General features: G+C 40.8%; 200 protein-coding genes, 3 tRNA genes and 1 riboswitch (2 of these 204 only partly in view). Of the genes, 96 read left to right on the plus strand and 107 right to left on the minus strand.

Annotated elements, in window-relative coordinates; all coding sequences use genetic code 11:
- On the minus strand, window positions 1–71 hold the 5' end (the start) of the coding sequence (gene topA / locus Q0058_RS02585; protein ID WP_298221175.1) for a type I DNA topoisomerase. 2,434 nt of this gene lie to the left of the window's left edge; only the first 71 of its 2,505 coding nucleotides appear in the window; it begins with the start codon at window positions 69–71; its stop codon lies beyond the left edge, outside the window.
- A 278-nt stretch (window positions 72–349) separates the two neighbouring features.
- Here topA and miaB point away from each other — a divergent pair, with 278 nt between their 5' ends.
- The 8 genes from miaB to Q0058_RS02625 all read left to right on the plus strand — a co-directional run bounded on the left by miaB (window position 350) and on the right by Q0058_RS02625 (window position 9,754).
- Entirely contained in the window at window positions 350–1,798 is a 1,449-nt protein-coding gene (miaB, locus tag Q0058_RS02590; RefSeq protein WP_298221176.1) for a tRNA (N6-isopentenyl adenosine(37)-C2)-methylthiotransferase MiaB, read from the plus strand.
- Between the two features lie 73 nt (window positions 1,799–1,871).
- The gene (locus Q0058_RS02595; RefSeq protein ID WP_298221177.1) at window positions 1,872–3,128 is read left to right on the plus strand and encodes a sigma 54-interacting transcriptional regulator; all 1,257 of its coding nucleotides are present in this window, start codon (window positions 1,872–1,874) and stop codon (window positions 3,126–3,128) included.
- A 46-nt stretch (window positions 3,129–3,174) separates the two neighbouring features.
- Window positions 3,175–3,678, plus strand: a complete 504-nt coding sequence (locus tag Q0058_RS02600) for an LptE family protein (RefSeq protein WP_298221178.1) — start codon at window positions 3,175–3,177, stop codon at window positions 3,676–3,678.
- A 66-nt stretch (window positions 3,679–3,744) separates the two neighbouring features.
- On the plus strand, window positions 3,745–4,776 hold the full coding sequence (locus Q0058_RS02605; protein ID WP_298221179.1) for a tetratricopeptide repeat protein: 1,032 nt from the start codon (window positions 3,745–3,747) through the stop codon (window positions 4,774–4,776).
- Complete coding sequence (gene secG, locus Q0058_RS02610; protein WP_298221180.1) at window positions 4,773–5,174, plus strand: preprotein translocase subunit SecG; 402 nt, start codon at window positions 4,773–4,775, stop codon at window positions 5,172–5,174. The genes Q0058_RS02605 and secG overlap by 4 nt, the downstream gene beginning before the upstream one ends.
- Before the next feature lie 141 nt (window positions 5,175–5,315).
- Window positions 5,316–5,591, plus strand: coding sequence for a co-chaperone GroES (locus tag Q0058_RS02615; RefSeq protein ID WP_298221181.1), 276 nt, complete (start codon window positions 5,316–5,318; stop codon window positions 5,589–5,591).
- Window positions 5,592–5,624: 33 nt separating this feature from the next.
- Window positions 5,625–7,256, plus strand: a complete 1,632-nt coding sequence (groL, locus tag Q0058_RS02620) for a chaperonin GroEL (RefSeq protein ID WP_298221182.1) — start codon at window positions 5,625–5,627, stop codon at window positions 7,254–7,256.
- Between the two features lie 89 nt (window positions 7,257–7,345).
- Window positions 7,346–9,754, plus strand: coding sequence for a hypothetical protein (locus Q0058_RS02625; protein WP_298221183.1), 2,409 nt, complete (start codon window positions 7,346–7,348; stop codon window positions 9,752–9,754).
- A 40-nt stretch (window positions 9,755–9,794) separates the two neighbouring features.
- Here Q0058_RS02625 and Q0058_RS02630 read toward each other — a convergent pair whose 3' ends face one another.
- From Q0058_RS02630 to Q0058_RS02650, 5 genes are all read right to left on the minus strand, one after another.
- The gene (locus Q0058_RS02630) at window positions 9,795–10,484 is read right to left on the minus strand and encodes a VTT domain-containing protein (protein ID WP_298221184.1); all 690 of its coding nucleotides are present in this window, start codon (window positions 10,482–10,484) and stop codon (window positions 9,795–9,797) included.
- Window positions 10,485–10,604: 120 nt separating this feature from the next.
- Entirely contained in the window at window positions 10,605–10,946 is a 342-nt protein-coding gene (locus Q0058_RS02635; RefSeq protein ID WP_298221185.1) for a heavy-metal-associated domain-containing protein, read from the minus strand.
- Between the two features lie 29 nt (window positions 10,947–10,975).
- Entirely contained in the window at window positions 10,976–13,000 is a 2,025-nt protein-coding gene (locus Q0058_RS02640) for a TonB-dependent receptor plug domain-containing protein (protein WP_298221186.1), read from the minus strand.
- A 58-nt stretch (window positions 13,001–13,058) separates the two neighbouring features.
- Window positions 13,059–13,463, minus strand: coding sequence for a hypothetical protein (locus Q0058_RS02645; RefSeq protein ID WP_298221187.1), 405 nt, complete (start codon window positions 13,461–13,463; stop codon window positions 13,059–13,061).
- 108 nt (window positions 13,464–13,571) lie between these two features.
- On the minus strand, window positions 13,572–15,260 hold the full coding sequence (locus Q0058_RS02650; RefSeq protein WP_298221188.1) for a hypothetical protein: 1,689 nt from the start codon (window positions 15,258–15,260) through the stop codon (window positions 13,572–13,574).
- 282 nt (window positions 15,261–15,542) lie between these two features.
- On the opposite strand from Q0058_RS02650, the gene Q0058_RS02655 reads away from it, so the two are divergent.
- From Q0058_RS02655 to Q0058_RS02665, 3 genes are all read left to right on the plus strand, one after another.
- Entirely contained in the window at window positions 15,543–16,322 is a 780-nt protein-coding gene (locus Q0058_RS02655) for a hypothetical protein (protein WP_298221189.1), read from the plus strand.
- A 631-nt stretch (window positions 16,323–16,953) separates the two neighbouring features.
- Entirely contained in the window at window positions 16,954–17,706 is a 753-nt protein-coding gene (locus Q0058_RS02660; protein ID WP_298221190.1) for an ATP-binding protein, read from the plus strand.
- 3 nt (window positions 17,707–17,709) lie between these two features.
- Window positions 17,710–18,369: a response regulator transcription factor gene (locus Q0058_RS02665; protein WP_298221191.1), complete on the plus strand. Its 660-nt coding sequence runs from the start codon at window positions 17,710–17,712 to the stop codon at window positions 18,367–18,369.
- Here the strand turns inward: Q0058_RS02665 and Q0058_RS02670 are convergent.
- Window positions 18,364–18,813 (minus strand): exosortase F system-associated protein, encoded by a 450-nt coding sequence (locus Q0058_RS02670; protein ID WP_298221192.1) that lies wholly within the window; start codon window positions 18,811–18,813, stop codon window positions 18,364–18,366. The genes Q0058_RS02665 and Q0058_RS02670 overlap by 6 nt on opposite strands.
- Window positions 18,794–19,348 (minus strand): exosortase family protein XrtF, encoded by a 555-nt coding sequence (gene xrtF, locus Q0058_RS02675; RefSeq protein WP_298221193.1) that lies wholly within the window; start codon window positions 19,346–19,348, stop codon window positions 18,794–18,796. Before xrtF ends, Q0058_RS02670 begins: the two co-directional genes overlap by 20 nt.
- A gap of 70 nt (window positions 19,349–19,418) precedes the next feature.
- Here xrtF and Q0058_RS02680 point away from each other — a divergent pair, with 70 nt between their 5' ends.
- From Q0058_RS02680 to rpe, 7 genes are all read left to right on the plus strand, one after another.
- Window positions 19,419–19,874 (plus strand): GAF domain-containing protein, encoded by a 456-nt coding sequence (locus Q0058_RS02680; protein WP_298221194.1) that lies wholly within the window; start codon window positions 19,419–19,421, stop codon window positions 19,872–19,874.
- 170 nt (window positions 19,875–20,044) lie between these two features.
- On the plus strand, window positions 20,045–24,361 hold the full coding sequence (locus Q0058_RS02685) for a T9SS type A sorting domain-containing protein (RefSeq protein ID WP_298221195.1): 4,317 nt from the start codon (window positions 20,045–20,047) through the stop codon (window positions 24,359–24,361).
- A 267-nt stretch (window positions 24,362–24,628) separates the two neighbouring features.
- Complete coding sequence (gene rpsO / locus Q0058_RS02690; protein ID WP_298221196.1) at window positions 24,629–24,898, plus strand: 30S ribosomal protein S15; 270 nt, start codon at window positions 24,629–24,631, stop codon at window positions 24,896–24,898.
- A 154-nt stretch (window positions 24,899–25,052) separates the two neighbouring features.
- Window positions 25,053–27,254 carry a polyribonucleotide nucleotidyltransferase gene (locus Q0058_RS02695; protein WP_298221197.1) on the plus strand — a complete coding sequence of 734 codons (2,202 nt, stop codon included), beginning with the start codon at window positions 25,053–25,055 and terminating at the stop codon, window positions 27,252–27,254.
- 171 nt (window positions 27,255–27,425) lie between these two features.
- Entirely contained in the window at window positions 27,426–28,127 is a 702-nt protein-coding gene (locus Q0058_RS02700) for a hypothetical protein (protein WP_298221198.1), read from the plus strand.
- 285 nt (window positions 28,128–28,412) lie between these two features.
- The gene (locus tag Q0058_RS02705; protein ID WP_026707723.1) at window positions 28,413–29,276 is read left to right on the plus strand and encodes a sigma-70 family RNA polymerase sigma factor; all 864 of its coding nucleotides are present in this window, start codon (window positions 28,413–28,415) and stop codon (window positions 29,274–29,276) included.
- A 518-nt stretch (window positions 29,277–29,794) separates the two neighbouring features.
- The gene (gene rpe, locus Q0058_RS02710) at window positions 29,795–30,457 is read left to right on the plus strand and encodes a ribulose-phosphate 3-epimerase (RefSeq protein WP_298221199.1); all 663 of its coding nucleotides are present in this window, start codon (window positions 29,795–29,797) and stop codon (window positions 30,455–30,457) included.
- Here rpe and Q0058_RS02715 read toward each other — a convergent pair.
- On the minus strand, window positions 30,454–32,661 hold the full coding sequence (locus Q0058_RS02715; RefSeq protein WP_298221200.1) for a T9SS type A sorting domain-containing protein: 2,208 nt from the start codon (window positions 32,659–32,661) through the stop codon (window positions 30,454–30,456). The two genes, rpe and Q0058_RS02715, sit on opposite strands and share 4 nt — an antisense overlap.
- A 92-nt stretch (window positions 32,662–32,753) precedes the next feature.
- Here Q0058_RS02715 and Q0058_RS02720 point away from each other — a divergent pair, with 92 nt between their 5' ends.
- On the plus strand, window positions 32,754–32,900 hold the full coding sequence (locus Q0058_RS02720; protein ID WP_366869629.1) for a hypothetical protein: 147 nt from the start codon (window positions 32,754–32,756) through the stop codon (window positions 32,898–32,900).
- Between the two features lie 23 nt (window positions 32,901–32,923).
- Here the strand turns inward: Q0058_RS02720 and Q0058_RS02725 are convergent, their stop codons facing one another.
- The 16 genes from Q0058_RS02725 to mraZ form a co-directional block, all read right to left on the minus strand.
- Window positions 32,924–33,934 carry a T9SS type A sorting domain-containing protein gene (locus Q0058_RS02725; RefSeq protein WP_298221201.1) on the minus strand — a complete coding sequence of 337 codons (1,011 nt, stop codon included), beginning with the start codon at window positions 33,932–33,934 and terminating at the stop codon, window positions 32,924–32,926.
- Between the two features lie 221 nt (window positions 33,935–34,155).
- Window positions 34,156–34,229 (minus strand) — tRNA-Arg (locus tag Q0058_RS02730).
- Between the two features lie 58 nt (window positions 34,230–34,287).
- Window positions 34,288–34,737, minus strand: a complete 450-nt coding sequence (locus tag Q0058_RS02735; protein WP_298221202.1) for a GatB/YqeY domain-containing protein — start codon at window positions 34,735–34,737, stop codon at window positions 34,288–34,290.
- A 225-nt stretch (window positions 34,738–34,962) separates the two neighbouring features.
- Window positions 34,963–36,921 carry a cell division protein FtsZ gene (gene ftsZ, locus Q0058_RS02740; RefSeq protein ID WP_298221203.1) on the minus strand — a complete coding sequence of 653 codons (1,959 nt, stop codon included), beginning with the start codon at window positions 36,919–36,921 and terminating at the stop codon, window positions 34,963–34,965.
- Between the two features lie 51 nt (window positions 36,922–36,972).
- Window positions 36,973–38,394 (minus strand): cell division protein FtsA, encoded by a 1,422-nt coding sequence (ftsA, locus tag Q0058_RS02745; protein WP_298221204.1) that lies wholly within the window; start codon window positions 38,392–38,394, stop codon window positions 36,973–36,975.
- Between the two features lie 6 nt (window positions 38,395–38,400).
- A complete protein-coding gene (locus tag Q0058_RS02750) occupies window positions 38,401–39,123 on the minus strand; it encodes a cell division protein FtsQ (RefSeq protein ID WP_298221205.1) in 723 nt (240 codons plus the stop codon).
- Window positions 39,120–40,460, minus strand: a complete 1,341-nt coding sequence (gene murC, locus Q0058_RS02755; RefSeq protein WP_298221206.1) for a UDP-N-acetylmuramate--L-alanine ligase — start codon at window positions 40,458–40,460, stop codon at window positions 39,120–39,122. Before murC ends, Q0058_RS02750 begins: the two co-directional genes overlap by 4 nt.
- 40 nt (window positions 40,461–40,500) lie before the next feature.
- Window positions 40,501–41,595 (minus strand): undecaprenyldiphospho-muramoylpentapeptide beta-N-acetylglucosaminyltransferase, encoded by a 1,095-nt coding sequence (gene murG / locus Q0058_RS02760; protein ID WP_298221207.1) that lies wholly within the window; start codon window positions 41,593–41,595, stop codon window positions 40,501–40,503.
- Window positions 41,596–41,610: 15 nt separating this feature from the next.
- Window positions 41,611–42,948 carry an FtsW/RodA/SpoVE family cell cycle protein gene (locus Q0058_RS02765; protein WP_298221208.1) on the minus strand — a complete coding sequence of 446 codons (1,338 nt, stop codon included), beginning with the start codon at window positions 42,946–42,948 and terminating at the stop codon, window positions 41,611–41,613.
- Between the two features lie 187 nt (window positions 42,949–43,135).
- Window positions 43,136–44,470: a UDP-N-acetylmuramoyl-L-alanine--D-glutamate ligase gene (gene murD / locus Q0058_RS02770; protein WP_298221209.1), complete on the minus strand. Its 1,335-nt coding sequence runs from the start codon at window positions 44,468–44,470 to the stop codon at window positions 43,136–43,138.
- Complete coding sequence (mraY, locus tag Q0058_RS02775; protein WP_298221210.1) at window positions 44,470–45,696, minus strand: phospho-N-acetylmuramoyl-pentapeptide-transferase; 1,227 nt, start codon at window positions 45,694–45,696, stop codon at window positions 44,470–44,472. Before mraY ends, murD begins: the two co-directional genes overlap by 1 nt.
- Window positions 45,697–45,702: 6 nt before the next feature.
- Complete coding sequence (locus Q0058_RS02780; RefSeq protein ID WP_298221211.1) at window positions 45,703–47,166, minus strand: UDP-N-acetylmuramoyl-L-alanyl-D-glutamate--2,6-diaminopimelate ligase; 1,464 nt, start codon at window positions 47,164–47,166, stop codon at window positions 45,703–45,705.
- Window positions 47,163–49,187, minus strand: a complete 2,025-nt coding sequence (locus Q0058_RS02785) for a penicillin-binding protein (protein ID WP_298221212.1) — start codon at window positions 49,185–49,187, stop codon at window positions 47,163–47,165. The genes Q0058_RS02780 and Q0058_RS02785 overlap by 4 nt, the downstream gene beginning before the upstream one ends.
- Window positions 49,178–49,531, minus strand: coding sequence for an FtsL-like putative cell division protein (locus Q0058_RS02790; protein WP_298221213.1), 354 nt, complete (start codon window positions 49,529–49,531; stop codon window positions 49,178–49,180). Before Q0058_RS02790 ends, Q0058_RS02785 begins: the two co-directional genes overlap by 10 nt.
- A 2-nt stretch (window positions 49,532–49,533) precedes the next feature.
- Window positions 49,534–50,442 (minus strand): 16S rRNA (cytosine(1402)-N(4))-methyltransferase RsmH, encoded by a 909-nt coding sequence (rsmH, locus tag Q0058_RS02795; RefSeq protein WP_298221214.1) that lies wholly within the window; start codon window positions 50,440–50,442, stop codon window positions 49,534–49,536.
- The gene (gene mraZ / locus Q0058_RS02800; RefSeq protein WP_298221215.1) at window positions 50,417–50,890 is read right to left on the minus strand and encodes a division/cell wall cluster transcriptional repressor MraZ; all 474 of its coding nucleotides are present in this window, start codon (window positions 50,888–50,890) and stop codon (window positions 50,417–50,419) included. The genes rsmH and mraZ overlap by 26 nt, the downstream gene beginning before the upstream one ends.
- Window positions 50,891–51,271: 381 nt before the next feature.
- Between mraZ and Q0058_RS02805 the strand changes: the two genes are divergently transcribed.
- Both Q0058_RS02805 and yihA read left to right on the plus strand, forming a co-directional pair.
- Window positions 51,272–52,036, plus strand: a complete 765-nt coding sequence (locus Q0058_RS02805; protein ID WP_298221216.1) for an alpha/beta hydrolase — start codon at window positions 51,272–51,274, stop codon at window positions 52,034–52,036.
- Between the two features lie 84 nt (window positions 52,037–52,120).
- Entirely contained in the window at window positions 52,121–52,741 is a 621-nt protein-coding gene (gene yihA / locus Q0058_RS02810) for a ribosome biogenesis GTP-binding protein YihA/YsxC (protein WP_298221217.1), read from the plus strand.
- A gap of 64 nt (window positions 52,742–52,805) precedes the next feature.
- Here the strand turns inward: yihA and gldC are convergent, their stop codons facing one another.
- Complete coding sequence (gene gldC, locus Q0058_RS02815; protein ID WP_298221218.1) at window positions 52,806–53,141, minus strand: gliding motility protein GldC; 336 nt, start codon at window positions 53,139–53,141, stop codon at window positions 52,806–52,808.
- Window positions 53,138–54,103, minus strand: coding sequence for a gliding motility lipoprotein GldB (gene gldB, locus Q0058_RS02820; RefSeq protein ID WP_298221532.1), 966 nt, complete (start codon window positions 54,101–54,103; stop codon window positions 53,138–53,140). The genes gldC and gldB overlap by 4 nt, the downstream gene beginning before the upstream one ends.
- A 145-nt stretch (window positions 54,104–54,248) precedes the next feature.
- Between gldB and nadE the strand changes: the two genes are divergently transcribed.
- Complete coding sequence (gene nadE, locus Q0058_RS02825; protein WP_298221219.1) at window positions 54,249–55,049, plus strand: NAD(+) synthase; 801 nt, start codon at window positions 54,249–54,251, stop codon at window positions 55,047–55,049.
- An 89-nt stretch (window positions 55,050–55,138) separates the two neighbouring features.
- Complete coding sequence (locus Q0058_RS02830; RefSeq protein WP_166333464.1) at window positions 55,139–55,768, plus strand: response regulator transcription factor; 630 nt, start codon at window positions 55,139–55,141, stop codon at window positions 55,766–55,768.
- Here the strand turns inward: Q0058_RS02830 and dnaG are convergent.
- Window positions 55,765–57,744, minus strand: a complete 1,980-nt coding sequence (gene dnaG, locus Q0058_RS02835) for a DNA primase (protein ID WP_298221220.1) — start codon at window positions 57,742–57,744, stop codon at window positions 55,765–55,767. The genes Q0058_RS02830 and dnaG overlap by 4 nt on opposite strands.
- Window positions 57,745–57,889: 145 nt before the next feature.
- On the opposite strand from dnaG, the gene Q0058_RS02840 reads away from it, so the two are divergent.
- Complete coding sequence (locus Q0058_RS02840; protein WP_298221221.1) at window positions 57,890–58,315, plus strand: response regulator; 426 nt, start codon at window positions 57,890–57,892, stop codon at window positions 58,313–58,315.
- A 142-nt stretch (window positions 58,316–58,457) separates the two neighbouring features.
- Here the strand turns inward: Q0058_RS02840 and Q0058_RS02845 are convergent, their stop codons facing one another.
- From Q0058_RS02845 to Q0058_RS02860, 4 genes are all read right to left on the minus strand, one after another.
- Window positions 58,458–59,492: a hypothetical protein gene (locus Q0058_RS02845; protein ID WP_298221222.1), complete on the minus strand. Its 1,035-nt coding sequence runs from the start codon at window positions 59,490–59,492 to the stop codon at window positions 58,458–58,460.
- Between the two features lie 55 nt (window positions 59,493–59,547).
- Entirely contained in the window at window positions 59,548–60,345 is a 798-nt protein-coding gene (locus Q0058_RS02850) for a hypothetical protein (protein WP_298221223.1), read from the minus strand.
- The gene (locus Q0058_RS02855) at window positions 60,332–60,892 is read right to left on the minus strand and encodes an RNA polymerase sigma factor (protein ID WP_298221224.1); all 561 of its coding nucleotides are present in this window, start codon (window positions 60,890–60,892) and stop codon (window positions 60,332–60,334) included. The genes Q0058_RS02850 and Q0058_RS02855 overlap by 14 nt, the downstream gene beginning before the upstream one ends.
- 150 nt (window positions 60,893–61,042) lie before the next feature.
- Window positions 61,043–62,020: a polyprenyl synthetase family protein gene (locus Q0058_RS02860; RefSeq protein WP_298221225.1), complete on the minus strand. Its 978-nt coding sequence runs from the start codon at window positions 62,018–62,020 to the stop codon at window positions 61,043–61,045.
- 126 nt (window positions 62,021–62,146) lie between these two features.
- On the opposite strand from Q0058_RS02860, the gene Q0058_RS02865 reads away from it, so the two are divergent.
- Entirely contained in the window at window positions 62,147–62,989 is an 843-nt protein-coding gene (locus Q0058_RS02865) for a hypothetical protein (RefSeq protein ID WP_298221226.1), read from the plus strand.
- Window positions 62,990–63,041: 52 nt separating this feature from the next.
- Here the strand turns inward: Q0058_RS02865 and rlmN are convergent, their stop codons facing one another.
- Entirely contained in the window at window positions 63,042–64,085 is a 1,044-nt protein-coding gene (rlmN, locus tag Q0058_RS02870; RefSeq protein ID WP_298221227.1) for a 23S rRNA (adenine(2503)-C(2))-methyltransferase RlmN, read from the minus strand.
- 70 nt (window positions 64,086–64,155) lie between these two features.
- Here rlmN and Q0058_RS02875 point away from each other — a divergent pair, with 70 nt between their 5' ends.
- Window positions 64,156–64,797, plus strand: a complete 642-nt coding sequence (locus Q0058_RS02875) for an O-methyltransferase (protein ID WP_298221228.1) — start codon at window positions 64,156–64,158, stop codon at window positions 64,795–64,797.
- 75 nt (window positions 64,798–64,872) lie between these two features.
- Here Q0058_RS02875 and Q0058_RS02880 read toward each other — a convergent pair whose 3' ends face one another.
- From Q0058_RS02880 to Q0058_RS02905, 6 genes are all read right to left on the minus strand, one after another.
- Window positions 64,873–65,439 (minus strand): phosphatase PAP2 family protein, encoded by a 567-nt coding sequence (locus Q0058_RS02880; protein WP_298221229.1) that lies wholly within the window; start codon window positions 65,437–65,439, stop codon window positions 64,873–64,875.
- Window positions 65,440–65,781: a twin-arginine translocase TatA/TatE family subunit gene (locus tag Q0058_RS02885; protein WP_298221230.1), complete on the minus strand. Its 342-nt coding sequence runs from the start codon at window positions 65,779–65,781 to the stop codon at window positions 65,440–65,442.
- 69 nt (window positions 65,782–65,850) lie between these two features.
- A complete protein-coding gene (locus tag Q0058_RS02890; RefSeq protein WP_298221231.1) occupies window positions 65,851–68,094 on the minus strand; it encodes a M1 family metallopeptidase in 2,244 nt (747 codons plus the stop codon).
- Window positions 68,095–68,167: 73 nt separating this feature from the next.
- Window positions 68,168–68,662, minus strand: a complete 495-nt coding sequence (locus Q0058_RS02895; protein WP_298221232.1) for a DUF6702 family protein — start codon at window positions 68,660–68,662, stop codon at window positions 68,168–68,170.
- Between the two features lie 13 nt (window positions 68,663–68,675).
- The gene (locus tag Q0058_RS02900; protein WP_298221233.1) at window positions 68,676–69,416 is read right to left on the minus strand and encodes a hypothetical protein; all 741 of its coding nucleotides are present in this window, start codon (window positions 69,414–69,416) and stop codon (window positions 68,676–68,678) included.
- A 15-nt stretch (window positions 69,417–69,431) separates the two neighbouring features.
- Window positions 69,432–70,184 carry a hypothetical protein gene (locus Q0058_RS02905; RefSeq protein ID WP_298221234.1) on the minus strand — a complete coding sequence of 251 codons (753 nt, stop codon included), beginning with the start codon at window positions 70,182–70,184 and terminating at the stop codon, window positions 69,432–69,434.
- A 227-nt stretch (window positions 70,185–70,411) separates the two neighbouring features.
- On the opposite strand from Q0058_RS02905, the gene pepE reads away from it, so the two are divergent.
- Entirely contained in the window at window positions 70,412–71,125 is a 714-nt protein-coding gene (gene pepE, locus Q0058_RS02910; RefSeq protein ID WP_298221235.1) for a dipeptidase PepE, read from the plus strand.
- A 71-nt stretch (window positions 71,126–71,196) separates the two neighbouring features.
- Here the strand turns inward: pepE and Q0058_RS02915 are convergent, their stop codons facing one another.
- From Q0058_RS02915 to Q0058_RS02925, 3 genes are all read right to left on the minus strand, one after another.
- The gene (locus tag Q0058_RS02915) at window positions 71,197–71,493 is read right to left on the minus strand and encodes an isoamylase early set domain-containing protein (RefSeq protein WP_298221236.1); all 297 of its coding nucleotides are present in this window, start codon (window positions 71,491–71,493) and stop codon (window positions 71,197–71,199) included.
- Window positions 71,494–71,757: 264 nt separating this feature from the next.
- On the minus strand, window positions 71,758–73,383 hold the full coding sequence (pckA, locus tag Q0058_RS02920; protein ID WP_298221237.1) for a phosphoenolpyruvate carboxykinase (ATP): 1,626 nt from the start codon (window positions 73,381–73,383) through the stop codon (window positions 71,758–71,760).
- A gap of 79 nt (window positions 73,384–73,462) precedes the next feature.
- Complete coding sequence (locus tag Q0058_RS02925; RefSeq protein WP_298221238.1) at window positions 73,463–73,849, minus strand: DUF423 domain-containing protein; 387 nt, start codon at window positions 73,847–73,849, stop codon at window positions 73,463–73,465.
- 243 nt (window positions 73,850–74,092) lie between these two features.
- On the opposite strand from Q0058_RS02925, the gene Q0058_RS02930 reads away from it, so the two are divergent.
- The 4 genes from Q0058_RS02930 (at window position 74,093) to Q0058_RS02945 (ending at window position 77,494) form a co-directional block, all read left to right on the plus strand.
- A complete protein-coding gene (locus Q0058_RS02930) occupies window positions 74,093–74,851 on the plus strand; it encodes a DUF3108 domain-containing protein (RefSeq protein ID WP_298221239.1) in 759 nt (252 codons plus the stop codon).
- 2 nt (window positions 74,852–74,853) lie between these two features.
- A complete protein-coding gene (locus Q0058_RS02935; RefSeq protein WP_298221240.1) occupies window positions 74,854–75,174 on the plus strand; it encodes a hypothetical protein in 321 nt (106 codons plus the stop codon).
- 99 nt (window positions 75,175–75,273) lie between these two features.
- A complete protein-coding gene (locus tag Q0058_RS02940) occupies window positions 75,274–76,644 on the plus strand; it encodes a saccharopine dehydrogenase C-terminal domain-containing protein (RefSeq protein WP_298221241.1) in 1,371 nt (456 codons plus the stop codon).
- Window positions 76,645–77,023: 379 nt separating this feature from the next.
- Window positions 77,024–77,494 (plus strand): Lrp/AsnC ligand binding domain-containing protein, encoded by a 471-nt coding sequence (locus Q0058_RS02945; RefSeq protein WP_298221242.1) that lies wholly within the window; start codon window positions 77,024–77,026, stop codon window positions 77,492–77,494.
- Window positions 77,495–77,600: 106 nt separating this feature from the next.
- Here the strand turns inward: Q0058_RS02945 and Q0058_RS02950 are convergent, their stop codons facing one another.
- Complete coding sequence (locus tag Q0058_RS02950; protein ID WP_298221243.1) at window positions 77,601–78,272, minus strand: zinc metallopeptidase; 672 nt, start codon at window positions 78,270–78,272, stop codon at window positions 77,601–77,603.
- Window positions 78,273–78,365: 93 nt separating this feature from the next.
- Window positions 78,366–81,419: a class I tRNA ligase family protein gene (locus Q0058_RS02955; RefSeq protein WP_298221244.1), complete on the minus strand. Its 3,054-nt coding sequence runs from the start codon at window positions 81,417–81,419 to the stop codon at window positions 78,366–78,368.
- Between the two features lie 345 nt (window positions 81,420–81,764).
- Between Q0058_RS02955 and Q0058_RS02960 the strand changes: the two genes are divergently transcribed.
- From Q0058_RS02960 to truB, 4 genes are read left to right on the plus strand one after another with little or no spacing between them, the layout of a single operon-like run.
- Entirely contained in the window at window positions 81,765–82,640 is an 876-nt protein-coding gene (locus Q0058_RS02960) for a permease-like cell division protein FtsX (RefSeq protein WP_298221245.1), read from the plus strand.
- Between the two features lie 29 nt (window positions 82,641–82,669).
- Window positions 82,670–82,918 (plus strand): DUF3098 domain-containing protein, encoded by a 249-nt coding sequence (locus tag Q0058_RS02965; RefSeq protein WP_298221246.1) that lies wholly within the window; start codon window positions 82,670–82,672, stop codon window positions 82,916–82,918.
- A gap of 39 nt (window positions 82,919–82,957) precedes the next feature.
- Window positions 82,958–83,743: an undecaprenyl-diphosphate phosphatase gene (locus Q0058_RS02970; RefSeq protein WP_298221247.1), complete on the plus strand. Its 786-nt coding sequence runs from the start codon at window positions 82,958–82,960 to the stop codon at window positions 83,741–83,743.
- Window positions 83,743–84,441, plus strand: a complete 699-nt coding sequence (truB, locus tag Q0058_RS02975) for a tRNA pseudouridine(55) synthase TruB (protein ID WP_298221248.1) — start codon at window positions 83,743–83,745, stop codon at window positions 84,439–84,441. The genes Q0058_RS02970 and truB overlap by 1 nt, the downstream gene beginning before the upstream one ends.
- On the opposite strand, the gene Q0058_RS02980 is transcribed toward truB, so the two are convergent.
- Window positions 84,401–85,024, minus strand: a complete 624-nt coding sequence (locus Q0058_RS02980; protein ID WP_298221249.1) for a thioredoxin family protein — start codon at window positions 85,022–85,024, stop codon at window positions 84,401–84,403. The genes truB and Q0058_RS02980 overlap by 41 nt on opposite strands.
- A gap of 167 nt (window positions 85,025–85,191) precedes the next feature.
- On the opposite strand from Q0058_RS02980, the gene pyrH reads away from it, so the two are divergent.
- The 3 genes from pyrH (at window position 85,192) to Q0058_RS02995 (ending at window position 89,151) form a co-directional block, all read left to right on the plus strand.
- Window positions 85,192–85,899, plus strand: a complete 708-nt coding sequence (gene pyrH / locus Q0058_RS02985) for a UMP kinase (RefSeq protein ID WP_298221250.1) — start codon at window positions 85,192–85,194, stop codon at window positions 85,897–85,899.
- Between the two features lie 92 nt (window positions 85,900–85,991).
- Window positions 85,992–86,555 (plus strand): ribosome recycling factor, encoded by a 564-nt coding sequence (gene frr / locus Q0058_RS02990; RefSeq protein WP_298221251.1) that lies wholly within the window; start codon window positions 85,992–85,994, stop codon window positions 86,553–86,555.
- Between the two features lie 100 nt (window positions 86,556–86,655).
- The gene (locus Q0058_RS02995) at window positions 86,656–89,151 is read left to right on the plus strand and encodes a DUF5686 family protein (protein WP_298221252.1); all 2,496 of its coding nucleotides are present in this window, start codon (window positions 86,656–86,658) and stop codon (window positions 89,149–89,151) included.
- A 4-nt stretch (window positions 89,152–89,155) separates the two neighbouring features.
- Here the strand turns inward: Q0058_RS02995 and Q0058_RS03000 are convergent, their stop codons facing one another.
- Together Q0058_RS03000 and Q0058_RS03005 are read right to left on the minus strand one after the other, a co-directional pair.
- The gene (locus tag Q0058_RS03000; protein WP_298221253.1) at window positions 89,156–89,485 is read right to left on the minus strand and encodes a multidrug efflux SMR transporter; all 330 of its coding nucleotides are present in this window, start codon (window positions 89,483–89,485) and stop codon (window positions 89,156–89,158) included.
- On the minus strand, window positions 89,485–91,758 hold the full coding sequence (locus Q0058_RS03005) for a cation:proton antiporter (RefSeq protein WP_298221254.1): 2,274 nt from the start codon (window positions 91,756–91,758) through the stop codon (window positions 89,485–89,487). The genes Q0058_RS03000 and Q0058_RS03005 overlap by 1 nt, the downstream gene beginning before the upstream one ends.
- Window positions 91,759–91,943: 185 nt before the next feature.
- On the opposite strand from Q0058_RS03005, the gene Q0058_RS03010 reads away from it, so the two are divergent.
- The 4 genes from Q0058_RS03010 to Q0058_RS03025 all read left to right on the plus strand — a co-directional run bounded on the left by Q0058_RS03010 (window position 91,944) and on the right by Q0058_RS03025 (window position 98,384).
- Window positions 91,944–94,304: an MMPL family transporter gene (locus tag Q0058_RS03010; protein ID WP_298221255.1), complete on the plus strand. Its 2,361-nt coding sequence runs from the start codon at window positions 91,944–91,946 to the stop codon at window positions 94,302–94,304.
- A gap of 142 nt (window positions 94,305–94,446) precedes the next feature.
- Complete coding sequence (asnS, locus tag Q0058_RS03015; RefSeq protein ID WP_298221256.1) at window positions 94,447–95,880, plus strand: asparagine--tRNA ligase; 1,434 nt, start codon at window positions 94,447–94,449, stop codon at window positions 95,878–95,880.
- Between the two features lie 413 nt (window positions 95,881–96,293).
- Window positions 96,294–97,760 (plus strand): RNA polymerase factor sigma-54, encoded by a 1,467-nt coding sequence (gene rpoN, locus Q0058_RS03020; protein ID WP_298221257.1) that lies wholly within the window; start codon window positions 96,294–96,296, stop codon window positions 97,758–97,760.
- Window positions 97,761–97,778: 18 nt separating this feature from the next.
- Window positions 97,779–98,384 carry a hypothetical protein gene (locus Q0058_RS03025; protein WP_298221258.1) on the plus strand — a complete coding sequence of 202 codons (606 nt, stop codon included), beginning with the start codon at window positions 97,779–97,781 and terminating at the stop codon, window positions 98,382–98,384.
- Here Q0058_RS03025 and Q0058_RS03030 read toward each other — a convergent pair.
- The gene (locus Q0058_RS03030; protein WP_298221259.1) at window positions 98,379–99,077 is read right to left on the minus strand and encodes a porin family protein; all 699 of its coding nucleotides are present in this window, start codon (window positions 99,075–99,077) and stop codon (window positions 98,379–98,381) included. The genes Q0058_RS03025 and Q0058_RS03030 overlap by 6 nt on opposite strands.
- A gap of 118 nt (window positions 99,078–99,195) precedes the next feature.
- Here Q0058_RS03030 and Q0058_RS03035 point away from each other — a divergent pair, with 118 nt between their 5' ends.
- The 4 genes from Q0058_RS03035 (at window position 99,196) to Q0058_RS03050 (ending at window position 101,581) form a co-directional block, all read left to right on the plus strand.
- Entirely contained in the window at window positions 99,196–99,519 is a 324-nt protein-coding gene (locus Q0058_RS03035) for a 2TM domain-containing protein (protein ID WP_298221260.1), read from the plus strand.
- Between the two features lie 13 nt (window positions 99,520–99,532).
- Window positions 99,533–100,015: a dihydrofolate reductase gene (locus Q0058_RS03040; RefSeq protein WP_298221261.1), complete on the plus strand. Its 483-nt coding sequence runs from the start codon at window positions 99,533–99,535 to the stop codon at window positions 100,013–100,015.
- Window positions 100,016–100,136: 121 nt separating this feature from the next.
- The gene (gene ubiE, locus Q0058_RS03045; protein WP_298221262.1) at window positions 100,137–100,868 is read left to right on the plus strand and encodes a bifunctional demethylmenaquinone methyltransferase/2-methoxy-6-polyprenyl-1,4-benzoquinol methylase UbiE; all 732 of its coding nucleotides are present in this window, start codon (window positions 100,137–100,139) and stop codon (window positions 100,866–100,868) included.
- Window positions 100,869–100,876: 8 nt separating this feature from the next.
- A complete protein-coding gene (locus tag Q0058_RS03050) occupies window positions 100,877–101,581 on the plus strand; it encodes a porin family protein (RefSeq protein ID WP_298221263.1) in 705 nt (234 codons plus the stop codon).
- On the opposite strand, the gene Q0058_RS03055 is transcribed toward Q0058_RS03050, so the two are convergent.
- Window positions 101,568–102,305, minus strand: coding sequence for an RNA methyltransferase (locus tag Q0058_RS03055; protein ID WP_298221264.1), 738 nt, complete (start codon window positions 102,303–102,305; stop codon window positions 101,568–101,570). The two genes, Q0058_RS03050 and Q0058_RS03055, sit on opposite strands and share 14 nt — an antisense overlap.
- 93 nt (window positions 102,306–102,398) lie before the next feature.
- Here Q0058_RS03055 and Q0058_RS03060 point away from each other — a divergent pair, with 93 nt between their 5' ends.
- The 3 genes from Q0058_RS03060 (at window position 102,399) to accD (ending at window position 106,937) form a co-directional block, all read left to right on the plus strand.
- On the plus strand, window positions 102,399–104,891 hold the full coding sequence (locus tag Q0058_RS03060; RefSeq protein ID WP_366869649.1) for a BamA/TamA family outer membrane protein: 2,493 nt from the start codon (window positions 102,399–102,401) through the stop codon (window positions 104,889–104,891).
- A 47-nt stretch (window positions 104,892–104,938) separates the two neighbouring features.
- Entirely contained in the window at window positions 104,939–106,006 is a 1,068-nt protein-coding gene (gene fbaA / locus Q0058_RS03065; protein WP_298221266.1) for a class II fructose-bisphosphate aldolase, read from the plus strand.
- Between the two features lie 76 nt (window positions 106,007–106,082).
- Window positions 106,083–106,937: an acetyl-CoA carboxylase, carboxyltransferase subunit beta gene (gene accD, locus Q0058_RS03070; protein WP_298221267.1), complete on the plus strand. Its 855-nt coding sequence runs from the start codon at window positions 106,083–106,085 to the stop codon at window positions 106,935–106,937.
- Window positions 106,938–107,034: 97 nt separating this feature from the next.
- Here the strand turns inward: accD and Q0058_RS03075 are convergent, their stop codons facing one another.
- Complete coding sequence (locus Q0058_RS03075) at window positions 107,035–108,291, minus strand: ABC transporter permease (RefSeq protein ID WP_298221268.1); 1,257 nt, start codon at window positions 108,289–108,291, stop codon at window positions 107,035–107,037.
- Window positions 108,292–108,451: 160 nt separating this feature from the next.
- Here Q0058_RS03075 and purH point away from each other — a divergent pair, with 160 nt between their 5' ends.
- The 6 genes from purH (at window position 108,452) to rodA (ending at window position 115,652) form a co-directional block, all read left to right on the plus strand.
- The gene (gene purH, locus Q0058_RS03080; protein WP_298221269.1) at window positions 108,452–109,978 is read left to right on the plus strand and encodes a bifunctional phosphoribosylaminoimidazolecarboxamide formyltransferase/IMP cyclohydrolase; all 1,527 of its coding nucleotides are present in this window, start codon (window positions 108,452–108,454) and stop codon (window positions 109,976–109,978) included.
- A 56-nt stretch (window positions 109,979–110,034) separates the two neighbouring features.
- On the plus strand, window positions 110,035–111,063 hold the full coding sequence (locus tag Q0058_RS03085; protein ID WP_298221270.1) for a rod shape-determining protein: 1,029 nt from the start codon (window positions 110,035–110,037) through the stop codon (window positions 111,061–111,063).
- A gap of 68 nt (window positions 111,064–111,131) precedes the next feature.
- On the plus strand, window positions 111,132–111,953 hold the full coding sequence (mreC, locus tag Q0058_RS03090; RefSeq protein ID WP_298221271.1) for a rod shape-determining protein MreC: 822 nt from the start codon (window positions 111,132–111,134) through the stop codon (window positions 111,951–111,953).
- Window positions 111,946–112,452 carry a rod shape-determining protein MreD gene (locus tag Q0058_RS03095; protein WP_298221272.1) on the plus strand — a complete coding sequence of 169 codons (507 nt, stop codon included), beginning with the start codon at window positions 111,946–111,948 and terminating at the stop codon, window positions 112,450–112,452. The genes mreC and Q0058_RS03095 overlap by 8 nt, the downstream gene beginning before the upstream one ends.
- A complete protein-coding gene (gene mrdA / locus Q0058_RS03100; protein WP_298221273.1) occupies window positions 112,449–114,389 on the plus strand; it encodes a penicillin-binding protein 2 in 1,941 nt (646 codons plus the stop codon). Before Q0058_RS03095 ends, mrdA begins: the two co-directional genes overlap by 4 nt.
- Before the next feature lie 6 nt (window positions 114,390–114,395).
- Window positions 114,396–115,652 (plus strand): rod shape-determining protein RodA, encoded by a 1,257-nt coding sequence (gene rodA / locus Q0058_RS03105; protein ID WP_298221274.1) that lies wholly within the window; start codon window positions 114,396–114,398, stop codon window positions 115,650–115,652.
- Between the two features lie 77 nt (window positions 115,653–115,729).
- Here rodA and Q0058_RS03110 read toward each other — a convergent pair whose 3' ends face one another.
- Window positions 115,730–117,952, minus strand: coding sequence for a carboxy terminal-processing peptidase (locus Q0058_RS03110; protein WP_298221275.1), 2,223 nt, complete (start codon window positions 117,950–117,952; stop codon window positions 115,730–115,732).
- Between the two features lie 265 nt (window positions 117,953–118,217).
- On the opposite strand from Q0058_RS03110, the gene surE reads away from it, so the two are divergent.
- From surE to Q0058_RS03135, 5 genes are read left to right on the plus strand one after another with little or no spacing between them, the layout of a single operon-like run.
- Window positions 118,218–118,997, plus strand: a complete 780-nt coding sequence (gene surE / locus Q0058_RS03115; protein ID WP_298221276.1) for a 5'/3'-nucleotidase SurE — start codon at window positions 118,218–118,220, stop codon at window positions 118,995–118,997.
- 40 nt (window positions 118,998–119,037) lie between these two features.
- Complete coding sequence (locus Q0058_RS03120) at window positions 119,038–119,310, plus strand: hypothetical protein (protein WP_298221277.1); 273 nt, start codon at window positions 119,038–119,040, stop codon at window positions 119,308–119,310.
- A gap of 12 nt (window positions 119,311–119,322) precedes the next feature.
- Complete coding sequence (gene lpxB / locus Q0058_RS03125) at window positions 119,323–120,435, plus strand: lipid-A-disaccharide synthase (RefSeq protein WP_298221278.1); 1,113 nt, start codon at window positions 119,323–119,325, stop codon at window positions 120,433–120,435.
- Window positions 120,436–120,470: 35 nt separating this feature from the next.
- Window positions 120,471–121,115 (plus strand): C40 family peptidase, encoded by a 645-nt coding sequence (locus tag Q0058_RS03130; RefSeq protein ID WP_298221279.1) that lies wholly within the window; start codon window positions 120,471–120,473, stop codon window positions 121,113–121,115.
- Between the two features lie 40 nt (window positions 121,116–121,155).
- Window positions 121,156–123,186, plus strand: a complete 2,031-nt coding sequence (locus tag Q0058_RS03135) for a ComEC/Rec2 family competence protein (protein WP_298221280.1) — start codon at window positions 121,156–121,158, stop codon at window positions 123,184–123,186.
- Here Q0058_RS03135 and Q0058_RS03140 read toward each other — a convergent pair whose 3' ends face one another.
- From Q0058_RS03140 to Q0058_RS03165, 6 genes are all read right to left on the minus strand, one after another.
- Window positions 123,187–123,648: a thioredoxin family protein gene (locus tag Q0058_RS03140; protein WP_298221281.1), complete on the minus strand. Its 462-nt coding sequence runs from the start codon at window positions 123,646–123,648 to the stop codon at window positions 123,187–123,189. It abuts the gene before it with no gap.
- A 55-nt stretch (window positions 123,649–123,703) separates the two neighbouring features.
- The gene (locus Q0058_RS03145) at window positions 123,704–125,203 is read right to left on the minus strand and encodes a peptide MFS transporter (RefSeq protein ID WP_298221282.1); all 1,500 of its coding nucleotides are present in this window, start codon (window positions 125,201–125,203) and stop codon (window positions 123,704–123,706) included.
- A gap of 10 nt (window positions 125,204–125,213) precedes the next feature.
- Window positions 125,214–126,872: a peptide MFS transporter gene (locus Q0058_RS03150; RefSeq protein WP_298221533.1), complete on the minus strand. Its 1,659-nt coding sequence runs from the start codon at window positions 126,870–126,872 to the stop codon at window positions 125,214–125,216.
- A gap of 76 nt (window positions 126,873–126,948) precedes the next feature.
- Window positions 126,949–128,472 carry a peptide MFS transporter gene (locus tag Q0058_RS03155; protein WP_298221283.1) on the minus strand — a complete coding sequence of 508 codons (1,524 nt, stop codon included), beginning with the start codon at window positions 128,470–128,472 and terminating at the stop codon, window positions 126,949–126,951.
- Between the two features lie 36 nt (window positions 128,473–128,508).
- A complete protein-coding gene (locus Q0058_RS03160; protein ID WP_298221284.1) occupies window positions 128,509–130,680 on the minus strand; it encodes a S9 family peptidase in 2,172 nt (723 codons plus the stop codon).
- A 131-nt stretch (window positions 130,681–130,811) separates the two neighbouring features.
- Window positions 130,812–131,891, minus strand: a complete 1,080-nt coding sequence (locus Q0058_RS03165; protein WP_298221285.1) for a PA0069 family radical SAM protein — start codon at window positions 131,889–131,891, stop codon at window positions 130,812–130,814.
- Between the two features lie 143 nt (window positions 131,892–132,034).
- Here Q0058_RS03165 and Q0058_RS03170 point away from each other — a divergent pair, with 143 nt between their 5' ends.
- Entirely contained in the window at window positions 132,035–133,351 is a 1,317-nt protein-coding gene (locus tag Q0058_RS03170; RefSeq protein ID WP_298221534.1) for a hydroxymethylglutaryl-CoA reductase, degradative, read from the plus strand.
- Between the two features lie 146 nt (window positions 133,352–133,497).
- Window positions 133,498–134,409, plus strand: coding sequence for a GYDIA family GHMP kinase (locus Q0058_RS03175; RefSeq protein ID WP_298221286.1), 912 nt, complete (start codon window positions 133,498–133,500; stop codon window positions 134,407–134,409).
- 54 nt (window positions 134,410–134,463) lie between these two features.
- On the opposite strand, the gene Q0058_RS03180 is transcribed toward Q0058_RS03175, so the two are convergent.
- The 6 genes from Q0058_RS03180 to Q0058_RS03205 all read right to left on the minus strand — a co-directional run bounded on the left by Q0058_RS03180 (window position 134,464) and on the right by Q0058_RS03205 (window position 140,715).
- Window positions 134,464–136,560, minus strand: coding sequence for a peptidylprolyl isomerase (locus tag Q0058_RS03180; RefSeq protein WP_298221287.1), 2,097 nt, complete (start codon window positions 136,558–136,560; stop codon window positions 134,464–134,466).
- 108 nt (window positions 136,561–136,668) lie between these two features.
- Complete coding sequence (locus Q0058_RS03185) at window positions 136,669–137,928, minus strand: hemolysin family protein (RefSeq protein ID WP_298221288.1); 1,260 nt, start codon at window positions 137,926–137,928, stop codon at window positions 136,669–136,671.
- A gap of 3 nt (window positions 137,929–137,931) precedes the next feature.
- On the minus strand, window positions 137,932–138,123 hold the full coding sequence (locus tag Q0058_RS03190; RefSeq protein ID WP_298221289.1) for a hypothetical protein: 192 nt from the start codon (window positions 138,121–138,123) through the stop codon (window positions 137,932–137,934).
- 12 nt (window positions 138,124–138,135) lie between these two features.
- Window positions 138,136–138,693: an LPS export ABC transporter periplasmic protein LptC gene (gene lptC, locus Q0058_RS03195; protein WP_298221290.1), complete on the minus strand. Its 558-nt coding sequence runs from the start codon at window positions 138,691–138,693 to the stop codon at window positions 138,136–138,138.
- Window positions 138,694–138,722: 29 nt separating this feature from the next.
- On the minus strand, window positions 138,723–139,988 hold the full coding sequence (locus Q0058_RS03200; RefSeq protein WP_298221291.1) for a hypothetical protein: 1,266 nt from the start codon (window positions 139,986–139,988) through the stop codon (window positions 138,723–138,725).
- Complete coding sequence (locus Q0058_RS03205; RefSeq protein WP_298221292.1) at window positions 139,981–140,715, minus strand: type III pantothenate kinase; 735 nt, start codon at window positions 140,713–140,715, stop codon at window positions 139,981–139,983. The genes Q0058_RS03200 and Q0058_RS03205 overlap by 8 nt, the downstream gene beginning before the upstream one ends.
- Window positions 140,716–140,815: 100 nt before the next feature.
- Here Q0058_RS03205 and Q0058_RS03210 point away from each other — a divergent pair.
- Window positions 140,816–140,888, plus strand: a tRNA-Phe gene (locus Q0058_RS03210).
- Window positions 140,889–141,218: 330 nt separating this feature from the next.
- On the plus strand, window positions 141,219–141,794 hold the full coding sequence (locus tag Q0058_RS03215) for a helix-turn-helix transcriptional regulator (protein WP_298221293.1): 576 nt from the start codon (window positions 141,219–141,221) through the stop codon (window positions 141,792–141,794).
- Between the two features lie 107 nt (window positions 141,795–141,901).
- On the opposite strand, the gene Q0058_RS03220 is transcribed toward Q0058_RS03215, so the two are convergent.
- The 5 genes from Q0058_RS03220 to Q0058_RS03240 all read right to left on the minus strand — a co-directional run bounded on the left by Q0058_RS03220 (window position 141,902) and on the right by Q0058_RS03240 (window position 148,880).
- Window positions 141,902–142,603, minus strand: coding sequence for a VanZ family protein (locus Q0058_RS03220; RefSeq protein WP_298221294.1), 702 nt, complete (start codon window positions 142,601–142,603; stop codon window positions 141,902–141,904).
- Between the two features lie 78 nt (window positions 142,604–142,681).
- Window positions 142,682–143,608 (minus strand): carbohydrate kinase family protein, encoded by a 927-nt coding sequence (locus tag Q0058_RS03225; RefSeq protein WP_298221295.1) that lies wholly within the window; start codon window positions 143,606–143,608, stop codon window positions 142,682–142,684.
- A gap of 1 nt (window position 143,609) precedes the next feature.
- Window positions 143,610–144,785 (minus strand): glycoside hydrolase 100 family protein, encoded by a 1,176-nt coding sequence (locus Q0058_RS03230; protein WP_298221296.1) that lies wholly within the window; start codon window positions 144,783–144,785, stop codon window positions 143,610–143,612.
- The gene (locus tag Q0058_RS03235) at window positions 144,785–146,122 is read right to left on the minus strand and encodes an MFS transporter (RefSeq protein ID WP_298221297.1); all 1,338 of its coding nucleotides are present in this window, start codon (window positions 146,120–146,122) and stop codon (window positions 144,785–144,787) included. The genes Q0058_RS03230 and Q0058_RS03235 overlap by 1 nt, the downstream gene beginning before the upstream one ends.
- 133 nt (window positions 146,123–146,255) lie before the next feature.
- Window positions 146,256–148,880, minus strand: coding sequence for a TonB-dependent receptor (locus Q0058_RS03240; protein WP_298221298.1), 2,625 nt, complete (start codon window positions 148,878–148,880; stop codon window positions 146,256–146,258).
- A 155-nt stretch (window positions 148,881–149,035) separates the two neighbouring features.
- Here Q0058_RS03240 and Q0058_RS03245 point away from each other — a divergent pair, with 155 nt between their 5' ends.
- The gene (locus Q0058_RS03245) at window positions 149,036–150,061 is read left to right on the plus strand and encodes a LacI family DNA-binding transcriptional regulator (protein ID WP_298221299.1); all 1,026 of its coding nucleotides are present in this window, start codon (window positions 149,036–149,038) and stop codon (window positions 150,059–150,061) included.
- Window positions 150,062–150,079: 18 nt separating this feature from the next.
- Here the strand turns inward: Q0058_RS03245 and queG are convergent, their stop codons facing one another.
- The 10 genes from queG to Q0058_RS03295 all read right to left on the minus strand — a co-directional run bounded on the left by queG (window position 150,080) and on the right by Q0058_RS03295 (window position 163,706).
- The gene (queG, locus tag Q0058_RS03250) at window positions 150,080–151,000 is read right to left on the minus strand and encodes a tRNA epoxyqueuosine(34) reductase QueG (protein ID WP_298221300.1); all 921 of its coding nucleotides are present in this window, start codon (window positions 150,998–151,000) and stop codon (window positions 150,080–150,082) included.
- A gap of 131 nt (window positions 151,001–151,131) precedes the next feature.
- Complete coding sequence (ruvB, locus tag Q0058_RS03255) at window positions 151,132–152,154, minus strand: Holliday junction branch migration DNA helicase RuvB (protein ID WP_298221301.1); 1,023 nt, start codon at window positions 152,152–152,154, stop codon at window positions 151,132–151,134.
- Between the two features lie 82 nt (window positions 152,155–152,236).
- Window positions 152,237–154,045, minus strand: a complete 1,809-nt coding sequence (locus tag Q0058_RS03260; protein WP_298221302.1) for a cbb3-type cytochrome c oxidase subunit I — start codon at window positions 154,043–154,045, stop codon at window positions 152,237–152,239.
- Between the two features lie 28 nt (window positions 154,046–154,073).
- Window positions 154,074–155,237: a cytochrome c oxidase subunit II gene (locus Q0058_RS03265; protein ID WP_298221303.1), complete on the minus strand. Its 1,164-nt coding sequence runs from the start codon at window positions 155,235–155,237 to the stop codon at window positions 154,074–154,076.
- Window positions 155,238–155,255: 18 nt separating this feature from the next.
- The gene (locus tag Q0058_RS03270) at window positions 155,256–156,737 is read right to left on the minus strand and encodes a quinol:cytochrome C oxidoreductase (protein WP_298221304.1); all 1,482 of its coding nucleotides are present in this window, start codon (window positions 156,735–156,737) and stop codon (window positions 155,256–155,258) included.
- A gap of 30 nt (window positions 156,738–156,767) precedes the next feature.
- Window positions 156,768–157,310 (minus strand): cytochrome c, encoded by a 543-nt coding sequence (locus tag Q0058_RS03275; protein ID WP_298221305.1) that lies wholly within the window; start codon window positions 157,308–157,310, stop codon window positions 156,768–156,770.
- A gap of 4 nt (window positions 157,311–157,314) precedes the next feature.
- Window positions 157,315–157,842 carry a DUF3341 domain-containing protein gene (locus Q0058_RS03280; protein WP_298221306.1) on the minus strand — a complete coding sequence of 176 codons (528 nt, stop codon included), beginning with the start codon at window positions 157,840–157,842 and terminating at the stop codon, window positions 157,315–157,317.
- The gene (nrfD, locus tag Q0058_RS03285; protein ID WP_298221307.1) at window positions 157,835–159,238 is read right to left on the minus strand and encodes an NrfD/PsrC family molybdoenzyme membrane anchor subunit; all 1,404 of its coding nucleotides are present in this window, start codon (window positions 159,236–159,238) and stop codon (window positions 157,835–157,837) included. The genes Q0058_RS03280 and nrfD overlap by 8 nt, the downstream gene beginning before the upstream one ends.
- A gap of 28 nt (window positions 159,239–159,266) precedes the next feature.
- The gene (locus Q0058_RS03290) at window positions 159,267–162,326 is read right to left on the minus strand and encodes a TAT-variant-translocated molybdopterin oxidoreductase (RefSeq protein WP_298221308.1); all 3,060 of its coding nucleotides are present in this window, start codon (window positions 162,324–162,326) and stop codon (window positions 159,267–159,269) included.
- 36 nt (window positions 162,327–162,362) lie between these two features.
- Window positions 162,363–163,706, minus strand: coding sequence for a c-type cytochrome (locus Q0058_RS03295; RefSeq protein WP_298221309.1), 1,344 nt, complete (start codon window positions 163,704–163,706; stop codon window positions 162,363–162,365).
- A gap of 216 nt (window positions 163,707–163,922) precedes the next feature.
- On the opposite strand from Q0058_RS03295, the gene Q0058_RS03300 reads away from it, so the two are divergent.
- Window positions 163,923–164,312 carry an SPOR domain-containing protein gene (locus tag Q0058_RS03300; protein WP_298221310.1) on the plus strand — a complete coding sequence of 130 codons (390 nt, stop codon included), beginning with the start codon at window positions 163,923–163,925 and terminating at the stop codon, window positions 164,310–164,312.
- Between the two features lie 80 nt (window positions 164,313–164,392).
- On the opposite strand, the gene infB is transcribed toward Q0058_RS03300, so the two are convergent.
- The 3 genes from infB to rimP all read right to left on the minus strand — a co-directional run bounded on the left by infB (window position 164,393) and on the right by rimP (window position 168,964).
- Window positions 164,393–167,122, minus strand: a complete 2,730-nt coding sequence (gene infB / locus Q0058_RS03305) for a translation initiation factor IF-2 (protein WP_298221311.1) — start codon at window positions 167,120–167,122, stop codon at window positions 164,393–164,395.
- 118 nt (window positions 167,123–167,240) lie between these two features.
- Window positions 167,241–168,485 carry a transcription termination factor NusA gene (gene nusA / locus Q0058_RS03310; protein ID WP_298221312.1) on the minus strand — a complete coding sequence of 415 codons (1,245 nt, stop codon included), beginning with the start codon at window positions 168,483–168,485 and terminating at the stop codon, window positions 167,241–167,243.
- Between the two features lie 14 nt (window positions 168,486–168,499).
- Window positions 168,500–168,964: a ribosome assembly cofactor RimP gene (gene rimP, locus Q0058_RS03315; RefSeq protein ID WP_298221313.1), complete on the minus strand. Its 465-nt coding sequence runs from the start codon at window positions 168,962–168,964 to the stop codon at window positions 168,500–168,502.
- 174 nt (window positions 168,965–169,138) lie between these two features.
- On the opposite strand from rimP, the gene Q0058_RS03320 reads away from it, so the two are divergent.
- Window positions 169,139–169,963, plus strand: a complete 825-nt coding sequence (locus Q0058_RS03320) for a universal stress protein (RefSeq protein ID WP_298221314.1) — start codon at window positions 169,139–169,141, stop codon at window positions 169,961–169,963.
- Window positions 169,964–170,017: 54 nt separating this feature from the next.
- Here Q0058_RS03320 and Q0058_RS03325 read toward each other — a convergent pair.
- Window positions 170,018–170,088: transfer RNA gene (locus Q0058_RS03325), tRNA-Gln, on the minus strand.
- Window positions 170,089–170,304: 216 nt separating this feature from the next.
- On the opposite strand from Q0058_RS03325, the gene Q0058_RS03330 reads away from it, so the two are divergent.
- Entirely contained in the window at window positions 170,305–173,532 is a 3,228-nt protein-coding gene (locus Q0058_RS03330) for a DUF2723 domain-containing protein (protein WP_298221315.1), read from the plus strand.
- Window positions 173,533–173,600: 68 nt separating this feature from the next.
- Window positions 173,601–174,245 carry a polysaccharide deacetylase family protein gene (locus tag Q0058_RS03335; protein WP_298221316.1) on the plus strand — a complete coding sequence of 215 codons (645 nt, stop codon included), beginning with the start codon at window positions 173,601–173,603 and terminating at the stop codon, window positions 174,243–174,245.
- Here the strand turns inward: Q0058_RS03335 and Q0058_RS03340 are convergent.
- Window positions 174,242–174,538, minus strand: a complete 297-nt coding sequence (locus Q0058_RS03340) for a thioredoxin family protein (protein ID WP_091143626.1) — start codon at window positions 174,536–174,538, stop codon at window positions 174,242–174,244. The genes Q0058_RS03335 and Q0058_RS03340 overlap by 4 nt on opposite strands.
- A 72-nt stretch (window positions 174,539–174,610) precedes the next feature.
- Window positions 174,611–175,846, minus strand: coding sequence for a metallophosphoesterase (locus tag Q0058_RS03345; protein WP_298221317.1), 1,236 nt, complete (start codon window positions 175,844–175,846; stop codon window positions 174,611–174,613).
- 201 nt (window positions 175,847–176,047) lie between these two features.
- Between Q0058_RS03345 and Q0058_RS03350 the strand changes: the two genes are divergently transcribed.
- The 3 genes from Q0058_RS03350 to Q0058_RS03360 all read left to right on the plus strand — a co-directional run bounded on the left by Q0058_RS03350 (window position 176,048) and on the right by Q0058_RS03360 (window position 180,888).
- A complete protein-coding gene (locus tag Q0058_RS03350) occupies window positions 176,048–177,907 on the plus strand; it encodes a LamG-like jellyroll fold domain-containing protein (RefSeq protein ID WP_298221318.1) in 1,860 nt (619 codons plus the stop codon).
- Window positions 177,908–178,006: 99 nt separating this feature from the next.
- Window positions 178,007–178,768 carry a LytTR family DNA-binding domain-containing protein gene (locus Q0058_RS03355; RefSeq protein ID WP_298221319.1) on the plus strand — a complete coding sequence of 254 codons (762 nt, stop codon included), beginning with the start codon at window positions 178,007–178,009 and terminating at the stop codon, window positions 178,766–178,768.
- Entirely contained in the window at window positions 178,768–180,888 is a 2,121-nt protein-coding gene (locus tag Q0058_RS03360; RefSeq protein WP_298221320.1) for a histidine kinase, read from the plus strand. The genes Q0058_RS03355 and Q0058_RS03360 overlap by 1 nt, the downstream gene beginning before the upstream one ends.
- A gap of 269 nt (window positions 180,889–181,157) precedes the next feature.
- Here Q0058_RS03360 and Q0058_RS03365 read toward each other — a convergent pair whose 3' ends face one another.
- The 5 genes from Q0058_RS03365 to Q0058_RS03385 form a co-directional block, all read right to left on the minus strand.
- Window positions 181,158–181,343, minus strand: a complete 186-nt coding sequence (locus Q0058_RS03365) for a hypothetical protein (protein ID WP_298221321.1) — start codon at window positions 181,341–181,343, stop codon at window positions 181,158–181,160.
- A 106-nt stretch (window positions 181,344–181,449) separates the two neighbouring features.
- Entirely contained in the window at window positions 181,450–182,778 is a 1,329-nt protein-coding gene (locus Q0058_RS03370; protein ID WP_298221322.1) for a HAMP domain-containing sensor histidine kinase, read from the minus strand.
- Between the two features lie 10 nt (window positions 182,779–182,788).
- Window positions 182,789–183,463, minus strand: coding sequence for a response regulator transcription factor (locus tag Q0058_RS03375; protein WP_298221323.1), 675 nt, complete (start codon window positions 183,461–183,463; stop codon window positions 182,789–182,791).
- A 79-nt stretch (window positions 183,464–183,542) separates the two neighbouring features.
- Window positions 183,543–184,004, minus strand: a complete 462-nt coding sequence (locus Q0058_RS03380; RefSeq protein WP_298221324.1) for a hypothetical protein — start codon at window positions 184,002–184,004, stop codon at window positions 183,543–183,545.
- Between the two features lie 98 nt (window positions 184,005–184,102).
- Window positions 184,103–184,294, minus strand: a complete 192-nt coding sequence (locus tag Q0058_RS03385; RefSeq protein ID WP_298221325.1) for a hypothetical protein — start codon at window positions 184,292–184,294, stop codon at window positions 184,103–184,105.
- Between the two features lie 170 nt (window positions 184,295–184,464).
- Between Q0058_RS03385 and polA the strand changes: the two genes are divergently transcribed.
- Entirely contained in the window at window positions 184,465–187,326 is a 2,862-nt protein-coding gene (gene polA / locus Q0058_RS03390) for a DNA polymerase I (RefSeq protein WP_298221326.1), read from the plus strand.
- Window positions 187,327–187,329: 3 nt separating this feature from the next.
- Here the strand turns inward: polA and Q0058_RS03395 are convergent, their stop codons facing one another.
- On the minus strand, window positions 187,330–189,963 hold the full coding sequence (locus tag Q0058_RS03395) for a DUF5916 domain-containing protein (protein ID WP_298221327.1): 2,634 nt from the start codon (window positions 189,961–189,963) through the stop codon (window positions 187,330–187,332).
- Window positions 189,964–190,216: 253 nt separating this feature from the next.
- On the opposite strand from Q0058_RS03395, the gene Q0058_RS03400 reads away from it, so the two are divergent.
- From Q0058_RS03400 to Q0058_RS03415, 4 genes are read left to right on the plus strand one after another with little or no spacing between them, the layout of a single operon-like run.
- Window positions 190,217–191,119, plus strand: coding sequence for a nucleotidyltransferase domain-containing protein (locus tag Q0058_RS03400; RefSeq protein ID WP_298221328.1), 903 nt, complete (start codon window positions 190,217–190,219; stop codon window positions 191,117–191,119).
- On the plus strand, window positions 191,112–192,572 hold the full coding sequence (locus Q0058_RS03405) for a radical SAM protein (protein WP_298221329.1): 1,461 nt from the start codon (window positions 191,112–191,114) through the stop codon (window positions 192,570–192,572). Before Q0058_RS03400 ends, Q0058_RS03405 begins: the two co-directional genes overlap by 8 nt.
- Window positions 192,562–193,344: a class I SAM-dependent methyltransferase gene (locus Q0058_RS03410; protein ID WP_298221330.1), complete on the plus strand. Its 783-nt coding sequence runs from the start codon at window positions 192,562–192,564 to the stop codon at window positions 193,342–193,344. Before Q0058_RS03405 ends, Q0058_RS03410 begins: the two co-directional genes overlap by 11 nt.
- Window positions 193,341–194,714, plus strand: coding sequence for a radical SAM protein (locus Q0058_RS03415; RefSeq protein WP_298221331.1), 1,374 nt, complete (start codon window positions 193,341–193,343; stop codon window positions 194,712–194,714). The genes Q0058_RS03410 and Q0058_RS03415 overlap by 4 nt, the downstream gene beginning before the upstream one ends.
- A 124-nt stretch (window positions 194,715–194,838) precedes the next feature.
- On the opposite strand, the gene Q0058_RS03420 is transcribed toward Q0058_RS03415, so the two are convergent.
- Together Q0058_RS03420 and Q0058_RS03425 are read right to left on the minus strand one after the other, a co-directional pair.
- The gene (locus tag Q0058_RS03420) at window positions 194,839–196,200 is read right to left on the minus strand and encodes a 3-coathanger stack domain-containing protein (protein ID WP_298221332.1); all 1,362 of its coding nucleotides are present in this window, start codon (window positions 196,198–196,200) and stop codon (window positions 194,839–194,841) included.
- A gap of 31 nt (window positions 196,201–196,231) precedes the next feature.
- A complete protein-coding gene (locus Q0058_RS03425; RefSeq protein ID WP_298221333.1) occupies window positions 196,232–196,933 on the minus strand; it encodes a hypothetical protein in 702 nt (233 codons plus the stop codon).
- A 110-nt stretch (window positions 196,934–197,043) separates the two neighbouring features.
- On the opposite strand from Q0058_RS03425, the gene Q0058_RS03430 reads away from it, so the two are divergent.
- Both Q0058_RS03430 and Q0058_RS03435 read left to right on the plus strand, forming a co-directional pair.
- Window positions 197,044–198,717: an ABC transporter ATP-binding protein gene (locus Q0058_RS03430; RefSeq protein ID WP_298221334.1), complete on the plus strand. Its 1,674-nt coding sequence runs from the start codon at window positions 197,044–197,046 to the stop codon at window positions 198,715–198,717.
- A gap of 1 nt (window position 198,718) precedes the next feature.
- Window positions 198,719–199,768, plus strand: a complete 1,050-nt coding sequence (locus Q0058_RS03435; protein WP_298221335.1) for a glycosyltransferase family 4 protein — start codon at window positions 198,719–198,721, stop codon at window positions 199,766–199,768.
- A gap of 1 nt (window position 199,769) precedes the next feature.
- On the opposite strand, the gene Q0058_RS03440 is transcribed toward Q0058_RS03435, so the two are convergent.
- The 3 genes from Q0058_RS03440 to Q0058_RS03450 are packed head-to-tail and all read right to left on the minus strand — an operon-like array spanning window position 199,770 to window position 202,587.
- A complete protein-coding gene (locus Q0058_RS03440; protein ID WP_298221336.1) occupies window positions 199,770–200,810 on the minus strand; it encodes a glycosyltransferase family 2 protein in 1,041 nt (346 codons plus the stop codon).
- Window positions 200,803–201,558 (minus strand): hypothetical protein, encoded by a 756-nt coding sequence (locus tag Q0058_RS03445; RefSeq protein ID WP_298221337.1) that lies wholly within the window; start codon window positions 201,556–201,558, stop codon window positions 200,803–200,805. Before Q0058_RS03445 ends, Q0058_RS03440 begins: the two co-directional genes overlap by 8 nt.
- Before the next feature lie 3 nt (window positions 201,559–201,561).
- Complete coding sequence (locus Q0058_RS03450; protein ID WP_298221338.1) at window positions 201,562–202,587, minus strand: LacI family DNA-binding transcriptional regulator; 1,026 nt, start codon at window positions 202,585–202,587, stop codon at window positions 201,562–201,564.
- A gap of 323 nt (window positions 202,588–202,910) precedes the next feature.
- On the opposite strand from Q0058_RS03450, the gene rplM reads away from it, so the two are divergent.
- From rplM to tsf, 4 genes are all read left to right on the plus strand, one after another.
- On the plus strand, window positions 202,911–203,366 hold the full coding sequence (gene rplM, locus Q0058_RS03455) for a 50S ribosomal protein L13 (RefSeq protein ID WP_298221339.1): 456 nt from the start codon (window positions 202,911–202,913) through the stop codon (window positions 203,364–203,366).
- Window positions 203,366–203,752, plus strand: a complete 387-nt coding sequence (gene rpsI / locus Q0058_RS03460; RefSeq protein WP_298221340.1) for a 30S ribosomal protein S9 — start codon at window positions 203,366–203,368, stop codon at window positions 203,750–203,752. The genes rplM and rpsI overlap by 1 nt, the downstream gene beginning before the upstream one ends.
- Before the next feature lie 168 nt (window positions 203,753–203,920).
- Complete coding sequence (rpsB, locus tag Q0058_RS03465; RefSeq protein ID WP_298221341.1) at window positions 203,921–204,763, plus strand: 30S ribosomal protein S2; 843 nt, start codon at window positions 203,921–203,923, stop codon at window positions 204,761–204,763.
- Between the two features lie 98 nt (window positions 204,764–204,861).
- On the plus strand, window positions 204,862–205,686 hold the full coding sequence (gene tsf, locus Q0058_RS03470) for a translation elongation factor Ts (protein WP_298221535.1): 825 nt from the start codon (window positions 204,862–204,864) through the stop codon (window positions 205,684–205,686).
- A 55-nt stretch (window positions 205,687–205,741) separates the two neighbouring features.
- On the opposite strand, the gene Q0058_RS03475 is transcribed toward tsf, so the two are convergent.
- Window positions 205,742–207,304 carry a hypothetical protein gene (locus Q0058_RS03475; protein ID WP_298221342.1) on the minus strand — a complete coding sequence of 521 codons (1,563 nt, stop codon included), beginning with the start codon at window positions 207,302–207,304 and terminating at the stop codon, window positions 205,742–205,744.
- 259 nt (window positions 207,305–207,563) lie between these two features.
- Between Q0058_RS03475 and Q0058_RS03480 the strand changes: the two genes are divergently transcribed.
- The 8 genes from Q0058_RS03480 to Q0058_RS03515 all read left to right on the plus strand — a co-directional run bounded on the left by Q0058_RS03480 (window position 207,564) and on the right by Q0058_RS03515 (window position 213,667).
- A complete protein-coding gene (locus Q0058_RS03480; protein WP_298221343.1) occupies window positions 207,564–208,142 on the plus strand; it encodes a porin family protein in 579 nt (192 codons plus the stop codon).
- Window positions 208,143–208,153: 11 nt separating this feature from the next.
- Complete coding sequence (locus tag Q0058_RS03485; RefSeq protein WP_298221344.1) at window positions 208,154–209,371, plus strand: hypothetical protein; 1,218 nt, start codon at window positions 208,154–208,156, stop codon at window positions 209,369–209,371.
- A gap of 19 nt (window positions 209,372–209,390) precedes the next feature.
- Window positions 209,391–209,909 carry a hypothetical protein gene (locus Q0058_RS03490; protein ID WP_298221345.1) on the plus strand — a complete coding sequence of 173 codons (519 nt, stop codon included), beginning with the start codon at window positions 209,391–209,393 and terminating at the stop codon, window positions 209,907–209,909.
- A 12-nt stretch (window positions 209,910–209,921) separates the two neighbouring features.
- Window positions 209,922–210,404, plus strand: coding sequence for a hypothetical protein (locus Q0058_RS03495; RefSeq protein WP_298221346.1), 483 nt, complete (start codon window positions 209,922–209,924; stop codon window positions 210,402–210,404).
- A gap of 14 nt (window positions 210,405–210,418) precedes the next feature.
- The gene (locus Q0058_RS03500) at window positions 210,419–211,372 is read left to right on the plus strand and encodes a DUF6175 family protein (RefSeq protein ID WP_298221536.1); all 954 of its coding nucleotides are present in this window, start codon (window positions 210,419–210,421) and stop codon (window positions 211,370–211,372) included.
- Between the two features lie 12 nt (window positions 211,373–211,384).
- Window positions 211,385–212,359: a hypothetical protein gene (locus Q0058_RS03505; RefSeq protein WP_298221347.1), complete on the plus strand. Its 975-nt coding sequence runs from the start codon at window positions 211,385–211,387 to the stop codon at window positions 212,357–212,359.
- 96 nt (window positions 212,360–212,455) lie between these two features.
- Window positions 212,456–213,103, plus strand: coding sequence for a queuosine precursor transporter (locus Q0058_RS03510; protein ID WP_298221348.1), 648 nt, complete (start codon window positions 212,456–212,458; stop codon window positions 213,101–213,103).
- Window positions 213,104–213,667 carry a DNA-3-methyladenine glycosylase I gene (locus Q0058_RS03515; RefSeq protein ID WP_298221349.1) on the plus strand — a complete coding sequence of 188 codons (564 nt, stop codon included), beginning with the start codon at window positions 213,104–213,106 and terminating at the stop codon, window positions 213,665–213,667.
- Here the strand turns inward: Q0058_RS03515 and aat are convergent.
- The 3 genes from aat to Q0058_RS03530 all read right to left on the minus strand — a co-directional run bounded on the left by aat (window position 213,660) and on the right by Q0058_RS03530 (window position 215,686).
- On the minus strand, window positions 213,660–214,304 hold the full coding sequence (gene aat, locus Q0058_RS03520) for a leucyl/phenylalanyl-tRNA--protein transferase (protein ID WP_298221350.1): 645 nt from the start codon (window positions 214,302–214,304) through the stop codon (window positions 213,660–213,662). The two genes, Q0058_RS03515 and aat, sit on opposite strands and share 8 nt — an antisense overlap.
- Window positions 214,305–214,401: 97 nt before the next feature.
- A complete protein-coding gene (locus Q0058_RS03525) occupies window positions 214,402–214,776 on the minus strand; it encodes a DUF3127 domain-containing protein (protein ID WP_298221351.1) in 375 nt (124 codons plus the stop codon).
- Between the two features lie 22 nt (window positions 214,777–214,798).
- Window positions 214,799–215,686, minus strand: coding sequence for a flavin reductase family protein (locus Q0058_RS03530; protein ID WP_298221352.1), 888 nt, complete (start codon window positions 215,684–215,686; stop codon window positions 214,799–214,801).
- Window positions 215,687–216,052: 366 nt separating this feature from the next.
- Between Q0058_RS03530 and Q0058_RS03535 the strand changes: the two genes are divergently transcribed.
- Both Q0058_RS03535 and Q0058_RS03540 read left to right on the plus strand, forming a co-directional pair.
- Window positions 216,053–218,959 (plus strand): starch-binding protein, encoded by a 2,907-nt coding sequence (locus Q0058_RS03535; protein WP_298221353.1) that lies wholly within the window; start codon window positions 216,053–216,055, stop codon window positions 218,957–218,959.
- A gap of 124 nt (window positions 218,960–219,083) precedes the next feature.
- Complete coding sequence (locus Q0058_RS03540) at window positions 219,084–220,229, plus strand: HAMP domain-containing sensor histidine kinase (RefSeq protein ID WP_298221354.1); 1,146 nt, start codon at window positions 219,084–219,086, stop codon at window positions 220,227–220,229.
- 39 nt (window positions 220,230–220,268) lie between these two features.
- Here the strand turns inward: Q0058_RS03540 and Q0058_RS03545 are convergent, their stop codons facing one another.
- Both Q0058_RS03545 and greA read right to left on the minus strand, forming a co-directional pair.
- Window positions 220,269–220,658 (minus strand): HIT family protein, encoded by a 390-nt coding sequence (locus Q0058_RS03545; RefSeq protein ID WP_298221355.1) that lies wholly within the window; start codon window positions 220,656–220,658, stop codon window positions 220,269–220,271.
- 5 nt (window positions 220,659–220,663) lie between these two features.
- Window positions 220,664–221,137, minus strand: a complete 474-nt coding sequence (greA, locus tag Q0058_RS03550) for a transcription elongation factor GreA (protein WP_298221356.1) — start codon at window positions 221,135–221,137, stop codon at window positions 220,664–220,666.
- A gap of 164 nt (window positions 221,138–221,301) precedes the next feature.
- On the opposite strand from greA, the gene Q0058_RS03555 reads away from it, so the two are divergent.
- Complete coding sequence (locus tag Q0058_RS03555) at window positions 221,302–221,727, plus strand: hypothetical protein (protein WP_298221357.1); 426 nt, start codon at window positions 221,302–221,304, stop codon at window positions 221,725–221,727.
- Here Q0058_RS03555 and Q0058_RS03560 read toward each other — a convergent pair.
- From Q0058_RS03560 to Q0058_RS03585, 6 genes are all read right to left on the minus strand, one after another.
- Window positions 221,724–223,853 (minus strand): TonB-dependent receptor, encoded by a 2,130-nt coding sequence (locus Q0058_RS03560; RefSeq protein WP_298221358.1) that lies wholly within the window; start codon window positions 223,851–223,853, stop codon window positions 221,724–221,726. The genes Q0058_RS03555 and Q0058_RS03560 overlap by 4 nt on opposite strands.
- Window positions 223,854–223,937: 84 nt before the next feature.
- A riboswitch (TPP riboswitch) is annotated at window positions 223,938–224,031 on the minus strand.
- A 49-nt stretch (window positions 224,032–224,080) separates the two neighbouring features.
- Window positions 224,081–224,497, minus strand: coding sequence for an alternative ribosome rescue aminoacyl-tRNA hydrolase ArfB (arfB, locus tag Q0058_RS03565; protein WP_298221359.1), 417 nt, complete (start codon window positions 224,495–224,497; stop codon window positions 224,081–224,083).
- Window positions 224,497–226,611: a DUF4301 family protein gene (locus tag Q0058_RS03570; RefSeq protein ID WP_298221360.1), complete on the minus strand. Its 2,115-nt coding sequence runs from the start codon at window positions 226,609–226,611 to the stop codon at window positions 224,497–224,499. The genes arfB and Q0058_RS03570 overlap by 1 nt, the downstream gene beginning before the upstream one ends.
- On the minus strand, window positions 226,566–227,195 hold the full coding sequence (gene pnuC / locus Q0058_RS03575; RefSeq protein ID WP_298221361.1) for a nicotinamide riboside transporter PnuC: 630 nt from the start codon (window positions 227,193–227,195) through the stop codon (window positions 226,566–226,568). Before pnuC ends, Q0058_RS03570 begins: the two co-directional genes overlap by 46 nt.
- Window positions 227,196–227,198: 3 nt before the next feature.
- Window positions 227,199–227,915: a geranylgeranylglyceryl/heptaprenylglyceryl phosphate synthase gene (locus tag Q0058_RS03580; RefSeq protein WP_298221362.1), complete on the minus strand. Its 717-nt coding sequence runs from the start codon at window positions 227,913–227,915 to the stop codon at window positions 227,199–227,201.
- Between the two features lie 39 nt (window positions 227,916–227,954).
- Complete coding sequence (locus Q0058_RS03585) at window positions 227,955–228,593, minus strand: 4'-phosphopantetheinyl transferase superfamily protein (RefSeq protein ID WP_298221363.1); 639 nt, start codon at window positions 228,591–228,593, stop codon at window positions 227,955–227,957.
- 228 nt (window positions 228,594–228,821) lie between these two features.
- On the opposite strand from Q0058_RS03585, the gene ahcY reads away from it, so the two are divergent.
- Window positions 228,822–230,138, plus strand: coding sequence for an adenosylhomocysteinase (ahcY, locus tag Q0058_RS03590; protein ID WP_298221364.1), 1,317 nt, complete (start codon window positions 228,822–228,824; stop codon window positions 230,136–230,138).
- Between the two features lie 151 nt (window positions 230,139–230,289).
- Window positions 230,290–230,686, plus strand: partial view of a T9SS type A sorting domain-containing protein gene (locus tag Q0058_RS03595; protein ID WP_298221365.1) — the 5' end (the start) only. 1,616 nt of this gene lie beyond the right edge of the window; 397 of the gene's 2,013 nt are visible here — the first part of the coding sequence; the start codon lies at window positions 230,290–230,292; the stop codon falls past the right edge of the window.

The raw sequence follows: 230,686 nt of genomic DNA on the forward strand, positions 1-230,686 counted from the left end.
TCACTTCCGAGAAATTTTTCGATGGTTTTTGCCTTTGCGGGCGACTCCACGATCACTAAATTCTTTGCCATAATGCTTTTCTTTTGTGTCGCAAAAGTATCTATTTTTTTTAAATATTGTTCTGTTCACCGAAATTTTGGGTTTTTCATCGATAAGTGGCTCTGGAATCGCTTGCCCATAGCCCCGATGGGAACGGCATCTTTTTGTGGCGGGGTTCGCCGCAAAAAATACAGTAGACAGCGGGAAAAAGCTCCTGAAAATTTTAATAAAATCTTGGCGCTGACAACTTGTCATCTTTTTTGGTTTTGTACTATATTTGCAAACTAAATCGCACGCTTTTAAACGGATTATGGAAAAGACCATTGAAGAAAACAAACAAGGGGAAAGCCTTGTGCTCGAACACAAACCTCAGAACACCAAAAAACTTTTTATAGAAAGTTACGGTTGCGCGATGAATTTTTCTGACAGCGAAATCGTGGCTTCGATTCTTTCCGAAAATGGCTTCAACACGACTCAAATTCTTGAAGAAGCTGATTTGGTTCTGGTCAACACTTGTTCGATCCGTGACAAAGCAGAACAAACCATCCGCAAACGTTTGGAAAAATACAACGCCGTCAAGCGCCAGGTGAATCCGAAAATGAAAGTCGGCGTTTTGGGTTGTATGGCCGAACGCCTCAAAGACAAATTCCTCGAAGAAGAAAAAATCGTAGATCTTGTCGTCGGTCCTGATGCCTACAAGGATTTACCCAATCTTTTGCAGGAAGTTGAAGAAGGCCGCGATGCGATCAACGTGATTCTGTCAAAAGAAGAAACTTATGGCGATATCGCTCCGGTGCGTTTGATGAGCAATGGTGTTTCGGCACTGGTTTCGATTACGCGCGGTTGCGACAATATGTGTACGTTTTGCGTGGTGCCTTTCACCCGCGGACGCGAACGCAGCCGGGAACCGCAAAGCATTATGAATGAAATTCAGGATTTGTGGGACAGCGGTTATAAGGAAATCACCCTTTTAGGGCAGAATGTCGATAGTTACTTATGGTATGGCGGCGGGCTCAAGAAAGATTTCGACAAGGCTTCCGACATGCAAAAAGCTACAGCCGTAGATTTTGATCAGTTGCTCGAAATGGTCGCCACTGGTTTTCCTAAGATGCGCATCCGTTTTTCGACTTCGAATCCGCAGGATATGCATTTGAGCGTACTACAGGTTATTGCGAAACACCATAATATTTGCAACCACATTCATTTGCCGGTGCAATCGGGAAGCAACCGCATTTTAAAGGAAATGAACCGTTTGCACACGCGCGAGGAATACATGACCTTGATCGACAACATCAAAAAAATTATTCCCGATTGTGGCATCACCCAAGACATGATTGCAGGTTTCCCAACCGAAACGGAAGAAGATCATCAAGATACTTTAAGTTTAATGGAGTATGTGAAATATGACTTCGGTTACATGTATGCCTATTCCGAAAGGCCCGGAACTTTAGCCGGAAGAAAAATGGAAGACGACGTCAGCGAACCAACCAAATTACGTCGCTTACAGGAAATTGTAGATTTGCAACGCAAGCACAGCGCAATCCGTACGGCTGAATTTGTGGGCAAAACAGTCGAAGTGCTCATCGAAAAGGAATCTAAAAAATCTGATCAGGATTGGGCGGGACGCAATTCGCAAAGCATTACTGTCGTTTTTCCTAAAGAACAATATAATATAGGTGAGTTTGTCAATGTACAAATCACAAGTTGCACCAGCGGAACCTTGATTGGGAAAGCCGTGGGTTATTCTGAAATGAATTAACAATGAATAATTGACAATTGATGAGTAGGGTTTCCATTATCAATTATCAATTATCAATTAATCAACTAATAATATGGAAAGCGTACAAGCCATAAAACAACGATTTGAAATCATCGGCAATGATCCGAAACTCAACCGTGCCATCGAAAAAGCGATCCAAGTCGCACCGACCGACATTACGGTTTTGGTTGCCGGGGAAAGCGGTGTCGGAAAAGAAAGTATTCCAAAAATTATCCATTCGTTATCGCACCGGAAACACGGAAAATATATTGCCGTCAACTGCGGGGCGATTCCTGAAGGCACGATTGACAGCGAACTTTTCGGCCATGAAAAAGGCTCGTTTACGGGCGCAACCAATACGCGTGAAGGTTATTTCGAAGTGGCTGATGGCGGAACGATTTTTCTCGATGAAGTCGGTGAATTGCCCTTAACCACGCAAGTACGTTTGCTTCGTGTGCTTGAAAACGGCGAATTCATCAAAGTAGGTTCGTCGCAAGTGCAAAAAACCAATGTACGTATCGTCGCGGCGACCAATGTCAATTTGTTTGATGCGATTGAAAAAGGAAAATTCCGTGAGGATTTGTATTATCGTTTGAGTACCGTCGATATTTATTTGCCGCCGTTGCGCGAACGTAAAGACGACATTCATTTGTTGTTCAGAAAGTTCGCATCCGATTTTGCGCACAAATATAAAATGCCGCCTTTAAGGCTCAACGAACAAGCTGTAGACGTTTTACAGAAATTCAGATGGAGCGGTAACATCCGCCAATTGCGTAACATGGCTGAACAGATTTCGGTTTTGGAAACCAACCGCGATATTTCGGGTACCACTTTGCAATCTTATTTACCTGCCGAAGGAAGTAATTTGCCTTTGGTCATCAAAGACAAAAAATCGGAGAGTGATTTCAGCACCGAAAGAGACATATTATATAAAGTGCTTTTTGACATGAAAAGCGATCTGAACGACCTCAAAAAACTCACGCTCGAACTCATGAAAAGCGGTTCTGGAAAAATGCAGGACATCAATCCGAACCTGATTCAGAAAATATACGGCGCGAATAACAATGAAAGTGAAATCGCCTTTGAAGAAACGCCAAGAACTTCCGTCATCCCATCGACCAACAATCCAACGGTTTTTGAAGAAAACGACGACCATTACCAATTTGCCGAAACCGTCGAAGAGGAAGAAGTCTTAAAATTAGAGCAAAAGGAAATCGAACTGATCAAAAAATCGCTAGAGAAAAACAAAGGCAAACGCAAAGCCGCCGCGGACGAATTGGGAATTTCGGAAAGAACTTTGTATCGAAAAATCAAACAGTTTGATTTGTAACTTCAATCACAACTAATTTGAATATCTTTGACTTTTTATTTTTAAAATGAGACACCTCAAATATCTTTTACTTTTCATCATCGCTTTCAGCATCAACGGTTGCTCGGTTTATAATTTCACAGGCACCGGAAAAATTGATGCCAAAACGTTTCAGGTGAACTATTTCCAAAACAACGCACCTTTGATTGAACCAGGAATTGAAAGGGTTTTTACTCAAAAATTGCAAAACCTGATTCAGAACCAAACCAATTTAAATCTTGTTAGCAACGGTGGCGATTTAATTTATGAAGGCGAAATCGTAGACTACAGAATCAGCCCCACTACCGCAACGGCTGACCAATTGGCGGCTGAAAGCAGGTTGACCATCACGGTGAATGTTCGTTTCTCCAATAAAAATAAAGAAGCCGATTCGTTTGAAAAAAAATTCAATTTCTTTTATAATTTCCCGGGCACGGAACAACTCGTAGGCTCAAGGCTTACGGCGGCTCTCGATGAAATTTTCGAAAGAATCACCCAGGACATATTTAATGAATCGCTTGCCAAATGGTAACCGAAAAATTTGTTTATTTGTGTCATCATTTTACCATTAAGACCTTACCTGGATTAAACGCATACCATGAACGTAACTGAATATACGCATCTGATCAACAAACCCGAGGCTGTCCATGAGAAGCAGACCGAGGCTTTGGAGAAAATCGTTCAGGAGTTTCCTTACTTTCAGAGTGCGCGCGCTTTATACCTTAAAGGACTTTACAACCAGAACAGTTTCAAATACAATTACGCGTTAAAAATTGCGGCGGCGCATACGACCGATCGCAGCATATTGTTTGATTTCATCACATCGGATAATTTCACCTCGGTTCAAAAAGAATTGTACGATCAGAAGACCGCTGAAATTCTGGACATTCAGGTCGAAGATGGCGAAGTACTTTCTAAAATTCCACAAGAAATACTTTCCGAAAACACGGAAGATGAGGCCGTTTCTGCTGAAGGTGTTAAATTAGAAATCAGAGAAAATACGGTTGAACAATCGCTCTTGAGTTCCATCAAAGAATCCGAACCGCCAACGGTAGAACTTGAAGTTCCGAAATTGACGATTGATGATTTTGTCGAAATTCCGAATGAAGTTGAAACGGAAACAACCATTGAAGAAACGATCGTTGAAGAAAATCTTGTTGAAGAAACACCAACGGTCGAAGATAAATTAGACTTGGGAAAACCTTTGGCCTTTTCGTTGACCGAGCGGCATTCATTCCAGGAATGGTTGCAGCTTTCGAAACTCAAACCTATTGAAAGAGAAACACCACAAGAGCAGCCTGTCATTTCGGAACCGGAACCTACTTCAGAAGTCAATTTCGAGAAGCAAAAAAAAAACGTCCTGATTGATAAATTCATCGAGGCCAATCCGAAAATCCCGCCTGTAAAAAAAGATTCTGAGATTCCCGCTATATTTTATGAGCCCAGCAATGCCGACAATTCATCACTGATGACCGAAACTTTGGCGCGGGTTTATCTCGAACAGAAAAAATATCAGAAAGCAATTCAGGCTTATGAAATATTAATTTTGAAATATCCGGAAAAAAGTAGTTTCTTTGCAGACCGAATTTTGGATATTAAACATTTACAACAAAATAATAAACAACAATGAGCACATTTTCAATTTTTTTAGTTTTAATCACAATAGTTTGTTTTCTATTGATTATCGTAATTATGGTACAAAACCCTAAAGGTGGCGGCTTGTCTTCTTCTTTGGGTGGATCACAAATGATTGGTGGTGTACAGAAAACAACAGATTTCCTTGACAAAAGTACTTGGACTTTGGCTACGATTTTAATCGTATTGATCATGTTGTCAAGTTTAAGTTTCACAGGTTCCTTGAGCGATAATGAATCTAAAATCATCGACCAAACAGAAACCGCTGCTCCTAAAACGGCTGCTCCGGCACCAGCTACGCCAGCTGCGACTACTGAAACAGCTCCAAAAACTGAAACAACCGCTCCGGCTACACCGGCAGAAACTCCGGCTACTGAGCCAGCGAAAAAATAATCTTATTTTCATAAGAACCAAATGCCAGCCTGACAATGCTGGCATTTTTTTTAAGCAAAATTGTCAGTTTTAACCTTACGGCACAATTTCTGACGACCGCGGAACCATCAAAATTATAACCACGAAAAAATATATTAGATTATGGCATTACAAATTAAACCGCTTTCAGACCGCGTTCTCATAGAACCAGTAGCTGCTGAAACCCAAACCGCCTCGGGAATTTTTATCCCTGACACGGCCAAAGAAAAACCACAAAAAGGGACCGTTGTTGCCGTTGGAAATGGCACAAAAGACCATGCGATGACTGTAAAAGTTGGCGACACGGTGCTTTACGGAAAATACGCAGGAACCGAATTAAAACTTGAAGGAAAAGATTATTTAATAATGCGCGAAGACGACATTCTTGCAATCATCTAATTCAAATAACCAGATTAAAACAAATAACTCAAAATGGCAAAAGACATAAAATTTGATATTGAAGCACGCGACGGATTAAAACGTGGCGTTGATGCATTAGCAAATGCAGTAAAAGTAACTTTAGGGCCAAAAGGCCGCAACGTAATCATCGGGAAATCTTTCGGAGGACCGAACGTCACCAAAGACGGTGTTACCGTAGCCAAAGAAATCGAACTGCAGGATCCGCTCGAAAATATGGGCGCTCAGATGGTTAAAGAAGTAGCTTCTAAAACCAATGATTTAGCCGGAGATGGAACCACAACAGCAACTGTTTTAGCACAAGCCATCGTCAAAGAAGGTTTGAAAAACGTAGCCGCGGGAGCCAACCCAATGGATTTGAAACGCGGTATCGACAAAGCGGTTGAAGCTATCGTAGCAGACCTTGCCAAACAAGCCAAAGTAGTCGGAAGCGATTCAGAAAAAATCAAACAGATTGCAGCAATCTCTGCAAACAATGACGAAGTAATCGGTGAATTAATCGCTAATGCTTTCGCCAAAGTTGGTAAAGAAGGCGTCATTACTGTCGAAGAAGCCAAAGGAACTGAAACTTATGTGGACGTTGTAGAGGGAATGCAATTCGACCGCGGTTATCTATCTCCATATTTCGTGACCAATCCTGAAAAAATGGAAGCGGAATTGGACAATCCATACATTTTATTATACGACAAAAAAGTGTCTTCCCTAAAAGAACTGCTTCCGGTTTTAGAACCAGTAGCACAATCTGGAAAACCTTTATTGATCATTGCTGAAGATGTCGATGGTGAAGCCTTATCGACTTTAGTAGTCAACAAATTGCGAGGCGCTTTAAAAATTGCTGCTGTGAAAGCGCCAGGTTTTGGCGACAGAAGAAAAGCAATGCTCGAAGATATCGCCATCTTAACTGGCGGAACTGTCATCTCTGAAGAAAGAGGTTATACACTGGAAAACACAACCATCGATATGTTGGGAACTGCCAAAAGAGTTACCATTGATAAAGACAATACGACTGTTGTTAGTGGTGCCGGTGAAGCCGATATGATCAAAAATCGTGTGAACCAGATCAAAGGGCAAATGGAAGCTACCACTTCTGATTACGACAAAGAAAAACTGCAAGAACGTTTAGCAAAATTAGCAGGCGGTGTCGCAGTACTTTATGTAGGAGCCGCTTCTGAAGTCGAAATGAAAGAGAAAAAAGACCGAGTGGATGATGCCTTACACGCAACCCGCGCAGCCGTTGAAGAAGGAATCGTAGCCGGTGGCGGTGTAGCTTTACTACGTGCCAAAAGCGTATTGAAAGACGTGAAAGCCGATAATGCTGATGAAGCTACAGGAATTCAGATTGTTTCGCGTGCCGTTGAATCTCCATTGAGAACGATTGTTGAAAACGCAGGCCTTGAAGGTTCTGTAGTAGTCGCGAAAGTTTCTGAAGGCAAAGGCGATTTCGGTTACAATGCCAAAACCGACGAATATGTAGACATGCTCAAAGCCGGAATCATCGATCCTAAAAAAGTGACGCGTGTCGCCCTAGAGAACGCTGCTTCGGTGGCTGGAATGATCTTAACTACCGAATGTGCTTTGGTTGATATCAAAGAAGAAAATGCCGGAGGCGGGATGCCAATGGGCGGCGGAATGCCGGGAATGATGTAAGATCATTTGACAAACAATGTATTAAAAACCGTCGGGATTATTTTCGACGGTTTTTTTATATATTCGTGTCCACAACAATCCATTTTAGTATGCCAAACAAATTCGTATGCTTCGTTGCGCTATGGCTAACGCTCGCCGCAAATGCACAATCGGGATTAACCCCCAATCAGGAGAAAATCTCCAATACTTTGACAGAATACTTCGCGATGGATCGTGAGAACATTCACCTTCATTTAAACAAAAACACCTTTCTTACCAATGAACAGATTTGGTTCAAAGGCTATATCATCGATAAAAAAAATAAAACGCCATTCACGAAAACTTCAAATGTATATACTGTTTTGTATGATGACGGCAATCAAAAAATCTCAAACCAGCTTTATTATGCCGAAAACGGTATGTTTGAAGGATTAATTAAATTAGATCCGAAACTTAAAACCGGAAAATACTTTCTGCAGGTTTTTACAAACTACATGAATAATTTTTATGAAGATGAATCTTCGGTATATGAAATTACCATCATCAATCCCGCGGATGCCAGCTACCAGAACAATCAGAAAATCGATTATGACAGTATTAAAATCGAGTTCTTCCCTGAAGGCGGAATTTTTCTCGAAGGAATTTCAAACAGTATAGGCATCAAAATTTCAGACTGCAGAGGCAATGGAATCGCTGTAGACAATGGCGAAATCACCGACGGGAGCGGAAATTTTGTAACCACCTTTTCAACCAATCAATTGGGTTACGGTAAATTTGAAATCAATGATACTGGAATGCAATCCTACAAAGCGGCAATCGAAATCATGAAAAAGAAAGTCGAAAAAGCATTGCCGCTTCCTTCATCGAAAGGCATTGCGTTAGCTTGTGTGAATTACATTACTCCAGAAAAAACAATAGTCAAGTTAAAGACCAATCAATCCACATTAAAAGAAATAAAGAATTTGAATTATTCCTTGGTAATACAGCAGGACCAGGCTGTTTCTTTTGTTGATTTTACCTTTGACGGTGAAAAAACAGAGCAAATGTTTTTTATTTCGAACAGTCAAATTTCAGCAGGCATCAATACCATTCATCTCATTGATTCCGAACAGCATGAAATTAGCGAACGGGTGATCTACAATCCTTTTACCCAATCAAACAATGTTGCTTTGAGTATAGGCCAGCAGAGTACTGAATCTATTCTTATCAATGGTTCTATACCGTTACATTCAGCAAACATCAGCATATCGGTTTTACCAGTCGGGACTATTGCCGAAAATGAAAGAAAATCAGTTAATGAAACGTTGCAATTGGATAATTATCTATTCAATACAGAAAAAAACAGAAGCTATTATTTTACCGAATTTTCGAGAAAGAAGCATTATGAACTCGATGCTTATTTACTCACGCAAAAATCGAAATACAACTGGAAGCAACTACTCGGAAATCCGCCTGAGAAAAAGTTTGATTTCGATATGGGGTTGACCATTAAGGGTACGATCAATACGGAAGTTACCAATCATGAAGATTATAGCATACACCTGAATTGTCTTTGGCTTGGACTGCGGGAGTTTACCCCTTTGAATGCTAAAAGGGAATTTACTTTTGAAAATGTAATCGTTTTAGATTCCACAAAGCTCTATTTTGAAGTTTTAGATAAAAAAGGAAAAAAATTGCAGACAAAAATTTACAGTCAGTTACTCGGCAACAATCAGCGATTTATGAAGCCATTCAGCCATCCTGAACATTGCATTGCTAAAACCAGAAAAGATGATGACGCGGAAAATATTCCTTTACCAAAATTCGAAAACGCAATCGAATTGGATAGCATAACGATCATGGCAAAGAAAAACAAGTTGTTGCATGAGGATAAAAGCGGAACCGGCAGAGGATTCAAAATATCCGATAAAGATGCCACAAGGTATAGGGACTTGCTTCATTTCATAGGGACTAATGGTTTTACGGTAAGTAATGTAGGCGGAAATGTATCTATAGATGGCTATGGACGAAATAGTGGCGGCGTATTTTCCGGCCGCAGAAATATTCGTAGCGGTTATGCCAATGCAACCAGATTTGGTGGACCTGTAGTTTTTATAGATGGAAACTACGTTCAGGATTATGATATTTTACGCGATTATAGTCTAACTACCGTCGATGAGATATACATCAATCGGAACAGCAGCGATCTATCTGTTTATGGTTCTCGTGGCATTATAAGAGTATATTCTAAGAAGAACATGACGGGCGGCGCTTTTAAAACAGCCTCTCAAGGCATGGTCTCAACGAATGGATTCCAAAACTTTATAAAATACAAAAACCCGAAATATGCCAGTGTCTATGACGCAGGTTTTCAGAATTTCGGCACCATCGATTGGAAGCCGAATGTTCAGACCGATGAAAATGGAAGTTTCCATTTTTCCATACCCAACTTATACCAAAAAGCTGTGAAAGTTATCATCGAAGGAATTTCCAATGACGGTCAATTAATTTCAGTAACAAAGATTCTCAAAATTGAATAAACAAAAAATCCGAAGCGACTAACTTCGGATTTTTTTATGTTTAGTGGTTATCAGATGGTTTTGCCGTTCTTTTCTTGAGTAGTTTCATCAAAACCGGAAAGGTTGAGACTAATATAATCCCGATGACAATCCATTCGATATGATGTTTTAAATCGATGCCGTATTTGAGGAACATTCCGTAAAGGTAATGTCCTGAAAAAATCAGTACGAATGACCATAAAAAGGAACTGAGAATATTAAAAAACATAAATTTCTTCTTATCCATCGAGACAATTCCTGCGACAATCGGAGCAAAAGTTCTGAAAATCGGTAAGAATCTTGCGAAGATGATGGCCTTGCCGCCGTATTTTTCAAAGAAATCTTTTGATTGCAACAAATATTTTTTCTTAAACCAAAACGTATCTTCCTTCTTAAACAAATAGTAACCACTTTTCGCGCCAAACCAATAACCCATCATATTACCAAAAACACCGGACGTTGCTACTAATATCGACAAGAGCGTCACATTGACAAAATCACTCGGAATGGCCAAAACATTCTGAACCAAATCGCGGCTGTAAATTCCCGCCAAAAAAAGCAAGCTGTCACCCGGAAGGAAAAACCCAGCAAATAGACCGGTTTCGGCAAAAACAATAAACAAGACAATATACAAACCGAGTTGAACGCCTGCGATTTCGAAAGTGATGTAGAATTCAGGATTTAATAATTGGGTCCACTCAAAATGGTTCATATAGGCTTTATTATTTAAGTTTGCTATGCCAGTTTTACCGGCATTGGTCTCGGCCGTGAAAGTAAGAATAATTTAACTTAACCGCAATTTATCGTTGCACTTTAAAGTATTCTTAACGGTTTAAGGTTTTCTTTCGTACAAACAACAGCTGTGCAATTTCTGATAAACATCATCGGTTGCTTTGACTTCATCAGTATCGTGACCAACTTTGGCAATCGCTTTTTTGACATCGAGAATCGAGGTTTTTTCCTCGTTGAGAATTAGGCTCAGTTGGTGCGTCTCGACATCCCAGCTTGCAGATTTTACGCCCGAAACGCTGTAAGCCGCTTTTTCAATACGCTTTTTGCACTGTTCGCAATTGCCATTGACTTCAATCGCATATTTGGCGTTTTTATTTTTTTGTTGCGCCTGTGCTGATAATCCTACGAAAACCAAACACATTATCATTACTATATTTTTCATTTCTTTTGAATTTAATTTATAAAACTTAGTTACTTTATCTTAAACCGCAATCCCGCATAATACATCTGTCCGAAAACCGGCGCGTACACAATCGAAGTGTCGAAGTTGGGGCCGAAAGGATTGTCACTTCCCAGAATCGCTTTATCCTGACGATAGTTTCCGATATTTTCTCCTCCGACATACATTTCAAAGGTAGATGAAAAAGTGCGTGTAACCTGCATATTCATCACCGCAAAAGCATTTGAAAACTCGGACATCTGATCCGCTGAAGGATTGGTTGCAGTATTGGGAAGCGCTTGTTTGCCGAGCCAGTTGAAGGTATAATCGAATTTCCATTGCTTGCCTTTGGCTGCGATATGCGTTTCAAATTCAAGATTGGCAAAAAAACGATGCTTCGCTTGCAAAGGTCTTTGATAACTTCCCGACAAATAATCGGTTTGGATGTCGTAATATTTGTAAGCGGTTCTTAAGTTCAAATGCTTAATCAATTCCACATTGAAATCGACCTGAAGGCTGTTCGCAAAAGACTTGCCTTTCAAATTATAAAACAGTAACTGTTGTGGTCCGGCATACAAATCGACCACCACCTGATTTTGAAAATCGGTGCGGTAAAAATCAATTCCGATGTCGGCACTTTTCCCGAACAACCTGAATTGCTGGCTGAAACTCATGCCGTAATTCCAGGCGATTTCGGGATCAAGTCCGTAGATTTTACCCGAACTATCCAACACCGAAAACACCCTCGAACTGGCAAAAAGATTCTGGTTCTCTGCAAAAATATTAGCGGCTCGTTTGCCTCTTCCGGCAGAAAATCGCAACACGCCTTTTTCCCACGGATGGTATTTTACAAAAAGTCTCGGTGTGGCGAATGCGCCCAAACGGTTATGGTAATCTAATCTTCCGCCTAAAACCACGCTGAAGTTATCGGCGTTATCATAAGTATATTCAAAAAAAGCACCTGCAGAATTATCGATGCGGCTGACATCAGAAAGCGATACAAATTCAGCATAAGAATCATAAGTAAAATTAATTCCTGTGGCGAATTTGTTCATGGTATTGCTGATAATCGAATTGAAAATCAGGTTCGAATAATAGCTCTGCTGTTTGATATCATACTGCCGCAAACCAAAGTATGAATGCTGGTTGTGGTTGCTGTAAGCGTTTTGGAAACCGATGCTTTGAAACGGCATATCTTTAAAGACATAACCGACTTTCGAAGTAAAATCAAAACGTTCGGTATTGATTTCCGAGCCCCAATATTGCGTCGAACCTTTGTGTTTGGTGCGGTCGTAATCGAGTTCGCCGGTTAGTTTTTTGTCGTTCATATACTTGAAATTGAAAAACGTAATCCAGCCGGTTTCCGCACAGGCATACTGCCAACGGTTGATGATGTTGATCTGTTGCCCTAACGGATTGTCCAGAAAACCATCTTTATTCATATCATTTTTGGCTACACGCGTATTGCCATGAACATACAAACTCGTCGCCCAGTCGTCGGAAACTTTTTTGTTGAAATGCGTGTTGAGTTCGAACCGCGAATCCGTCGAGCCATAAGCATTCACAAAAAACGGGATGTCTTTGAGTGGTTTGATAAGTTCAGTATTGATCTGACCTGAAATGCTTTCATAACCATTGACCACCGAACCCGCGCCTTTGGTCACCTGAATGCTTTCGACCCAGGTTCCGGGTGTAAACGACAATCCGTAAGCCTGTGATGCGCCTCTAACCGAAGGAATATTTTCCTCGGTGATCATCAGATACGGACTAGTTAAACCTAGCATTTTGATTTGTTTGGTTCCGGTGAGCGCATCGGCAAAATTGACATCGATCGATGGATTGGTTTCGAAACTTTCTGCCAGATTGCAGCACGCGGCTTTAAGCAATTCTTTGCCCGACATCACAGTGGTATTTGAAGTCAAATTGGATGACTTCTTAAGGCTTTTGCGGCTGGCTTCTACTTTGACGGTTTTCAAAGTATCCTGTTTTATGACTTCCTGAGCAGAAACTCGCAAAACAGAAAAGCACAACACCAAAAGCATGGTTGTTTTTTTCATAAGGAAAATTTAATGTTTGTAAATAACGAAATCACCGAAGTGATGCTTATTAAAAACATTAAACCTGGTCGTAGAAAACATATTGGGAATACAACTTAAACAACGGTGGCGCATGCGAATCGCAATAATAAGCCGCTACCGTATTTTTTTGTGAAAGAATGACATTTGTTGCAAAAACGAAAATCCAGGAATTCGGGAAAACCATGTCCTGCCATTCGAATGAGAATGATTTCACGATGGCCTGATCCGATTTCTTCTGAATCAGAACTACTTTGTCTTTGCAGCAATGCGATGGTTTCTCGACAACGCCGCAGCAATCTTCTTCGATATTGGACGGTGATGAAGTATTGAATGAAACCGAAGCAATCTGATCGTCACAATAATGCACATTCAAAGCAAACCCGACGTTGGAAACCAACACGAAGAAAGCGAGGAATAGGCAGAGTTGTTTTTTGAATTGCATGGAACAAAAGTATCGAAAATTTATGACGGTTGTCTTAAAATGATGTTATAAAAAACGCTTCCGGGTTTGAGGACGGAAGCGTTGGTGTTTTATAATAGCGAATGGCCTTTATTTTGAAAGATTATAGCTTACCCCAATAAAGAAAGAAGGTCTGTATACCTCATCGTACTTAATTTCCGTGTCACCTGCATTGGTAAAGTCATAATCTCCTTGTGTTTCATTAACTGCTAGATTCGCTGTATTAAGTCTTTTTACTTTGACAAATGAAACTCCAGAAGTTATGACGAGCCTATTTTTTTCCATCACGAAAGTACTGAGTCCAAAATAAAACCCGGCATTGGCATTATCATTAATGCTTAATCCGACTGACAGTCCCATATCAATATCGCCTTTGAAATTATAATAGGCGTGCAGCAATGCACCTAATGAATGTTTCAATATGTTTTTGCTTCCTCCGAATACTCCGGCCTTGCTGTCAGAATCAGTTTCAACAGCTTTTCTAAGCGTATAGTTATCATCCGAAATGAAATTTAAAAAATAACCGGCGCTACCATTAACTTTCCAATTTCCATAAGTTCTTACTTTGAAACTTCGGTATTTAAACAGGCATTTACCTTTGCTGTTGGTAAATTGCGGTTCGATATCCGCTTCATCATCATAAATGTTTTGGGAAATGATTGTGGTAGTATAACTGTCGTTTTTAATCTCGTCAAACAAATCAATACCTTCGTTGGCTTCGTTAATCATTTTTCTAGTATTTTCCTGAATCAGATAAGTTTCATTGATTGTTTTCGCTTTCTTCATTTCATCTTCGAAAAGATATTTGGTTTCAAAACTTCCTTTGACCTTATCAAATTTGAGTGAATTCTTTCCGTCTTTGAGTTCGCCCGAAAGTTTAAGCTCGCTGTTTTTATACAAAGTATTCAATTGCTGGTATATCGAGACAAGTTTAGTATACGATGCATCTATCGCTGCGAGTTCGTTGATGATCATTTCTTTCTTCTGCAAATGGTTGTCGCTCGACCCATAAACCGAAATGAATGTTGAGGAACATCGCGCAATGAAATTATTTTTATCGCAAATAAAAACGCTGTCTTTCTTAACAAGATTCAACAAGCTGTTTTTGAGCGTTGTATATTTGTCGATATTCGAAAAATGTGTTTGAAATTTTTTGAACTCACCAATAAACTCTTGGGTTTTAACCGTTACATTATATATCGAATCAAACTTTTTCTGCAATGCTTTGTTTTTACTTTTGAGTTCCTCGTTTTGTTTTTCAAGTTCCTCTTTTTTAGTTTTTAGCGTTTCTAATTCTTTTTTTAATTTCCGGACTTCTTCACTTTCCTCAGGTGTCAAAGGTGCGGATTTGTTTTCAAACCTATCGATTTGCGCATTGAGAGACCACATTTGGTTATCGATTTTAAAGCTTTTTTCTATATTGTAGCTCATGATGTTTGCATCGGCATTATTTTTTGAAGGCTCGGATTTTGCCGCGTCTTTTGCTTTCTCTTCAATTTTGATATCCGTAAACCCTTTGGTATTGAAATCGAAATTCACAGGCGTGTATGTGGAATAGGATTTTACAAAGAAATTATTGACGCCATCCACTTCTATGCATAGTGGTGATCCGTATCTCACGTCGGTTTTAGTGCTTTTCAATTCTTTACATGTCGCCTTAAGGCATGTCACTTCGATTTCTTTCGATTTAGATTTTCCGGTTTTTAGAGAGGGCTTTGTTTGTGCAAACAGTGAAACCACCAAGAGCACGAGCGCGGAGGTGAATACTATTTTTTTCATGATTTCTGTTTTAGAGTTAATAATGCTCCAAAACTACATTGACCCTTAAAATCCAGACTTCGGGAAACCCCTAAAAAAATTCAGTATTTCCCCTTAAAGAATTGGCAATGAAAAAGTTTGGTGGTTTGTTTAAAAATGTTAAATTTATTTTTTATGAAATCGTGCGGTGTTTTTCCCTAAAGCGATTAGGGGTTTGCCTAATAGAAAAGTTTGATGTTTTTGAAACTTTGCCACATTGTTTTTAGAGTAAAAACATTTTTAACCCATTTAAATACAAAACATATGAGACAACTATTCCTTTTGACAATCTTGTGTACAACATTATTAGGTGTTTTAACCAAAAGCACGGCCCAATGCGGCCCTTACAGATTATATATAAATCCGCTTTTAGTAAGAGAAAGCAGGAATCCACCTTATAGTATTGATCAATGGAAAACAGACAATCCCGGAATGTATGTTTGTCCTGGTGAAACTGAAAATGAGATAATCGTCGATTTAGCACGTTTTGAAGCCCCAAAAAATGTCCCTTCTTGGCGTGAAAATAATTCTTCGTTCATAGACTTCGAAAAATCACGCGATTATATCAGAAATGCACACTTTCTAAATCCCGCTGAAGACTATATGACCGAAATTGAATTGACCGAAGAGCGAATAAATGAAGGAGATTTTGTAGGCCTAACGTTTAAGGAACTAGTTGATCGTTTTAATATTGATTATGCCAATCCGAGCTATAAAAATTATTTGCGCGTTAAGAGAACAACCATATTTAAAAATATTAAAGTATCGTCCCGCGATGAGTTCGAAGAAGGTTCGTTTCTTTTTACTTCGCCTCTATTGTATAGTATCATGAAAGATATCGGAATAACTGAAAGCAATACTGATGAATTTGGGAAGTGTTTTTTTTCATTTACAATCATAGCAGTGCCAGATTTATATACAAAAAAGGATACTCAAGAAGCTATAAACTATACCTATAAAGCTATGATGAAATTTACTTATAAAGGAAAAAACTATTATTATGACTTTTCGGACGATCCTATCAGATCTTTACTAAAAAAATAAAACCAAATGATCCATTTGTTAAACCCAATTAAAATCCTTGTATTAGCAACTTTTTTAGTTGGGTTATTTTATTTAAAACCAGAAAGAACCAATCACCGCTATTTGATATTCATCCTGCTGACATGCTTTTTATCCGAATTCACTTCAGTAGCATTTATGTATAAAAAAATACAGATTCATAATTTGTTTACGGTCGGAGTTATCATTCATCACACCTTATGGTTGGTCATTATATTGAATAATTTTTCGAAGAACAAAAAAATATTGTTTTGTTATGGTTATGTTGTTTTTAGTATTTTGAATTTATTTCTTATCGAAGGTCATAAGGATTTTAATATTTTGACATTCATTTTAGGGGCTTTGCTGTATACGGTGTTATTTTTATATCTAAGCTTTTCGTACCTCAAAAAAGAGCATTTATCATTTTTCCTATCGAATGATTTTACGCTATTATTGGCCCCTGTACTGTTTTTCCTAGGCATGAGCTTTTTGTTTGGTTTCAAAAACAAGGAATTGAACACAACGATTGTTTTCAGTAATGTAAAACTCTATACTTTTATAAACCATTTTGTCAATATTGTATATTACTCTTTAATCAATGTTTACATAATCAAAGAACGAAAAATAAGACATGCTTAAAGACATCGCCTTCGGAATCATCATCAGCCTACTATTCATAAGCTTAGTAGTCTTATTCTGCGCGGTACTCATCAAACTCTACATCCAAAAAATCAAAGAGCACAACCGCAAAGAACTCGCTTTTCAGAAAACGCTCAACACCACGATACTCGAAAATCAGGAACAATTACTGACGTCGATTTCGCAAGACCTGCATGACGATGCCGGGCAGCAACTTACCGTCATCAATTTTCAGTTGGAAAACCTTAAGCTTGACCATCCGAATTGTGAAAAAAGCCTTTCCCCTATTTCTGCTTCGGTGGCCAATCTTTCTCAATCGCTTCGCCAAATCAGCCATTCGCTGAACAACAACTGGCTTATAGAAAATGGGCTGATCAATGCCATAAAAGCAGAAGTTGACCGCATCGAAAACCATAAAACCATCACGATTGCATTCAAGAGCCAGGATGACTCAAAACGCAAATTCGACGTGGAGGAACAAATCGTCATCTTCCGTATTTTTCAGGAAACCATCAACAATATGCTCAAACACGCCAAAGCAACTTCGATGACTATTGCAATTAAAACCTCGCCGAAATTCGAATTGAAAATGACCGACAACGGTGTCGGATTTGACCAAAAAATTGAAAGCCGTAGCACTTTGGGTATTGAAAACTGTACACAAAGGGCCAAAATTATTGATTACACTTTTACGATAGCATCACAATTAAATCAAGGAACAACCATCACGCTTTTAGAAAATTAAATTATGAATACCACCAACGTTTGCATCATCGACGACCATAAAATTGTCCGCCACGGATTGATTGAATTGCTGGAAAAACTTGGCAACATCAAAGTGATTCATGAATTTGAAAGTGGTGTAGATTTTCTCAACGCATTGCCGTTAGACAAAAAAGCCGACATCTATATTTTAGATTATTCGATGCCCGATTTGAATGGCATTGAGGTTTTGAAACGCCTTGAAGAAAAGGAAGAAGAATACCGCGTTTTGTTGCTGACCCAACATTTCGATGAGCACATCATCAATGAAGCATATAATTTTGGCGCGCGCGGATTTCTCAATAAAAACTGTACGGCGCACGATCTTAAATATGCGATCAACAATATTGTGACGATTGGCTACAACAATGTTTCCGAAATTTTAAAACGCGTCAGGAACTACGAGGAAACCAATAGTTCGCGGCAAAAGAAAACCATTGAACTATCGGCCAGAGAACACGAGTTTTTGACTTTAGTCTGCGATGAAAAAGAATTCACTTACGAACAAATGGCGGAAAAAATGGGTTTGTCGGTCAAATCTTTAGAGGGTTACCGCGCGGCTATTTTCGAACGCTATGGGATCAAATCGAAAGTTGGGCTGGTGCTTTTTTCATTTAAAAATAAAATCACTGAACCGTTTCTATGATTTCTTTGCCAGACGTTGGTAATAAAAGGCTGGCACAAACAACAACAGAAACAAAGGCTGTATCAGAAATCGCCTAATATAAAACAACACGAAATTATTGTGGCTGTCCGAATAAGTGATTAATAAGAAAAATGCCGCGATTAACAGCACAAAAAATAGCGCGTACAAAACAGTCGCAAATTTTGTTAACGACCAATCTTTGAATAAAACCTGAATGATTGCCAATGAAAAGAAAGCATTCAGAACGTACCGGAAAGCCATACTGAAAAGCAACGGAAGCGCTCGGTATTCCGGAAAAGCCAGGTTTAGATAATCATTTTTGAAATAAACGGAAAACGGATCGTAGAACAACTGATTCTCAAAAGCGCGCACGCAAGCCAGCAAGATTACCATCCCAATGACCAACAACAATTTTGCTTTGTTCTTAAACAGCTTTTCGCGCATAACCTGAAAATTTATTGACCCAAATAACCCACAATCCGAACACGACGCCATAAATGAATAACGGAAAAACTACGCCATGCAATAACGGTTCCTGCTCCGGATAATAAAACAACGCCAAAGAAAGCAGCGCAATCCGCAAGACATTCAATATATGAATTAGCAAACTTCCTACGATAATGAAACCAATAGTATGTTTCCATTTTCCTGAAAAGGCCACAACGAATGCAGCAAAAAGAATGATGACACTCAGCGCATTGCAGCCTTCGACGACGCGAGAAACATAGACGTCGTTCAAAATCAACTTTACGGAAGCCTGATGTTCGTGCAAAGCCAGCTTACAATCGTAATGCAAAACCTGTAAAACCGACTGCACTTGATGTGCGACCGTTTGCGTAAAACCATCAACTTCAAAAGCCAGTGTATTGTCAAATTGGCTTAAGTACCATTGATATATAACGGTCAATCCGACATAAACCCCAAAAAACTTCAACAGGAAAATAAAGAATGGACGGTATTGGCGGAAGTAATTTTTCAAAAAATAATTTTTAACAAATTTATAGAATTTAAAAGCGCTGCATTGGATACTTTTGCATAAAAATTACGCTATGACATTCTCAGAATTACAGCCAAAAGTAATCGAAATTTTAGAACAATCCGATTTTTCAAGAGATGAAAAACTATTGCAGGTATGTGAACTCCTTGAAGCAAACATTCCTTATTATACTTGGGTTGGATTCTATTTCGCGAACCATGAAACCAAAACTTTGCATCTCGGACCTTATGTTGGCGCGCCGACCGACCACACCGTGATTCCTTTCGGGAAAGGCATTTGCGGTCAGGTGGCCGAATCGAACCAGAACTTTGTCGTGCCCGATGTACAGGCGCAGGACAATTATATCGCGTGCAGTTTTACGGTCAAGTCAGAAATTGTAGTTCCGCTGTTTGTCAATGGCAAAAATATCGGGCAGATCGATATCGATTCGAATGTGCTTGATCCGTTCACGGAAGCCGACGAAAGGTTTTTGGAATTTGTGAATGCTGAGATTTCAAAGTTGTTTTAGCGGATTACATCACAACACTGCTTCCCTTAGATTGAAAAATCAGACCTCTAAAAAATCCAATTCTAATTCAAACCCGACAAATAATAAATCAAAACGCTAATCTGAGAGATTCGATCCTTTAAAACATAATTCCTCCTATACATTTATATCAAAATTAATATAGATGAATTATGAAAAAATCACTGCGTATCGTATTCTTTGTTTTGAGCCTTTTTTTAGTTTGTGGAAATTCCTATGCTCAAAATGATTTGTGTGAAAATGCCATACTTTTAACGCCAAGTATTGATATTTCATGGTATGGCAATAGCGTAACAGGAACTTTTACCGGAACATCCATCGGAACACCTGCTCCGTCTTGCGCGCCTAACGCTTCGCGTGATGTTTGGTATCAGTTTGTCGCCACGGCAACGCTCATGACCGTTTCTATGCAATCCTACAATCCGAATTACGGAATTCAGGTGTTTGAAAACAGTTGTTCCGGGGCGAGCATGGGTTGTGTGAATTTGCAAGCCAACCAATCCGATGACTTTGCTTCTAATAATTTTATCATAGGAAACACTTACTTTATAAGAGTCTTTAATTCTGGGCTTAGCACTCCATCTGACTATGATTTCGAAATCAGTGTTTTGCAACCGCCGCCTCCTGCGAATGATTTGTGTGAAACTGCCGATGTCGAAGAACCATGCAGCGGGGTCTGTGCGCCTTATTATGGCACTTTTCATGGAGCCACACTGAGCAATCCCTCTGTCAATTGTGCGCCCAATGCTTCACAAGACGTTTGGGTCAAGTTTAGAGCAGATCATGTCAGCAATTTAATCACGGCTTACGCCAACAATTATTCCGGTTTAGACATCGCTTTAGAAATATACGATGGCAGTTGCGATGGCACTCCAATAGTGTGTGTCAACAATGCACCGGGAGGTTATCCGGAGCAATATCGCGAGACTAATTTTGTTATAAATCACACCTATTATATTAGAGTGCTTAATGCCAGCAGTAGCATTTCCACGGGAACTTTTGCACTGACGGTTTGGTATGATTATTTTCCTCCGAACGACCTTGCATCGAATGCGGAGCTTATCACACCCAACCCATCGGCATGCAAAACGGGTAGTTTTTACCATGCTTCCTTAAGCAGTACTCCTGCTTCGTGCATTGCGAATCCGTATCTGGATGTATGGTATAAATTTGTTCCCACAACACCGGGAATGAGCATTTTTTTAGACACTGTGGCGGGCTTGAATCACGGCATGCAAATTTTCGAAGGAAGTCCTGCCGGAACTTCGATTGCTTGTGTCAATGCAAGTCCCATTAGCAGCGGAGAGATTTTCACTTATTCGAATTATACCGTAGGGCAAACTTATTTTATCAGGGTTTTAAATTTAGGCGGTGTTCAAAACGGTTCGTTCCAGATATGCATTACCAATAATTCGCCTCCGGCTAATGACTTGTGTGCTAATGCTGCTGTGCTACAACCAACTACTGACATTACTACAACCACTCAGGGCTTTTTCAATTTTTCTACAATCAGTACAGCAGTTCCAAGTTGCGGCACAAATGCATCGCAGGATGTTTGGTATCAATTTCAGGCTACCACTACGACTATGTCTGTGATTCTGAGCCAAGCCGGGTTCGTTGATATCGGAATGCAAATCTTCCAGGGAAGCTGTAACGGATTGGTTCTCGGATGCATCAATTCGGATTATGATCCTTTTCAATATTATAATTATGGGGAAATTACGCTCAATAATTTTGTCGTTGGGCAAACGTATTTTGTAAGGGTTTTTAATGCAAGCAATGCAACTGTTCCGTCAACATTTAATATTGTCGTCAAAGAATATATGCCACAGGCCAACGATTTGTGTGCCCAGGCCATCACTTTAACCCCGAGTATGAGTTATTGCGGTGAATACGTTGCAGGAACCATGAACGGCGCTACGGTCAGCACTTCCGCTCCGAGTTGTGCGAGCACGATTATGGGTGATGTTTGGTATCAGTTTGTAGCCACTTCCCCGCTGACAAATATCACTTTGTATTCTTGGGTTACCGATTTTAATTTAGGCTATGAAGTGTTCCAGAATTCATGTTCAGGCACCAGTATCTTTTGCAGCAATCCCACAGCAGACAGTCCGCTTCCTATGCTCACTGTTGGTCAAACTTACTATGTAAGGGTATTTAATTCAAATACTACTTTAACGACTTATTCTGATTTTAACATTTGTGTGGTAAGTTATCCGCCGCCGGCTAACGACTTATGCAGCAATGCGACCACGATTACCCCCGATACGTTCTGCAATCCCATTATGGGTTCTCTGACTGGTGCTACGTTGAATGGTCCGGCTTCGAGTTGCGCGCCACTGGCCAATCAGGATTTATGGTATAAATTCGTTGCCGTCACACCGGGAATGACCATAAATCTTTACCAAGCCGGTTGGGAATACGGACTCGATCAATCAATAGAAATCTATCAGGACTGTAACGGACAACCTGTTGCCTGCGCCAATGCCAGCGCCTCATCGGCCTATGAAGAAATCACCTATTCCAATTTTATTGTTGGGCAAACCTATTACATCAGAGTTTTGTGCAACAACAGTAATTTTATAGGGTACGGATTCCAACTCTGTGTTACGTATACCGCGCCGCCAAGTAATGATTTATGCTCCAATGCGATTCTTTTAACACCGGCCGCTACATGGACTGCTCAGTATGGCTCTTTATACAATTCGTCAACAAGTTCTTCAACACCAAGTTGCGCAACAGACACTACGCAGGATATCTGGTATTCTTTTGTGGCTACGAATACTTTGCTTAAAATCAATTTAGATGCCTACAGCGCAGGAGATTATGGTCTTCAGGTTTTTGAGGGAAGTTGCTCAGGAAATACGATAGGCTGCGTCGTCAACAATCCGCAAATCACGTTTGATGGATTTGCTTACAACCATTATGTTGTCGGTCAAACTTATTACATCAGGGTTTTCAATAACAGTAGCGCGACGAATAATTTCGGGTTCAATATCTCCATCATCGATTATCCTGCACCTGATAATGATGTGTGCTCCAATGCTACCCTTTTAATTCCGGGCAATGCCTGTTCAACAACGACAGGAACATTTACCGGTGCGACTTTAGATAATATTTCTGTCTGTAATGAAGCCGCAAGCCAAGATGTTTGGTATCAGTTTGTAGCGACCAATCCTACGATGTCAATCCTATTACCCGCAAACAGCGCGATTGATTTAGGCATGGAAATTAAAACCGGAAGTTGTTCCGGCACAAGTCTGGGGTGCATCAATGCTAATCCTGTCAATGCTATCGAAAGATTCACTCAGAATAATTTCATAGTTGGGGAAACTTATTTTGTCAGGATTTTCCATTTGAATGCCGCTACACCTATGGTTCCATTTGAAATTTTTGTCCAAGAGTCCGTTTCGCCAGTTAATGATGCTTCAAAAACCGCAACCGTATTAACGCCAAGTGCTTCGTGCAATTCCATCACCGGAACATTCAACGGATCAAGCCTGTGCAACTTACCTTCGTATTGCAATGAAGGTGCATTACAAGATGTCTGGTACGCATTTACCGCCACGACGCCGCTGACGCAAATCCTTACATCGCCCGAAAATGGTTTAGATCTCGGATTGGAGATTTTTAGCGCCAATAGCATGGGTTATTATCCAATAGTTTGCATTAATGCCCAAACAGCAGGATTGTCTGAGCAATCGATCATGACAGACTTTGCCGTGGGTGAAAAATATTGGATCCGGGTTTTGAATGTGAACAATAGCACATCAGCTTCGAATTTTGAGATTTGCGTTCAGGAATTTCAAATACCGACGAATGACTCCTGCGAAAACGCAACACTTTTAACAGCCAATACTATAGTCAACGAAACGAATGGCACGTTGAATTCCGCTACCCTTACAGGTTCGATTCCAAGCTGTACCAGCAACAACTATGCATCGGGCGACGTTTGGTATAAGTTCGTAGCCAACAACAGTACAATGACTGTATCGCTGCCTTGGATTGAAAATTTATATGCCGGGTTGGCCATTTATCAAGAGGGTTGCTCGAATATCGAGATCGGTTGCATTAGTGCTCAAAACATTCAGGCTCATGGCGCATTGACGTTACAGAATTATGTCGCAGGGGAAACTTATTTTATCCGGGTATTTGGAGAAAGCGGTTATCCTGTAACACCTTCGTTTAAAATTTTTGTAACGAGCCCAAATTTAGGCCTTGACGAATATGCATTTAGCAAGATCGCTTTGTATCCAAATCCGACCCATGCTATTTTGAATCTAAAACTGCCCGACAACCAAACTTTTGAAATCGTGAAATACAGCATCACCAATATGTTAGGGCAATCGGTATTCAGCACTGCGGCAAACTATCAAAACGTGGATGTTTCAGCATTCAGTAAAGGCGTTTATCAAGTGTTGTTAGAAACTGACAAAGGCCATTGGACGGGTAAGTTTATAAAAGAATAATCCGTTTCAGGAGCCGGGAACCTGCTATCCGCTACATCTTTCACGCCGAACACCGGCGCAAAAGGATATCGCTACAAATGCGCAGCATTCACCGAACTCCAATAAAAATAAAAGTTAGGTGAGGTAATCAGGGCTAGGCAATCGTTCAAACAGCACTTTCAAAATAAACAAATTCAAAAACTTGTTCAATTAAAAAATAAAGTTACCTTTGCGCACGAATTGAGAGTGTCTCCATTCATACATAATAATCATTTAAATAATATTAGCATGTACTTAACATCAGAAGTAAAAGCTGAACTCTTCGCTAAACACGGAGGAAGCGCGACAAACACTGGAAAATCAGAAAGCCAGATTGCTTTGTTCACATTTAGAATCAACCACTTGACCGAGCACTTGAAAAAGAATCGTCACGATTACAACACTGAGCGTTCGCTAGTGAAATTGGTAGGTAAAAGAAGATCTTTGTTGGATTACTTGAAGAAAACAGAAATCAACAGATACCGTGAGATCATTAAAGAATTGAATATTAGAAAATAATATTTCCAGAAAGAGGTGCTCACGCGCCTCTTTTTTTTTATAGATTTTTGCAGAAAAAGTTTGGTTTTTCATTGGGTACACAACAACAACTACAACAACACAACTGTTCTGTCGACAGGCAGAGAACCAATGTAAAATTAAAAAAGGAAAATTTATGATTCCACAATTATTTGTAGAAACAATCGATTTAGGTGATGGCAGAAGCATCACAATCGAGACAGGACGTTTAGCAAAACAAGCCGACGGTTCTGTAGTAGTAAGAATTGGAAAAACTGTTATTCTAGGAACAGTAGTATCCGCAAGAAAAGCAAGTCCAGGCATCGACTTTTTACCATTAACGGTAGATTATCGCGAAAAATTTGCAGCAGCAGGGCGTTTCCCAGGCGGTTTCTTCAAAAGAGAAGCACGTCCGAGCGACAATGAAGTATTGACCATGAGATTGGTTGACCGTGTTTTGCGTCCACTTTTCCCAAGTGACTATCATGCAGAAGTACAGGTGATGATCCAGTTGATGTCGCATGACGATGAAGTGATGCCGGATGCATTGGCAGGATTGGCAGCTTCGGCGGCACTTGCTTTGTCTGACATTCCTTTTGAAACTTTGATTTCTGAAGCAAGAGTCGGACGAATTGATGGTAAATTCATCATCAACCCAAGTCGTGCCCAATTAGAATTGTCTGATATTGACATGATGATTGGAGCTTCAACCGATTCTATCGCCATGGTAGAAGGTGAAATGAAAGAAATTTCAGAAGCAGAAATGGTAGAAGCCATCAAATTTGCTCACGAACATATTAAAGTCCAAATTGCAGCACAAGAAAGATTGGCAGCAGCTTTTGGAAAAAAAGAAGTACGTGAGTATGAGCAGGAAAAATCAGATGACGCCATTTACGCTAAAGTAAGAACTGCGGCTTATGATAAAATTTACGCGATTGCAAGCAAAGGTTCGGCTAAACACGAACGTTCGGCTTCATTCGATGCGGTTAAAGAAGAAGTAAAGGCTTTGTTTACCGAAGAAGAATTGACAGAAAACGGCGATCTGGTTTCTAAATATTTTAAAGATGTCAATAAAGAAGCCGTTCGTAACGTAACCCTAGATTTAGGAACACGTCTCGATGGAAGAAAAACTACTGAAATCCGCCCAATCTGGTGTGAAGTAGATTATTTGCCATCAGTTCACGGTTCTGCATTGTTTACAAGAGGTGAAACTCAGGCTTTGGCAACGGCCACTTTAGGAACATCCAGAGAAGCCAACCAAATTGATTCACCATCAGAACAAGGAGAAGAAAAATTCTATTTACACTATAATTTCCCACCATTTTCTACAGGAGAAGCGCGTCCGTTGAGAGGAACTTCTCGACGTGAAGTGGGTCACGGAAACTTGGCACAACGTGCGTTAAAAAATATGATTCCTGCTGAAAACCCATACACCATCAGAGTTGTTTCTGAAGTATTGGAATCTAACGGGTCGTCTTCGATGGCTACAGTTTGTGCCGGAACATTGGCTTTGATGGACGCAGGTGTTCAAATGATTCGTCCAGTTTCTGGAATCGCCATGGGATTGATTACGGACGGAGAACGTTTCGCTGTATTGTCTGATATCTTAGGTGATGAAGATCACTTAGGTGATATGGATTTCAAAGTAACCGGAACTTCAGAAGGAATCACCGCTTGTCAAATGGACATCAAAATTGACGGATTGAAATACGAAATCATGGAGCAGGCTTTGGCTCAAGCTCGTGAAGGACGTTTGCACATCCTTGGTAAACTTGTTGAAACTTTGGCTACGCCGAGAACAGACGTGAAAGATCATGCCCCGAAAATCATCATGAGAACCATTCCTGGCGCTTTCATTGGTGCCTTAATCGGACCTGGTGGAAAAGTAATCCAAGAATTACAAAAAGCTACAGGAACGACTATCGTGATTAATGAAGTTGACGAACAAGGTGTTGTTGAAATCCTTGGAACAGATCCTACTGGAATTGCAGCAGTATTGGCTAAAATCGACTCGATTATTTTCAAACCAACTGTTGGTGAATCCTACGAAGTGAAAGTAATTAAATTACTTGATTTCGGTGCCGTTGTAGAATATACAGAAGCCCCAGGAAACGAAGTATTGCTTCACGTATCTGAATTAGACTGGGCGCGAACTGAAAACGTAACCGACGTCGTGAACATGGGCGATGTTTTCCAAGTGAAATACCTTGGCATTGATCCTAAAACCAGAAAAGAAAAAGTGTCAAGAAAAGCGCTGATGCCAAGACCTCCAAGAGATGAAAATGCTCCGAGAGAAGACCGTGGTCCACGCCCTGAAAGACGCGACGATCGAGGTCCGAGACAAGACAGAAAAGAGTAATCTTTTAATCTGATATAAGAAAACCCACATTTCTACTTATGAAATGTGGGTTTTTGTTTTAATGACTTTTGACGATTATAATTTGCTTTCATCGATTTTAACTAAAACTGGCAGGAAAAAACTGCATAAATTTCTATCTTTATTATCTCACTAATATAACCTTATCAAACTATGAAAAAACTATTTACTTTATTATTAATCGGAATTTTTTGTATTGGTTGCTCTAGCGACAGTTCATCGGATGACGCGCCTAGCTTAGCAACCGTATCTTCAGCAAAACAAGAATATGACAGCAGTAATTTCGGAATCTACAAAGGCGTGTTTATTGGCTCTTCAGGCACCGTTTTCATCAACATTATGAATGACGGAAATATCAATGCAAGATTGGTCATTGACGGCGTTACCTATAATTTCACCACTACCGTACAAGTTGCCCTAAATCAGGCAATAGATGGATTGGTATTTACAAGCGACGACATGTCTTTCACAGTCGATGTATCGGCTGATGGAAGTGACATTTCTGTGGTCAGTTCAAATATTCCGGGACATCTTGGTGCTACTTTCAACATTGTAAAAGAATATTCTTCAGATTTGGTGAAATGCTATGAAGGTACTTATACAGGTACCGATCAAGGCACATTCAATATGGTCATCATAGATACTTATATTTACGGCTTGACGCGACCTAACGTAGCAGAAAGCGAAGCAGTTTTCCTGACAGGAAGTCTAAATCTTCAAACCAACGGAATTGAAGGATCTTATGAAGGGGGCAGTTTCGGCGGAACGCTTTCAGGAAATAACGTGAGCGGCGAATGGCAAAATACAAATCCGCAAGATGGCTCAGGAACCTGGACCGGAACCAGAACTTTATAATTTCTTTTAAAATAAAGACATACAAACCCAGTTTCTCATAGGAGCTGGGTTTTCAATTTATATTAAGCGCCCGCATTAGGGATGGAAGCATTGTCTGAGCTCTTTTTGCGCGGTCGTTTACTTCGTCAGTTCGCCAAGGCTCAGGTGGCGCAAAAAAGCGAGTGCGAACAGCCCGACCCGTAGGGAAATGCCCACATAAAAAATAAAATTTCAATGCTTTTGTAACTTTATCCCACCCAATGCCGTAGAAGCTTTGTACGCTATAAAAAAGAAGTATAAAAAAACATGAGACAACTTAAAATCACCAAGCAGGTAACCAACCGTGAAACGGCATCTTTAGACAAGTATTTACAGGAAATTGGAAAAGTTGATTTGATTACCGCTGACGAAGAAGTAGAATTAGCACAGAAAATCAAAGCCGGTGATCAAAGAGCCTTAGAGAAACTTACAAAAGCCAATTTACGTTTTGTGGTTTCCGTAGCGAAACAATATCAAAATCAAGGGTTGACACTTCCCGATTTAATTAATGAAGGAAACTTAGGTTTGATCAAAGCAGCACAACGTTTTGATGAAACGCGTGGTTTCAAATTCATTTCTTACGCGGTTTGGTGGATCCGCCAGTCGATTTTGCAAGCTTTGGCAGAACAATCCCGTATCGTTCGTTTGCCTTTGAACAAAATTGGTTCGATTAATAAAATCAATAAAATGTATGCTTTGTTGGAGCAATCTAACGAGCGCCCGCCATCTGCGGAGGAAATTGCCAAGGAATTGGACATGACCGTCAATGACGTAAAAGAAAGCATGAAAAACTCTGGCCGCCACTTATCAATGGATGCGCCGCTGGTAGAAGGAGAAGATTCGAATCTTTACGACGTATTGCGTTCCGGAGAATCGCCGAATCCTGATAGAGAACTGATTCATGAGTCATTGCGTACCGAAATTGAACGTTCTTTAGAAACCTTAACGCCAAGAGAAGCCGATGTCGTACGTTTGTACTTCGGATTGGGCGACCAACACCCGATGACCCTTGAAGAAATTGGTGAGACTTTTGATTTAACGCGTGAACGTGTTCGTCAGATTAAAGAAAAAGCAATCCGCAGGTTGAAACACACCTCAAGAAGTAAAATATTAAAAACCTATTTAGGGTAATTATAAAAGTAACAACAGTCTGATTAACTGTTCGTTTTTTGATTGATGATTGAAACTCCGGCTGATTACCGGAGTTTTGTTTTTTTCTCTCGAAACAAAACTCCGGTCAGTTCGCACAATGTGCTCGGGTGTCCAGAGTTTTGTTTTTTTCTCTCGAAACAAAACTCCCGTCAGTTCGCCAAAAGGCTCGGGTATCCGGAGTTTTGTTTTTTATATATTTGGGCGTGACCACAAGGGTCGGGCTTTTGCACTCGCTTTTTTGCGCTATCAATATAACGTAAATCAAACAGCGTAATACTAGCGCAAAAAGAGCTCAGACATTGCTGCAAGCCCTCACGCAATAATCCATAGATTGAACTTACAGTTTTGTATAATACTTTTAATCTACCTGAAGCCCACTGGGCTTGCTCCTCTTAATATCAAATCTCACGCAGCTCCATTTTCCATTAGCGACCTTTGCGAAAAACTTTGCGTCTTTGCGGTAAAAAAAACTATTTTTGCACAAACACAACTACACCATGAAGAACACCATCATCGCCCCTTCCATCCTAGCCGCCGATTTCGCCAACTTACAACGCGACATCGAAATGATCAACCATTCCCAAGCCGACTGGTTCCACATCGATATCATGGATGGCGTTTTCGTTCCGAATATCTCTTTCGGCATGCCTGTTTTAGAGGCCATCACCAAACACGCCAAAAAAACCATCGACGTGCATCTGATGATTGTCGATCCGGACCGTTATATCAAGACTTTTGCAGATTTGGGCGCCAATATACTCAGCGTACATTACGAAGCTTGCAATCACCTTCATAGAACCTTACAAGCGATAAAAGCGGAAGGCATGAAAGCCGGAGTAGTTTTAAACCCGCATACGAACGTAGATTTGCTCGAAGATACCATCAATGATATTGACTTGGTCTGTATCATGAGTGTCAATCCAGGTTTTGGCGGACAATCGTTCATCGAGAACAGCTACGCTAAAATAGAAAAACTCAAAGCAATGATTACCCGAAAAAACGCTTCCACAATGATTGAAGTCGACGGCGGTGTCACCAACAAAAACGCCGCACAACTCGTGGCTGCCGGCGCTGATGTATTGGTTGCTGGGAATTTTGTTTTTAAAGCCGATAATCCTGCCCAAACCATCGCTGATCTGAAAAGATTGACCTCGAATTAATATTCCTTAATGACTTTAATCACTTGGGATTTATTGTCAGATTCCAGTTTTATAAAATAGTTCCCTGTTTTAAGTTGACCAAGTGGCAACCTCAAATCAAGGCTATCAAAATTTTGTTGCAATACTTTTTGCCCCATAATGTTGAATACAGAAACATCCTGAATCAAATCTTTTGACTGGATATACAACACATCCTGAACAGGATTCGGGCTGAACTTTAAATCTTTAAAAGCAAAAGAATCATTCGCTAAAAACTGTATCGTAATTTCAAAAGCCGATGCGCTTTCATGTCCGTTAATCGTTTGTGTCGCATAATAAGTAACGCCTGCCACTAAAGGCGTATTCAATGGCAACGGGTTCGAAGTCGCATTCCTGTTGAACACGTCATACCATTGGATATTCTGTCCTGAAACAATCACATCTGCCAAAGTCTGGCCTAACGTAAATGTTTGATTAGAATCGCCAACCGGTGCCGGAACCGGAATTTCAAACACCTGAAATGCGGGAGATTGCGAAACACAGTTGGTGTCGTTATTGGTAACTCGAACGGAATAGTGATGCAATCCTCCATTAAGAAGATTGTTGACGGTATAAGATGGGCTATTGGCTCCAATAATATCATTTTGAGATTCTATCCATTGGTATGAATAATTACCAGTTTGAACTTCGGTATTGAGCTGTAAGGCCTGAAGGATTTGATTGTCTTCTACAATAATATAATTGATATTGTCTACCGTTGAAATCGTCGGATTGACCATAGGAAGAATCACCACTACAAAAGATTCCTCATTGGAGCTACATATACCCGGAAAATACACATAAATAACTTGTGTATTCGTGATAACATCTCCAGCATAGAGCATCGTTCCGCCACCATTCGGTGCAGTATAATAATTTCCTATCTGAAGTGCAGGCAATATATACTGTCCGCATGCCGTAACATTCGGCATCGGTGGTATCACAACATTGGCCACAACGTTAATAATAGCGCAACCTGTTATAGCAGTCGTACAATTCCCCGGTGAACTGGCGCTAACCAAACATATCATCGAATTAGCGTTTAATGGCGGAGTAGTGATTATTGCCGTTCCGGTAGCATTTAAGACAATGCTTTGAAGAGGGCCCGAATCAGTAGTATAACTTACTACCGAATTTGGCATACCCGCAAAAGTGACTGTAGCCGAAGTTCCCTGACAAATCGTTGTATTTCCGGTTATCGTGGCGTAAGGTGCCGGACTTACCACAAGTGCAACCGTTGTTGTTGTGGCACATTGGCCGGCATCAGGTGTAAACACATAAGTTCCTGTTGCGGTTACTGTAGATGGAGACCACGTTCCTGTAACTCCGTTGGTTGATACCGAAGGCAAAACAGGTACATTTCCCGAACATATCGTAGCAGAGGAAAAGGAGAATGTCGGCACTATCTGCAGCGTAACTGTAACGGCAAGGTTCTGCGAAAGGCCACACCCCCCAGAATTAGGTGTAAAAGTATAGGTAGTAGTGGCCGGGATTAGAGTACTGATTGCTGAAGGATTCCATGTTCCCGAGATTCCATTTGCAGAAACTGCAGGCAATGCAGGAGGCGTGTCGCCCTGGCAAATTGGAGCTATTGGTACAAAAGTCGGATACACAACAGGATTAATTACGACTGTAGCCATACTAGTCATCGCCATACAAGGCCCTCCCGAACCAACAGTATACACAAATTGGCTTGTCGTGGCTCCAATACCTGGTGTAAAAGTACCTGTAGCAGCGTCGAAAGTCCCTCCGGTTCCTGAAAACCTTGTCCATGTACCAACAGAATTCTGAACAGCTATTATACTTGGTAAATATATTGGCGCCACATTGTCCTCGCAAATTGAAATTGTTCCGTTAATGCCCGGATAAGGCTCTGCGACAATTATAAACGGTGTAGTGGTTACAAACGCAGGATTAACCATATCTGGCGGAATGCTATAAGAAACCTCATAGCTTCCCGGCAAACTTGTTTGGGGGTCAATCGTGCCTGTAACTGGATTTATCGACAAACCCGCAGAACTCGCACTAAAAGTTCCTCCAGTAGTTCCAGAGAAAACTACAGTAATTAATCCTGAAGCGCTACATACCGGAGAATTATAATAAATCGTAGCATCGGGTGGTGTTGCTGCATTCGCCAAAAGGAACACATTGATCAAAAGGAAACTGAGGAGTAATTTTATTTTCATAAGGTATTGGTTTTTAGTCGAAACCAAATGTAAATAAATTAGTTTGAAATCTAACTTTTCGTAAAAATAAGATTGAAAAACTAAAAGATTTAATGGCTAGAAAAAACGCTTCCACAATCATTGAAGTCGATGGCGGTGTCACCAACAAAAACGCCGCACAACTCTTGGCTGCCGGCGCTGATATTGGTGGCGGGAAATTATGTTTTCAAAGCCGTAAATCCTACCCAAACCATTGCTGATAAAAGGCTGGCCTCGAATTAACTTATTCCTTAATGACTTTAATCACTTGTGCTTTATTGTCTGATTCCAGTTTGACAAAATAGTTTCCTGCTTTGAGTTGACCTAGTGGCACCCTCACATCAAGGCTGTCAAAATGCTGCTGTAGTATTTTTTGGCCCATGATATTGAAGACTGTCACGTCTTTGATCATATCTTTTGATGCTACATCTAACATATCCGCTACCGGATTTGGGCTATATGTTAAATCGCTAAAATCAAATTGGCTGTTGGCCAGGACTGTGGCGCAACCCACCAAAGAAGCTGTACAATTCAGAATACCATTTGATGCTGCACTAACCAAACAAATCGTTGTAGGGCCTGAGTTCGGCGGCAGCGAAATCGAAGCAGTTCCTGCACTGTCAAGCGTGATGGTTTGGAATGACTCACCATTGTATATATAAGTGACAGTAGCATTTGGCGTGCCAATAAAAATTACGTTGTCGCCCGATGCTGAAATCATCGCTGTCGGAAGTGCCACTACCGCAACATATATTGTGGTCTGCTCAGCACATTGTCCCGGATTGGGTATGAAAACATAAGCGCTGCTAACCGTAAGGTCTATCACAGGAGGTAACCATGTGCCTGTAATTCCGTTGAACGAAGTTGCAGGCAGGGTCGGCCCGACCGAACCTGCACAAATGGTTGTGGTTGTAAAGCCAAATTGAGGCACCATGGTCGGCACAATAATCACATTTGTTGTAGTGACAAATGCCGGATCTACTCCTGATGAAGGAATCGTGTACGTAACCATATAATTTCCGGAATCACTTTGTGAAGGAAATATATTACCGTTAATGCTATCGATTGTCAATCCTCCGGGAAACGCGCTAAATGTTCCCCCTGGCGTTAATCCGTTTGTAATAACACTTTGCGTCGGCGAAGTTTGGCATACCGGAGAAACATAAAATATTGTTCCACCGGGCGGATTGGTTCCTGCGCTTGCCATGAAAGCGTTGGACAGCAACAAAAATAAAAGGAGTAATTGCTTTTTCATGAATACTGATTTAGTTGGTCTGGATTTGTAATTGATTTTCAAATGTAATGAAAAAGTAAAAAGACATCACAAAAGGTTATGTAAATCAACCATGATGTCTTTTGTGACCTCGGAGGGGTTGACTCCGTCTTACCCTCAAAGCTCCGCTTTGATAAAACTTAAAAAGAGAAAAAACACTCAAGCGAGCTTGGACGTTTTTTCTCTTTTTAAGTTTTCATTCGTGACCTCGGAGGGGTTCGAACCCCCAACCATCAGAGCCGAAATCTGATATTCTATCCAGTTGAACTACGAGGCCATTTTTAGATTGTGAGACTGTAAGATTTCAAGATCATAAGACAGCCTATTAATCCTATTTATACTAATAATTTCTTCACGATGGCAGAAATGGTTTTTCCTTCTGCTGTACCGCCCAACTGTGCCGTAGCCAATCCCATAACTTTTCCCATGGAAGCGATTCCGGATGCTCCGGTTTCTGCGATAATTTTAGCCACTACAGTTTCTACTTCTGCTTCGCTTAGTTGTGCGGGAAGAAATTTTTCGATTACTGCAACTTGTGCCAATTCTGGTTCTGCAAGGTCCGGACGGTTTTGTTCGGTATAGATTTTGGCACTTTCCTTACGGGTTTTTACGAGTCGCTGAAGCAATTTAATTTCTTCGTCTTCGGTGATTTCTTCTTTTGAACCACTTGCGGTTTGTGCTAAAAGCAATTCTGATTTGATGGATCGCAACGCTTCAAGCGCTACAGTATCTTTGGCTCTCATGGCATCTTTGATGTGTTCCATGATTTGTGCTGATAAACTCATAAGTGTGTGTGTTTAATATTCGTAATGGTGCCTCTGTTGCTTGCCCCGGATGGCAACGGTATCCTTTGCTGCCGGGGTTCGGCAGGAAAGATTTAGTGAACAGCCGGATGAAGGCCCGACAAAACTACAAAAATTTCAAGAGGTTTGCTTATCTTTTACAAACAAAATAACCCGAAAATTCGAGGGGATTTTCGGGTTATTTACTAGGATTTGGGTGATATCTGCTTAATCGACGTTGTCGTGAAGGAAGGAATTGTTCGAACGCAACTGAATGTCGTCGTTGCTGTCGGTTCCTAGTGACGTACGCGATGCGGAATTGTCATTTGGATTGGTCGAAATATCGATTCCCAATCTTTTGTAGGCCGGTTCTTTCTCGAACTCTTCCATACGCGACGGATTGTTGTGGAATTTATAATTGAACTCTTTCAACTTTCGTCTTCTTTCGTCTGCTCTTACTTTCAACGAATCTTCGATCGACATTTCCATTGGCGAAACATCTTCGAAAGCTGCCGAGAAATTAGAAACTTCATCGACTTTCTTCATCGTGATGTCAAGTTCCGGAGCGATAGGTTCCGCGGCAACATTTTCAACCGGTTTTGAGTTTAGAAGCTCATTTTCGAGTTCCATATATTCTTCAAGCGAATATTTAATGATGCCGTTTTCATTGAGTTCGGTCATCGGAACGACTTGTACCGCTTGGTTTACGATAATATCTTTGGTTTCGCTGGTGAGTTCGAAAAGAATTTTGTTTTCATCAACAACTGGCGCTTCTTCAGTTTTACTAATTGGCAAATCGAAACTGAACGTCACTTGCTCTTCTTTCACTTCGGTGTGATCGAACACTTTAATTTCTTTCACATCGGCAACCACCGGTTTTGAGATTTCAAAATCAAGTGGTTTTTCAGGTGAAACGATTTCGAAAGTCACATCCAAACTTTTGATGAATTCGGTCATCGCGATCAATTCATTGTTGTCGATCATGACTGGTTCCTGAACGGTTTCTTCCGCTAGAGGCGCTTCGTCTTCAATCAATTCAAAAACGATTTTTTCTTCTTCATGAACTGCGGCCGGCGTTTCAATTTCTTTATCCAATTGGAAAGAAGGAATCGCTTTGTTGGTCAGATCGTGCTCTAATTTATGCTCGCCATCTAAAGAATGGATGATTTTTTTAGGTTCTGTATTGACGATTTCGTTTTGTTGTTCTACGTTAAATCCGGTAGCGATAATTGTCACCGCAATAGAATCTCCAAGGGTTTCATCTTCACCAACTCCCATAATGATGTTGGCGTTGAAGCCCGCTTCAGTCTGGATGTGATCGTTGATTTCCCCGATTTCGTCAATCGTGATTTCGTTGGTTCCAGAAACGATAAGCAACAATACGTTTTTGGCTCCGGTGATTTTATTGTCATTCAAAAGCGGCGAATCTAAAGCAGCAATGATGGCTTCTTTAGCACGGTTGTCGCCGATGGCGGTAGCCGAACCCATAATGGCCGTTCCGCTGTTTGACAATACCGTTTTCGCATCTTTTAAATCGATGTTTTGCGTGTAGTGGTGTGTGATGACTTCAGCGATACCACGGGAAGCGGTCGCCAACACTTCATCAGCTTTAGAGAAACCGGCTTTAAAACCTAAATTGCCGTAAACTTCTCTTAATTTATTATTGTTGATGACAATCAAAGAATCGACTTGCTTGCGTAGTTTTTCTACACCAAGTAAAGCCTGATCCGAACGAACTTTCCCTTCAAACTGGAACGGAATCGTCACGATACCAACTGTTAGAATATCTCTTTCTTTCGCCAACTGAGCGATTACCGGAGCCGCACCTGTTCCTGTTCCACCACCCATACCTGCAGTGATAAACACCATTTTGGTATTGGTATCGAGCATCTTTTCGATGTCAGCGATGCTTTCGATTGCGGATTGCTGTCCGACTTCAGGATTAGCGCCAGCGCCAAGTCCTTCGGTAAGATGCACGCCCAATTGAATTTTGTTGGGAACGGAACTGTTCTGCAAAGCTTGAGAATCGGTGTTGCAGACGATAAAATCTACGCCTTTGATGCCTTGCTTGAACATGTGATTGATGGCATTGCTTCCGCCACCGCCTACTCCAATTACTTTGATGACGTTGGATTGATTTTTAGGTAAATCGAACGAAATGTTTCCAAAATCTGAGTTGCTTGTCATAATTTTTGGTTTTTGATATTCTTATTCTTTTATGCTTGTTTAGTCGGGGCCTTACTCTGCGTTGTCTAAAAATTCCTTAATCTTGTCGACATATTTGTCAAAAAACGAACGTCGGATTTTTGTTTCGGTCGATTCGGGTTTGAACACCACTTCTTCAACCACCGCTTGTACCTCTTCTTTCGGTGCTTCGGCTTTTTCAAAAACCACTTCGGCTTCCGGTTTCGGAATGTCGAAAGGTTCGAAAGTCCTTTCCTGTTTGAAAGTCACTTTTTCCGGAACCACAGTCGTTTCTTTTCTGACCGCGCTTTGCGTTTTGTTTTCGATGCTGTTCATCACCAAACCAACCGCTGTAGCGTATAACGGGCTGGAGATTTCTTCATCGGAGTTTCCGGCCAAATGCTCGTTAGGATAACCGATTCTTGTATCCATTCCGGTGATGTATTCAACGAGTTGTTTGATATGTTTCAAATTTGCGCCGCCTCCGGTTAAAACGATTCCTGCAATCAATTTCTTGCGCGGATCTTCGTGACCGTAAGCTTTGATTTCTGCAAAAACCTGTTCGATAATTTCAACAACGCGCGCGTGGATGATTTTCGAAAGGTTTTTCAAGGATATTTCCTTTGGTTCTCTTCCGCGCAATCCCGGGATGGAGACGATCTCGTTGTCTTTATTTTCACCAGGCCATGCAGACCCGAATTTAATTTTCAATAATTCCGCTTGCTTTTCAATGATCGAGCAACCTTCTTTGATATCGTCCGTAATCACGTTTCCTCCGAAAGGAATTACTGCCGTGTGGCGGATGATGCCGTCTTTAAAAATCGCTAAATCTGTTGTTCCTCCACCGATATCGATAAGGGCAACTCCGGCTTCTTTTTCCTCTTGGCTCAAAACGGCGTCGGCTGAAGCTAAAGGCTCCAACGTCAATCCTGACAATTCAATGCCTGAACTCTGGATGCAACGCCCAACATTTCTGATCGAAGAAGCTTGTCCGACAACCACGTGGAAACTGCTTTCCAAACGCCCGCCGTACATACCAATCGGTTCTTTGATATCGGATTGTCCGTCGATTTTAAATTCCTGTGGCAATACGTGAATGATTTCTTCACCCGGAAGCATCGCCAGTTTGTGTACTTGGTTGATCAGCAAATCGATGTCTTTTCCACCAATCACTTCTTCGGCATTCGCACGACTGATGTAATCGCTGTGCTGGATGCTGCGAATGTGTTGCCCGGCAATACCAACAACAACGTCTTTGATTTTATAGCCTGAATTGTTTTCCGCTTCCAGAATGGCTTGCTGAATAGAATGGATGGTCTGCGTGATATTGTTCACGACACCACGGGCCACGCCAAGACTTTTGGATTTCCCAACGCCTAAAATTTCCAGCTTTCCATACTCGTTCTTCTTGCCGATCATGGCGACGATTTTGGTGGTTCCAATGTCAAGACCTACTGCGATATTTTCTTTTTCCATAATCTATTATTTAGAGCACACGACCTGTTGCGTAAACGTCAGATTGATTTTTTTGTATTTGTATAGCGAACTGTCTACAACGGCTTTTTGATAAAACGCTTTATAGTTGTTGAATTTCCTTTCGATATTGATCGTTTTACCGAATTCAATCTCGTAATCGAAATTCCGGTTCAACATTTTTAAGCTGCCAGTCGGCGTGATTTGTATTCCGATGATGTTTTTTTTCAAAAAGTCATCGTCGTAAACAAACCGCAATAATTTGTTGAATTCGTCCTGATTTACTTTGTTAATTTCCCCCGAAATAATTGGAACTCTTGCGGTAAACTCTTCCGACAAAGGCATTGTACTTCCTTGATAGTCAATGTAAAATGACCCTTGTTCGTTGAACAGTCTCGCAATGGGCGTTTTTTGTTTGACCACGGCTTTTAAGACCCCATCAATACTCACGAAAACCTCAGATTTTTCAATCATTGGGTTCGCGTTGATAGACTTTTCCAATTGGTTCAAATCTAAATCAACTTTTTGGATGGCTGAAGCATCCGTTTTATTTTCTATTAACAATTTATTAACCGTTTCCTGCTTGATGAACGGGTTCGAATCATCGGTAAAAACGACCATTGATTTAGCCAATTTCCGGTGCTCGTTTCGCATCGAAGTGAACGAATACAGAAACGCCATCAAGGCAATCATCAGGACCAATCTTATGTTACTCCATTTGAAAAATTTCATGACAATGCTTTTTTAATCGGTTTGACCAATTCACCAATATCGCCCGCGCCTATGGTGACTATGACCGTGGCGTCGCTTTTTAAAATCTCCGGAATCAGATCCGTTTTGGAAACCAATTTCACGTTCGGATTCGTCATTTTTGACAACAGCCATTGTGAGGTTACGCCTTCCATCGGCAATTCTCTGGCCGGATAAATATCAAGTAAAATCACTTCGTCAAAAGCCGATAAACTCGCTGCAAATCCTTCAACAAAATCCCTTGTCCGGCTAAACAAATGCGGTTGAAAAATCGCGAGCACTTTTTGATTAGGATATAACTCTCGGACCGCCTGATGCACGGCATTGATTTCGGTCGGATGGTGCGCATAATCATCAATGAACACCAAATGGTCTTTCTGAATCTGAAATGAAAATCTTCGACGGATTCCCTTGAATGAAGCCAATGCTTTACGAATATCATCTGTGGATACATCATAAGTTTTCGCCATCGCCAAAGCCATGAGCGCATTCATCAAATTGTGCGTTCCCGGCAAGCTGAATCGAATGTCGGTCAATATTTCGGTAGGCGTCTGCACATCAAAAACGTATTGGCTGTTTTCAATCCGCACGTTAAATGCTTTGAATTGCGCATCATCATTCACCGCAACCGTAATTCCTTTCAAAGCCAATCCTTTCGCCACGAACAGTTTGGTTTTATCTTGCACTTTATCCGCAAATTCCAAAAACGAAGCTTCAATCGAGGCTTTATCGCCATAAATATCAAGATGGTCCGCATCGGTCGAAGTCACGCAAGCGATATCAGGATGCAGATGCAAAAACGAACGGTCGAATTCATCGGCTTCCACCACGGTTACTGTTTTTCCGTTGCCGATTAAATTGGAGTCATAATTCTCAACAATGCCGCCAACAAAAGCCGTCACATCGACACCACTTTGAAATAATATATGCCCGAGAATGCTTGAAGTCGTGGTTTTACCATGCGTTCCTGCAACGGCGAAACAAAATGTGTCCTTGGTTATGATGCCCAACACTTCCGATCTTTTTTTGATCTGGTAATTCCTTTCGATGAAATAATTCCATTCGGAATGCGTCACGGGAACCGCCGGCGTAATAATCACGAGCGTATTTTCTACGTAAAAATCTTCTGGAATCAGTCTGATGGCATCTTCAAAATGAATGGCGATCCCACTTTCCTGCAATTCCTTCGTGAGCTCGGTTTCGGTTTTGTCGTAACCTGACACCTTTTTGCCAATGGTTTTGAAATAACGCGCCAACGCACTCATTCCGATGCCTCCGATGCCGATAAAATAGACGTTATGGATTTGGTTCAGGTTCATTTTGAGTTGCTGAGCGACTGAGTAACTGAGTTTGCTCGTTTTATGTTTTGATTAATTTTATAATTTCTTCAACGATATCTTTTGTGGCGTTTGGTTTTGCAAGCGCTTTGATGTTCTTGGATAACGTCATTTGTTCGTTTTCATTTTGCAAAAGCTGCGTAAAAACCGTTTCGAATTTTTCGTCGAGTTCGGTTTCTTTCAACAGTAAGGCGCCATTTTTGTCAACAATCGCTTTGGCGTTTTTGGTTTGGTGGTCTTCAGCAACATTCGGCGATGGAATGAAAATCACAGGTTTCCCGACAATACATAATTCCGAAACTGATGAAGCTCCGGCGCGTGAAATCACGAAATCTGCGGCAGCGTAAACCATATCCATTTTGTCGATGAAGGCCAGCACCTGCACATTTTCTTTTTCATTGAAATGCTGGTATTCCTCGATATAAAATTTCCCACATTGCCAGATGACTTGAACGCCTTGTGACGCAAAAAATTCAATTTCTTTGGCGATGAGTTGGTTGATTCTTCTCGAACCCAAACTTCCGCCGAGCACTAATAATGTTTTCTTCGCCGCATTGAGTTTGAAATAGGCGATGCCATCAATCCTTTTCTCATCAATCGCAATTAAATCTTGCCGAACAGGATTTCCGGTCAGACGGATTTTATCTTTTGGGAAAAAGCGTTCTAAATTTTCGTACGCGACGCAAATGGATTTCGCTTTTTTAGCCAATAGTTTGTTCGTAATTCCCGGATAGGAATTCTGTTCTTGTATTACAGTAGGAACACCTGCGCGATTGGCCGCCTGCAATAAAGGCCCGCTCACAAATCCTCCGGTACCGATTACGACATCGGGTTGGAATTGCTTGATGATTGCCCTAGATTTCATAAGGCTTGACATCAGTTTTATAGGAAACATCGCGTTATCTATGGTGATTTTGCGTTGCAAACCAGCAATCCATAAACCTATGATTTGGTAGCCTGCTTGCGGCACTTTCTGCATTTCCATTTTGTCCCGAGCACCTACGAACAGGAATTCTGCATCGGGAAACCGCGACTTCAATTCATTGGCAATAGCAATCGCCGGGTAGATGTGTCCACCGGTGCCGCCGCCGCTTAGTATGAATTTTAGTTTAGTCATTTCTTTTGAAAGGTGCTAAGGTTTGCCAATTACGGCGTTCATCGGGTTGGTTTTATCTACTATCGAATAGCCTTCGGTTTTAGCGAGTGCTTCTTGTTCTTGTAATGCTGCTTCGGCGCGTTCTTCGCGTTCGATTTGGGCGTCGATCATGCGTTTGAGTGTTTCTTCGCGTTGTTGTTTTTCGTCGAGTTCTGCGGCGATTTCTTCTTCCTTTTTGGTCACGCCGATGATGATTCCGAGCGCGATGCAGGTCATCCAGATCGAGCTTCCTCCGCTACTGATCAGCGGTAAGGTTTGTCCGGTGACGGGAAGCAATTCGACTGCAACGGCCATATTGATTAAAGCCTGAAACACAATTGGAAATCCTAAGCCAACAACGACGAGTTTTCCGAACAATGAATTCGCTTTGTGCGCGGCGACAATGAATCGGAAAAACAAAAGCATGTAAAGTCCTAAAATGGTCAGTCCGCCAATAAGCCCGTATTCTTCAACGATGATGGCGTAAATGAAATCGGAAGATGATTGCGGTAAGAAGTTTTTCTGGACACTTTTTCCCGGTCCTAAACCTTGGATTCCACCGGATGCGATGGCGATTTTGGCTTTCTCGATTTGGTAATGCTCGTCATCAGTATCTTTATTTTCGTCTTTGGAGGTAAAGCTTTCGATACGGCTTTCCCAGGTTTTGACACGGCTGAAAAATTTGGCATCAGGAAATGCTTTACTCATAAGGAAGAACAATGCGAGCGCCATGATTCCTGCCGCGATGATTAATCCGATATATTTTAGGGGATACTTTCCGATGAATACGAGCATCAACACCATTGAGAACATCAAAGCTGCAGTAGAAAAATTCGCCGGAAGGATGAATCCTAAGGTGGTAAAAACCGGCAGCCACAATTCCCATAATGAGTTTTTGAACGTAATCGGTATTTCTCTTTTTTTGGATAAATAACGCGCCACGAAAACCATCAAAACGATCAATGCTAAAGTCGAAGTCTGGAAGGTGATTCCGATGAACGGCACCTGAATCCAGCGGCTCGCGTTGGCTCCGGCAATCACGGTTCCTTTGATTAAAGTATACGCCAGCAAAACCCAGACAATCGGCAAAGCGACTATGGAAATGGCGCGGAAATAATGGTAAGGCACTTTATGCACCCAATAGATGATCATAAATCCGATGCAGATGTGCGCAAAATGCTTCACGAGATACCCGAGTGTGTTTCCGGTTCCGTGTCCCATATACGCCAGGTTGCTGCTCGCGCTAAAAACCGGCATAAACGAAAACAAAGCCAACAGGGCCACGAAGGTCCAGATTACTTTGTCTCCTTTAAGGTTTTTGATGAGCTGCAGCATTTTATTATTTTGAATGTTGAATTATATATTTTGAATGTTGGCGTTCCTGTTTCCGTGAACGCTAGCCCTGATGGCAGCGGTATCTTTTTGCGCCGTGGTTCGGCGTAAAAAATTTACCTCACTTGACTTTTATTTTATTTGTGTTCGGTGAATGCCATGCATTTAGCGTACAGCAGGTTCCCGGCTCCTATAAATTCTGCACCGCGTTTTTGAACTGCTTACCTCTATCCTCGTAATTCTCGAACAAATCGAAACTCGCGCAGGCCGGTGAAAGCAATACGTTGTCGCCTTTTTCAGCCAAACGTTGCGCCATTTTCACGGCGTCGTTCATCGAATCGACTTCGATCATTACATCGACCACGTTTCCGAAGGCATCGATGATTTTTTTGTTATCAACACCCAAACAAATAATGGCTTTTACTTTTTCGTGGACGAGCGACATCAGTTCGGAATAGTCGTTTCCTTTGTCGACACCACCGACGATCCAGACCGTTGGCGCGTTCATGCTGTCCAGAGCAAAAAATGTCGCGTTGACATTGGTCGCTTTCGAGTCGTTGATGTACTGCACGTTCTGGATTTTTAGGACTTTCTCCAAACGGTGTTCGACACCTTGAAAATTTGATAAACTCTCGCGAATCGTTTCCTTTCGGATCTGCATCAGTTTGGCTACTGATGTGGCTGCCATGGCGTTTTTGATATTGTGCTTGCCTTCGAGCGCAATATATTCGGTCTCCATGATGAATTCTTCTTCGTTGATGTTTACTTCCATTTTATTATTGTTTAGGTAGGCTCCTTTTTTGAACGTTTTCGTTAGTGAAAAAGGAATTAATTGAGCTTTTGTTTTGTTTTGTTTTAACCAGTTTTCTGTGGCTTCGTCGTCTGCATCGTAGATGAAATAGTCGTTTTCGTCTTGGTTCATCGTAATCCTGAATTTCGAAGCGATGTAATTTTCGTATTTGTACTCATAGCGATCTAAATGATCGGGACTGATATTCGTGAGTATGGCGATGTGCGGCTTAAAATCGATGATGCCATCGAGTTGGAAACTGCTCAGCTCCAATACGTAATAATCATATTTGTTTTCGGCAACCTGCCAGGCGAAACTCTTTCCGATGTTGCCGCCGAGACCTACATTCAAACCAGCTGATTTGAGCAAATGATAGGTGAGCATTGTCGTTGTAGTCTTGCCGTTGCTTCCCGTGATTCCGATGATTTTGGCATTGGTAAAATGCGTAGCAAATTCGATTTCGGAAATGACCGGAATTTTCTTTTCTTTCAATTGTTTGACGATATCTGATTTGTCCGGAATTCCGGGGCTTTTCATGACAAGGTCGGCATTGAGGATTTTTTTTTCGGTATGGGTTTCCTCTTCCCATTTGATACCGTTGATTGTCAGTACTTCTTTGTAATGGTCTTTGATTTTGCCGAAATCGGACACAAAAACATCGTAGCCTTGCTGCTTTCCGAGAATCGCTGTGCCGACACCGCTTTCGCCTCCGCCAAGAATTACCAATCTTTTCATTACCTTAATTTTAATGTTACGATGGATAAAATGGCTAACAAAATCCCAACAATCCAGAAACGCGTCACGATTTTACTTTCGTGATAACCTTTCTTCTGATAGTGATGATGCAATGGCGACATTAGGAAAATTCGTCTTCCTTCGCCGAAACGTTTTTTGGTGTATTTGAAATAACTCACTTGCAAAACCACCGAGAAATTCTCGACTAAGAAAATCCCGCACAACAGCGGAATCAATAGTTCTTTACGGACTGAAATCGCCAATACTGCGATGACACCGCCAATGGTCAAACTTCCGGTGTCGCCCATAAATACCGAAGCCGGATACGAATTGTACCAAAGAAAACCAATGAGCGCTCCGACGAATGCAGCGATAAATACTGTCATTTCCCCCGAATTCGGGATGTACATGATATTGAGGTAACTCGAGAAAATGATGTTACCCGAAACGAACGTGAAAATTCCGAGCGCGAGTACTGATATTGCTGAAGTTCCGGCGGCGAGCCCGTCTATTCCGTCGGTTAAATTTGCTCCGTTGGAAACTGCCGTGATGATGAAAATGACAATCGGGATAAATACAATCCAAGCCCAGTTTTCGTAACCGTCGCCCATCCACGATAGTAATTCCGCGTAATCGAACTCGTTGTTTTTGAAGAACGGAATCGTCGTCGCGGTTGATTTTTCCTCAATCGGCGTTTGCGAAATCACGTTTTCAGTTTGCTTTAAGGTGATGGTTTTCGGAGTTTCTTTTCTCAAAGTGACTCCGGGATGCAGATATAAAACCGAACCTACAATCAATCCCAAACCGACTTGTCCGATGACTTTGAAAATGCCTTTCAAGCCTTGTTTGTCTTTTTTGAAAATCTTGATGTAATCGTCGATGAAACCAATCGTTCCCATCCAAAGCGTGGTCACGATTAGTAAAATGATGTAAATGTTGTTGAGTTTCGTCAACAAGAATACTGGAATCAAAGTCGCAAAAATGATGATCAATCCACCCATGGTTGGCGTTCCTGCTTTTTCGTTCTGTCCGGCCAATCCGAGTTCGCGCACCGTTTCGCCTACTTGCTGGTTTCTCAAAAACCCGATGATTCTTTTACCGTAAATCGTCGAAAGCATCAGCGAAAGCATGATTGCGAGCGCCGAACGGAACGTGATGTATTGAAAAACGCCGGTGCCCGGGATATTCAAAGTCTTGTCGAGATATTCAAAAAAATAGTAGAGCATAATGTTCTATTTATTGAGTTGGATTAATAGTTCCTTTACGATCTGCATATCGTCAAAATCGTAGCGGACGCCTTGAATTTCCTGGTATGTTTCGTGTCCTTTTCCTGCAATGAGGATGATATCGTTGGGTTGCGCCATCTGACAGGCCGCTTGTATCGCTTGTTTTCTGTCGGTGATTGACATGGTTTTTTTGAAATTTTGGGGTTCGACACCTTTTTCCATTTCGGCGATGATGTCTTCGGGTTTTTCGCTTCGCGGATTGTCCGAAGTGATGATGGTTTTGTCGCTCATTGAAGAAGCGATGTTGGCCATCACTGGGCGTTTGGTTTTGTCACGGTCGCCACCGCAGCCTACAATCGTAATCAAGGTTTCGTTCTTGGTGCGGATGTCGTTGATGGTTTTCAACACATTTTCTAAAGCATCAGGCGTGTGCGCATAATCGACAATCGCGGTGATTTTTTCGTTCGAGATGATGTATTGAAATCTGCCTGAAACGCTTTCGAGTTCCGACAACAAGCGCAATACTTCGAAATAATCGAGTCCTAATTCTACCGCCGTTCCGTAAATCGCCAATAAATTATAGGCGTTGAAAGTTCCTATCAATCGTACCCAAACCTCATTTTCATTAATCTTCAAAAGCAATCCGCCCATTTGACTTTCCAAAATCTGCGCTTTATAATTCGCGTAAGATTTCAAAGCATAAGTCAATTTTCTTGCGACAGTATTTTGCAACATCACAATCCCGTTTTTGTCGTCAAGGTTCGACAACGCAAAAGCATTTTTCGGCAAATGATCGAAGAATGATTTCTTGACATCGCGGTATTCGGCAAAATCAGTATGGTAATCTAAATGGTCGTGCGATAAATTGGTAAACACGCCGCCTTCGAAATGCAGGCCTTCAGTTCTTTTCTGGTGGATGCCGTGCGAGCTGACTTCCATAAAGCAATGCGTCACGCCATTATCGACCATTTCGCGTAAATAGCGATTGATGGTAAGCGAATCAGGCGTAGTATGTGTCGCTTTGTATTCCGTATCATCGACTAAAATCTTCACTGTCGAAAGCAATCCAACTTTGAAACCAGCTTTTTTGAACAATTGATACAACAAGGAAGCAATTGTGGTTTTCCCATTCGTTCCGGTAATCCCAACAAGTTTCAAATGCTGTGAAGGATCGCCGTAATAATTCGACGCCATGTACGCCAAAGCGCGATTCGTATCTTTAACTTGGATGTAAGTGATGCCGCCGACAATCACGTCAGGGAAAGTATCACAGACAATCGCAACGGCGCCTTGGTTGATTGCTTTTTCAATATAGTCGTGGCCGTCGGAAACTGAACCGCGAATCGCTACGAACACATCGTTGTCGCCGATCTTTCTCGAATCGAAATCTAGGGTGTTGATTGCCATCTCGGTAGAACCTTTGACGGCTTCGATGCTGACCTTATATAATATGTCTTTTAAAATAATCACGATAATTCGAGTATGATGACAGTATTCTTATTGAAAATCTGTCCAGGCTGGATGGATTGCGATTTGACCTTTCCGGTACCTTTGACTTTTATATTTAACCCTAAATTTCCAAGCAGTGCAACCGCATCCATTCCGGACATTCCTTTTACATTGGGAATTGTGTTTTGTTTTGTTTGTGCTTTTGTGTAATAATTCGCGTAGCTGTTTTCCTGAATCACGCTCTTCTTATTGAGGTTCTTAATCTCGTTCATCGAAGGCGCATCGGTAAAAATCTTTTGCGCGATGCGTTTGAAAACCGGCCCGGCTACGTCGGCTCCGTAATAATTGTTCATCGATGTATTCGGTTCATGTACCACAACAATGCACGAATATTTTGGTTCATCCGCCGGAAAATAGCCTACGAAAGACGAGATATAATGTTTTTCAGTCCCTCCGTTTTTGGCGTAATTCGCTTGTGCGGTTCCGGTTTTTCCGGCCATCGAAAAATCTTTGGAATAGAGTTTCGAACCCGTTCCTTTTTTCACGACGTTCTTCATCACGGCTTTGAGTTTGGCAATGGTTTCCATCGAGCAGACTTTAGGATTAATGACTTCCTTGTTGAATTTCTTGATGGTTTTGTTCCATTCCTTGATTTCGGAAACGAATTGCGGTTTGACCATTTCGCCATTGTTGGCAACGGCATTGTAGAATGTCAAAGTTTGTAAAGGTGTAATCGAAACGCCATACCCGAAAGCCATCCACGGCAGTGAAATCGCGCTCCATCTTTTGTCGCCGGGCTGGGGCACATAAGGAATTCCTTCGCCTTTGATCGGCAATCCTAAAGGTTTATTCAAACCATATTCATTGAGATGGTTGACAAATTGCGCCGGATCGTTTTTGTAATTGTTGTAAACGGCTTGAACCAAAACGGTATTAGAAGACACTTCAAAACCTCTGGCCAGCGAGATTTTTCCATAACCACCTTCATGCGAATCGCGCACTTTCTTCCCTGAATAAGTGATGATACCGCCTTGACTATCAAACACGGCGCTCGTATCGACTTTTTTGTCTTCAAGCAACGTCATCAAATCGGCCAATTTATAGGTAGAACCCGGTTCGTGTGATTCCGCAATAGCGTAATTTGTGGTTTCAAAATAAGTACTGTCCGCGGCTTTATTGGCGCTGTTTGGATTTTTGCCAAGGTTTGAAATCGCTTTGATTTTACCTGTTTTGGTTTCCATCACCACGACGCAACCATGATCGGCGTTGTACTGGCGAAGTTGTTTCAATAAGGCGTGATGCGCAATATCCTGGATGTAAACATCGATGGTGGAAATCACGTCGTAGCCATCTTGAGGATCGACTTCATTGACGTCGCGGATCGGTTTCCATTGGCCTTTGGCGATTTTTTGCTTGAGGATTTTTCCGTCTTTTCCGTTAAGGTATTTTCTGAAAGCCCACTCAATACCTTTTCCGTCAGGCAAACCGTTCGGTGTGGCTCTTTCATAACCAATGGTTCTTTCCGCAATTTTCCCGATCGGATGTTCGCGAACTGTTTTTTGTTCCGTAATGATTCCGCCTTTGTACGCTCCGAGACTGAACAATGGAAAACTTTTGATTTTCATGTATTCGGTATAGCTCAAATCACGCGCAACAAGGAAATACCTGTTTTTTGTAGCTCTCGCTTTTCGGAGTCCGGATTGGAATTCACTGCTTGGTTTTTTAAGCAATATGGAAAGTGAATCTGCTAAAGGTTTTACGTTTTTTTCAAATGCTTCTGCTTTAGGCGCTACGGCATCAAAACGGATTTCATAGTTGGGAATTGATGTCGCTAGCAAACTTCCGTCAGCCGAATAAATGTTGCCTTTGTTGGCCGGAATCACAAAATTGCGGACGGTTCTTTCCTTTGCTAATTTTCGGTAATAGTCGCCTTCAACCCACTGAATATTGGTCAGCTTGACAGTAATCGCAATCGCCATGACAAACATCATGAAAGCGACGAGATACATGCGATACGATATATACTTATCTTCTACTGCCATATTTTTTTAAAGAAATTTTGCTCTTCTTCTTGCTTGACTTTTATTTTTGTCGGAGGCACTGAGGCTGGATAAATCTGCTTGGCTTCCATTTTTTCGGATACAGTCGATTCCATTTTGAGCTTCATGAGTTCGGAGCGGCGGTCTACAAATTCTGAACGCAATTCTTTAACTTCGCTCGTGAGTTCTACAATCCTGAACACTTTCTGCTCGTAACGCTGCGTGTTGGCAATCATGACAATCGCGAGAATGATCAGGAATACGATGAAGCGCCAGTTTTTGGCTGCGTTGGCTTCTTCGTTGATCAGAAATCTTGCTTTTAATATGCTGTAAACTCCGTTTTTCATCGTTAGATTTTCTCAGCAATTCTCAATTTGGCACTGCGCGCGCGGTTGTTGATTTTGATTTCAACGTTATCCGGCACAATCAGTTTTCCTATCGTTTTGAACGGCACTGAAAAATTCCCAAAGAAATCGCGTTCAGGCTCGCCTTCGAACATGCCGTTTTTGATGTAGCGTTTTACCAAACGGTCTTCAAGCGAATGGTAAGAAATGACGCTTAACCTTCCGCCTGGATTCAATATTTCCAAGGATTGCTCTAAAAACTCTCTGAGCACATCCATTTCCTGGTTGACTTCGATTCGGATGGCTTGGTATATTTGAGCTAAAATCTTGTTGCTTTTGTGCGCTGGCAAATACCTTCCCAAGATAAATTTCAACCGTTCTGTATTTTTAATTGGATAGCCTTCTCTGGCTTCGATAATCGTTCTTGCGAGTGCCGGAGCGTTTTTCAATTCCCCGAAATCAAGGAAAACCCTTGCAAGGTTTGCTGCGTCGTATTCATTGACCACTTTATAAGCGTCCAACTCATTTTTCTGGCTCATTCGCATATCGAGTCCGGCATCAAAGCGCGTCGAAAATCCGCGTTCAGCGACATCGAACTGATGCGACGAAACGCCTAAATCGGCCAAAATCCCATCGACACTTTTAATGTTATGGAATCGCAAAAAACGTTTGATATATCTGAAATTCTCGTTGATTAAAACAAACCGATCGTCATCCAAAGCATTGGCTAAAGCATCTTCATCCTGATCGAACGCAAACAGTTTTCCGTTCGGCCCGAGTCTTTTTAGGATTTCTTTGGAATGGCCGCCGCCGCCGAAAGTCACATCGACGTAGACGCCGTCAGGCTTAATGTTTAGTCCGTCAACCGAAGCGTTCAGCAATACGGGATTATGATATTCCATGATCGTCATCATTTACATTGCCCATTACATCTTCCGCGAGGTCCGCGAAATCGATTACTGAATCATCAATTGCTTTTTCGTATAAATCTTTATCCCAAATCTCGACGATATTGACCGCTGAAGACAGCACGATATCTTTTGAGATGTTGGCGAAAACCACCAAATCTTTCGGAATCAACAACCGGCCGAGATTGTCGATTTCAACCACTTTCACCCCGGCCGTAAAACGACGAATGAAGTCATTGTTCTTTTTGACAAAGCGGTTGAGTTTGTTTATTTTCTGCATCATCAGATTCCATTCCTGCATCGGATACAATTCCAGACACGGCTGAAAAACCGAACGCTTCAAGACAAATCCGTCCTGAAGTCCGGCCGACAATTGCTTCTTCAGAGGCGCTGGCAAGAGCAGCCTTCCTTTGGCGTCGACTTTACATTCGTATGTTCCAACAATGGTGTTCAAGGAAATGGTTTTAAATGATTTGGAGCAAAAATATAAAAATAATTACCACAATTTACCACAAAATACCACTTTGTTGATAAGTTTTACCACTTTAACAGATAATCAAGACAAAACCTGTTTTGAGCACACAAAAGCTTATTTAACAAATTGTTGAGAAAATGGAGCGATTGAAATAGATATTGCAAAAAAGGTTTGGTTTTGATAAAAAAGACAGGTTAATATTCAATGAATCCTAAGAAATATTGCGCGCAGTTTTTGATTTTTTTTTCAATCGAGTTTGATTCATTCCGTTTTGTCATTTTTTTTAAATAATAAAACCTGACGCTTCAGATTGTCTATAAAATCATATATTTGTGCGCATTTGAAAAGGTAAGCATCGCAATGAACCACAACTTAAAAAAAGAAGGCCGATACAAATATTTTGAAGCCGGTGAAGGCACGCCAATTGTTATTTTACATGGCCTTATGGGCGGATTGAGCAATTTTGACGGTGTGGCCGATTATTTCCCGCAACACGGTTATAAAGTGGTCATTCCCGAACTTCCGATTTATACCCAGAACATTCTAAAAACGAATGTCAAAGCGTTTGCGAAATTCGTCAAGGACTTCATCACATTTAAAGGTTTTGACCGCGTGATTCTTTTAGGAAATTCTTTAGGCGGACATATTGCGCTGTACCATACGAAAATGTATCCCGAAAAAATGTCAGGTCTTGTCATTACAGGAAGTTCAGGATTATATGAGAGTGCGATGGGCGACAGTTACCCAAGACGTGGCGATTATGATTACATCCAGAAGAAAGCCGAAGCCGTTTTTTACGATCCGAAAATCGCAACAAAAGAAATTGTCGATGAAGTCTACAATATGGCCAATGACCGCATCAAACTGATCAAAACCTTAACGATTGCCAAAAGCGCGATCCGTCATAATATGGCTAAGGATTTGCCTAAGATGCATGTTCCGACCTGTATCATTTGGGGTAAAAACGACAATGTGACGCCGCCAGATGTGGCCGAGGAATTCCATAAACTTTTACCAAATTCTTCATTATACTGGATTGACAAATGCGGACACGCCGCGATGATGGAACACCCACAGGAATTCAATACGCTGATGCATCAATGGCTTAAAGACACGCATTTATAACATATCATTTTCATATTGAACGACCGCTATTTCACAAAAGATAGCGGTTGTTTTTTTAGTTACCTTTGGCAAAAATTCGTTACCATGAAAATCAACACCGCTGAATTCATCATCAGCAATTCCGAAGTCGATAAATGTCCCAAAGAGATTTTGCCGGAATATGCTTTTATAGGCCGTTCCAACGTTGGGAAATCGTCGTTGATCAATATGCTGACGAATCATAAAAACCTTGCTAAAACTTCGGGAAAGCCAGGAAAAACGCAGCTCATCAATCATTTCAAAATCAACAACAATTGGTTTCTGGTCGATTTACCAGGTTATGGTTATGCGAAAGTTTCTAAGAAGACAAAATCGGTGTTCCAGCAGTTCATTACGGATTATTTTGAGAAAAGGGAACAATTGGTTTGCGCATTTGTATTGATTGATATCCGTCACGATGCCCAAGCTATCGATCTTGAATTTATGGCGTATATGGGCGAAAGTGAAATCCCGTTCTGTATTATTTTCACCAAAGCCGATAAAATCAGTAAAGTAAAAATCGATTCGCATATTGTCGCGTATAAAAAACAAATGATTGCAAACAATTGGGCCGAAATGCCGCCGTTTTTTGTAACCTCATCAACGGAAGCCATTGGCAAAGAAGATTTGCTTACTTATATCGACGAGATTAATCAGGAAGTTTTTAAGAACAACAGCGAATTTTAATAACTCGCTAAGGCGCAAAATATCTATAAATAAAAATCCCGAACTGTTTTAGTCCGGGATTTTTTTATGATTTCAATTCGAGTTTCTCCGCAAAATAGTCGCAGAAATCCTTCATCGTGTCTGACATTTTCTCATCACCCGTGGCGCGACGAAAAGTATCAGTCATGGCTACCAAAGTCTGATGGAAGAATAATTTCATTTCATCAACGGGCATTTCTTTGGTCCATAAGTCGATGCGTAGCGTTTCCTGTGCCTTACTGTCCCAAATGGAGAGCATCATCGCTTTGGCTTCTTCGGCTTCGATGCCGCCGTCTTGTGCGGTCCACATGAGTTTTTCAGGAACACGGTTCTCGTCTAACTCGACGAGGAATTTTATTTCGGAGGTAATTTTTTTTGTCATTCTTTTTTCGGTTTGTAGTGTGATTTTTCGAAGAGTTCTTTAGCGTCGGTTTTTATTAATTGTTCCACTGAAACCTCATTGTTTTCCATATAGGAACGCACCATTTGCCAGCCAATCCACGCACCTACCCTTCCCGGAGAATCATTGTCGATTTCAAGATAGAATTTGGAAAACGGAGCCGGATTGATGAATCTTGGAATCAGCTTCTGGTCGGTATCGTAAAGCATTTTGTTCTCGATGAAATAGCGCCAGATGTAGCCTTCATTTTCCTGACACCAAGCAATCTGCTCTTTTTTATAGCCCATTTTGTCGGCATCGGAATATTCGGGCAGCAAAAGGTCTTTGAGATACAATTCTTTTCCAGCGTAAACCATCTGCGTCAGAAATGACGTATCGGTTGGCGGCAGAATCTTGGTTTTGACGAAGCTTGAAGCGATATCGGGCAGGATTTGATTTTGCTCAAAGTTTTGCTGAAGATAGGTCGGGAATTCGTAGAATTTATGCCCTTGACCTAAATACAATTCGAGCGAAATGACGAGCATATCGTGCGCATAGATTACTTTGTTCTGGTAATCCATTTGGGAAATGATCGTGTATACTTTAGGCGTTTTGGTTTCGGGAAAATAGTATTTGATGTGCTTGAACAGCTCTTCGATTTTTTGAGTTTCGCCATCAAAATTGGAATAGCGTTTCTCAACTTCCGTGTATAACTCGCGCCATTGTGGGTTCTGCATTTTGTCAGTCCAGACTTTGTCGTCGTTTCCGGCCGGGAAGAAGAACGGATATTCGGCTTTGAGTTTGGGCAAATCCTGGGGCGCGGTTTCAAAAAACGCTTTGTCGAAACGATGTACTTTGATTACGATCGGGATTTCCTCAACCGCTTTTTCGACCTTGGATTTCTTATCGCACGAAAACAGTGCAAGGCAGCACAAAACAAACAATAGCGAACGATAGTTTCTCATATACGGGAGGTCATTAGCCCTGATCGCAACGATATCCTTTTGTGCCGTTGTTCGGCGCAAAAGATTTAGTGGAGAGCAGGAAATAGCTACGAATAATTATTATTTTTGCAAAGATACATTGCCACATTCTAAATTCTCAGAAAATATGCCTAAAAAAAGTACGCTTGCGGTTGAAAAAGTAAATCAGCAGATTGTCGATTGGTTGAAAACCTACGCCGAAAATGCGAAAGTGAACGGATTTGTCGTCGGGATTTCGGGTGGAATTGATTCTGCCGTGACCTCAACGCTTTGTGCGCAGACAGGTTTGAGGGTTTTGTGTGTGGAGATGCCGATCCATCAGGCCGCAAGCCAGGTGTCGCGCGGGCGTGAACATATCGAGCAATTGAGAAGCCGTTTTCCGAATGTGGACAATGTGGAAACTGATCTGACAATCGTATTCGAAATGTTTAAAAAAGAAGTTCCCGGTTCTGAAGATGAGGCAAAACTGAATTTATCCTTAGCCAATACGCGCGCAAGACTCAGAATGACCACTTTATACTATTTGGCGGGAATTCACGGACTTCTCGTGGCCGGAACAGGCAATAAAGTCGAGGATTTTGGGGTTGGCTTTTACACCAAATATGGCGATGGCGGCGTAGATTTAAGCCCGATTGCCGATTTGATGAAATCAGATGTTTATGCCATGGGTGAATACCTCAAAGTACCGCAATCGATCCTGAATGCCCCGCCAACAGACGGTTTGTTTGGCGATGACCGAACGGATGAAGACCAACTCGGCGCGAGTTACGATGAACTCGAATGGGCGATGCTAGCCGATGAAGCTGGCCAATCTGAAGATGATTTTTCTGGCAGAAAAAAAGCCGTTTTTGCCATTTACAAACGCCTAAACAAAAGTAACCAACACAAAATGAACCCAATACCGGTTTGTTTAGTTCGTCGGGATTAATGACAGTTTGTCTAAAATATTTTAACGTTTAAGTTTTTTTTAACTAAATTTATAGGCTCGTTTGAAAATAACTCTTAAATGATACTATTATGATTAAAGTTTGTTTGGCAGACAATTACCCTGTTGTGCATTTTGGCGTGAAATCTTATTTTAAAGAACATTCCGACATCAGCATTGTGGCAAACGTCGGAAATTTTTCGATGGTGAAGGATGTCCTCTACACCAAAGAGATTGACGTTCTGGTTTTAGATTTGGATCTGGACGGATTGTCGAGTATCTACGAACTGAAAGCGATCATCAAGAATTACACGAAAACTAAAATCATTGTGTTCAGTAGCTATTCTGAGCAAATTTATGCGCCGAATGCTATTAAAGCCGGTGTTGCAGGTTACGTTCACAAAACGGCAAAACTGGAAACTTTGGGTATTGCGATTATGAAAGTACACCAAGGGCAAACGATTCTGAACGATACGATCAAGCGTAATTTAGCATTGATTGCCAAACAAAACAAAAGCGAGCGTCTTTACCGAAAACTCTCGAACCGCGAAATTGAGGTGTTGCGTTATTTAAGCAACGGTAAGAAAAACAATGAGATTTCGTCGATTTTGGGACTGAATGAAAAAACCATCAGTACTTATAAACTGCGGTTGCTGACCAAACTCAACGTAACGAATCTGGTTGATTTGGTCAATAAGGCGAAAACACTCGAAATCGTCTAACTATAGCGCGACATTACCCTTCCGAGTTTTTTTGAAAACGAATTGATCAGTTTGTAATAATCCATCGCCATCGAAAGCGGTTCCGTGTTGTCTGCTTCGGGTTCCGTGGTAATTGACCCTTTTAATTCTTCTATAATTTTATTGACCAAGAACCAACGCAGCGTCAGAATGGTTTCCGACACGTATTGCGCAATGCTTTGGTCTTTGAGCTTGACGATGATTTGTTTTGATTCCCAATTGTGCAGCGACATTTGTTCCTCTAACATCAATATATCGGTAATTTCCTGAGTAAATTCAGGTTCGAGGTGCATCAGGTATTGGTCCATCTGGAAGTTTTCGTTCTGATGGTAGTAATTGATCAGGTGGTTGTAGATGTTCCGGAATAATGGATTGGCCAATTCGACCTCATCTTCCTGCAAACTTAAATAGATGCGTTGATACACTTTGTGTTCTTTCTTTTCGGAGCTTTCTACAATTTCGCCTTCATCGTTTGTAATCAAAATGACATCTTCGAATTCTTCCGTTTTGTCTCCGTAAAGCAATAAAATTTCTATGATTTTACGTTCGAGTTCATAAAGCACATCGACTTTTGAGGCGACAATCGGGTCTTCATTTTTAACGACTTCAAAAGCTTTCTGTTCCTGTTTGATTTTCTTTCCGGCTTCCGATATGTCTTTTTGGACAAGCTGCGCCAAAGTACTGATGAGCACCTGTTCGGAAATATCCATGATTCTCGCACATTCCTGAGTGTAGATTTCGCGTTTGATGCGGTCCGGAATTTTGGAAATGCTCGTGACCATATCGCGAATCAGTTCGGCTTTTTTGATCGGGTCGTGCTGCGCTTCGTTCATCAAAAGTGACGCTTTGAACTGGATGAAATCTTTGGCGTTATTCTCTAAATAGGCCACTAAATCCTCATACGAAGACTTTTTAGCAAAACTGTCGGGATCTTCGCCTTCTGGGAATGTACAGACACGGACATTCATGCCTTCCTCGAGGATCAAATCGATTCCACGGATGGAAGCGCGCAAACCTGCCGCATCGCCATCGTATAAGACCGTAATATTTTTTGTAAGTCGGTTGACCAGCCGAATTTGATCAGGTGTCAAAGCGGTTCCAGAGGAAGCCACAACATTCTCGATTCCGGATTGGTTGAACTGGATCACATCAGTATAACCTTCTACGAGATAACAGTTGTTCTGTTTCGCAATGGCTTGTTTGGCCTGAAAAATTCCGTAAAGCACTTTGCTCTTGTGGTAAATCTCACTTTCAGGCGAATTGAGGTATTTGGCTGCTTTCTTATCGTTGGTCAGAATCCTGCCGCCGAAACCTAAAATCCTGCCCGACATGCTTTGAATTGGAAACATCACGCGGCCGCGGAAACGGTCAATTTGTTTGCCATCTTCTTTGGTGATTGTGAGTCCGGTGCTTTCGAGGAATTCAAGTTTGTAGCCTTTACCCAAAGCTTCTTTCGAAAACGCGTCCCATTGTTCGGGCGAATAACCGAGTGCGAATTTTTTGATGGTTTCGTTGGTAAAACCGCGTTCCTTGAAATAGCTATAGCCAATCGCTTTGCCTTCTTCAGTATTAACTAGGATGTCGTGGAAATAATCTTTGGCGAATTCAGAAACCAGATACATGCTTTCGCGCACGTCGGTGTTGGCTTTTTCTTCTTGCGTTTGTTCGGTTTCCTCGATTTCAATGTTGTATTTCTTGGCGAGATAACGAATCGCTTCAGGATAAGTGAAATGCTCATGCTCCATTAAAAACGCTACCACGTTGCCACCTTTTCCAGAAGAGAAATCTTTCCAGATCTGTTTGACCGGTGATACCATAAACGATGGCGAGCGTTCATCCGAAAACGGGCTCAAGCCTTTGAAGTTGCTGCCGGCGCGTTTGAGCTGGACGAAATCGCCGATGACTTCTTCCACGCGGGCAGTTTCGAATACGGTATCTATGGAAGCTTTTGAGATCAATGGTCTGGAATTATTGGAGCGTAAAGTTAGAGTTTTTGTTTGGATTTTCAGAGATTCGATTTTTAGATCGTGAAACTGTTAGGACTATAAGATTTAAGCTAATTATCATTCGTTGCAACAAATAAGACTATCTTCACCAAAAAAAATGAACAAAGGCGGCCCCATTATTATTATTGAAGACGATCAGGATGATCAGGATATTCTGACGGATGTCTTTTCAGATCTTGACATCAAAAATGAAATCATATTTTTCTCTGACGGCGAACAGGCTTTAGAATACCTGACTTCGACTGAAATTGAACCTTTTATTATCTTTTCGGATATCAATATGCCACGTTTGGGCGGTATGGAATTGCGCGAGAAAATCCATGAAAATGAGGATTTGCGTTTGAAGTCAATTCCTTATTTGTTCTTTTCGACGAGCGCCGAACAAAAACATGTGGTTGATGCTTACTCCAAATCAATCCAAGGTTTTTTTGTGAAACCCACGAATTATGCGGACATTAAAAAAACCATTAAAACCATCGTACGTTATTGGGAAGCTTGTGTTTCCCCGAACTACGTGAAGTAATCTTGGACTCATTCCCTAGCCCGGATTGGCAGCATGTATCCTCGCAGAGATACTGCAGAAAGCCGGAAATAGCTCCTAAAAAATAAAAAAAGCACCTCTTTCGAAGTGCTTCCTTACTATTTAAACAAAGGTTGAACATGCGTTAGTTGAAATCGAAACGGACGCCGAACGAGATGTTGTGCTGGTCGACGGCATTATCCGTAAACAAAGGATTCAGGTCGTATTTCGCATAAAGACTGATTTCCTCGTAACCGATGTAGGCACTCGCGCCGTAAATGAAATCATTGACGTTGAAATCGCCTTTGGTTTTTTGTTTGACGTTGTTGCCTTCTTCATCTTCGAATTTGAGGATTTGTTTCGACTTGATATTGGCGCCGAAATAACCACCCAAACCTACACGGAAACTTTTGTGGGTGCGGAAAATCGTCTTATCGTCTTTGATTTCTTTTTTGGTGAAATCGAATTCGAGGTGCGCCGGTAGCACTACATAGACGTTGCGGAAACGCGAATCCTCGAGGTGAATATCACTAGTTTCTAAAGTCGTCTGGTCGCCGGTTTCTTTGAAATAACGATTATCGGTCGGACGCAGGTTGTTGTACATCAACGACAAACCGTATTTGGCGTGCAGCAAGTTGTTGTTTTTGAAGATTCTTGTGTTTGAAGTGAAACCCCATTCGTAGAAGTGCGAACCCCAATATCTGTAGTCAGAATGCGCTAAGGCTTTATCGGTCACGAGGTTGTTGAGTCCGAAAGCGAAAACGAATTGCGAAGTGGTTCTGCGCTCGCCATAGGTGTCTTTTTTCTTGTGTTTTTTATTGTCGAAGCGGAACACCCAAATGCGTGACGAATCTTGCTCTTTGATTTTCCCGTCTACTTTTTCCTGCACCAGATCTTTTAATTCGTCCTGAACCAAAGCGACTCTGGTTTCGATGTTTTTGGCTCGGGTGTTGGCAAGTTCAATCTTTTTGGCATCGGCTTGTTCGGCGGTGATTTCTTTTTTGTCGAGTTGCACGTTGACGGCTTCGATTTCGTTTTTCAAAGCTTCTTTTTCTTCTTTGGTGATGCTTTCGATTTTGGAAGCAATCATTTTTGCGCGTGATTCAAAGGTTTCTTGCGAGAAAACCTGCGTGATTAAAAGCAATAAAAATCCTGTGAGGTAAATGGTAAAGTTTTTCATGATGTTTTGATTTTTTTTCCGCTGCGCTCCAACAATTCGGCTGCGCCTCGGGTGATTATTGATTGATGTCTGACTGATTGTTTCTGTTGGCGAGTGCCACTTTTACGGTTTTGTAATTTTTGTCGATGCTGTTGATGACTTTTTCCCGAAACGAAAGCTGGAGTTCGCCATCGACTTCAGAAAGCAGATTTGATGCGCTTACCTTAATTGGTGTTTTTCCTAATTTTGGATTGGATTCGAGGTGAGCGAGTTGTTGTTGATTTGTGATTGAAATTGGATTGGACAGTTGATTAGGCTGTTGCGTTTTTTGATTGCCTGCGGCCAGTTCGCCTTCGGCTCGGGTGATGATTGATTCTCCTTTACGTTGCTGTTTGTTGGTTTGATTAGATTGGTTTGCGATGGCTTCGTTTTTTTGTTGAAGCTGATTTTGGTTGATTTGTTTGTCTAGGATAGGATTTGTTTTAAGGTTCGTATGATTTGATTTTATCGGTTGCTTTGATGGATTATTTTGAGTGGTTTCAGCTACGGATTCTGATGGTTTTGGGATTACAATTTCAGTTTGTTTTTGATCTTTAAGTGAATCTTTAGACTCAACAGGTTTGTTGTTTTCATAAACGATATCGTCTCTTCTGACATCTTCCAAAGGTTGCGTTTTGCTTAAAAACACTACCGCAATCGCTATAAACCCCAAGATGGAAGCGGCGATGTATAACCAGTTGTATGTCGGAGCGGCTTTCTTTTCTTCAGCCACCGTCAGCATCGCATCAAGTCTGTCCCAAGCGGCTGGCGTTGGAGCAATCTCGTGTTCCTGCAACGCTTTTCTGAATTTTTTATCGAATTTATTTGGTTCCATTTCGGTAGTCTTTTAATTTGATGATTTCGTTTTGCAATAGCTTTCGGGCGTGTGACAATTGCGATTTTGAGGTGCCTTCGTTAATCTTCAAAAGCTCCGCGATTTCCTGGTGTTTGTAGCCTTCGATCGCATATAAGTTGAACACCATTTTATAGCCGTCCGGCAAAGTGTCGATCAGGAATTGGATTTCATCGACGGTGAAACTGCTTTCGATGTTGTTGAAACTGTCTTCCTTATAATGTTCGTCTTCAAGAAAGCTGACTTTTTTATTCGCCCGAAGGAATGAGATGCATTCATTGACCATAATGCGCCGGATCCAGCCTTCGAAACTTCCTTTGTGCTCAAAATTCTTGAGGTTCGTAAACACTTTCATAAAAGCGGTAATCATCACGTCTTCGGCCTGGTGCAAATCTTTGATGTATTGTCTGCAAACACCCAACATTTTAGGAGCGTAAGATTGATAGATTTTCTGTTGTGCCTGACGATTTTGGTCGAGCGCCAACTGAATCATGTTCTTTTCCTGCAGATGTAAATCGATTACTTTCAAAACCTTTTGTAAAGTGTTACTGTTAGCATAGACGCACAACAATCAAAAATGGTTGCACGGCTAGGTAAAAAAATTGAAAATATTTTTAGCAGATTTTGAAAAACCTTTATTTTTAAAGGCTTCGCGTGATAAAAAAATATTGAAAAAAAATTAAATTTTTCTTTCGATAACGTAATTCACCATCAAGATCAGGGCATCTTTATATTCAGAATCGGGATAATGTTGCAACAATTGAAGCGCTTCCTGTTGGAATTGAAGCATTTTCTGTTCAGCATATTGAAGACCATTGTTGTTTTTTACGAAAGCAATGACTTCTTTGACACGCTTCTTATCTTTATTATGGTTTTTGATGGAATTGATGAGCCACGATTTTTCCTTGGGCGTGCAATGGTTCAAAACATAAATCAACGGCAAGGTCATTTTTTGTTCCTTGATGTCGATTCCGGTGGGTTTTCCGATGGCGTCTTCGGTATAATCGAATAAATCGTCTTTGATTTGAAAAGCCATGCCGATGAGTTCGCCGAACTTGCGCATGTTTTCGACTTGTATTTCATCCACAATCACGGATTTGGCGCCCAAAGCACAACATGAAGCGATCAGTGTCGCGGTTTTCTTGCGGATGATTTCGTAATAGATGTCTTCAACAATATCGAGCCGCCGCGCTTTTTCAATTTGCAACAACTCGCCTTCGCTCATTTCGCGAACCGCCACGGAAATGATTCTAAGCAAATCGAAATCGCCGTTGTCAATAGAAAGCAGCAATCCTTTAGACAATAAATAATCGCCGACCAAAACGGCAATCTTGTTTTTCCAAAGCGCATTGATGGAGAAAAAGCCGCGTCTTCTGTTGGAATCATCGACCACGTCATCATGAACCAAAGTAGCGGTATGAATCAATTCAATGACCGAAGCACCGCGATAGGTGCGTTCGTTTACCGCACCATTGTTAAGCATTTTTGCAGTCAGGAACACAAACATCGGACGCATCTGCTTCCCTTTTCTGTTGACGATATAATAAGTGATCCTGTTAAGCAACGCCACTTTGGAAGTCATCGATTCGTAGAACTTTTTCTCGAAAAGTTCCATTTCAACCTGAATGGGGCGTTTTATTTGCGAAGTGATATTCATTACTTTTTCAAAGGTAATTATTAACTTTAAGAGTTACAAAGTAATAAATCTGTAATTTTATGGTTTTCTTTTAAACTATTCTTAAACCTCCAAGTCTTAACGGAAACTTAAAAAAATAATAGTATTATGAAAACAAAAATTTTAGCACTCGGAATGTTAGCCTGCTTTATGTTGGTAAGCTGTAATAAGGATGAAAATGAAAAAACAACAACCATTGAGTCTAGCGATATCGTGACCAATGCCAAAATTGACAATGTTGCGGATGACGTAGCTCAAATTGTAGAAAATCAGTCGAATGCCACTCCTGCCGGAAGATACAGCAGTCTTTCTACTGGTTGCCTAAACGTAACCACAACGCAATCTGGCGATACCTTTACCAGAACTTTAGATTACGGCAGCACCAATTGTCTTCTTGACAATGGTAATTTTGTGCGAGGAAAAATCATCATCACTTTTATGAATGATTTTACAGCACAAACAAGAACCTTAAATTATTCTTTTGAAAACTTTTACCATAACGACAGGCATATTGAAGGCAATAGAACGGTGGTAAAAACAAGGTTGGCAAATGGTCACATTAGATCTGAGATTAACTTAAATATGACGGTTACGAATCCTGACGGGAGGGTTTTTACAAGAACCGGAAACAGGGTTAGAGAATTCTCAGCAGGTTATGATACCGATACCGTTGAAGACAATGTATTCTTGATCACCGGAAGCTGGACCACCACAAATCAAAATGGAATCGCGCACACCAATACTATTAGCGACGCTTCACCTTTAAGAATCATATTCAGTTGTAATCAACCAATAGTAGGACAACACCGCTACGAAATTGTCAGCGGAATCATCACAGTAGTAAAAAACAACAACACGGCCGTGATTGATTATGGCGACGGAACGTGTGATAATACTGGAACCATCACTATTAATGGCGGTTCGCCAATTTCTTTTACTTTAAGAAATTAAATTATTAATTCATCTTGCATAAAAAAAGGTTCCAAAATTTAGGAACCTTTTTTTATGCTTCTTTATTAGCCAATTGCCCGCAAGCCGCATCGATATCTTTTCCACGGCTGCGTCTGACTTTGGCCACAATGCCGTTAGCTTCGAGCGCTTTGATGTAAGCATTAATCGACTCTTCCGACGCTTGCTGAAATTCGCCGTCGTCAATCGGGTTGTATTCAATCAGGTTGACTTTGCATGGCACATATTTGCAAAATTTAACCAAAGCATCAATCGAGGCTTTGTTGTCGTTGATATCTTTCCAAACGACGTATTCGTAAGTGATTTTGCTTTTCGTTTTTTGATACCAATATTCGAGTGATTCCCGTAAATCTGCTAATGGAAAATTGGAACTGAAAGGCATAATGCGCGACCGGATTTCATCAATGGCTGAATGTAAGGAAACCGCGAGCTTAAATTTGACTTCATCATCAGCAAGTTTCTTAATCATTTTCGGAACGCCCGAAGTTGAAACCGTAATGCGTTTAGGCGACATGCCCAAACCTTCTTCCGAAGTAATCATCTCAATCGCTTTGATGACATTGTTGTAATTCATCAGCGGTTCGCCCATGCCCATAAAAACGATATTAGACAACGGATGGTTGTAATACAACCGGCTTTCCTTATCAATGGCAATGACCTGATCGTAGATTTCGGCAGGCTCAAGGTTTCGCATTCTTTTGAGTCTTGCAGTAGCACAGAAATTACAATCGAGACTGCAACCCACCTGACTCGAAACACAAGCTGTGGTGCGGGTATCAGTCGGAATCAAAACCGATTCGACGACCAAACCGTCATGCAAACGGACGGCATTTTTCACGGTGCCGTCTTCGCTTTTTTGCATCTGATCGACTTTGATGTGGTTGATGACAAAGTGTTCTTTAAGTACGGTTCGAGTGGCTTTCGAAATATTGGTCATGTCTTCAAAACTGTGCGCGCCTTTGCTCCAGAGCCATTCATAAACCTGATTGCCACGGAAGGATTGGTCGCCTTGCGAAACGAAAAAATCGCGCAACTGCTGTTTTGATAAGGCCCGAATATCTTTTTTGTCGATTTCCATGGCGCAAATTTAGTGTATTTGTAGATTCCGTTATTTGATAATTTGATAACTTTGGGTCAAACTTTACAAAATGCACTTCATCTCACAGGAACTCGAGGATTATATCGAACAACATTCGGAAAAAGAACCCGAATTGCTAGCGGCTTTAAATAAGGAAACGTATCAAAAAATTTTATTGCCCAGGATGCTTAGCGGACATTTTCAGGGGCGAGTGTTAAGCATGCTGTCGAAATTGATTCGTCCGGTGAACATATTGGAAATTGGCACTTATACCGGTTATTCTGCGTTGTGTTTGTGTGAAGGCATGCAGGAAAACGGCGTATTGCATACGATTGACATCAAAGACGAACTTACGGATTTTCAGCGCAAGTATTTTGACCGTTCGTCTTGGGGAAACCAAATTGTACAGCATTTGGGAGAAGCGATTGACATCATCCCAAATTTGGATATTAAATTTGATTTGGTTTTTATTGATGCTGATAAGGAAAACTACCTCAACTATTACGAATTGATGGTTCCCAAAATGAATCGCGGTGGTATTATTCTTTCCGACAACGTGCTTTGGAGCGGAAAAGTATTAGAACCTTTACAACCGAATGATATCAGCACCAAAGTACTTCTCGAATATAACGAACACCTCAAAAACGACCCGCGCGTAGAAACCGTTTTGCTTCCGATCCGCGATGGTTTGACCGTGAGCCGCGTGCTCTAGCCCGGATGGCAATGGCATCCTTTTGTTCTGGGGTTCAGAACAAAAGATATAATGGACAGCCGGATCAGCTCCTGATTAAACTAACGGAAAATATTTAGGTTGTAAATATTGATGCAGCTTGTAGAATAAGAATCCATAGCTGGCTCCTACTGCGTAACCTGTGAGGATATCGGTTGGGAAATGCAAACCCAGATAAATTCTGCTGTAAGCGAAAAATAATGGGAATATAAAGAGTAAAAAGGCAAAGCGGTAATATTTCCTGAAAATCATGAACACAAAAAACATGGTCGCCATCGAACTTGTTGCGTGACCCGAAAAGAAACTGAACGTGTCACTCGATTTGACGATGCGAATCACATCCTTAATTTCCGGATCACTGCACGGACGCAAACGTTTAAAAATTCCTTTAAAAAGATTGGCTGTTTGGTCGCCCAATGTAATTAGTGCGCCGACAAATAACAAGATGATTAAGGTGTTTTTCCAACCGATTTTCTTCTGCAACAAATAGAAAACGAGCAGGTAAAAAGGCATCCAGTTGAATTGGTGCGTGATGGCGAGCCACAAATTATCGTAGGTTTCAGACCCTAATCCGTTGAGGAAGATGAACAATTGTTTGTCTGCAGCGATAATTTTTTCGAGCATCTATTTTTGTCTTTTGATCGGCCCGACGATTTCCTCTATTTCTTCAGCCGTATCGGTTTTTACTGTCGTATCGGCAAGCATTTGTGTCTGTGCTTTGCTAATTTCTTTGTGGATGCTTTCGGTAAGTCCGGTGAAATTGCCGTGCATTTCCTGAAACGTTTTATCGAGTCCGTTGGCTTCTGCGCCTTTCTGGATTTCGCTTTTAATATCATTAGTCGCATTCTTGAGTTGCGCCATGATTTTACCCAAGGTTCGCGCGATTTCAGGGATTTTATCCGACCCGAAAAGCATCAAAGCGATGAACATGATTAAAACTAATTCTCCTCCTCCAATTCCGAACATAATGGTGTGTTTTGCTGCAAAGTTACAAAGTTTAGCAGAAGATTTTTTCCTAAAGTTATATTAATTGTTTTAGTCGAATTTCGATTTCACTTCCTGTTTTGGCCACGTGTTGTTGGTCGTATCGATATCGGCAGTTTCAAGTTTTGGGTCGATGACAATTTTAGCGATGGCTTTTTTGGTAGCGAAAGTACGGCTGACTTCTTTGTCGTTCATTCTCCAGATTTGCGCCGGGAATGTTTGGTTTTCAGTCGTGCCGTCTTCAAAGGTAATTTCGACAATGATCGGCATCACCAATCCGCCCGGTTTGTCGAAAGTGACTTGATAGAAATATTTCGGGCTGTCTAATTTCGCTTTTTCTTCAGCTGTGAATTTTGTTTGGACAAACTCGTCTAAAGTAGCGACGGATTTGATGTCCAAAGGTTTGTTCATTTCTGGTTTGAAATCTAGGCTGGCATTCGCAATCATATACACCAATGGCCCGGAAGCTTTAAGACGGTTTCTTCTGTTGACTTCAGGTGCTTTAAAATCTTTAGGCGCATCGTTGCTTACGAAATATTGGTTGACTTCTTTAATGCCAATATCATTATAATCTGTGGTGTAAAACCAACCTCTAAAAAACCAATCCAAATCTACTGCTGAAGCATCTTCCATCGTTCTGAAAAAATCTTCGGGTGTTGGATGTTTGAATTTCCATCGGTTCGCGTAAGTTTTGAACGAATAGTCGAACAACTCGTGTCCCATAATGGTTTCGCGCAAGATATTCAAAGCCGCAGCGGGTTTTCCGTAAGCGTTATTCCCGAATTGCTTAATGCTTTCCGAGTTGGTCATAATCGGTTCTATTTTCGATTGGTCGCCACTCATATAAGGAATGATGGTTTTAGCCGGACCGCGGTCAACTGGGAATTTTGAATCGAAAGAAACCTCCGCAAGATATTCCATAAAGGTATTCAAACCTTCATCCATCCAAGTCCATTGGCGCTCGTCAGAATTGACGATCATTGGAAAAAAGTTGTGCCCGACTTCGTGAATCACAACGCCCAACATACCGTATTTTACACGGTCAGTATAAGTTCCGTCTTCTTGCGGACGCCCGAAATTCCAGCAAATCATCGGATATTCCATACCCTGATCTTGAGCATTAACTGAAACCGCTTTAGGATAAGGAAAATCAAAAGTGTAGCTCGAATAGCTTTTTAAAGTATGCGCCACGGCTCTTGTAGAATAAGTTTCCCACAACGGATTGCCTTCTTTCGGATATAGTGAAATCGCCATGACTTTCTTGCTTTCAAACTGCACGGCCATCGCATCGAGAATAAATTTCCTTGAGGTTGAAATGCCGAAGTCGCGGACATTTTCGGCTTTAAATTTCCATGTTTTTTTCTGGGTTGAAAATCCTTTTTCGGAAGCCATAGCTTCGGCTTGGGTAACTACTACAACTGGTTTGTCGAACGAATTTTCAGCCAGGGCGTATCTTTTTAGTTGTTCCGATGTAAAAACTTCCGCGCGGTTTTGCAAAACACCCGTCGCTTCCATAATGTGATCGGCAGGAACCGTAACATTGACTTCGTAATTTCCGAACGTCAGCGCAAATTCGCCGCTGCCCCAAAACTGCATGTTCTGCCAACCTTCGACATCATTATAAACGGCCATTCTCGGATAGAACTGCGCCAAAACATAAAGGTTGTTGCCATCTTTAAAATGCTCGTAACCCGAACGTCCGCCATCAATCATATAATTGTTGATGTTGTAGTTCCATTTGATGTTGAGAGCGATTTTTTCTCCATGTGCCAACGGTTTTGCCAAATTGATGCGCATCATGGTTTCATTGATCGTATAAGGAATCGCGTTTCCTTTACTGTCTTTGACATAGTCGAGTTTGAAACCGCCATCGAATTTTTCCTCAAGGTATTTTCTAGAGAATCCGGCCGCGCTGATCGACGGATCCATTTTGGAATTCTCAATCAAAGGTGTTTTGGAAGTTCTTGCTGCAATGTTTTGGTCGAGCTGAATCCACAAATACTCCAAAGATTCTTTGGCATTATTGGTATAAGTGATGGTTTCAACGCCATATAATTTCGCGTTTTTATCATCTAATTCCACATCGATTTTATAATCGGCCTGTTGTTGGTAATAATCCGGACCTGGCGCGCCGGATGCCGTGCGGTAACTATTCGGTGTTGCCAACAAATCATACATCTGTCTGAATTTGCTTTCATCAGTGTGCCCTTTTTCTTTTGCTTTTGGGAGTTCTTGGGCGTTTATTTTTGGCAACATCACTAACAATAGCAACCATATAGCAGTCGTTTTTTTCATAAATTGGATTTAAAAACTGTGAAAATTCTGAGCTAAAAGTAGGCGTTTTTTGGAAATTGATGCGCAAAGGAAATTATTTTAACACGCCAGCGGTATTTTCATTAGTCAGCAAAAGGCTTTGCTTTTTTCCGTTGAAGTTGGTTTGGATGATGTTCTGCTGCTCGGAAAACACTTCCATCAAACTTGTATTTTTAATATCAAGCGAGATGATTTTAGCAATATCATTGACTTTATAATAACCAATCACGACATTATTTTCGAGCTCTTTGCTCATAAAAATAAAAGGCTTTTTATTGCCGTTGACTTTGATTGTAAAATGTTCCGCAAGATATTGGTTCATCAAAGCCACATCTTCGGGCGTTTCTTCAGCTTCGCCGACATGCGTGGTTTTGGCGTACTTGGTCAGAAGCGCTTTATTGAGATCGTCGATGAAAATTCGGGTGGTGATTTCGATCCTTTTCTTTTGAGGCACAAAATGGATCTGATAAATCGAAATGTAAAATTTATGCACGCCGAATGACGACAACGTCACAAACAAAATCATTCCTAAAACCAATATTTTTCTCATGAGCCAAAAATACTTATTTCTGTTCTACGGATAACGTGTCCTTAAATTTTAACGCCAATCCTTTAATCAGAAACTTCGTTAGGGTTTTGTTTTTGACTTTTAGGGCGCGAACAAAATCAGTGTCTTCAATTAAAAAGTAATGAAATCCTTTAATATAATCAGCGGGAATTTTTAAGCTGTTGACATAAAAATCTTCTTCAAACCAACCGTCAAGTTGCAGTAGCAATCTTTCTTTTTTCTCCACCTGAATTTCTTTTTTCAGCATTGTTGTGCGGCCAGAAATCGCGTTAAGTATAGGATTCAGCGGAACAAGTCCGCCGCCAGTTGTGGCTTCGTTGAACCTTCTTTCGGCAGGCGTATATTTTTTTTGGCCGTGCGGAATGATGCCCAGATTTTCCGCGGTGATATTGGAATTTTCATTGACCTTGACTTCTTTGAGCGGCGTCATTTTGACACTCATTTTTATCAGGATTTGCTCCGTCACCAAATCTTCTTCATGAATTACTTTTCGTTTCGTTTCTAAATTAACCGCAGAAAACACCAAAGCATCACCGACTTTTACAGGAATGGTAAAGAATCCTTGTTCGTTGGTCACTGTGGCTTTTCCCGAAGTATCATTCAAAACATTGACTTTTTCGACGGCCAAATTCTCAGAAACGATTTTTCCGACCAATAGTTTTTCGCTTGTGGTTTGTGCGAAAATAGCTTGTGTCAGCCATAGAAAAAATAAGATATGTAGGTTCTTGATGGGCACAGGCAATGTTTCGGGTTATTTTTGGATCGCCGTGATCTTCTTGAACTCATTGTTTTTTCCGACCAGGAAATCCATGAGTTCGAAATCGGTGGCTTTTTTAAGGACTACTCCGGATTTAGGATCATTTTCGCTGAACACCAGAAAAAGCTTAATCTGGTCATTTCGGAGTTTGAGGCTGTTGCTGAAAAACGAATAACTGACTCTGTTCATCACTGCTTCCGTGAAACTGACGTTCGTGGTGAAATCATTTTTCTTCGGATTCTTTTTGCGCAGCACTTTGAGAACGTCTTTATACATACGCACAAAATCAACACCATTTTCGATAACATTATAGTTGGGCATCACAGTGTTTTTTGGGGAAGATTGGGCGTCACCATAATATTTAGTATCGACCGCTTCCTGTGAATTTTTAATAGGACTTTTGATTTTGCTTTGATCTACATTTACTTGTGCTAATTGATTGGTAAGGCTTTGTAAAGTTATTTTGACAACATCCTGCTCCATATCTTCTTTGGTAAGCACCATTTTTTTGGAGCGGAACATCAGACTCGAAAAGACCAGCGTATCATTTTCTTTGGCGGTAATGGCGAACGCACCTTCAAATTTGGCGATGGTTCCTGTTCTTGCATTGACATTGAAAACGACGACGTTTTCCACTTTTACCGAATCATTCACGACTTGTCCGCGCAGGAGTTTCCGAGACGATAACTGTGCGAAACCGATTTGACTCATCAGGAAAAAAACGAGCATTGTAATAGTACTTTTCATAGGAATTGATGTTTAACTTTTATCTAAAGTTAGTGATTTAAACGCGATTATTCCTGAAATCAAACGCTTAAATTCAACCTGAGCACCAACTTCAATAAAAAAATAAAAGTAACCCAAACCTTGCTAACAGATTGCCAAAGATTTGATAAATTATGTTAATTTAACGGCGTTCTAAACGAATGATTTTCCTAAAGGGTTTCATCATCAAAACGTATCAAAAATTGCCTATGAAAAACCTCATTATTGCGAGCACTTCTACTATACATGGCGGTGGTTATTTAGAATATTTATTGCCTGAATTGACAATGCATTTTAAAAATTGTAAGACATTATTATTCATTCCATACGCCAGACCAAGTGGAATTTCACACGAAGAATACACCGCTAAAGTAGCAAACGCGTTTTCCAAAATCAATATTGCGGTAAAAGGCCTTCATGAATTTGAAGACCCGAAAGAAGCCATCACGCAGGCGGAAGGAATTTTTACTGGCGGCGGCAATACTTTCCTGTTGGTTTTTCAGCTGTATAAAAACAATCTGATGAACGTTTTAGCGGATACCGTAAAAACCGGAACGCCTTATCTCGGCTGCAGTGCGGGCAGCAATATTACCGGTTTGACGATGCAAACTACTAATGACATGCCGATCATTTATCCGCCAAGTTTTGATACTTTAGGGTTGATTCCGTTCAACCTGAATCCACATTACCTCGATCCGGACCTGAATTCAAAGCATATGGGCGAAACGCGCGAAACGAGAATCAAGGAATTCCATGCTTTTAATACGGTTCCCGTTTTGGGCTTGCGCGAAGGAAGCTGGCTCGACGTTAAAGGAGAAAAGATTACGCTCAAAGGAAATTTATCCGCTCGTTTGTTCAGAAAAAACCAAGCGCCCGAAGAATGGGCAAGCGAAAGTGATTTGAGCTTTTTGGGAAAACTATAAAACCCGAATCCATTTAAAATAAAAAAGCCGCCTTAAGGAATGAAGCGGCTTTCGTTTTTTGTATCGTAAAATTATACTTCCAATACGCTGTTTTCAGCACCTGCAAATTCGTTCCAACGGTAAGAATCTGCTTCTACTTCGTTTACAAAAGCGCCATCGATCAAATATCTGAATTCGTAAGAAGCGTCTTTATTCACATCAAAAACACCTTTGAAAGTACCGTTTTTAAGTTTGCTCAATTCGCCTTCTTTTGCATTCCAGTTGTTGAAATCACCAACTACTGCTGCGGTGTTTGCTTCTTTTGCATCTACTGTAAAAGTTACTTTGCAAACCGCTTTCGTTTTTATAAATTGTTTTTTTACTGACATAACTATTTCATTTTTAGAATTATGAGGCAAAGTAAATAAATTCACTGCAACAAACCATAACCCGAAATACGATTTGAGAATATGGCAGAAACTTGCTAAAAAACCCATCGTATTCGTAGCATTTCTTACCTCAAATTCTGAATCCCGAAACAGAAAACGTTTTCGTTATGCAGAGTTTATAGCACAAAAAACATCGGTTTCTGAAATTAAATATACTATTCAACTTCAAAAACCGATGATGATAACCGTTTGGTTAAGAATTGTTTATACCTGCGGACCGGCTTTTACTAAATTCAGCCCTTCAGCATTGTCTGTGTATTGTGCGAAGTTTTTGATGAATCTCGCGGCCAAATCTTCGGCTTTGGTGTTCCATTCTGAAGCTTCCGCATATGTATCTCTCGGATCTAAAATGGCGGCATTCACTCCGGGAAGCGAAGTCGGCACTTCAAAATTGAACATTGGGATCATTTTGGTTTCGGCTTTTTCAATCGAACCGTCTAAAATGGCGTCGATGATTGCGCGGGTATCTTTAATAGAGATTCTTTTTCCTGTTCCGTTCCAACCAGTATTGACCATGTAAGCTTTGGCTTGGTGCTGCTCCATTTTCTTAACGAGTTCTTGTCCGTATTGCGTTGGATGTAATGATAAGAACGCTTTTCCGAAACAAGCTGAGAAAGTCGGTTGCGGTTCCGTAACGCCTCTTTCGGTTCCGGCTAATTTTGCCGTAAATCCTGAAAGGAAATAGTATTTGGTTTGCTCTGGCGTCAGTTTAGAAACCGGTGGCATCACACCAAAAGCATCAGCAGTCAAGAAGATCACTTTCGTAGCATGGCCCGCTTTAGAAACCGGTTTTACAATATTGTGAATGTGATTGATTGGATAGGAAACACGTGTGTTTTGCGTAACCGAACCATCTTTAAAATCGATTTTACCATTGGCGTCAACCGTTACGTTTTCTAACAAAGCGTCTCTTTTGATGGCTTCGTAAATATCCGGTTCGTTTTCTTTGCTCAAGTCGATGGTTTTGGCATAACAGCCGCCTTCAAAATTGAACACGCCGTCATTGTCCCAACCATGTTCGTCATCGCCAATCAATTCTCTTTTCGGATCCGTTGACAAAGTGGTTTTTCCTGTTCCGGACAATCCGAAGAAAACCGCAACATCGCCATCTTTTCCTTTGTTGGCCGAACAGTGCATCGAAGCGATTCCTTTAAGTGGTAGGTAATAGTTCATCATCGAGAACAAGCCTTTTTTCATTTCTCCGCCGTACCAGGTTCCGCCAATGAGCTGGATTTTTTCAGTCAGGTTGAACGCAACGTAGACTTCGGAATTCAAACCATGCGCTGCGTAATCCTTGAAACTGGTTTTAGAACCATTCATCACGATGAAATCAGGTTCACCAAAATTTTCGAGTTCTTCTTCGGTTGGACGAATGAACATGTTTTTCACGAAATGCGCCTGCCAGGCCACTTCCATGATAAAGCGAACTTTAAGTCTTGTGTTTTCATTGGCGCCGCAAAAAGCATCCACTACGAACAGTCTTTTTCCTGAAAGTTGGTTGACAGTTGTTTCTTTTAGGGCATTCCAAGTGTCTTGTGAGATGGGTTTGTTATCATTGACCGCTTTGTCTGAATTCCACCAAATGGTATTTTCGGTGATGCTGTCTTTTACGATGTATTTGTCTTTAGGCGAACGTCCGGTAAAGTCTCCGGTCATTACGTTTACGGCTCCTAATTCTGTGAGTTGTCCTCTTTCGAAACCCTGCAAGGATGGTTTAAGTTCTTCGTGATACAGAAAGTCGAACGAAGGATTGTAAATAACTTCTGCTGCATTTTTGATTCCGTACTTTTCTAACGAAATCGATTTCGTAATTTGAGCGTAATTATCCATAGAAATGAGTTTGTGGTGTGTTTTAAATAAAGGACAAAAGTAAAAATAATATTTTATGTAGATTTATATTCTCAAAATATTATCGTTTTTTCTTGCAAAAATCGATGAAAAGCCACAACCAGCCGATGATCAATAATAATCCTCCTATCGGCGTGATGAATCCGATGGTTTTGAAATTGAAACTGTTCAAATCATCGGTAGCCAACAGATAAATGGAACCCGAAAAAAACACAACGCCTGTAACGACGAAATAGTAAATTACTTTTTTGGTTTGCTCGGCGATATTTGATGACAAGCCAACGAACAACAAAAACAGCGCATGGTACATTTGATATTTGACGCCGGTTTCGAAAGTACTAAGTTGCTCAAGGTTCAGCACTTTTTTTAAAGCATGGGCTCCGAAAGCACCTAAAACAATGGCGGTCATTCCTAAAAACGCCGCGGTCGAAATCATTTTTCTGTCCATTTTTGGTCGTGTTATACTAAGCGGTAAATTTATCTGTTATAGAGGAGACGTCAAAGGAATTTCGGGTTTTTTAGCCCCGATTACTTCACTTAACTTATATTTGTCAGCGGAGTTCAGTGAATGCTAGCCATTTGGAACGGCATCCTTTTTCCGGCTTCTTTAGCCGGGAAAAGATATAGTGTAAAGCGGGATTTAGCTCCTAAAAAAAAAATATTACATTTGCATTTTAAAAATCAAAACAGTATGAGAAAATTATTATTGATCACAGCTATTTTATGTACAGGACTGATCAGTGCCCAAACCAATAAAACGGTAAAATCAGGAGAGAAATTTGTATACGCCGCTTCTTATAACATGAGCGGACTCATGACACAGCTCGCGCAGGTAACCATGGAAACCGAAACCGTGAAAACTTCTAAAAATACTTTGCTGCATCTGAACTGCGAAGCCAGAACCTTCAGCAAATGGGATACTTTTTTTAAGATCCGCGACAGCTACGAATCGTATGTGAATCCGGTAACGCTCAAGCCAAGTTTATATAAAAGGGATATTTTGGAAGGCACTTTCACCAAAAAAGAGAAATACATTTTCAAAGGCAATACGATTGAATGCACGCTCAAAAGAAAAAACATGGCGGAATCTAAAAGCGCTTTCCAAATCGGACCGAATACTAGTGATGTGGTTTCTACGATATACTTATTGCGCAACATCGATTTCAGCAAAATGAAACCCGGACAAATCAAATCGTTCACCGTGGTTTTCGACCAAAAAGAAATGGGTGTTTCTGCCAAATATATGGGAACAGAAACCGTGAATGCCGGAAATCTAGGCAAGAAACTCTGCTATAAAGTTTCTATTGGTGCTAAAACCAATAAATTGAGAGGAACCGACAAGAACATCATATACCTAACCGCTGATGCTGCCAAAGTACCTGCTTTGATTCAGTTCAGCATTCCTGTAGGAACAGGACAAATGACATTAACTAACGCAACCGGACTATAATTATGAGAAAGACATTAATTGTTTTAGCCTTTATTTTTGCAATTCTAGGAATTGTATTTGCGATTTTACCAATGGGAACTTTAGGCATATTACCTATAGGTTTGTCATTGATCTTTGGAGGCATCGCCTATTACAAATCGGCACCCGATGACAAAGCAGTGCCGAAATGGTTGCTGATTGTGGCGGGATTAACTTTGGCGGTGGTGATCGTAAGAGCCATGATTCCTGATGAAATCGAAAAAGACGACCAATTCGAACAAAAGAAAGTCGAATCTAAAAAAGAAGACCTCAAAGATCTTGAGGATCTCGAAGGTTTAGAATAACATGCAACGCAAATACTGCGATATCTGTTTTAAAGCTCACTTCGGTGGGCTTTTTTATTTCAACAAATTCATACCTTTGGGGACAATTTAGCATAGACCATGAGAAACATCCTGATTATCGGTGCCGGACGTTCGGCTTCTTCCTTAATTCAATATTTATTGAACAAATCGGAAGCTGAAAACCTTCACCTGACCATAGGCGATTTATCGCTCGAACTCGCCCAGCGCAAAACCAACCACCACAAAAATGCCACCGCGATTGCTTTTGATATTTTCAACAAAACGCAACGTAAGATCGAAATTGAGAAAGCCGACATCGTCATCTCGATGCTTCCGGCACACATGCACATTGAAGTCGCGAAAGACTGCATCACATACAAAAAACACATGGTAACCGCTTCTTATGTTAGCGACGCCATGCAGGAACTCGATGCTGAAGCCAAAGCGAATAACCTCATCTTTATGAACGAGATTGGCCTCGACCCAGGAATCGACCACATGAGCGCGATGAAAGTCATTGACGAAATCCGCGACAAAGGCGGTAAAGTAATTTTATTCGAATCGTTTTGCGGTGGGCTTGTTGCTCCGGAATCTGACACCAACTTATGGAATTATAAATTCACCTGGGCACCTAGAAATGTAGTGTTGGCCGGACAAGGTGGCGCGGCGAAATTCATTCAGGAAGGCACCTACAAGTACATTCCGTACCACAAATTATTCAGAAGAACGGAGTTTCTCGAAGTAGAAGGCTACGGCAGATTTGAAGCTTATGCCAACCGGGATTCATTAAAATACAGATCGGTTTACGGACTAGACGAAGCGCTCACTTTATACCGCGGAACCATCCGCCGTGTAGGTTACTCCAAAGCCTGGAATATGTTCGTCCAACTCGGCATGACTGATGACAGCTACAAAATCGACAATTCTGAAAACATCAGTTACCGCGAATTCGTCAATTTGTTTTTGCCTTATCATCCGACGGACTCCGTTGAAATCAAATTGCGCTTGCAACTTGGCCTCGAACAAGACGACATCATGTGGGACAAACTGCTGGAACTCGATTTATTCAACAAGAACAAAATCGTCGGGCTCAAAGACGCATCACCGGCGCAAATCCTCGAAAAAATCCTGACCGACAGCTGGACTTTAGAAGAACACGACAAAGATATGATCGTGATGTACCACAAATTCGGTTACGAAATCAACGGCATCCAAAAACAAATCGATTCGAAAATGGTCTGCATCGGCGATGATCAAACGTATACCGCGATGGCGAAAACCGTAGGCTTACCGGTGGCTATGGCGACTTTGCAGATTCTCAACGGCAACATCAAAACGCCGGGCGTGCAATTGCCTATCAACAAGGAAGTGTATTTGCCAATTCTAAACGAACTCGAAACGTTCGGCATTCATTTCAAAGAAACGGAAATGCCTTATGTGGGTTACAATCCGGATCATATGAGTTTGTAAGTGACACGCCTGCGGCTCAGGACACGCTTCGCTTAGGACGCGCCCTGCGGGCTTTAGACAATAGACAGTCCTGTTTTTGAATACGTCAGAAACAGGATTTTTATTTTTGATGTCTAACAATCTTAAGCGAAGCGTGTCCAAAGCGAAGCGTGGCTTTTTCTATCAAATTAAAATCAAAATCGTATTTTTGGTTTCAAATTCCAACTTACGACACAAGCGTAGCGACTGCATGAGTCCTTTAAAAACAATAAAAAAGCCGAATGAAAATCAATTCCCTACAAATAGAAATTGATGATTTGAAATTAAAAGGTGCAAGCCCTGCGGGCTTGAGGTACACAAGCTTTAGCTTGTTTTATAGTTCTTTAAACAACGAAATGTCATGAAGATAAACCAGTTGCAAATAGAAATCGATGGCATCGACAAAGAAATCCTGCGCGACCTTATGGAAGACGCCAGAAAACCCATCTTACAAATCGCCAATAAAATCGGAATTTCCGGCGCTGCGATTCACCAACGGCTCAGAAAACTGGAACAAGCCGGCGTGATTTCCGGTTCGAAATTTATTGTCAACACTAAAGTTTTAGGCTACAGCACGATGGCGTTCGTGGGCATTTACCTAGACAAAGCCGCGAAGAATTCAGAAGCCGTGCGCGAACTTAAGAAAGTTCCCGAAGTGCTCGAATGTCATTATACGACAGGAAATTGGTCGATCCTGATAAAAATTATTTGCCGCGATAATGAACATTTGATGCAATTGCTCAATACCAAAATACAGGCGATTGAAGGCGTTTCAAGAACGGAAACGTTTATTTCTTTAGACCAACAAATTGACAGGCAAATTCAATTATAATTTGGAAATGAGACAATTTTAAAATTAGTATTCGACTACGAAAAAAAATCCGCAACTTTCATCGCGGATTTTCATTTTCAAGTTTTCAAATTATCTCATTTTCAAATTACCTTCTGTTCATGTAAATCATCACATAATACATCAAAGTGGCGACAGAACCAATCGCTGCGACAACATACGTTCTGGCCGCCCATTTCAAGGCATCTTTCGCACCCGCTTGTTCTTCGCGGTTCAGCATTTGTTTGTTTTCTAACCAAGCCAATGCGCGATTGCTCGCATCATATTCTACCGGAAGCGTAATCAGTGAGAACAAAGTCGTTGCGGCGAAAAGCACAATGCCCACCAACAACAAGGATGGAAACGTACGCACCATCAAAATCCCCGCAATCAAAACCCACTGGATATAACTTGAAGCTACCGAAACTACCGGAACGAGTTTGGAACGCATTTCCAACCAACTGTAAGCCGTTGCATGTTGCACCGCGTGACCGCACTCGTGAGCGGCAACCGCAGCAGCTGCAGCATTTCTTTGGTTGTAAACCGCTTCACTCAAATTGACCGTTTTGTCCGCCGGATTGTAATGGTCGGTAAGTTGCCCTTCGACGGAAATCACCTGAACATCGGTGATGCCGTGATCGGCGAGCATGCGTTCCGCGATTTCTTTTCCGGACATGCCGTTTTGCAAATGGAGTTTCGAATACAATTCGAATTTGTTCTTGAGTCGGTTGCTGACCAACCAACTGCACAACATCAATAGACCTGCTAATATCAAATACATAGTTTGTTTGTTTTAAAAATTAAAAGTACAAATTCGCTGTCAAATTACAAGCCAATTTGGTTTGTGTTAACATTCGTGCAATTTTGTCAGGTTTTACCCCACAAGATTGATAATTTTCCCAGGAACGATAATGACTTTATTTGGCGTTCTGCCTTCAAGTTGTTTGATGGTACGCTCGTCTTTCATGACAATTTCCTCAATTTGCGCCGCGGTTAAATCGAGCGGCAACTCTAAAGTGAAACGCATTTTTCCATTGAACGACACCGGATATTCTTTGCTGCTTTCGACCAAATGTTTCGCATCGAATTCAGGAAATGCTACGGTTGATATTGAACCCGAATGCCCTAACTGACTCCACAATTCTTCTGCAATATGCGGCGCGTAAGGCGAAATCAAAATCGCCAACGGTTCGAGGATTGCGCGTTCATGACAATTCTGCGCCGACAATTCATTGACACAAATCATGAACTGGCTCACCGAAGTATTGAATGAAAAATTGGTGATGTCCTCGCCTACTTTCTTAATCGTTTTGTGTAAGGTTTTCAAACTGTCTTTCGACGGTTCGTTGTTGGTGACAATCAAACCGTTTTCATCGAAATACAAACGCCATAGTTTTTTAAGGAAACCGAAAACACCTGTAATTCCGGCAGTATTCCATGGTTTGGCTTGTTCGAGCGGGCCGAGGAACATTTCGTATAGGCGGAGCGTGTCAGCTCCGTATTCATCACAAATATCGTCTGGAGTTACTACATTGTATTTCGACTTGGACATTTTTTCAACTTCACGTGAAACTATAAATTTGCCATTATCTTCGGTAATAAAATCAATCTCCTTATATTCTTCTCTCCAATTTTTAAAAGATTCAACATCCAATTCATCTGAAGCGTTTACAAAAGATACATCTGTGTGAATCATTTGAAAATCTGAACCAATTAATTCAACCTCTACATATTGACTTTCAGTGAGTCCAAAGCTATTTGATAATATTCTTTCGAAGTTTTTATGAGCCATTTCTTTTAAGGTTTCATCACATGACGACAAATCTATATCACCGCCAGATAAAGTACCAGATTGCAATTTCCCTTTTGATATAAAAACTGCTGTTTGCATACTTGTGGCTTCCATGATTGGATTTCTTTTTAATTCATCACTCAATGAATTATCAAAAATCGATATCTTAAAATGCCCAATTTTTCGTCCTACCAAAGCACTCATCCCCAAAATCATCCCCTGATTGATCAACTTTTTAAACGGTTCTTCCGTCGGAGCATATCCTTTGTCTTTCAAAAATTTATTCCAGAAACGCGAATACAACAAATGTCCAGTCGCGTGTTCGCTACCGCCGATGTATAAATCTACGTTCTGCCAATAATCCAAAGCTTCCTTGCTTGCGAATTCGGTTTCGTTGTGTGCGTCCATGTAACGCATCCAATACCACGAACTTCCCGCCCAACCCGGCATGGTGTTGAGTTCTAGAGGAAAAACGGTCTTGTCATCGATCAACTGATTACTAACCACTGCACACTGAACACTATCCCAAGCCCAGTTTGTGGCGTTACCTAACGGCGGCTGTCCGTCTTCGGTCGGCAAATATTTTTCCACTTCGGGCAATACGATAGGCAAATGTACCTTATCGATCATCTGCGGCAAACCATTGACATAATACACCGGGAAAGGTTCGCCCCAATATCTTTGTCTTGAAAACACAGCATCGCGCAAACGGTAATTGGTTTTGCCTTTGCCTTGGTTGATTTTTTCGAGCTCGGCGATGACTTTCTTCGTGGCTTCTTTGTAATTCAATCCGTTGAGGAAATCGGAATTCGCCAATTCAACATTGTCTTTTGAACCGAAAGCTTCCTGTGAAATATCGACATTTGCAAAAATATTTTTGATGGCCGGCATGCCGTTTTGTCCTTTGAAGAAATTCGCAAACGCATAATCTCTTTCATCTCCTGCGGGAACAGCCATGACAGCTCCGGTTCCGTAACCTGCGAGCACATAATCGCCAATCCAGACCGGAATCGGTTCTTTCGTAAACGGATGTTCGGCATAAGCGCCGGTAAAAACACCAGAAATCGTTTTGACATCGGCCATTCTTTCGCGCTCGGAACGTTTGGCGGTTTTTTCTATGTAAGCTTCCACAGCGGCTTTTTGTTCGGGCGTCGTGATTTGTGAAACGAGTTCGTGTTCCGGTGCAAGTGTCATAAACGTTACTCCGAAAATCGTATCTGGACGCGTTGTGAAAACTTCTATGGATGCGTTGTGTTCTTTTAAGTTGAAAGTGACCATCGCGCCGACCGATTTCCCGATCCAGTTGCGTTGACTTTCTTTGATGCTTTCGCTCCAATCGATGGTATCTAAACCTTGCAGCAAACGTTCAGCGTAAGCCGAAATGCGCATGCTCCATTGGGTCATTTTTTTGCGGATTACGGGGTGGCCGCCGCGTTCTGAAACACCATTGACGATTTCGTCGTTCGCTAAAACGGTCCCGAGTGCCGGACACCAGTTAACTTCGGTTTCGGCGAGATACGTCAAGCGATATTGGAGTAATACTTTTTGTTGTTGTTCGGGTGAAAAAGCATTCCATTCTGTTGCTGAAAATGGCGCAATGTTGTCATCACAAACGGCGTTGACATTAGCATTTCCATGCTTTTCGAATTCAGCGGTCAAGGTTGAAATATCTTCAGCTTGGTCAGCATTTTTGTTGTACCACGAGTTGAACAATTGGATGAAAATCCACTGCGTGTGTTTGTAATAATCGGCATTGGATGTGCGGACTTCGCGGCTCCAATCAAATGAGAAACCGATCTTGTCAAGTTGTTCGCGGTAACGCGCGATGTTTTCTTTGGTCGTTTTATCTGGATGCTGTCCGGTTTGGATGGCGTATTGTTCTGCGGGCAATCCGAAACTGTCGTAGCCTTGCGGATGCAACACGTTGAAGCCTTGGTGGCGTTTGAAACGCGCGTAAATATCCGAAGCGATATAGCCCAGCGGATGCCCAACGTGCAAACCTGCTCCTGAAGGATAAGGAAACATGTCGAGTACGTAATATTTAGGCTTGTCAGAATGGTTACTTGCAGCGAAAGTTTGGTTTTCGGCCCAGTATTGTTGCCATTTGGCTTCGATTTGGTTTGGATTGTATTTCATTTTAAAGTGCCTCAGTGCCTGAGTGCCTGAGTGCCTGAGTTTTGCTCATTTTAACAAGAGCACTTATTTATTTTACTGTTCGTTTGGATCAAGTCGTAAGCTGCGTTATTGGTAGCAAAATACGCTCAAAAATTAGCCCCGATTGCAGCGGTTATCCTTTTGTGCCGGGGTTCGGCGCAAAAGATTGTAGCGTAAAGCGGGACTGCGGTTCTTGGGAAAACTGGTGTGCTGCTCCTGAAAACCGAACGCAAATTTACGTTTATTGTACGAAAGACAAAACTTTGGGCGTTAGAAACTGTGATTAAACAAATTCTTTATTATTTTTACGCCATAATAACAACATTTATGAGTTCTTCTTACGAAAAGTTTCAAAAGCGCCGGTTGATTTCTTCTTATTTTTCGGTGGTACTGAGTATGTTTCTGGTACTTTTTCTTCTTGGTATTTTAGGTTTTTTTGTGATTAATTCTAAGAAATTGTCGGACGATTTCAAGGAAGAGATTGTGATGACCGTATTCTTCAAAGGCGAAGCGACCGACAGCGTGACGACGGCTTTTGCGAACGAATTGAAAGTGGCGCGCTTCGTGAAATCGAGCGACTATGTGACTAAGGAACAAGCTGCGAAACAGCACACGGACGTGATCGGAGAAGACTTCATGACGTTTTTGGGCGCAAACCCATTGCAGAATTCTTTTGATATCCATCTCAAAGCGGATTATATAGACATTGAAAATATCCGCAAAATAGAAAGCCGTTTCCGTGCGAACGAAATGGTTTCGGACGTGGTTTATGACAAGCAACTCGTGAGTTTGGTGAACGACAACATCAATAAAGTCAGTATGTGGATTCTGATTATCAGCGGAATTTTAGCGCTTGTTGCAGTATTGCTCATCAACAGTTCGATGCGACTTTCGATATACTCAAACCGATTCATCATCAAAACCATGCAGATGGTTGGGGCGACGAAATCATTTATCAGAAAACCGTTCATTTGGCAGAGCATCCGCTTAGGATTTATCGCTTCGGTTTTGGCGGTTTTGGCTTTGATTGGTACTTTGTTTTACATCAACACTAACTTTCCAGGCTTAGGCATATTGCAAGATCAGCTATTAATCGGAATGGTGCTTTTAGGCGTTTTGACTTTGGGCATTTTGCTGTCGTGGATCAGTACTTTTTTCGCTACGCAGCGCTTTTTGAATCTCAGAACCGACGATTTGTATTAATTAAAAATTACGAATTACGAATTTAGACTATGAAAGAACAAGAACAGGAAAAGCAAGAATTTCTATTTGACAAGGTCAATTATAAAATCCTTTTGATTGGTATTGTCGTGATTGCTTTGGGATTCATCCTGATGTCAGGCGGCGGAAGCGATGACCCGAAAGTATTTAACGAATCTGTTTTTGATTTCAGAAGAATCAGACTTGCTCCGACCATGGTTTTGATTGGGTTTGGGATTACGATTTATTCAATATTGAAAACTCCTAAAAAAGAAAAATAGATTGTTATTATACAATCTTAAAGTCTCAAATCCCCATAAATGAATACACTACAAGCACTCGTTCTCGCCATCATTGAAGGCATCACAGAATTTTTACCCGTTTCCTCTACCGGCCACATGATCATCGCGAGTTCCTTTTTTGGGATTGAGCACGACGAATTCACGAAATTGTTTACGATTGTGATTCAGCTTGGCGCTATTTTGTCAGTCGTTGTTCTATATTTCAAACGGTTTTTCCAGACTTTGGAATTTTACTTTAAACTCTTTATAGCTTTTATTCCCGCAGTTGTGTTTGGATTGTTGTTCAGCAAAAAAATCGACGCTTTACTCGAAAACCCTGTCACGGTAGCGGTTTCGTTATTGTTAGGTGGAATGCTGTTATTGAAAGTTGACGATTGGTTCGGCAATTCCGAGAATACAGAAATCACTTATATGAAAGGTTTTAAAATCGGTTTATTCCAGTGTTTGGCGATGATTCCGGGCGTTTCGAGAAGCGGCGCGAGTATCGTGGGTGGAATGTCGCAGAAACTTTCGCGTACGGCGGCGGCGGAATTCTCGTTCTTTTTGGCGGTTCCAACCATGCTGGGCGCAACGGTCAAAAAATGTTACGATTATTATAAAGACGGGTTTGTATTGACGCACGATCAGGTTAATTTGTTGATCATCGGAAACGTTGTGGCGTTCATCGTCGCGCTTTTGGCGATCAAAAGTTTCATCGGTTATTTGAGCAAAAACGGATTCCAGGTATTTGGATATTATAGAATTATTGTGGGTGTTGCTTTATTGCTGATCCACTTTTTCATTCATCCTTTGAGCGTAATTTAATGACAGCCGAAGATTTTCAAAACGGACAGGTGTTGCTCATCGACAAGCCTTTGCACTGGACTTCGTTTCAGGCAGTCAATAAGATGAAATGGGTTTTGAAAAGCAAATTCAACCTCAAGAAAATTAAAATCGGTCATGCTGGTACGCTCGATCCTTTAGCGACAGGTTTGCTACTCGTCTGCACCGGAAAATTCACCAAAAGAATCACGGAACTGCAAGGCCAGGCCAAAGAATATAAAGGCACTTTTTATGTAGGCGCGACTACGCCTTCGTATGATTTAGAAACAGAAATCGACCAAACTTTCCCAACTTCACATATCGATGATGAACTAATCCACAAAACCATTGAGCAATTCTTAGATGAAATCGACCAGAAACCGCCTATTTTTTCCGCAATCAAAAAAGAAGGTGTGCGTTTGTATGAACATGCGCGCGCTGGTGAAACGGTAGAAATCGCTTCGAGAAAAACTACCATACACGAATTTGAAATCACAAGAATTGCACTTCCAGAAGTTGATTTTCGAGTGGTTTGCAGCAAAGGCACTTACATCCGTTCGCTCGCGTTTGATTTTGGAAAAGCTTTAAATTCCGGAGCGCACCTAATTGTTTTGCGCCGCACCAAAATCGGAGAATTCGACGTCAAAGACGCGATGGACGTTACTTTGTTTGAAGATTCAGTTGCTCGCACTGCAACATAAGATCGGCAATTTCATTTTGGGTACTGATGCCTTTGTCATGCAAATACCACAACTGCAGTTCGGTTTTGGCAGTTTGATCGATTACACCATATTGTAGTTTGTAGCTTTTGATTAAATCTGAAGCGCCTTTGGGTCGGGCGCCCCAACTTCCCAATACTTTTTGTTCATCGGTATCGAGTACAATCAACTTGGGAATCGCTTTGTTTCCGTTGGTCAAGAACTGGTTCATCAGCGCTTCGTTTTCGTCACGGAACGCGATTTTCAAATCGATGTGTGTAGAAAAAGCGGCCATCTTATTCATAATCGGCAACAGCTGCGCTGCATCGCCACACCAACCTTCGGCCAATACCAACCAGATATAATGTTTCTTAAGGTTCAGTAATTTTTGAATGTTGTCTTCGGTGACGACCATTTTCTTATCTAGACGGTTCATCCGGGCTTCATTCAATTCTGTATAATGCAGTAAATCTTGTGATTGTTCGTGACCGCTGACTTTTCCTTGGGATAATAATCCCGAAACGATATCGCGGTATTTTACATACGAATGGCTGTTCAACAAACCTTGGGCTACGGCAACTTTCATAAGGGCAGATTTTGATAGTACAAAGTTACCTATAAAACGCTATCAAAAACTGATTTATGTCATCGAAAATGCGGTATAGATGCCGTAAACTTCTGATATATTTTTTACAAAGACTATTTCACGAAAAGAGAATATAACTATATTTGCACAACTCAATAAATAAAGTAATGAAGTACAAAAGAATTCTTCTAAAATTAAGCGGTGAAGCGTTGATGGGCGACCGACAATACGGAATCGACCCGGCGCGTTTGGCCGAATATGCCGACGAAATCAAACAAATCCATGACCAGGGCGTTCAGATTGCCATTGTGATCGGAGGCGGCAATATTTTTAGAGGAGTTGCCGGAGCCAGCAATGGTATGGACCGTGTTCAGGGCGATTATATGGGAATGCTCGCAACGGTCATCAACGGGATGGCTTTGCAAGGCGCGCTTGAAGACAAAGGCATGCTGACGCGTTTGCAAACCGCTTTGAAAATTGAGGCGATTGCCGAACCGTACATTAAGAGAAGAGCCGTGCGTCACTTAGAAAAAGGCCGTATCGTAATCTTTGGTGCCGGAACCGGAAATCCTTATTTCACTACCGATACCGCTGCCGTTTTACGTGGCGTGGAGATTCATGCCGACGTGATTCTGAAAGGAACCCGTGTCGATGGTGTTTACACTTCCGATCCGGAAAAAGACCCGACAGCCACCAAGTTCGATTACATTTCATTTGAAGACGTACTCAAGAAAGGCCTCAATGTCATGGACACGACAGCGTTCACCTTAAGCCAGGAAAACAAATTACCGATACTCGTTTTCGATATGAACCAAAAAGGGAATCTATTGAAAATCTGTAACGGGGAAAATATAGGAACCGTAGTTAATGTGTAATAGATTATAAGATCGCAAGATCACAAGACTATAAGTTCGTTCTGAGATAAAGTCTTAAAATCTTACAGTCTTACAGTCTCAAAATCCAAAATATGACCGAAGAAATTGAATTTATCATAGACAGCACCAAAGAATCCATGAGCGGTTCGATTGCGCATTTAGAAAAATCATTTCTAAACATCCGTGCCGGAAAAGCTTCGCCAGCCATGTTGGGCAGCGTGTTTGTAGATTATTACGGTTCACAGACACCGTTGGCGCAGGTTTCGAACATCAACGTTCCCGATGCCAGAACGATTACGATTCAGCCTTATGAAAAAAGTATGTTGCAGCCGATTGAGAAAGCCATTATGGTCGCCAATATCGGTTTCAATCCTATGAACAACGGCGACATCATCATCATCACCGTTCCACCGCTTACCGAAGAACGCCGTCGCGATTTGACTAAACAAGCCAAGACAGAAGCTGAAGATGCCAAAATAGGCGTTAGAAACGCAAGAAAAGATGCCAATACCGACATCAAAAAATTAGAAAAAGAAGGCACTTCAGAAGATATTTGCAAATCGGCGGAAGAAGAAGTGCAGAACCTCACGAACGCTTACATCAAAAAAATAGACGAACATCTCGCGATCAAAGAAGCCGAGATTATGAAAGTCTAACTTCACACTATACAAAAAAATCCGTCGCGTTAAAGAACAAGGCGGATTTTTTTATTTTGCCTACCTTTATCGACTCTGATTTGATTTCGAACCCGTAACCATGAAAAAATGCTATTGGCTATTGTTGTTGTTATCGCTTGCGGGTCAGGCGCAATTTCACGTCAATGGCATCATCAAAGACAGCTACACCAAAAAACCGCTTCCGTTTGTTTCGATAGTGCAAGACGGAAATTACAGTATTAGTGATGTCGACGGGAAATTTTCGATAGCTTCAAAAGAAAAAACATGCGTTTTAAAATTTTCATATACAGGTTACACTTCCGCTGAAATTTCGCTTGATGATGAGAAGAAATTCTTCAGCATCTTATTAAATCCGATAGCTTACGATTTGAATGAAGTGGTGGTTTCCAACAAAAATCCTGCACTCGAAGTTATTCGCAAAACCATTCGAAACAAAGCCCAAAACAATCCGCTTCAGAAACTAAAAACTTTCGAATTCAAGGCGTACAACAAATTGCTGATTACTGCAAACCCGGATTCCATCGATGGCAGAATCGATACGGTTTACATCAAAAAAGCCTTCGGTAAAAAGGAGCCCAAAATCGATTCTTCGGATTATAAATTCAAGAAAGTCATCACGAAGCAGCATTTGTTCCAGACCGAGAAAATCTCGCAATTCCAATTCAACGACAAAGGTTTTAAGGAAACGATTCTCGGCACCAAAATGTCGGGTTTCAAACATCCGATTTATGAAATCCTCGCGTTCAACCTGCAATCCTTTTCGATTTACGACAACCAATACGAATTGTTCGAAACGAAATACAACAGCCCAATCGCCGACCATACTTACCAGCAATACCGGTTTAAGATGCTCGACAGCATTTCGGTTCAGGGACGGAAAACCTACATGATTTATTTCAAAAACCGCAAGAAAAGCAAAGCTGCCGGACTTGAAGGTGTGCTCTACATCGACGCCGAAAATTTCGCCGTCAACAAAGCGATTATGCGCATCAAAGGCCTTTTGGACATCAGCGGCACGCACGAATTTGAATACCTGCCCGACGAAAAAATTTGGTTTCCTGTGCATAAGGTTTTCAAGATTGTCAAAGGCAAAAACAATTACGACATCCGGATTTTGGGCGAAACGCTTCCGTTTGATGCCGATGACGACAATACCGATGACACGCGAAAAAAAGTCGCTTCCGATTTTACTTATTTGATTTCAGAAAGCAGCCTGTTGGATATTCATCAGAACATTCCGGTCAAGATCAGGGATCCGTTTTTATTCATGGAAGTCAAGAAAGACGCCCCAAACCAAGACGAGGAATTCTGGAACCGTTACCGAAAAGACACTTTGGATTTGCGCAGCCAACGCACTTACATCGCGCTCGACAGCCTGGTCAGCAAACAGAAAATCGAAAAGCGTTTATTCGTCGGCAGAAAAGTGCTCAACGGCTATGTGCCTTTCGGTTATTTTGATTTCGATTTGCGCTACCTCATCAGTTATAACAATTACGAAGGGTTCCGTTTTGGCGTCGGTGGAAAAACAAGCGAGCAGTTCTCAAGGATTTTCCGTCTCGATGGCTATACCGCTTACGGAACCAAAGATGGGCATTATAAATACAATCTTGGCGCAGCCATTCGCATCGGAAACCATTCGAGCACTTGGCTGGGCGCTTCTTATACGGATGATATCCGTGAGATTGGTAGCACTTCGTTTGCCGTCGATAAAAGGGTTTTTAAGTTGTATAATCCTCGCCCAATCAACGTGAGTACGTTTTATTCGTATCAGAGTTGGCGCGCTTATTTCGAGACAAGATTCATCCCGAAAACGGAAAGTATCGGACAGTTGAGTTATGCGCAGATTGAGCCCAAATTCAATTATCAATACTTGCTGAACGGCAAAACTTACCAAGTATTCAATATGACGACGGCGCAATTTTCACTGCAATGGAATCCGTTCAGTGATTATATGCAAACCGAAGATGGGCGATTGGAAGTAGAAAAACGCTTCCCGAAATTTACGTTCCAGTTCACCCAAACGCTTCCGAAATGGCTGCAGAACGATTTCGTTTTCGGCAAAATCGATTTCCGTACGGAATACGAAAAAAAATACCTCAACGGACAAAAAACATCGGCCTTGCTTGAAGCTGGTTACGCGTTTGGCGACGTTCCCCTGACGCATTTATACAGCACTTCACCAAACAGTTTGACGGATGACAAAATTCTGCAGCGTATTACGATTGCCGGAAAAAATAGTTTTGAGACGATGTATTTCAATGAATTTTTCTCGAGTCAATATTTGACTTTGCAAGGCAAACACGCTTTCAGAAAAGTTAGAATTTCCAGAAAAGCAAAACCCGTTTTCGTGCTCGTCACGCGCATGGCTTGGGGCGATTTGCGCAAAAAAGAACAGCATATCGGTTTTGAATATAAGACTTTGGACAAAGGCTATTTCGAGTCCGGACTTGAAATCAATCAGATTTATAGCGGTTTCGGGATTGTAGGTTTCTACCGTTATGGCCCGAACCAGTTGCCGCGTTTTGAAGATAATATCGCGTTGAAATTGTCTTTCGTCTGGGATTTGGGATTTTAACCAATCAATGGTTGGAAACATATTTAAGCCCAATAATTGAGGCAATTAAAGTACTCAGAAAGAAAATCCTCCAAAACGTCGCGGGTTCCTTAAAAATAAAAATGCCCACGATGACGGTTCCTACCGCTCCGATTCCTGTCCAGACGGCGTAAGCGGTTCCGATAGGCAAAGTCTGTGAGGCTTTATACAACAACGCCATGCTGATGGAAAGGCTAATGAAAAAACCTAACAACCATAAGGTCGAGGTCGTGCCCGAAGTTTCTTTCGCTTTGCCGAGACAAGTCGCAAAACCGACTTCAAATAATCCGGCAATGACGAGCAACGCCCAGTTCATTAGGGTTTTAGGATTAAGACAGAAGGCACGTTACTGAGCCAGACACTTTGAGAATCGACTAATTTTTTCCAGCTTTCAAGGCTGATGATCATCAAATCCTGTTTGGCTAAAAATTCCTTTTTCATGATACGATCCTGCAAAACATTGATATTGTCAGGGTACTTTTCCTCAAGCGAATGCAGCGCGCTTTCCATGACGAAATTGTTCTTAACCATATTGTTGATGTCGAGTACTGAAATATTCGAATTGTTGTTGTAGATCAGTTTCTGGCAATAATCCATCAGGAAAGTGTCTTCGGAAAAGAACAGCGGCATGAATACATTTTTGACTTCCTGTAATTCCTTATCGATGAGCACCCCGAGCGGCATTTTGCTTTTGGAAATGATCTGGCGCGTTCTTTCGTCAAAAGGTGAATTCTCGAACAAGCCTTCTTTTCCGGTAAACTTATCAATCAGACGATCGGGATTGATAATCCTTGTCGTGAACCCGAGCACTTTTCCGAGTAGCGTCCCTTCAAATATTGACTTTCCTAAACCAACCAATAACAAATCATAATCACCTTGGTTCGCAATGTCTGCGATGTCGGTTTCGATATCGACTGTGGCTTTAAAAATGGTTGTGATTTCCTGCTGCAGCACTTTCGATTCTTCCAAAATCGGCATGAAACGTTTGCGTTCCTGCTCTTCGAGATTGTACGAGTGCATTTCATCACTCAACGACAAATGCATCGCGGTAACGCTTGAAGTTTCTTTCTGTTTCTTGACCAAGCTGTTAGCCAGTCGCAGCAAGGATCGGCCTTTTTCATTGTTCCCAAACGAAATCAGGATTTTATATTTACGGTCATTATCGCCGGTTTCCTCGGGAATGTATACATCTTTCGACTTGAATACGTAATTGATTAAATCCAGTGCCGGACCGGTCATAAAAGTCGTCACCAACGCCATAATCACCATCATCGTGAAAATTTCCGAAGTCAATACGCCCAAATCGAAACCGATGTTGAGCACGACGAGTTCCATGAGCCCGCGCGTGTTCATTAGTGCTCCGATTGTGAGGCTGTCTTTCCAGCTTTGACCAACAAATTTCGCGGCCAGAGCACTTCCGAAAAACTTTCCAGCCACTGCTACAAGAATGATAAATCCTGTAATTTTCCACAAATAAGGATCGTTAATCAATCCGATTTGCGTTCTCAATCCGGTGAATACAAAAAACAGAGGCAGCAATAAGATGACTGAAACATCTTCGACTTTATTGATGAAAATCGCCCGGAACTTTGCAATATCAGGCATAATTGCTCCGGTCATAAAAGCACCGAATAACGCATGGATGCCGATAATTTCAGTAACATAAGAAGATAAAATCAGCGTCAGGAAGAAAATCGCGACGACTGGTTTGTTGAGTTTGTTTTTAGTGCTGTATAAATCGCCGATGCGTTTCAAAAATGGTTTAACAACAAAAATCATCATCAAAACGTAGGCAAAAGCAAGCCCGATGATATACAACGAACTTACGAATGAACCCGCTTTGACAATCGCGATAACGGCCGCCAAAATACACCAAGCGGTAATATCATCTGTAGCTGCGCAAGTGATTACAATCGTTCCTATTCTGGTTTTGTGAATGCCACGTTCCTGCACAATACGCGCGAGTACCGGAAAGGCCGTAATGCTCATGGCGATGCCCATGAAAAGGCTGAACGACAAGAATTCTATTCCGGCCGGAGCAAAACGATGGTAAACAAAATAAGCAAGTCCGATACCTAAAGTAAACGGAATGATGATGCTCGCATGGCTGATGACCAAAGCTTCGTTGGCTTTATTTTTCAGTACTTTTAAATCGAGTTCCATCCCGATGACGAACATGAAAAGAATCAATCCGATTTGGCTCAAAAACTGCAAATTACCTAAAGAAGCTACCGGAAATAACGCTGCCGAAAATTCCGGAAAATACATCCCTAGCAACGAAGGCCCGAGTACGATTCCGGCAATGATTTCACCAATTACGGTAGGCTGCCCGATTTTGCGGAACATCCAGCCGAAGAAACGCGCAACGATAATAATCGTGATGATTTGGGCAAGCAATATCGCCAACGGATGCTGAACATTGTGCACCATCGAGGCTAAGAATTCTGACCATTGCGTTTTGTTAGAATTCACCGCAACGATGTTTCGTCCTGCTTCGAGGAATTTTCCCTGACACAAAATCAGGTAAATCAGTACCGAAAAACCGCCAGTCACAACAATGTAAAAAATGGTATTCTTAAAATTCTTCATAAGCAAATAAGTGCTGATTTTTGCTATTCATTGCGGGCAAAGATGCGAAACCAAATATATAAATTATAACGGCAAAAAAATAGTAACTCAAATTTAATATCCTTAAAAAAAACAAATAAATCTCCCGTAATGATGAAGTGGTTTTCTCTTGTTTTATTTACCTTTGTCGCTTCTTTGCATCGTTTATGAAAAACACCATAAAAGTCGGATTTTGGGAAAAATTGGCCCGAATCATACTTAAAAATAGAATCACCATACTAATCGCGATTGCAGCCATCACCATTTTTCTGGGTTTTCAGTGGCGCAATCTCAGCATGACGTATACCGAGGCGAACTTGCTTCCTAAAAAACATATCGTCAACCAGCAGTATCAGGATTTCTTGAATAAATTCGGCGAAGAAGGCAACCTCATCGTCATTGGCTTTAAAGACCCGACTTTTTTCACACCCAAAGCCTTTGCCGCCTGGAGTGAATTGATGACAAGTTTGAAAAATACGCCCGAAGTCGAACTTGTGGTTTCTCTAAGCGACCTCAAAAAACTCGAAAAAGACACGATTGATCAAAAATTTCAACTTATTCCGCTAATTGATCAGACGCAAACCAAAGACGCGGCTTACCTTCAAAAAATCAAACACGAACTTTTTAATAATTTGCCGTTTTACGAAGGCTTACTGTTCAATAAAGAATCGGGCAGCATCCGTTCGGCGATTTATCTCAAGAAAAGCATCGTCAATACCGAACGCAGGAAAACATTCATTCTCGAAAATCTGGTTCCGGCCGTAGAAAAATTCGAGAGAGCCACCAAAATCGATCTTCGAGTATCGGGCATGCCTTACATTCGAACGATTAATGCTGAGAACATGAAAGGCGAAATCGGCCTGTTTATAGGCGCTGCGCTGTTAGTGGTTTCGCTGATTTTCTTTTTGTTCTTCCGTTCTTGGCGCGCGACCTTCATTTCAATATTCATTTTAATTTTCGGCGTGATGTGGTCGTTCGGAACTTTGGGATTGTTCCATTATAAAATTACGATCCTGACCGCGATCATTCCGCCATTGATTATTGTCATCGGAATTACGAACTGCATTTTCCTGATCAACAAATACCAACAGGAAATCAAGCTGCACAACAACCAGGCTAAGGCTTTGCAACGTGTAATCTCTAAAATCGGAGTTTCTACTTTGATGACTAACATGACCACAGCGATGGGTTTTGCGACGTTTATGATTGCAGGAAATGATCTGCTTTTTGAATTCGGTTTGGTGACTTCGATTAACGTGATTACAGTGTATTTGCTGACGTTGCTCGTCGTGCCGATTGTATACAGTTTTATGCCGTTACCGAAAGAAAAGCACTTGTACCACTTGAGCAAAAATTACATTTCCGCGTTATTGGATTGGGTTGAAAGCATTGTCAAAACCAAACGCACACGCATTTATATCATCTACGGATTGCTTTTAATTTTTAGCGTCATCGGCGTTACCCAAATGAAAGTTTCGGGAAGTTTGATTGGCGAAATGCCCAAAAGCGCTTCGTTTTTCAAGGATATACTTTTTTATGAAAAAGAATTCAGCGGCGTGATGCCCCTCGAAATCATGATTGACACGCACCGCAAAAAAGGCGTGATGAAACTCTCCACGATGAAGAAAATGGACGAGCTTCAGGAAACCATTTCGAAAATCCCTGAATTGTCAAAACCGGTTTCTGTCGTCAATTTGGTGAAGTATTCTAAACAGGCTTTTTACAACGGAAATCCGGATTATTATGAATTGCCGACTTCTCAGGAACAGGCTTTTATTTTGTCATACGCTAAAAATGCTACGAAGAATACAAAGGATAATCTAATGAAAAGCTACGTCGATTCAACCGGACAATATGCCAGAATCACGACGTTTATGAAAGATATCGGCACCGAAGATATGGCGCGCGTTGAGAAACAACTCAAAACCAAAATCAAAGAAATTTTCCCGGAAGACCGATACAGCGTGACGCTCACCGGAAAAGCGCTCGTGTTCCAGAAAGGAACTTCCTACCTGATTGACAACCTCATCGAATCGTTGATTTTTGCGATTCTGATGATTGCCGGACTCATGGCTTATTTGTTCCGTTCGGTTAAAATGGTGATGGCTTCGGTGATTACGAATATTCTGCCTTTGTGCATCACTTCGGGATTGATGGGCTATTTCGGGATTCCGCTGAAACCGTCAACGATTTTGGTGTTCAGTATTGCGTTCGGGATTTCGGTCGATAACGCGATTCAGTTTATGGCCAAATACCGCCACGATTTGTTGATGAACAACGGAAAAGTCAAAAAATCGGTGATGAGTGCGTTGCGTGAAACCGGTATCAGTACTTTCTACACTTCAATCGTTTTGATTTTCGGCTTTGCTATTTTTACGCTGTCGAGTTTTGTGGGCACAATTGCTTTGGGCGGACTCATTTCGTGTACGCTGCTCTTTGCGATGTTCGCGAACCTGCTCGTATTGCCGGCTTTAGTATTGACGTTTGAAAAAAAGAAAGCCAATAAAGAAGATTACGAAGAAGAATAACCGCTTTTGAATTGGAAACTGCTGCCCTAGCCCTGATAGCAGCGATATCCTTTTTTGCCGGCGTTCGGCAGAAAAGATTTAGCGAATAGCAGGATGAGCTTCTGAAAATAAATAAAATTATATTTGCATAAAATTCGAGAACATGAAACATACGAAAGTAAAAGACTTACTGCAAAGCCACAGCACGATCACAGAAGTAAACGCCAAAGGTTGGGTAAGGACTTTTAGGAACAATCAGTTTATTGCTTTGAATGACGGTTCGACTTTGAATAACATCCAATGCGTGGTTGATTTTGAAAATACACCTGAAGAAACTTTAAAAAGAATCACCACCGGAGCCGCGATTTCAGTCATTGGCGCGCTTGTCGAAAGTCAGGGTGCGGGTCAGAAATATGAAATCCAGGTTTCTAAATTGGAAATTCTGGGCGATTCGGATGCCGAGAAATTCCCAATGCAGCCCAAGAAACACTCGCTGGAATTCTTGCGTGAGAATGCGCATTTGAGAGTTAGAACCAATGCTTTCGGTGCGATCATGCGCGTGCGTTCGGTTTTGGCTTTTGCGGTGCACCAGTATTTTCAGGAAAAAGGTTTTGTGTATGTGAATACGCCGGTGATTACGGGCGCGGATGCCGAAGGTGCGGGCGAAATGTTCCAAGTGACCGCCTTGCCTTTGGATAATTTGCCGAGAACCGAAGACGGCAGCATCAATTACAGAGAAGATTTCTTTGGAAAACATACGAACTTAACGGTTTCAGGCCAACTCGAAGGCGAGACTTTCGCGATGGCTTTAGGGCAGATTTATACGTTCGGGCCGACGTTCCGCGCTGAGAACTCAAACACTTCTCGTCACTTGGCGGAATTCTGGATGATTGAGCCTGAAGTAGCGTTCAATGATTTGGATGACAACATGGATTTGGCCGAAGACTTCATCAAATATGTGGTGAAATATGCCGTCGATAAATGCGGTGATGATTTGAAATTCCTAGAAGGAAGACAAGCCGACGAAGAAAAAGCGAAACCGCAAGCTGAAAGAAGTGAAATGACTTTGCTTGAGAAATTGAATTTCGTGATGCACAATGATTTCAAACGCGTTTCCTACACCGAAGCGATTAGCATTTTACGCGATTCGACTCCAAATAAAAAGAAAAAATTCAATTATATCATAGAGGAATGGGGCGCTGATTTGCAATCGGAGCACGAACGTTTCTTGGTCGAAAAGCATTTCAAATGCCCGGTGATTTTATACGATTATCCAGCGAACATCAAAGCGTTTTACATGCGTCTGAACGAAGACGGAAAAACCGTGCGCGCCATGGACATCCTGTTCCCCGGAATTGGGGAAATCGTCGGCGGTTCGCAAAGGGAAGAACGTTACGATGTTTTGGTGGAGAAAATGAAAGCACTCGGCATCGATGAAGAAGAACTTTGGTGGTATCTCGATACGCGCCGTTTCGGAACCGCAGTACATTCCGGTTTCGGTTTAGGTTTTGAGAGATTGGTGTTGTTTGTGACGGGTATGAGTAATATTCGTGATGTGATTCCGTTTCCGAGAACGCCTATGAATGCGGAATTTTAAATCTTTTTCTTTTGTCTTGATACAAAAGAAACAAAAAATCAAGGCTGGATAAAATTTGCTAAAAATGACAATCCGACGCTAAAAGAAATGAACTCGCTGCGCTCAGACAGCATTTCTTTTTTAACGCGTCGGATTGTCATTTTCTTAACGCAAATTTTATAAGGCCGAAAAACAGCCGTTGTTATATTAACCATAGTTTCTCAATAACGTATACATGGCATTTTATAAAATCGGCGTTAAGAAAATATTTTTAAAATCCGTTAAGAACGAAAAACTGTTTGAGCGCAGCGAGTTTTTTTCGTTTAGGATTTTGGAAATATTTTTAGCCGATTTTATGAAGCCTTGATTTTTTGCTTCTTTTGTATCAAGACAAAAGAAGATTCGTAAATTTGACCTCAATTAAAAATCATAAAATGCTTAAGCAATTTCTAAACCTCAAACTATCGCAAAAATTATCACCTCAGCAAATCCAGCTGATGAAGTTAATCCAGTTGCCGACACAGGCATTTGAGCAGCGTTTGAAAGAAGAAATGAATGAAAACCCAGCGCTCGAAGCCGGAAAAGAAGAAGACGAAAACTACGAAAAGGACGAGTTCGACAACGAGGAAGAATTTGATGACTTCGATGACAACGAAAGCATCGAGGCTGAAGACATCAACATTGATGAATACCTCAGCAACGACGAAACGCCCGAATATAAAACGCAAGTCAATAATTACAGTGATGACGATGATCGCCGCGAATCGCCTTTGGCTTCTCCGGTGAGTTTTCATCAGGATTTGATCAACCAGCTCAATACTTTTATGCTCAATGACGACGAGCGCGACATAGCGGAATTCCTCGTCGGTAGCATTGACGATATGGGTTACATCCGCAGAAGCATTCCCGATATTGTCGATGACATGGCTTTCACGCAAGGCATTTACACCGATGAGAAAACCGTAGAACGCATCCTGCACGTGATCCATGAATTGGAACCTTCAGGCGTTGGCGCACGTGACTTACAGGAATGTCTGTTGTTGCAGCTCAAGCACAAAACGCCTTCAGAATATGTGGAATTGGCGACCAAAATCATCGAAACCCAATTCGACGCGTTCACCAAAAAACATTATGAGAAGCTGCAGCAGAAATTCAATGTGTCGAATGAGCAGCTCAAAAAAGCCGTACACGAAATTGAAAAACTGAATCCGAAACCCGGCGGTTCCTTCACCGGAAATAATAAAATCACCGAAAACATTGTTCCCGATTTTGCGATCCGCATTGTAGAAGGCGAACTCGAATTGACCTTAAACGGAAGAAATGCCCCGACTTTGCACGTTTCCAAAGATTATCAGGAAATGCTTCAGACTTATAAGGTTTCCAAAGACAAATCGCATGCGCAGAAAGACGCCGTGCAATTCATCAAGCAAAAACTCGATGCGGCCAAATGGTTTATCGATGCGATCAGACAACGCCAGGAAACGCTTTTTGTGACGATGAACGCGATTATGCACTACCAACAGGAATTTTTCTTAGATGGCGATGAAACGAAACTGCGCCCGATGATTCTGAAAGACATAGCCGATATGGTCGGTCTTGATATTTCGACGATTTCGCGTGTGGCCAACAGCAAATTTGTAGAAACGCCATACGGCACTAAACTCATCAAGGAATTTTTCTCCGAAGCGATGAAGAACGACCAAGGCGAAGACGTATCGACTTTAGAGATCAAGAAAATCCTTAAAAATATCCTTGAAGAAGAAGACAAACACAAACCATTGCCCGACGACCAATTGGCGGAACTTCTCAAAGAAAAAGGCTATCCGATTGCGCGCCGAACCATTGCGAAATACCGCGAACAACTTGACATTCCCGTGGCAAGATTGCGCAAAAAAATGTAATTCCTTAATCGCATTAGATTGAAAAAAATCCTGCCGTTTTTCTCCTATCTTTTTCATCCGCTGTTCATTCCTTTGTTTGGAAGCCTGTTTTATTTTTACGGCCATGAAAACTATTTAGAATCTATCGCAAAATATTTGATGCTGATTCAGATTTTGCTCATAACGATTATGGTTCCGTTGACGATACTTTACTTTTTAAAAGTGATTGGAAAAGTCGATTCGATGATGGTTTCTGATAGGTCGCAACGCAAAGTCCCTATGGCGATACAGCTATTTCTGATGACAATGTTGCTTTTTAACAGTATCACGATAGCGAATGTTCCCGAATTATTTTACTTCTTTTTAGGCGGCATGGTCAGTACGTTTTTGGCGCTATTTTTTTTGTTTATCAATATGAAAATCAGCATCCACATGATTGGAATGAGTTCGCTTACGGCTTTTGTAATCGGAATCAGCCTGCACGATTATTCAAACTGGATTTTTCTGATTGCTGGATTATTATTGGCCAATGGCATCGTAGCTTCATCGCGTCTGCAAATGCAAGCCCATACCAACAAAGAACTCGTAATCGGATTTGTTGTGGGATTGGTTCCGCAGCTTGTCTTATGGAGACTTTGGTTATAGGATGTAGAACATCAGGCCGAAATGTAAGGCATTCAACCCCACTTTTTCGCCGTTATCCACTTTTGCTGAAGATTTGAATATCGGTATCAATCCGTAATAGGCATAAAGGTTCCAGCTGTTATGGCCCGCAGCGATATAAACGCCAGCCTGGATTTTATTGAAATCCTTGTTGTTTTTGATGCGCACTTCATACAAATCATCGATATATACCGACTTGTTGAACAACAAATAACTGAACTGAAATCCGGTATAAACCCGCCAGAACTTATGACTTTCAGGTCCGGAAGTGCGCCACCTGAATTCGATGGGAAAATCTAACGAAACCTGTTCAAATTTATTTTTAGAATAACTACCGCCAAGTACGGTCGTGCCGTAAACCACATTGCCGTCAGATTCCGTAATAAAGAGGTTTTGGAAATATTTGGAATACGAGAGTCCGATGCCGGGTGCGATGGCTTTGTTGCGTTGTTTGTTGATGGGAAAATCCCTCAAAAAACCCATCTTGAAACCCGAAGAAAATTTCTTTTGAGAAACACCCGTTGGCGCATTGACCAAAGTGTTGTAGGTAAAGGTGAAATAAAACTGGTCTTCACGATACAGCGAATCGATAGCAATCATGGGCGCCGGCAGTTTTGTTTCCTGTGAGAAACCGTGTAAAGAGATCAAAAACAACCCAATAAGAAAATAACGCATCGTTCTAATTTTGTGGCTTAAAGGTAAAAAAACTGTGACAAAGTTTGAATATTAAAACGTAAATTTGTGAAGCTATAAGGAACTTCTTAATCCGGCAGCAGCCCAAATTGAATTCATCATGGATAAAGAGCAACAGGAATTATACGAAAATGCCCGCAAGCGATTGCGTCAGAAAAAGAATGTTTATTTTCATTTTGTACTCTTGGTCATCGGCAGCCTGTTTATGTTCATCGCGAATATTTATCTGGAATTTGGCGCTCCGAATCACTGGTATATTTGGGCCGTTACGGTTTGGGTTTTTCTGTTCGTGTTGCATTTCATCAAAGTTTTTATCACCGACCGTTTTATGAATAAAGACTGGGAACGCGAACAAATCCAGCGTTTGGTTGAAAAACAACAACAAAAAATCGACGGTTTAAAATCGAAAATCTCCAACGAATAAAATCCCGAATCGAATGATTATTATGATTGCGGCGGTTGCCGAAAACTTAGCCTTGGGAAAAAACAACGAACTTGTCTGGCATTTGCCCGATGATTTTAAACGCTTCAAGCTGCTCACGACGAACCATTACATTATTATGGGCCGAAAGACTTTTGAGAGTTTTCCCAGACCGTTGCCCAACAGAACCCATATCATCATCACGCGTCAAAAAGACTATTCCGCTGAAGGTTGTTTTGTAGTGGATAATCTTGCTGAAGCTTTGGCGATGGTTCCTGATAATGAAAATGCCTACGTAATCGGAGGCGGCGAAATATACGCTTTGGCGTTGCCTTTTACCGATGTCATCGAACTCACCAGAGTGCATGCCGATTTTAAAGCCGACACTTTCTTTCCTCAGATTGATGCTTCCGACTGGCAGCTCGTAGCGGAAGAATACCATCCGAAAGACGACAAACATCTTTTCGATTTTACTTATGAAACCTACCGACGCGTTTAAACCCGCCTTAACATTAATGCCTTCCTAATTTTCAGATTGTTTACTTTATAGTATATTTGTCGAAAATAAAAGCTATCGATTTCAAATGTATAGTTTTAAACTATTTTTGGAATTCCAACTTATGGCAAAGAACATCACTCCATACAAATCTTCTACACTCAGCAAAAAAGAGCAGGTCGCTCAAATGTTTGATAACATTTCCGGAAATTATGACGGACTGAACCGCGTGATTTCATTCGGAATTGATGTCAAATGGCGTAAAAAAGTACTGCAACTCGTCGCGTCCAAAAAACCCAAAACCATTCTTGATATTGCCACCGGAACCGGAGATTTAGCGATATTGATGACCGCCACGACCGCTGAAAAAATTATAGGATTGGATATTTCAGCCGGAATGCTCGAAGTCGGAAAACAAAAAATTGCCGCCAAAAATCTCTCGTCAAAAATCGAAATGATGCTCGCCGATTCAGAAGCGATGCCTTTTGAAGACAATACGTTCGATGCCATTACGGTAGCTTTCGGTATCCGCAATTTCGAACATTTAGACAAAGGCTTAACTGAAATTTGTCGCGTGCTCAAACCCAACGGTATTTTTGTGATTCTTGAAACTTCGAATCCTACGAAAACGCCTTACAAGCAAGGTTATGTTTTTTACACGAAATACATTCTTCCACTCATCGGGAAATTATTCTCAAAAGATAACGTAGCTTATGGTTATTTATCGGAATCTGCTTCGGTGTTTCCTTTTGGCGAAGCGCTGAACAATATTTTGAGGAAAAATGGGTTTATAGATGTCGAAGCGAAACCGCAGACTTTTGGCGTTGCGACCATTTACACGGCTTCCAAAAATTAGTATCCGATATGAAACAGTTCATAGCTTTCCTCCTATTATTCTCTGTGCTTGCCGGCCATGCGCAAAAAGGGAGAAAAATATTTGGTAAAGATCCTTTGATTAACCTGGAAAACTTTGATAAACAACGCGTTTATTGGGGTTATTTCCTAGGATTCAATTCCTATGATTACAAATTTGATTACAAGAAAAACAGCCCCGATATTTATGTAGACCGAACAACCGGATTTAATGTTGGTCTTGTTGGTGATTTGCGGCTCATGGACTACATCAACCTGCGTTTCGAGCCCGGATTATACTACACACAGCGCAATCTGACTTATACCACACTTACGAAGTCAATCGACAGAGACCGTGAAGTGCCGGCTACTTATATTCATTTCCCTTTTTTATTGAAATTTTCTTCGCAGCGTACCGGAAATATCAGACCTTATCTTGTGGGCGGAATTTCTTTCAGCAAAAATCTGGGTAGCAACGAAACCTCCAACAGCGACAATACGGAACAAAAATTTCGTGTGAAGGAATGGACTAAGAATTACGAAATAGGATTTGGTATCGATTTGTATCTGGAATATTTCAAGTTTTCTCCGTCAATCCGCGGCGTCTTTGGCCTTGAGGACGAACTCATTCGCGATGCCGATCCGAACAGCCCTTGGACCGGAAATGTCAATTCTATGAAAACCAGAGCAATTTTAATCAACTTTACTTTTCACTAAACCCGCGGCGGAATTCACTCAGCACAATCGCAGCTGCGGAAGCAACATTAAGACTTTCGGTTTGTTTGAACTTCCCAAAACGCGGAATCGTAATCCTATTTTTCGTTAATTTTTCTATATCCGCAGAAATGCCGTTGGCTTCATTGCCTAAAACTACAATCGCGGCTTCGGGTAATTTTTCTTTGTAAATATTGTCGCCATCCATAAAAGTACCGTACACCGGCAAAGTTGTTTTGGACAGCAATTCATGCAAATCAACATAATGCACCTGAACTCTGGCAATAGAGCCCATCGTAGCCTGAATGACTTTAGGATTGTAAATGTCAACCGTTTCTTTGGAGCAAACCAACTGTTCGACGCCGTACCAATCGCACATGCGCAGGATCGTTCCCAAATTTCCGGGATCGCGGACGTCATCGAGCGCTACGATCAATCCTTTTTCGACCATCGGTTTGGGTTCCGGAATCATGAAGATGGCGAGGCAATTATTAGCCGTCGACAAAGCGCTTATTTTTTGAAGTTCGTTTGTGGAAATCAGCGTTTTCTGGTGGGACGCAACTGACTCAAAAAGGGATTCGGTAACGTAGAGATGCTGAAGCTCAAAATCCGATTGCAACAGTTCCTGAATGACTTTCACGCCTTCAGCAATAAACATTTTATGCTGCGAGCGGTATTTTTTTTGTTGCAAACTCGTGATAACCTTGATTTGGTTTTTGCTAACCATAGAAAAAATGTACTTTTGGATTAAATTATTCCACAACTCTTGAGAAACGCTTCTACAAAAATATCATTATTTATTCTAATAGGAATCATTCTCGTGGCTTGTAATACTCTCAAAAGGGTTCCTAAGAGCAAAAGGCTGCTGACCAAAAACGAAATCGTGGTCAACGACAAAAAGGTCAACACCGAAAACATCACGACTTTAGTGTATCAGAAACCCAACACTTCCATCGGCGGCATTCATTTGCGTTTGTATTTATACAATTGGGCGAAACTTAACCACGATTCGATCTACAAATCAAAATTCATTAAGGATCCTGAGAAATACAAACACCAATCGAAGTGGCTTTCTGCAAAACAGGTCAATCGTCTGGGGAATTCGTTCTGGTATTCTGGCATTCATGAATTCCTCAGAACTACGGGCGAACCGCCAGTGATTGTAGATTTTAAAAGCACCGAAAAATCGAGGCTTCGATTGAAAAGTCATTATTTCAACGAAGGTTACTTCAACGTGAAAACTTCGTACGAGATTGATTCTTCGCGCATCCAAAAAGCCAAAATCAAATACGCTGTCATTACTGGGAAACCTTATATTCTGGACACCATCAAAACCACGATTCAGTCGCCGGCTTTGGATTCGTTGTATAAAGTACAGCAAGCCAATTCGTTTCTCAAATCCGGAAAACAATACCAGATTGCCGATTTCGACAATGAGAAAAACCGCATCACGACGCATTTCAGGAATAACGGTGCGTATTTTTTCCAACCGACTTATGTCAATTATGCGATTGATACGCTCAACGGGAATTACAAAACCAACGTCAATCTCAAGATCGACAATTATTCGTACAGTATTGGCGATTCGACCAAAACCGAACCTTTCAAATTGTATAAGATCAGCGAAGTCAATATTTACACGGATTACAACTCGAAAGACACTTCAGCGATTGAAGAGAAAAAAACGACTTTTTCCAATTTCAACCTGTTCAGCAAAGGCAAACTCAAATACAAACCCAAAGCGATTACCGACGCGGTGTTCATCAATAAAGGCAGTTATTTTTCTGATTTGAGAACCAATTTGAGTACTCGGTATCTGACGAATTTAAAGGTTTTTAATTATCCGACGATTCGCTACAAGCTTGACCCGAACGACACTTTAAAACAATCCATTGTGGCCGATATTTACCTGACGCAAAAAGAAAAATTCAGTTTTGGTTACGGGATTGACTTTACGCATTCGAACATTCAGGATTTCGGAATTTCGGGAAGTTTGTCTTTTGGAATCCGTAACATTTTCAACGGAGCGGAAACTTTCGAAATTGCGACGCGTGGCAACATCGGTTCCTCAAAAGATTTGGCGAATCCGGACGACCGGTTCTTCAACGTTTCGGATTATGGCGTCGATATGAAACTGAATTTCCCGAGAATCTTCATGTTTTTCAATACCGATAAGATCATCCCGAAAAGCATGATTCCTTCGACGGCACTGACTTTAGGTTTCTCGAAGCAAAAAAATATTGGTCTTGACAAGGAGAATTTTACGGGTGCGATGACCTATAACTGGAACCTGAACCGGCAGACTTCGTTTAGGTTTGATTTGTTCAATATTCAATACGTGAAGAACATCAATCCTGATAATTATTTCAATGTTTATCAGTCTTCGTTCGTGGCTTTGAACAATCTCGCGGTGAAGTATAATGCGGATCCGACTTATTTTCAGGACGGAGAATTGATTATTCCCGCGGGCGTCAACGCTTTTTTGAACGATATCAATTCGAATACCATCGCGGCGACTGCGGAAGACGCCAAAACCATCAGCAGTATTGTCGAACGTGCGGCGAGACTTACGGAAAACAACTTGATTTTTGCCACCAATTTTTCAGTGTCCAAATCGACTAAGAAAGATCTTTATGATGAAAACTTTCATGTCTTTCGCTCGAAATTGGAATCTGCCGGAAATTTTCTTTCGTTGCTGGCGAATATATCCAAACAAACCGGAACGCAAGGCGTGAACAAAACCATTTTTGAGGTCGCGTATTCGCAATACATCAAAGGAGAACTTGAATATATCAAACACTGGGATTTCAATCGCGGAAAAGTATTGGCTTTTCGCAGTTTTGTCGGGCTTGCCGTGCCTTACGGAAATTCGGTCAGCGTGCCTTTCTCGCGAAGTTATTTTGCCGGTGGATCGAACGATAACAGGGCGTGGCAGTCGTATTCGCTAGGTCCGGGAAGAAGTTCTGCGGTCAATGACTTTAATGAAGCGAACTTTAAGATTGCGACGAGTGCGGAATTTCGATTCAATTTCTTTGGAAAATTGAACGGTGCGCTGTTCGTCGATACCGGAAATATCTGGAACGCCTTTGACAACATCGAAGATGAAAAATCTGTTTTCAGTGGCATAAAATCCCTTGGCGATACCGCGGTTGGTTCGGGTTTCGGACTGCGGTATGACTTCAGTTTTTTTGTGTTCCGGTTTGATTTCGGATTCAAAACTTACAACCCTTCGGATACCTCGAATAAAAAATGGTTCCGCGATTACAATTTCCCCAACTCGGTGCTAAATATTGGAATAAATTATCCGTTCTAAATTTATAAATTATTATTTTTGTACACTTAAATTTTAAACACACCATCATGGCTCATAATATCAAACCAGGCGTTGCAACAGGAGATCAGGTACAGGAAATTTTCCGTTATGCCAAAGAAAAAGCATTCGCCCTACCGGCAGTTAATGTTACAGGATCAAGCACCATCAATGGCGTTTTAGAAACTGCTGCAAAACTCAAAGCGCCGGTCATCATCCAGTTTTCTAACGGAGGCGCCGCATTCAATGCAGGAAAAGGATTGCCGAATACCAATGAAAAAGCCGCGATTGCCGGTGGTATCGCCGGAGCGAAACACATCCACACTTTGGCGGAAGCTTATGGTGCGACAGTGATCCTTCATACAGACCATTGCGCTAAAAAATTATTGCCTTGGTTAGACGGTTTGTTGGACGCTAGTGAAAAACACTTTGCAGAAACAGGAAAACCACTGTTCAGTTCGCACATGATTGATTTGTCGGAAGAACCGTTGCACGAAAACATCGAAATCTGTAAAGAATATTTAGCACGCATGAGCAAAATGGGCATGACGTTAGAAATCGAATTGGGAATTACTGGTGGTGAAGAAGATGGCGTGGACAATTCTGACGTGGACAGTTCAAAACTATACACCCAACCTGACGAAGTAGCTTACGCTTACGAGGAATTATTGAAAGTCAGCCCGCGTTTTACGATTGCAGCCGCTTTCGGAAATGTGCATGGCGTTTACAAACCAGGCAACGTGAAATTGACTCCAAAAATTTTGAAAAATTCTCAGGATTACGTGCAGAACAAATTCAACACAGGACACAATCCGGTGGATTTTGTATTCCATGGCGGATCAGGCTCTTCGCTTGAAGAAATCCGTGAAGCAATTGGTTATGGCGTGATCAAAATGAATATTGATACCGATTTGCAATTCGCATTCACTGAAGGCATCCGTGATTATATGGTTAACAATATCGACTATCTAAGAACCCAAATCGGAAGCCCCGACGGACCAGAATCTCCGAACAAAAAACATTACGATCCAAGAAAATGGGTACGCGAAGGCGAATTGACTTTCAACAAAAGGTTAGAACAGGCTTTCGCTGATTTGAATAACGTGAACACATTATAAATTTTAAATTTTGAATTTTGAATTTTGAGTGCCCGGCATTCATCATTCAAAATTTATCATTCATAATAACGAAACTATGGCTTGGTTTAAAAGAACAGAAAAAGGAATTACGACCGCGACCGAAGACAAAAAAGATGTTCCTAAAGGGTTGTGGTATAAATCGCCAACCGGCAAAATTATCGATGCTGATGAACTGGAACGCAATCTTTGGGTCAGTCCTGAAGATGATTTCCACGTGCGTATCGGCAGCGCGGAATATTTCCAAATCTTATTCGACAACAACGAATTCAAGGAACTCGATGCTAAGATGACTTCTAAAGATCCTTTGCATTTTGAAGACACCAAAAAATACTCTGACCGTCTCAAAGACGTGATGGAGAAAACCAAACTGAAAGATGCCGTCCGCACCGGAGTGGGAAAATCAAAAGGAAAAGACGTCGTGATCTGCTGTATGGATTTCGCTTTTATCGGCGGATCGATGGGCGCCGTTGTAGGTGAAAAAATCGCCCGAGGTATTGATTATTCGATCAAACACAGAATGCCGTTCGTGATGATTTCAAAATCAGGCGGTGCGCGTATGATGGAAGCTGCGTATTCGTTGATGCAATTGGCGAAAACCTCAGCAAAACTGGCGCAATTGGCCGAAGCTAAAATCCCTTACATTTCATTGTGTACAGATCCGACTACCGGAGGAACTACCGCTTCTTATGCAATGTTAGGCGATGTGAATATCTCAGAACCCGGAGCATTGATTGGATTTGCCGGACCAAGGGTTGTAAAAGACACCACGGGAAAAGATTTACCGGAAGGATTCCAAACTGCGGAATTTGTGCTTGATCACGGTTTCCTTGATTTTATTGTACCGAGAAAAGAGTTGAAAGACAAGATTAATTTATTTATTGATTTGATTGAGAATAACGAGATTAGATAGTTTTTTCAGCTAAGGCTTAAACAAACATTAAAAAGAAATCCGACAATTTATAGTTGTCGGATTTTTTATATTAAAGACTTTGCGTGTTTGCGTCAAATTACATTCCCGTCCGAATCGCCTCCACCGGATCCAGCCTTGAAGCAGAAATCGCGGGCAAAATTCCTGAAATTAAACCTATAAATGCAGAAAGGCTTGTGCCTAAAACCACATTCCAGAAGCCCAGAATAAATTCGAAATCAAGAAGGTTCGTTAGTAAGATTGAGATTATCCAAACAAGCAACAATCCAACAACGCCGCCAATCACAGACAAAATAACGGATTCAAACAAAAACTGAAATAAGATGAATCTGTTTTTCGCACCCAACGATTTTTGAATCCCGATTAGGTTGGTTCGCTCTTTTACGGAAACAAACATGATGTTCGCAATACCAAAACCGCCGACGAGTAACGAAAACCCGCTGATGATCCAGCCGATCATATTCATTTGCGCTACGATACCGTCAATCAGATCGGTAAATCCTGATAAAATGTTCACAAAGAAATTATCGATTTCATCCGATTTGACGCCACGCATGCTGCGTAATTTTTGGGCAATCTCGGCCTTCAATTCTGGAATATCTGTTCCCTTTTCGGGTTTGATGATGATCACAGGAAGCATGGCGTCATTGTTATCTCCAACCAAACGACGCAGAAAATTTGTCGGGATGAATGCTGATGTATCATCACCTCCACCCAATTCGATGCCTGACTCACCTTTCTTTTTGGTAACTCCAATCACTTTAAATCTTTGTCCGTAGATGCGTATTGTTTTTCCTATAGGGTCACTTTCATCGAAAAGGCCTTTCGCCACTTCAAAACCCAAAACTACTACGGCTGTTCCTGAATTGGATTCCGATTCGTTGAAAAAACGGCCTTCAGAAAATTCCATGCGCTGGATGTCTACAAACTCTGAGGTCACGGGAACCATATTGACATCAGACACGGTCTTCGATTCAAATTTGACGCTTTCCCGTGGCGCAAACAACTGAAAACAAAAATTTTCGGTATGGTTGACATTCTCTTTGAGTGCTTGGTATTCTTCGTAAGTGACCTTCGGAAACTGTTCGACTTTCCATTCCGGAATATCGGTCGGGCCAAAACAAACACTGGTCAGATACATCGTGTTTTTGTCCAAAGTGCTCAAATCGCTTTTGATTTTCCGGTCTAAAGAATCCACTGCCGCCAAGACTGCAATGATCGAAAATATCCCGATGGTCACACCCAACAACGAAAGTAAAGTACGCAGTTTGTTGGTGCGGAGTGCATTCATCGCGAAACTAAAACTTTCACTCAGCAATCGGAAATAAACAATCATAGGGCTTAAATTTTGGTGAAGTAAAATTGGAGAATATTTCTGCAAAAACCTAATGAAATACCCACGAGCGATTGGTACTTATTTTTTGAATATTGTTACAATATCCGATGGGATTTTGGTTTCAAAAAACTACTTTTGCACTTTTAAACACAACTACTACATGAGCACTACGAAAACCATCCATTCGGCGCTGATTTCAGTCTTTTCGAAAGACGGATTAGAGCCTATCGTTCGCAAACTACACGAACAAAACGTCACCCTTTACTCGACCGGAGGCACTGAAGATTTTATCAAGAATTTAGGCATTCCCGTCGTGGCTGTCGAAGATGTCACTTCCTATCCTTCGATTTTAGGCGGGCGCGTGAAAACCTTACACCCGAAAATTTTCGGCGGCATTTTAAACCGTCAGGACAACGAAACCGACGCGCAGCAAATGGAGGAATTCCAGATTCCGCAAATCGATTTGGTCATTGTCGATTTATATCCTTTTGAAAAAACGGTCGTATCGGGTGCTTCTGAAGCGGATATCATTGAAAAAATCGACATTGGCGGCATTTCATTAATCCGTGCGGCGGCGAAGAATTTTAAAGACACCGTTATCGTGGCTTCAATGAACGAATACAGCTTGTTGCTCGATTTGATTTCAACCCAAAACGGAGCCACAACACTGGAAAACAGAAGGCTTCTCGCTACGAAAGCATTCCACGTTTCTTCGCATTACGACACCGCGATTTTCAATTATTTCAATACCGACGACACGATTTACAAACAAAGCATAGCTAATGGACAAGTGTTGCGTTATGGCGAAAACCCGCACCAGAAAGGCTTTTTCTTTGGCGATTTCGATGCGATGTTTGAGAAATTGCACGGAAAAGAATTGTCGTACAACAATTTGCTTGATGTGGATGCCGCTGTGAATTTGATTCTCGAATTCAAAAACGAAGCACCGACTTTTGCCATTTTAAAACACAACAACGCCTGCGGAATCGCTACGAGAAACTCCATGAAAGAAGCTTATTCAGCTGCTCTAGCCTGCGACCCGACTTCAGCTTTTGGCGGCGTATTGATTGCCAACCAAGAAATTGATAAGGCAACAGCAAACGAAATCAATGCGTTATTTTGCGAAGTTGTCATTGCGCCAAGTTATGATGAAGAAGCGATTGCTATCTTATCCGAAAAGAAAAACCGCATCATTTTGGTGCAACATGAAGTCGATTTGCCACAACAACAAGTGCGCACTTGCCTCAACGGACTTTTAGTGCAAGATAAAAACAATATCACCGACAATAAAGAACACCTCAAAACCGTTACAACGACAGTTCCGACCGCTGAGCAGATTGAAGACTTGTTGTTTGCGTCGAAGATTTGTAAAAACACCAAATCGAACACGATTGTACTGGCCAAAAACAACACTTTGATTGCTTCAGGAACCGGACAGACTTCGAGAGTTGATGCTTTGAAACAAGCGATTGAAAAAGCCGCCACTTTTGGATTCGATTTGCACGGATTGGTCATGGCGAGCGATGCTTTTTTCCCTTTCCCTGATTGTGTTGAAATTGCAAAAGAAGCCGGAGTAACCGCTGTTATTCAGCCCGGAGGCTCGATAAAAGATGCGTTGAGTATCGATTATTGCAACGAAAATAAAGTTGCGATGGTATTTACAGGAACACGTCATTTTAAACATTAATTTGTTTAACTTTGTGCGTTAAAATTTATATAAACACATAAACCCTTAAAAGACTTATGGGATTTTTTGATTTCATGACCGAGGATATCGCGATAGACCTTGGTACCGCTAATACCTTAATCATTCACAATGACAAAGTGGTCATTGACAGTCCATCGATCGTAGCCCGCGACCGAATATCGGGTAAAATCATAGCCGTCGGAAAAGAGGCTAACATGATGCAAGGTAAAACGCATGAAAACATCAAGACCATTCGCCCTTTGAAAGATGGGGTTATCGCTGATTTCGACGCTTCCGAGAAAATGATCAGCATGTTCATCAAAAGTATTCCGGCCTTAAAGAAAAGAATGTTCACACCAGCTTTGCGCATGGTCGTTTGTATTCCATCGGGAATTACTGAAGTGGAAATGCGTGCGGTAAAAGAATCCTGCGAGCGCGTCAACGGAAAAGAAGTTTACCTCATTCACGAGCCAATGGCAGCCGCAATCGGTATCGGCATTGACATTATGCAACCAAAAGGAAACATGATTGTGGATATCGGTGGTGGAACAACTGAAATCGCCGTCATCGCTTTAGGAGGAATCGTTTGTGATAAATCCGTGAAAATTGCGGGGGACGTTTTCACCAATGATATCGTTTACTACATGCGTACACAACACAACTTATTCGTTGGGGAAAGTACCGCAGAAAAAATAAAAATTACCGTTGGAGCTGCACTCGAAGAACTTGAAACGGCGCCGGATGATATGTCAGTGCAAGGACGTGACTTGCTCACTGGAAAACCAAAACAGGTCGATGTTTCTTACCGTGAAATCGCCAAAGCTTTAGACAAATCAATTCAAAGGATCGAGGATGCGGTCATGGAAACCTTATCACAAACACCACCGGAATTGGCAGCGGATATTTATAATACCGGGATTTATTTAGCGGGTGGAGGTTCGATGTTGCGCGGTCTGGACAAACGTATTTCGCAAAAAACAGACTTACCGGTTTATATCGCTGAAGATCCTTTAAGAGCGGTTGTTCGCGGTACCGGAATGGCTTTAAAAAACATCCCAAAATTTAGAAGTATCCTTATAAAATAAGTTAGTGATTGGTTGTTGGTGATTGGCTTTTGAAACAAAACATAGCTTTACATTTTATACTTTAGAAAATGCAGCAAATATTTATTTTTATATTTAAAAACAGCTATCGATTGCTGTTTTTGCTGCTTTTGGTAGTTTCGTTAGTCTTCACGGTGCAGTCGCATTCGTACCATAGAAGCAAGGTCATTAGTTCGGCGAATTTTCTCAGCGGCGGGGTTTATGAACAGGTTAACTCAGTCAGCGAATACCTGAGCCTTAAAAAACAAAATGACGAATTAGCTTTAGAAAATGCGCGATTAAAAAGCATCATCTTCAACACCAAAGATTCCGTGCCGCAGCCCAAACTCGATTCTTTGAAAGGTGTGAAACCAAACGACATCATCGTTTCTAAAGTCATTCATAATTCCTATACAGTTTACGAAAATTACCTTACGATCAATAGCGGAAGCGCCGCCGGTGTCCAACCAGACATGGGTGTCATCAACAGTTCGGGAATCATCGGCATTGTAGATAAGACTTCTAAAAATTACGCAACGGTAATTAGTATTTTGAATGTGAAATCGGCAATCAATGCGAAAATCAAAAAATCAAATCATTTTGGCTCGTTGGTCTGGGACGGAAAAAGCACCGGTTTTGTCCAGTTGATTGATGTTCCGCGATTGGCATCCGTCCGCAAAGGCGATACGATTGTAACCGGCGCCCAGTCATCCATTTTTCCGGAGAATATTGGCATCGGTACCATCAACAATATATTCATCGACAACAAGACAAATTATTATACTTTGAATGTGAAGCTTTTCAACGACATGACTAATCTCGGACATGTTTACATCATCAAAAGCAAGCAACGCGAAGAGATCACAAACTTAGAAAAGAAAAAAGATGAATAGCGCCGTATTGGTCAATATCGCCCGTTTCATTCTGCTTCTTGCAGCCCAGATTCTTATTTTCAACAATATGGATTTTCTGGGATACATCAATCCGTATCCGTACATTTTATTCATCATTCTATATCCCGTAAACGGAAACAAAATCGGGCTTTTGCTTGCGAGTTTCTTTTTGGGATTGATTCTCGATATGTTCTGCAATTCGGGCGGTGTTCATGCTGCAGCTTGTTTGATACTTGCCTATTACCGACCGTATATTTTTAAATTCTCGTTTGGTTTGAGTTATGAATACCAAACCGTTAGGCTTAACGATGTGCTGACTCCGGAGCGGTTTTCATTCCTGCTCATTGCGGTCATCATTCACCACTTTACGCTATTTTTACTCGAAGTTTTTCGCATGACTTTCATCCTTGAAATCATCCTGAAAACCGTCGTGAGTACTTTGTTTACTTTATTGATGTGCATCATCATCATCTACCTAATTAAGCCTAGCCGACGATGAGAAAAGTATTACTGCCAACCATCATTATCATTGGAACATTACTGTTGGTATTAAGGCTATTTTACTTGCAGATTGTGGATGATTCGTTTAAATTGAAATCCGACAACAATGCGATTAAGATCCAATACGACTATCCCGAGCGTGGCTATATTTATGACCGCAATGGCGAACTTTTGGTAGCCAACCAACCGTCGTATGACATCATGGTTATTCCGCGTGATATGAAAAACATCGACACGTTGGAATTTTGCCAGCTGCTCAATATCACCAAAGACGATTTCATAAAAATCATTGCCAAAGCCAAAGTCTACAGCCCGAGATTGCCTTCGGTTTTTCTGCCGCAATTGAACAAACTCGAATTCGCGGCGTTTCAGGAAAAGATCCGCAAATTCGAAGGATTCTACATCCAGAAGCGATCCTTGCGCGATTATCAGGTGAAATTTGGCGCCAATGTTTTTGGTTTCATCACGCAAGCCAACGAAAAAACTGTCGCTAAGAATCCGTATTACAATAGCGGCGATTTGTTAGGGAAACAAGGCGTTGAGGAAAGTTACGAAACCACGCTGCGCGGTATCAAAGGCGTAAAATACATCCAGAAAGACAAATACAACCGCGAAATCGGTTCGTATAAAGAAGGCAAATACGACACGATTGCCGTGCAGGGAAAAGACATCCATTTGACCATCGACGCCGAACTTCAAAAATATGGCGAGGAACTCATGGTCAACAAACGAGGCGGTATCGTTGCTATTGAACCCAGAACAGGAGAAATCCTTGCTTTGGTCACGGCTCCTTCGTATGATCCGGCGATTTTGGTCGGCAGACAACGCTCGAAAAATTACACGAAATTATACCATGACTCGATTGCAAAACCTTTGTATGATCGTGGGTTGTTAGCAGAATATCCGCCAGGTTCGCCATTCAAAATCCTAACGGGATTGATTGCTTTACAGGAACAAGTCATTGATGAAAACACCACGGTTTATTGCCGTCACGGATTCAGTTATGCCAGAGGCCGTTTCATGAAATGCCACTGTCATGGAGGCGCACAACAATTGCATCGCGGGATTTACGAATCTTGTAATGCGTATTTTGGAACCGTCTACATGAAGACCATCAACAAATATGTCCGTCCTGCCGACGGTGTTGATGTCTGGAGCCGCCATTTGAAAAGTTTCGGTCTGGGTGAATTCATGGGCTACGACTTACCTACAGGAAGACGAGGAAAAGCGCCAACTTCCAAAACATACAAAAAAATCTATCCTAATGGTGGTTGGCGAAGCACGGCGATTGTTTCGAACGCGATTGGGCAAGGAGAAGTTTTGATGACACCGATACAATTAGCCAACATGATGGCAGCAGTTTCAAATCATGGGTTTTATTATACGCCTCATATCATCAAATCGATTAAAGGCGAAGTGATAGACAAAAAATACAGAACCAAACACGTGACGACGGTTGACCGGAAATATTTCCAACCAATGATTGACGGTTTGTTTGACGTTTATAATTTAGGAACCGCGCACGCTTTGCAGGTTGAAGGCATTGAAATCTGCGGAAAAACCGGAACGGCGGAGAATTTCGCCAAGATTAACGGAAAACGTGTGAAGCTTCAGGATCACTCGATTTTCGTGGCTTTTGCACCCAGGAACAATCCGAAAATCGCGATTGCAGTGTTGGTTGAAAACGGGTATTGGGGCGCACGCTGGGCTGGGCCGATTACGAGTTTGATGATTGAAAAATACATCAAGAAAAAAATCACACGCGTCGATTTAGAGAAACGAATGTTGGAAGGCAGCCTTCAGGGCGAATATGCCAAGTATACCGGCAAAAAAGAAGTGGACAGTTTGTTGCTCAAACCAAAACCTGTGATTCCGGGCGCTCCAGACGAAAAGCTTAAAGACGCCAAAACACCGGAAGAAGCTACAGAAAATTAATTCACGATGAAGAACCAAAGCGTTACGAACAACCTCGACTGGATCAGCGTATTCATCTACATCCTATTGGTGATCATGGGTTGGTTGAATATCTATTCCTCTTCGTTGTCGTTGTCTGAAGAAAGTTTTGTGCTTGATTTGTCACAATTTTATGGCAAACAGCTTTTGAGTATTGGTCTCGCGATTCCTTTAATCTTTGTCGTATTATCAGTCGATGGGAAGTTTTACGAAAAATTCGCAGGTGTCATTTATATCATTGGATTGCTTTCCCTTGCCGGATTGTTCGTCTTCGGAAAAACCATCAAAGGGCAAGCGAACTGGTATTCTTTCGGGGCTTTCGGATTGCAGCCTTCGGAGTTCGTCAAAGCGGCTACTTCACTGGCGCTGGCCAAATATCTTAGTGATGTGCAGGTCAACCTTAAGGATGTAAACAGGCAAATGCAAGCCCTTGGGATTATCTTTATTCCTGTAGTACTTATTGTTATTCATGACCCCGGAAGTGCCTTGATTTTTATGACTTTATTTTTTGTCTTATATCGCGAAGGTCTGCCACCATGGTATTTATGGACCGGATTCATCGCCATCATTTTATTTGTATTGTCATTGATCTTAAAACCTTGGGCGGTCATTTTAATAGCCGCCGGAGTTACCGCTTTCTTATATTTCAGGAGCCGCATCGTAGACCGTAATATCATTGCAAGCGCCATTGCCATGGTCATGATCTCGGGGTTTGTGTTTTCTGTTGACTATGTTTTTGAATCGGTTTTCAAGCAACACCACAGAGATCGCTTTAATATTTTGCTCGGAAAAGAAGTTGATATGAAAGGCATCGGGTACAACACCAATCAATCTGAAATCGCTATCGGTTCCGGCGGTTGGTTTGGCAAAGGTTTCCTCGAAGGAACGCAGACCAAAGGCGGATTCGTACCTGAGCAACATACCGATTATATTTTTACAACTGTGGGTGAAGAATGGGGATTTATAGGATCGTTGGTTGTGATTGCTTTGTTTGTCGGTTTGATTTTCAGAATCATATATCTTGCAGAACGACAGAAGACGAAATTCAGTCGGGTCTATGGCTATTGTGTGGCTTGTATTCTGTTCATTCACTTTTTTGTGAACATTGCGATGGTCGCAGGAATTTTTCCAACTATTGGCGTACCGCTTCCGTTCTTTTCTTACGGTGGTTCCGGACTTTGGGGTTTTACCATTTTGCTGTTTATCTTCTTAAAAATGGATGCGAATAAAGTGAATGAATGGTAATCAATCCAATTATAAACAAAAGAAAACGCCCTAAAATTCAACTGAATTTTAAGGCATTTTTTATTTTAAAGGGACGATTACGACTTCACCAATTTGTCTTTTTTTAATTTGGCAACGTCTTTCTTCACGATTGCTTTAGGTTGCAAATCATCTAAGATGTTGATTGCTTCCTCAACATAAATATCTTTAGAAAGGCTCTCATGCCATCTGTCACGTTTTTCTTTCAAGGAAGTGTCCGTTTTCATTTGATCCATTTCATAGGGCAACGAAGCAAATTTTAAGGAATTCTGGTAATCCGCAATCGATTTGTATTTTTTGGATTTTTCCTCAATCGCTTTTTGTTCCGCTTTGAACTGGTCGATGTTTAGGCTGTAAACATTTTCCTTGTTGCGTTGGTCAATCCATTGCGCATTTTCATCGATAAGCTTGAATTTAGGATTGTCCGCAATTCTCTTTTTGCTGTTGTCAATAGCCGCATCAAAATTATTCTGTTTGTCCCAGAATTTGAATTGAGCTGGTTCTATCTTATCCCAAGGCATCGCATTATCAATATCGCGCTCGCCCATTTTGAGGTAAGCATAACGGTCCGGAATCGCCACATCACTGCTCACGCCTTCCAATTGTGTTGAACCACCAGTAATTCTGTAGAATTTTTGCGTCGTAGTTTTAAGAGCGCCTAAATCGCCAACACTACTGCCTCTTACGAATTGGTTCAAATCGATGACGTTTTGCACCGTTCCTTTTCCGTAAGATTGTTTGCTACCGATGATAATCCCGCGTCTGTAATCCTGAATCGCTGCTGCAAAAATTTCTGAAGCTGAAGCTGAAAAGCTGTTCTGCATCACAACTAACGGACCGTCCCACTGGATTTTTTTGTCTTTATCGAAAAGCACTTCCTGTTTTCTGCCGGCCGATTTGATTTGAACCACCGGGCCGTCTTCTATAAACAATCCGGCAATATCAACGACTGTTTTCAATGAACCGCCACCATTGTCGCGCAAATCCATGATAATGCCTTGCACACCATCTTTTTTCAAACGATCGACTTCAATCGCGACGTCTTTTCCGGCATCGCGGCTGTCGTTGTTTTCAAAATCGATGTAAAATTTAGGCAAATAGATAATTCCGTATTTGACTCCGTTTTTTTCTACGACGCTTGACTTGGCATAGGTTTCTTCGATTTCTACTATATCTCTAATGATTGAAATAATTTTAATCGTACCATCAACTTTCTTCACGGTCAAGCGTACTTCAGTGCCTTTTGGCCCTTTGATTTTTTTGACCACATCATCCAAATGCATCCCGACAACTTCGACGGGTTCGTCATTTCCTTGCGCTACTTTGATGATGATATCTCCGGCTTCAAGTTCTTTGCCTCTCCAAGCCGGGCCTCCGGAAATCAGTTCTGAGATTTCTGTGTAATCATTTTTCTTTTGCAGACGCGCGCCGATACCTTCGAGTTTCCCGCTCATGCTTACGTCGAAACGCTCTTTTTCATCGGGTGGAAAATAGTTGGTGTGTGGATCGAAACGTGTTGCAATAGCATTCACGTAGACAGAAAACCAATCATTCTGATCAAGGTCATTGATGAAATCAAAGTATTCGTTGAGCGATTTTAAAGAACTTTCACGCGTTTCTTTCTCGAGTTGTTCGAATGATTTTGGCGCTTCGTCTTTTGTGGCTTCTTTCGAAGCTTCTTTTGTTTTGTCTGCTTTCTCATCTTTAACGCCATTTTTCTTATCCTCCTGCATTTTCAATTTGTCAGTCAGTGAAGAAAGCGTGGACAATTTGATCTGTTTGCGCCATTTTTCTTTAAGCTCCGTCGTGTTTTTGGCGTAAGGCAGTTTGTCATAATCCGTGTTGAATTCTTCTTTGGCGGAATAATCAAATGGTTTCGCTAAAATGTCTTTGTAGAATTCTTTGCTTTCGCCGATTCTTTTCATCAAACGGTCGTAAGTCAGGTTGAAGAAAGCCAAATCCTTATTCTTGATCTGGTCGTCGAGCTGGGTTTCGAAAACGACAAACTCATCGATGTCGGATTGGATGAAAAAACGTTTCGAAGGATCTAAAGCTTCGATATAATCTTTGTAGATACCTTTAGAGAATTTATCGTCGATGGCCGCAGGATCGTAATGACCGCGTTCGATGACAAACGTCAACAATTCGAGCAACATCTTGTCTTTTTCCGGATCTCCTTTGGGTTTCAGGGTCGTCGTGAAGGCGAATAAGCCCAAAGAAATGGCTATGACTAGCAGTAATAACTTATAATTCCTTTTCATATATTGAATTAAAATATTCATTAAAATTTTTGAACTAAATTACATAAAAACAGCAACGGCGCCTGTTTTCGATGGCTAATTTTTTGTTAAAGATGCTAATGTAGCAACTTTGTGCTTAAAATGCTTATTTTTGCGGGGAATTATTTGAGGTGCAAAAAATGACTTTTTTAAAGAAAAGTACTTTAGCAACCTGAACCCCTAGCCCGGATAGTAGCGGTTATCCTTTTTGTTTTTAGCATCAAAAACAAAAAGATAAAAGCGAATAGCCGGAACAGCTCCTAAAAAAATGGATAAACCTCTCATCTTAGTGACCAACGACGACGGAATTTCGGCTCCCGGTATTAGAACATTGATTGCAGTCATGGCTGAAATCGGCGATGTTGTTGTGGTCGCCCCTGACAAACCGCAAAGCGCCATGGGACACGCCATTACGATCAACAGCACTTTGTATCTGCATAAAATTTCTGTGGAAAATGCTGTAATTACAGAGTACAGTTGCTCGGGAACGCCGGTCGATTGTGTGAAATTTGCGGTCAATGAAATCCTCAAACGCAAACCCGATTTGTGTGTTTCGGGCATCAACCACGGTTCGAATTCGTCAATCAATGTGATTTATTCGGGCACGATGAGCGCCGCGGTGGAAGCCGGAATCGAAGGCATTCCCGCAATCGGATTTTCACTGTTGGATTACGATTGGAATGCCGATTTTGAACCTGTGAAATCGTTCGTCAAAAAAATCGCGTTGCAGACTTTGGAAAACGGTTTGCCGGACGGAACAATCCTGAATGTGAATTTTCCGAAACTCAAGGAAAACGAAATCAAAGGCATCAGGATTTGTCGTCAAGCCAAAGCAATTTGGGCAGAGAAATTCGACAAAAGAACCACGCCTTATGGTAAGGATTATTACTGGCTTACGGGCGAATTTGTCAATCAGGATTCGGGCGAAGATACTGATGAATGGGCTCTTGAACATGGTTTTGTTTCGGTCGTGCCTATACAATTTGATATGACGGCGCACCATGCAATTCAGCGATTGAATACTTGGGATTTAAACCGAAATAATTGATAATTGATAATTGATAATTACAATTTATAAATAAATTTAGATGCAGTATAGGGATTTGATTTTGGGCGTTTTGATGGCAATTGCGGCTTCGGCTATCGGCAGTTTTATTTTTATTGAATTTGTCGCGGGATTGGATTTCATGAATGGTTTTCTATTTTATAAATCGCACGGATTGCTTGGAAAAATCATCACTTTGGGTGCGGCTTTAAACCTGATCATCTTTTTTATCTTATTGAAATACAACAAAGACCTGATGGCGCGTGGCGTTATTTTGGGCACGATTATACTGACGGCCATTACGTTGCTTATTTAAAATCAATCGCAGATGAAATACTACATTATTGCCGGTGAAGCTTCGGGAGATTTGCATGGTTCGAATCTGATGAAAGCGCTTTATAACGAAGATCCTCAAGCCGATATCCGGTTTTGGGGCGGCGATCTGATGCAGCAAACCGGCGGCACTTTGGTGAAGCATTACCGCGAACTCGCTTTTATGGGTTTTATCGAAGTCGTGTTCAATTTGAAAACAATCCTGAGCAACATAAACATCTGTAAAAAAGATATCGAGCAATTTCAGCCCGACGCGATCATATTCATCGATTATCCGGGATTCAACATGCGCATTGCGAAATGGGCGAAAGAACGCGGCATTCCAACGCATTACTACATTTCTCCGCAAATTTGGGCTTGGAAAGAAAACCGTATTGCGGCAGTAAAGCGCGACTTCGATCATTTGTATGTGATCTTACCTTTTGAAAAGGAATTTTACGAAGACAAACACCATTTTCCGGTGACGTTTGTGGGCCATCCATTGATTGATGCGATCCACAATCGTAAGGTGACGAGCCAAGCCGATTTCATCAAAGAAAACAAACTCGACGACAAGCCGATCATTGCGATTCTTCCGGGCAGTCGAAAACAGGAAATCACTAAAATGCTTTCCGTGATGCTGAGCGTCGTTGATGATTTTAAGGATTATCAGTTTGTGATTGCCGGCGCTCCAAGTCAGGAACATTCGTTTTACGAGCCTTTTCTGAAAAACAAAAACGTGCATTTCATTGCCAACAAAACTTATGATTTGTTGAGCCATTCGACGGCGGCTTTGGTCACTTCGGGAACCGCTACTTTGGAAACCGCGTTGTTTAAAGTGCCCGAAGTGGTTTGCTATAAAGGCAGTTGGGCGTCGTACCAGATTGCCAAACGCATCATTACTTTGAAATACATTTCGCTGGTCAATCTGATTATGGATAAGGAAGTGGTCACCGAATTAATTCAGGACCGTTGCAACACCAAAAACATCAGAACAGAATTGCAAAAACTATTGAATCCTGATTACAGAAAACAATTAATCGAACAATACGATACTTTAGAACAAAAACTTGGCGGTGTGGGTGCGAGTAAAAAAACAGCACAGCACATTGTACGAAGTTTAAGATAATTACGTTGCTTATAATGACATCAAAACAAAATCTATTGAAACCCATTTTTTCCTTACTGCTCTTATTCTTTTTTATGGTCGGCTGCAAACCGACTTCTGCGATCATTACTTCTAAAGAGGAAGCCGTAAAGAGAGGCATTTACAAAGCACCCGCAAACATCAAAATAGCCGCTAAAAACAATGCCGAACCTAAAAGCGTGGCCGCTAAAATAGAACCTAAAAAAGCGACCATCACTGGCAACCGCATCAACGACAAGAATGATGATGATCTTGTAATCAATGTGGATGATTCGAGTTATCTGGTGAAGCAACTCATCAATGCAGCTTCGGAACAATTGGGCGCGCATTATAAAAGTGGCGGCACGACTCCGGATGGTTTTGATTGCTCGGGTTTGATGTACAGCACGTTTAAAAAATTCGACATCACTTTGCCCAGATCGTCCGTGGATATGGCTAAAATCGGCAGAAAATTGAATGAAGATGACATCCGAAAAGGCGATCTGATTTTCTTCAAGACCAACGGCAGAAGCGTCATCAACCATGTTGGAATGGTTACCGAAATCAACGACGAAGAAATCAAGTTCATCCATTCCTCAACCCAAAAAGGCGTCATCATTTCGTCGACCAAAGAACCTTATTACGGCAGGACTTTTACACAGGCGAATCGAATTTTAGAGTAATTTTTTTGGCTTATTCGCTAAAATTGAATACTTTAGAAGCATGAACGCCATGCAGTTTCCGTTAACCCGCATTACGATTGGGTTTGTATTCGGAATTTTATTCACCTATTACCTTAAATTTCTCACGCCAATATTGGCCTTTGTGTTGCTGTGCGTAGCCATTCCGTTGTTCATTTTTTCGTTTTACCGTTCGAAAAAACAGTTATTTCAAAACAACTTTTTTGGGATTTCGACTTATATTTTGTCTTTCTGCCTTGGCGTTTCCACTTGGATGATTCATTCCGGGCAATATCAAAAAGACCATTATATCCATCAAATTAAATCTTCAGAAACGCAACATATTGTGTCTGTTGTACTTCGTGAAAAATTAAAATCGACTGTTTATTATCGAAGATATATCGCACTTACCAAAAATATCGATGGGACATCCTGCTCTGGAAAATTGTTGGTGAATTTCAACGCCTCACAATTTCCGAATGATTTCAAAATCGGAATGCAACTCCAAATCAACAGCAACATCATCCGACCGACAAAACCGCTGAATCCGGATCAATTCGATTATGGGAATTATTTGGCGCAAAAATCCATACTGGCGCAAACTTATGCTGACGGTTCGAACGTAAAAACCAACGGTCAGTATACAAAAGATGCTTTTTACTATTCGGATCGCTTGCGGACAACGATACTCGAAAATCTTAAGAAAAGTCATTTTCAAACTCAAGAACTGAATGTTTTAGCAGCACTAATTTTAGGCCAGCAACAGGATATTGCGCCCGAAATTGTCAAAGATTATCAGTTTGCAGGTGCCGTACACATATTGTCCGTTTCGGGCTTGCATGTTGGTTTCATTCTGATGTTTATGAATTTCATACTACGATTTTTACCCAATACCAAACGAACTTCGTATTACAAACTCGTCATAGTCATAAGTTCATTGTGGTCGTTTGCGGTTTTGGCGGGACTGTCGCCTTCCGTGATCCGGTCGGTCACGATGTTTTCTTTCGTCGCGGTCGGCATGCATTTGAAAAGGGAAACGAACATTTTCCATACGTTGGTCGTTTCGTTGTTGTTGATTTTGCTTTTTGAACCTTCGTTTCTTTTCGATGTCGGCTTTCAATTGAGCTATGTCGCTTTGTTTTTCATACTTTGGTTACAACCTTTACTGGATTCTCTGTGGCAACCGAAAAATAAAATCATCACCTATTTCTGGCAAATCCTAACCGTTTCGTTTGCGGCACAAATCGGAACTTTGCCTTTGAGTTTGTATTATTTTCACCAGTTTTCGGGTTTGTTCTTCATTACGAATATCGTAGTAATCCCGTTTTTGAGCGTCATTATGGCTTTGGGTGTTTTAACAATGGTGCTTTCGGCGTTTGGGATTGTTCCTCATTTGCTGGCGATATCACTCGAAGGATTGATTTTTATATTAAATAAAATCATTGGCGGAATCGCTTCTTATGAGCAGTTGGTTTTAAAAGACATTCCGCTCAATGCATTGATGATGTGGAGTTTATACTTCATTATTGTCGCCGCCGTGCTGTGCTTTAAAAAAGTTTCTTTTCAAAGTATTGCCATCGTTTTTATTGGTATTTTATTATTTCAGGCAAGTTATTTCAGTTCGAGATGGACTTCTCAAAACGAGCAGGATTGGATTGTTTTTAATGTCCGAAAAGCCACTTTAATCGCCGAAAAAAACGGAGAAAGCGTTACAGTATATACCAATGCGCAGCTGTCGAAAAACAATCCGTTGCAACCATTCTTATCCGCGAACTTTTGTAGCATCACCGCTCAGAAACCCATTGGGAATCTAGCTTACTTTAAGAATACGAAAATCCTGATTTTGGACAGCTCGGGAAGTTATCCGAGAGCCGTGCAACCTGATGTAATGTTATTGTGCGCCTCACCAAAAATCAATTTGGAACGTGTATTCAGAACCTGTAAACCAAAAGTATTGGTGGCTGATGCTAGCAATTACAAATCGTATGTTGCGCTTTGGAAAGCAACCTGCCTTAAAGAAAAAATCCCTTTCCACCACACGAGTGAAAAGGGATTTTACAGGCTTGAAAATTGATTATTTTTTGCCCAGAATCTGGTTCGCGCCCTCGAGCCATTTGGCAGGACCACCAGCTACATAGCCCGTACTTCCTAATTTAGCGAGATTCGTTTTCCCATCAGCAACTGAAGGAAGCGCAAACCATACGGTCGGATAACCACGTACTTCGAAAATTTGCTGCAATTCGGCATTCTGTTGTTGGATTTCTGGTAATTGTGGCGTTCTGCGTGGAAAATCCAATTCTACCAACACTACGTTTTCTTTGGCCCAGGCTGCAAATTCTGGCTTTTTCAACACTTCATTTTGCAAACGGATGCACCATCCGCACCAGTCGCTTCCTGTAAAAAACAACAGCAATGGTTTTTTGGTTTTTATAGAAACTTCTGTGGCTTTTTTAAGGCTGGTTTCCCAAGTTAATTCTTGCGCTTGCACGGTTAGTGAACCTACGACAAGCAATAAGGTGATCAATATCTTTTTCATTGTTATTTTTTTAAGTGTTCCGCTTTTGACAATAATAGTGCCGAAAATACAAATTTTATTTTACTTCCTGCATTAGTTTTTTAATTAATGGTGTAAATACGATCAGTACCACACCGGCAATCAATGCGTAAATCGCCAGCTGATAATAGCCGTCGGTATAGCCTTGTAATTTAGTAAGTAGTGAAGCATTTTCATCAGGTGACGACATTCCAGCTCCGAGCAATCCAGCAGCGTATTGGCCGTAAGCACTCGCCAGAAACCACATTCCCATCATCATTCCCGAAAGTCTTTTGGGCGATAATTTGGTCATGATTGACAAACCTATTGGTGACAAACAAAGTTCTCCGAAAGTAATCACCAGATAAGCCAGCGTGAATACATTCAAAGAAGTGATTCCATTGACATCGGCAAAAAACCTAGTGTAATAAAACACATAAAAGGCTGCTGCCAAAAACAAAAAGCCCAGTCCGAATTTGATGACGGTATTAGGTTCAAGTTTCTTTTTGGCCATGGCGAGCCAGATCAACCCGAGGATTGGGCTGAAAATAATCACAAACAGTGAATTCGCCGTATTGTTGATGATGTTCGGATTGATTTCAAAAAATAACAAATTGGGATGGAGATTGTCCTTCGCAAAAAGTGCCAACGAACCGCCACTTTGCTCGAAGAAAGCCCAAAAGATGATGGAGAAAATGATGAAAACAAAAGCCGCGATAAGCTTTTTCTGCGCTTTGATTTCGTGTTCTTTATAGGTTTCAAATAAAAAATAAAGAATCGCCAATGGCCCGATGGTGTACATAAAATAATCGGTATAATCGGTATTCTTAATCATCATAAAGATGAGTGGAATGCTGATTAACGAACCGATATAAACGGCTAGTTCTTTAGTAGTTCTTTTTGATTTTGGCAATTCAATTAATGGCGAATCACCTATTGGCCCTAGTGATTTTTTTGTCAACATGAAAGTGACCAAACCAATCACCATCACAACAGCTGCTGATAAAAAGGAATAACTCCAGCCATAATCTTTGCTGGTTCCGAAATAAACGCAAACCGCTCCGCCCAATAAGGCTCCGATATTAATCCCGGAATAGAACAATCCGAAACCGGCATCGCGTCGGCTGTCATCTTCATGATACAATTCGCCGACCATCGAAGAAATATTAGGTTTGAAAAAACCTGTTCCGATAATAGACAAAGTAATCCCTAAATAGAACATTTCCTGAGGCGAGAATGCGATGAGTAAATTCCCTAAAATCATCACAATGCCGCCAAATACCAGCGATTTTTTAAACCCTAATATTTTGTCAGCAAAAATTCCGCCTATAAAAGTGAAGGCATAAACAAAAGCCTGAATTGCTCCGTATTTAAGGTTCGCTTCTTTATCAGAAAGTGACAAACCCAGCACCTGATCGGCCATGAAAATCGTCAAAACACCGCGCATCCCATAGAAACAAAAGCGTTCCCACATTTCTACTAAAAACAAATACCAAAGTTGTTTTGGGTATTTGCCTTCAAAATTCTGAATTTGTTCTAAGGTTAGATTTTGTTCCATAAAGAGTAGCTTAATTGATTCCTTTTTCTTTCATGACTTTATTGAGTTGTTTGAGCAGGATGAACATCAACACGGTGGCCGACATCAATAATGCAAAATTGACCCAAAAGAAGTCGGTTTTGTCTTCGTAAGTATCCCAAAGACTGGCGAGCACGCCGCTCAATTTGTTTCCGATCGAGGTCGATAAAAACCAACCACCCATCATCAGTGAAGTGATATTTCTCGGGCTTAGTTTCGAAACTACCGACAATCCCATCGGGCTTAAAAACAATTCACCTATGGTAATCACGCCGTAATTCGCGACGAGCCACCAAACGCTTACTTTCTCCGCGCCGTTACCACCTGCATTTACAGCGGCGACCATGACCAAAACTGACAAGGCTGAGATTAATAAGCCGAAAGCGATTTTTGTTGGTGTTGAAGGTTCTTTTTTTCGTGATCTTAAAAATGTGAAGAAAGCCACCACGAGCGGCGTCAGAATAATGACCCATCCCGGATTGATGGATTGACTCAAATTGGTTGCCCATAAACTTACTTTTGAATTTTCTTCCGGCAGTTTTTCTTGATCAACGTTTCTAAAATATACCGGATAATCGACTACTTTTTTAACAACTCCATTTTCTTTTTGAAGTCGAAAGCTGGCATCATATAATTCGACAGAATCTTTTTTAAAATCGACTTCCTTCGCCAACTTCAAACCATTGAATACTTTTTCGGTGGTTCCTGTAATTTGTCGGTCTGTGTAACGATCCGCCCAAGTGGTCAGCGCAGAACCATTGAGTTTGAAAACCGCCCAAAACAATATAACTACGGCAAAAATAGACAGCAATGCTCCGATAGGTCGTTTGTCGTCGGGTTTGGCTTTGAAATACAAACTGGCATAAAAAAAGATAACCGGAATGCAAGCAAAAATAAAGGCATCCGTGCTATCGGAACCAAAAATATAAGCATCCGGATTCACTTCTGAAGTTACGCCCTTGAGCATCCAACCAATGATTCCAAAAATAACAGATGGCAATAGTATAAAAAGCACAATTTTATAAAAAGGCATATCGCCTTCTTGCGTTCCTTTTTTCTGGTCATAACCTTGGTAGTGTTTCGATCCGAGAACGAATACCAAAACACCGATAAACATTCCGATACCGGCAGCCATAAAAGCATACTGCCAGCCTAAAAGAATCTGTAGTGCGGCACCGAAGAAATTACAGATGAAAGCGCCTACATTGATTCCCATATAGAAAATATTGTAGCCTTCGTCTTTCTTGTCTTTGTATTCTTGTTTCGAATAGAAATTCCCTAATAGCGTTGAAATGTTGGGTTTGAAAAAACCATTGCCCAGTATTACAAAAGTCATCGCAACATATAAGATTGTAATGTTGTGAATTCCCATCATGAAATAACCGATGCCCATTAAAATTCCACCGAAAATAATCGATTTTTTATAGCCGAAATAACGATCTGCCACCAAACCTCCAATGAATGGCGTCAGAAATACTAATGCGATGAAAGTACCATATAAATCAGAAGCTTCTTTTTCGGTCATCGCAAAACCGGCTTCCACGTCTTTGAGATACAACGTGAAAATTCCAATCATCAAATAATAGCCGAAACGCTCCCACATTTCGGATAAGAATAAATACGGTAAGGCTTTCGGGTGTTTACTCCACATCATTTATGGTTTTAAAAAACAAACCTACAAGAAGTCCTTGTAGGTTTGAAAGATATAAAAATATTTTAAAAGTATATTATCTGTTTTCAACTTCTAAATCAACACCCTCAACATGGTCGTTGTGCATGCGTTTTTCCAACCAAGAGCTTAGCACAAACAAGATGGCTGCTGCCGCTCCGGACATAATGATGAACAAGATGAAAAACTCATAAAGGTTGTTAATTTGAAATCCTATGAAATGGGTTGCTCCTCCTGTTCCATCTTCTCCTCCAGGAATTAATGCGCTTAATGTTCCTGCAAATTTATTTGCCGCAGCATTGGCCAAAAACCAAGTTCCCATCATCAAAGAGGACAAACGCAACGGTGCTAATTTAGAAACCATCGACAATCCGATTGGTGACAAGCATAATTCTCCCATGGTGTGGATGATATACAAACCAATCAACCACCACATAGAAACTTTATCTTCTACGCCCAAACCTTTCACGGCAATCGCAATAACCACATAGCCTAAAGCTACCAACCCTAACCCGATTGCCATTTTTTTAGGCGATGATGGTTCTAATTTTCTGGCGTATAAAAATCCCCAAACGATGGTGAATATCGGAGCCAATGATATTACTGCCAACGGATTTACAGATTGGAAATAAGACGCAGGCATTTCCCAACCAAAAATGGTTCTGTCGGTTTGTCTGTCCGCGAACAACGTCAATGATGCGCCGGCTTGCTCGAAAGCGCCCCAAAAGAAAATAACAAAAAATGCCAAAATGAATATCACCGTAATTCTTTGGGTTTCAATTTTTGTCAAGCTTTTATCGCTGAATATCATGATGGGCATGGCTACCATTGCTCCATAAATAAAATAACTGATGATATCCGTATCGCTGTTGAACATTTGTTTGAAATTCAACATAAAAAAGATAATCGCAATCGAACCCACAATCATTCCTATGCTTTTGGCATCTAATTTTTTTACAGGCAGACCAATATGTTTTCCTTCTTCAGAAATAAGGTATTTTTTTTGTCCTAAAACGAAAGCTACCAAACCTAACAACATTCCAACACCGGCTGCCAAGAATCCCCATTTGAAATCCATCGAACCGCAAACCAAAGGCGAAAAGAAAGCCCCTAAATTGATTCCCATATAGAAAATCGTAAACGCACTATCGATTCTTCTGTCGTTCGCAGGATACAACTGCCCTACCATCGTAGAAATATTCGGTTTGAAGAATCCGTTTCCGATGATGATTGCTGTAAGTCCCATCCACATGATTGAAACGCCTCCATTGGCGCCGGCTGAAGCACTCAAAAACATACAAAACTGACCGATCGCCATCAATAATCCTCCGATGATAATACTACGTCTGTTTCCTAAAAATTTATCACATAAATAACCTCCCAAAAGTGGCGTCAAATAGACCAATCCCGTATAACTACCGTAAATTTGGGATGCATCGGCATCTTTCATCAACAATATTTTAGTCATGAAAAGAATAAAAATCGCCCGCATTCCGTAATAACTAAATCGTTCCCACATTTCTGTAAAGAATAAGAAATAGAGTCCTTTTGGATGTCCTGTTTTTACTTGAGTTTCTGCCATTTTAGTTTGGTTTTAGTTTTGTTTTGGTTAATGTAATTATAGATTTTCTTTAATGAAATTCGTCATTTTGTTGAACAACTGTATTCTCGTTTTTCCACCAAAAATGCCGTGGTTTTTATCAGGATAAATCTGCGAATCGAATTGTTTGTTCGCCTGAATCAGCGCTTCCATCATCTGCATCGAATTTTGCACATGCACATTATCATCGCCCGAGCCATGAATCAAAAGAAATTTTCCTTTGAGTTTCTCTACATGATTGATCGGCGAATTGTCATCATAACCGCTCGCGTTTTCCTGCGGCGTCTGCATATAACGTTCCGTGTAAATGCTGTCATAGAATCTCCAGTTCGTCACCGGTGCCACGGCAATCGCCATTTTGAATACATCAGCACCTTTCATAATACAGTTTGACGCCATGAATCCTCCGTAACTCCAGCCCCAGATTCCGATTCTTGCCGGATCGACGTAAGGATAACTTCCGATAACTTTCGCAGCATCAATCTGATCTTCAACTTCGAATTTCCCCAATTGTTTCTGCGTGCATTTTTTGAAATCCGCGCCTTTGTAACCGGTTCCGCGTCCATCAACACAAGCTACGATATACCCATTTTGGGCTAGCATCGCAAACCAATAATCATCGGTCGTGTTCCATTCGTTGTTCACTTGCTGCGAACCCGGGCCCGAATATTGGTACATGAACACGGGATATTTTTTTGAAGCGTCAAAATCTTTAGGCTTGATCATCCAGGCGTTGAGCGAGTTTCCTTTAGCCGTTTTCAGAACGAAAAATTCTTTCAAAGGCATATTGTAGGCTTTGAGTTTGGTCGAAAGCGCTTCGTTGTTCTCAATGACTTTAATTTGTTTTCCGGTTTTGGATTCATTCAAGGTATAAACCGTCGGTTGGGCCGCACTCGAAAAAGAGTTGATGAAGTATTGGAAATTCGGGCTGAAAGTAGCGCCATTCGTTCCGGTTTGTGAAGTCAGACGAGTCTTGTTTTTTCCGTCGATGCCAATGCGGTAGACATCACGGTTGATTGAGCCATTTTCAACGGATTGGTAAAAAACCGTATTCGATTTCTCATCCAGACCGTAATAATTCGTGATTTCCCAATTGCCTTTGGTCACCTGATTTTTGAGTTTTCCGGTTTTGTCGTACAGATAAATGTGATTGAAGCCATCTTTCTCGCTCGTCCAGATGAAACTGTTGTCTTTGAGGAACGTCAGGTTATCAGTCACATCCACGTAAGCTTTATCTTTTTCGTTCAGCACCACTTTTGCAGTTCCCGAAACGCCATCAATGAACAGCAAATCAAGGTTGTCCTGGTGGCGGTTCAACACTTGTGCGGATAAGACATTGGCGTCATTCGTCCATTTCATTCTGGCAATGTAGAAATCATTGTAGTTGCCGAGGTTGATGTCTTTTTTGGCGGCTGTCGCTACATCATAAAGATGTAATGAAACGACTGAATTCTTCTCGCCCGCTTTCGGATATTTGAAAGTTTCAACGGTCGGATACAAATCTTTATGGAACATCGACATCGAAAATTCCGGAACGAGGCTTTCATCAAAACGGATAAAGGCGAGTTTTTTGCTGTCTGCGCTCCAGTCGAAAGCCCTTACGAAAGCGAATTCCTCTTCATAAACCCAATCGGTAATGCCGTTGATGATGGCATTTTTCTTTCCGTCAGTGGTAATTTGTGTCGATTTTTTTGAAGCGATATCATACACGTACAAATTGTTCTCTTTGCCATAAGCGATCTTCTTTCCATCAGGTGAAAAGGTCGGTTCCTGTACCTGAAAGTCAAACAATTTCGTTAAGGTTTTTGCGGTAATATCGTATAGAAAATAGTCAGCGGTAAAGGAATGTCTGAAAATCTGATTGGAACCGTTCGCTATTAAAATCATTTTCTCATCAGCGCTGAACGTATAACTGTCAATGCCTTCGGTGAGTTCTTTGTAGTTTTTGGAATCGATCAAGGTCGATACTTTGTTCAAAGTCGCAAAATCGTATAAGTCGATCTGCATCGATTTCGTGGCGCGGTCATAATTGAGTACCGTATATTGGTTGGTGTTTTTTAAGGATTGCAATTCGTCCATTCCTTTGGCTCGGAAGGTTCCCGAATAAATCGATTCGACGGTAATTTTTTCCTGAGCGACGGCAGAAAAACAAAGAAAAAGAAGCGCAACAATCAGTTGATTTGATTTCATAGATAAAATGGAATATAAAAACCGTCAATTTTAGTGAAAATTTTGGATATAACGGCAGTTTTTTCTGTTAAATGCAATTTTCAACGGAACTGTCACATGCTTTTTTCGATTTTATCTGTTTTCAAGCCAACTTATCCAAACAAAGAGAATTGCCCGCCTTTGTATTGTTCGTACAACGATTTGTTAAGTGGTGGAAATTGCTTCCCGGCAAAGTATTTTTTTCGCGCCAAAGCCACTTGTGACCGGATCATTTCAGCGAGTTCGCCTTCACCACGCATGCGGTTTCCCCAACGGCTGTCGTTGAGCGTTCCGCCATGACATTCGGCAATCTGATGCAATACTTTATCGGCTCGATCGGGCATGGCTTTGCGGATCCAGTCGCTAAAAATTTCGCCAATCGCTCCATTGAGACGCACCACTGTATAAGCAATCGACAAAGCTCCGGCTTCCGAAACCGCTTTGGCCATCGGCAGGATTTCATGGCTGTTGATTCCGGGAATAATCGGTGCCAGCATCACATTGACCGGAATGCCATTTTCGGAAAGCAACTTCACGGTTTCTATTCTTTTTTTGATCGTTGCCGTACGCGGTTCGACGAGCATTCTCGTCTTTTCTGAAAGCGAAGTGATGGAGATATTGACGCCGATCAGATTGTCTTTAGCGAGTTCTTTTAGAATATCAAGATCGCGCGCAATCAATGAATTTTTGGTGATAATCGCTACAGGATGGCGGTATTTAAGGAAAACTTCAAGGCATTTTCTCGTGATTTCAAATTGCCGTTCGGCGGGTTGATAGCAATCCGTATTTCCGGACATTACAATGGTGTGGGCTGTCCAGTTTTTACTTTTGAGTTTTTCCTCAAGCAGCTGCGGTGCATTTTTCTTGACAAGGATTTTTCTTTCGAAATCGAGTCCGGCGCTGTAACCCCAATATTCGTGGCTGTTTCTCGCATAACAATAAATGCAGCCGTGTTCGCAGCCTTGGTACATGTTCATCGAAAAACCCATACCGACATCGGGGCTTTCGACTTTGTTGACGATGGTTTTAGGAAAGACTTCGAGAAAACTCGTTTTATTGCTCTCAGGCGCATCGCCTTCAACGGCGCAATAATTCAGGAAATCATCGAGCAGCTCGGTGGATTCCGAGAAAAAGCGGTTGTGCACATTCATTTGCGCGCCTCGTCCTTTGATATATGGGCTTTGTTCCTTCATAACTTCGATTGGGAAGTTACATTGGGAATCAAAGAAAACGAAATCGTTTGTGTTAAAAATTGGCCGTTGTTGATAAAATTTATGCACTTCAAACGAACCCTTATATTTGCTGAAAAGTTATCTTTGTCAAAAAAGATTGTATGATGAACCAAGCCGTTTCCGGATTTTCCAAATTATCAAAAACTGAAAAAATCGAATGGATTGCAAGAACCTATTTCCCAAATCCTGCTGAAGCCACGGCACTTTTGAAAAACTACTGGAATTCCGATGCAGCCTTGCAAAAACTGCACGACGAGTTCATCGAAAATACCATTACCAATTTCTATTTGCCTTTGGGCGTGGCTCCCAATTTTGTCATCAATGGTAAAAACTACACGATTCCTATGGCGATTGAGGAAAGTTCCGTGGTAGCCGCAGCTTCAAAATCAGCGAAATTTTGGGCTACACGCGGCGGTTTTAAAGCTACGGTTCTGAATACTGAAAAGATTGGTCAAGTACATTTCTTCTATACCGGCGAAGAAAAAAAATTGGAGGAATTCTTTGCTCAGATCAAACCGAAATTGTTTTCAGAGACCAAAAACATTACGAAAAACATGCAGAAACGCGGCGGCGGTATTCTCGATATTGAACTCAGAAACCAGACGCAAAAAATTCCAAATTATTTTCAATTGCACGCGACTTTTGAAACGAAAGATTCGATGGGCGCCAATTTTATCAATTCGTGTTTAGAGCAATTTTCAAAGACGTTTAAAGCCGAAGCACAAGCATATGAACCGTTTTCAGACGATGAAAAAGACCTTCAGGTTGTAATGAGTATCTTGTCGAATTACGTTCCGAATTGCATCGTTCGCGCCGAAGTTTCCTGCCCGATTGCTGATTTGGCGGAGAAAAAAATTGAAAACCCGCAAGAGTTCGCTGAGAAATTTGTCCGTGCCGTGCGCATCGCTGAAGTCGAACCTTTCCGAGCCGTGACGCATAACAAAGGCATCATGAATGGAATCGATGCTGTCGTGCTGGCTACCGGAAATGATTTCCGCGCCGTCGAAGCCGGAATTCACGCTTACGCTTCACGAAATGGAAGTTACTCGAGCCTGTCACATGTCAAAATCGAAAATGATATCTTTACGTTCTGGATTGAAATCCCGTTGGCATTAGGTACGGTTGGCGGTTTGACTTCATTGCATCCGTTGGTGAAATTCTCTCTGGAAATGCTCGAGAAACCATCCGCCCAAGAATTGATGCAGATTGTTGCGGTTGCTGGTTTGGCTCAAAATTTTGCAGCATTACGATCCTTGACAACAACCGGAATTCAGGAAGGCCACATGAAAATGCATTTGAACAACATATTGAATCAGTTTCAAGCTACAGCCGAGGAACGTCAGTTAATTAAAAACCATTTTAAGGATCATGTCGTGTCGCATGCCGCGGTCGTTGATTTTATTGGGCAGTTGAGAAAATAAGCTTTAGTTTCTTCCGTTTACAATAATTCAGGAGAAGCTGATCTTTTGTTCTGAACGCCAGAACAAATGGAAATCGCTGCCATCTGTACTGAAAAACTTTCGATGATAATAGTAACAAAAACATAAAATCTACGCCTAAACAAACCATGAAACAGACCTTCTACAGCAACGGAAAACTTCTGATTACCAGCGAATACCTTGTGCTCGATGGCGCGAAAGCTTTGGCTTTACCCACAAAATTTGGCCAGGATTTAATCGTTGAACCCGGAAACGACCACGAAATTCAATGGACAAGCTACGACGATGACGGAAGTTTTTGGTTTGAGGATACTTTCACCTTCGATACGATTAAAAACAAAACCGCTTTTGAGAACCAGCCCGTAAAAACCATGCTGATTGCCATTTTGCATGAAGCCTCTGTTTTGAATCCGGATTTCCTAAAACAAACGGAAGGTTATATCATCACAACTCGGCTTACGTTTCCTAAATTTTGGGGTTTGGGTACTTCTTCAACGTTGATCAATAACATTGCACAGTGGCTTCAAATCGATCCTTATACTTTACTAAGCAATACTTTTGGTGGCAGCGGTTACGACATCGCCTGTGCGCAAAACAATACACCCATTGTTTACCAACGTGTTGAAGGGAAACCAATAGTCAGCCCGGTAACTTTTCTTCCGGAATGCGCTTCGAATATCTATTTTGTGTATCTCAACCAGAAACAGAACAGCAAAAGTGCGATTGCCGCTTACCGTTCGAAATCGCATGCGCTTGAAAACCTCATTCCTGTCTTTGATGAACTTACGGATTTGATATTGCAAAACAATGATTACGACACGCTATCAACCGTTTTAAAACAACACGAGAAACAGATGAGTGAAGTTTTAGATTTGCCGGAGATTCAGAAGAATTTGTTTCCTGATTTTAATGGCGTGATCAAAAGTCTTGGCGCTTGGGGCGGTGATTTTGTTATGGTATTGTCTAAAGAAAATCCATCGCTGTATTTCAGGGGAAAAGGTTATGATACCATAGTGCCCTACACGGAAATGATCTTATAAAAAAAACCCGGTCTGAATAGTCAAACCGGGTTTTTATTTTGATGAAATCCAATCTTAGTAGTTGAATTTTGCTCTGTTATCTTCAATGTCCGCTTCTTCTTTCAAAGCTGGGATCACTCTTCCTGAATACCCTCCAACCTGTGATTTCAATTTGGCTACATAATCCGCATGATTTTTAAGTGCCGGAGCTTTTGTGATTAGTGTTGGTTTTACAACATACACTCCTACAGTTCCCTCGATTGGCGCTGACACTTTATTCAATCCGGTTGCAAAAGCAGTTCCTACGACTTGTCTTTCAAAACCTGCATTAGGAATGTTTGCATTTTCTACGGTCAAATCAACAGCTTGTTGTACTGCAACACCTGAAGCGGTAGCCATAGCCTGCAACGAACTTCCTTTCAACTTCGCTTTGATTTTTTCTGCTTTTTTCTTTTTGATTAAAATAGGCTCTACCATAGGTCTTGCTTCTTCAATCGCGGTCAAACCTTTTTCGTTTACTTTTTTCAACTTAGCGATTACATTTCCTAAATTGACTACTTCAAAACGTTTTACGTCGCCTACTTTGGTTTCTTTATCAAAAGCCCAACGCACGATTTGTCTTTGGTTTCCGGTTGACCCGAAGTATTCGTCCATAGCTTTTACTTTGACTGATGGATTTACGGTCAATCCCGCAGCTTTAGCCGTTTTTTCGAAATCTTTATCGTTAGCATCCATTTCGAATTTCACCGCTTTGGTGTATAATTTATCAGTAGTAGCTTCTGAAGGCTCAATTTTCTGAGCGATGGTAGCCAAACGAATCGCGTCTTGTTTCTCCGTTACATTGATGATATGGAAACCAAAATCTGTTTCTACCAAACCAATCGTTCCAACCGGATTGTTGAATACGAAATCGTTGAAAGGTTTTACCATTTGTCCAGGTCCGAAATACCCTAAATCGCCACCTTGTTGTGCTGAAGAATCATCAGAATTCATCATCGCCACCATAAAGAAACTTCCAGGATTTGCTTTTACCTGCGCTAACAACTGTTCCGCTTTGGCTTTAGCTTGTTCTTTAGTACGTTTCTCTTTTTTGTTAGGCACTTGCGTTCCTTCATAACTGATTAAGATATGGCTTGCTTTAGCATTCGCTCCGGCTTTTCTTCCCATTACTTTTGAAATGCAGTACATGTTGCCTTTCATATAAGGTCCGTAGATTTCACCCGCTGGCAAAGCAAACAAAGCGTCTGCGTGCTCGGCTGGCAAATCTTTTTTAGCCACATAAGTAGAATCGTAAGGAACATCAGAATTTTCATTTACGAAATCAATCGTGTTCGCAGCACCTTTAAATCCTGGCAAAGTATCGTTTTTAGCAGTAGCTTGGTTGTAAACTACTCTTTGGTTCAACAACGCATTAATGGTTGTTTTAACTTCGGTCTCATCTTCAGGCGAGGCTTTGTCTTCAATCAACACATATTCCACTTCGCGGGTTTCTTCCGCTTTGTATTTTTTCTCGTTTTTCTTCATGTAATCCGTGATCTCAGCATCGGTGATTTTGAAATCAGTGTCTTTCATCGAAGAGAACAAAACAGCCACATAATCAAAATTGACTTTGTCCGCTTCCATTTCGTATTTCAATTTGCCTTCGGCGTCAGTAGTATACATTCCGCCTTTTACCAATGAATTGTAGATTTGATATTTCGCGTTGAGTTCCGCGTCTTTTTCTTTGTCTTTTACGAACTGAGCTTGCTCCGGATTCGATTTGAAATATTCTTTAAATTTAGCCAAATCAAAAGCTCCGTTTGTCTGGAACATTGGGTTTTGACCAATATTTTGATCGGCTTTAAACACTTCCATGATGTGTTTCTCGCTGGTGCGGATGCCTAATTTATCGAATTCTGCGGTCAATAAAGCAATCGCAACTTCCTGATCCCAAACACGGTTTACGGCTTGCGTAGGCGTCATGCCTTGTTGTCCGCTTTTTTCAACGTTGCTTACTTTAACTCTGAAATCTTCAAAAGCGATGTCTTTTCCGTTTACCGTTCCGATGTTTTTAGGGTTCGCATCAAAACCGCCTTTTCGGTACAAATCCTGTACGATGAACGCTAATAATGAAAAGCCAATAACAAGTATTAGGAGTAAAGAACGCTGTCTGATTTTTTGTAAAACTGCCATTTTTTTTATTGTTAATTTTTAATTCAGTTTGCGAAAATACAATTATCTATTTAATAACCATAGCCGTATAGTTATATTTTGCAAGTTTTTTTATTTTTTTCCGAAATTTTATTCCTGCAGGTTCATTTTGACCAATTCTATCTTCTTATTTGTGGCTTCTTCGATCGTGAAATGGAAATTATCAATCGTAATCTGCTCGCCTTTTTGCGGGATTTCTTTGGTATGATTGACAATGAATCCGCCGAGTGTTCCGTATGAATCGCTTTCGGGAATTTGAAGTTTATAAGTTTGATTCAGGTATTCGACATCGTGTCTGGTCGAGAATAAATAAGTGTTGTTTCCCAGTTTCTTTTCGATGAGTTCTTCTATCGAATCGTGTTCATCCTCAATTTCGCCAAACAATTCCTCGACAATATCTTCCACGGTAATCATTCCCGAAGTACCGCCGTATTCGTCGAGCACAATGGCCACGCTTTTTCTTTTTTTGGTCAGCAGGTCTAATACATCTTTAATGTAGATGGTTTCGGGCACAAACTCCACCGGAATCAACACAGATTTGATGCTCCTGGGTTTTTTGAACAATTCAAAGGAATGCACATAACCCAAAATATCATCGAGCGAATTCTGATAAACTAACATTTTGGAGTAACCCGTATCAATAAATTTATCTTTCAAAACAGTCACTGAATCGTGAATCTCAACCGCCGAGATTTCGGTGCGCGGCGTCATGATATCGCGTGCCTTAACGCCTGAGAATTCCAATGCATTCTGAAAAATCTGGATTTCCGAATCGATGTCGTCGTGGTCATCGACGGTGCTCATTTGCTCGGTGATGTAATTTCCCAATTCGATTTTACTGAAAAATAAAGGAATCTGATCGCCTTCGGTTTTGAAGAATTTTCTCAAAATGAAATTCGAAATCCACAAAATGAAAGCCGAGATGAAATAAAAAAGCAAGTAGAAAAAATACGCCGGAAGCGCGAAAACCTTGATAAACGTATTGGCGTAAATCTGAAAAAAAACTTTGGGTAAGAACTCTGAAGTGATCAGCACAATAAAAGTCGAAATCGTAGTCTGGATCAGCACATTCGACAAATTGTTCAAATTAAACCCTAAGTTCGAAATCCAGCGCATCAGCAATTCGCCCATAAAAAAACCGTAAACGACCAATGCAATCGTATTGCCGATAAGCATCGACGCGATAAATTTTGACGGTTTTTCGGTGAGTTTGGTTAAGATCTGCGAAAGGAAATTCTGCTGTTTTTTTTCAATTTCGAGGTAAATCTTGTTCGAGGAAACAAACGCAATCTCCATTCCGGAGAAAAGGGCCGCTAGTATTAGACATAAAATGATAATACTAATTTCCATGGTTTAGGTGTTCTTGTTTCTGTTCTCGAATTTTTTGGCGAAGTTGCGGCGGAAGAAAAACATAAACAAAGAAACCGCTGCGATACCAAAAGAAATCCATGGTGATTCGCCCGAATTCAGTTTTGAAATGCCGTCGTAGACGAAAAAACCGCTGAATAAAAGGTAGACGTATTGGGTGTATTTTAGATAATTCATGACAATGATGGGTTATTCCGCCTGATCGATGGCGCCAGTGATGCTTTGTGAATTTACGATTTTAAAATCTTTGCTGAAATCGATGCCTTCGCCGTATGAAACGCCTTTCGGGTCCGTAAATTTAAACTTTTTTTCGGTAAAAAACCATTCGTTCTTTTGATCGAAATAGAGTTGTTCGGTTTCGAGTAACTGCCCGCTTTCGTTCGATATCTTGACGTTTTTCTGCAAATCAATCAGGTCTGTTCCTTTGAAAGTGACGGCATAATCGGACTTTATAAAAGTTCTTTTGCCTTTGTTATCATACATCGTCACGTTAATCCCTTTGGGAAATTCGGTGAACGGAAACTCGACATTGGAATAATCGAGCATTTTCGGGCTGATCAAAATCGATTTTATTTTTCCCGAATCGGTGTATTTTAAATTGAAGTCTTCCGCTTCGCCGCTGGGCATGAATTCGGAGAAATTGATTTTCTGTACTTCCTTGAAATTGCTTTCACAACCGAACATCAGGAATACAACAGAAGCTGAAATCCAGAAGCAAAGCCGGGTATGTTTAGCAATATTCAACATCAATTTGTATTAGGACAAAAAACTTGGTCTTAGTCGTATTTTCTTTTGATAAACCAACGGTCGTTCAACGACAGGCTCAAAATGACATTGGTGTAGTTCTCTTCAATCAGCAAAGCTTTGGCCGTGCCTCTTCTGCCGTATTCAACACCCAGATTAAGGTTTGAAAAAGTACCACCCAATGGCAATCCTAAACCGGCAGTAAACGCATAGTCTCGAATCGTTTCATTTTTAATCTTCATGCCTGTGTTCTCATAACGGAAACCACCACGGTAGGTGATTTTCTTGAAATAATTCGAGAACGAAGTATAATTGGGGATGTAATAGCCGCCAAGCCCAAACTTGAAAGCATTCTTATAAGTCACATTCTGTATGTCGTTGAAACGATTCCCGAATTTGCTGTTTTGCTGAAAGGTCAGTTCCGTTCCCATCATCCATTTTTTGCTTTTGCCGACTCCGAAACCGAAGGTGGCTTTTGCGGGCAATTTGATGTTGTTGGTACTTGACTCAGAAGCTGCTACGTCAACATTTTGAGGGTCGAAAAAATCAGAATATACCACGGTCGAATTTGTTCGGGTATTTTTTGACCTTAAATTGCTTTGCGGTGAAAAGATGAAACTTCCGAAGGCGTCGAGCTTCTGATTGATTTTTCTTTTATACATCAAACTCAGGTTTATATTGACTCCTGAAAGTTCTGAAGTGTTAACCTCTTGGGTTCCGAATTGCAAATCTGATATTTTTTCTATACCAGTGGTTTGAACATTACCAAAGTTGTAATTGATGTCAGCTCCGACATTAAGGTTCGGATTAATTTTATAACCAAAACCGAGAAATACTTTATTGAGCCCTCCGGTCCCTTCATATCTTTTAATGGTTGTAGTAGTTTCGTTGTTGACAGTGGTACTACTTTCATTTCTAATTCTATAGCCTACCGCGGAATAAGGAATCAATCCGAATCCGAACCCCATTTTTTTCATCGGAATTCCGACCGCCATATAATCTAAAGTAGTTCTTTGTGCCTTTTCGTTAGCGGTAAAAGAGTTGAGTCTACTCGAATTAAATGAGCCGCCGACGGTATAAGTGGTCAGGTTAAGATTGGCATAGGATGCCGGATTTTGAATATTCACATGGATACTGTCCGAGAAAACCGAAACGCCACCCATCAATCTGTTTTCAGCTGTTCCTTTGAATCTCACATCGCCAATGCCATAAAAAGAATATGGGGAAGAAGTAGATTGTTGCGCTATGGTTACTATGGAAAAAAGTAGAAAAAGAGCAAGATTGATTTTTTTAATCATTTTTGATTTTATATTGAAAAGTTCGGTTCAGACTTTCGAGAAGAAAATTTGAATTGGCAAATATGGTATTTTTTAATCGTTTAGCCAAAAATTCTGCGTCGCCGCCCGTTAAAATTATTATAATTTTTGGGTAATGCTGTTCGTACTGTGTGATGAAACCGTCTATTTCATGCAGGATTCCCTCGACAACGCCAACATGCATAGCTTGCTCCGTGGTATCACCGATAAACAGGTTCGGATAGGTGGCCGAAAGCAAAGGCAGTTTTGCTGTATATTGGTGCATGGCCTCATACCGCAATCGGATGCCTGGTGAAATGGCGCCGCCAAGATATTGATCCTGATCATTAACGAAATCGTAAGTAATGCAAGTGCCGGCATCAATCACCAAACGATGCCGCTGAGGATATTGCAGCACCGCACCTGAGGCCAAAACCATTCGGTCAATGCCCAGCGTTTTCGGACTTTGATATAAATTTTGGAAAGGAAAGGCAAATTCCCGCGAAATAAAATGAATATGAAGTCGGTTTTCAAACGCAGAAAAGGCTTCTTCGGCAGTTTTTCCGACCGATGCGGCGATCAAATCGGAACATTTGGGATATTTTTTTAGAATGTCATCGATGTCCGATTGTAATGCTTCTTTCGAAAATGAAAGGACTTCTTTCAAGGTATCGTGTTCAAAAACAGCACCTTTAATCCGGGTATTTCCAATATCGATCGCTAGCAGCATAACCTTGATTTGATGCGGCGAAGTTACGAATAGATTTTTTTTAATATTTGTTTTGTATAAATTAAAAATCATTCTATATTTGCAACCGCTTTAAGCGAGAGGTACCTTAGCTCAGATGGTAGAGCAATGGACTGAAAATCCATGTGTCCCTGGTTCGATCCCTGGAGGTACCACAAAAAAACCCGAAACGATTTGTTTCGGGTTTTTTGTTTTTTATTGATTTCACGTTTATTTTCCGATTTTCGGAGTTAAAATTTAATTCGGTTGTCCAAATTGGTTATTGGTTAAATCAACTTTCCCAATGTAACGGTTGGTTAGGAGGCGCTCCATGTAGTTTTAAAACAGAACCGAATTGGTAAATCAATCGATGAATCGTTCCATCTAGCCTATCTAATCAGAAATTTTCCTTTTAAAAAAACTTGTGGCAAAAATTTCCTATTTATAAAAATTGCCACAAAAACTGTGGCAAAAAAAAATTCACAATTCATTTTGCCACAAAAAAAGTGGCGAAATTTTTGCGCGACGAAAAATTGCCACAACAATATCCGATGATGAAAAAAGAAGCCTCCATCCGAACGTTACTAAGTCTTACCCAAGAAAATGCCGCGATGTTGCTTGGCGTGAGCCGCAGTCAATGGTCAATGTACGAAATCGGCCAACGCGACCTCCCCTTAGCCGCCAAGCAACTTCTAGCCGAAATGCTCACCCACATACAAAAACCTAGCGCCACAGCCAAACCCGCAACCGACAAACAGCAACGCGCCAAACAACACCAACAGCTCGAACGCTTACTCCGCGAAAACGAATACCAACAATTAGTGCTAGCCCGAAAAACAGCCACGATCCAAAAAAAGCAAGACGCACAGGCACGCTTATCGATCCTCGCTGATTTCTTAAACAAGCGTGAAGCAAAAGGTGAAGCCACGGGAGCCATGCACCACCAAAGCATCCTGCGCAAAGCACAACAAACTCTGGCGGATGATCATGCCAACATACTGATGCAATACGAATTAAAAAAAGAGGTGTTGGAATTTGAACAAAAAGTAATCGAATATAAAATGAAACAGCAGGATTTGTAAAATGGCGCTACAAAAAATCCAAATAGCAATAGTCTGTTTTTTTATGATTCTCAAACAACAATTTTCTAGGACTTACTTTAAATACTAACGCATCGAATGAACGCTGACTAGAGCGCAGCAGCATATTTTTCATAAATTTTTGTTCTTTTCAATACCAAAAAAAACAGGATTCCGAAAATGGCGCCAACAGAATTCAAAAGTTGGTCATCAAGTTGTGCTTTTCTGCCGGGTATAAAAAAATGCTGCACGCCTTCGAGCAAGGCACCGCCTAAAAAGCAAATTCCGAAAACGAGCCAATAATTGCTTTTGTATTTCCTGCGATGAAAAAGAATAGACAATGAAAAAATAAAATAAGTCATAAAATGCGACACATTGGAAAAATGGTCTAAAAGATAATTCGTAGAAGTGGCCTGATTGATGAAAGTATTTCTTTCGTTGGGAATCACAGGTTCTGTCTGCTGTTTCTGATCATCGCACATACTGCCCAACATCGGGATTTGATCCGCAATTTCCTGGGTTATGATTTTTACGCCTCCGTCCTCATACCGAGTATTGGCCGGCGGATTTCCAGACCCCAGAAAACACTCTGGGTTAGGATAAGCATATTTGCCTTTCCCGGAATAATAAAAGATAGCCTCGCTTTCGACGGTCCCAAAATTGTCCCCTACTTTGGGCATTTCGTGATAAATTTTCTTGTCGAGGCTTGAGCCGTATGGAATGCATTCTAAACAAGCTATAACCGCATAAACGAAAATGGGATGAATGATGAATTTTATGATTTTAAAAAGCATTTTGTCAATGGGTATCACGAAGTATTTGGAACGGGCAATTTAAGCAAAAAGCGTCAAAGTCGAAATAAAAAAAATCCGTTTTGAGGACGGATTTTTTTACAATAATTCTTGTGCTATATTGATATTATCGGGCAACCTGCCTACATTCTGCAGCTTGATACTCGCCAATTTCTGTGCGATCGACAAACATTCATCGAGACTCTTTTTTTGGAGTTTAGCAAATAAAAAACCCGTCCAGAAAGCATCGCCTGCGCCTGTGGTGTCTTTTACATCCTTGATGGGAAGTGCCTGCTGAGAAAAAACACCTGCTGATTTGTCGGACAATTTCACACCATCTTTCCCTTTGGTCAAACAAACCGTGGAAACGCCCAACTGATGAAAATAATCAAAAATCTCGTGCTCTGTTTTCACTTCACCAAACAAACGCAAACAATCATCTTCACTGACTTTAACCAACGGATTATTCGACAAATAGTCTTTCAGGATTTGATGCGCTTCATAGCGATTGGGCCAAATTTTTTCGGAATAATTGATATCAATACTCAACTGCAATCCTAATGATTTTGCTTTGTGGGCGCGATTTAAAATAGTACTTCGCGCAGGTTCTTTACTCAATGCGAAGCAAGTGGTGTGAAAAATTTTAGCGTTCGCCAGCAAATCGTCCGGGATTTGGTCCTCTAAAATCTCGCAATCCGCTTCTCTGTAGGCTATAAAATCGGGGGTTTGGGTAGACCGTGAAATAAAAATGACCGACGTAGGCTTGGTCAACGACTTTCTGATTTGCGAAACAAGCACTTTGTTTTTTTGTAATTTTTCCATCACAAAAATACCCAAGCCATCACTTCCACTCGTAGCCACTAAAGCCGCATTCAACCCAAGCCGCGAAGCATTGACCGCAACGTTTGTCGGTGAACCTCCTAAAAAACGATGAAAATCTTTGGTGTTTTGAAGCGTTTCAATCTCGTGCCCAATAAAATCGATGAGCACTTCTCCTACGCATATAATGTCAATTTGTGTATCCAATTTAAATTAGAAGTTTAAAATTATCCTGTATTATTTGTTGTAAAAAAACGGACGATGCTGCGCTCCAGGCACAAAAAGGAACGCCATTGGGAGCCGTAGTTTTGGTATTGAAATTTTCATAAAATCCAAAATCGGATTGCGCATTGGCTTTGTGAATCGCCGTCAAAACTGATGCTGCTGCCTCTTTCTCGCCTTTTGAAAACAAGGCCCAGCCGAAAAAACCATTGACCATAGGCCAACTGCCGCCATTATGAAACTCGTAAGGGAAATTTCGGAATTCATACTTGCAATTGTTTTTCAACAAATTCCAATCCGGATCGGTTTCTGAAATCGGTGGCCAAAATGCCGGAATCAATTGCATCTCTTGCATCATTGAAAGTTTTTCGGAGTATTTAATCACTCTTTTTTGAAAACTATCACTACCGATATTAAGCAATAAGGCCAGTGAATTAGCAAAAGCGTCGAATTGTGTTTTATAACCTGCAGGCGAAAAAGAACAAGGCATGTATTCTCGAAATTCTAATTCGTGGTAAGCACGCTCATGGAATTTTTCTCCGTTACTATTGGGTGTAAAATTGATTTCTATCTGTTGGGTGATGTTCGCAATTTTAGCGGCTATAGATTCTTGTTGGGCAAAATGATTATAAGATTTCAACGCCCATATCCGAAGCAGTTGATCGTAAAGCGTATAACCGTCGGTGATGTATTCATCGGCCCAATTCCCGGAAAGCGGCACATACATTAAATGCTTGTTGTTGAATTCCCAAGCCTCAAGAAGCTGCCAGCATTTGTGAATATTCGGCTCGAATTGCTTTACAAACGAAGCGTCATTTTTATAAAAAGCATACTGACAAATTCCGATGACAAACCACGAAACCGCATCGACCCTGCCGGCCAAACCACCATAACTGACTTCCGTTTCTTGTTCTGAGACCAGCACATTCGAAGGAATCGTTCCGTTGGCATGCTGGTGTTGGGCTAAAGTTTCGAGTGTGTTTTTGAATGTTGCTATTAATTGTTCATCGCCCGAGGCTAAAGCCGCCAAACCGCAAATCACACCATCACGCGCCCAAACTCTTTTATAGTTAGTAATGGATGCTGCACTGGCTAAAAATCCTTCCGAAGAAGAGCAACGGTGTAACAATTCAATGGCTTTTATGTAAGGTGTGTTGGGCATTAAGCGACGATTTGATTTTTATTTTTAACGGTGATAAACAAAGTAAACACAGCGCCAATGATCAGGAACAAACCTGCGAGTCGGATCACATTGACCGGATTTTTCCCTAATAAATCATACACAAAAAACTGCATCGTAAAAATTTGAATCGCCATCGGAATGACAATAAACATATTGAAAATGCCCATATAAACACCGCGTTTTTCTTTTGGAATGGAACCGGCCAGCAATTGATACGGCATCGCCATCATTGAAGCCCAAGAGATTCCGAGTCCGAAAGAATACAAATAAATGGAACTGATCGCTACTGGTTGTCCGAACGGATTGTACAGATGAAAAAGCACATCGACATTGTTGAGATACGGAATGCAAATCAGTCCTAAACCGCCTAAAACCAAAGCGCCAAAATGAACGCCTTTCGCACCAATCTTTCGGGCAATCGGAACCAAAGCAAAAGCCACTACAAAACAGATGATATTATATGTTCCGTTTAAGTTTCCCGTGAGCAGTTGGGCTTTAGAAAATCCTTCAGATGCTTGATCTGTAGTGTGAAAAACCGACACCGACAAACTCGAAGTAATGTATTCCCAATAACAAAACATCGCGTACCAGCTAAAAAATTTCACGGGTATGAGTTGTTTCATCGTGAGCGGCATGGTTTGAAAAGCCATAACAATATCTTCCCAAGTTCTTTTAAAAATATTGGCTCTTGCTCTCTGCAATGCCATTTCTTCAAGTTCGGTTTCTGTAGGTGGATATTCTTTGGTCGTAAAAACCGACAGCAAAATAGAAACGATAGCGGCCACGGCACCGATAAAAAATGCATAATAAGTATACGTTGGAATGCCGTTGCTCATTTTGTCCGTAATCGCCAAAACACCAAATGCGACCAAAATGGCCGGCGTAAAATTGGCTAAAGTAATTCCAAGTCCGGTAAAAAAGCTTTGCATTAAAAATCCAATGGAATGTTGTTGGTTGGGCAATTTATCGGCTACGAAAGCGCGATAAGGTTCCATGGCGATGTTGTTTGCGGCATCTAAAATCCAGAGCAAACTGGCGGCCATCCAGATAGAAGTAGAGAACGGCATAAGCACCAAAGCCACACTCGAAATAATCGCGCCCACCAGAAAGAATGGTTTTCTGCGGCCAAATTTTGGTGACCAGGTGCCATCGCTAATCGCTCCGATAATCGGTTGTAAAATCAAACCTGTAATCGGGCCGGCCAACCACAGCATGGGCAAACTCGCTTCATCGGCGCCTAAATATTTGTAGATGGCGCTCATATTGCTTTGCTGCAGTCCGAAACTGAATTGGATGCCGAAGAATCCGAAATTCATGTTCCAGATTTGCCAAAAGTTGAGCTTAGTTTTTTTGAACGACATCATGGTTTTCTGGATTAAAAATTAAAAACAATTCCTGCATTATAAAAATACAGGAATTGTTAACTAAACAAAACATCTTGAATTATTATTAGAACCTGTAGGACAATGCCATCGAAACAGATCGTCCTGGCAAAGGTCTCGCTCTTACATAGTTTACGGTATTCTCTACAATTTTTCCTTCTTCAGCTTCAGTAATCGCTAAAGTGTCGAACAAGTTATTGCCGGCAACGTTTAATGACAATCCTTTGGTAATGGCAAATTCAACAAAACCGTTGACAATCACGTAACCATTCATCACCAAATCATTAGAATCTTGTGCGTATGATTTCGTTTGTCCGATGAAACTCAATCCTAAAGTATTTTTCTTTTGAGAAAATTTATATGTCGGAATGAAATTATACATCATTTTAGGCTGTCTTCTAGGCTCGTTTCCTTCGTTGCCGCCTGAAGTAATTTCAGCTTTGGTGTAAGTAAAACCGCCGCGTAGGTTCAAATCGTCCGTCATATTGTAAGAAGTCTCCAATTCCAATCCCATAGATTTGTAATCGTTTTGGATGAAACTGTTGGAAGTCGCTTCAAATCCGCCTTCTTCGTTTGTGATGGCGTTGAATAAAGTAGCGTACAAATAACCTTTAGTGAATTTTCTTTTGTATCCGATTTCTGCCTGAGTCAAGTAATCGATGTTTTTCACTTTATCGCCATCCAAATAATTCATACTGGAATCGAACAAAATACGATCGGCTTTAGCGGAAGCGCCGCGGCTGAAACGCGCAAATACTGATTGCGTATCAGACAACAAATAATTGGCACCTGCAGAATAAGAAACGTAATCGTAATCGTAATCAACAGTCGTTGGTTTGGCATTATTGACCGCAAACACATTTTGTTCCGGCGCTGAAATAACACCGTCATTGTTGATGTCGTAAGCTTTAGAAGTTCCTCCGGCAAAAGATCCGGTCACTTTTCCTTTGTCATAACGCAGACCGCCTTCGAGCGAAAGTTTGTCTGTGGCTTCGTAAGAAATGTTGGCATAAGGCGCTGTAACATCGTATTGCGTGTCGTAGTTTCTGGCCAAATTCCCCCATGCTGGTGTTCCGTATGCATACAAACCGTTTTCAGAAAGTAAGTTTCCTGCGGCGTCAGAAACATTAATCAAACGAGGATTGTCATCAGACACTTCCTGCAAATAAGAATTCCACAACCAGGACATCGAAATGTTCTGAATGGATTTGAAATATCCGGCGGTGATGCCCACTTTGTCAAACTTTTTAGTCAATCGCAAATCGTTCATGAAGTTGTCAAAATTGTTCAATTGCGTATCGAACATGTGAATTCTGGCTACCAAACCGTTAGGCGTATTGAATGCCGCACCATTGTCTGCATAAGATAAAGTAGCGCCGGTGCCAAAAGAACCAGCAATCGCTGCAGCTGTTCCTACTTCTGCAGGAAAAGGAGCGATAAACAATCCTTTGTTCGAGGCATAACGAATGTTATCGGTGACTTTCCAGTCGCTGTCTAGATCGAATGAAGCGCTGGCTCCAATAGATTTTGACACGGGATTCATCCCATCTTTAACCGAAGCACGACGCAATTGACCGTCTGGACCAAGACCTAAATCATGCGTGAGATATATCGATTGTAAAGCACCATGTGTCGCATCAAAACCATCGACATTGCCCCAAGTCGGATTCGAATTGGTTCCGGTTACTTTTACAGGCATAGGCATATAAGCCGCCGCTTTATCGTTGAGGAATTTAGCATACACAGTCACAAATCCTTTTTCGAACTCTTTGGTAAGGTTTAATTTAATTTGTCCGCCGTTGTTGGCATTGAAGCCCGTTTGTCTGACACCTTCTCCGGTTCTGTAAAAACCACCGGCGTGAAAATACAAGCCATCGCCTACTCTAGCACCATAATCTAAATCGGTTCTGAAATTGTTGTAATCCAATCCGAAACTACTGGTCATCGTACCGCCTTCCGTTTTACCGGTTTTGCTAATGAAATTGATGATTCCGCCCGGAGCATTCGAGGACAAAACTGAAGCAGAACCACCTCGGATTGCTTCAATTTTTGAAATATTCCCATCAAAACGGGTGAATATATCTGCAGTAGCAAATGAGATGTCGCCATATAAAAGCACTGGCAAACCATCTTCCTGAAGTTGTAAATATTTAGATCCGCCCGAAGAAATAGGCACACCGCGAACCGCGATATTGGCATTTCCTTCACCGCCTGAAGACTCTGAACGTATCCCTGGAATGGTTCTGAAAATCTCTGCAGTCGAACGTGGCGCTGATTGTTCCACTTGTTTGACGTCTAAAGTGGTAATCGAAACACTGGATTTGATTTTGGCTCTAGGATTGACAACCCCAGTAACCACAACATCATCCAAAACATTGGCATCGTCTGCCATGGTAATGTTCTGAATGGTATTGCCCGCGACTTCCACTTTCATTTTTGTGGTTTTAAACCCAACGAATGAAGCCACGACTTCTACAGTGCCGTTGGCAAGATTTGAAAAGGTGTATTTTCCTTCCGAATCGGTTGAAGTGCCTTTTCCGGTATTGGTAATGGTAACATTCACTGCCGGAATCGGATTTCCTTTAGCATCGGAGACGATACCAGACAGTGCATTTTGCGAGAAGGCGCAATGAAACAGCAGCAGCATCGCCAACAGCCCGAGCCTTTTCATAAGCAAAGTAGTTTTTTTCATGGTTTAAAATTGTTTGATTACTAAATATTGCGTTTATTTATTTCGAAATTAGATTTTATACTGTTAAAAAATGAGATAATCTTTTCGAAAACGTTTTCGAAATCACCGAAAACGTTTTCGAAACTTTTGTGATATTTTATTTCCATATTTGTCCTATGAAAAACACGACGCTCAAAGAAATTGCTGAAACGCTCGGAATCTCGATTACTACGGTGTCAAAAGCATTAAAAAGTTATCCTGATGTCAGTGAGAAAACGCGTAATGCCGTCATTGCATTGGCTGAGAAACTTCAATATACGCCCAATTCTTTCGCTGTAAACCTTAGAACCAAAGAATCGAAAACGATTGGTTTGATCATTCCTGAAGTGGTGCATCATTTTTTTTCAGGGATTGTGAATGGCATCATCGCCGAAGCGGAAAAAAACGGCTATCTCGTAATCATTCTCCAATCAAACGAATCGCTGGAATTGGAAAAGAAACAAGTCGCGCTTTTGATAAACAAACGCGTTGACGGTATTTTGATGGCGCTTTCAAACGATTCCAACGACGACGACCATATCAAAGAGATTCTAAACCGCAAGATTCCTTTTGTGCAGTTCGATAAAATTTCGAAACTAATCCCCAGTTCGAAGGTAATCATCAACGACCAAAAAGCCGCTATGGAGGCCGTGCAACATCTGATTGATCAAGGCTGTAAAAAAATCGCACACATTCGAGGTCCTGTAAATCCGCAAAACGCTATAGACCGATTCTTGGGTTATAAAAAAGCATTGGAAAAAAACGACATCCCTTACGATTCGAGTTTGGTGTACACCTGCAAAAACGTCACTTTTGAGGAAGGTTTGGCCTTTGCAGAACAAATCACCAGAGAACATTCCGATGTGGATGGTATTTTTGTAATTACGGATTTGGTGGCCGTCGGTGTTTTGACGTATTGCAACCAAAATAACATTAAAATCCCTCAGGATATTGCGGTCATTGGATTTAGCAATTGGTTTATGTCGCAGGTGATGACGCCACAATTGAGCACCGTGGACCAACCGAGTTACGACATGGGCGTAGCTGCTTTTACCATTTTGTTGGAGGAAATGATTTGCCACAAAGACGGCGTAATTTTCAAGCCCAAAACCGTGGAACTTCCGACGAGCATCATCGTGCGCGGTTCGTCTTTAAGAAACTAAACAAGATTGTTCCTTAAATTATTTTAGGAAATCAATATTGCGTTTGAGCCCTTCGAACTTAGTGCGCTTGACGGCAGAATTCTTAAATACTTTTTGAAACGTATCGGCGGTAATCTCTTCCCAATCTTTTTTGGTCATTAACAAGAGTTCGGGATGAGGATCGAATAGCGGTTCTTGGTGTGCTTTCGAAAAGCGGTTCCATGGGCAAACGTCCTGGCAGATATCGCAACCGAAAGCCCAATCGTCAAATTTTCCTTTCATTTCTGCAGGAATATTGTCTTTGAGTTCGATCGTGAAATACGAAATGCATTTGCTGCCGTCAACCACATAAGGCGCTACAATGGCTTCGGTTGGGCAAGCGTCAAGGCAAGCCGTGCACGAACCACAATGGTCGGTTGTCGTATGGTCATAATCGAGTTCCAGATCAATGACGAGTTCTGCAATGAAATAGAATGAACCGATGGTTTTGGTGAGTAAGTTGCTGTTTTTGCCGATCCAACCAAGTCCGCTTTTGGCCGCCCAGGCTTTGTCGAGCACCGGGGCCGAATCTACGAAAGCGCGACCGGAAACTTCACCTATGTTTTCGCGAATGGAATGCAACAATTCGTTAAGTTTTTCTTTGATGACAAAATGATAATCTTGTCCGTAGGCGTATTTGGAAATCTTATAAGTATTTTCAACTTGGGTTTCTGTTGGATAATAATTGAGCAACAGCGACACCACACTTTTGGCATCGTCAACAAGTAGATTTGGATTCAGTCGTTTGTCAAAATGGTTTTCCATATAGGCCATTTGACCGTGCTGGTTTTGGTGGAGCCAACGTTCGAGCCTTGGCGCTTCTGCTTCGAGAAAACCTGATTTGGAAATACCGCAAGACAAAAATCCGAGACGTTGCGCTTCGGATTTGATGAATTTCGTATTAATTTCCTTATTGTTCATCGTTAGTCTGATGCGTTAGGGATTGTAGCAATTGTTTGAGCTCTTTTTTGTTTTAATGATAAGTTCCCGATTTCGCAGGGATCACAAAACAAAAAAAGCGAGTGCGAAAAGCCCGACCCTTGGGTAACGCCCTAGAACAATCCGCCCTGAATATTGGTTCTTATTTTACCCAAATGCTTGTAGGCCTTTTCAGTGACTTCGCGTCCGCGTGGCGTGCGCATGATGAAGCCTTCCTGAATCAGAAACGGTTCGTAGACTTCCTCGATGGTTTCGCTGCTTTCGGAAACCGCTGTCGCTAAAGTGGACAAACCTACCGGGCCGCCTTTGAATTTGTCGATGATGGTCGTGAGGATTTTGTTGTCCATTTCGTCGAGACCGTGTGCATCTACGTTGAGCGCTTTTAAGGCATAACGAGCGATCTCAATATCGATTTTACCATTGCCTTTGATTTGGGCGAAATCGCGTACACGGCGTAACAATGCGTTGGCGATACGAGGTGTTCCGCGGCTTCTTCCGGCGATTTCTATGGCGGCTTCCATCGTGATCGGCATTTTGAGAATCATCGAACTGCGTTGCACAATTGAGGTTAATAATTCGGTTGTATAATATTGTAATCGGCTTTGGATTCCGAAACGCGCGCGCATCGGTGCGGTCAGCAATCCTGAACGGGTTGTGGCGCCAACGAGCGTGAATGGATTAAGGTTAATTTGGACTGTTCTAGCGTTTGGGCCTGACTCGATCATGATATCGATTTTAAAGTCCTCCATGGCCGAATACAGGTACTCTTCTACAATCGGGCTCAATCGGTGGATTTCGTCAATAAAAAGCACGTCCCTGTCTTCCAGGTTGGTCAGCAATCCGGCTAGGTCTCCGGGTTTGTCGAGTACCGGACCCGAAGTGATTTTGATGCCCACACCCAATTCGTTGGCGAGAATGTTGGCCAATGTGGTTTTACCCAATCCCGGTGGGCCATGAAATAAAGTATGGTCTAAAGCTTCAGCCCTTTGGTTGGCGGCTTCAACAAATACTTTGAGGTTGTCGAGGATTTGGTCTTGTCCGGAAAAATCATCGAAAGAAAGCGGTCTCAGTCTTTTTTCGAGATCAAGTTCTTCGGGATTGTAGCCGGTATTTGTGGGGTCTAAATGCTCGTTCATGTTACAAATATAAGGAAATAGTTGGGCTAGAAATAAAAATGCCTTTCGATGAGGAAAGGCATTTTTTATAAGTATTTACAGACTAGTGGTGCAATTGTTCTTCGCCTGGTTTCATCGGGACATTCTGAGGAACGAAATCATCGTCATGTCCTGGTTTGCTGTAATCATATGGCCAACGGTGTACGTGAGGGATTTCTCCCGGCCAGTTTCCGTGGATGTGTTCGATAGGCGCTGTCCATTCTAAAGTATTCGATTTCCATGGGTTCTGAACCGTTTTCTTTCCGTAGAAAATACTGTAGAAGAAGTTGAACAAGAACACCAATTGGAATACACCTCCGACTAAAGCGAAAGTCGTGATCAATACGTTTACGTTTTGAAGGTCGTCGAACAATGGGAAGTTCGTATTGGTATAATAACGTCTTGGCAAACCGGCCAATCCGATAAAGTGCATTGGGAAAAATACGCCATAAGCACAAACCGCCGTTACCCAAAAGTGGATATAACCTAAGTTCTTATTGAGCATACGCTTGAACATTTTTGGGAACCAGTGGTAGATTCCGGCAAACATTCCGTAAAGAGCAGAAATACCCATTACCAAGTGGAAGTGTGCTACTACGAAATAAGTATCGTGTACGTTTATATCTAAGGTACTGTCTCCAAGAATGATTCCTGTTAAACCTCCGGTGATGAAAGTAGAAACCAATCCGATAGAGAATAACATCGCAGGATTCATCTGCAAATTCCCTTTCCAAAGTGTCGTGATGTAGTTGAATGCTTTTACAGCAGATGGAATCGCAATCAATAAAGTTGTAAAGGTAAATACCGAACCAAGGAAAGGATTCATCCCCGACATAAACATATGGTGACCCCAAACAATCGTTGACAAAAACGCAATCGCGATAATTGACATGATCATGGCTCTGTAACCGAAGATTGGTTTACGCGAATTCGTAGCAATCACTTCGGAAGTAATTCCTAAAGCCGGCAACAATACAATGTAAACCTCTGGGTGTCCTAAGAACCAGAACAAGTGCTCGAACAATACCGGAGAACCACCTTGGTAGTGTAACACCTCTCCAGCGATATAAATATCAGACAAGAAGAATGAAGTCCCGAAACTTCTGTCCATGATTAACAATAAAGCTGCTGACAACAATACAGGGAATGAAATTACCCCGATAACTGCTGTGATGAAGAAAGCCCAAATGGTAAGAGGCAATCTTGTGAATGACATTCCTTTGGTTCTTAAGTTAAGCACTGTTACTATATAGTTCAAAGATCCTAACAAAGAAGACGCAATGAATATCGCCATAGAAACCAACCATAAAGTCATTCCTGCTCCTGAACCACCAATCGCTTGAGGCAAGGCACTCAAAGGCGGATAAATCGTCCAACCTGCTGATGCTGGTCCTGATTCTACAAATAGAGAACAAACCATCACAACGCTCGAAGTGAAGAACAACCAGTAAGAAACCATATTGAGGAATCCTGAGGCCATATCTCTTGCACCAATCTGAAGTGGAATCAATAGGTTACTAAACGTTCCACTCAAGGCAGCCGTCAATACGAAGAATACCATAATGGTTCCGTGAATCGTTACCAAAGCCAAATAGATATCATTAGTCATTACCCCGTTTGGAGCAAATTTATCACCTAATAAAAAGTTGAAAATTTTAAAAGATTCTTCAGGCCATGCCAATTGCATTCTGAAAAGCATTGACATACCTACACCAATAATACCCATAATAATACCTGTAATCAGATATTGTCTGGCGATCATTTTGTGATCAATAGAAAAGATATATTTGGTGATGAAGGTATCCTTATGGTGATGTTCGTGATCATGATCATGGGCATGGTCGTGTGCGTGATCTAGAGCTTCTGCTGACATAATATGTATACTTTATTAAATTTTATTTTTATTTTTTTACGACTTGAGCCATCATTTTAGCCTCAACAGGTTTCGCAGCTGAATCAGCCGGTTTGGCACTTCCTGCTCCTGCATCTGGTGCAGCTGTTGCTGTTTTAACCTCTTCGATTAAAGTCGGTTTTTCTTTCAACCATTTTTTGTAATCCTCTGGAGAGTCTACTACAATTTTCATTTGCATATTGTAGTGTGAAGCCCCGCAGATTTTATTACAAAGCAATAAATAATCAAAAGTGTAAGGATCTAAAGCCGTTTGTCCGGCAGCTACCAGTTCAGTACTTTTCTTAGTTCTAATAGCATTGATTCTGGCAACTTTTTCCTGCATGAAAGGCATCTCTCTCATTTCAGCAGTAGTGTAAATCGGTGTAAAGGCGAATTCTGTTACCATTCCGGGAACACAGTTCATCTGCGCTCTGAAGTGTGGCATGTAGGCTGAGTGCAATACGTCTTGCGAACGCATTTTAAAATGGATTTTTTTTCCTTTAGGAATGTGCAATTCGGTAACTACTTTATCATCTTGCGCGTTCGGATCAGCCAAATCAACACCTAAAGTATTTACACCTTCGATGTATCTTACGTTGGCTTTTCCAAGTACGTTATCGTCTCCTGAATATCTTGCGGTCCATTTGAATTGTTGGGCGTATAATTCGATTTCGATAGAGTCTTCGTCTTTGTCAATAAACATGATGTTAGACCATGCATACAATCCGTAAAGGATTAAACCTGCTAACACTACTGCTGGAATAACACTCCAGATGACTTCCAATTTATTGTTGTCTGCAAAGTATAAAGCCTTTTGGTCTTGTTTACCTCTGTATTTGAAAGCAAAATAATAAAGTAATGCTTGGGTGATGGTTTGTACAATGAAAATTAGAACCCAAGTGATGTTCATCAAATTATCAATCATACCACCATGTGCAGATGCAGGCGTATGAAGTGGCAAATCTCCCCATTTGATCAAACCATAAATGGTGAATATGTAAATGAAAGCCAAAAAGCCAAACATCAAATATCCCTGAACATTATTGTCATTATCATTCGCAATACCAGAATCATCAGACCCTACGCCTACTTGCGTTAAGTCAAATATCTTTGTTAACTGCCATAAGGCAATTGATAATAAAAATAGAACTATAATTACCAACAAACTTGTCATCTGTTTTTACTTTAAATATTAATAATGAAAATGTTTACTTTCTTCGATGTAAGGGTTTCTCTTCGGCAACAACGGCGCTTTGGTTAAAGCTGTGAAGACTACGAAGATGAACAACCCTAAGAAGAACAGAACCGAACTGATTTCAGAAACTCCAATGAACCACTGATCGCCAACGGTAGCTGGCATAATCATGTTGAAGAAATCTACGTAATGTCCTAATAAGATTACGGTTCCAGCCATGACCAATACCCAAGTGATTCGTTTGAAATCGGTATTGATTAAGATTAGGATTGGGAACACAAAGTTCATTACGACAGCTCCAAAGAACGGAAGGTTGTAGTTTTCGATTCTGGTGACGAAATAAGTTACCTCTTCAGGAATGTTCGCATACCAGATCAACATGAATTGTGAGAACCATAAATAAGTCCAGAATACGCTGATACCGAACATGAATTTCGCTAAATCGTGAATGTGGCTTGTGTTCACATGCTCTAAATATCCTTTGCCTTTCAAGTATAAAGTAATCATACAAATCGTAGTAATACCGCTTACGAAGAAACTGGCAAAAACGTACCATCCGAATAATGTACTAAACCAATGCGGGTCAAGCGACATAATCCAGTCCCAAGACATGATGGATTCGGTTACGATAAAGAACACTAAGAACATGGCTGAAATGTTGAAGTTCTTTTTGTAGAAACTGTTGTCGTTGGATTCGTCCTGAGCCAAACAGTTTTTTCTTGAGAAATAACGGTATAAATTCCAGCCTAACAAGAATATGGCAGCTCTGATAATCCAGAATGGGAAATTAAGATAACCTGCTTTGTTTTGGATGATTTTGTCTTCAGCAACTACCGCAGGATCCAACCATGGAAACATGTGGTTCATATGCATACCGCACAAAATCAATAGTAAAAAGAATATCACAGAACCAACCGGTAAATAAGCTGTGATTCCTTGCATCACTCTAAACAAAACCGGAGACCAACCTGCTTGTGCAACTTGTTGAATCGCATAAAAGGCTAAAACACCCATAGTAATTAACATGAAGAAAATACAAGCAACATATAAAGCGGACCAAGGTTTGTTTTGCAATTGGTGTAATACATGTTCTAAGTGCGCTTCGTGTGCTTTGTGAGCATCCGCTTCAGAAACGGTTTTCTCTTCTTTGTGTTTTACGACTTCAGGAGCAACAACCGCAACTTCCGTTTTTGTAGTATCTGCCAGTTTATCCAACGAATCTGTTACAGCCACTTTAGTTTCTGCTTTTACAGTGTCGTGAGCAACGGCTGCATTGGCTTCATGAGTGGCTTCTGCCTTAGGAGCTTCAGTTTCATGAGCAGCTTCTGCGTGGTGGCCTCCATGCTCATTAGCCGCTAAGATTTTCTCAACGTCCTCATTTGTTTTTGGCGCAGTTAAAAAACCATATCCAATCCCAAGGATACCGACGATCATCAGGATGAAGGAGAATGTTTTTAATTTACTTGAAAATGTATACATATCTATTAAGATCAGTTTGTTCTACAATTATTATTCGCTTTTAAGTTTCATCACGTACGATGCAACCAACCAACGCTCATGCGTATTCAATTGATTAGCATAAGAACCCATGGAGTTCAAACCATAAGTCTGTACGTGGAACACGCTGCCTTCAGTAATCGGTCTGTCTTTGTAACTAGGCACCCCAAGGAATTTCCCTTGCGTGACTAATTTTCCTTTTCCGTCACCCGCAGTACCATGACAAATCGCGCAATAGATGTCGAAAAGTTCTTTCGCTTTGTCCATATCTACAGCTGTTGAATCAAGTGGCGATTTTAAAGATGCTCTTGCTGCCTCTAAACCTGCTGTGGTGTTAGGATATTCGTATACTTCATATCCTCTGTTGATGGTTCCGTCGACAGGTAGTTGGCCTTCTTTACCGTTTTTAAAAGCATTCGATTCAGAATACGTTTCATAACCTACCGACTCATACATATTCGGCATGTACTGGTAGTTCGGGCTCGCATTGTTGTGGCAAGACGAAACAAAAACAGCCGTACAAACTAAAAGTGATATTTTATAGATGCTTTTCATAAGACTAATCATGCTTTTCAATTACTTTAACTTCTACTGCTCCTGTGCTTTGGAAAAATGAAACCAGTTCACTTTCGTTATTGTTAACGGCAACTTCCATCAGGAAGTGGTCATCAGTAGTTCTTACATCTGGGTTTTCAGCTGCTTTGAATGGCCACAATCTGCTTCTCATATAAAAAGTGATTACCATTAAGTGGGCTGCAAAGAATACGGTTTCCTCGAACATGATCGGCACGAAAGAAGGCATATTCTGGATATAGCTGAAACTTGGCTTACCTCCGATATCCTGAGGCCAGTCCATGATCATGACATAATTCATCATCCAGGTTCCAAAAGAAAGTCCGCACAAACCATAGATAAAAGCGCAGATCGCAATCCTTGTCGGGGCAATCCCCATCGCTTTATCCAAACCGTGAACCGGGAATGGCGTGAAAACTTCTTCAATATGGTGGTGTGCTGCTTTGGTCTTTTTGACAGCATCCATCAAAGTGTCATCGTCATTATAAATGGCGTAAATAACTTTATTACTCATGATGTGAATGTTTATGTGCTTCTCTTTCTCTGATATAATTTTCGCCTGTCGCTTTCAAAATCGTCTTAACCTCTGCTTGTGCAATTACCGGGAAGGTACGTGCATACAATAAGAATAAAACAAAGAAGAAACCGATAGTACCTATGAATATTCCAATATCGACGAATGTTGGTGAAAACATCGTCCAGGATGATGGAAGATAATCTCTGTGTAAGGAAGTCACGATGATTACAAAACGCTCAAACCACATTCCGATGTTTACGACAATCGAGATGATGAAAGAGAACATAATGCTCGTTCTTAATTTTTTGAACCACATGAATTGCGGAGAGAATACGTTACAAGTCATCATCGACCAGTAAGCCCACCAGTAAGGTCCGGTAGCTCTGTTCAAGAATGCGTATTGTTCATACTCTACTCCAGAATACCAAGCGATGAATAACTCTGTGATATACGCAACCCCAACGATAGAACCGGTAATCATGATGATAATGTTCATCAATTCGATATGTTGGATGGTGATGTATGCTTCTAGGTTTGAAACTTTTCTCATGATGATAAGCAGTGTGTTTACCATCGCAAATCCTGAGAATACCGCTCCTGCAACGAAGTACGGCGGGAAGATTGTAGTATGCCAACCAGGAATGACCGAGGTGGCGAAGTCCATCGATACGATGGTGTGTACGGAAAGTACCAGTGGTGTGGCCAAACCTGCAAGGACCAAAGAAACTTCTTCGAAACGTTGCCAATCTTTAGCTCTACCGCTCCACCCGAAACTTAAGATCGAGTAAATTCTTTTTTGGAATGGATTCACCGCGCGGTCACGAATCATCGCGAAGTCAGGCAAAAGTCCTGTCCACCAGAACACAAGTGAAACCGAAAGGTAAGTCGAGATGGCGAATACGTCCCAAAGCAATGGTGAGTTGAAGTTGACCCAAAGCGAACCGAATTGGTTTGGAATCGGCAATACCCAATAGGCTAACCAAGGACGGCCCATGTGGATGATCGGGAACAAACCTGCCTGTATTACCGAGAAAATCGTCATCGCTTCCGCAGATCGGTTGATCGCCATTCTCCATCGTTGGCGGAACAATAAAAGTACTGCGGAGATTAACGTTCCCGCGTGACCAATACCTACCCACCAAACGAAGTTCGTGATATCCCACGCCCAACCTACTGTTTTGTTCAATCCCCAAGTTCCGATACCGGTAGAAATGGTGTATATGATGCAACCTAATCCCCAAAGGAACGCGGCTAATGCAATTGAAAATACAATCCACCAATGTTTGTTGGCTTTCCCTTCAACTGGGGCAGCGACATCTACTGTTACGTCGTGATAGGTTTTATCACCGATAACTAAAGGTTTTCTAATACTTGAATCGTATATATGAGACATAATCCTTTAAATTGATTTTAATTTTTTCTTAAGTATTTCTGACTTTCACGTGGTAAAACACATTCGGTTTGGTTCCTACGTGCTCCAATAAGTGGTACATTCTTTCTTCTTCAGACAATGCTTTCACCTGGCTTGCTTCGTCATTGACGTCACCGAAAACCATAGCTCCGGAAGTACAGGCGGCAGAACATGCCGTTTGGAATTCACCATCTTTAATCGCTCTTCCGTCGCGTTTTGCGCTAAGGATTGTAGCTTGCGTCATTTGGATACACATTGAACATTTTTCCATCACCCCACGCGAACGAACGTTCACATCAGGATTCAAGACCATACGTCCTAAATCGTCATTCATATGGTAATCGAATTCGTTGTTTTTGCTGTATAAGAACCAGTTGAAACGACGTACTTTATAAGGGCAGTTGTTGGCGCAATATCTTGTACCTACACATCTGTTGTAAGCCATGTGGTTTTGACCTTGACGGCTGTGTGATGTTGCAGCAACAGGACAAACGGTTTCACAAGGTGCGTGGTTACAGTGCTGGCACATTACCGGCTGGAAGGCTACCTGAGGGTTGTCATTCGGATGTTCCATTTGACCGAAACCGCCCAATGAACCTTTGTCTCCGAACAATCCTTTGAAGTTTTCTTTTTTCTCATCGTCTTGTGCGAAAGTATCTTCAGAAGAATAATATCGGTCGATACGCAACCAGTGCATATCGCGGCTTCTTCTTACTTCCGATTTTCCTACGACAGGAACGTTGTTCTCCGCGTGACAAGCAATAACGCAGGCGCCACAACCAGTACAGGCGTTCAAGTCAATTGATAAATTGAAGTGATGTCCGACAGAACGGTCAAAAGTAGCCCATAAATCTACAGTAGTAGCGGCAACTTCCTGGTGATCCAGAGAAACCATCGGTTGTTCGTTCCAAACTTCAGCATCTTTCGTATTGAAGATTTCCAAAGTCGTTTCTTTGATGATATCGCCACGGCCCATTAAGGTTTTTTGCGATTGTACGCAAGCAAATTCATGCTCGCCAGCCGCTTTCTTAATTGATACCGATTGAACGTTATTGAAATTATTATATAAAGTGTAAGCGTTAACACCTACTTGCATTTCTTCTTTTAAAGCTGCTTTCTTTCCGTAACCAAAAGCCAAACCTAAAGTTCCTACAGCTTGTCCTGGTTGGATAATTACAGGAACGTTGTCTAATGTTTTTCCGTTAACGGTTAGTGTAGCATAGCTTCCATTCAAACCACCATTAGCAACATTGTGGTTTTCCAATCCTAGCTTTTCAGCATCAGCCCTCGAAACCGTTACGTAGTTGTCCCAAGAAACTCTTGTAATCGGATCAGGAAATTCCTGCAACCAAGGGTTGTTCGCTTGCTGTCCGTCACCCAAACCGGTTTTAGTGTATAAAACCAATTCATATCCGGCAGCGCTTTTAGCACCAGCCAAAATACTCGCAGCGGAAGCAAAATCAGCAGAACCACCAGAAGCGGCAGCTGAAGCGCCGACATAGATTCCGTCGTGCAATACTTTATTCCAAGTTGCGCCTGAAATTATAGTAGCTGCATTTGTTCTTAAATAATCGTAGTATGTTCCTGAAGTTCCGTTCCAAGACATCAAAGCTTCTTGGAATTGTTTGGTATCGAATAAAGGACGAATCGTTGGCTGTGTGATTCCATAAGAACCTTTCACAATCGAAACGTCATTCCATGATTCTAAATAATGTGGTGCAGCAGCAGCGATGGTAGCAACGGAAGCGGTTTCGTCTTCTTTCAATGAAAAGGCTACCGAAAGCGATACTTTTTTCAAAGCCGAAACGAATTCTTCGCTATTCGACAAAGTGTAAACCGGATTCACACCGCTCATGATCAAAGTATGTACATTTCCTGCTTTCATATCGGCGAGGAATTGCTTCATTTTTTCACTCGATCCTTTTCTGATTTGACGGGTTCCTGCGGTTGAGAAAGCTTCACTTCCTAACGCTTGGTTGATTGCCAAAACCAACATTTGTGCATTTTTATCTTGGATTCCGGAAACCAAAACGCCTTTAGAACCAGCTGCTTTTAATTGTTGCGCTGCTTTGATGACGGCTTCTTCGTTAGCGATTTTGTCAGTTCCTACCGACGAATTTGTAACGATATTGTATATTTTCACCAAAGCTTGTTTCTGATTTGCTACCGTCATCGGGATACGTTTGTCAGCTGCAGCTCCGGATAAAGTCATGTTCGCTTCCAATTGGAAATGACGTGACATTTTTCCATTTTTTGGGATTCTTCCTTGAGCGTAACCTCTGTCATAGCTTCCACCTTGCCAATCGCCAAGGAAATCAGCACCCACTGAAACAATTAAAGAAGCTTTTGAGAAATCATAATCGACTAAAGCTCTTTCGCCATAAACCGTTTCAAAAGCATCTAAAGCTTCTGATGAAGAAACCGCATCGTAAACGACGTGTTTGGCATTTGGGTTTTTAGCAATAAAATCGGCGATTAGTTTTTCAGTAGAAGGGCTTGCTAAAGTACTGGTCAACAAAACGGTTTGTTTTCCGCTTGTTTTAGCAGCCGCAAGACTTGCTTTTATTTTGGCATCAACATCAGCCCAAGTAGCGCTTTTACCTGCAATTTTTGGTTGCTTCAAACGCATGCTGTCATACAAAGAAAGTATCGAAGCATGGATTCTGGCATTGGCTGCAAATTTTGCACCCGGCATCGTGTTGTTGTCTATTTTGATAGGACGGCCTTCACGGGTTTTTACTAATAAATTAGCAAAATCAAAACCATCAAAAACAGAAGTTGCGTAATAATCGGCAACGCCCGGGATGATTTGTTCCGGTTGAAGTACATAAGGAATCGATTTATGAACTGGACCTTCACAAGCGGCCAATGTTGCGGCAGCGGTGCTAAATCCGACGTACTTTAAGAAATCACGACGTGTCGTTGAAGAAGTCGAAAGCGATTCTGCATCACTCAAAAATTCGTTAGTTGGAATTTCCTCAACAAATTCGTTATTTCTAAGTGCCTCAACAATAGAACTATTTTCGTTTAGTTCTTCAACACTTTTCCAGTATTTTTTGTTTGATGACATATTATATATAAATATTTAGCTTCTTAATAATTTCGATTAGTAGTGGCATTTACCGCATTCCAGACCACCCATTTGCGCCGCAGTCAATTTGTCTACGCCGTATTTTTTGGAAAGTTCTTCGTGAATTTTAGTGTAGTATTCGTTGCCTTCCATTTTGACATCGGTTTTTCTGTGGCATTCAATACACCAACCCATCGTAAGTGGAGCAAATTGTTTTTGAACCTCATAAGTCTGAACCGGACCGTGGCAAGTCTGACATTCAACGCCTCCAACGGTAACGTGTTGTGCGTGGTTGAAATAAACGAAATCAGGCAAGTTGTGAATACGAACCCATTTCACAGGTTGTGTTTTTCCGGTATACTTTTGAGTGGATTGATCCCAACCAACAGCCGCATATAATTTCTGGATTTCTCCATCGTAGAAAGCTTTTGAATGCTCTGGAGTAGCTGTAGTATCTGAAACTTCAGCAATATTCTTGTGGCAGTTCATACAAACATTCAAGGAAGGGATTCCTGCATTTTTGCTCACACGTGCTGCGGAGTGACAATATTTACAATTGATTCCGTTACTTCCTGCGTGGATTCTGTGAGAATAATGAATCGGTTGGATTGGCTCATAATTTTGATCAACACCAATTTGCATTAAATAGCCATAAACATAATATCCGCTGGCCAAAATCAAAAATATCGAAGTCACTAAAACTAAAAATTGGTTTCTTGCGAAAGCTTTCCAGATTGGTGTAGTCGGCTCTTTTGCCTCCACTTCAATGCCGTTTGATTTAGCAATTCTAGACAACACTCGGTTGACCATCACTAACATCACGACCAACATCAGCATCACAAGGGCAAGCGCGAATAAAATCAAATCATTCGAAACCCCACCAACATTGTTCTCTGCTCCACCAGCAGCTCCGGCTGTTGGAAGTGCTGCTACAGGCTCAGCTTTTGGCTCTGAAGTATAAGCGATAATATTATCAATATCAGCTTCTGATAATTGCGGAAATGCCGTCATCACCGCATTGTTGTTCTCCGCAAAAAGTTTCACGGCAGCCGCATCTCCTGATTTGATCATCTCAGAACTGTTGTGAACCCATTTGTAGATCCAGGCCATGTCGTGTTTGCCAGCAACACCTCGCAAGGCAGGCCCTGTAGACTTTGCATCGAGTTTGTGACAAGCCGCACAATTCGTGTTGAACAATTCTTTTCCTTTCACGGCATCACCTCCTCCGGTTGCAGCTGCAGCTGGAGCGGCGGGCGCTGTAGTAGCGGCGGTTGCCGGTGCGGGATTTTGTGCTATGGAAGTTAAGGAGAACGTTAGCAAAAATGCTAAACTAAAAATATAAATTCTTGAAATCGAATTATGGTTACCCACTTTTTTCATATTTTGAATGATTATCGACTAAAAATGGCGGAAACTTCACACTGAATATTCAGTATTTATTGACACCTTGTTTGAAAACTTGGACAAAAATACAATTAATGAACTATTCTTAAAACCTTAAAATACCCTTAAATATCAATTTATATTAATTCTAAATAATGTTTGTTGTTTTGTTTAATTTAAGAAATAGTACATTTGTATAAAAATCACCGCTTTATGAGAATTTTAACAATCAGAAACGCCTTTTTAACCGCTTCATTTTTAGGCATAAGTTGCATAAATTTATACGCACAGGACGGAAATTTGTCGTTCACCCAAGATCCGAAATTCGAACAGCTGTTAAATGAAAAAAGAAAAATTAACGCTTCGATTACCATCAATGACCGCTATAAAATTCAGATTTTTAATGGTGATAGCGAAACGGCAAAAAAGACCCTAAGCGATTTTAGAAAAGAGTACAAAAATTACGACGGAACCATCGTTTTTAGCACGCCAACTTATAAAGTATGGATTGGTAATTTCAAATCAAGAATTGAATCTGAACGCAATTTGGCAGAGCTCAAAAAAAAGTATCCGAATGCCTTTTTGATCAAGCCGAACAAATAATATATTTTGGTTTTTAATCATAAAAAAAGCGTCCTAATTCGGACGCTTTTTTTATTTGGGCTACTTTAATAAAGTAACTGTTATTTCAGTTTTTTCTTAACGGCAACTTCCTGGAACGCTTCGATAAGATCACGCTCTTCAATATCGTTGTAATTTTTGATCTGAATACCACAGTCATAACCTTTAGAAACTTCTTTTACGTCGTCTTTAAATCGTTTTAAAGCCACTAGTTCTCCAGTAAATACTACCACGCCTTCGCGAATAATTCTCACTTTCGAGTTTCTGCTAATCTTACCATCGGTTACCATACAACCTGCAATCGATCCGACTTTGGATATTTTGAAGATTTCCCTGATTTCTGCAGTTCCGGTGATTTCTTCTTTCATTTCCGGAGAAAGCATGCCTTCCATCGCATCTCTTAAATCGTCAATCGCATCATAGATGATTGAGTAATTACGGATATCGATTTCTTCTTTATCCGCCAATTGTCTGGCGTTTCCTGCAGGACGAACGTTGAATCCTATAATAATCGCATCGGAAGCGGAAGCCAACATTACGTCAGTTTCGGTAATCGCTCCAACACCTTTATGAATGATATTGATTTGTATTTCTTCTGTAGATAATTTCGAGAACGAATCTGACAAGGCTTCTACAGAACCATCCACGTCACCTTTGAGGATGATGTTCAATTCTTTAAACTGCCCTAAAGCGATACGTCTTCCAATTTCTGCCAGCGTAATGTGACGCTGAGTTCTTACGGATTGCTCACGCATCAATTGGGTTCGTTTGGCGGCAATCGCTTTGGCTTCTCTTTCGTCTTCAAAAACGTTGAATTTGTCACCGGCTGTCGCAGCGCCATCCAATCCTAAAACCGAAACTGGAGTTGATGGACCCGCTTCTTTAACCACGTGTCCGCGTTCGTCATGCATGGCTTTAATTTTACCATGATGCTTTCCTGCCAACATATAATCGCCTACTTTTAAAGTTCCGTTTTGAACTAAAATCGTAGACACATATCCTTTTCCTTTATCTAAGAAAGCCTCGACTACGGTTCCTGAAGCAAATTTGTTTGGGTTTGATTTCAAATCTAAAATCTCAGCTTCCAATAAAACTTTTTCAAGCAATTCTTTCACTCCAATTCCTGATTTTGCAGAGATGTCGTGCGACTGGATTTTTCCACCCCAATCTTCTACGAGCAAATTCATACCGGCAAGTCGTTCCTTGATTTTTTCAGGGTTCGCATTCGGTTTATCAATCTTATTGATGGCAAAAATGATTGGGACACCCGCTGCCTGAGCATGGCTGATGGCTTCTTTGGTTTGTGGCATGATATCATCATCCGCCGCAATCACAATAATCGCGATATCGGTTACTTGGGCTCCACGGGCACGCATCGCCGTAAAAGCTTCGTGTCCTGGCGTATCAAGAAATGCAATTTTTTGTCCGTTATCCAGCGTTACACCATAAGCACCAATGTGTTGGGTAATTCCTCCTGATTCGCCGGCAATAACGTTTTCCTTACGGATATAATCGAGTAATGAGGTTTTTCCGTGATCGACGTGACCCATAACGGTTACAATAGGTGCGCGGGTTACCAAATCTTCTTCGCGGTCTTGTTCAACCTGTATAGAATCTTCTAATTCCGTAGTGATGAATTCTACTTCATAACCAAATTCGTCTGCAACGATGGTTAATGTTTCAGCGTCGAGACGTTGGTTCATCGTTACCATGATTCCTAATGACATACAAGTTCCAATCACTTTGGTAATCGGCACATCCATCATCGTGGCAATTTCTCCAACAGTAACAAATTCCGTTACTTTGATGGTTTTGCTGCCTTCTTCAATCGCTCTTTGTTCGTCATCGGATTTCTGACGGTGCGTTTCCCTTTTATCACGTCTGTATTTAGCCGCTTTTGATTTTCCACCTTTCCCTTGGAGTTTCTCTAGAGTCTCACGGATTTGGTTTTTAACTTCCTCTTCTGTTGGCTCTACCTTGGCAACAATAGCAGGTCTGTTTCCTTTTACGAAGCCAGGTTTGCTGTCTCTGTTTCCTGTGTTTGGAGAGATTCTGTTCGGATTTGGACCACCTGCATTGGCTGTTCCTCCCGGTCTTGCCTCACCTGGTTTAGGCGGTATGCGTTTTCTTTTGTTCTTATTCGCATTGGCATTATTGGCATTAACACCAGGTTTGTTAGGGGTAATCTTTGGATCTTCTTTTTTCTTTTTAGGCTTCTCAAACTGCGACAAATCAATGGTTTGTCCTGTTAAAGTAGCTCCTGAAAGTTTTTGATATTGTGTAGTAATAGATTCATCGGCAGGGGCTTCATTTGGAACTACAGTTGCAGTTTTTTCAGCTTCTACAGGGGCTTCGTCTTTAATGACTTCTTGCTTAACCACCTCTTGTTTTTCAGCAACAGGTTCCGCTTTTTTAGGAGCAGGTTTAACAGGATTTAGGTCTATAGTCCCGATTTGTTTAGGACCAGTTACGACCGCTTTGGCCTTGATAACTTCCAGACGTTGACGCTCTTCGTCGCTTTTGCGTTTGTCTTCAATTTCCTTTTCGCGCTCTAAACGCAAGGCTTCTTTTTCTTTTCTTTTTTCTTCGCCTACTTCCTTAGAAGCTTCCTTATTCCCTTTATCGCCTGCAAATTGGTTTTGAAGAATTCCGTATTCAGCATCAGAAATCTTGGCATTCGGGTTGGCATCAATGACGATACCTTTATCTTTCAGATAATCAACTGCTCTTTCTAATGAAATATTGAATTCCCTTAAAACCTTGTTTATTCTTATTACTCTTTCTTCAGACATAAAATCTTTTTATTTGTACCTTTTTATTCCACTGCGCTCTGGCTTAGTTTTCCGAATGTCCACTGGACATTCTCCTCTTAATATCAAATGCCTTGGGTGTTGTGTTGTTGTGTATGGTTTAGGAATTGAACTCCTCTTTGAGAATGCGCATTACATCCATAATGGTTTCTTCTTCAAGATCGGTTCTTCTGACCAAATCCTCAACGTCTTGCTTCAGGATACTTCTTGCGGTATCCAGACCGATTTTAGCAAATTCGTCAATCACCCAGCCGTCGATTTCGTCTGAGAATTCTGTTAATTCAACATCATCTTCTTCTTCGGCGATATTGCCTTCGCGGATGACATCGAGTTCGTAACCCGTCAACAAACCTGCTAATTTAATATTGTGACCGCCGCGACCAATCGCTTTGGATACTTCTTCTAATTTCAAAAACACATCGGCTCTTTTAGTTTCTTCATTAATTTTGATTGAAGATACTTTCGCCGGGCTCAAAGCTCTTGTAATGAACAACTGGATGTTGCTTGTGTAATTGATCACGTCGATATTCTCGTTTCCTAATTCACGAACGATTCCGTGGATTCTCGAACCTTTCATTCCTACACAGGCACCTACAGGATCAATTCTGTCATCGTATGAATCAACGGCTACTTTCGCTTTTTCGCCAGGAATACGAACGACTTTTTTGACCATAATCAAACCGTCGAAAACTTCTGGGATTTCCTGTTCAAACAATTTCTCCAAAAACTTCTCTGAAGTTCTCGACATGATGATTTGAGGTTTGTTTCCTTTAAGTTCAACGCTTTCAATAATCCCGCGGACGTTATCGCCTTTGCGGAAAAAGTCGGACGGGATTTGCTTTTCTTTTGGCAAGACGATTTCGTTTCCTTCATCATCGACCAAAATCACGACTCTTGGACGCACATGATGCACTTCCGCTGTGTATATTTCGCCGATTAAATCTTTAAATTGCTTGTAAAGATTGGTGTTGTCATGTTCGTGGATTTTAGAAATCAGGTTCTGACGCAAGGCCAAAATCGCTCTTCTTCCCAAATCAATTAACTTCACTTCTTCGGAAACTTCTTCACCGATTTCAAAATCAGGTTCGATTTTTCTGGCTTCAGTTAAGGTAATTTCTTCATTTTCGAGATCCAAATCGTCATCGGCTACGATGACTCTTCTTCTCCAGATTTCCATATCGCCTTTATCAGGATTGATGATGATGTCGAAATTATCATCCGATCCGAATTTTTTCTTCAATGCATTTCTAAACACATCCTCCAAAATCGCCATAAGCGTTACACGATCAATAAGTTTATCATCTTTAAACTCTGAAAATGAATCGATTAATGCTAAATTTTCCATGCCAACTTTTTAATTTAAAATGTTACTGTAACAATTGCTTCTTTAATGTCTGAATAAGGGATTTCCTGTTGCTTCTGAACCGTTTCTTTCCCTTTTCCTATTTTTTTGGGTTCTCTAGCTTCCCATGCTAAAGTTATAAAATTTTCATTTGCCGCTATCAATTGGGCTTCAATAGTTTCTGTGGCTAATTTCACGATGAGTGTTCTGCCTACATTTTTGATGTATTGGCGAACCAATTTCAAAGGCGAACCCACGCCAACCGATGCCACTTCTAAAGAAAAATCCTGTTCTTCGCGATCGAGATTGTGTTCGATGGCGCGGCTGATATCGATGCAATCCTGCAATTGCACACCATGGTCTCCATCTAAAGTTACTATGATTTTGAAAGCCTCGTTAATCGTAAGGTCAATTAGAAAAATGGCGGGTTTTTCCTGTAGCCCAGCTTCCAATAATTGATATACTTTTTCTTTAAATGTCATATTTTTTATAAAAAGAGGGAAGCATTGCTTCCCTCATTATTTAGTTTTCAATAAATAACCGTGCAAATATAGTGTTTTTTTATAATTCAAAAATCATTGGTGTTGTAAAAAAAAAATATTACTTTTATTGCATTAATGTATAACCGATTTTATAAAATTTCTTACACTTCAATTATGAAAAGAATCTTAGTCCCAACAGACTTTTCCGAACATGCTGAATACGCCTTAAGAGTTGCAGCACAAATTGCCAAACAAAACGATAGCGAGATCATATTACTGCACATGTTAGAGTTGCCGCACCAAGCGGGCGATGCTATCGGAAGCGGGCATCAGATTCCTGAAATTATGTTTTACAAGGACAAGGCAATCAGCAACCTTGAAGAACTGATGGATGTGGATTATCTCGAAGGACTTAATGTATCGGAAATCATCCAGTTTGAAAAAGCTTTTGACGGGATTCTGGCCGTAAGCAAGAAAAACAATGTTGACCTTGTGGTTATGGGTTCTCACGGAACCAGCGGTTTTCAGGAAATGCTAATCGGATCCAACACTGAAAAAGTAGTCCGTTTTTCTGAAGCTCCTGTATTGGTCATCAAAAATAAAAACGACGATTTTAAAGCCGGTAATTTTGTTTTCGCTTCAGATTTTTCAAATGAGATTAAAAAACCTTTCGCACAACTCGTGGATTTTGCAAAAGCATTCCATTCCAACCTGAGTTTAGTGATGATTAATACGCCGAACAGCTTCAAACCAACGCATCTTGCGGAAAAAATAATGGATGACTTTATGAAAGAGTTCAATTATCCGAATTACAGTTTACATATTTATAACGATGTAAATGTTGAAAAAGGAATTTTAAACTTCTCCAACAAAGTCAATGCAGATCTTATCGGAATGTGTACGCACGGAAGAACCGGTTTTGCGCATTTCTTCAACGGAAGCATCAGCGAAGATTTAGTGAATCACGCAGTTAGACCAGTCATTACTTTCAAAATCTAATTCAGGTTTAACCTAAAAATAAAAAAACTCCTCAAGTGATTGAGGAGTTTTTTGTTGGTCTACTAGGACTCGAACCTAGAAAGACGGCACCAAAAACCGTAGTGTTACCATTACACCATAGACCAATTGCATTGCTGTTAAGCGAGTGCAAATTTAATATAAATTTTATTTTTAGCAACTATTTATAGAATTTTTATTGAAAATTTATTTCAGCGTAATCACTTGAATAAAATCACGAAATCCAATTCACTGACGATCTGCAGAATTTTTTGTTAATGCAACTTTCTTTACGCAAAAAAATAGTTTCTTTGTAACACTTAAAAAATCTATATCGATTCCGTATGACGACATTTAACTTTAATAAATGGAATACCATTTTAGGTTGGTTTGCTTTCGCTGTTGCACTCATCACTTACACCCTAACCGTGGAGCCTACGATGAGTTTCTGGGATTGCGGCGAGTATATTGCCACCGCAGCAAAATTAGAGGTTGGACATCCGCCCGGAGCACCGTTATTCCAAATGATTGGAGCCTTTTTCGCCATGTTTGCAACAGACGCCAAGCACGTCGCTTTGATGGTCAATATGATGTCGGTTTTTTCAAGTGCCTTTACCATTTTATTTCTTTTCTGGTCGTCCACGATCGTGATGAGAAAGATTACCGGTTTTTCAGCAGAAGCTAAAGACGAAGCGGCAAGCCAAATGACCAAAAGCAACGCGATTGTAATCCTTGGAAGTTCTTTCGTTGGCGCGATGGCTTTCACTTATTCGGACAGCTTTTGGTATAATGCCGTGGAAGCCGAAGTATATGCCATGGCCACTTTACTCATTTCGTTGTTATTCTGGTTAGGTTTGCGTTGGGAACAGGATATGTATACAGCAAGAGGCAATAAATGGCTACTCATCATCAGCCTTGTGACAGGACTTTCTTTTGGCGTTCACTTTATGGCGCTGCTGACCATTCCTTCTATTGGATTGTTGTATTTCTTCAAACATTATAAAACTGTAACGGTCAAGAATTTTATCATCGCCAACCTTATTGTCGTAGCGATTTTCCTTTTCATATATAAATCTCTTTTGCCTTGGACGATGGCATTTTTCGGAAAGACCGAGATCTTTATGGTCAATGATTTTGGATTACCGTTCAATTCCGGAACCATTTTCGTCGCTTTGCTGTTTGTCGCTTTCTTTTATTTCGGATTGCGGTATACCAAACAAAAAGGACTTGTTTTCTACAACTCTATTATCCTTTGTGTTCTATTTATATTAATCGGATTTTCGACCTGGATGATGCTGCCGATTCGCGCCAATGCCAATACGGTCATCAATGAGAACAAGCCGTCGGATGCGGCCGAGGTTTTGGCTTATTACAACCGAGAGCAATATGGCATCAATCCTTTATTTTATGGCCCTCAATACACTGATACTTTTGCCGGGCTTGACGCTGAAACGCCATATCTGGACAAAGCGCCAAACTACGAAAGGGATTATAAAACCGGCAAATACATCATCACCAATAATTATAAAAACGCCGAACAGAACAGCGATGACAATCAAAAAGCCATTCTGCCCAGAATGTGGAGCACAGAACATGTCGAAAACTACATCAACTTCAGCCGTGTGCCTGAATTTAAAATCAATCCCGAATATTCCGAAGAAAAAGAACTTGTCGACATCATTGCAGAATTCAGAAAAGCTTACGCTGAAAAACAGATTGACACCGAAGGTTATGTTTCTTTCCTAAAAAGTTACGGCGATTACCTGATCATCGAAAAACCTTCCACTTGGGACAATTTGAATTTTATGTTTGAATACCAATTTGGCTATATGTATTGGCGCTATCTCATGTGGAACTTCACCGGAAGACAAAACGACATCCAAGGTAAATATGACAATATCGATGGAAATTGGCTCAGCGGAATCCCTTTCATCGACGAACTTCATTTAGGTTCTCAGGAAAACCTTCCTTCGGATGCCTTAAATAATAAAGGTAGGAATGTTTATTATTTCATCCCGTTTATCCTTGGGATCATCGGTTTGATGTACCATGCCAAAAAAGACCTGAAAAGCTTTTACGTATTGATGGCGCTTTTTCTTTTCACGGGTATTGCCTTAAAAATCTACCTCAACGAACGCCCTTTCGAACCTCGTGAACGCGACTATGCTTTAGTGGGTTCGTTCTACGTTTTTGCCATCTGGATAGGATTCGGAGTGTATTCGCTTTATGAATCCGCCAAAGCCTATCTTCAACCGAAAATTGCCGGACCAGTTCTTATTGCAGGTTCTTTACTTGCTGCACCGGTATTGATGGCTTCTCAAAACTGGGATGATCACGACCGTTCTCAGAAATATACGGCTATCGCGATGGCAAAGGCGTATCTTAATTCGTGCGAACCCAATGCGATTTTATTCACTATTGGCGATAATGATACTTTCCCGCTTTGGTATGCCCAGGAAATCGAACATCTCAGAACCGACATCAAAATTGTCAACACGAGTCTTTTCATGACGGATTGGTATATCGATCAGATGAAAATGAAAACCTACGAATCAGACGGATTACCAATCTCATTTACTCATGATCAATACGTTGGGGATAAATTGGATTACGCGGTTCACAATGCCAAAACAGAAAGCCGTTGGAACATCAAAGACCTGATTCATTTCATAGCCAGCGATGACGCCAGAACGCTTATTGAAATGTCAAACGGTCAGAAAATCCATTTTTACCCGACCAATAAAGTGCGTATTCCTATTGATAAGAATGTAATCATTCAAAACAAAGTGGTCAATCCGTTGCAAAATGACTCGATTGTTCCGTATATCGATATTGAAATCAAAGGCCAGGCTTTATACAAAAACCGTCTGATGATGCTAGATGTGATTGCGAACAACAACTGGAAACGCCCGGTTTATTTCACCGGCGGAAGTTTCGGCGACGACGATTATTTGTGGATGAAAGACTATTTGCAACTAGACGGAATGGTCTACAAACTCGTTCCGATCCGCACGACGGTTCCTAAAGACGGAAGTCCGCTAGATATGGGCCAAATCGATAGCGACAAAATGTATGACATCGTGATGAAATGGGATTGGGGCAACGGTGATTTGAAAACCATCTACCACGATCCTGAAACCAGAAAAAACAGCATTTCGTACAGAACCAACATGGCGCGTTTGATGGAACAGCTCATCAACGAAGGCAAGAAAGACAAAGCCAAAAAGATCATCGACCTTGCTATGGAAAAACTGCCCGTGCAGTATTACGGATACTACTCTTTGCTCGACCCTTTTGCCGGCGGGTATTATGAAATCGGTGAAAAACAAAAAGCACGTCAGTTGTTAGAAACTTTGATGACCAAATATAAAGAGAACCTTACGTTCTACAAAGGCATGAAAGCTTCCGAACAGAGCGATTTGGTTATTGATATCATTACTGACATCGAACGCTACCGTGGTTTGCTCGAAGTCATGAAAGACCGTGGCGACCTAGAATTTTACAACAAGAACAAACCGATATTCAATGCTTATAACAAAATGTTCGAACGTTTTGGCAGAGACAATGAATAACTGATAATGGATAATTAATAATTAAAAAGTAGTGCTGCGAATGTGCTACTTTTTTATTTTAGAAAAAGATGTGGTATTGGATTAAGACAAATCGACTGATCAAACGTATTTTCTCAGATTATGTCTGGAATGTTGCGACGGTGGAGAAAAAAGTCTACCTGACTTTTGATGATGGGCCGACGCCTGAAATCACTTCTTGGGTTTTAAATCAACTGAAATCATTTGACGCCCAAGCCACTTTCTTTTGTATTGGCGACAACATTCGGAAATATTCTGAAATCTTTAATGAAGTCATCAATGAAGGTCATGCTATTGGAAACCACACTTTCAACCATTACAATGGATGGAAAACAAAAACGTCCGATTATATTGAAAACGTTCTTTCATGTGACGAAACAATCATTCAAAATTCAAAATTCATCATTCATCATTCAAAACTCTTCCGTCCACCTTATGGCAAAATCAAAAAATCACAAGCCAAACAGCTCATGGATTCTGGCTATAAAATTATAATGTGGGATGTGCTGAGCGCCGATTTCGATGCAACGGTCACTGCTGAGAAATGTTTAAAGAATGTATTGAAGAATATCCGTCCGGGAAGCATCATCGTATTTCACGACAGCGCCAAAGCCTTCAAAAATTTAGAATATACATTGCCCAGAACCTTACAATTCCTAAAAGACAACGGCTATAAATGTGAGGGAATCGTTTAGATTTGTTCCTGAACCAAACCGATGATCGTGTTGGCATCCAATTCTCCGGATTGTCTCCAGATCATCTGACCTTCTTTATAAATCATTAAAGTGGGTAAGCCTTTGATGCGCAAAGCATCTGCCAATTCCTGATTTTTATCGACATCAATTTTTATCACTTTAGCTTTATCACCCAAGGCAGCGGCAACATCGCGGATGACCGGATGCATCGATACCGAAGACTCGTTCCACTCTGTGTAAAAATCGATTAACACAGGAACCTGGGCGTTGATAAGTTCTCCAAATTTTGACATAAAAGCAAAAATTTTAATTTCTAATCGCTTGCAATTAAGATATTACATTACAAAAGTAGCGTTTTAAACGAATTATGCTAACTTTTCGCCTTTTTTTAGTTGAATTACCGTTATTTCGGGCATAATACCTACTCTTCCGGGATAAGCGTGAAAACCAAAGCCCCGATTCACATATACGTAACGGCCAAACTCCTCATACAATCCTGCCCATTGTTTGTAGACGTATTGCGCCAAGCTCCACTTGAAAAATCCCGGAATCTCAATACCGAATTGCATGCCGTGTGTATGGCCGGATAAAGTCAGATGAAAATGCTTGTCGTGCTTCTTCACTTCGTATTCCCAGTGGCTCGGATCATGGCTCATCAGAATCTTGAAGTCTTCTTTGTTCAACTGTTGCGAGGCTTTGTTGAGATCGCCGGCCTGTTTGAAATTCTTGCCCCAATTCTCCACACCAATCAAAGCAATTCTTTGGCCGTCTTTTTCAATAAAAGTATGTTGATTGAGCAAAAGATTGAACCCGATCTGCCCATAAAGATTTTTAATATCCTGAAAATTTTTCTCTTTCGCTTGCGAAGTTGGCCAATCAACATATTCGCCATAATCGTGGTTGCCGAGCACGGAATACTTTCCATATTTATAAGGCTTGATTCTATTGAACGCATCAATCCACGGATGCATTTCTTTAGCATGTGTATTCACGATATCGCCGGTGAACAAAATCATGTCGGCTTCCTGCTCGTTAATCAAATCGATGGCGTAATTGATTTTCTCGGGATTGTCGAAACTTCCGCTATGAACGTCCGAAATCTGTGTAATCGTGAAACCGTCAAAAGCATCAGGCAGGTCAGGAAAAAAAATACGCTGTTTGATGACTTTGTAGTTGTATTTCCCGAAGGTCATCCCATAAATCAAAGATAGAAATGGAACCGCCGCCAAGCCCAAACCGATCTGGCTTACAAATTTTCTTCTCGAAGCCAAAAAATCACCATTGCCATCATTGTTGATGAAGTAATTGACCGAACCCATAATGATGCGGTAAATGTCTTCGCCCAACATAACAACTGTCACGAGAATTTTAGGAACATACACCAACAGCAACAAACCCATTGTAAACAAAGTCTGTTTGGTTTGCCCGACCGAACGGTCAAATTGCGTAAAAGAATAAATGATGTAGACCAAAGCCGCGAGACTGATCACTTCATACGAAATGAGAATCCACTTTGCTTTGATGATGGTTTTGAAGGCCTGAAAAGCGTAAAGCTCGATGACAACAAGTATGGTGCAGAGAATTAAAAAGCGGAGGAGCATTTTGAAAAATTTTACACAAATTAACAAAGAAACCTAATGATTCTGGCTTTGTGTTATTAAAAATTTAACTTCATTATCCTTTTCAATTTCTTTATGAAAAACAACTGTTGTTTCGCGATCAAAAACTGCCATTTCGTGAAAATTAATAATTAGTTCCTTGTCGGTTCAGGATTTTTGCTGAAATTTTTAAAATCATACTACATGAAAAAATTACTACTTATCATTTCAATGGCATTTTCTTTTGTGGCCCAAGCACAAGTTCCTATTAACGGATTACTCGCTTATTACAATTTTGAAGGTAACGCTAACAGTCATAACGGATTGTACAATATGACCAATTTGCACACTTCAGGCGCGGCAGTTACTTACGGGCCGGGCGGAAACGGAACAGGTTATGCAGCTCTTTTAAACAACACCGGATTAAAAAACACGACACTTGCCGCAGAAATAACATCGGAGTTTACAGTAGCCTATTGGGGTTCTAAAAATCCTATTACGGAAAATAATTTTGCAACACGCTTTGAAATGTTCTCCTCAGCGTTTCACAGAAAAGATACAGGATCGCTATATGGTTACGGAATATCCACTACTAATGGCTTGTACGCACTTGGCGGTTTAGGTGGCGGTACTGCTGGAGGAGGCTTAGGTGGTTGGTTTCATTATGCTATATGTTTTAAAACTGTGGGCACAGGTAAAATTTTAGAAGTTTATGTTAATGGTGTACTCAACAGTTCGGTAAGCATAAACAATCTCAATGACATCTATAAATACAACCAAGTTTTCTCTATTGGTGGCGGCACTAATGCTGATGGTACAGTAAACGGAAGTAAATATTTCGACGGAGCTATTGATGAGTTTTACGTTTACAACAGAGCGTTAACTGTTACTGAAATCAATGCTGTTAAAGATGCCCCAGACAATTCCGTTGTAGTCAATTTACCACCTTCAATTTCAAATATAACCGTAGTGAATTCTGGCACAACTGCTTCTACTATCAATTATACATTGAATTCTTATGGAGCGGCTTCAACTTCTGTGATTAACTATGGAACGGAAGCATCAAACTTAACCTCACAAATCATAGGTAGCACCTCAACAAACGCCTCTGTTTTATTACCAAATTTAACCAACGGCACTACCTATTATTATCAAATTGTGGCCACAAACAGCAACGGCAGTACATCTTCTACACTTGCAAGTTTTGTGCAATCAGCTCCCTCTGATCCTGCGTTGGTTGCCGAATACGATTTTGACAACACTTATAATAATGTTAACGGCGGTGTACCGTTTGGTGCGGTTGGTAGTTTAACTTCCTTTGAAAATGACAGAAACAATACAAATTTGGGTGCACTTCGCATCAATGCCACTACATCAGCAGCTGTAATACCTGGTTTGCCGGTTGGAAATGCACCAAGATCAGTTTCCATTTGGGTTAAAAAAACTGCCCCGGCGACAGATGCCCATATATTTCGATATGGCCCTTTAACCGTTGGCGCTAATAATCTGGTTTATGGCTTATCTATCCAGGGTAACAATTTGGTCAATTTTGGTTACGCAAATGATTTAACCGCCACAGGGTATGGCACTACTGGTCAAAACTGGATTCATGTAGTTACTACTTTTGACGGAACAACGGCTAAAATTTATCACAATGGCGTTGAAAGAGCCTCTGGAAATAAATCCGCATGGAATACTCAAAACACGAATTTCTTCCTTGGTGGAAATAATGACATTTCAGTTGATGATTTAAAAATTTACAGCAGGGTTTTAACGCCAACAGAAATTGCCAATCTCTACACAAACAACGCTTTATTGGCTACGCAAGATCTTAACACTAGCAATCTAAAAGTAAGCATTTATCCGAATCCTACTTCTGCTAATTTTAGTATTGCAATGAAAAACGAATTGAAATCCGTAGAAATTTACTCGCTTGAAGGGCAGAAAGTAATGACTTCCACCGATAAAAACACCAACGTTTCCAATCTATCAAAAGGAATGTATTTGGTAAAAATTGAAGATAAAAACAACGCCATTACGACTCAAAAATTAATAGTTAAATAGTTTAAATTGTTTTTTTGAATGGAACCGTTGCGATTATCATCAGTCGCAGCGGTTTTCCTTTTGAAATTATTTTCTATATTGCTTGCCTGTAAACCGCCCATGAGAACCATTAAAGCCATTATTGTAGACGACGAAGCCAACGCGCGGCTTATTTTAAAGAATTTCGTTTCAGATTTTTGTCCTACAGTCACGATCATCGCGGAAGCCGAAGACGTGAAATCGGCTGTAAAAATCATCAACAAAAATGAGGTTGATTTGGTATTTCTAGACATTGAAATGCCCGACGAGAACGGATTTGTTCTGTTTGATTATTTCAACAAACCTACTTTCGAAACCATATTTTGCACCGCTTATTCTGAATATGCAATCAAAGCTTTTGAAGTTTCTGCGATTGATTATTTGCTAAAACCTATAGGCATTACCAAACTAAAAGACGCTATTGAGAAGGCCGACATCAAACTTCAGCAAAACCTCAATCCGCAAGAAAACATTGCCGTTTTGAAAGAAAACCTCTTACAGAAAAGCATCAAAAAAATCGGCATTCATATTGGCGATGGTATTGTCTTTATCGATTTGAATGATATTCTTTACTTTGAAGCTAACGGCTCTTATACAATCATCCATCACAAAAACGGAAGCGATTTGGCGGTCAAGAAAATCAAACATTTTGAAGACTTATTATCCAATGACCATCGGTTTTTCCGAATACACCGATCCTATTTTGTCAACATCACATTGATCAAAAAATACAGCAAAAAAGACGGTTTGTCGATTACTTACGACGACCGAACCCTACTTCCCATTTCCCGAGAAAAAAAGGAAGAGTTTGAAGAATTTATGCAACGCAACAACATTTTATAATGAAAATTAGGTTGGTTTTCCTTGGCATCCTTTTCAGTCAATTGCTATTGGCTCAAAATACCAACTCCGATCTTGTCCAACTCCAAAATCATCCACAAAAAGATACCACACGTTGCTTTTTATTAGACAAAATCATCGAAGCCGAAAACGACCAAAATATTTGGATTAAATACAACCAAGAACTTCAAAAAATTGCCGTCAACCAGCTTCAAAAAGAAAACAACAAAACCTTAAAAAATACGTACACCAAATATTTATCCATTTCTTACAATAACGATGGTGCGTACGAATTGTACAACGAAAAATTTGAGAAAGCCATTCAGTTGTATAAAAAATCGTTTATCATTTCAAATCAGATCAATTACCATTATGGTAGCGCGCTCGCACTTCAAAATATCGGAACTGCATTTGACTATTTAGGAAAAATTGACAGCACGTTGGTGTATATGAAAAAAGCATATCAATTTGCTTTACGTTCCAAAAACAAAACTTCTATCGCATACGTTTTGACCGATTTGGGCTACATCTACAACAATTTAGGGAATAATAATTTAGCCATCAAATACAACTTAGAAGCTTTGCCTTTGTTTGAAAAACTGAATGATTTAGAAGGTTTAGAGCGTACTAATTTTGCACTCGGACGCATTTTTGACAACCAAAATGATTATAAAACGAGTAATCTGTATTATTTAAAATGTTTGGAAATTGACCGAAAAACAAACAATACCGAACGTTTAGCACTGATTTTAAATAGTTTGTCGGCAACCAATACCAAACTCCATTTGTTAGAAAAAGCATTGCAATTCAACAACGAAGCCTTTCAGTTGGCAACTCAAATAAATAGTCAGGATTTTATCGCCACTTCACACAAAAATTACGGTGATATTTACTTTAAAAAGAATAAAATTAAGGAAGCAAAATCCCATTATCTAAAATCGGAACAATTATTTGAAAAAATAAATAGTGATATCCATTTGTCTAAAGTACAAATCCAATTAGCAACCATTTACAATAATCAAAACCAACTAGACAAAGCCAAAAAATATGGTTTAAAAGCTTTTGAATTGTCCAAAAAAACCAATTTCCCGTCCGATCAAAAAAACGCATCTGAAATTTTAAGCCAAATTTTTTTCAAAGAAAATGACTTTCAAAATGCCTACAAATACAAATCGATTGCCTCTGATATTGGCGAAAAAATCTACTTTGATGAAAGTAAAGACATTGCTCTAAAAGCCACTTATCAATACGAAACTGAAAAGAAAGAAGCCGCAATTAAAGCATTGCATCAAAAGAATATCATTGCTGAACTCGAATCAAAAAAGAAAACAACAACATTGTATTTAGTGATTCTGTTTTTCACAGGAATTGCAACAACGAGCTACGTTTTATTTTCTAGTTATAAGGAAAAAAAGAAAAATGAAATCCTACAAAACCAACTCGCCGAAACCGAAAAACTATTAGCAGCGGAAAAGAAAGCCACCGAGAGTGAACTCAAAGCACTCAAAAGCCAGATGAATCCGCATTTCATTTTCAATGCCCTGAACAGTATTCAAATGCAATTCATGTATGGCGACAAACTCGTTGCCAACGAACAACTCAACAATTTCACTTACCTAACGCGGCAAATTCTCGAGGTTTCTGGGAAAAAGCAAATTGCGATTGCTGATGAAATCGATATCCTAACGAAATACCTGGAACTCGAAAAATTGCGCTTCGAAAAGGATTTCACTTATACTATTTCTGTTGCTGACAATATCGACGAAGATTACCATAAAATACCCCCAATGCTGATCCAACCTATTGTGGAAAACAGCATCAAACACGGGTTATTGCATAAAAAAAGCAATAAAAAAGTTAGTGTTCATTTTGAGATCGATGCTGCACAAACGCATCTCATCTGCATCGTAACAGACAATGGCATCGGTAGGGAAAAATCGGCAGCAATCAAAAATGCCAATCAAAACAACCATCATTCGTTCTCGATTGCAGCTATTGAACAGCGTCTTGAACTTTTAAACGGCGCATTGAAACTCGAAGACATGATTGTTTATAACGATCTAAAAGAAGAAAATAGCTCCTGCGCCGGAACTGAAGTAGTGCTCAAAATTCCGTTGGCCTGAGCTAATTCCAGAAAACACTGTAAATATTGAGCCCTAAAACTGCAAGAATGATGATTGAAAAAACTACCGTTCTGAAGTTAATGATGTTGTCCATCGTTTTGTTTTTATAGGTTATGTAAAAACAACTACGACGATTCCGCAAGCTTGGTTTTAAAAAATAAAAAAGAGGATGAATCGCTTCACCCTCTTTTTACCAATCAAACAATCCTATTTGGCTAACAGCTTTAATATTTATCCCAGTAGGCTGTCAGCAAAGCAGGAAAGAAGCTTTATTTTTTAGCTTTTGCCGGAGCTGCTGGTGCCGCTGCTGGAGCTACTTCTTTTTTCTCAGCTTTCGCTTTTTTAACTTTTTTCGCTTTTACTTCTTTAGCAGGAGCTGCTTTGACTGGTTCCTGAGCATTTACCATAGCAGTTGTTCCTAAAAACAAAGCGACCATTAACATTACTTTTTTCATGATGTGTGAATTTAAATTGTGTTATTATTATTAACTGGACCAAAACTACAACCGCTAAATGAAGATGGGATGAAGATTAAAGCCTACTGACGCATTTAACTTTAATTTAAGTTTTGATCACCGGAAACACCAATACAAACGTAGTCCCAACATCAGGTTTAGAAGTGACTTCGACCTCAACATGGTGGAAGTGAGCAATACTGTCAACAATAGCCAAGCCTAAGCCGTGGCCTTCCTTATCCTCGTTGATGCGCGTAAAACGGTTGAAGATTTTTGTGAGTTGCTGTTCGTCCATGCCGATTCCGGTATCACTGATAATGAGTTTGTAATGCTCTGAAGTTAAAACATCGGATACGGTAATTTCGCCTTTGTCCTTATTATATTTAATTGCATTCACCAGCAGGTTGTACAGCAAAATGTGGATTAAAGTATTATTGCCTTTGAAATGAAAATGATGCTGCAGTTCATTCGAGATCCGTAATTGTTTATCTTCAATCCTGTCTTCGAGATCGATCGCCAAATCAGAAATCATCGCGTAACAATCAATCGTTTCTTTGGCTTCATATTGCTGGTTCTCGATTCTTGAAATCAACAACAGATTGCCGATGACTTTTTTGAGCATGTCGAGCGTTTTGAGGGCACCCGCAATTTTATCGACGGCTTCATCATTGAGGGATTCGTTCTGCAATAAGTTCTCAAATTTATTCTTGAGTAAGGCAATCGGCGTCAGCAATTCGTGCGAAACATTCGCGATAAATTGTTTTTCTTTTTTAAACAAGTCGCCGATGCGGTCCATCATCTGGTTCAACACCTCATCGAGTTCCTGAAAATCGGCCGAATGCGAATTGATCGGCGTATGGTCGAATTTTTCAGGTTCGTTGACGCGCCTGATTTTGGTATCGATGATTTTATAGAACGGTTTCAGTAAATATTCAATAAATACGGTATCCATCAAGAAAGTCACCGCCAAAATAATGAGCAGCACGATTAAGAAAAACAAACGGATCGCGAAAGTCAAGTCTTCTATTTCGCTTAAACTACTTCCGATTTCAAGTAAATAAGACTCGTTTTCGTAGACAAACTGATGTTGTAAAATGCGGTAATCATTCTGTTCTTCCTCAATAATCCGGGGCTCGTTGATAAAAACCGTTTTGGGATTAATCTGAGGTTGTGGCAACCGCGAAAGCTGTAAAAACTCATTGTGCAGCGTAGAAAAACTCGCATAAGTTTCCGAAGAATCTTTGCGGATTACAAAATCATTGATTTCCTCTTTGTCAAGATGTTCGATGAATTTCTGCTTCTTCTCAATCAGCCCTTTATTGATGTGTTTGTAGACGACTTTTTCAATCAGCACCGGAAGCAACAGCCACAAAACCAAGACCACGAACAAACGGGTCAGCGCGTTGAAGATGGCGAGTTGGTGCTTGATTTTCATGGCAATCGGCTTAATCATTGATGCGATACCCCACATTGCGGACGGTTTCAAACCACGCAATCGAATCGTACTTGTCGAGTTTTTTTCTGAGGTTGCGCACATGCACATCGATGAAATTGGAATCCGAATTGACTTCGAGTATATCGCCCCAAATGTGTTCTGTAAGCTGAAGCCTTGTGATAACGCGGTTCTTGTTGAGAACAAGATATTGAAAAATGTCAAATTCCTTTTTTGTCAGATTAATGGGAATGCCTTGATAACTTACCTTATAATCCTGTAATTGCAGACTAAATCCGTGAATGTTCAATTCATTGACCGTAAAACCATGAATCCTGCGAATCACCGCAAACAAACGCGCTCCGAGTTCGGTCAGCGCAAAAGGTTTGGTGAGGTAATCGTCGGCACCCAATTCGAGGCCGGCGATCTTATCGTCGAGTTCCCCACGCGCCGTAATGACAATCACCGCTACTTTCGATTGCTGTTTTCTGACGTTTTTCAATACTTCAAAACCATCGCCGTCGGGAAGCCCTAAATCGAGCAGCATCACGTCATACGAATTGACTTCCATTTCTTCGAGTGCGGCTTCACAACTTGAAACCCATTTGCACAGATAACCGGTTTTCGATAAATAATCGACTATTTCAGCGGCCAATTCTCGGTAATCTTCAACAATTAAAACGTTCATAAATTTTGGGTAAAATCGAAAGTAAATATAATCAAAAAGCCCGCAAGTGATTGTGCGGTTCCAGTATCATTTCTGCCGTTTATTTTTCAACAATACTCAGAAAATCACCTTGGGCATCAAAAAGCGCATCGCTAAGCCGATCGTTGATTTTGATTCCGATTTCATAAGTCACTTTGTTGTTGTTATTCATGATTTTAAGGCTGCGGACAATCTTATTTTCGGGATAATTTTTACTGAGATATTGACGAATGTTTGACGGAATTTCATCCTGCGAAAGCTCACATTCCAATACTTTAAAAACACCAAAAACGGTGTAAACTGCCGTCATGTTCTTCCCGCCAATCGCAAAATTCGCATCATAATTCAACTCGGTCAAATCTTCGCCTCGATAGGTTTTATCCCAATGCGGCTCGATTTTCGGAAAGGCCTTTTCAAACTGTTTGATGACTTCAAGCGGCGGAATGATTTTTTCAACTTCTTTGTTTTGCGCCATGCAAACTGCGAAGAAGAAAATAAATATTGTGGAAAGTATTCGTTTCATAGTTCCAGATTTTTAAAAGTTACTTCTAAAATCAAAAAGCCGATAATTACTACCGGCTTTATGAAATCAACTCAATCATCAACCTTTATTTACTAACCCTATTTTTGATTTTTTTCAGTCGGTTTTCCGGCCTCAATTTTTTTGGCATCGGCTTTTTTAACTTTTCTGTGTTTTTTGTGCCCAAGGGTTCTAACTTCTTTTGAAGTGTTGGCTTTTGGTGTGATGGTGTTGGCGTTCACCATAAAACTTGTGCCTAAAAGCACTACGAATAACATTACAATTTTTCTCATTTTTTCTAAGTTTTTGAATTAACAACCTTTTATTGTGATGTAAAATTACAGTCGCAAACATGAAGATAAAATGAAGAAACCACGCGTTTAAAAAAGTTTAACTTTCCTTTGTGATTTACCAAAACTTAAAGCTCAAATTCCTATTTTTACGTCCTTATAACAATTGCAATATGTCACAAAAACGCCTTTTCCTGCTCGATGCTTACGCTTTAATTTTCCGTGGTTATTTTGCGTTTATCAAAAATCCGCGGATCAACTCCAAAGGCATGGATACCTCCGCCATTATGGGTTTTATGAATGCTTTAATGGACGTCATCAAACGCGAAAAACCCGATCATCTCGCCGTAGCTTTTGACAAAGGTGGTAGCGATTACCGTTATGAAATGTATCAGGAATATAAAGCGCACCGTGATGAAACGCCCGAAGCCATTAAGATTGCCGTTCCGTACATTCAGGAATTATTAAAAGCGATGCACATTCCGATTATAGAAGTCTCAGGTTTTGAAGCCGACGATTTAATTGGAACGATTGCCAAGCAGGCCGAAAAGGAAAATTATAAGGTTTTCATGGTGACGCCCGATAAGGATTTTGCGCAGTTGGTTTCTGAAAATATTTTCATGTACAAACCCGCGAGAATGGGCAACGATATCGAAATCTGGGGGATTCCCGAAGTGCTTGAAAAATTTGGCATCGAACGTCCGGAACAAGTCATCGATTTCCTTGGGATGATGGGCGACGCAGCAGACAACATTCCCGGATTGCCCGGCGTTGGTGAAGTGACCGCTAAGAAATTACTCAAAGAATTCGGCTCGATGGAAAACCTGCTGGCCAATACCGACAAGCTCAAAGGCGCGATGAAAGAAAAAATTGAAGCCAATGCCGACAAGGGAATCCTGTCAAAAAAACTTGCGAGGATCATGCTCGATTGCCCGGTGACTTTCAACGAAACGGACTACGAACTCTCAAAACCCGATGTCGAGAAAACCGACGCTTTGTTTCAGGAACTCGAATTCCGTCAGATGAAAACGCAATTCGACAAATATTTCGGAACCGGAAAAGAATATGATGAAATCGACACGAACGGAAATCACGCTACTGAAAATGCCGAATCAACAACGGTAAAAAAAGCGCCTGCCAAAAAAACCAACGAAGACCAATTCGATCTGTTCGGTTTTTCGGATGACGATTCCGACGAACCCAAACCGAATTCGTTCTACGCCAACCTTTCCAATACGGAACATTTCTATCAAATCATTCAGGGCGATTTACCCGTGAAATTGTTATTGCAAAACCTGATGAACCAGACTTCGGTTTGTTTCGATACGGAAACCACGGGCATCGATGCGCTTCACGCCGAACTCGTCGGAATGTCGTTTGCGTTCGAAAAAGGAAAAGCTTTTTATGTTCCGTTCCCGGAAAACCAACAAGAAGCTCAAATATTGGTCGATAAATTCAAGCCGTTTTTTGAAAATGAATCGATTGAGAAAATCGGACAGAACATCAAATACGACCTCAAAATCCTTTCGCATTACGGCGTTCAGATCAAAGGGAAATTGTTCGACACGATGATTGCGCATTACCTCATCAACCCTGACATGCGCCACAACATGGATGTGTTGTCGGAAACTTATCTCAAATATTCCCCAAAATCCATCGAGGATTTGATTGGAAAAAAGGGCAAAAACCAAAAATCAATGCGCGATGTAGCGCTTGAAGACATCAAGGAATACGCCGCTGAAGATGCCGATATCACGTTCCAACTCAAACAGAATTTCAGCCCGATTCTCGACAAAGCCGAAACCAAAAAATTGTTTGATGAAATCGAAATTCCGTTAATTCCGGTACTGGCCGCAATGGAGATGGAAGGCATCAACCTCGATGTGCCTTACCTCCAATCGATGTCAGTCGAGATGCAAAAAGAAATCGCCACTTTCGAACAGAAAATCTACGAAACCGCTGGAGAAACCTTCAACCTCGCTTCGCCCAAACAACTCGGCGACATCTTATTCGACAAAATGAAAATCGGTGGCGCCAAACAAAAGAAAACCAAAACCGGACAATATGCGACCGGCGAAGAAGTTTTGAGCTATCTCGCCAATGAACATCAAATCGTTAAAGACATTCTGGAATGGCGTCAGATGGTCAAACTGCAAAGCACATACATCGATGCATTACCGAATCAGGTTGATAAAATCACAGGACGTGTGCACACTGACTATATGCAAACCGTCGCAGCCACCGGACGTTTGAGTTCGAACAATCCGAATTTGCAAAACATTCCGATCCGTACTGAAAGAGGTCGTTTGATCCGAAAAGCGTTTATAGCGCGTGATGAAAATTACACGTTACTTTCCGCAGATTATTCACAAATAGAATTGCGCATCATTGCCGCTTTGAGTGGCGAAGAAAACATGATTGCGGCGTTTAGAAATCACGAAGACATTCACAGAAGTACGGCAGCCAAAGTGTTCAATGTGCCCCTAGAAGAAGTCACGAAAGAACAGCGAAGCAACGCCAAGACGGTCAACTTCGGGATCATTTACGGCGTTTCGGCGTTTGGACTCAGCAACCAGACTTCATTGTCGAGAAAGGAAAGTGCCGAACTCATCGACGCTTATTACAAGACTTATCCGAAACTCAAATCTTATATGCACGAACAAGTGGAATTTGCGAGACACAACGGTTATGTACAGACGGTTTTAGGGCGAAGACGTTATCTCAAAGACATCAATTCTGCTAACATGATGGTCAAAAGTGGTGCTGAACGAAATGCCGTAAATGCGCCCATTCAGGGAAGTGCGGCCGACATCATCAAAATCGCGATGATCAATATCCACAAAAAACTGACTTCCGAAAATTGGCAATCGAAAATGCTTTTGCAGGTGCATGACGAATTGGTTTTCGACGTGCATTTGTCCGAAGTTGAAAAAATTCAGCCGATGATTAAGCACGAAATGGAAAACGCCTTCACCATGGCTGTTCCGTTAGAAGTTGAAATGGGCATCGGTAAAGACTGGCTCGCTGCGCATTAACCGTTACAAAACAAATCGGTACGTTGCTTTAATCAGGAAAATGTTCTCGGGTTTTCTGCGGAAAATCTGATCATTGATGCCCGAAAACAAATCATCGCGCGTGTTGGCGTCGCCGAAAATCCCTTGCGACCAAACCAAAAAGATTTCAGAACCCGGAATGTATTCCCAACGTAATACGAGATTCGAATTGAACGAAACCTGCGAGAAATCAGGGTTGTCAAAACTGTATTCGGATGTTCCGTCTTCGTTTTCATCGACAGAATATTGATTCGCGGCTTCATTAAAAGAAATCTGATTCGGAGTATATAAAGTAATTCTGTCGCCATAATATTTCGCTCTGGCATCGCTGACATAATTGAACGATTTGTAAGTTCCTTTTGAAATAAAAGGCTGACCATAATATTGAATCGTCAAATTAGGATTGATGCAGTAATTCAAACGAATTGTCGCGTTTAAAGTCTGTTGCGATAATGCCGCGGTAACATATCTTCGCGTCGGCCCAAAACCGGCATCCGGCACAAACTGCGTTTTGCTTTTGTTGATTTGGAAATTAGGACTGAACGAAATCGTCAGCGCATTAATTGGTTGGTAAGTGATTCCGGCATCATATTCCATGTAAGAAAAAGAGCTATTCCTGCCTTCGGAATGATAGATTCCGCCATAGAAACTGATTTTTTTTCGGCCGTCAGAGCTAAAATTGATGTACTGAAAAAACTCTTCTGAATACCGAAAACGTGGGCCGCCTTGCAAAACCGTATTGGTATAAATTCTTGGTTTATAAACGAGTTCTCCGTTGAAATTCCAATTGTTTTTGAGGTTGGCATTACTCGTTAAAGTATATTGTACCCTGTTGAAATTCCCGTCGAAATCATAACTCGAAAACTGCTCGAAACGGTTGAATATTTTTCGGAATTTCCCAAACGGCTTTAAGGTTTGATAAGTCACAATTCCAAACTGACGGATTTCATCAGCTTGTCTTAAAAACCCGACATCATTGAGTTCCAATTCGGGTGAACGCCACATCATGATTCCCGTGTAACGCCAATGCCCAATACTTGATTTTCCGATTTCAAAACGCCCGCCGGTTCCGGTCAGCGAGGTTCTGTTTGTGTCCACTTCAACATGACTGGCATCAACGCGCTGAAACAAATGCGTCAGGCTTGTTTGGGTTCTGGCGATAGCTTCTTTACTACCTTCAACGTGGCTGGCTGAAAAATTTCCGGAAAAATAATACTTTCTGTTGCTCCAATTGTGTTGAAAATCAATGCCGCCCGAATAAGCTGATTTTCTTAAGAAGTTCAGTTCTTCACCTTGTAAACTTCTATTCGTAGCTGTGAAAATTCCGCCGATAAAACTGTTTCGGTTGTTGAAATCCTTTTGAACCCTACCGACTAGATAATTGGTCAATGGCTCCACAATTTCTTTTCTTCTGTCACCCGCATTATCGACTTCGGCAAATTCTTTGTCGGTGATGCTTTCAAGAATTCCGAACGACCAGCCTTTTTTGGTTTTCCCGCTGAATTTTGCCGCGCCTAAAATGGTGGTGTTGTTGGGTTGGTCTACATATTCACCATCTGAAATATTCGCTCTTCCCTGTGGGCTTCTTCCAATACGTCGCGAATAAAACAAATTGTCTGATCCGTCGGCAAACCTGAAATTGAAGATGTTTTTGTTTTCGACGAAAAACGGGCGTCTTTCCTCAAAGAAAATCTGGAAGCCATCTAAAGCAATCGCTGCCGGATCGGCATCCACTTGTCCGAAATCCGGATTGATGGTGAGGTCTAAAGTCAGATCGTTGGTGACTCCGATTTTGGCATCGAGACCGGCGTCTATTTTAGCATCGCTACCATCGCGGAACGGATTGCCTTTTTCTTCAGGATACGAATTGAGTTGTGAGGCAAAAAAAGGTTGGATTTCGAGTTGCTTTTGCGGTTCTATATCTTTCAGACCATGTAATTCTCCAAATTCGCTGACCCAACCCGGAGCATCTAAAGGTATCCGCTGCCAAGTGGAACGTTCTTCAGCCCTGAAATAACGGCGCTGCACTTGTATGCCCCAGATTTGCTCCTTGTCGTTTCCGAATTTGAGCTGACTGAATGGGATTTTAAGCTCGGCCGTCCAGCCTGCTTCATCGATGTTGGTTTTGAGATACCAAATAGGATTCCAGCTGCCATCCCAATTGTCGCCATTGTTAGAAATGAACTCATCACCTTTGACGCCCGAAACCGATGAAGTGAAAGAGAAACCGGAGCGTTTGTCATGATAACTGTCGATATTGACCTCAACCCAATCGCCTTCAAAACCGTCACGCCGCGACATTCTTTTGACAATGCCCGCGGGATCTTTATCGTAACAGCGGAAAGCGATGTAAAGGTATTTTTTATCGTAAATGATTTTAAACCTGGTTTGTTCGGTGGGTGCCGTATTTTCGTCAGGTTCGCGTTCTGTGAAATCGCTTGACCAATCTACGATATCCCAACATTTTTCTTTGATCAGGCCATCCATTGTTGGCGATTCCACATTATCGAGGGCTTTGGTAGTATATATTTTCCTGGGGATGGCGGGTTTTTCCTGTCCATAAAAAGGATGTACGAGGAAAAATATTGAAATAAAGATTAGTCTTTTGATGCTGCTCATACCACTGAGATTTTGATTTTTTAATAGACATTGAATTGTTTGGGTTGTTACAATTTACTACATTTTTTTACTAATGAAACTACAACGAAGAAGAATACTAGAAATTTTTACGATTCAAAAGTGCAACGCTTTTATCATATTAATGTCTTACAATTATACATTGGCTAGGTAGACAAATAGTATACATTGGTCTTTCACAAGGTTTTATTCAAAAACTATTGCCTAATTTTATCCTGACTAAAACAAACAACCTTTGGAATCATTAAAAACCATATTGTACTTTTCGATTTTTAAATATCCTTTAAAGATAGACGAAATCCACAGCTATACCAACCACAAGGAACTGGCTGAAACAACCCGTGAACTAGAGCATTTGCTCGCCGAAAGAATCCTGACCAAAGTCGATGACTTTTATGTTTACGGCAGCGACCTCGACAGCGTTCCCAGAAGGATGAAAGGAAATGTTCTGGCCCAAAAAGCATTGGTAAAAGCCCGCGAAAAAGCCAATCTTATTTCAAAATTTCCCTACGTGGAAGCCGTCGGCGTTTCAGGTTCGTTGTCTAAAGGCTATTATGACCAGGACAGCGACATCGATTTTTTTGTGATCACCACACACAACAAACTCTGGATTTGCCGGACGTTTCTGATTCTCTATAAAAAGATATTCCTGCTCAATTCGAGGAAATTCTTTTGTGTCAACTATTTCATCTCCTCCGAACAACTCGAAATTGCCGAACAGAACCGGTTTACAGCCACGGAACTCAATACGTTAATTCCGATGCAGGGCAAAGCGCATTTTGAGAAGTTTTACACCAAAAACACTTGGGTGAAGAACTACTTTTCTAAATTCAACACGAATCTGAACCTTGTTCCTGACATCAAAAAACCACTATTTTCAAAAAGCATTGAAGTATTGTTGGACAATGTTATCGGTGATGCAGTTGATTATGCTTTCAAATCGATTACCCTAATCAAATGGAAAGCAAAATTTGATTATCTGACCGAAGAAGATTTCAGAATTGCTTTAAAATCAACGCGGAACATTTCAAAACACCATCCTTCCAATTTTCAAAAAAAAGTTATCTTATCTTTGAATGCCAAACTCGAAGAAGTGCGGCTCAAATTTAACTTGGTTTTACAGCAGGAACATGTCTGAGATTCTTTTTTCGCATTCCTATTATTACAGACTCGACCCAAAGCAATGGAAAAACAAAATGCCTTTCCCGCCTTTGGGCACTTTGTATGCGGCGGCGTTGATGCGTAAAAATGGTTATAAAGTAAACTTATTCGACACCAATTTGCTCGACAATCCGAGCAGTATCGTTCCGGCGCTTCAAAAAACCAAACCGAAATATTTGGTGATTTACGATGACGGTTTCAATTACCTCACGAAAATGTGCCTGACCAACATGCGCGAGGCTTGTTTTGAGATGATTTCTCTTGGGAAAAAACACGGTTGCCTTGTGATGGTTTGCAGTTCCGATTCGACGGATCATTATGAAAAATATTTGAGTAAAGGCGCTGATTTCATCATCAAAGGCGAAGGCGAAATCACCTTGCTTGAACTCGTCAATGCCATTGAAACCAACCAACCAACCAATACGATTTCCGGAATTGTTTACAGCGATGGAACGCAAACCATCAACACCTCAAAACGAAACGTACTCCAAAATTTAGATGAATTGCCGCAACCTGCCTGGGATTTGGTCAACATCGAAAGTTATCGGTCGATTTGGAAACAAAGTAAACAGGAATTCACGCTCAATATCGCCACCACGCGCGGCTGTCCGTACAAATGCAATTGGTGCGCGAAACCCATTTACGGCAACCGCTACAATGCGCATTCTCCGGAGTATATAGTCAAGGAAATTGAATATTTGCAACAACAATTTGGCGTCAGACGCTTTTGGATGTGCGACGACATTTTTGGATTGAAACCTCATTGGGTGCAGGAATTTAATCAGCAACTGGAGCAACGTCAATTAAAAATAAAATATTTCATCCAAAGCCGTGTCGATTTGTTATTGAAAGAAGACACGATCGATGCCTTGGCGCAATCCGGTTTGGAAGAAGTCTGGGTAGGCGCCGAAAGTGCCTCACAAAAGATTTTAGACGCGATGGATAAAGGCACCAAAGTCGAAGAAATTTACAAAGCGACACAATTGCTCAAAGCCAAAAACATCAAAGTCGCTTTCTTTTTGCAGTTTGGCTATTTGGGTGAAAACAAATCAGACATTCAAAAAACCATTGCGATGGTCAAGGCATTGCAACCCGACAACATCGGCATTTCAGTTTCATATCCTTTGCCTGGAACCGTGTTTTACGAAAAAGTCAAAGACGATCTCAAACTCAAAGCGAACTGGTCGGATTCTGATGATTTTGAAATGATGTTCAAAGGCACTTATAATTCTGATTTCTATAGAAAACTCCAGCGTTTCGTACATAAGGAATTCAGAAAATCACAAGGCATCGCTAATTTAAAATCGATATTGAAAAACCCGTCTCGACTGAATTTTAAAAATACTATGTCAGTTTTGAAACTTGGCTATTACGTTCCGAGTGTTTTGGTTGACCGTTGGCATTTAAAAATGAACGAAAATGAAAGCTGATTTCGACCAAGCCGCGGCGACTTACGACACGACTTTTACCCATACGGTTATCGGGCAATTGCAACGTGCGTTGGTTTACAATCAGTTGACCCAATTGATTTCCAATCATACAATCCACAAAGTGCTTGAAGTGAATTGCGGTACCGGCGAAGATGCGATTTGGCTCGCCAAACAAGGTTTTGAAGTGACCGCCACGGATATTTCGAAAGCAATGATTGCAACGGCAAAAGCCAAAGAAAATCCAAACGATATTACTTACAGGCAGGCCGACATCAATGATCTTTCGGTTTATTTTCCGAATGAAAAATTCGATCTGATCTTTTCAAACTTTGGCGGATTGAATTGCCTGTCCAAAATCCAGATGGAATTGTTTTTCAAAAATGCGGCGAATTTGCTGACCGAAAAAGGACAATTGATTTTGATAATCATGCCGCGAAACACGCTTTGGGAACAAGGTTATTTTTTGCTCAAAGGGAAATTCGAATCGGTATTCAGACGCAAAAAAGAAAACGCACTAGCCAATGTTGACGGTCAAAAAGTCCTGACCTATTATTATAACCCAAAAGAAACCTTAACTTTAGCTGGTGATTCTTTCGATTTAAAGCAGCAAAATCCAATTGGTTTTTTTGTGCCGCCTTCTTATCTGGAACCGTTTTTCAAAACCAGACCGAGATTCATGGGGCTATTAAACGCTTTGGAAAGAAAAATCACAACCTATAGTTTTTTGGCCAAATATGCCGATCATTACTTAATCGCTTTTGAGAAAAAATGAGTATCCTGCTAACCCACGCTTACTATCTGTCTGCTGATCCGAAGGAACAAAAGATCATGAAACCCTATCCGCCATTGGGTTTGCTGTATGTGTCCGGTTATCTGTTAAGTAAAAATATTGCGAATCACGTCTTCGATTCGACTTTTTCTTCGAAAGCGGAACAACTCGATTTCATTTTGGAAAAGCTACCCAAAGTCATTGCGATCTACACCAATTTGATGACCAAAATCGAAGTGGTTTCGTTAATCCAAACTTTAAAAACCGAACGTTACGGATTTCCGAAAATTATCCTTGGCGGCCCCGATGTGACATACAATATTGACAATTACCTCAACACTGGCGCAGATTTTCTAATCATTGGCGAAGGTGAGGAAACCACTTTTGAATTGTATCATGCCATCATGGCTCAAGGCGATTTTCACAACATCAACGGGATTGCGTTTATCAAAAATGGTTCCGTAATCCAAACACCGGCGAGAACCAAATTCCGCGAACTCGACGATTTGCCTTTGCCGAACCGCGACGCGATTCCGAACGAAAAATACTTGTCGACCTGGAAAAACAACCACGGCGAAAGTTCCATGACCATTTCGACGCAACGCGGTTGTCCTTACACCTGCAAATGGTGCAGCACCGCGGTTTATGGACAAAGTTACCGCAGAAGACCGGCGCATTTGGTGGCACAGGAAATGAAAATGCTCAAAGACCAATACAATCCAGACGCGATTTGGTTTGTTGACGATGTGTTTACGATCAGCCACAAATGGCTCATGGCTTTTCATGAGGAAGTGGTCAAACAAAACGCCCAGATCAGATTTGAATGCATCACCAGAGCCGAACGACTAAATGCGGAAATTCTACGCTTGCTCAAAGAAGCCGGTTGTTTCCGCATCTGGATTGGCGCAGAAAGTGGTTCGCAGAAAGTCATCGATCTGATGGACCGCCGCGTCGATGTAAACCACGTCAAGAAAATGATTCAGGACACCAACGCTTTGGGCATCGAAACCGGAACTTTTGTGATGGTCGGTTATCCCGGTGAAACTGAAGACGATATTCACGAAACGATTCAATATCTGAAAGAAGCGAATCCGACGCATTACACGATTACGATTGCATATCCAATCAAAGGCACTTCGCTTTATAATGAAATTGAAAATGACATTACCGTGAAACCTGATTGGCAAATTTCCACCGATAGGCAAATTGATTTTAAGAGGAAATATTCAAGGAAATATTACGATTACGCGGTGAAGAAAGTGGTGAATGAAGTGGAATCGGATCGCGAATTCAATAAGGGTAATACTCTAAAAGCAATGAAGTTTAAAACGAAATCCATTTTAGCGAGCGCATTGATGAAAATGAATAAATGATTAAAATTTTGTTAGAGGAATTGGGTTTTAGATGCTTCGAAAAATTAAACCCAAAATAAAAACCTCAAACAAAATTATTTGAGGTTTCTATTGGTGAATTTGATTCTATATTCAGGAATTTTTCTTAATTTTTTATCATTTTATTTGCATAAATACTACCGCTTTCTGCATAAACTTTTACAATATAAATTCCTTTTGGCCTATTTTGTATATTGATTAATTGTTCAGATTGATTTTTGAAATTAGATTTGTAAACAATACTCCCGAATAAGTCACTAATTTCAATTACACCTTCATGAATGTTATCAAGTGAAAGGTTAAAAATACCTGAATTTGGATTTGGAATAATTTTTACTTTATTTTCTAAACTCCTTATAAGCATAGTAGCTTTTTCTTCTTCGTTAATCACGCTATTTTCTGCTGATTTTGCTACAAAGCTACCTGAACAACCTTCAATATATGCCCTGAAAGTTGAACCTGATATTGCATTAAAATTAGTAGTGAATGTAACGGAATTGCCCGCATGAAAAATTCCAGTACCGCCATTATTCACAATACTTGAAGACGTAATACTGATTGAGGCTTCCTTGGTAATTGTTTGTCCGGAAAATATTGCGGAAGAAAAATTTAAATTATCAGCACAGATGGTAGTAAAATTTACTGAATTACCATAAAGACCATATAATCCATTAGCGCATCTAGTCCTAATTCTCCAGTCATAGGCTGTTGTGGGATTTAGCCCGCTTAATGTATAGGTTACAACATTAGTGCCTACAGTTGCAGCAGAAATCCATAAACTTGAGGATGTAGTTTTGTATTCAATCTGATAACCAGCGTTCCCAATTACATTGCTCCAATTTAATTGCGCACTATTAAAACTGATGTTTGAGGTTGTCAGTGTAACCGGAGAAGTCAGACTACAAAGATTTGTGAGTACAGCACAAGATCCACTTGTATTCCTTGTAAACAAAACAGTGTAATAATTTTTACCCGCACCGTTTGCCCTTACTGAAACACCCATGCGAGTAAATGATGCAGTTTCAATTGCAGCTCTGTGCGGTGGACTACCAAGCCAAGCATTAACTACGCCAGCTGCAGAAACAAAATTAGAGGCAACAATTTCATCAACACCACCTGCATTAAGCGCACATATAATATTGTTTGCCCTATCAAGAAAGTTATCATGATTAGTAACATTTGCCGCTATCATATAATTATTATGGTCAAGGCAATTATTAGATATATGATTTATAACCGACAAGGTAGACAACCCGATTGATTGCCTATGTTGGTTAATCCGATTCATAACATCTGTTTCTAATTGGCTATAAGTATAAGTAGGTCTACAAGGACAAACTGCGTTAGTAGTATTTTGACCATTATAGCTAATAGGTTCAAAAATTGAACCTGATTCTTCCTGTCCAAAAGATGCTATTGAATAAAGCAGCAGAACCAATACGCTTATTTTGTGTTTTATATTTTTCATAATTCTCATTATTAAATTAAACTATGAAAAATTAGTTATTGATCTTTGCTTCTAACAATTGCATCCTTTTATCTTGAGCTTCAAGTTTTTTGTTCAACTCAATAATATAAAGCGTCAGCTCTTCTATTTTTTCTTGCTGAATACGCGCCATATCACCTACTTCAAAACCATTTTCTTCTACTTCACACGCAGATGGCACATTGGCTAAATGCCCTTTTTCTTGAATTTGTTTTTCTACTTCATCTAAAGTTGGTAGTTGGTAGTCTTTAGTAAAAACATAGTCTGGCCATTGGGCTTGCAATTGTACTTTAAGCTCTTCAGCCATAATTTTACCCCCAACCGCTAGTTTATATCCGCCAGGGTTTAAGGCAGTTCCAATCGACACGCTTCCTCCTGGATTTCCTGCCGTAATTGGATTAACATTCAACACTTTTGTTCCACTATAGGCAAAGAAAAAAGGTTCGCCCGCAGAAAGGTACAACCCGGTGCCGTATTGGCCTGCACCAAATGTTATCCCTTTTGAGTGTCCACTCATTGTAAGCCAACTAGTTGCATTAGCAGGCGCGACTAATTGCAACAGAGGTTCATTTGTGCCGAAAGAACCAGAATATGTCGTTCCTCCGATCACCACTTTGTTGTTGTTTGAGTAAATCGAGTTGGTGCTTGTAGACCATTGTTGTGCGAAAGCTGCGTTCGCTAAAAATAATACGATTAAGAGTGCTGTTTTTTTCATAAGTTTGTTTGTTAAGTTAATTATTCTTCTAAATGTAAGAAAAATTTTAAAACGATTTAAAAGCCGATTAAAATTTAATATAAAAATGATTTGTAGTTAATAAATACGATATGATTCACAAAATAAAAACTACAACTTCTAAAATATCAGCAATAATTCCACGAGAGAAACATTCGCGATTGCTTTGGTTTTTATTGAAAAATATCCTGTTCGGGATTTTAGACCTAATTTCAATTGCGTACTTAATTCCCATTGTCATGTTGCTTTTTGATGCTAGAACTTTTGAATCCATCGCAACTCAATTCCCATTTTTTAAAGTATTGTTATCAGAAATACCCTTGAAGGTTTTTGCACTGTTTTTCATTCTGTTTTATTTTATCAAAATCATCATTCAAACCAAATTCAACACTGCTTTATATGTTTTTTTGTATGAGCTGTCGACTGATTTATCGATTGAAAACACGAACAGTTTCATCAACGAAAGTTTCATACAACATCAAAACATCAACAAAGGTTCTGTTTTGCAAAATGTCACCAATGTTCCTGAAGATTTCTCGATTCGTTATCTGTTGTCAATCCTGAACTTAATTACCGAATCGATTGTCTTGTCTATTTTAGTGTCGGCGTTGCTTTTTCTCTATTTTAAAATCACCCTGATGGCCATACTTGTTTTATCTTTTTTTGCTTTATTCATTTATTTTACCAAGCAAAAGCAAATGACCATTATTAATTCCATTTATCTAAAGACCCAAACCAAGTCTAATGCAGCCTTACTGAATTTATTGGATGGTTATCTGGAAATTAAAAATTCGGGGCATTATGCTTTCTTTTTAGAAAAATTCAGAAAAGAAAAAGCATTATTGAATGACGTCACCGGAAAGTTAGTTTCTTATAATGCGAACTACGCCAAATATCTTGAAATAGTACTAATCGTAAGTGTTGTCGGTTTCGTAATCTTTAATTTTGAAGATAAGAATACCGTCATCATCATTTCGGTGCTCGGCGCATCGAGTTTGAGGTTGATTCCTTCCATCAGTAGAATTCTAAATGCCTTAACTTTAATGAAATCTTATCGATATGCGGTAGATATTCTTTCAAAAAACAGCAACAAAACAGCAATAAAAGCGCAGCACAATACTTTTGAATCAAGCATTAAGCTTGAAAATATTTATTTTAGTTATGATGAAAATAGAATTTTGAATGACATCAACCTAACTATTGAAAAAGGATCATTTATTGGGGTAAAAGGAGATTCCGGAGTTGGAAAAACAACTTTACTGTATCTGATTCTCGGAATTATTCAACCCGAAAAAGGAAGCTTTTATTTCGATGATTTAAAAATGGAAAACACCGATTTTCTTTCCTTCGCCAGCTATGTGCCGCAACAACCATTTCTTTTCAACGGAACCATCATAGACAATATCGTTATGGGGCAAAACCCGGCAGCAATAGATTATGATTATATAGCATACTTGTGTCAAAAGCTGGAGCTTGACAATGTTATAAAAAAGATGACGAATCAATATCAAACCGAAATAACACACGAAAGTTTGCGCTTTTCTGGTGGTCAAAAACAGCGATTGGCACTTGTCAGAGCATTGTATACGAGGCCGAGTTTGTTGATTTTAGATGAAACCACCAACCAACAGGACAAAGAGCTCGAAAATAAAATCTTTACGTTTTTGAAGGAATTAAATGCCAATCAGAAATTGACCATCATTTGCGTTTCTCACAATCCTGCCATTGATGCCTTTTTTGACTCGATTTATGAAATTAAAAACTAAAATGGTCAAGAAACTACTCTTTATAACGCCAATGTTTCCAGTTAACGAATCGGAAGATATTGTTGTGCCATTTATAACACATTTTACAGAGCGATTTGCAGAAACTACTTCTGTAGAAGTCGATGTTATGTCACTTATGTTTCCTCAAATTAAAAAGTATCGTTTTGGTAAAGTACTCGTTTATCCTATTGGAAGTGGTTATAAAAAATCTTTTAGAATTATACCTTATTTTATAATCGCTATTATTAAAGGAATACAACTCCAAAGAAAAAACAAGTATGATGGGGTACTGTGTTTCTGGTATCGCGAATGCGCTTTAATAGGAAAATTTTTGAGTAGATTCTTCAATATAAAACTCCAAGTTTGGATGCTGGGTCAAGATGTTAAAACAGACAATAAATACGTCCCCTTATTAAAGTTGCCTGAAAACGAAATCATCATGATGTCTGAGCATCAAAAAATGATATTTAAAGAAAACTTTCATCTCGATATTAAAACCATTGCTAATGTAGCGATTGATCGCAACAGATTTCCGAAACTAAATCAGAATGAAAGACCGATAACAATTTTGGGGGTTGGAAATCTTAGCATCCTGAAAAACTATTCCTTGTTTGTCGATATTATTGATGAATTGAAAAAAGAAAATCCTTCAATAAAAGCGATGATTTGTGGCGGCGATAGTGGCGAGAAAAAAAACCTCGAAGAAAAAATAATCGCTTTAGATCTGACGGAAAATATAACGCTAACCGGAAGTATTTCTCACAAGGAAGTTTTAAATTATATGAATAATGCTGTTGTCTTTTTACACACTTCCATGTTTGAAGGTGGCGGAACAGTATTGCAGGAAGCTCTATATTCGGGATGTCATGTTATAAGTACGATTCCAATGGAAGATTCTAAATCATTGGAAACCTTTTTTTACAATGAAGACAAACTCGCATTAATCCAAAGAATAATATCCGTTTTAAACAAACCACTTTGCGCTCAAAGGGTTGAGCAATTTAAAATGGAAGGCACTATACAAACTGTTTATGATGCTTTTTATAAGTAGATTATTTTAGTTTTTTGAGACCACTGATTCTTTTTCTCTTAAGCACTTCAATAAGATTATTTGCGAGATTCCAACCCAGAAATTTAGGCAATAGAAGCAATTTTAAAATAATTTTATCTTTGCTTCCCAATATAATTTTCTCAGATTTTACAATGTCGCAGTATTTTTTTAAATATTCAAAAAATGTTTTCCGGACTTTTTTTAAATCACGGACTTTTTTTTGTTCAATAATTTGAATCAAATAATTATCCATTAAAACACTCAAATAGTGTATGGCAATTTTATTTTTTAATACTTCATCTGAACCATATTTCTGGACAATTTTCAATTCTAATTCAAAAACTCTATGCCAATCAATAAGTCTTTTAGGCTCAATTATTCTTCTGGTTATTGAAGCATTTCTTTTGTGAATTTTTAAAAGTGAATCCTTTACAAACGAAACCGTATCGGCAACGAATAAATATTCAAACATAAAAGGCCTGTCATCAAACCACAATCCTTTTTCGAAAACGATTTGTTTGGCTAAATTTGATTTAAAAAGCTTCGCCCAAACATTTTCAGAAATGCCGTGATTAAACATTTCATAGCTCAAATCCTTGGTTTTCGTGATGTTTTGATTTCTTGCTTTCCAACCTGAAACCATTTCAGAAATGCCGTTTTGATTAAAAATAGTGAACATTGAAATTACTAAATCCGCATCGTTTTCAAGCATTTTTTTCAAACAAACACTAACCATTTCGGGTTCCAACTCATCATCGGCATCTAAAAATGTCAGGAATTCTCCGCTAGCATTTTTCAACCCAAAATTTCTGGCTTCGCTATGCCCTGAATTTTCAATGCTTATCATTTTAAATAGCCTAAAATCACTTCTGAATTTTTCTGCTATGGCAACAGAATGATCCGTAGAACCATCATTTATTAAAACAACTTCAAGGTTTTTATGCGTTTGATCTCGAACCGACTGCAAGCATCTCGACAATAATTCTTGCTCATTATAAAAAGCAATGATGATCGAAACTAATGGTTGATTCCTTTCAATCATTGGTATATCTTATTAGTTTTTTAATGATTTGATGGAGATTAAAATTCATCGCCTTGACATCACTTGGCGGATTCCAATTGTCATTTGACAAATCATCAGCAGTGATAATGATACATAACGCATTTAAATTATAAAATGCCGTAAAAGCATAGATTGCGGCACATTCCATATCGACATGCGTTGCTTTTTTTTGAACAAAATAAGATACTAAAGATTTGGTTTCCCGATAAGGCGCATCCGTACTCCAACAAGTCGCTTCCGGTAAATTTAAATTGAATTTTAAATTTTCAAACCATACGCTGTTAGCTGGCTGAAAATTATCTTTTACAGCATAGAAATCAGTAATACCAACGGTTGAAAAACTATTGTTGACCAAAAAAACATCATTTTTCTTGGCACTTTTATCAATCAATCCGGCAAATCCGACAAATATAAAATTTTCAACACCCAACTCCCGAAGTTCTTCCAAAAGTCCGACAATGGCCGGCGAACCATTTCCAAATTCAGAACAAAAAATCACCTTTTGATTGAGTATAAAATTTTGACCGATTAATCCTTTTGTTTTCTTTGATAAAAATCGCGTCTTTCTATTAATGGCATATGGACTCAAAGTGAGCAGGGCTGTTTTTGGTAAAGAACTAAAATTATACTTATTGTTTGCTTTTTTCCAAGAAACAATGGAAGAAGTTTTTAAAACTGAAATTTCTTTCAAAAATTCTTCTGAATTTATAATGGTGTTTTCTTTCATTGCTTACAACTTCCTTGTAGATTCGCGTTGGCGCAATTCCGTTTTGATAATCGTAGTCGCAAACGGCAATTCATCTTCTTCTTTACTTTCAAGCCTTTTAATCAACAACAACGCAGCTGCTTCCCCGATTTCCGGCCCGTGTTGGCTTACGGTAGACAAACTTGGCGTCAACCTTCTCGACCAAACGCCGTCTGCAAAACCAATCATCGAGATTTGCTCGGGAATCTTATAGCCTTTCTTCAATCCCATTTTGTGTGCGGCTACTGAAGCGTGTTCATCCAACGCAAAAACAGCGTCGATTTTCTGGTCGTCGAAGATGGCCTGTGCTTTAGCATCGAAGTCTGTTTCGGAATGCGTACGGACAATAATCTCTTGGTTTAGTTTAATTTTATTAGTTTCCAATGCTTTGAAATAACCGTCTGCGCGAAGTTTTCCCACGCTCAAATTGTCAATCGAAGAAAACAAAGCAATGTCTTTACAACCCAAACGGATCAAATGTTCCGTCGCGTCTCGGGCCGAATCGAAATCATCGACGATGACTTTATCACAAGCGACTTCATCCGAAATCCGGTCGAACATCACGATCGGCGTTCCGCTGTTGATGATTTCATTGAAATGATTGTATTCCTGTTTTTTCTGCGCTTCTTCGGAAACCGACAATATAAAACCGTCAATGGTTCCGTTGTTCAACACTTCCATCGTGTTGATTTCCTTCTCGAGCGATTCGTTAGAAATGCAAGTAATCACGTTGTAGCCTTTTTCTTCCGCGACTTTTTCGATGCCGGTAAACACCTTCGCGAAAAACGGGTTCAATATATTAGGAATGATCACACCAATGGTTTTGGTTTTCCTGTTTTTGAGGTTCAGACCGATCACGTTGGGCTTGTAATTCTTAAGCTTGGCGTATTCCTGAATTTTGACTTTGGTCTGTTCGCTGATTTCCGGGCTGTCATTCAGTGCTTTCGAAACGGTAGACACCGAAACGTGCAATTCTTTGGCGATTTGTTTTAAAGTGGCTTTGGCTTTCATAAGACGAGAATTTGAACCGTAAAAATAACAAAACAATCCTGATAAATCCGCACAAAGCGTTAAGGGAATGTTTTTTTTAAGAGCTGTTTCCCGCTTTTCGTTACAATCTTTTGCGCCGAACAACGGCCCAAAAGGATTTTCGCTACAATCGGGGCTAGGCAAAACTGCGGTTTCTGACGGTTATCGGCTTCATTTCCAAAAAAATAATCCCGCCGAAAAAAAACCTTAAAATAATCTTTTACAGCTATTTGGATTTAAAATAAAATAATGTACTTTTGCAACCCCTTTATTGGGGATGGAATGTTTAATTTAAATTAATTATTGTGGACGCATTAAGTTACAAGACAATTTCAGCGAACAAATCCAACGTCTCGAAAGAGTGGATTGTTGTAGATGCTGACGGTCACAACTTGGGACGCCTTGCTTCAAAAGTCGCTATGATTTTAAGAGGTAAGTATAAGCCAAGTTACACACCGCACGTAGACTGTGGTGATAACGTAATTGTTATCAACTCAGAAAAAATCAACCTTACAGGTACTAAAATGGATGACAAAATTTACATGCGTCATACAGGGTATCCAGGAGGACAAAGAACCTTGACTGCAAAAGTATTGCAATCAAAAAACCCTGCTACTTTAGTAGAAAAAGCAGTGAAAGGAATGTTGCCTAAAAACAAATTGGGCGCTGAGCTTTTCAGAAATCTAAATGTTGTTGTAGGTCCTGAGCACAAACAAGGCGCTCAAAAACCTAAAACTGTTAACCTTAACGATCTTAAGTAATGGGAGTAATTCACAAAATCGGTAGAAGAAAAACCGCTGTTGCACGTGTTTACGTTTCTGAAGGAACGGGTAAAATCACGGTGAACAAAAAAGAATTCGCAACTTATTTCCCAACGGCTACTTTACAGTACAAAGTATTACAACCGATGTCTATGACAGAGAACGTAAACAACTTCGATGTAAAAGTAAACGTATACGGAGGTGGTTCAACAGGACAAGCAGAAGCTGTACGTATGGCTTTGGCGCGCGTCATGTGTGAAGTTGGCGAAGGAAACAGAGCAATCTTGAAACCAGAAGGTTTGTTGACAAGAGATCCAAGAATGGTAGAGCGTAAAAAATTCGGTCAGAAAAAAGCGCGTAAAAGATTCCAGTTCTCTAAACGTTAATATTGCCTGTCTTGTCTTTATCGGACAAGACTTCAGATTAGTAAATTTAAAAACAATGTTGTTGTTGTCCTGATTCGTCAGGAAATTAGTTTAGCATCTAAATTTTTAAGACCATCGCAAGAGCTACTTAGAAATTGCTAATTCAACAGAACGTAAACTAAGAAAAAAATGTCACAAAAAGTAGAAGTAAAAGAATTACTGGAAGCAGGTGTACACTTCGGACACATGACCAGAAAATGGGACCCGAACATGGCTCCTTACATTTATATGGAACGTAATGGAATTCACATTATCAACCTATATAAAACGGCAGCGAAAATTGAAGAGGCTAACGAAGCCATGAAAAAAATCGCTGCATCAGGTAGAAAAATCTTATTCGTAGCTACCAAAAAACAAGCAAAAGATATCGTTGCTGAAAAAGCAAAATCTGCCAATATGCCTTACATCACGGAAAGATGGCCAGGCGGAATGTTGACCAACTTCGTTACGATTCGTAAAGCCGTTAAGAAAATGGCTTCTATCGATAAGATGAAGAAAGACGGAACATTCATGACCCTTTCTAAAAAAGAGCGTTTGCAGGTAGATCGTCTTCGTGCTAAATTAGAGAAAAACCTAGGTTCAATCGCCGATATGTCTAGACTTCCGGCTGCATTGTTCGTAGTTGATATAAAAGCGGAACACATCGCAATTAAAGAAGCACAAAAATTAAACATTCCAGTTTTCGCCATGGTGGATACTAACTCTGATCCACGTGAAGTGGATTACGTTATCCCAGCCAACGACGATGCTTCTAAATCAATCGATAAAATCTTATCATTAGTAACTGCTGCGGTAATCGACGGTTTGTCAAACAGAAATGCTGACGCCATCGTGGATGAGCAAACTGAAGAAGTAGCTGACGAGGCTGCAGAAGTAGTAGCAGAAGCTCCAGCGGTAGAAGCTGCTCCGGCAGTAGAAGAAGTAGCTGAAGTAGCTGCTCCTGAAGCTGAAGAAGAAAAAACAGAAGAATAAATAACATTTAGTTAAAGTCGTTTTGCTGATGCATGTTTACTTTAGTAGCCATTCTCAACAAAGCGACTTTTTTTATAAACTTTAAAAAAACAAAAATGATGGCAACAATTACTGCTGCAGACGTAAATAAATTAAGAACCATCACCGGTGCCGGAATGATGGATTGCAAAAAAGCATTGGTTGAATCAGACGGAGATTTCGATTTAGCGATTGAAAACCTACGTAAAAAAGGACAAAAAGTAGCGGCCAACCGTTCGGACAGAGAATCTACCGAAGGTGCTGCCATCGCTGTAGTAAGCGCTGATAAAAAAGAAGGTATCGTGATCACACTAAACTGTGAGACTGACTTCGTAGGTAAAAACGAAGGTTTCGTAAAATTGGCTACCGATTTGGCTAATCTTGCGTTGCAACACACTTCAAAAGATACTTTCTTGGCGGCTGATTTCAACGGAATCACTGTGGCTGAAAAACTAATAGAGCAAACCGGAGTGATCGGAGAAAAAATCGAAATCGGTTCTTTCGAAAGATTGTCTGGTGCTTTCGTAGGCTCATACATCCACGCTGGAAACAAAATTGCTACATTGGTAGCCCTTTCTGCTAACGTTGACGGCGCTGAAGAAGCTTCAAGAAACGTGGCGATGCAAGCTGCAGCGATGAACCCAATCGCTTTAGACGAAAACGGTGTTGATGCCGATACGATTGCTAAAGAAATTGAAATCGCTAAAGACCAATTGCGTCAGGAAGGCAAACCGGAAGCTATGTTAGACAATATCGCTAAAGGAAAACTTAACCGTTTCTTCAAAGACAATACTTTGGTAAACCAAGATTATATCAAAGATAGTTCTATGAGCGTTGCCGCTTACATCAAGTCGGTAGATGCTAATTTGACTGTTACAGGTTTCAAAAGAGCTGCTTTAGGATAATCCATCCAAGCCTTAATATAAAAATCCCGTCTTGTGAATATGAGACGGGATTTTTTTATACTAAAATTTTCTTCAACCCTTCTGCGATACTTCGCCACAGCAAGTTGTAAAATGATTTTTCGGGGATGCGCTCCACTTCAATATGCGCGTCTTTGACCTTCTCTTTCGTGTCTTTTTTGACGAAGATACTGGCCACAAAAGTCAGCAATTTGTTTTTCTTTTTACGATCGTCTTTTTTGTAGATGGCCAGTTTAAGATCGTCATATTTCACAGCAAAATCCCCAGCAGCATGTCGGTCATTTCCTGTAAAATTGAAATGCACTTCATCCATCAAACCTTTGGCTGTAACATTGAGATGTGGTTTGCTGAAAGGCGTAATCTTATCGATATCAAAATGACTCAATGTTCCTTTGATTTGGAAACCGTCGCTTTGATCCATAACATTAAATTTCCAGTCGATGGCAAGAGGCGATACATTCATAAACCTGCAATTGATTTTGATGTTAAGATCCGGCAGTTTTTGTTTTTTAAAACCGCTACAAATATGGTTTGCCGTTAAATTGAATTGGCTGAAACTAAGTTTTCCCGAAACGGCTTCCGATGCTTTTTGCTCTTCATATTCCAACATCGAACGGCGGATTTTAAGGGTGTCTATTTTCAAATCGAACTTTAAATCGCGCAACAATTTATTATACAGATACTTTTTATTCAGATCATCCGCCGGTTGTTTAGAACGGTAAATATTAGCAGCTACAAGATCTAAAGCAACGGTATTGCTGTGAAAGAAAAAATCATTTCCGTTAAAACCCCAATCGATTTTAGAAGCGGAAATGGAGTCGCAAAGCACCGTAAAAAGATCGCGCTCTTTTGGAATTTTCGCAACAAACGCACGCCGTGAATATTCCGGAATCATTTCAAAATGGCGCACTTTAAAATCGGTTTTCGAAGCTTTAATTCGTTTAGTGCGAATATGATAAAACGCATTCGGACGATAGTAAAGACGGTCACAACTAAGCTTATAATTCCTAAATTGAAAAGGAATTTTTTGTTCGAGAATATGATCCGTAATCAGAATCCCATCAAGTTGGAGGTTAATGTTATGAACGCTTAAAATCGGCGTGTTATTCTTAACATACATGATTTTCAAATCGCCATGATGCAGGAAAATATTGGGCACGGCTATGATTTTTTCAAACGGCGCCACCACCGATTTACGAATGCTTTTGGAATCGTTGATTACTTTTTCATTTTTCTTGTAAAGCATCAGTTTAGGCTGATCAATGATGATGCTTTCGGCTTTAATTTTATCCCGAAAAACCAAGTCCCAGCTTTTAAAACCTTTAACCTCGATAGTCCGAACTTTTGCATAAATACCGGCTTTTTGAAGCGTGTCTTTTAATGCCGCTTTAGGAACAATAATGACATCCGTGGCAAGTATGTTGCTATTTAACAAAGAAACTTCAAGGTTTTTATAAGTAACAGAATAGGCCGAATCATTTTCGTTGTTGATTCTCTTGGGCAATTGGAATTTAATCCACAAATTGAGACCGATGTTCAGCAATACGATTAGCATTACAAAACAACCCAAACCGACAAGAATTTTCCAGTACCATTTCATTGCTTTTAATCTACCGTTATTCCATTAAAATTACGGATAAAAAAATGTAAATCCCGCTATGAAGTGAGTACTTTAAAACAATATATGGACATTATACAAAACGTACTTTTTTCTATAGACTATATAGTGTTTTACACACAAAAAGCACCCGTATTTACTGCATTTCCGTATTTAATTGCGTATGTTAAAAAAATGTCATAAACTTGTGATTCAGAACAAAAAAACAAACATTATTACAAGAATCAAAACAAAACGAATTATGAAAAAAACATTTATTTTATTATTTGCATTATGCTCCGTTCTGGCAGTGAATGCCCAAAAAGACAAGCGTGAGGAAGGCATCAAACTCGGTATCAAAGGCGGTCTAAACGTGGCAAACCTTATGGGTGATGCTAAAGATGTAGCTATCAGAACAAGTATCCATGCAGGTTTGGTTGCCGAAGTCATTGTTAATGACAAATTTTCAATACAACCCGAATTGCTCTATTCAGGTCAAGGAGCCAGTGTGACAAGTGATGGTGGCGGAAGGCTTAAAATAGACTATATCACGCTTCCGGTATTGGCAAAATTTCCAATCGCTAAAAGCTTGAGTTTAGAAGCAGGCCCGCAAATTGGATTCCTAGTTTCTGGGAAATACAAAACCAATGATTCTAACGAGAAAATTGAAGATATAAAAACTATAGATTTTGGTTTGGATGCCGGACTAGAGTATGAATTAAATAATGGTGTGTTTTTTCAAGCAAGATATAATTTAGGATTGTCAGATTTAGGATACTTAGGAGACAACAACAGAGCTAGCAATGCTGTAATCCAATTTTCTATTGGAAAATTATTTTAATCTGAACATTGATGAAGAAAAATATCTTACTCGTTATTGCCGTATTCTCTTATACTGCCTCAATAACCGCACAGACAGAAGCAACAAATCCTATCACAAAATACCGTAGAAGTTCGCTTTACACTTTAATGATTGATGACCAAAGCCGACCTTACGCGAATGTGATTAGAGCATCGTTTGAAAAAGGCCCAATTCCGGAAAAATTTAACGACCACAACCTCGGAAGCCGTGTCATTCCAACCACCAATGCAAAAGATGAATCCGGAAATATTACTGCTTTTCTTGAAAACAACCATGTGGCAAGAGATGTTGTCGCCAAATGGTTCAACCGATCTGCTAGAGGTGGCTTCAATATGGATCTGATCAAAAGCCGCGGAAGTTACGATGCTGCCGCACTTGATATTGCCAAAGCGAAAGCAAGCCAAAGAGGTTTGGATGCTGTTGCGGATGCTGGGGAAGAATTGATTAAGAACACCTTTGTTTTGGTCAATGATTACAACTACGTATCAAAAGAAGAAGTGGCCAAAAAAGTAAACGGCTGGCTTGACAAAATCGGCAGTGTTGCCAGTTCTGCAGGCATCAGTGGCGTTGCTGATACCGCTACCCTAACCGCAGGCGCAGTAAGTGTGGCCGGTAAAGGATATGTGGTAAAAACGAATGCTTATCTCTACCGCTTGGTTTGGAATGAAGAAGTGGCTGCGATTTTCTACAACGATTATTGGGCGGATGACAAAACCATTACGGCCGAAAAAAAGAAAGCTTTTGAGGATTCCAACATTTTTAAATTCGAACTTATTGGTTCGGATACTTCCTGGGCTGATGTGCAATCCACCGTTTTCACCAAGAAGACTGAAGAAGAACTGATCGAAAAAGCAACCATTAAAGCCATTGATGCGGTCATTGTAAAACTTCAGAAAAACCATGATGAGTTCAAAACCAAAACGCCTTTATACAGCGGCGAACCCATCACCGCCAAAATCGGTTTGAAGGAAGGATTGACCGAAAAATCAAAATTTGATGTGCTAGAACAGCGTCAAGACAAAAACGGCAAAACCGAATATGTAGTGGTAGGTTCTCTAAAAGTTGACGACAGCCAACCGATATGGGACAACCGTTATGGTGCTGACGAAGAAAACCCAAACAGCGCGACCGACAGGACTTTCTTCAAAAAAACCAGTGGCGGAACGTTTTATTCCGGAATGCTGATCGTCCAAAAGAAAGGAAAATAATAATTTAAAACAAACAAAAATGAAAACGAAACAATTAATGACCCTGGTGCTTTTAGTATTTACGACTGCTATTTTCGCGCAATCAGGAAAACAAAAGAAAGCCGACAAAGCCACAAGAGAATGGCGTTATGAGGTCGAATGCGCCGGTATTGGCAAAGACGGAACTTACCTTATCAAAGTTTGGTCGTATTCCAAAAAAGCAGATATTGCGATTACTCAAGCTAAGAAAAATGCCGTTCACGGTGTAATCTTCAAAGGTTTTTCTGGTGGCGGACAAGGCTGCACTTCGCAAAGAGCCTTGGCTTCAAACCCAAATATTGAGGAAGAAAAAGCTGATTTCTTTGATCCTTTCTTTGAAGAAGGCGGAAAATATATGAAATACGTTTCTGAATCTTCAGACGGAAATGTTGATGCAAACGACCGTGTAAAAGTCGGTAAAGAATATAAAATCGGCGTGATTGTTTCGGTTCAAAAAGATGCTTTGCGCAAAGATTTGGAAGCGGCAGGAATTATTAAAGGATTATCTTCTGGATTTTAAAAATAAAACGATATGAAACTTAAAATAGCACTTTTTGCAATATTGTTGTCTACTTCGGCAATCTATTCACAAAAGAAAATCGCCGGAAATTACGGATACAAAACAGAATGTATGGGCGTTGAAGGAGATGGTTCAGCCACCGTAAAGGCATGGGGAAATGGTAGAAACCGATCTGATGCTGTAGAGCAAGCGAAAAAGAACGCCATCCGCGACATCATTTTCTACGGTCTGATAGAAGGCAAACAGGACTGCAAACAAAAACCTTTGATTTTTGAAGTCAATGCCGAAGAGAAATATGAAGATTATTTCAACAAATTTTTTGCTGATGGCGGGGAATTTAAAAACTACATTTCACTTCGTGACGAGAGAATTCTGGACAAAGTAAGCCGTGACAGAAAAAAAGGCCGTGGCAGCGTCACCAACGGATTTATCGTAAGGGTACTTCGTTCAGAACTCAAAGCAAAATTAATCGCTGACGGTATTATTAAACAATAAAGCAGTATATCATGATGAAAAATCGATTCAAAAAAATAGTTACACTATTAGCCGTCCTATGTCTAAGCTTTGCTTTCGGACAGGCTAAAAAACCGACCATTATGGTAGTGCCAAGCGATGTTTGGTGCAGTACCAATGGCTATATGACTTCGTACAACAACCAGGGAACCGTGACTAAAATCCCTGATTTAAAAAGGGCATTTCAGGAAAACGCTGCCTTGGTTCAGGTTATCGCTAAAATTAATACCTTAATGATGGACCGTGGTTTTCCGTTGAAAGACATGTCTTCCGCATTGAAAACCTTAGAATCTGAAAGCGCTGAAAACGCGATGTTGAGTTCTAAAACTGGTGCTGGTGTAGCGGAATCACCCATTGACAAATTGAAGAAAGTAGCGAAGGCCGACATCATTATGGAATTGACCTACACGATCAATACCACAGGCCCAAAAAAATCCGTAAGCTACACTTTAAGAGGATTGGATGCTTATACCGACAAACAAATTGCCGGAGATAGCGGAACCGGGGCACCTTCTTTTTCTGCTGAATTACCAGTATTGTTAGAAGAAGCGGTTTTGGCGCATATAGACAATTTTAACGCACAATTGCAAGCCCATTTTGATGATATGTTTGCCAATGGTCGTGAAATCATCGTAAGAATCAAGAAGTTTGATTCGTGGCCGGATGATCTTGAAAAAGAATATGACGGAAAAGAATTGGGCACCATCATAGAAGACTGGATGACTGCCAATACTGTTAAAGGAAGATACAGCTTAACCGATTCTACCGAAGGGATGCAATTGTATGAGCAAGTTCGTATTCCTTTGTATGATGCTACAGGAAAAGCGACTGACGCAAGAGGTTTCCTGAAAGGACTTCAGACTTTCCTAAAAGCACCGCCATATAGCATTACCAATAAATTAACGATGAAAGGTTTAGGACAAGCCGTTATTGTCTTGGGCGAAAAATAAAAATCAAACACTATGAAAAATTTAATCCATAAAATCACTTGCTGCGTCGCAGTACTTGGATTTATCACTTTAACGATGGCTCAGGAATCTTCTACGAGTGCCGGTGCTCTGGGCAGAGTTTCCATTACTCCTTATGTTCCGGACCAACTCGAAGGTTTGCCTTCAGGTGCCTCGAACATGTTAATGAATAAACTAAACCAAATCGTTACGGCCAATGGAATTTCAGGCAATGCCAACTCCAGATTTATCATTACGCCGGATATTGATGTGGCTACTAAAGATCTGTTGGGTACGGCTCCTCCGATGACCGCGTTAACTTTAAATGTAAATTTTTACATCGGTGACGGCTACGAAGGAAAAAAATACGCCACGCAAACCGTGACTGTAAAAGGCGTCGGAATCAATGAAACCAAAGCTTACATGGATGCCATCAAGAACATCAAACCCAACGATGCCGGAATTCAGAGTTTCGTTTCCGGAGCCAAAACCAAAATCATCAATTACTACAATGAAAGATGCGGTCAGATTATCAATGAGGCTAAAGCTCTGGAATCTCAATCGAATTTCGAAGGCGCTCTAATGAAACTGACCTCTGTGCCTGAAGAAGCTACGGAATGCTACAACAAAAGTATGGCGGCGGTAGCTCCTTTGTGGAAAAAGTATATCGAACGCGATTGCAAACTCAAAATGAGTGAAGCCAACACCAAATGGAACGCCAACCAAAGCTGGGAAACGGCGAATGAAGTGGGTGGTATCTTGAGTTCCATTGATCCTGAAGCGTCTTGCTACAAAGAAGCTAAAGCGTTAAACGACAAAATCGGAAAACGCGTACTGGAAATCGACAAAAGAGAATGGAACTACAAAATGGAAATTGATGTGAACCTCGAAAGAGACCGCATCAAAGCCATCCGCGATATCGGTGTAGCCTACGGAAACGGACAACCAAAAAGTGTCGCTTACAACATTATCGGTTGGGGACACCACTAAAAATTTCTTTACCGAAAAAACCTCGATTCGTAAATGTATCGAGGTTTTTTTTTACCAAAAAGTAGCTAGGAACAATTCGATTCATTAAATTTAGCCATGTTTAAATCCAAAAAAGACACCGTATATGTTGTACTCGCGGGCATTTTCATCACCAACGCTGTAGTCGCAGAATTGATTGGCGGAAAACTGATTCATGTGGGTTCAGCCGTCATGAGTGTGGGCATATTGCCTTGGCCGGTCGTTTTTGTAACTACCGATTTGATCAATGAGTATTTCGGGGAAAAAGGCGTACGCAAACTTTCTTTAATCACCGCAAGCCTGATTGCTTATTGCTTTGTATTGCTCTATGCAGCATTAAAAATCCCTGCCGTGAATGGCCCGAATCTGGTCAGCGACGCTCAATTTACCGCCGTTTTCGGGCAAAGCATGTGGATCATTGTAGGAAGCATCACCGCGTTTATGGTGTCACAATTAATCGATGTGAGCATTTTTCATTTTGTAAAGAACCGAACGGGCAACAAAATGATTTGGCTCAGAAGTACCGGTTCGACAGTAATCTCACAGCTTTTTGATAGTTTCATCGTGCTCGGCATTGCCTTCTGGATGACCGGCAAAATGACGACCGAAGTTTTTATTATATCGGCTTTTACGGGTTATTTTGTGAAACTCATCATTGCCATCTTATTGACACCGTTGATTTATCTCGGACACAGTTTAATTGAAAAATACATTCACGCTAACTAAATGGAAACCAAAATACGCTGCGCCTGGTGCGAAAAGGATGATTTATACCGCGATTATCACGACAACGAATGGGGAAATCCGGTTTACGACGATGACAAATTATTCGAATTCCTGGTTCTGGAAACCTTTCAGGCCGGCTTGAGTTGGTATACGATTCTCAAAAAACGCGACAATTTCCGCAAGGCTTTTGATGATTTTGATTATAAAAAAGTAGCACAATATGAAGAACCGAAAGTACAGCAATTGTTGTTGGATGAAGGTATCATACGCAATCAGCTTAAGATTCGAGGCACGATTGCTAATGCCATTGCGTTTATAAAAGTGCAGGAAGAATTCGGTAGTTTCTCCAAATACATCTGGGGATTTGTAAACCACAAACCGATTGTCAACAACCTGAAATCGACATCAGAAATTAAAGCCACTACTGAAATTTCAGATATTCTTAGTAAAGATTTAAAGAAACGCGGTTTCAAGTTCGTAGGCTCAACGGTAGTTTATGCGCACATGCAAGCCACCGGAATGGTTGATGATCATATGGCGGATTGCTGGAAAAAAACTAAATAGGTTTTCCATTTAATATTGCCATGAATTCCATTCGGTCGATTTCACGGCAACCCAAACTTTCGAGATGTTCATTATAAACTTGGCAATCCAACAAGCGGTAATTTTCTGATTTCAATTGATTCACCAAACTGATGAAAGCGGCTTTCGAAGCATTCGACACCAGCGAAAACATACTTTCGCCACAAAACATATGACCCAGATTGATACCATACAAACCGCCCACCAAACGCTCGCCTTCCCAAACCTCAACTGATTTTGCAAAGCCAAGTTCGTTTAGTTTACAATACGCTTCAATCATTTCATTGGTAATCCATGTACCGGTCTGCCCATCGCGTTTGACGTTTTTACAATTCGAAATCACTTCCCTGAAATTTTGGTTGAAAGTGACTCTGAATAAGCCGCGATTCAGAACATTGCGCATGCTTTTCGACACTTTGAGTTCGTCTAAAAACAACACCATTCTAGGGTTAGGCGACCACCAAAGTATCGGTTGATTGTCTTCAAACCACGGAAAAATGCCGCTTCTATAAGCCAACAGCAACCGCTCAGACGATAAATCACCACCAAAAGCAAGAATGCCTTCTGGAGAAGCGGTTTCAACTGCCGGAAAATAAAGTGCTTTAGAAACGTGATACATTGGAATTACAATTTGTCGGCAATATACTAAACAAAAAATCAGAAACTAGTCGTTGCTAATTTCTGATTTTCTATATAAGCTTTGTCTCTTCTTTATCTTAGAAAGGCAAATCGTCGTGCTCTTCTTCGGTAAAACTCGGGGCCGGTTCAAAAGCTTGAGCCGTTGGCATTGGCGGTGCTTGTTGTGGTGCTTCGGCTTGAAGTTTTCCAATTCTCCAACCTTGGATGGTGTTGAAGTAAACGGTTTCTCCTTGTGGATTGACCCATTCTCTTCCTCTCAAATTGATATCGATTTTCACGGCTTCACCTACAGCGAAACCATTGAGCAAATCGCATTTGTCCTGTACGAACTGCACCAATATGTGTTGTGGATATTGCTCATCTGTAGTCACGACCACATCTCTTTTTCTGAATCCTGACGAACCCACTTCTTTGGTGGTATCGATCATTTTAATTTTCCCTGTAACTTCCATCTGCTAAAAATTTTATTGTTGATTATTTTTTTGAAACTGTTTTGGCCAGCAAGACTTTCCAGGCTGAAATCACATCTTGTTGGTTAAGATATTCTTTGGTTTTCTGATGAATTTTAATCTCATCATCACCACTTAAAATGCCTTTGACAGCAAAATTTTCCTTTACAAATATAGCAACTTCTTCCGGCGTAGGCAAGGCTTCGATATTGCCCAACATTCCTAAATCATTACCATTGAAAATGCTGCTTTTCTTGATGAAATCCGGAATCGCATCGACACCAATCCCAAGATTGGCAATGGGTTTCGGTACTTCAAACAAGCCTTGGTTGGAACGCGAATACCAGTTGCTGCCCAAGCGCGCCACGAGATCGATTTTGTGTTGGTCTATGTTGCCGTTCGCATCGAGGATTTTTTCGTCGATATGAATTTTGACAACTTCACAGATGATTAAGTTTCCCGCGCCACCTTCTGTTCCGAGCGCTATAATTTCATTGACTTTACATTCGAACTGTACCGGAGATTCCTTCACGCGATAAGGTTTTACAATATCGGATGGAATTTGCGTAAGCCCGGATTTTACAAACTCATTGACACCATCAGCATATTCGGTACTCGACAAGGAAGCCTGCTGCACAATATCATAGTTCACAATATTGATGACAACTTCTCTTGTCGCTTCCGCATTGATCAAAGTATGTTTGGTCGTATTGTCGCGGACGCGGCGTGCCGGTGAAAAAATCAGAATCGGCGGATTGGAACTGAACACATTGAAAAAACTGAACGGCGAAAGATTAGGTTTTCCGCTGGCACTCAAGGTACTTGCAAACGCAATTGGACGCGGCGCAACAGCACTTTGCAAATAAGCTTGAAGTTTGAGTGGCGTTAAGTCTTTGGGTTCGATGCTAAGCATGATTTTGTTCGGTTTCGACAAAAATAGCAAATAGGAATACGCCACAGGAATTGCTGTTGATAAGATGGCTGTTTGTTGAAAAGTATTCGTGTGATTTACGGAATGCCCTAGCCCTGATGGCAGTGGTTATCCTTTTGCGGCGGCGTTCGCCGCAAAAGATATGAACGTACAGCAGGATTAAGCTTCTAAAAATTCTAGCCGCAAAAGGCAACACATTTTTTTATCAACAATTGAGGCAACTATAACGTTTTAGTTGATTTTTCACAGCATAAAAACACATTATTCAAAGAAGCTCTTAAAAATATTTGAATTTTATTGTTAATTTCATAAAAATTAAACGCAATTCTAAACCTAACCGACCTTAAAATGAACCCAAAATTATCTTTAAAAAAGTTTGTCTTTTCGATGGCATGTTGGTGCGTCGTTTCTTTATCAGCAATCCAAGCGCAATCTTCGACCAACGTAAATGACATCATGTTACAAGCTTTTGGCTGGGACGTGCATACGCAATTACCTGTAGCCAATGAAGGCGGGCTTTACAACTATTTAAAAAACCGTTCGGGCAATTTTGCTACTGCCGGTTTTAATGTCATCTGGTTGCCACCACCTAGCAGATCGACTGGCGGCGTGGGCTATATTCCTACAGAACTCTTCAATTTCTCACAGACCGTTTATGGTTCGGAGGCGCAATTGAGAGCCTTATTGACGGCTTTCAACACGAGCACACCGAGAATCCATCCGATGGCGGATATTGTGGTGAATCATCGAGGCGGCACCACTAATTGGACTGATTTTACTAATCCTACTTGGGATTGCCATTCGATAACGAGCAATGACGAAGCTAATTTTGGAACCATCACAGGCGTCAGGCCTTGCGGAACTCCGGACACCGGAGAAGATTTTAATGGCGGAAGAGATTTGGATCATACCAATTTACAAGTACAAAACGGCGTCAAAGAATACCTCACAAGACTCAAAGCTTTAGGATTTGACAGCTGGCGTTGGGATGTGGCGAAAGGGTTTTCTGCAGGGTTTTTTGGGGATTACATCAATTCCTCATCGCCTTATGCTTCTGTTGGAGAATATTGGGACGGCAATTCTGCAACCTTAAAATCTTGGATTAACGGGACCGGAAGCAGATCGGCTGCGTTTGATTTTGCTTTGTATTATAATGCTTTGCAACCCGCGATTAACAGTGGGAATTATGCCGCACTTTCGGGAAATCCTGGATTGGCAGGACAATTTGGTTATGCGGACAAAGCCGTTACTTTCATTGACAACCACGATACTTTTGTGAAACCAGGCAGTTTTGTAACGAGCGACAATATCATGAAAGGTTACGCATTCATCCTGACGCATCCGGGCATTCCGTGTGTTTTCTTTCCGCATTATTTTGGCGGGACTTTCAGCAAAGACGGTGTGACGGTGGCTTATACTTCGAATCAGGCAGCGATTGACAAACTCATGGCGATCAGAAGAAACAATGGTATTAATGCATACAGTTCCGTTGTCGTTTCGAATGCAAGTTCGTTTTATTCAGCCACTATTGACAATAAAGTCGTGGTGAAAATCGGCCCAGGATTGTGGAATCCCGGAACCGGTTGGGTTTTAAAAACCTCCGGAACCGATTATGCCGTTTGGGAAAGAGAAACCGTGACGGATGTACCAAGTTTAGCGATTGCACCAATTGGTGGAAGTTTTGTCAACGGAACTACTGTCAATGTCGTATTAACGGCCAACAACAGCGCTTCGACCATCTATTATACTTTGGATGGCTCAACACCGACAACGGCTTCTGCTTCTGCGATAGGTACAAAATCATTGGCCATTACAAGCGCGGCAACTTTAAAAGCATTTGTTCGAAATACTGCTGGAGTTAGTTCTGCTGTAAGCAGTCAGGTTTATAATTTTACCACGCCGCCTACTTTCATGGTCTATTTCAAAAAACCAACGAATTGGAATGCGGCCGTCAAAATCTATTATTGGTCTCCAACCGGAACCGCTCCAGCAGTCACTTGGCCTGGCGTAGCAATGACATTGGATTGCGGCGATTGGTATAAATTTACTTTCCCTTCAACCGTAAGCGCTTCTAATTTGTTATTCAATGACGGTACATTGCAAACTCCTGATTTAAATGCTACTGCTGGCTTACGTTATTATGACAATGCCTGGTTAGCTTCTGAACCAACGAACCGTTGTCCGGCCATTGCTCCTGTGCTCACGGTATCCCAAGCTGGCGGTACGTTTACGAGCGGATCAACTGTAAATGTTGTGCTCACTGCCAACGTAAATACCTCAACCATCTACTATACTTTAGACGGCTCTACACCAACAACAGCTTCTGCATCTGCAGTGGGAACAAAATCATTAGCCATTACGAGCACGACCACGTTGAAAGCCTTCGTTAGAAACACATCCGGTGTAAGCACAGCAGTAAGAACCGAAGTGTATACTTTTACCAATCCAACGCCTTTTACGGTTTATTTCAAGAAACCAGCCAATTGGGGCAGCGCGGTTAAGATCTACTATTGGAATACTACCGGAACTGCTACGGCTGTAACTTGGCCCGGGTTTTCGATGACTCTGGATTGTGGTAATTGGTATAAATTTACGTTCCCGGCAGCAGTTAGTGCGTCGAGCATCATTTTCAATGACGGCACATTGCAAACCGCTGATTTAACAGCCACAGCAGGCATTCGTTATTACGATAACGCTTGGTTAAGTGCAGAACCGGCCAACCGATGCCCAACTTCTATGACTGTTTATTTCAAACCGCCAACGACTTGGACTGTGGCACCAAAAATCCATTACTGGAATGCGATTCCGGCGGGAAGTGTCGCCAATACCACCTGGCCAGGAAATACGATGGTTGCTGATGTGAATGGCTTTTACAAATACACTATTGTCGGGCCTACATCGGTCAATATCGTCTTCAATAACGGCAGCATGGGTACTGGAAACCAGACGCCCGATTTGCTGAACAAAACCAATGGCTATTCTTATACTTGGGGAGCTGCGGCCAGAATGATTGGAGATGAAATTTCAATGAAACCGGCTATTATTTATCCCAATCCGGTAATTGATGTACTTCAGATAAATACTGAATCAAAAATTAATCATTTCAAAATCCTCAACATTCAAGGCACCATTTTAAAAGAAGGGAAACCCATCGACAACACTATCAACTTGAATGATTTAAGTTCGGGGCTTTACTTTTTGCAAATGAAATACGAAAATGGGCAGGAAGAAATCCAGAGGGTTTTGAAAAAATAACCACTTCAAAAATTAGGATTAAGGCTTAAACGGACTTCTGTTTAAGCCTTTTTTAATGATTCGCCGGGCATATTTTACAATCGCAACAGAATTATTTCTTTATATTTATGGCTCAAATTGACTTATGGAATTTTCGAACAGAAAAAATATCACACGCTGGGTTTTAATCGCCGCTTCGTTTGTAATCATCACCTTGATCTTATGGAACACCTATACTTTCTTCCAGATTTTCAAAAATGAAGAACGCGTCAAAATGGAGCATTGGGCCGAGGCGCAGAAAACGCTCAACAATGCCGATGTCAACGCTGATATAGAACTGCCTCTGAAAATCATACAGAATGCCACAATCCCAATTATCTTAACGGAAAACAACAAAATCCTCAGCACTAAAAATATTGACGAAAGCATTCTTGAAGACACAGTAAAAGCTAAGGAGCTGCTTGCAAAACTCAAAAACCAGAACGACCCGATTGCGATTGAGTACGTGCCCGGAAAATTCCAATACTTGTATTACGGCGATTCTTCGTTACTTAACAAACTAAAATATTATCCGATTGCACTCGTGCTGATTATCGTTTTGTTTGGCGCCTTGGTTTACAATTTCTACAAAAGCACCAAAATGGCGACGCAGAATAAACTCTGGGCCGGGATGGCAAAGGAAACCGCGCATCAGATTGGAACGCCGCTATCGTCTTTGATTGGCTGGCTCGAAATCATGAAAGCTGACGATGTCGATCCGGTCACGATTTCGGAAATTGAAAAAGACATCATGCGCTTGCAGACCATCACGGATCGTTTTTCTAAAATCGGATCCGAACCGATATTGGAACCACGCGACATCATCAAGGAAACTTTAGAGTCGTATGATTATTTGCAGTCGCGCTTTTCGAAACAAGTGGTTTTCTCTTTTAAAGCACCGAAAAAACCCATCATGGTTTCATTGAATCCGGCTTTGCACAGCTGGACGATTGAGAATTTAGTAAAGAATGCGATCGATGCGATGAAAGGCAAAGGCAAACTCGCCGTAGTGATTGAAGATGACGGGAAATTCGTCAAAATAAAAGTATCGGATTCTGGAAAAGGCATTCCTAAAAACCAATTCAAAAGCGTCTTCGAACCTGGCTTTACAACCAAAAAACGCGGTTGGGGTTTGGGTTTGTCACTCACCAAACGCATCGTAGAAGAATACCATAAAGGCAAAATAAAAGTGTTGAATTCTGAAGTGAATAAAGGAACGACGATGCAAGTGGTTTTTGAAAAAGTCGTTTAAATAAAAAACCCGAACCTGAATTCGGGCTTAAAAAACTTCTTATAAATTATCTTGGATGCTTTTCGCCAAAGCTTCAAATTCCTCGTGCGAAAGTTTCACTTTGTTCTGGAAACGCATCTCATCCATTTCGTTGAGCGGAATCAGGTGAACATGCGCATGCGGCACTTCCAGTCCGATAACGGCCATTCCGATTCTTTTGCACGGAATCGTTTTTTCTAAAGCAGCTGCCACTTTCTTGGAAAATTGCATCAACCCTAAATAAGACTCGTCATCCATATCAAAAAGCTTGTTGACTTCTTTTTTTGGAATGCACAACGTATGCCCTTTGGCGTTCGGGTTCACATCTAAAAAAGCCAGAAAACGATCGTCTTCGGCTACTTTATAACTGGTAATTTCCCCGTTGATGATTTTAGTGAATATCGTTGACATTGTGATTATCTTGAAATTTCCAAAACCTCAAATTTCAAAACGCCGTTAGGAACGGTAATTTCAGCTACATCGCCTACTGATTTTCCTAACAATCCTCTTCCGATTGGAGAAGTCACGGAGATTTTTCCGGTTTTGAGATCGGCTTCGCTTTCTGCGACCAAAGTATATTTCATCTCCAAACCATTCAACTGGTTTTTGATTTTGACATTCGACAACACCAAAGCTTTGGACAAATCTAATTGCGATTCATCGATCAGTCGGGCATTCGAATGTACTTCCTCTAATTTGGCAATGCGCATCTCAAGCAAGCCTTGCGCTTCCTTAGCCGCATCGTATTCTGCGTTCTCCGACAAATCGCCTTTATCTCTGGCATCTGCTATATCCTGGGACGCTTTGGGGCGCGCCACGTTCTTCAAATAATCTAATTCTTCTCTTAATTTTTTTAATCCTTCTGCTGTGTAATAAGATACTGCACTCATAATTTCCGTCATTTATATAAATAGAAAAAATCCCATGTCTACGGGATTCCTTGTGGGCAAAGATACTATAATTTCTTTTAGATAATAATTATATGTTAATCGCAACCAAGCCAAATTTAATTAATTTATATTTGTTAGCATCATTATTCACTACTTTTTTATCTATGAAAAAATATTTTATAATCTTTATGGTCATTGGTTTGTTGTTCGGCTGTGAGAAAGATTCAGGAAGAACCTACAACAATCCGTATTTGCCCAATTATAGTTTTTCAGCGACCATCAATTTAAATTTGCCCGGCTACAGCGGACTGAATTCTAATTCCAATCCGATCATGTTTACCGTTGATGGCGATATCAATATCGTCATGATGAAAGTCGCCGGAACCGATTACCGCGCCTGGAACGGAAACTGCCCGAACCAAGCGCCCACTGCCTGCTCGAAACTCTCCATTCAAGGGTTAAGCGCCAAATGCAATTGCGAAGACGGTTATGCCTACAGCCTTTTTGACGGCACTGCCGCAGCACAATACGGTATGATTCCGTACCGCGTGGAAGTTTTAAACAGCAGCACCATTCGCGTCTACAATTAGAAATTCAAAGTCAATCCTGCTAAAAAGTTAGTGCCCGCTTGCGGATAATAATACGGATACACGTCATACATATAACCGTTGGAAATGTATTGTTTGTCCAGCACGTTGTTGACCAAACCAGTGAATACAATCGATTTGAAAACTGATTTGGGTTTGATTTCATAAGCTATATTCAGATCGTGAACTGCATAATCAGGTAATTTCGCATCAGGCAATTCAATATTATTGAGATATTGTTCCCCAACGAATTTAAACAGCCACGAAATCTGCAATTTTTCCAAAGGTTTGTAGGTTAAAATATTTCCCGCAACCAGCGACGGCGAATAAGCGATGTCTTTCGTTCCCGCGTTTTCACCATTCACATTAAGGTCGATGTTTTTGTTTTCACTAAGACTGATGTTCGGACTTACCGTCAATCGTTTGGTCAATGCTATGTTTGCATCAACTTCAAACCCAAGTCGGTAACTTTTCTCGCTGTTGGAGCGGATCGGATTACCGACATCATCGAGGTTTCCGGTTAAGATCAGTTGGTTTTTGTAGGCCATGTAATAAACGTTCGCGTTCCATTTTACCTTCGCCGAAAGATGGCGCCAGCCCAATTCATAATCATCGAGTTTTTCGGGTTTTGGATTCCCGTTCTCATAATCGGTTCGATTGGGTTCGCGGTTGGCTTTAGCATACGATAAATAGAGTGCGTTTTGTGCATTCAGATCATAAGTGATTCCGGCTTTGGGATTCAGGAATTTAAAGGTATCGTCAACATATTGTGGCTGTACACCATCAGCTTTATAATTGACCCTGCGGTATTGCAAATCGCCAAACAAATTAATTTTGGAAGTGATCTGATAATTCGCTTTGAGGAAAACATTGCCATCGGTTTTGGCGGCAGTATCTTCATAATAATTTCCCTGTAACGGATTAACAACAGGCAAAGCAACCCATTTCACTTTCCCGAAATGATCACCTAGGAATTTGTTCCAACCGCCACCAAAAATCACCTGAAGTTTTTCGTTCTTGTAAGTCGCTGAAAACGTAGTTCCGTAAAGGTCATTGTCTAGCCATTTCTGGTTGACGAGATCGGTGGTTTCTTCTGTACCTACCGGCGTCAGATTGTATTTTAAAAATGTTGTGTCGTCTTCATAATTTTGATAGTAACCATTGCCTTTAGTGTAATGAACCGCTAAATTGGTCGTCCATTTTTCGCTGATTTTCTCATTCCAATGCAACTGAAAATGGTGCTGCTGGTAATTATCAGTCTGGTTGTCATAAAACTGAACATTGCCCGCATCGTCATAATACAAACCAGAGGAATTAAAAGTACGGTCGGTTTTGATGGTTTCGCTGTCGATGCCATTCCACGATTGATAGGTTTTTTCCTTACCGCCAAAGAGCAACGCTTTGATTAAAGTGGTTTTTCCGACGTAGGTTGCCTGCAGAAAATACGATTTCAAATCTGAAGAAGCGCGATCGATATAGCCATGCGAATTGATGCTCGAAACCCTTCCCGCAAGTTCAAAGTTGTTGTTTAATAATCCAGAACTGAATTTCAAGGTGTGTTTGTGCGTGTCAAAACTGCCGAACGAATTGGAGAATTCACCTTTACTTTCCTTAGAATAACTGTCAGTCAATAAATTCAAACTCGCTCCAAAAGCACTGGCACCATTAGTTGAAGTCCCTACGCCGCGTTGCAATTGCAGACTTTCCACTGACGAAGTAAAATCGGGAAGATCGACGAAATAAGTGCCTTGGTCTTCGGATTCGGTGTAAGGAATTCCATTAATCGTCACGTTCACATTCTTGATGCCACGCACCCGAAATCCGGTGTAACCCACACCATTGCCAGCGTCGGAAGTCGTGACAACCGAAGGCAAATAATTCATAATGACCGGAATATCCTGCCCGAGATTCCTCGATTTGATTTCCGATTTGGACAAGTTACTGAACGTGACCGGCGTTTTTTTGGTGACGCGAACCGCCGAAACCAGCACTTCTTCCAAAGCATTGACTTTCGTCGTGTCGGCGAGCTGTTGCGCATTCACGAAAGTGGTACCGGAAAAAAGAAAAGTAGCGACAAGAAGTTTCTTTCGCAGCGATGCCGTAGCATCAGAAGGGAATAAAGTTTTCATTCGTAAAAGTTTACGAATAAAAGGGGCCATTATTCTTGGTTAAAATTGATGGTTGTTTCCTATGACAAAGTACAGCGTATACTCCGTTTTTTGTCATTTTTTCCCTTAACAGCATTACCTGTTCAGGTTCGTTGGGTATAATCTCAGCTCGTTATTTAGAGCACCCCTTTGAGACGCGACAAATGTAATTGATAATTGATAATTGACAATTGATAATTGAAATTATTTTAATCCTCTGATGAATTAACATTGGGTTTTCTTCTAAATTGTTTGGTTTCAGAGTTCGTCCGTTTGGCCTTGATTCTCTTTTCAATCGCGGCTCTCGGGGTTCTCGTCGCTTTTCTGGCTTTGGGAACAATCAAAGCGGTCTTGATGATTTCGACAAAGCGTTTGGTGACCAAAATTTTATTTTTAAGTTGGCTGCGGTCTTCTTCGCCATTTAAAATGAGTAAAAAATCGGAAGTCAATCGCGGCGCCAGCTTGGTTTTGATTCTGGTTTTTTCCTCAGCCGATAATCCTTGTGATTGCTCCACATTGAAGGTCAATATGACTTTTGAGGCCACTTTGTTTACGTTCTGACCACCGGCTCCGGAACTTCGGACTGCTTTGTAGTTTAATTCGGCTATGACTTTATCCAAATCCATTATTGCGGCTGATGAGCGGGTTTGAGCAAATCATTGACGGTTTTCACAGGATTGAAAGTAATCAAAGGCACTTCGACAAAAACGGTAATCCATTTGGCCATAGCGCCGTTCCATAATCCCGGAAGTTCATAGGCTTTGATGTCTTTGCCGTTCTTGTTCTTATCGACGATGAAGCCGCTTTCGTGGTCTACAAAATCATTGAGGTCAAACCTTTTGCCTTTGAAATCTTTGATGGCACAAACTAAATCCACCGGGTTAAAATGCGTCGCTTCCTTTAAGATTTTCGCCTGATATGGATTGTTTAAATCGACTTGAGAAGTTTCAATAATCTGCAACGACAGATGGCCTTTGACATCGCGCACCCAAAATGGCCCGCCGCCCGGTTCCCCTTCGTTCTTTACCATGCCGCAAACCCTTATGGGACGATTGAGAATGTCCTTGATATACAGTATTTTATTCTCTATAGTGTATTTCGAAAAATCTTCGATGATTTCGATATTGAGTTCTTTTTCAACAAATTCGATGGTGGCATTGATATTTTCTTCCTGCAATTTCTGGCTTTCAATCTGGCGCAATATCTCGAAAACCCGCTGCTGCAATTGCAATAAAATTCCCGCAAGTGCCTTTTTATAGAGCGTAATGATCTCGATATGGTTTTGGATGACGTTGTCAATGTTTTTGATGAAAATGACGTCCGCATCCATCTGGTTCAGATTGTCAATCAGGGCGCCGTGACCTGCCGGGCGGAACACCAATTTCCCCATTTCGTTTCTGAACGGAACATTGTCATGGCTCACAGCAATGGTGTCGGTAGACGGATTCTGGAAAGAAAAACTGATGTTGATTTTCGTCTGGGTTTTATCTTCAACCTTTCTGATTTCATTCTCAATGATTTTTTCAAATTGAGATTGATGAATGTCCGAAATCGTAAAATGGAGGTTTGAAGTGCCCTTCGCGCTGGCATATAAGGCGCTTTCATTGAGGTGCTCCTCTATAGGCGTCGCCGTATGTGTCTCATATTTATGGAACGGAAGGATGGCTTTGGGCTTGTTGCTGAAATTGAAGTATTCACTGTCCAAAAGCAACTTAATGAAATGATAGTGCTTCATATCGCTTTCCCATTGCTTAAAATCAGGATGCAATTCCCTGAGAATGGTATCGATGGTATCGTAAAACGGGAATTTATCGACTCCTGTCAAAAAGACGGTGAGATGCGATAAATTCTTTTTATTGATGTAACTGTTGATGGTTTCGTTCTCGATGTCAAATTCGTTCAGGAATTCGTTCAGGAATTTGAACATCCTGCTCGCGGCGCCTGAAGCCGGCACAAATTTGAGTAATTTGAGATCTTCCTTTTTGGAATCGAAGTAATCCGAAAATTCGTGAAATTGGTTTTCATCCAACTTTAAAATGCCGTCATTTTTGGTAGCCGGTCTGACCAATATCGCTTTGGCGATACCATGACGGAAAATATCGAGATGGCTGTTGATGTGATCCAGCGATATGCCTTTTTTGTAGATCTGTACAAAATCATGAGCATTGAATCCCATGCTTTTGGCTTTTTCGAGATCTTCAATGATTTTTATGGCTTTCTGCAATCTCGTATCGGCATCACCAGATAAGGTAATGTAAGGTTTATCATAATCTATCAATGCCTGTCTGAAAACAGCCAATGCGCTTTCGCGGTTCTCGGGAGCATCACGCAAATCGTCCTTTTCCCAAGGCACGTCTACATCCGTCAGGAAAAACAAATCATATTTGTGTTTGCGGGCGGCCTTTTCCAAAACCGGATCGCAAAAATTATAATAAATCTCAGAAAAAACCTTAGTGACCAACAAACAAGTATCGCAGAACAAATAATGATTGGCCGTGAGTAGCGCTTCATTCTCCAACCGCGTCTGTCCAACAGCAATCGGCATCAAATCTTCAGGCTCGCAGATTTGTTTGGTATTGTCCCACTTTTGCTGCAAATAATCTCGGGCAAACTCGGGCGCCCAAACCGTCTGGAAATGGGAAGCCAATTGTTTTGCCAAAGTGGTTTTTCCGGTTGATTCCGGACCAAACAGAGCTATTTTGGCGATGATTGAATGTTGTTGTTTAAGATTTTCTTCCATTCTGAATAAGCTGAAACAGCCAAAATTGTAAAAATTAAATATTGTAATGCCAACATTCCCAATCCGCGATAGGCATACAAAGGAACTACAAGGATATCACCGATAATCCAGAGCGTCCAGTTTTCTATTTTCTTGAGGGCCATATACCACATGCCCGTAAAAAAAAGCCCGGATGCAAAAATATCAATATAATTGTCTTTTCTGATCGTATAGCCAAAGAATTTATAGATGCCGAAAACTACAAAAATCGTAATAAAAAAAAGCAGGAAGCCTGTTAATTTTTCTTTTGCAGTGGTTCTTGTGATGGCCAAAGGCACTTCATTGTCTTGCTTTTTCGCCCAACGATACCATCCGTAAATACTCATGATCGAGAAATAGGCATTGATCATCATATCGCCCAAATAGCCTGCAATCCACAACAAATAAGAAGTGATGATTGTCGCAATAAGCCCCGTAGGATATACCCAGATGTTTTCTTTCTTGGCAAACCATACGCTGAGAATGCCCGAGACGAATGCCGCAAATTCCAATAAGATTTGGGTTAGTGTTGCGTCTTTGTAGGCATTGAGAAAAAAATCGAGCATGGTTTAAGTAATAAAAAAATTAAGATCATTCTCGAAAGCCGTTCCGATAACGACTATGTCAGCGCCAGCTTGATATGCTTCGTTAATTTGCTGTTGCGAACGAATGCCGCCACCAACAATTAACGGAACGCTGATCGCTTTGGATACACATTCAATCATGGCTAATGGCACCGGTAATTGCGCGCCGCTTCCCGCTTCGAGATATATCAGCTTATTGCCTATAAATTCCCCGGCTTTGGCGGTTTGTGCCGCATACGCACTATTATTCCTTGACAAAGGTTTGGTTTGGCTTACTTTTTCTACGGCAGTTTCAGCGCCGCTTTCAATTAAGATGTAACCTGTTGAAATGATTTCAAGATTGGTTTTTTCTAAAAGGGGAACCGCTTGAATCTGATGTTCTATAAGGTATTCCGCGTTTCTTCCCGAGAGCAACATCAAAAACAAAATGCCATCGGCTTCAGCAGAAATTTGCGATGGATGCCCGGGAAAAAGCAAGATGGGCAGATGAATGTGTTTTTTTAGTTCCAGAATCTGCGCATCGACTATAGATCCTTCAACGGTGCTTCCGCCAACAAACACATGAGTTGCCGGAGAATCCATGATTTTTTTGCAGAATGTCCGAATATTTCCCAATTCGATTTTATCCGGATCAAGCAGAATGGCGAGCAGTTTTTTACCGGCTGTTTTTGATTGAAGGATATCGTGATAAAGATTTTTCATGGGCTCGCAAAGGCGTTGGGGCACAAAATTTTTGGGGATTTAAACTGATTGCTTTTCAAAAGCGTAAACTAAGGTAAAATTTTCTACTTCATCAAAAAAGATATCAAATGCGATATGCTTCTGCTGAAAATTTAACATCGCGGTAGTTTGTTTCTGCCCGATATCGAATGCAGCTACTTTGATATGATCCTTAAAACTGATGCCCGTTTCGTTGCGGATTTTAAAAATCGCTTCTTTGGCGCCCCAAATGACGGTCAGTTTTTGAATGTAATCAGTAGCTTCCGGTTCTAAAAAATCCGATTCGGCTTCGGCAAATTTGTGCGCGATCACTTTGATTTTTTCGCGCTGCATTTCTAAATCGATGCCTGTATTGCGGTTGCTCAGAATAATCGTTGAGAATTCATGCGAATGCGAAATGGAGATGTGCCTGCCATCCTCAAAATACGGTTTGCCAAATGCGTCATAATGCAGATCGAAATCGGAATAACCGGCTTGCTGAAGCAGTTTCCGGACACTCAAGAAAGCGCGTTGGTGCAGTTCGGATTTCATGCCCGACAGCCGGACAGCACTCTTTTCCTTGAGTGGCATGCCTTGAGACAACTCCTCAAAAGTTTCCGTGATTTTCCAGACGAGGATTTGCGTGTCGGGATTGTGGTCTATGATTTTATGAAGTGGCATGAAACGGATTCTGATTTATAGCCCCGATAGTAGTGGAAATCCTTTTGTGCCGTTGTTCGGCGCGAAAGATTGGGAACGGATAGCGGGATGAGCTCCTGAAAAAAATTATTTTATTGATTTTTAAAACTTTACAGTATTAAACAACTGATAATTATGAACAAATGTTTTTTAATTTCTAAGTTAATGCCTAAATTTGCCGAAAATTTTATAACAACAAATATAATATAAATGAGTACTACGACGATGCCTTTTGTGGCTTACAAAGTAAAAGACATTTCTCTTGCCGCTTGGGGAAGAAAAGAAATTGAATTGGCGGAAGCTGAAATGCCGGGATTGATGGCGCTTCGCAGAGAATACAAAAACGAACAACCGTTGAAAGGTGCGCGTATTGCAGGTTGTCTTCACATGACGATCCAGACGGCGGTTTTGATTGAGACTTTGATCGCTTTGGGCGCTGAAGTGACTTGGTCTTCTTGTAATATTTTCTCGACTCAGGATCAGGCTGCTGCTGCAATTGCTGCTGCGGGCATTCAGGTTTACGCTTGGAAAGGTCTTAACGAAGTGGATTTTGACTGGTGTATCGAGCAAACCTTATTCTTTGGTGAAGACAGAAAACCATTGAACATGATTTTGGATGATGGTGGTGATTTGACCAACATGGTTTTCGACCGTTACCCGGAATTGGTTCCTGGAATCAAAGGATTGTCTGAAGAAACTACTACGGGTGTTCACAGATTATACGAAAGAATGAAAAACGGAACTTTGGTGATGCCAGCCATCAATGTGAATGATTCGGTTACTAAATCTAAATTCGACAACAAATACGGTTGTAAAGAATCTGCAGTGGATGCGGTTCGTCGTGCTACTGACATTATGTTGGCTGGAAAAAGAGTGGTTGTTTGCGGATACGGAGACGTTGGTAAAGGAACTGCTGCTTCTTTCAGAGGTGCTGGCTCTATCGTTACCGTTACTGAAATCGACCCGATTTGTGCATTGCAAGCTGCGATGGACGGATTTGAGGTTAAAAAATTAAATACTGTTGTAGGAAATGCTGATATCATCATCACGACCACAGGAAACAAAGACATCGTTTTGGGAAGCCACTTCGAGCAAATGAAAGACAAAACCATCGTTTGTAACATCGGTCATTTCGACAATGAAATCGACATGGCTTGGTTGAACAAAAACCATGGTGCATCTAAAATCGAAATCAAACCACAGGTTGACAAATACACGATTGCAGGAAAAGACATCATCATTTTGGCTGAAGGCCGTTTGGTGAACTTAGGTTGCGCTACAGGCCACCCAAGTTTTGTGATGAGTAACTCATTCACCAACCAAACTTTGGCACAAATCGAATTGTGGAAAAACAGCGCGAACTACAACAATGAAGTTTATATGTTACCTAAACATTTAGATGAAAAAGTAGCGGCTTTACACTTAGAGAAATTAGGCGTTGAGCTTGAAACTTTGAGAGACGATCAAGCAGCTTATATTGGTGTAGAAGTGAAAGGGCCGTTTAAACCGGAGTATTACAGATACTAAATTACATTGTAAGATTTTAGGATCTTGAGATTATAAGAAAACCCTTGCTGAAAAGTGAGGGTTTTTTATTTATATTTACTTTCATTATTAACCACTCAACAACAACACCTTGAAACCGTAAGGTTCATTTATTCCAAAAAAATATAAACGCATGAACAAAAAAATTACCATTTTCGGACTGCTACTGGTAGGAATGCATTCCTTTTCACAAATCATCAACACCGCTCCGTATATTTTGACGGTGAATGAATTAAAACAATGGACAACTTCAGGCGTTACAGCTTCTACGAACTTAATTTCGACTGTAAATCTTGCACCACGTTTTACAAATTCAGCAACACAATTCAATCCGGCATTGTCTGATGACATGAAAATTGCCTATTTACCCGATGGCATGAATAATTTCGGGAATTATTATGGTGAGCAAAGCCAGTTCAACCTATACAATTTCACCCATTGGGCTTATATTGACAAATTGGTTTGGTTCGGCGGTACGGCATCACAAACCATCCAATTGCCCTCTTCTCCTTGGGTGAATGCCGCCCATA

Source organism: Flavobacterium sp. (assembly GCF_027484705.1).
GTDB lineage: Bacteria > Bacteroidota > Bacteroidia > Flavobacteriales > Flavobacteriaceae > Flavobacterium.

Coding starts and splice junctions, on each gene's coding strand:
- Q0058_RS03290 (WP_298221308.1), bottom strand. CDS start 162,326: ATGTCATCAAACAAAAAATACTGGAAAAGTGTTGAAGAACTAAACGAA.
- fbaA (WP_298221266.1), top strand. CDS start 104,939: ATGGCTCATAATATCAAACCAGGCGTTGCAACAGGAGATCAGGTACAG.
- Q0058_RS02940 (WP_298221241.1), top strand. CDS start 75,274: ATGAGAAACATCCTGATTATCGGTGCCGGACGTTCGGCTTCTTCCTTA.
- Q0058_RS02655 (WP_298221189.1), top strand. CDS start 15,543: ATGAGACAACTATTCCTTTTGACAATCTTGTGTACAACATTATTAGGT.
- Q0058_RS02885 (WP_298221230.1), bottom strand. CDS start 65,781: ATGTTCGGAATTGGAGGAGGAGAATTAGTTTTAATCATGTTCATCGCT.
- Q0058_RS02915 (WP_298221236.1), bottom strand. CDS start 71,493: ATGTCAGTAAAAAAACAATTTATAAAAACGAAAGCGGTTTGCAAAGTA.
- Q0058_RS03355 (WP_298221319.1), top strand. CDS start 178,007: ATGAGAACCATTAAAGCCATTATTGTAGACGACGAAGCCAACGCGCGG.
- Q0058_RS03365 (WP_298221321.1), bottom strand. CDS start 181,343: ATGAAAAAAGTAATGTTAATGGTCGCTTTGTTTTTAGGAACAACTGCT.
- Q0058_RS03320 (WP_298221314.1), top strand. CDS start 169,139: ATGAAAAGAATCTTAGTCCCAACAGACTTTTCCGAACATGCTGAATAC.
- Q0058_RS03570 (WP_298221360.1), bottom strand. CDS start 226,611: ATGGAAGAAAATCTTAAACAACAACATTCAATCATCGCCAAAATAGCT.
- Q0058_RS03330 (WP_298221315.1), top strand. CDS start 170,305: ATGACGACATTTAACTTTAATAAATGGAATACCATTTTAGGTTGGTTT.
- Q0058_RS03560 (WP_298221358.1), bottom strand. CDS start 223,853: ATGAAAACTTTATTCCCTTCTGATGCTACGGCATCGCTGCGAAAGAAA.
- Q0058_RS03395 (WP_298221327.1), bottom strand. CDS start 189,963: ATGAGCAGCATCAAAAGACTAATCTTTATTTCAATATTTTTCCTCGTA.
- Q0058_RS03435 (WP_298221335.1), top strand. CDS start 198,719: ATGGTCAAGAAACTACTCTTTATAACGCCAATGTTTCCAGTTAACGAA.
- nrfD (WP_298221307.1), bottom strand. CDS start 159,238: ATGTCTCATATATACGATTCAAGTATTAGAAAACCTTTAGTTATCGGT.
- accD (WP_298221267.1), top strand. CDS start 106,083: ATGGCTTGGTTTAAAAGAACAGAAAAAGGAATTACGACCGCGACCGAA.
- rlmN (WP_298221227.1), bottom strand. CDS start 64,085: ATGGAAATCGACAAAAAAGATATTCGGGCCTTATCAAAACAGCAGTTG.
- Q0058_RS03270 (WP_298221304.1), bottom strand. CDS start 156,737: ATGTATACATTTTCAAGTAAATTAAAAACATTCTCCTTCATCCTGATG.
- pnuC (WP_298221361.1), bottom strand. CDS start 227,195: ATGCTCGATTTTTTTCTCAATGCCTACAAAGACGCAACACTAACCCAA.
- Q0058_RS03055 (WP_298221264.1), bottom strand. CDS start 102,305: ATGGTTAGCAAAAACCAAATCAAGGTTATCACGAGTTTGCAACAAAAA.
- Q0058_RS02705 (WP_026707723.1), top strand. CDS start 28,413: ATGAGACAACTTAAAATCACCAAGCAGGTAACCAACCGTGAAACGGCA.
- Q0058_RS02605 (WP_298221179.1), top strand. CDS start 3,745: ATGAACGTAACTGAATATACGCATCTGATCAACAAACCCGAGGCTGTC.
- Q0058_RS02735 (WP_298221202.1), bottom strand. CDS start 34,737: ATGAGTTTATCAGCACAAATCATGGAACACATCAAAGATGCCATGAGA.
- nadE (WP_298221219.1), top strand. CDS start 54,249: ATGCCTAAAAAAAGTACGCTTGCGGTTGAAAAAGTAAATCAGCAGATT.
- Q0058_RS03480 (WP_298221343.1), top strand. CDS start 207,564: ATGAAAAAAACATTTATTTTATTATTTGCATTATGCTCCGTTCTGGCA.
- polA (WP_298221326.1), top strand. CDS start 184,465: ATGTCACAAAAACGCCTTTTCCTGCTCGATGCTTACGCTTTAATTTTC.
- Q0058_RS03345 (WP_298221317.1), bottom strand. CDS start 175,846: ATGCTCCTCCGCTTTTTAATTCTCTGCACCATACTTGTTGTCATCGAG.
- Q0058_RS03200 (WP_298221291.1), bottom strand. CDS start 139,988: ATGATTAAAAAAATCAATCTTGCTCTTTTTCTACTTTTTTCCATAGTA.
- Q0058_RS03505 (WP_298221347.1), top strand. CDS start 211,385: ATGAAAAATTTAATCCATAAAATCACTTGCTGCGTCGCAGTACTTGGA.
- pepE (WP_298221235.1), top strand. CDS start 70,412: ATGAAAAACCTCATTATTGCGAGCACTTCTACTATACATGGCGGTGGT.
- greA (WP_298221356.1), bottom strand. CDS start 221,137: ATGAGTGCAGTATCTTATTACACAGCAGAAGGATTAAAAAAATTAAGA.
- Q0058_RS02600 (WP_298221178.1), top strand. CDS start 3,175: ATGAGACACCTCAAATATCTTTTACTTTTCATCATCGCTTTCAGCATC.
- Q0058_RS03440 (WP_298221336.1), bottom strand. CDS start 200,810: ATGATTGAAAGGAATCAACCATTAGTTTCGATCATCATTGCTTTTTAT.
- Q0058_RS03535 (WP_298221353.1), top strand. CDS start 216,053: ATGAACCCAAAATTATCTTTAAAAAAGTTTGTCTTTTCGATGGCATGT.
- Q0058_RS03375 (WP_298221323.1), bottom strand. CDS start 183,463: ATGAACGTTTTAATTGTTGAAGATTACCGAGAATTGGCCGCTGAAATA.
- Q0058_RS02595 (WP_298221177.1), top strand. CDS start 1,872: ATGGAAAGCGTACAAGCCATAAAACAACGATTTGAAATCATCGGCAAT.
- Q0058_RS03035 (WP_298221260.1), top strand. CDS start 99,196: ATGGATAAAGAGCAACAGGAATTATACGAAAATGCCCGCAAGCGATTG.
- Q0058_RS02695 (WP_298221197.1), top strand. CDS start 25,053: ATGATTCCACAATTATTTGTAGAAACAATCGATTTAGGTGATGGCAGA.
- Q0058_RS03170 (WP_298221534.1), top strand. CDS start 132,035: ATGAACCAAGCCGTTTCCGGATTTTCCAAATTATCAAAAACTGAAAAA.
- miaB (WP_298221176.1), top strand. CDS start 350: ATGGAAAAGACCATTGAAGAAAACAAACAAGGGGAAAGCCTTGTGCTC.
- Q0058_RS02660 (WP_298221190.1), top strand. CDS start 16,954: ATGCTTAAAGACATCGCCTTCGGAATCATCATCAGCCTACTATTCATA.
- Q0058_RS02720 (WP_366869629.1), top strand. CDS start 32,754: ATGGCTAGAAAAAACGCTTCCACAATCATTGAAGTCGATGGCGGTGTC.
- Q0058_RS03030 (WP_298221259.1), bottom strand. CDS start 99,077: ATGCGTTATTTTCTTATTGGGTTGTTTTTGATCTCTTTACACGGTTTC.
- Q0058_RS02890 (WP_298221231.1), bottom strand. CDS start 68,094: ATGAAAAAAACGACTGCTATATGGTTGCTATTGTTAGTGATGTTGCCA.
- ubiE (WP_298221262.1), top strand. CDS start 100,137: ATGGCAAAGAACATCACTCCATACAAATCTTCTACACTCAGCAAAAAA.
- Q0058_RS03230 (WP_298221296.1), bottom strand. CDS start 144,785: ATGCCCAACACACCTTACATAAAAGCCATTGAATTGTTACACCGTTGC.
- Q0058_RS03160 (WP_298221284.1), bottom strand. CDS start 130,680: ATGAAATCAAATCAACTGATTGTTGCGCTTCTTTTTCTTTGTTTTTCT.
- Q0058_RS03530 (WP_298221352.1), bottom strand. CDS start 215,686: ATGCTTAGCATCGAACCCAAAGACTTAACGCCACTCAAACTTCAAGCT.
- Q0058_RS03475 (WP_298221342.1), bottom strand. CDS start 207,304: ATGAAATGGTACTGGAAAATTCTTGTCGGTTTGGGTTGTTTTGTAATG.
- Q0058_RS03450 (WP_298221338.1), bottom strand. CDS start 202,587: ATGAAAGCCAAAGCCACTTTAAAACAAATCGCCAAAGAATTGCACGTT.
- Q0058_RS02680 (WP_298221194.1), top strand. CDS start 19,419: ATGACATTCTCAGAATTACAGCCAAAAGTAATCGAAATTTTAGAACAA.
- Q0058_RS02935 (WP_298221240.1), top strand. CDS start 74,854: ATGAGAAAGACATTAATTGTTTTAGCCTTTATTTTTGCAATTCTAGGA.
- rpsI (WP_298221340.1), top strand. CDS start 203,366: ATGGGAGTAATTCACAAAATCGGTAGAAGAAAAACCGCTGTTGCACGT.
- mrdA (WP_298221273.1), top strand. CDS start 112,449: ATGAGAAAAGTATTACTGCCAACCATCATTATCATTGGAACATTACTG.
- Q0058_RS03500 (WP_298221536.1), top strand. CDS start 210,419: ATGAAAAATCGATTCAAAAAAATAGTTACACTATTAGCCGTCCTATGT.
- surE (WP_298221276.1), top strand. CDS start 118,218: ATGGATAAACCTCTCATCTTAGTGACCAACGACGACGGAATTTCGGCT.
- arfB (WP_298221359.1), bottom strand. CDS start 224,497: ATGGATTTGGATAAAGTCATAGCCGAATTAAACTACAAAGCAGTCCGA.
- rodA (WP_298221274.1), top strand. CDS start 114,396: ATGAAGAACCAAAGCGTTACGAACAACCTCGACTGGATCAGCGTATTC.
- Q0058_RS03515 (WP_298221349.1), top strand. CDS start 213,104: ATGGAAACCAAAATACGCTGCGCCTGGTGCGAAAAGGATGATTTATAC.
- tsf (WP_298221535.1), top strand. CDS start 204,862: ATGGCAACAATTACTGCTGCAGACGTAAATAAATTAAGAACCATCACC.
- Q0058_RS03180 (WP_298221287.1), bottom strand. CDS start 136,560: ATGGCAGTTTTACAAAAAATCAGACAGCGTTCTTTACTCCTAATACTT.
- Q0058_RS02930 (WP_298221239.1), top strand. CDS start 74,093: ATGAGAAAATTATTATTGATCACAGCTATTTTATGTACAGGACTGATC.
- Q0058_RS03580 (WP_298221362.1), bottom strand. CDS start 227,915: ATGAAAAATCTTTATCACGATATCCTTCAATCAAAAACAGCCGGTAAA.
- yihA (WP_298221217.1), top strand. CDS start 52,121: ATGAAAATCAACACCGCTGAATTCATCATCAGCAATTCCGAAGTCGAT.
- Q0058_RS02895 (WP_298221232.1), bottom strand. CDS start 68,662: ATGAGAAAAATATTGGTTTTAGGAATGATTTTGTTTGTGACGTTGTCG.
- Q0058_RS02640 (WP_298221186.1), bottom strand. CDS start 13,000: ATGAAAAAAACAACCATGCTTTTGGTGTTGTGCTTTTCTGTTTTGCGA.
- Q0058_RS02970 (WP_298221247.1), top strand. CDS start 82,958: ATGAATACACTACAAGCACTCGTTCTCGCCATCATTGAAGGCATCACA.
- Q0058_RS03040 (WP_298221261.1), top strand. CDS start 99,533: ATGATTATTATGATTGCGGCGGTTGCCGAAAACTTAGCCTTGGGAAAA.
- Q0058_RS02670 (WP_298221192.1), bottom strand. CDS start 18,813: ATGCGCGAAAAGCTGTTTAAGAACAAAGCAAAATTGTTGTTGGTCATT.
- Q0058_RS03005 (WP_298221254.1), bottom strand. CDS start 91,758: ATGAAGAATTTTAAGAATACCATTTTTTACATTGTTGTGACTGGCGGT.
- Q0058_RS03485 (WP_298221344.1), top strand. CDS start 208,154: ATGAAGAAAAATATCTTACTCGTTATTGCCGTATTCTCTTATACTGCC.
- Q0058_RS03145 (WP_298221282.1), bottom strand. CDS start 125,203: ATGGAACAAAATCTAACCTTAGAACAAATTCAGAATTTTGAAGGCAAA.
- rimP (WP_298221313.1), bottom strand. CDS start 168,964: ATGACATTTAAAGAAAAAGTATATCAATTATTGGAAGCTGGGCTACAG.
- murG (WP_298221207.1), bottom strand. CDS start 41,595: ATGACTAAACTAAAATTCATACTAAGCGGCGGCGGCACCGGTGGACAC.
- Q0058_RS03000 (WP_298221253.1), bottom strand. CDS start 89,485: ATGAACTGGGCGTTGCTCGTCATTGCCGGATTATTTGAAGTCGGTTTT.
- Q0058_RS02805 (WP_298221216.1), top strand. CDS start 51,272: ATGAACCACAACTTAAAAAAAGAAGGCCGATACAAATATTTTGAAGCC.
- rpe (WP_298221199.1), top strand. CDS start 29,795: ATGAAGAACACCATCATCGCCCCTTCCATCCTAGCCGCCGATTTCGCC.
- Q0058_RS02965 (WP_298221246.1), top strand. CDS start 82,670: ATGAAAGAACAAGAACAGGAAAAGCAAGAATTTCTATTTGACAAGGTC.
- aat (WP_298221350.1), bottom strand. CDS start 214,304: ATGTATCACGTTTCTAAAGCACTTTATTTTCCGGCAGTTGAAACCGCT.
- Q0058_RS03295 (WP_298221309.1), bottom strand. CDS start 163,706: ATGAAAAAAGTGGGTAACCATAATTCGATTTCAAGAATTTATATTTTT.
- Q0058_RS02765 (WP_298221208.1), bottom strand. CDS start 42,948: ATGCTGCAGCTCATCAAAAACCTTAAAGGAGACAAAGTAATCTGGACC.
- Q0058_RS03240 (WP_298221298.1), bottom strand. CDS start 148,880: ATGAAAAAAACTACTTTGCTTATGAAAAGGCTCGGGCTGTTGGCGATG.
- Q0058_RS02685 (WP_298221195.1), top strand. CDS start 20,045: ATGAAAAAATCACTGCGTATCGTATTCTTTGTTTTGAGCCTTTTTTTA.
- Q0058_RS03190 (WP_298221289.1), bottom strand. CDS start 138,123: ATGAATTATCTAAAATACACCCAATACGTCTACCTTTTATTCAGCGGT.
- purH (WP_298221269.1), top strand. CDS start 108,452: ATGAGCACTACGAAAACCATCCATTCGGCGCTGATTTCAGTCTTTTCG.
- Q0058_RS02950 (WP_298221243.1), bottom strand. CDS start 78,272: ATGTATTTGATATTAGCAGGTCTATTGATGTTGTGCAGTTGGTTGGTC.
- Q0058_RS02945 (WP_298221242.1), top strand. CDS start 77,024: ATGAAGATAAACCAGTTGCAAATAGAAATCGATGGCATCGACAAAGAA.
- Q0058_RS02785 (WP_298221212.1), bottom strand. CDS start 49,187: ATGGCAGTAGAAGATAAGTATATATCGTATCGCATGTATCTCGTCGCT.
- gldB (WP_298221532.1), bottom strand. CDS start 54,103: ATGAGAAACTATCGTTCGCTATTGTTTGTTTTGTGCTGCCTTGCACTG.
- Q0058_RS02615 (WP_298221181.1), top strand. CDS start 5,316: ATGGCATTACAAATTAAACCGCTTTCAGACCGCGTTCTCATAGAACCA.
- ruvB (WP_298221301.1), bottom strand. CDS start 152,154: ATGAACGAGCATTTAGACCCCACAAATACCGGCTACAATCCCGAAGAA.
- Q0058_RS03510 (WP_298221348.1), top strand. CDS start 212,456: ATGTTTAAATCCAAAAAAGACACCGTATATGTTGTACTCGCGGGCATT.
- Q0058_RS03140 (WP_298221281.1), bottom strand. CDS start 123,648: ATGAAAAAGATATTGATCACCTTATTGCTTGTCGTAGGTTCACTAACC.
- lptC (WP_298221290.1), bottom strand. CDS start 138,693: ATGTTGAATATTGCTAAACATACCCGGCTTTGCTTCTGGATTTCAGCT.
- Q0058_RS03495 (WP_298221346.1), top strand. CDS start 209,922: ATGAAACTTAAAATAGCACTTTTTGCAATATTGTTGTCTACTTCGGCA.
- Q0058_RS03235 (WP_298221297.1), bottom strand. CDS start 146,122: ATGAATTTCGGATTCTTCGGCATCCAATTCAGTTTCGGACTGCAGCAA.
- Q0058_RS03010 (WP_298221255.1), top strand. CDS start 91,944: ATGAAAAACACCATAAAAGTCGGATTTTGGGAAAAATTGGCCCGAATC.
- mreC (WP_298221271.1), top strand. CDS start 111,132: ATGCAGCAAATATTTATTTTTATATTTAAAAACAGCTATCGATTGCTG.
- Q0058_RS02960 (WP_298221245.1), top strand. CDS start 81,765: ATGAGTTCTTCTTACGAAAAGTTTCAAAAGCGCCGGTTGATTTCTTCT.
- Q0058_RS02865 (WP_298221226.1), top strand. CDS start 62,147: ATGAAAACAAAAATTTTAGCACTCGGAATGTTAGCCTGCTTTATGTTG.
- Q0058_RS02750 (WP_298221205.1), bottom strand. CDS start 39,123: ATGAAATTTTTCAAATGGAGTAACATAAGATTGGTCCTGATGATTGCC.
- secG (WP_298221180.1), top strand. CDS start 4,773: ATGAGCACATTTTCAATTTTTTTAGTTTTAATCACAATAGTTTGTTTT.
- Q0058_RS03545 (WP_298221355.1), bottom strand. CDS start 220,658: ATGTCAACGATATTCACTAAAATCATCAACGGGGAAATTACCAGTTAT.
- rpoN (WP_298221257.1), top strand. CDS start 96,294: ATGCTTAAGCAATTTCTAAACCTCAAACTATCGCAAAAATTATCACCT.
- Q0058_RS02905 (WP_298221234.1), bottom strand. CDS start 70,184: ATGAAAAGTACTATTACAATGCTCGTTTTTTTCCTGATGAGTCAAATC.
- Q0058_RS02880 (WP_298221229.1), bottom strand. CDS start 65,439: ATGCTCGAAAAAATTATCGCTGCAGACAAACAATTGTTCATCTTCCTC.
- Q0058_RS02635 (WP_298221185.1), bottom strand. CDS start 10,946: ATGAAAAATATAGTAATGATAATGTGTTTGGTTTTCGTAGGATTATCA.
- Q0058_RS03540 (WP_298221354.1), top strand. CDS start 219,084: ATGGAATTTTCGAACAGAAAAAATATCACACGCTGGGTTTTAATCGCC.
- infB (WP_298221311.1), bottom strand. CDS start 167,122: ATGTCTGAAGAAAGAGTAATAAGAATAAACAAGGTTTTAAGGGAATTC.
- Q0058_RS02625 (WP_298221183.1), top strand. CDS start 7,346: ATGCCAAACAAATTCGTATGCTTCGTTGCGCTATGGCTAACGCTCGCC.
- Q0058_RS02860 (WP_298221225.1), bottom strand. CDS start 62,020: ATGAATATCACTTCGCAAATAAAACGCCCCATTCAGGTTGAAATGGAA.
- Q0058_RS03425 (WP_298221333.1), bottom strand. CDS start 196,933: ATGAAAAAAACAGCACTCTTAATCGTATTATTTTTAGCGAACGCAGCT.
- Q0058_RS03050 (WP_298221263.1), top strand. CDS start 100,877: ATGAAACAGTTCATAGCTTTCCTCCTATTATTCTCTGTGCTTGCCGGC.
- Q0058_RS02955 (WP_298221244.1), bottom strand. CDS start 81,419: ATGAAATACAATCCAAACCAAATCGAAGCCAAATGGCAACAATACTGG.
- Q0058_RS03245 (WP_298221299.1), top strand. CDS start 149,036: ATGAAAAACACGACGCTCAAAGAAATTGCTGAAACGCTCGGAATCTCG.
- mraY (WP_298221210.1), bottom strand. CDS start 45,696: ATGCTCTACTATTTTTTTGAATATCTCGACAAGACTTTGAATATCCCG.
- rpsB (WP_298221341.1), top strand. CDS start 203,921: ATGTCACAAAAAGTAGAAGTAAAAGAATTACTGGAAGCAGGTGTACAC.
- asnS (WP_298221256.1), top strand. CDS start 94,447: ATGAAACATACGAAAGTAAAAGACTTACTGCAAAGCCACAGCACGATC.
- rsmH (WP_298221214.1), bottom strand. CDS start 50,442: ATGATGACGATCATGGAATATCATAATCCCGTATTGCTGAACGCTTCG.
- Q0058_RS02715 (WP_298221200.1), bottom strand. CDS start 32,661: ATGAAAATAAAATTACTCCTCAGTTTCCTTTTGATCAATGTGTTCCTT.
- Q0058_RS03275 (WP_298221305.1), bottom strand. CDS start 157,310: ATGAAAAGCATCTATAAAATATCACTTTTAGTTTGTACGGCTGTTTTT.
- Q0058_RS03120 (WP_298221277.1), top strand. CDS start 119,038: ATGCAGTATAGGGATTTGATTTTGGGCGTTTTGATGGCAATTGCGGCT.
- Q0058_RS03405 (WP_298221329.1), top strand. CDS start 191,112: ATGTCTGAGATTCTTTTTTCGCATTCCTATTATTACAGACTCGACCCA.
- Q0058_RS03410 (WP_298221330.1), top strand. CDS start 192,562: ATGAAAGCTGATTTCGACCAAGCCGCGGCGACTTACGACACGACTTTT.
- Q0058_RS03155 (WP_298221283.1), bottom strand. CDS start 128,472: ATGGCAGAAACTCAAGTAAAAACAGGACATCCAAAAGGACTCTATTTC.
- ahcY (WP_298221364.1), top strand. CDS start 228,822: ATGAGTACTACGACGATGCCTTTTGTGGCTTACAAAGTAAAAGACATT.
- Q0058_RS03555 (WP_298221357.1), top strand. CDS start 221,302: ATGAAAAAATATTTTATAATCTTTATGGTCATTGGTTTGTTGTTCGGC.
- Q0058_RS02645 (WP_298221187.1), bottom strand. CDS start 13,463: ATGCAATTCAAAAAACAACTCTGCCTATTCCTCGCTTTCTTCGTGTTG.
- Q0058_RS03110 (WP_298221275.1), bottom strand. CDS start 117,952: ATGAATATTTTAATTCAATATATGAAAAGGAATTATAAGTTATTACTG.
- Q0058_RS03165 (WP_298221285.1), bottom strand. CDS start 131,891: ATGAAGGAACAAAGCCCATATATCAAAGGACGAGGCGCGCAAATGAAT.
- gldC (WP_298221218.1), bottom strand. CDS start 53,141: ATGACAAAAAAAATTACCTCCGAAATAAAATTCCTCGTCGAGTTAGAC.
- Q0058_RS03385 (WP_298221325.1), bottom strand. CDS start 184,294: ATGAGAAAAATTGTAATGTTATTCGTAGTGCTTTTAGGCACAAGTTTT.
- Q0058_RS03265 (WP_298221303.1), bottom strand. CDS start 155,237: ATGACAAGTTTGTTGGTAATTATAGTTCTATTTTTATTATCAATTGCC.
- Q0058_RS02925 (WP_298221238.1), bottom strand. CDS start 73,849: ATGGACAGAAAAATGATTTCGACCGCGGCGTTTTTAGGAATGACCGCC.
- frr (WP_298221251.1), top strand. CDS start 85,992: ATGACCGAAGAAATTGAATTTATCATAGACAGCACCAAAGAATCCATG.
- Q0058_RS03175 (WP_298221286.1), top strand. CDS start 133,498: ATGAAACAGACCTTCTACAGCAACGGAAAACTTCTGATTACCAGCGAA.
- rpsO (WP_298221196.1), top strand. CDS start 24,629: ATGTACTTAACATCAGAAGTAAAAGCTGAACTCTTCGCTAAACACGGA.
- groL (WP_298221182.1), top strand. CDS start 5,625: ATGGCAAAAGACATAAAATTTGATATTGAAGCACGCGACGGATTAAAA.
- pyrH (WP_298221250.1), top strand. CDS start 85,192: ATGAAGTACAAAAGAATTCTTCTAAAATTAAGCGGTGAAGCGTTGATG.
- Q0058_RS02725 (WP_298221201.1), bottom strand. CDS start 33,934: ATGAAAAAGCAATTACTCCTTTTATTTTTGTTGCTGTCCAACGCTTTC.
- Q0058_RS03300 (WP_298221310.1), top strand. CDS start 163,923: ATGAGAATTTTAACAATCAGAAACGCCTTTTTAACCGCTTCATTTTTA.
- Q0058_RS03420 (WP_298221332.1), bottom strand. CDS start 196,200: ATGAAAAATATAAAACACAAAATAAGCGTATTGGTTCTGCTGCTTTAT.
- Q0058_RS02845 (WP_298221222.1), bottom strand. CDS start 59,492: ATGAAAAACTTTACCATTTACCTCACAGGATTTTTATTGCTTTTAATC.
- Q0058_RS02790 (WP_298221213.1), bottom strand. CDS start 49,531: ATGAAAAACGGAGTTTACAGCATATTAAAAGCAAGATTTCTGATCAAC.
- nusA (WP_298221312.1), bottom strand. CDS start 168,485: ATGGAAAATTTAGCATTAATCGATTCATTTTCAGAGTTTAAAGATGAT.
- ftsZ (WP_298221203.1), bottom strand. CDS start 36,921: ATGACAAGCAACTCAGATTTTGGAAACATTTCGTTCGATTTACCTAAA.
- ftsA (WP_298221204.1), bottom strand. CDS start 38,394: ATGGAAAAAGAAAATATCGCAGTAGGTCTTGACATTGGAACCACCAAA.
- Q0058_RS03490 (WP_298221345.1), top strand. CDS start 209,391: ATGAAAACGAAACAATTAATGACCCTGGTGCTTTTAGTATTTACGACT.
- Q0058_RS03340 (WP_091143626.1), bottom strand. CDS start 174,538: ATGTCAAAATTTGGAGAACTTATCAACGCCCAGGTTCCTGTGTTAATC.
- Q0058_RS03185 (WP_298221288.1), bottom strand. CDS start 137,928: ATGGAAATTAGTATTATCATTTTATGTCTAATACTAGCGGCCCTTTTC.
- Q0058_RS02630 (WP_298221184.1), bottom strand. CDS start 10,484: ATGAACCATTTTGAGTGGACCCAATTATTAAATCCTGAATTCTACATC.
- queG (WP_298221300.1), bottom strand. CDS start 151,000: ATGAACAATAAGGAAATTAATACGAAATTCATCAAATCCGAAGCGCAA.
- murD (WP_298221209.1), bottom strand. CDS start 44,470: ATGAAAAGATTGGTAATTCTTGGCGGAGGCGAAAGCGGTGTCGGCACA.
- truB (WP_298221248.1), top strand. CDS start 83,743: ATGACAGCCGAAGATTTTCAAAACGGACAGGTGTTGCTCATCGACAAG.
- Q0058_RS02995 (WP_298221252.1), top strand. CDS start 86,656: ATGAAAAAATGCTATTGGCTATTGTTGTTGTTATCGCTTGCGGGTCAG.
- Q0058_RS03085 (WP_298221270.1), top strand. CDS start 110,035: ATGGGATTTTTTGATTTCATGACCGAGGATATCGCGATAGACCTTGGT.
- pckA (WP_298221237.1), bottom strand. CDS start 73,383: ATGGATAATTACGCTCAAATTACGAAATCGATTTCGTTAGAAAAGTAC.
- Q0058_RS03135 (WP_298221280.1), top strand. CDS start 121,156: ATGAACGCCATGCAGTTTCCGTTAACCCGCATTACGATTGGGTTTGTA.
- Q0058_RS03430 (WP_298221334.1), top strand. CDS start 197,044: ATGATTCACAAAATAAAAACTACAACTTCTAAAATATCAGCAATAATT.
- Q0058_RS03260 (WP_298221302.1), bottom strand. CDS start 154,045: ATGTCAGCAGAAGCTCTAGATCACGCACACGACCATGCCCATGATCAT.
- Q0058_RS03370 (WP_298221322.1), bottom strand. CDS start 182,778: ATGAAAATCAAGCACCAACTCGCCATCTTCAACGCGCTGACCCGTTTG.
- Q0058_RS02700 (WP_298221198.1), top strand. CDS start 27,426: ATGAAAAAACTATTTACTTTATTATTAATCGGAATTTTTTGTATTGGT.
- Q0058_RS03335 (WP_298221316.1), top strand. CDS start 173,601: ATGTGGTATTGGATTAAGACAAATCGACTGATCAAACGTATTTTCTCA.
- Q0058_RS03095 (WP_298221272.1), top strand. CDS start 111,946: ATGAATAGCGCCGTATTGGTCAATATCGCCCGTTTCATTCTGCTTCTT.
- Q0058_RS02650 (WP_298221188.1), bottom strand. CDS start 15,260: ATGAAAAAAATAGTATTCACCTCCGCGCTCGTGCTCTTGGTGGTTTCA.
- Q0058_RS03380 (WP_298221324.1), bottom strand. CDS start 184,004: ATGAAACGAATACTTTCCACAATATTTATTTTCTTCTTCGCAGTTTGC.
- Q0058_RS02830 (WP_166333464.1), top strand. CDS start 55,139: ATGATTAAAGTTTGTTTGGCAGACAATTACCCTGTTGTGCATTTTGGC.
- Q0058_RS03525 (WP_298221351.1), bottom strand. CDS start 214,776: ATGGAAGTTACAGGGAAAATTAAAATGATCGATACCACCAAAGAAGTG.
- Q0058_RS03350 (WP_298221318.1), top strand. CDS start 176,048: ATGAAAAAATTACTACTTATCATTTCAATGGCATTTTCTTTTGTGGCC.
- Q0058_RS02840 (WP_298221221.1), top strand. CDS start 57,890: ATGAACAAAGGCGGCCCCATTATTATTATTGAAGACGATCAGGATGAT.
- Q0058_RS03075 (WP_298221268.1), bottom strand. CDS start 108,291: ATGATTGTTTATTTCCGATTGCTGAGTGAAAGTTTTAGTTTCGCGATG.
- lpxB (WP_298221278.1), top strand. CDS start 119,323: ATGAAATACTACATTATTGCCGGTGAAGCTTCGGGAGATTTGCATGGT.
- Q0058_RS03445 (WP_298221337.1), bottom strand. CDS start 201,558: ATGAAAGAAAACACCATTATAAATTCAGAAGAATTTTTGAAAGAAATT.
- murC (WP_298221206.1), bottom strand. CDS start 40,460: ATGAACCTGAACCAAATCCATAACGTCTATTTTATCGGCATCGGAGGC.
- Q0058_RS03205 (WP_298221292.1), bottom strand. CDS start 140,715: ATGCTGCTAGCGATCGATATTGGAAATACCCGGATTAAAGGTGCTGTT.
- Q0058_RS02875 (WP_298221228.1), top strand. CDS start 64,156: ATGCACTTCATCTCACAGGAACTCGAGGATTATATCGAACAACATTCG.
- Q0058_RS03360 (WP_298221320.1), top strand. CDS start 178,768: ATGAAAATTAGGTTGGTTTTCCTTGGCATCCTTTTCAGTCAATTGCTA.
- Q0058_RS02665 (WP_298221191.1), top strand. CDS start 17,710: ATGAATACCACCAACGTTTGCATCATCGACGACCATAAAATTGTCCGC.
- Q0058_RS03415 (WP_298221331.1), top strand. CDS start 193,341: ATGAGTATCCTGCTAACCCACGCTTACTATCTGTCTGCTGATCCGAAG.
- Q0058_RS02980 (WP_298221249.1), bottom strand. CDS start 85,024: ATGAAAGTTGCCGTAGCCCAAGGTTTGTTGAACAGCCATTCGTATGTA.
- Q0058_RS03280 (WP_298221306.1), bottom strand. CDS start 157,842: ATGAGTAATAAAGTTATTTACGCCATTTATAATGACGATGACACTTTG.
- Q0058_RS03150 (WP_298221533.1), bottom strand. CDS start 126,872: ATGTGGAGTAAACACCCGAAAGCCTTACCGTATTTATTCTTATCCGAA.
- Q0058_RS02850 (WP_298221223.1), bottom strand. CDS start 60,345: ATGGAACCAAATAAATTCGATAAAAAATTCAGAAAAGCGTTGCAGGAA.
- Q0058_RS03585 (WP_298221363.1), bottom strand. CDS start 228,593: ATGCCACTTCATAAAATCATAGACCACAATCCCGACACGCAAATCCTC.